Source organism: Solwaraspora sp. WMMD792, assembly GCF_029626105.1.
Classification (GTDB): domain Bacteria; phylum Actinomycetota; class Actinomycetes; order Mycobacteriales; family Micromonosporaceae; genus Micromonospora_E.
Genome location: NZ_JARUBH010000009.1, coordinates 6,214,986 through 6,443,463 on the forward strand (window position 1 = coordinate 6,214,986; position 228,478 = coordinate 6,443,463).

Annotated in this window: 203 protein-coding genes, 1 tRNA gene, 4 pseudogenes and 1 riboswitch (2 of these 209 only partly in view); of the genes and pseudogenes, 133 read left to right on the forward strand and 75 right to left on the reverse strand. The window is 71.6% G+C overall.

Features of this window, described 5'->3' with window-relative positions:
- From O7629_RS28955 to O7629_RS28965, 3 genes are all read right to left on the reverse strand, one after another.
- Positions 1–313, reverse strand: the start of a protein-coding gene (locus tag O7629_RS28955) for a HAMP domain-containing sensor histidine kinase (RefSeq protein WP_278173227.1). It extends 1,187 nt beyond the left edge of the window; the window shows 313 of its 1,500 coding nt (coding positions 1–313); its start codon is at positions 311–313; its stop codon lies beyond the left edge, outside the window.
- A 3-nt stretch (positions 314–316) separates the two neighbouring features.
- The gene (locus O7629_RS28960; protein WP_278173228.1) at positions 317–1,066 is read right to left on the reverse strand and encodes a response regulator transcription factor; all 750 of its coding nucleotides are present in this window, start codon (positions 1,064–1,066) and stop codon (positions 317–319) included.
- Between the two features lie 69 nt (positions 1,067–1,135).
- Positions 1,136–1,603, reverse strand: coding sequence for a hypothetical protein (locus O7629_RS28965; protein ID WP_278173229.1), 468 nt, complete (start codon positions 1,601–1,603; stop codon positions 1,136–1,138).
- A 75-nt stretch (positions 1,604–1,678) separates the two neighbouring features.
- Here O7629_RS28965 and O7629_RS28970 point away from each other — a divergent pair, with 75 nt between their 5' ends.
- The gene (locus O7629_RS28970) at positions 1,679–2,956 is read left to right on the forward strand and encodes a hypothetical protein (RefSeq protein ID WP_278173231.1); all 1,278 of its coding nucleotides are present in this window, start codon (positions 1,679–1,681) and stop codon (positions 2,954–2,956) included.
- On the forward strand, positions 2,922–3,566 hold the full coding sequence (locus tag O7629_RS28975; RefSeq protein ID WP_278173232.1) for a class I SAM-dependent methyltransferase: 645 nt from the start codon (positions 2,922–2,924) through the stop codon (positions 3,564–3,566). The genes O7629_RS28970 and O7629_RS28975 overlap by 35 nt, the downstream gene beginning before the upstream one ends.
- Positions 3,567–3,597: 31 nt before the next feature.
- Here O7629_RS28975 and O7629_RS28980 read toward each other — a convergent pair whose 3' ends face one another.
- Positions 3,598–4,770, reverse strand: coding sequence for an XRE family transcriptional regulator (locus O7629_RS28980; protein WP_278173233.1), 1,173 nt, complete (start codon positions 4,768–4,770; stop codon positions 3,598–3,600).
- A 105-nt stretch (positions 4,771–4,875) separates the two neighbouring features.
- Between O7629_RS28980 and O7629_RS28985 the strand changes: the two genes are divergently transcribed.
- Together O7629_RS28985 and O7629_RS28990 are read left to right on the forward strand one after the other, a co-directional pair.
- Positions 4,876–7,368, forward strand: coding sequence for an XRE family transcriptional regulator (locus tag O7629_RS28985; protein WP_278173235.1), 2,493 nt, complete (start codon positions 4,876–4,878; stop codon positions 7,366–7,368).
- A 185-nt stretch (positions 7,369–7,553) separates the two neighbouring features.
- A complete protein-coding gene (locus O7629_RS28990) occupies positions 7,554–8,594 on the forward strand; it encodes a hypothetical protein (RefSeq protein ID WP_278173236.1) in 1,041 nt (346 codons plus the stop codon).
- 35 nt (positions 8,595–8,629) lie between these two features.
- On the opposite strand, the gene O7629_RS28995 is transcribed toward O7629_RS28990, so the two are convergent.
- The 3 genes from O7629_RS28995 to O7629_RS29005 all read right to left on the reverse strand — a co-directional run bounded on the left by O7629_RS28995 (position 8,630) and on the right by O7629_RS29005 (position 12,083).
- Positions 8,630–9,325, reverse strand: a complete 696-nt coding sequence (locus O7629_RS28995) for a response regulator transcription factor (RefSeq protein ID WP_278173237.1) — start codon at positions 9,323–9,325, stop codon at positions 8,630–8,632.
- Positions 9,326–9,478: 153 nt separating this feature from the next.
- A complete protein-coding gene (locus O7629_RS29000) occupies positions 9,479–10,069 on the reverse strand; it encodes a response regulator transcription factor (protein WP_278173238.1) in 591 nt (196 codons plus the stop codon).
- Positions 10,056–12,083, reverse strand: coding sequence for a right-handed parallel beta-helix repeat-containing protein (locus O7629_RS29005; protein WP_278173239.1), 2,028 nt, complete (start codon positions 12,081–12,083; stop codon positions 10,056–10,058). The genes O7629_RS29000 and O7629_RS29005 overlap by 14 nt, the downstream gene beginning before the upstream one ends.
- Positions 12,084–12,240: 157 nt before the next feature.
- Between O7629_RS29005 and O7629_RS29010 the strand changes: the two genes are divergently transcribed.
- Genes O7629_RS29010 through O7629_RS29020 form a run of 3 tightly spaced genes read left to right on the forward strand, consistent with a single transcriptional unit; the run spans position 12,241 to position 14,344 of the window.
- Positions 12,241–12,564, forward strand: coding sequence for a WXG100 family type VII secretion target (locus O7629_RS29010; RefSeq protein WP_278173240.1), 324 nt, complete (start codon positions 12,241–12,243; stop codon positions 12,562–12,564).
- Between the two features lie 59 nt (positions 12,565–12,623).
- Positions 12,624–12,935: a WXG100 family type VII secretion target gene (locus tag O7629_RS29015; protein WP_278173242.1), complete on the forward strand. Its 312-nt coding sequence runs from the start codon at positions 12,624–12,626 to the stop codon at positions 12,933–12,935.
- The gene (locus tag O7629_RS29020; RefSeq protein WP_278173243.1) at positions 12,920–14,344 is read left to right on the forward strand and encodes an EsaB/YukD family protein; all 1,425 of its coding nucleotides are present in this window, start codon (positions 12,920–12,922) and stop codon (positions 14,342–14,344) included. The genes O7629_RS29015 and O7629_RS29020 overlap by 16 nt, the downstream gene beginning before the upstream one ends.
- 27 nt (positions 14,345–14,371) lie before the next feature.
- Here the strand turns inward: O7629_RS29020 and O7629_RS29025 are convergent, their stop codons facing one another.
- A complete protein-coding gene (locus O7629_RS29025; protein WP_278173245.1) occupies positions 14,372–14,977 on the reverse strand; it encodes a hypothetical protein in 606 nt (201 codons plus the stop codon).
- A gap of 184 nt (positions 14,978–15,161) precedes the next feature.
- Here O7629_RS29025 and O7629_RS29030 point away from each other — a divergent pair, with 184 nt between their 5' ends.
- From O7629_RS29030 to O7629_RS29065, 8 genes are all read left to right on the forward strand, one after another.
- A complete protein-coding gene (locus O7629_RS29030; protein ID WP_278173247.1) occupies positions 15,162–15,458 on the forward strand; it encodes a WXG100 family type VII secretion target in 297 nt (98 codons plus the stop codon).
- A 1-nt stretch (position 15,459) separates the two neighbouring features.
- Positions 15,460–15,957 (forward strand): hypothetical protein, encoded by a 498-nt coding sequence (locus tag O7629_RS29035; protein ID WP_278173249.1) that lies wholly within the window; start codon positions 15,460–15,462, stop codon positions 15,955–15,957.
- 23 nt (positions 15,958–15,980) lie between these two features.
- Entirely contained in the window at positions 15,981–20,009 is a 4,029-nt protein-coding gene (gene eccCa / locus O7629_RS29040) for a type VII secretion protein EccCa (protein WP_278173251.1), read from the forward strand.
- A 23-nt stretch (positions 20,010–20,032) separates the two neighbouring features.
- Positions 20,033–30,076, forward strand: coding sequence for a hypothetical protein (locus O7629_RS29045; protein WP_278173252.1), 10,044 nt, complete (start codon positions 20,033–20,035; stop codon positions 30,074–30,076).
- A gap of 183 nt (positions 30,077–30,259) precedes the next feature.
- The gene (locus O7629_RS29050) at positions 30,260–30,832 is read left to right on the forward strand and encodes a DUF4241 domain-containing protein (protein WP_278173254.1); all 573 of its coding nucleotides are present in this window, start codon (positions 30,260–30,262) and stop codon (positions 30,830–30,832) included.
- Between the two features lie 317 nt (positions 30,833–31,149).
- On the forward strand, positions 31,150–31,404 hold the full coding sequence (locus tag O7629_RS29055; protein WP_278173256.1) for a hypothetical protein: 255 nt from the start codon (positions 31,150–31,152) through the stop codon (positions 31,402–31,404).
- A gap of 156 nt (positions 31,405–31,560) precedes the next feature.
- The gene (locus tag O7629_RS29060; RefSeq protein WP_278173258.1) at positions 31,561–32,034 is read left to right on the forward strand and encodes a nuclear transport factor 2 family protein; all 474 of its coding nucleotides are present in this window, start codon (positions 31,561–31,563) and stop codon (positions 32,032–32,034) included.
- 62 nt (positions 32,035–32,096) lie between these two features.
- Positions 32,097–32,687 (forward strand): TetR/AcrR family transcriptional regulator, encoded by a 591-nt coding sequence (locus tag O7629_RS29065; protein WP_278173259.1) that lies wholly within the window; start codon positions 32,097–32,099, stop codon positions 32,685–32,687.
- 232 nt (positions 32,688–32,919) lie between these two features.
- Here O7629_RS29065 and O7629_RS29070 read toward each other — a convergent pair whose 3' ends face one another.
- The 3 genes from O7629_RS29070 to O7629_RS29080 all read right to left on the reverse strand — a co-directional run bounded on the left by O7629_RS29070 (position 32,920) and on the right by O7629_RS29080 (position 34,212).
- Positions 32,920–33,111 carry a DUF397 domain-containing protein gene (locus O7629_RS29070; protein ID WP_278173261.1) on the reverse strand — a complete coding sequence of 64 codons (192 nt, stop codon included), beginning with the start codon at positions 33,109–33,111 and terminating at the stop codon, positions 32,920–32,922.
- Between the two features lie 133 nt (positions 33,112–33,244).
- Entirely contained in the window at positions 33,245–33,433 is a 189-nt protein-coding gene (locus tag O7629_RS29075; RefSeq protein ID WP_278173262.1) for a DUF397 domain-containing protein, read from the reverse strand.
- Positions 33,430–34,212, reverse strand: coding sequence for a helix-turn-helix transcriptional regulator (locus O7629_RS29080; RefSeq protein ID WP_278173263.1), 783 nt, complete (start codon positions 34,210–34,212; stop codon positions 33,430–33,432). The genes O7629_RS29075 and O7629_RS29080 overlap by 4 nt, the downstream gene beginning before the upstream one ends.
- A 128-nt stretch (positions 34,213–34,340) precedes the next feature.
- On the opposite strand from O7629_RS29080, the gene O7629_RS29085 reads away from it, so the two are divergent.
- From O7629_RS29085 to O7629_RS29100, 4 genes are all read left to right on the forward strand, one after another.
- Positions 34,341–34,643, forward strand: coding sequence for a hypothetical protein (locus tag O7629_RS29085; protein WP_278173265.1), 303 nt, complete (start codon positions 34,341–34,343; stop codon positions 34,641–34,643).
- On the forward strand, positions 34,633–34,899 hold the full coding sequence (locus tag O7629_RS29090; RefSeq protein ID WP_278173267.1) for a hypothetical protein: 267 nt from the start codon (positions 34,633–34,635) through the stop codon (positions 34,897–34,899). Before O7629_RS29085 ends, O7629_RS29090 begins: the two co-directional genes overlap by 11 nt.
- Before the next feature lie 75 nt (positions 34,900–34,974).
- Positions 34,975–35,274 carry a DivIVA domain-containing protein gene (locus O7629_RS29095; protein ID WP_278174715.1) on the forward strand — a complete coding sequence of 100 codons (300 nt, stop codon included), beginning with the start codon at positions 34,975–34,977 and terminating at the stop codon, positions 35,272–35,274.
- 10 nt (positions 35,275–35,284) lie between these two features.
- Positions 35,285–36,046, forward strand: a complete 762-nt coding sequence (locus O7629_RS29100; RefSeq protein WP_278173268.1) for a GPP34 family phosphoprotein — start codon at positions 35,285–35,287, stop codon at positions 36,044–36,046.
- A gap of 193 nt (positions 36,047–36,239) precedes the next feature.
- On the opposite strand, the gene O7629_RS29105 is transcribed toward O7629_RS29100, so the two are convergent.
- Together O7629_RS29105 and O7629_RS33670 are read right to left on the reverse strand one after the other, a co-directional pair.
- Entirely contained in the window at positions 36,240–36,497 is a 258-nt protein-coding gene (locus tag O7629_RS29105; protein WP_123607092.1) for a hypothetical protein, read from the reverse strand.
- 238 nt (positions 36,498–36,735) lie between these two features.
- Positions 36,736–36,839, reverse strand: a pseudogene (locus O7629_RS33670) (AbrB/MazE/SpoVT family DNA-binding domain-containing protein); the annotation flags it as partial.
- Positions 36,840–36,991: 152 nt separating this feature from the next.
- Here O7629_RS33670 and O7629_RS29115 point away from each other — a divergent pair.
- Complete coding sequence (locus O7629_RS29115) at positions 36,992–37,771, forward strand: hypothetical protein (RefSeq protein ID WP_278173270.1); 780 nt, start codon at positions 36,992–36,994, stop codon at positions 37,769–37,771.
- Complete coding sequence (locus tag O7629_RS29120) at positions 37,768–38,133, forward strand: GntR family transcriptional regulator (protein WP_278173272.1); 366 nt, start codon at positions 37,768–37,770, stop codon at positions 38,131–38,133. Before O7629_RS29115 ends, O7629_RS29120 begins: the two co-directional genes overlap by 4 nt.
- A gap of 1 nt (position 38,134) precedes the next feature.
- Here the strand turns inward: O7629_RS29120 and O7629_RS29125 are convergent, their stop codons facing one another.
- Together O7629_RS29125 and O7629_RS29130 are read right to left on the reverse strand one after the other, a co-directional pair.
- Complete coding sequence (locus tag O7629_RS29125; protein ID WP_278173273.1) at positions 38,135–38,599, reverse strand: DUF2809 domain-containing protein; 465 nt, start codon at positions 38,597–38,599, stop codon at positions 38,135–38,137.
- A gap of 66 nt (positions 38,600–38,665) precedes the next feature.
- A complete protein-coding gene (locus tag O7629_RS29130) occupies positions 38,666–38,875 on the reverse strand; it encodes a hypothetical protein (protein ID WP_278173274.1) in 210 nt (69 codons plus the stop codon).
- A 321-nt stretch (positions 38,876–39,196) separates the two neighbouring features.
- Here O7629_RS29130 and O7629_RS29135 point away from each other — a divergent pair, with 321 nt between their 5' ends.
- The 4 genes and pseudogenes from O7629_RS29135 to O7629_RS29150 all read left to right on the forward strand — a co-directional run.
- Positions 39,197–41,095, forward strand: coding sequence for a M14 family zinc carboxypeptidase (locus O7629_RS29135; protein WP_278173275.1), 1,899 nt, complete (start codon positions 39,197–39,199; stop codon positions 41,093–41,095).
- A 143-nt stretch (positions 41,096–41,238) separates the two neighbouring features.
- Positions 41,239–41,303: riboswitch (cobalamin riboswitch) on the forward strand.
- Positions 41,304–41,426: 123 nt separating this feature from the next.
- The gene (locus tag O7629_RS29140; protein ID WP_278173276.1) at positions 41,427–42,395 is read left to right on the forward strand and encodes an ABC transporter substrate-binding protein; all 969 of its coding nucleotides are present in this window, start codon (positions 41,427–41,429) and stop codon (positions 42,393–42,395) included.
- Between the two features lie 76 nt (positions 42,396–42,471).
- A complete protein-coding gene (locus tag O7629_RS29145) occupies positions 42,472–43,467 on the forward strand; it encodes an iron ABC transporter permease (RefSeq protein ID WP_278174716.1) in 996 nt (331 codons plus the stop codon).
- Positions 43,468–43,559: 92 nt separating this feature from the next.
- Positions 43,560–44,315 (forward strand): annotated as a pseudogene (locus O7629_RS29150) (ABC transporter ATP-binding protein); the annotation flags it as partial.
- Between the two features lie 48 nt (positions 44,316–44,363).
- Here the strand turns inward: O7629_RS29150 and O7629_RS29155 are convergent.
- On the reverse strand, positions 44,364–45,131 hold the full coding sequence (locus O7629_RS29155) for a VOC family protein (RefSeq protein ID WP_278173277.1): 768 nt from the start codon (positions 45,129–45,131) through the stop codon (positions 44,364–44,366).
- A gap of 242 nt (positions 45,132–45,373) precedes the next feature.
- Here O7629_RS29155 and O7629_RS29160 point away from each other — a divergent pair, with 242 nt between their 5' ends.
- Positions 45,374–47,023 (forward strand): alpha/beta hydrolase, encoded by a 1,650-nt coding sequence (locus tag O7629_RS29160; protein WP_278173278.1) that lies wholly within the window; start codon positions 45,374–45,376, stop codon positions 47,021–47,023.
- Positions 47,024–47,039: 16 nt separating this feature from the next.
- Here O7629_RS29160 and O7629_RS29165 read toward each other — a convergent pair whose 3' ends face one another.
- Positions 47,040–48,032 (reverse strand): hypothetical protein, encoded by a 993-nt coding sequence (locus O7629_RS29165; RefSeq protein ID WP_278173280.1) that lies wholly within the window; start codon positions 48,030–48,032, stop codon positions 47,040–47,042.
- 92 nt (positions 48,033–48,124) lie between these two features.
- Positions 48,125–50,308 (reverse strand): AAA family ATPase, encoded by a 2,184-nt coding sequence (locus O7629_RS29170; RefSeq protein WP_278173282.1) that lies wholly within the window; start codon positions 50,306–50,308, stop codon positions 48,125–48,127.
- 281 nt (positions 50,309–50,589) lie between these two features.
- On the opposite strand from O7629_RS29170, the gene O7629_RS29175 reads away from it, so the two are divergent.
- Entirely contained in the window at positions 50,590–51,462 is an 873-nt protein-coding gene (locus tag O7629_RS29175; protein WP_278173284.1) for a menaquinone biosynthesis protein, read from the forward strand.
- A 56-nt stretch (positions 51,463–51,518) separates the two neighbouring features.
- Here O7629_RS29175 and O7629_RS29180 read toward each other — a convergent pair whose 3' ends face one another.
- Positions 51,519–52,655: a hypothetical protein gene (locus O7629_RS29180; protein WP_278173286.1), complete on the reverse strand. Its 1,137-nt coding sequence runs from the start codon at positions 52,653–52,655 to the stop codon at positions 51,519–51,521.
- Between the two features lies 1 nt (position 52,656).
- Positions 52,657–53,643 (reverse strand): serine hydrolase, encoded by a 987-nt coding sequence (locus O7629_RS29185; RefSeq protein ID WP_278173288.1) that lies wholly within the window; start codon positions 53,641–53,643, stop codon positions 52,657–52,659.
- 407 nt (positions 53,644–54,050) lie between these two features.
- Here O7629_RS29185 and paaA point away from each other — a divergent pair, with 407 nt between their 5' ends.
- The 5 genes from paaA to paaE are packed head-to-tail and all read left to right on the forward strand — an operon-like array spanning position 54,051 to position 57,925.
- On the forward strand, positions 54,051–55,211 hold the full coding sequence (gene paaA, locus O7629_RS29190) for a 1,2-phenylacetyl-CoA epoxidase subunit PaaA (protein ID WP_278173290.1): 1,161 nt from the start codon (positions 54,051–54,053) through the stop codon (positions 55,209–55,211).
- Entirely contained in the window at positions 55,208–55,510 is a 303-nt protein-coding gene (gene paaB / locus O7629_RS29195; protein WP_278173292.1) for a 1,2-phenylacetyl-CoA epoxidase subunit PaaB, read from the forward strand. Before paaA ends, paaB begins: the two co-directional genes overlap by 4 nt.
- Positions 55,507–56,259, forward strand: coding sequence for a 1,2-phenylacetyl-CoA epoxidase subunit PaaC (gene paaC, locus O7629_RS29200; protein WP_278173294.1), 753 nt, complete (start codon positions 55,507–55,509; stop codon positions 56,257–56,259). The genes paaB and paaC overlap by 4 nt, the downstream gene beginning before the upstream one ends.
- Positions 56,256–56,762 (forward strand): 1,2-phenylacetyl-CoA epoxidase subunit PaaD, encoded by a 507-nt coding sequence (paaD, locus tag O7629_RS29205; RefSeq protein WP_278173295.1) that lies wholly within the window; start codon positions 56,256–56,258, stop codon positions 56,760–56,762. The genes paaC and paaD overlap by 4 nt, the downstream gene beginning before the upstream one ends.
- On the forward strand, positions 56,762–57,925 hold the full coding sequence (paaE, locus tag O7629_RS29210) for a 1,2-phenylacetyl-CoA epoxidase subunit PaaE (protein WP_278173296.1): 1,164 nt from the start codon (positions 56,762–56,764) through the stop codon (positions 57,923–57,925). The genes paaD and paaE overlap by 1 nt, the downstream gene beginning before the upstream one ends.
- A 29-nt stretch (positions 57,926–57,954) precedes the next feature.
- On the opposite strand, the gene O7629_RS29215 is transcribed toward paaE, so the two are convergent.
- The 3 genes from O7629_RS29215 to O7629_RS29225 all read right to left on the reverse strand — a co-directional run bounded on the left by O7629_RS29215 (position 57,955) and on the right by O7629_RS29225 (position 61,148).
- Positions 57,955–58,500 (reverse strand): adenylate kinase, encoded by a 546-nt coding sequence (locus tag O7629_RS29215; protein WP_278173298.1) that lies wholly within the window; start codon positions 58,498–58,500, stop codon positions 57,955–57,957.
- A 106-nt stretch (positions 58,501–58,606) separates the two neighbouring features.
- Positions 58,607–59,608 carry a DUF559 domain-containing protein gene (locus O7629_RS29220; protein ID WP_278173300.1) on the reverse strand — a complete coding sequence of 334 codons (1,002 nt, stop codon included), beginning with the start codon at positions 59,606–59,608 and terminating at the stop codon, positions 58,607–58,609.
- A complete protein-coding gene (locus O7629_RS29225; protein ID WP_278173302.1) occupies positions 59,580–61,148 on the reverse strand; it encodes a phospholipid carrier-dependent glycosyltransferase in 1,569 nt (522 codons plus the stop codon). Before O7629_RS29225 ends, O7629_RS29220 begins: the two co-directional genes overlap by 29 nt.
- A gap of 2 nt (positions 61,149–61,150) precedes the next feature.
- Between O7629_RS29225 and mqnC the strand changes: the two genes are divergently transcribed.
- The 21 genes from mqnC to O7629_RS29330 all read left to right on the forward strand — a co-directional run bounded on the left by mqnC (position 61,151) and on the right by O7629_RS29330 (position 84,654).
- Entirely contained in the window at positions 61,151–62,341 is a 1,191-nt protein-coding gene (mqnC, locus tag O7629_RS29230) for a cyclic dehypoxanthinyl futalosine synthase (protein WP_278173304.1), read from the forward strand.
- Positions 62,342–62,812: 471 nt separating this feature from the next.
- A complete protein-coding gene (locus tag O7629_RS29235) occupies positions 62,813–63,514 on the forward strand; it encodes a demethylmenaquinone methyltransferase (RefSeq protein WP_278174717.1) in 702 nt (233 codons plus the stop codon).
- Positions 63,515–63,780: 266 nt separating this feature from the next.
- Positions 63,781–65,052 carry a geranylgeranyl reductase family protein gene (locus tag O7629_RS29240; RefSeq protein ID WP_278173306.1) on the forward strand — a complete coding sequence of 424 codons (1,272 nt, stop codon included), beginning with the start codon at positions 63,781–63,783 and terminating at the stop codon, positions 65,050–65,052.
- Between the two features lie 137 nt (positions 65,053–65,189).
- Complete coding sequence (locus O7629_RS29245; protein WP_123607118.1) at positions 65,190–65,555, forward strand: NADH-quinone oxidoreductase subunit A; 366 nt, start codon at positions 65,190–65,192, stop codon at positions 65,553–65,555.
- A 10-nt stretch (positions 65,556–65,565) separates the two neighbouring features.
- Complete coding sequence (locus tag O7629_RS29250; RefSeq protein ID WP_123607119.1) at positions 65,566–66,243, forward strand: NADH-quinone oxidoreductase subunit B; 678 nt, start codon at positions 65,566–65,568, stop codon at positions 66,241–66,243.
- A 31-nt stretch (positions 66,244–66,274) separates the two neighbouring features.
- Complete coding sequence (locus O7629_RS29255) at positions 66,275–67,021, forward strand: NADH-quinone oxidoreductase subunit C (protein WP_278173308.1); 747 nt, start codon at positions 66,275–66,277, stop codon at positions 67,019–67,021.
- On the forward strand, positions 67,018–68,340 hold the full coding sequence (locus O7629_RS29260; RefSeq protein WP_278173309.1) for an NADH-quinone oxidoreductase subunit D: 1,323 nt from the start codon (positions 67,018–67,020) through the stop codon (positions 68,338–68,340). The genes O7629_RS29255 and O7629_RS29260 overlap by 4 nt, the downstream gene beginning before the upstream one ends.
- Positions 68,337–69,341 (forward strand): NADH-quinone oxidoreductase subunit NuoE, encoded by a 1,005-nt coding sequence (gene nuoE, locus O7629_RS29265; protein ID WP_278174718.1) that lies wholly within the window; start codon positions 68,337–68,339, stop codon positions 69,339–69,341. Before O7629_RS29260 ends, nuoE begins: the two co-directional genes overlap by 4 nt.
- Positions 69,338–70,690, forward strand: a complete 1,353-nt coding sequence (nuoF, locus tag O7629_RS29270; protein WP_278173310.1) for an NADH-quinone oxidoreductase subunit NuoF — start codon at positions 69,338–69,340, stop codon at positions 70,688–70,690. The genes nuoE and nuoF overlap by 4 nt, the downstream gene beginning before the upstream one ends.
- Positions 70,690–73,233, forward strand: a complete 2,544-nt coding sequence (locus tag O7629_RS29275) for an NADH-quinone oxidoreductase subunit G (RefSeq protein WP_278173312.1) — start codon at positions 70,690–70,692, stop codon at positions 73,231–73,233. The genes nuoF and O7629_RS29275 overlap by 1 nt, the downstream gene beginning before the upstream one ends.
- Positions 73,230–74,579: an NADH-quinone oxidoreductase subunit NuoH gene (gene nuoH, locus O7629_RS29280; RefSeq protein ID WP_278173314.1), complete on the forward strand. Its 1,350-nt coding sequence runs from the start codon at positions 73,230–73,232 to the stop codon at positions 74,577–74,579. Before O7629_RS29275 ends, nuoH begins: the two co-directional genes overlap by 4 nt.
- Position 74,580: 1 nt before the next feature.
- Positions 74,581–75,174, forward strand: coding sequence for an NADH-quinone oxidoreductase subunit NuoI (gene nuoI / locus O7629_RS29285; RefSeq protein ID WP_123607126.1), 594 nt, complete (start codon positions 74,581–74,583; stop codon positions 75,172–75,174).
- Positions 75,171–75,926 carry an NADH-quinone oxidoreductase subunit J gene (locus O7629_RS29290; protein ID WP_278173315.1) on the forward strand — a complete coding sequence of 252 codons (756 nt, stop codon included), beginning with the start codon at positions 75,171–75,173 and terminating at the stop codon, positions 75,924–75,926. Before nuoI ends, O7629_RS29290 begins: the two co-directional genes overlap by 4 nt.
- Positions 75,923–76,222, forward strand: a complete 300-nt coding sequence (gene nuoK, locus O7629_RS29295) for an NADH-quinone oxidoreductase subunit NuoK (protein ID WP_123607128.1) — start codon at positions 75,923–75,925, stop codon at positions 76,220–76,222. Before O7629_RS29290 ends, nuoK begins: the two co-directional genes overlap by 4 nt.
- A gap of 12 nt (positions 76,223–76,234) precedes the next feature.
- A complete protein-coding gene (nuoL, locus tag O7629_RS29300; protein WP_278173318.1) occupies positions 76,235–78,154 on the forward strand; it encodes an NADH-quinone oxidoreductase subunit L in 1,920 nt (639 codons plus the stop codon).
- On the forward strand, positions 78,151–79,686 hold the full coding sequence (locus tag O7629_RS29305) for an NADH-quinone oxidoreductase subunit M (RefSeq protein WP_123607130.1): 1,536 nt from the start codon (positions 78,151–78,153) through the stop codon (positions 79,684–79,686). Before nuoL ends, O7629_RS29305 begins: the two co-directional genes overlap by 4 nt.
- Positions 79,683–81,239, forward strand: coding sequence for an NADH-quinone oxidoreductase subunit NuoN (nuoN, locus tag O7629_RS29310; protein WP_278173321.1), 1,557 nt, complete (start codon positions 79,683–79,685; stop codon positions 81,237–81,239). The genes O7629_RS29305 and nuoN overlap by 4 nt, the downstream gene beginning before the upstream one ends.
- A 45-nt stretch (positions 81,240–81,284) precedes the next feature.
- Positions 81,285–82,343 (forward strand): polyprenyl synthetase family protein, encoded by a 1,059-nt coding sequence (locus O7629_RS29315; protein WP_278173322.1) that lies wholly within the window; start codon positions 81,285–81,287, stop codon positions 82,341–82,343.
- A gap of 243 nt (positions 82,344–82,586) precedes the next feature.
- Complete coding sequence (locus O7629_RS29320) at positions 82,587–83,381, forward strand: helix-turn-helix domain-containing protein (protein WP_278173323.1); 795 nt, start codon at positions 82,587–82,589, stop codon at positions 83,379–83,381.
- A 92-nt stretch (positions 83,382–83,473) separates the two neighbouring features.
- Positions 83,474–83,968 carry a sigma-70 family RNA polymerase sigma factor gene (locus O7629_RS29325; protein ID WP_233606748.1) on the forward strand — a complete coding sequence of 165 codons (495 nt, stop codon included), beginning with the start codon at positions 83,474–83,476 and terminating at the stop codon, positions 83,966–83,968.
- Positions 83,965–84,654, forward strand: coding sequence for a zf-HC2 domain-containing protein (locus O7629_RS29330; RefSeq protein WP_278173324.1), 690 nt, complete (start codon positions 83,965–83,967; stop codon positions 84,652–84,654). The genes O7629_RS29325 and O7629_RS29330 overlap by 4 nt, the downstream gene beginning before the upstream one ends.
- 44 nt (positions 84,655–84,698) lie before the next feature.
- Here the strand turns inward: O7629_RS29330 and O7629_RS29335 are convergent, their stop codons facing one another.
- Entirely contained in the window at positions 84,699–85,085 is a 387-nt protein-coding gene (locus O7629_RS29335; protein WP_278173326.1) for a phage holin family protein, read from the reverse strand.
- A gap of 310 nt (positions 85,086–85,395) precedes the next feature.
- Between O7629_RS29335 and O7629_RS29340 the strand changes: the two genes are divergently transcribed.
- From O7629_RS29340 to O7629_RS29355, 4 genes are all read left to right on the forward strand, one after another.
- The gene (locus tag O7629_RS29340; protein ID WP_278173328.1) at positions 85,396–85,713 is read left to right on the forward strand and encodes a WXG100 family type VII secretion target; all 318 of its coding nucleotides are present in this window, start codon (positions 85,396–85,398) and stop codon (positions 85,711–85,713) included.
- Positions 85,714–85,793: 80 nt separating this feature from the next.
- Positions 85,794–86,087 (forward strand): WXG100 family type VII secretion target, encoded by a 294-nt coding sequence (locus O7629_RS29345; RefSeq protein ID WP_278174719.1) that lies wholly within the window; start codon positions 85,794–85,796, stop codon positions 86,085–86,087.
- A 144-nt stretch (positions 86,088–86,231) separates the two neighbouring features.
- Complete coding sequence (locus O7629_RS29350; RefSeq protein WP_278173330.1) at positions 86,232–88,214, forward strand: SseB family protein; 1,983 nt, start codon at positions 86,232–86,234, stop codon at positions 88,212–88,214.
- Complete coding sequence (locus O7629_RS29355) at positions 88,211–88,576, forward strand: hypothetical protein (RefSeq protein WP_123604350.1); 366 nt, start codon at positions 88,211–88,213, stop codon at positions 88,574–88,576. The genes O7629_RS29350 and O7629_RS29355 overlap by 4 nt, the downstream gene beginning before the upstream one ends.
- A 14-nt stretch (positions 88,577–88,590) precedes the next feature.
- Here O7629_RS29355 and O7629_RS29360 read toward each other — a convergent pair whose 3' ends face one another.
- Entirely contained in the window at positions 88,591–89,529 is a 939-nt protein-coding gene (locus tag O7629_RS29360; protein ID WP_278173333.1) for an alpha/beta hydrolase, read from the reverse strand.
- Positions 89,530–89,690: 161 nt separating this feature from the next.
- Between O7629_RS29360 and O7629_RS29365 the strand changes: the two genes are divergently transcribed.
- Positions 89,691–90,944: a C45 family peptidase gene (locus tag O7629_RS29365; RefSeq protein ID WP_278173334.1), complete on the forward strand. Its 1,254-nt coding sequence runs from the start codon at positions 89,691–89,693 to the stop codon at positions 90,942–90,944.
- Here O7629_RS29365 and O7629_RS29370 read toward each other — a convergent pair.
- The 3 genes from O7629_RS29370 to acs all read right to left on the reverse strand — a co-directional run bounded on the left by O7629_RS29370 (position 90,934) and on the right by acs (position 96,180).
- Positions 90,934–91,470, reverse strand: a complete 537-nt coding sequence (locus tag O7629_RS29370; protein WP_278173335.1) for a hypothetical protein — start codon at positions 91,468–91,470, stop codon at positions 90,934–90,936. The two genes, O7629_RS29365 and O7629_RS29370, sit on opposite strands and share 11 nt — an antisense overlap.
- 64 nt (positions 91,471–91,534) lie before the next feature.
- The gene (locus tag O7629_RS29375; RefSeq protein WP_278174720.1) at positions 91,535–93,910 is read right to left on the reverse strand and encodes an immune inhibitor A domain-containing protein; all 2,376 of its coding nucleotides are present in this window, start codon (positions 93,908–93,910) and stop codon (positions 91,535–91,537) included.
- Positions 93,911–94,215: 305 nt separating this feature from the next.
- Positions 94,216–96,180: an acetate--CoA ligase gene (gene acs / locus O7629_RS29380; RefSeq protein WP_278173336.1), complete on the reverse strand. Its 1,965-nt coding sequence runs from the start codon at positions 96,178–96,180 to the stop codon at positions 94,216–94,218.
- Positions 96,181–96,337: 157 nt separating this feature from the next.
- Between acs and O7629_RS29385 the strand changes: the two genes are divergently transcribed.
- Positions 96,338–97,123, forward strand: a complete 786-nt coding sequence (locus O7629_RS29385; protein WP_278173338.1) for an oxidoreductase — start codon at positions 96,338–96,340, stop codon at positions 97,121–97,123.
- A gap of 138 nt (positions 97,124–97,261) precedes the next feature.
- Here O7629_RS29385 and O7629_RS29390 read toward each other — a convergent pair whose 3' ends face one another.
- Complete coding sequence (locus O7629_RS29390) at positions 97,262–98,062, reverse strand: HAD-IB family hydrolase (RefSeq protein WP_123604345.1); 801 nt, start codon at positions 98,060–98,062, stop codon at positions 97,262–97,264.
- A gap of 528 nt (positions 98,063–98,590) precedes the next feature.
- Between O7629_RS29390 and ssd the strand changes: the two genes are divergently transcribed.
- From ssd to O7629_RS29425, 7 genes and pseudogenes are all read left to right on the forward strand, one after another.
- Positions 98,591–99,682, forward strand: a complete 1,092-nt coding sequence (ssd, locus tag O7629_RS29395; RefSeq protein ID WP_278173341.1) for a septum site-determining protein Ssd — start codon at positions 98,591–98,593, stop codon at positions 99,680–99,682.
- Between the two features lie 32 nt (positions 99,683–99,714).
- Positions 99,715–100,929, forward strand: coding sequence for a TadA family conjugal transfer-associated ATPase (locus O7629_RS29400; RefSeq protein WP_278173343.1), 1,215 nt, complete (start codon positions 99,715–99,717; stop codon positions 100,927–100,929).
- Positions 100,926–101,771, forward strand: coding sequence for a hypothetical protein (locus O7629_RS29405; protein WP_278173345.1), 846 nt, complete (start codon positions 100,926–100,928; stop codon positions 101,769–101,771). The genes O7629_RS29400 and O7629_RS29405 overlap by 4 nt, the downstream gene beginning before the upstream one ends.
- Positions 101,771–102,472 (forward strand): type II secretion system F family protein, encoded by a 702-nt coding sequence (locus O7629_RS29410; RefSeq protein ID WP_278173346.1) that lies wholly within the window; start codon positions 101,771–101,773, stop codon positions 102,470–102,472. The genes O7629_RS29405 and O7629_RS29410 overlap by 1 nt, the downstream gene beginning before the upstream one ends.
- Positions 102,473–102,609: 137 nt before the next feature.
- On the forward strand, positions 102,610–102,738 hold the full coding sequence (locus O7629_RS29415) for a DUF4244 domain-containing protein (RefSeq protein ID WP_233606454.1): 129 nt from the start codon (positions 102,610–102,612) through the stop codon (positions 102,736–102,738).
- Positions 102,735–103,076, forward strand: a pseudogene (locus O7629_RS29420) (TadE family type IV pilus minor pilin); the annotation flags it as partial. The gene O7629_RS29415 and the pseudogene O7629_RS29420, both read left to right, overlap by 4 nt.
- A gap of 152 nt (positions 103,077–103,228) precedes the next feature.
- A pseudogene (locus O7629_RS29425) lies at positions 103,229–103,594 on the forward strand (Rv3654c family TadE-like protein); the annotation flags it as partial.
- Positions 103,595–103,654: 60 nt separating this feature from the next.
- On the opposite strand, the gene O7629_RS29430 reads toward O7629_RS29425, so the two are convergent.
- Both O7629_RS29430 and O7629_RS29435 read right to left on the reverse strand, forming a co-directional pair.
- Positions 103,655–103,867, reverse strand: a complete 213-nt coding sequence (locus O7629_RS29430) for a hypothetical protein (protein WP_278173348.1) — start codon at positions 103,865–103,867, stop codon at positions 103,655–103,657.
- A gap of 100 nt (positions 103,868–103,967) precedes the next feature.
- Positions 103,968–106,349: a DEAD/DEAH box helicase gene (locus O7629_RS29435; protein WP_278174721.1), complete on the reverse strand. Its 2,382-nt coding sequence runs from the start codon at positions 106,347–106,349 to the stop codon at positions 103,968–103,970.
- A 234-nt stretch (positions 106,350–106,583) separates the two neighbouring features.
- Between O7629_RS29435 and O7629_RS29440 the strand changes: the two genes are divergently transcribed.
- The 13 genes from O7629_RS29440 to ricT all read left to right on the forward strand — a co-directional run bounded on the left by O7629_RS29440 (position 106,584) and on the right by ricT (position 121,998).
- Positions 106,584–106,955, forward strand: a complete 372-nt coding sequence (locus tag O7629_RS29440) for an STAS domain-containing protein (protein WP_278173350.1) — start codon at positions 106,584–106,586, stop codon at positions 106,953–106,955.
- The gene (locus tag O7629_RS29445) at positions 106,952–107,389 is read left to right on the forward strand and encodes an ATP-binding protein (protein ID WP_278173352.1); all 438 of its coding nucleotides are present in this window, start codon (positions 106,952–106,954) and stop codon (positions 107,387–107,389) included. Before O7629_RS29440 ends, O7629_RS29445 begins: the two co-directional genes overlap by 4 nt.
- Positions 107,390–107,650: 261 nt before the next feature.
- On the forward strand, positions 107,651–110,044 hold the full coding sequence (locus O7629_RS29450; protein WP_278173354.1) for a sodium-translocating pyrophosphatase: 2,394 nt from the start codon (positions 107,651–107,653) through the stop codon (positions 110,042–110,044).
- A 159-nt stretch (positions 110,045–110,203) separates the two neighbouring features.
- Positions 110,204–110,749, forward strand: coding sequence for a hypothetical protein (locus O7629_RS29455; RefSeq protein WP_278173355.1), 546 nt, complete (start codon positions 110,204–110,206; stop codon positions 110,747–110,749).
- A complete protein-coding gene (locus O7629_RS29460) occupies positions 110,740–111,480 on the forward strand; it encodes a hypothetical protein (RefSeq protein ID WP_278173357.1) in 741 nt (246 codons plus the stop codon). The genes O7629_RS29455 and O7629_RS29460 overlap by 10 nt, the downstream gene beginning before the upstream one ends.
- Before the next feature lie 419 nt (positions 111,481–111,899).
- Complete coding sequence (gene topA / locus O7629_RS29465; RefSeq protein ID WP_278173358.1) at positions 111,900–114,878, forward strand: type I DNA topoisomerase; 2,979 nt, start codon at positions 111,900–111,902, stop codon at positions 114,876–114,878.
- A gap of 266 nt (positions 114,879–115,144) precedes the next feature.
- Positions 115,145–115,876 carry a TetR/AcrR family transcriptional regulator gene (locus O7629_RS29470; protein WP_278173359.1) on the forward strand — a complete coding sequence of 244 codons (732 nt, stop codon included), beginning with the start codon at positions 115,145–115,147 and terminating at the stop codon, positions 115,874–115,876.
- Between the two features lie 202 nt (positions 115,877–116,078).
- Complete coding sequence (tmk, locus tag O7629_RS29475) at positions 116,079–118,139, forward strand: dTMP kinase (RefSeq protein WP_278174722.1); 2,061 nt, start codon at positions 116,079–116,081, stop codon at positions 118,137–118,139.
- Between the two features lie 29 nt (positions 118,140–118,168).
- Positions 118,169–119,374, forward strand: a complete 1,206-nt coding sequence (locus O7629_RS29480; RefSeq protein ID WP_278174723.1) for a DNA polymerase III subunit delta' — start codon at positions 118,169–118,171, stop codon at positions 119,372–119,374.
- A 96-nt stretch (positions 119,375–119,470) separates the two neighbouring features.
- A complete protein-coding gene (locus O7629_RS29485) occupies positions 119,471–119,797 on the forward strand; it encodes a YbaB/EbfC family nucleoid-associated protein (protein ID WP_278173360.1) in 327 nt (108 codons plus the stop codon).
- A 1-nt stretch (position 119,798) separates the two neighbouring features.
- A complete protein-coding gene (locus O7629_RS29490) occupies positions 119,799–120,161 on the forward strand; it encodes a hypothetical protein (RefSeq protein WP_278173361.1) in 363 nt (120 codons plus the stop codon).
- On the forward strand, positions 120,161–120,877 hold the full coding sequence (locus O7629_RS29495; protein ID WP_278173363.1) for a hypothetical protein: 717 nt from the start codon (positions 120,161–120,163) through the stop codon (positions 120,875–120,877). The genes O7629_RS29490 and O7629_RS29495 overlap by 1 nt, the downstream gene beginning before the upstream one ends.
- Positions 120,878–121,164: 287 nt before the next feature.
- The gene (gene ricT / locus O7629_RS29500; protein ID WP_278173364.1) at positions 121,165–121,998 is read left to right on the forward strand and encodes a regulatory iron-sulfur-containing complex subunit RicT; all 834 of its coding nucleotides are present in this window, start codon (positions 121,165–121,167) and stop codon (positions 121,996–121,998) included.
- Between the two features lie 27 nt (positions 121,999–122,025).
- On the opposite strand, the gene O7629_RS29505 is transcribed toward ricT, so the two are convergent.
- Complete coding sequence (locus O7629_RS29505; protein ID WP_278173365.1) at positions 122,026–123,807, reverse strand: metallophosphoesterase; 1,782 nt, start codon at positions 123,805–123,807, stop codon at positions 122,026–122,028.
- Between the two features lie 121 nt (positions 123,808–123,928).
- Between O7629_RS29505 and O7629_RS29510 the strand changes: the two genes are divergently transcribed.
- Both O7629_RS29510 and O7629_RS29515 read left to right on the forward strand, forming a co-directional pair.
- Positions 123,929–124,001: transfer RNA gene (locus tag O7629_RS29510), tRNA-Thr, on the forward strand.
- A gap of 303 nt (positions 124,002–124,304) precedes the next feature.
- Positions 124,305–125,798: a fibronectin type III domain-containing protein gene (locus O7629_RS29515; protein WP_278173368.1), complete on the forward strand. Its 1,494-nt coding sequence runs from the start codon at positions 124,305–124,307 to the stop codon at positions 125,796–125,798.
- A 375-nt stretch (positions 125,799–126,173) separates the two neighbouring features.
- Here the strand turns inward: O7629_RS29515 and nshR are convergent, their stop codons facing one another.
- On the reverse strand, positions 126,174–127,073 hold the full coding sequence (gene nshR / locus O7629_RS29520) for an NshR/TsnR family 23S rRNA methyltransferase (protein ID WP_278173370.1): 900 nt from the start codon (positions 127,071–127,073) through the stop codon (positions 126,174–126,176).
- A gap of 158 nt (positions 127,074–127,231) precedes the next feature.
- On the opposite strand from nshR, the gene O7629_RS29525 reads away from it, so the two are divergent.
- Both O7629_RS29525 and O7629_RS29530 read left to right on the forward strand, forming a co-directional pair.
- On the forward strand, positions 127,232–127,840 hold the full coding sequence (locus O7629_RS29525) for an Hsp20/alpha crystallin family protein (protein ID WP_278173371.1): 609 nt from the start codon (positions 127,232–127,234) through the stop codon (positions 127,838–127,840).
- Positions 127,837–129,099 (forward strand): glycosyltransferase family 9 protein, encoded by a 1,263-nt coding sequence (locus tag O7629_RS29530; protein WP_278173373.1) that lies wholly within the window; start codon positions 127,837–127,839, stop codon positions 129,097–129,099. Before O7629_RS29525 ends, O7629_RS29530 begins: the two co-directional genes overlap by 4 nt.
- Here the strand turns inward: O7629_RS29530 and O7629_RS29535 are convergent.
- Together O7629_RS29535 and O7629_RS29540 are read right to left on the reverse strand one after the other, a co-directional pair.
- Positions 129,074–129,748, reverse strand: a complete 675-nt coding sequence (locus O7629_RS29535; protein WP_278173375.1) for a response regulator transcription factor — start codon at positions 129,746–129,748, stop codon at positions 129,074–129,076. The genes O7629_RS29530 and O7629_RS29535 overlap by 26 nt on opposite strands.
- Positions 129,745–131,010 (reverse strand): histidine kinase, encoded by a 1,266-nt coding sequence (locus O7629_RS29540; RefSeq protein ID WP_278173377.1) that lies wholly within the window; start codon positions 131,008–131,010, stop codon positions 129,745–129,747. Before O7629_RS29540 ends, O7629_RS29535 begins: the two co-directional genes overlap by 4 nt.
- 184 nt (positions 131,011–131,194) lie before the next feature.
- On the opposite strand from O7629_RS29540, the gene O7629_RS29545 reads away from it, so the two are divergent.
- Entirely contained in the window at positions 131,195–133,432 is a 2,238-nt protein-coding gene (locus O7629_RS29545) for an MMPL family transporter (protein WP_278173379.1), read from the forward strand.
- Here O7629_RS29545 and O7629_RS29550 read toward each other — a convergent pair.
- The 3 genes from O7629_RS29550 to rfaE2 are packed head-to-tail and all read right to left on the reverse strand — an operon-like array spanning position 133,361 to position 136,427.
- Complete coding sequence (locus O7629_RS29550) at positions 133,361–133,765, reverse strand: DUF2267 domain-containing protein (RefSeq protein ID WP_278173381.1); 405 nt, start codon at positions 133,763–133,765, stop codon at positions 133,361–133,363. The two genes, O7629_RS29545 and O7629_RS29550, sit on opposite strands and share 72 nt — an antisense overlap.
- Positions 133,762–134,691: a glycosyltransferase family A protein gene (locus O7629_RS29555; protein WP_278173383.1), complete on the reverse strand. Its 930-nt coding sequence runs from the start codon at positions 134,689–134,691 to the stop codon at positions 133,762–133,764. The genes O7629_RS29550 and O7629_RS29555 overlap by 4 nt, the downstream gene beginning before the upstream one ends.
- Positions 134,688–136,427, reverse strand: a complete 1,740-nt coding sequence (gene rfaE2 / locus O7629_RS29560; protein ID WP_278173384.1) for a D-glycero-beta-D-manno-heptose 1-phosphate adenylyltransferase — start codon at positions 136,425–136,427, stop codon at positions 134,688–134,690. Before rfaE2 ends, O7629_RS29555 begins: the two co-directional genes overlap by 4 nt.
- A 141-nt stretch (positions 136,428–136,568) precedes the next feature.
- On the opposite strand from rfaE2, the gene O7629_RS29565 reads away from it, so the two are divergent.
- Positions 136,569–137,078 carry a MarR family winged helix-turn-helix transcriptional regulator gene (locus tag O7629_RS29565; RefSeq protein ID WP_278173386.1) on the forward strand — a complete coding sequence of 170 codons (510 nt, stop codon included), beginning with the start codon at positions 136,569–136,571 and terminating at the stop codon, positions 137,076–137,078.
- Complete coding sequence (locus O7629_RS29570) at positions 137,075–138,658, forward strand: MDR family MFS transporter (protein ID WP_278173388.1); 1,584 nt, start codon at positions 137,075–137,077, stop codon at positions 138,656–138,658. Before O7629_RS29565 ends, O7629_RS29570 begins: the two co-directional genes overlap by 4 nt.
- Positions 138,659–138,727: 69 nt before the next feature.
- Here the strand turns inward: O7629_RS29570 and O7629_RS29575 are convergent, their stop codons facing one another.
- Positions 138,728–139,222, reverse strand: a complete 495-nt coding sequence (locus O7629_RS29575) for an NUDIX domain-containing protein (protein ID WP_278173390.1) — start codon at positions 139,220–139,222, stop codon at positions 138,728–138,730.
- Positions 139,223–139,390: 168 nt separating this feature from the next.
- On the opposite strand from O7629_RS29575, the gene O7629_RS29580 reads away from it, so the two are divergent.
- From O7629_RS29580 to O7629_RS29595, 4 genes are all read left to right on the forward strand, one after another.
- A complete protein-coding gene (locus O7629_RS29580) occupies positions 139,391–139,744 on the forward strand; it encodes a winged helix-turn-helix domain-containing protein (RefSeq protein WP_123606358.1) in 354 nt (117 codons plus the stop codon).
- Positions 139,744–140,031, forward strand: a complete 288-nt coding sequence (locus tag O7629_RS29585; protein ID WP_278173392.1) for a hypothetical protein — start codon at positions 139,744–139,746, stop codon at positions 140,029–140,031. Before O7629_RS29580 ends, O7629_RS29585 begins: the two co-directional genes overlap by 1 nt.
- Before the next feature lie 32 nt (positions 140,032–140,063).
- Positions 140,064–141,047, forward strand: a complete 984-nt coding sequence (locus O7629_RS29590) for an NAD(P)-dependent alcohol dehydrogenase (RefSeq protein ID WP_278174724.1) — start codon at positions 140,064–140,066, stop codon at positions 141,045–141,047.
- A gap of 124 nt (positions 141,048–141,171) precedes the next feature.
- Positions 141,172–142,011, forward strand: a complete 840-nt coding sequence (locus tag O7629_RS29595; RefSeq protein WP_278173393.1) for a glutaminyl-peptide cyclotransferase — start codon at positions 141,172–141,174, stop codon at positions 142,009–142,011.
- Positions 142,012–142,061: 50 nt separating this feature from the next.
- Here the strand turns inward: O7629_RS29595 and O7629_RS29600 are convergent, their stop codons facing one another.
- Positions 142,062–142,673 (reverse strand): TetR/AcrR family transcriptional regulator, encoded by a 612-nt coding sequence (locus O7629_RS29600; RefSeq protein WP_278173394.1) that lies wholly within the window; start codon positions 142,671–142,673, stop codon positions 142,062–142,064.
- Between the two features lie 135 nt (positions 142,674–142,808).
- On the opposite strand from O7629_RS29600, the gene O7629_RS29605 reads away from it, so the two are divergent.
- The 6 genes from O7629_RS29605 to O7629_RS29630 all read left to right on the forward strand — a co-directional run bounded on the left by O7629_RS29605 (position 142,809) and on the right by O7629_RS29630 (position 147,990).
- On the forward strand, positions 142,809–143,495 hold the full coding sequence (locus O7629_RS29605) for an SDR family NAD(P)-dependent oxidoreductase (protein WP_278173395.1): 687 nt from the start codon (positions 142,809–142,811) through the stop codon (positions 143,493–143,495).
- 255 nt (positions 143,496–143,750) lie between these two features.
- Positions 143,751–144,761, forward strand: coding sequence for an ABC transporter substrate-binding protein (locus tag O7629_RS29610; RefSeq protein ID WP_278173396.1), 1,011 nt, complete (start codon positions 143,751–143,753; stop codon positions 144,759–144,761).
- 11 nt (positions 144,762–144,772) lie between these two features.
- A complete protein-coding gene (locus tag O7629_RS29615) occupies positions 144,773–145,555 on the forward strand; it encodes a class I SAM-dependent methyltransferase (RefSeq protein WP_278173397.1) in 783 nt (260 codons plus the stop codon).
- Complete coding sequence (locus O7629_RS29620) at positions 145,552–146,622, forward strand: iron chelate uptake ABC transporter family permease subunit (RefSeq protein WP_278173399.1); 1,071 nt, start codon at positions 145,552–145,554, stop codon at positions 146,620–146,622. Before O7629_RS29615 ends, O7629_RS29620 begins: the two co-directional genes overlap by 4 nt.
- The gene (locus O7629_RS29625) at positions 146,619–147,389 is read left to right on the forward strand and encodes an ABC transporter ATP-binding protein (RefSeq protein WP_278173401.1); all 771 of its coding nucleotides are present in this window, start codon (positions 146,619–146,621) and stop codon (positions 147,387–147,389) included. The genes O7629_RS29620 and O7629_RS29625 overlap by 4 nt, the downstream gene beginning before the upstream one ends.
- Before the next feature lie 106 nt (positions 147,390–147,495).
- Positions 147,496–147,990, forward strand: coding sequence for a hypothetical protein (locus O7629_RS29630; protein ID WP_278173403.1), 495 nt, complete (start codon positions 147,496–147,498; stop codon positions 147,988–147,990).
- Between the two features lie 92 nt (positions 147,991–148,082).
- Here the strand turns inward: O7629_RS29630 and O7629_RS29635 are convergent, their stop codons facing one another.
- Positions 148,083–148,568 carry a MarR family transcriptional regulator gene (locus O7629_RS29635; protein WP_278173404.1) on the reverse strand — a complete coding sequence of 162 codons (486 nt, stop codon included), beginning with the start codon at positions 148,566–148,568 and terminating at the stop codon, positions 148,083–148,085.
- Positions 148,569–148,685: 117 nt separating this feature from the next.
- Here O7629_RS29635 and O7629_RS29640 point away from each other — a divergent pair, with 117 nt between their 5' ends.
- The 3 genes from O7629_RS29640 to O7629_RS29650 all read left to right on the forward strand — a co-directional run bounded on the left by O7629_RS29640 (position 148,686) and on the right by O7629_RS29650 (position 150,894).
- Positions 148,686–149,060: a DoxX family protein gene (locus tag O7629_RS29640; protein ID WP_278173405.1), complete on the forward strand. Its 375-nt coding sequence runs from the start codon at positions 148,686–148,688 to the stop codon at positions 149,058–149,060.
- A 55-nt stretch (positions 149,061–149,115) separates the two neighbouring features.
- The gene (locus O7629_RS29645) at positions 149,116–150,213 is read left to right on the forward strand and encodes an alkene reductase (protein WP_278173407.1); all 1,098 of its coding nucleotides are present in this window, start codon (positions 149,116–149,118) and stop codon (positions 150,211–150,213) included.
- Between the two features lie 138 nt (positions 150,214–150,351).
- Positions 150,352–150,894, forward strand: coding sequence for a hypothetical protein (locus O7629_RS29650; RefSeq protein WP_278173409.1), 543 nt, complete (start codon positions 150,352–150,354; stop codon positions 150,892–150,894).
- Here O7629_RS29650 and O7629_RS29655 read toward each other — a convergent pair.
- From O7629_RS29655 to O7629_RS29675, 5 genes are all read right to left on the reverse strand, one after another.
- Positions 150,844–151,935, reverse strand: a complete 1,092-nt coding sequence (locus O7629_RS29655; protein ID WP_278173411.1) for a DJ-1/PfpI family protein — start codon at positions 151,933–151,935, stop codon at positions 150,844–150,846. The genes O7629_RS29650 and O7629_RS29655 overlap by 51 nt on opposite strands.
- Positions 151,936–151,966: 31 nt before the next feature.
- Entirely contained in the window at positions 151,967–152,449 is a 483-nt protein-coding gene (locus O7629_RS29660; RefSeq protein WP_278173413.1) for a ricin-type beta-trefoil lectin domain protein, read from the reverse strand.
- Between the two features lie 237 nt (positions 152,450–152,686).
- Positions 152,687–153,823, reverse strand: a complete 1,137-nt coding sequence (locus O7629_RS29665) for a cellulose binding domain-containing protein (protein ID WP_278173414.1) — start codon at positions 153,821–153,823, stop codon at positions 152,687–152,689.
- Positions 153,824–154,129: 306 nt separating this feature from the next.
- Entirely contained in the window at positions 154,130–154,594 is a 465-nt protein-coding gene (locus O7629_RS29670) for a hypothetical protein (protein ID WP_278173416.1), read from the reverse strand.
- A gap of 551 nt (positions 154,595–155,145) precedes the next feature.
- A complete protein-coding gene (locus tag O7629_RS29675; RefSeq protein ID WP_278173418.1) occupies positions 155,146–155,385 on the reverse strand; it encodes a winged helix-turn-helix domain-containing protein in 240 nt (79 codons plus the stop codon).
- A 489-nt stretch (positions 155,386–155,874) separates the two neighbouring features.
- Here O7629_RS29675 and O7629_RS29680 point away from each other — a divergent pair, with 489 nt between their 5' ends.
- Positions 155,875–156,222 carry a DivIVA domain-containing protein gene (locus O7629_RS29680; RefSeq protein WP_278173420.1) on the forward strand — a complete coding sequence of 116 codons (348 nt, stop codon included), beginning with the start codon at positions 155,875–155,877 and terminating at the stop codon, positions 156,220–156,222.
- The gene (locus O7629_RS29685; RefSeq protein ID WP_278173421.1) at positions 156,219–157,967 is read left to right on the forward strand and encodes a hypothetical protein; all 1,749 of its coding nucleotides are present in this window, start codon (positions 156,219–156,221) and stop codon (positions 157,965–157,967) included. Before O7629_RS29680 ends, O7629_RS29685 begins: the two co-directional genes overlap by 4 nt.
- A gap of 143 nt (positions 157,968–158,110) precedes the next feature.
- Here O7629_RS29685 and O7629_RS29690 read toward each other — a convergent pair whose 3' ends face one another.
- Positions 158,111–159,217 (reverse strand): Ku protein, encoded by a 1,107-nt coding sequence (locus O7629_RS29690; protein ID WP_278173423.1) that lies wholly within the window; start codon positions 159,215–159,217, stop codon positions 158,111–158,113.
- A gap of 147 nt (positions 159,218–159,364) precedes the next feature.
- On the opposite strand from O7629_RS29690, the gene ligD (O7629_RS29695) reads away from it, so the two are divergent.
- On the forward strand, positions 159,365–160,336 hold the full coding sequence (ligD, locus tag O7629_RS29695; protein ID WP_278173424.1) for a non-homologous end-joining DNA ligase: 972 nt from the start codon (positions 159,365–159,367) through the stop codon (positions 160,334–160,336).
- Complete coding sequence (gene ligD / locus O7629_RS29700) at positions 160,326–161,279, forward strand: non-homologous end-joining DNA ligase (RefSeq protein WP_278173425.1); 954 nt, start codon at positions 160,326–160,328, stop codon at positions 161,277–161,279. Before ligD (O7629_RS29695) ends, ligD (O7629_RS29700) begins: the two co-directional genes overlap by 11 nt.
- Here ligD (O7629_RS29700) and O7629_RS29705 read toward each other — a convergent pair.
- The 3 genes from O7629_RS29705 to O7629_RS29715 all read right to left on the reverse strand — a co-directional run bounded on the left by O7629_RS29705 (position 161,271) and on the right by O7629_RS29715 (position 165,391).
- Positions 161,271–162,941, reverse strand: a complete 1,671-nt coding sequence (locus O7629_RS29705) for a DNA repair helicase XPB (protein ID WP_278173426.1) — start codon at positions 162,939–162,941, stop codon at positions 161,271–161,273. The genes ligD (O7629_RS29700) and O7629_RS29705 overlap by 9 nt on opposite strands.
- 385 nt (positions 162,942–163,326) lie before the next feature.
- A complete protein-coding gene (locus O7629_RS29710) occupies positions 163,327–164,304 on the reverse strand; it encodes a glycoside hydrolase family 68 protein (RefSeq protein ID WP_278173427.1) in 978 nt (325 codons plus the stop codon).
- 58 nt (positions 164,305–164,362) lie between these two features.
- A complete protein-coding gene (locus O7629_RS29715) occupies positions 164,363–165,391 on the reverse strand; it encodes a LacI family DNA-binding transcriptional regulator (protein ID WP_278173428.1) in 1,029 nt (342 codons plus the stop codon).
- Positions 165,392–165,720: 329 nt separating this feature from the next.
- On the opposite strand from O7629_RS29715, the gene O7629_RS29720 reads away from it, so the two are divergent.
- The 9 genes from O7629_RS29720 (at position 165,721) to O7629_RS29760 (ending at position 177,933) form a co-directional block, all read left to right on the forward strand.
- Positions 165,721–167,082 carry an extracellular solute-binding protein gene (locus O7629_RS29720; RefSeq protein WP_278173429.1) on the forward strand — a complete coding sequence of 454 codons (1,362 nt, stop codon included), beginning with the start codon at positions 165,721–165,723 and terminating at the stop codon, positions 167,080–167,082.
- Entirely contained in the window at positions 167,079–168,005 is a 927-nt protein-coding gene (locus O7629_RS29725; protein ID WP_278173431.1) for a sugar ABC transporter permease, read from the forward strand. Before O7629_RS29720 ends, O7629_RS29725 begins: the two co-directional genes overlap by 4 nt.
- Positions 168,002–168,826 (forward strand): carbohydrate ABC transporter permease, encoded by an 825-nt coding sequence (locus O7629_RS29730; protein WP_278173432.1) that lies wholly within the window; start codon positions 168,002–168,004, stop codon positions 168,824–168,826. Before O7629_RS29725 ends, O7629_RS29730 begins: the two co-directional genes overlap by 4 nt.
- A gap of 2 nt (positions 168,827–168,828) precedes the next feature.
- Positions 168,829–169,980 carry a serine hydrolase domain-containing protein gene (locus O7629_RS29735; protein ID WP_278173434.1) on the forward strand — a complete coding sequence of 384 codons (1,152 nt, stop codon included), beginning with the start codon at positions 168,829–168,831 and terminating at the stop codon, positions 169,978–169,980.
- A gap of 238 nt (positions 169,981–170,218) precedes the next feature.
- Positions 170,219–171,541, forward strand: a complete 1,323-nt coding sequence (locus O7629_RS29740; protein WP_278173436.1) for a hypothetical protein — start codon at positions 170,219–170,221, stop codon at positions 171,539–171,541.
- 643 nt (positions 171,542–172,184) lie between these two features.
- Positions 172,185–174,209 (forward strand): family 43 glycosylhydrolase, encoded by a 2,025-nt coding sequence (locus O7629_RS29745; RefSeq protein ID WP_278173438.1) that lies wholly within the window; start codon positions 172,185–172,187, stop codon positions 174,207–174,209.
- Positions 174,210–174,241: 32 nt separating this feature from the next.
- Positions 174,242–175,612 (forward strand): endo-1,4-beta-xylanase, encoded by a 1,371-nt coding sequence (locus O7629_RS29750; RefSeq protein ID WP_278173439.1) that lies wholly within the window; start codon positions 174,242–174,244, stop codon positions 175,610–175,612.
- 148 nt (positions 175,613–175,760) lie between these two features.
- Positions 175,761–177,491 carry a cellulose binding domain-containing protein gene (locus O7629_RS29755; protein WP_278173440.1) on the forward strand — a complete coding sequence of 577 codons (1,731 nt, stop codon included), beginning with the start codon at positions 175,761–175,763 and terminating at the stop codon, positions 177,489–177,491.
- Between the two features lie 181 nt (positions 177,492–177,672).
- Positions 177,673–177,933, forward strand: coding sequence for a hypothetical protein (locus tag O7629_RS29760; RefSeq protein WP_278173442.1), 261 nt, complete (start codon positions 177,673–177,675; stop codon positions 177,931–177,933).
- Between the two features lie 82 nt (positions 177,934–178,015).
- Here O7629_RS29760 and O7629_RS29765 read toward each other — a convergent pair whose 3' ends face one another.
- Positions 178,016–180,601 (reverse strand): helicase-associated domain-containing protein, encoded by a 2,586-nt coding sequence (locus O7629_RS29765; protein ID WP_278173443.1) that lies wholly within the window; start codon positions 180,599–180,601, stop codon positions 178,016–178,018.
- A gap of 172 nt (positions 180,602–180,773) precedes the next feature.
- Here O7629_RS29765 and O7629_RS29770 point away from each other — a divergent pair, with 172 nt between their 5' ends.
- Positions 180,774–181,388 (forward strand): HAD hydrolase-like protein, encoded by a 615-nt coding sequence (locus O7629_RS29770; protein WP_278173444.1) that lies wholly within the window; start codon positions 180,774–180,776, stop codon positions 181,386–181,388.
- A gap of 32 nt (positions 181,389–181,420) precedes the next feature.
- The gene (locus O7629_RS29775; protein ID WP_123607376.1) at positions 181,421–181,807 is read left to right on the forward strand and encodes a cold shock domain-containing protein; all 387 of its coding nucleotides are present in this window, start codon (positions 181,421–181,423) and stop codon (positions 181,805–181,807) included.
- Between the two features lie 38 nt (positions 181,808–181,845).
- On the opposite strand, the gene O7629_RS29780 is transcribed toward O7629_RS29775, so the two are convergent.
- The 3 genes from O7629_RS29780 to O7629_RS29790 form a co-directional block, all read right to left on the reverse strand.
- Complete coding sequence (locus O7629_RS29780) at positions 181,846–182,724, reverse strand: 1,4-dihydroxy-6-naphthoate synthase (RefSeq protein WP_278174725.1); 879 nt, start codon at positions 182,722–182,724, stop codon at positions 181,846–181,848.
- Position 182,725: 1 nt separating this feature from the next.
- Complete coding sequence (locus O7629_RS29785) at positions 182,726–183,442, reverse strand: futalosine hydrolase (protein WP_278173447.1); 717 nt, start codon at positions 183,440–183,442, stop codon at positions 182,726–182,728.
- A 135-nt stretch (positions 183,443–183,577) separates the two neighbouring features.
- The gene (locus tag O7629_RS29790; protein ID WP_278173449.1) at positions 183,578–185,362 is read right to left on the reverse strand and encodes an MFS transporter; all 1,785 of its coding nucleotides are present in this window, start codon (positions 185,360–185,362) and stop codon (positions 183,578–183,580) included.
- 85 nt (positions 185,363–185,447) lie between these two features.
- On the opposite strand from O7629_RS29790, the gene O7629_RS29795 reads away from it, so the two are divergent.
- Positions 185,448–186,305 (forward strand): DUF3027 domain-containing protein, encoded by an 858-nt coding sequence (locus tag O7629_RS29795; protein WP_278174726.1) that lies wholly within the window; start codon positions 185,448–185,450, stop codon positions 186,303–186,305.
- On the opposite strand, the gene O7629_RS29800 is transcribed toward O7629_RS29795, so the two are convergent.
- Entirely contained in the window at positions 186,274–186,579 is a 306-nt protein-coding gene (locus O7629_RS29800) for a DUF2530 domain-containing protein (protein ID WP_278174727.1), read from the reverse strand. The two genes, O7629_RS29795 and O7629_RS29800, sit on opposite strands and share 32 nt — an antisense overlap.
- 193 nt (positions 186,580–186,772) lie before the next feature.
- Between O7629_RS29800 and O7629_RS29805 the strand changes: the two genes are divergently transcribed.
- From O7629_RS29805 to O7629_RS29815, 3 genes are all read left to right on the forward strand, one after another.
- Positions 186,773–188,236 carry an NCS2 family permease gene (locus O7629_RS29805; protein ID WP_278173450.1) on the forward strand — a complete coding sequence of 488 codons (1,464 nt, stop codon included), beginning with the start codon at positions 186,773–186,775 and terminating at the stop codon, positions 188,234–188,236.
- 129 nt (positions 188,237–188,365) lie between these two features.
- Complete coding sequence (locus O7629_RS29810; protein ID WP_278174729.1) at positions 188,366–188,800, forward strand: MarR family transcriptional regulator; 435 nt, start codon at positions 188,366–188,368, stop codon at positions 188,798–188,800.
- Positions 188,801–188,871: 71 nt separating this feature from the next.
- On the forward strand, positions 188,872–190,185 hold the full coding sequence (locus O7629_RS29815; RefSeq protein ID WP_278173451.1) for an MFS transporter: 1,314 nt from the start codon (positions 188,872–188,874) through the stop codon (positions 190,183–190,185).
- Positions 190,186–190,266: 81 nt separating this feature from the next.
- On the opposite strand, the gene sepH is transcribed toward O7629_RS29815, so the two are convergent.
- The 3 genes from sepH to O7629_RS29830 form a co-directional block, all read right to left on the reverse strand.
- A complete protein-coding gene (sepH, locus tag O7629_RS29820) occupies positions 190,267–191,334 on the reverse strand; it encodes a septation protein SepH (RefSeq protein WP_278173453.1) in 1,068 nt (355 codons plus the stop codon).
- Between the two features lie 286 nt (positions 191,335–191,620).
- The gene (gene serC / locus O7629_RS29825; protein WP_278173454.1) at positions 191,621–192,748 is read right to left on the reverse strand and encodes a phosphoserine transaminase; all 1,128 of its coding nucleotides are present in this window, start codon (positions 192,746–192,748) and stop codon (positions 191,621–191,623) included.
- 175 nt (positions 192,749–192,923) lie between these two features.
- On the reverse strand, positions 192,924–194,030 hold the full coding sequence (locus O7629_RS29830; protein WP_123606312.1) for a citrate synthase 2: 1,107 nt from the start codon (positions 194,028–194,030) through the stop codon (positions 192,924–192,926).
- A 200-nt stretch (positions 194,031–194,230) separates the two neighbouring features.
- On the opposite strand from O7629_RS29830, the gene pdxH reads away from it, so the two are divergent.
- The 7 genes from pdxH to O7629_RS29865 all read left to right on the forward strand — a co-directional run bounded on the left by pdxH (position 194,231) and on the right by O7629_RS29865 (position 201,488).
- Positions 194,231–194,890, forward strand: a complete 660-nt coding sequence (pdxH, locus tag O7629_RS29835; protein ID WP_278173456.1) for a pyridoxamine 5'-phosphate oxidase — start codon at positions 194,231–194,233, stop codon at positions 194,888–194,890.
- An 85-nt stretch (positions 194,891–194,975) separates the two neighbouring features.
- Entirely contained in the window at positions 194,976–195,941 is a 966-nt protein-coding gene (locus O7629_RS29840; protein ID WP_278173458.1) for an aldose 1-epimerase family protein, read from the forward strand.
- Entirely contained in the window at positions 195,941–196,561 is a 621-nt protein-coding gene (locus O7629_RS29845) for a nitroreductase family protein (RefSeq protein ID WP_278173460.1), read from the forward strand. The genes O7629_RS29840 and O7629_RS29845 overlap by 1 nt, the downstream gene beginning before the upstream one ends.
- Positions 196,562–196,732: 171 nt before the next feature.
- Positions 196,733–197,044 (forward strand): type II toxin-antitoxin system VapB family antitoxin, encoded by a 312-nt coding sequence (locus tag O7629_RS29850; RefSeq protein WP_123606308.1) that lies wholly within the window; start codon positions 196,733–196,735, stop codon positions 197,042–197,044.
- A gap of 316 nt (positions 197,045–197,360) precedes the next feature.
- On the forward strand, positions 197,361–197,948 hold the full coding sequence (locus O7629_RS29855; protein WP_278173462.1) for a DUF4230 domain-containing protein: 588 nt from the start codon (positions 197,361–197,363) through the stop codon (positions 197,946–197,948).
- A gap of 225 nt (positions 197,949–198,173) precedes the next feature.
- Positions 198,174–199,400 carry a glycosyltransferase family 2 protein gene (locus tag O7629_RS29860; protein WP_278173464.1) on the forward strand — a complete coding sequence of 409 codons (1,227 nt, stop codon included), beginning with the start codon at positions 198,174–198,176 and terminating at the stop codon, positions 199,398–199,400.
- A 69-nt stretch (positions 199,401–199,469) separates the two neighbouring features.
- Complete coding sequence (locus O7629_RS29865; protein ID WP_278173466.1) at positions 199,470–201,488, forward strand: arabinofuranosyltransferase; 2,019 nt, start codon at positions 199,470–199,472, stop codon at positions 201,486–201,488.
- Between the two features lie 45 nt (positions 201,489–201,533).
- Here O7629_RS29865 and O7629_RS29870 read toward each other — a convergent pair whose 3' ends face one another.
- Positions 201,534–201,740 carry a PspC domain-containing protein gene (locus tag O7629_RS29870; protein WP_123607371.1) on the reverse strand — a complete coding sequence of 69 codons (207 nt, stop codon included), beginning with the start codon at positions 201,738–201,740 and terminating at the stop codon, positions 201,534–201,536.
- A gap of 405 nt (positions 201,741–202,145) precedes the next feature.
- Between O7629_RS29870 and O7629_RS29875 the strand changes: the two genes are divergently transcribed.
- The 3 genes from O7629_RS29875 to O7629_RS29885 are packed head-to-tail and all read left to right on the forward strand — an operon-like array spanning position 202,146 to position 208,797.
- A complete protein-coding gene (locus O7629_RS29875; RefSeq protein WP_278173469.1) occupies positions 202,146–204,239 on the forward strand; it encodes a DUF5941 domain-containing protein in 2,094 nt (697 codons plus the stop codon).
- A complete protein-coding gene (locus O7629_RS29880; RefSeq protein ID WP_278173471.1) occupies positions 204,236–206,449 on the forward strand; it encodes a bifunctional glycosyltransferase family 2 protein/CDP-glycerol:glycerophosphate glycerophosphotransferase in 2,214 nt (737 codons plus the stop codon). The genes O7629_RS29875 and O7629_RS29880 overlap by 4 nt, the downstream gene beginning before the upstream one ends.
- Before the next feature lie 5 nt (positions 206,450–206,454).
- Positions 206,455–208,797: a glycosyltransferase family 2 protein gene (locus O7629_RS29885; RefSeq protein ID WP_278173473.1), complete on the forward strand. Its 2,343-nt coding sequence runs from the start codon at positions 206,455–206,457 to the stop codon at positions 208,795–208,797.
- A 28-nt stretch (positions 208,798–208,825) separates the two neighbouring features.
- Here the strand turns inward: O7629_RS29885 and O7629_RS29890 are convergent, their stop codons facing one another.
- The gene (locus O7629_RS29890; RefSeq protein WP_278173475.1) at positions 208,826–210,439 is read right to left on the reverse strand and encodes a glycosyltransferase family 2 protein; all 1,614 of its coding nucleotides are present in this window, start codon (positions 210,437–210,439) and stop codon (positions 208,826–208,828) included.
- Between the two features lie 107 nt (positions 210,440–210,546).
- Here O7629_RS29890 and O7629_RS29895 point away from each other — a divergent pair, with 107 nt between their 5' ends.
- Positions 210,547–211,089, forward strand: a complete 543-nt coding sequence (locus O7629_RS29895; protein ID WP_278173477.1) for a hypothetical protein — start codon at positions 210,547–210,549, stop codon at positions 211,087–211,089.
- Positions 211,086–212,264: a glycosyltransferase gene (locus tag O7629_RS29900; protein WP_278173478.1), complete on the forward strand. Its 1,179-nt coding sequence runs from the start codon at positions 211,086–211,088 to the stop codon at positions 212,262–212,264. The genes O7629_RS29895 and O7629_RS29900 overlap by 4 nt, the downstream gene beginning before the upstream one ends.
- A gap of 49 nt (positions 212,265–212,313) precedes the next feature.
- On the opposite strand, the gene O7629_RS29905 is transcribed toward O7629_RS29900, so the two are convergent.
- The 6 genes from O7629_RS29905 to O7629_RS29930 are packed head-to-tail and all read right to left on the reverse strand — an operon-like array spanning position 212,314 to position 218,409.
- Positions 212,314–213,921: a hypothetical protein gene (locus tag O7629_RS29905; protein ID WP_278173480.1), complete on the reverse strand. Its 1,608-nt coding sequence runs from the start codon at positions 213,919–213,921 to the stop codon at positions 212,314–212,316.
- 2 nt (positions 213,922–213,923) lie between these two features.
- Positions 213,924–214,220: a YciI family protein gene (locus tag O7629_RS29910; RefSeq protein ID WP_278173481.1), complete on the reverse strand. Its 297-nt coding sequence runs from the start codon at positions 214,218–214,220 to the stop codon at positions 213,924–213,926.
- Positions 214,217–215,569 carry a hypothetical protein gene (locus tag O7629_RS29915; protein WP_278173482.1) on the reverse strand — a complete coding sequence of 451 codons (1,353 nt, stop codon included), beginning with the start codon at positions 215,567–215,569 and terminating at the stop codon, positions 214,217–214,219. The genes O7629_RS29910 and O7629_RS29915 overlap by 4 nt, the downstream gene beginning before the upstream one ends.
- 56 nt (positions 215,570–215,625) lie before the next feature.
- Positions 215,626–216,483: an SDR family oxidoreductase gene (locus O7629_RS29920; protein WP_278173483.1), complete on the reverse strand. Its 858-nt coding sequence runs from the start codon at positions 216,481–216,483 to the stop codon at positions 215,626–215,628.
- Positions 216,480–217,463 carry a transketolase C-terminal domain-containing protein gene (locus tag O7629_RS29925; RefSeq protein ID WP_278173484.1) on the reverse strand — a complete coding sequence of 328 codons (984 nt, stop codon included), beginning with the start codon at positions 217,461–217,463 and terminating at the stop codon, positions 216,480–216,482. The genes O7629_RS29920 and O7629_RS29925 overlap by 4 nt, the downstream gene beginning before the upstream one ends.
- Positions 217,456–218,409: a thiamine pyrophosphate-dependent dehydrogenase E1 component subunit alpha gene (locus O7629_RS29930; RefSeq protein ID WP_278173485.1), complete on the reverse strand. Its 954-nt coding sequence runs from the start codon at positions 218,407–218,409 to the stop codon at positions 217,456–217,458. The genes O7629_RS29925 and O7629_RS29930 overlap by 8 nt, the downstream gene beginning before the upstream one ends.
- A gap of 114 nt (positions 218,410–218,523) precedes the next feature.
- Between O7629_RS29930 and O7629_RS29935 the strand changes: the two genes are divergently transcribed.
- Positions 218,524–219,654 (forward strand): mandelate racemase/muconate lactonizing enzyme family protein, encoded by a 1,131-nt coding sequence (locus O7629_RS29935; protein ID WP_278173486.1) that lies wholly within the window; start codon positions 218,524–218,526, stop codon positions 219,652–219,654.
- A gap of 100 nt (positions 219,655–219,754) precedes the next feature.
- The gene (locus O7629_RS29940) at positions 219,755–220,303 is read left to right on the forward strand and encodes a hypothetical protein (protein ID WP_278173487.1); all 549 of its coding nucleotides are present in this window, start codon (positions 219,755–219,757) and stop codon (positions 220,301–220,303) included.
- 2 nt (positions 220,304–220,305) lie between these two features.
- Here the strand turns inward: O7629_RS29940 and O7629_RS29945 are convergent, their stop codons facing one another.
- From O7629_RS29945 to O7629_RS29985, 9 genes are all read right to left on the reverse strand, one after another.
- Positions 220,306–221,175, reverse strand: coding sequence for an AraC family transcriptional regulator (locus tag O7629_RS29945; RefSeq protein ID WP_278173488.1), 870 nt, complete (start codon positions 221,173–221,175; stop codon positions 220,306–220,308).
- Between the two features lie 112 nt (positions 221,176–221,287).
- Entirely contained in the window at positions 221,288–221,770 is a 483-nt protein-coding gene (locus O7629_RS29950) for a GNAT family N-acetyltransferase (protein ID WP_278174730.1), read from the reverse strand.
- A 38-nt stretch (positions 221,771–221,808) separates the two neighbouring features.
- The gene (locus O7629_RS29955; protein ID WP_278173490.1) at positions 221,809–222,180 is read right to left on the reverse strand and encodes a metalloregulator ArsR/SmtB family transcription factor; all 372 of its coding nucleotides are present in this window, start codon (positions 222,178–222,180) and stop codon (positions 221,809–221,811) included.
- Between the two features lie 161 nt (positions 222,181–222,341).
- Positions 222,342–222,707, reverse strand: a complete 366-nt coding sequence (locus O7629_RS29960) for an L-rhamnose mutarotase (protein ID WP_278173491.1) — start codon at positions 222,705–222,707, stop codon at positions 222,342–222,344.
- Complete coding sequence (locus O7629_RS29965) at positions 222,704–223,540, reverse strand: carbohydrate ABC transporter permease (RefSeq protein WP_278173492.1); 837 nt, start codon at positions 223,538–223,540, stop codon at positions 222,704–222,706. Before O7629_RS29965 ends, O7629_RS29960 begins: the two co-directional genes overlap by 4 nt.
- Positions 223,537–224,499, reverse strand: coding sequence for a sugar ABC transporter permease (locus tag O7629_RS29970; RefSeq protein ID WP_278173493.1), 963 nt, complete (start codon positions 224,497–224,499; stop codon positions 223,537–223,539). The genes O7629_RS29965 and O7629_RS29970 overlap by 4 nt, the downstream gene beginning before the upstream one ends.
- Before the next feature lie 71 nt (positions 224,500–224,570).
- The gene (locus tag O7629_RS29975; RefSeq protein ID WP_278173494.1) at positions 224,571–225,869 is read right to left on the reverse strand and encodes an extracellular solute-binding protein; all 1,299 of its coding nucleotides are present in this window, start codon (positions 225,867–225,869) and stop codon (positions 224,571–224,573) included.
- Between the two features lie 16 nt (positions 225,870–225,885).
- The gene (locus O7629_RS29980; RefSeq protein ID WP_278173496.1) at positions 225,886–226,890 is read right to left on the reverse strand and encodes a Gfo/Idh/MocA family oxidoreductase; all 1,005 of its coding nucleotides are present in this window, start codon (positions 226,888–226,890) and stop codon (positions 225,886–225,888) included.
- The gene (locus O7629_RS29985; RefSeq protein ID WP_278173498.1) at positions 226,887–228,170 is read right to left on the reverse strand and encodes a M20 family metallopeptidase; all 1,284 of its coding nucleotides are present in this window, start codon (positions 228,168–228,170) and stop codon (positions 226,887–226,889) included. Before O7629_RS29985 ends, O7629_RS29980 begins: the two co-directional genes overlap by 4 nt.
- Before the next feature lie 108 nt (positions 228,171–228,278).
- Here O7629_RS29985 and O7629_RS29990 point away from each other — a divergent pair, with 108 nt between their 5' ends.
- Positions 228,279–228,478 carry the 5' portion of an amidohydrolase family protein gene (locus tag O7629_RS29990; RefSeq protein ID WP_278173500.1) on the forward strand. 670 nt of this gene lie beyond the right edge of the window, so only the first 200 of its 870 coding nucleotides appear in the window; the start codon lies at positions 228,279–228,281; its stop codon lies off the right edge, out of view.

Below are 228,478 nucleotides of genomic sequence, written 5' to 3' on the forward strand. Positions count from 1 at the left end.
CGGTCCGGATCTCCACCAGGAACTCGGTGGGGCCGATCACCGCGCGTACCGTCTGGTCCCGCTGGTCCCGTTCGCCGACCCGGGCGATCTGCCGGCTGCCGCTGGCGACCAGCGCGGCGGCCGTGGTGAGCTGCTCGTCGGTCCGGTCCATCAGCTGCTGGCGCAACGCGACCGCGCTGACCCCGCCGGTGATCAGCAGCGCGGCGCAGGTGAGCGCGACGGTGGCGGCGATCAGTGACCCGCGCAGCGACCAGCGCGGCGCCCGGCGGGTGCGACCGTGCGGTGCCCGGCGGGTGCGACTGCGCGGTGCCACGCCTCACCCCTGCACGGCGGTACGCAGCGCGTAGCCGAAGCCGCGGTGGGTGACGATCAGCGGCTCACCCAGTGGGTCCAGTTTGCGGCGCAGGTAGCCGATGTAGGTGTCGACGACGTTCGACTCGCCACCGAAGTCGTAGCGCCACACCGCCTCCAGGATCTGGCTGCGGGACAACACCCGGCCGGAGTTGAGCATCAGATACCGCAGCAGTTTGAACTCGGTCGGCGACAACTGGACCGGGGCGCCGGCCCGCTGCACCAGCAAGGTGTCCTCGTCCAGCTCCAGGTCGGCGTAGCGCAGCACGGGACCGGCCCGACCGGCCGTGCCAGCCGGATCGCCCGGCCCGGTGGGACCGTCTCGGCCGGCGGTGCCGGAGCCGACCCGGCGCAGCACCGCCCGTACCCGGGCCAGCAGTTCCTCCACCGCGAACGGCTTGGTCAGGTAGTCGTCACTGCCGAGGGTGAGCCCGGAGACCAGGTCGCGGCGGGCGTCGCGGGCGGTCAGGAAGACGATGCCGAACCGGTGGCCGCGTTGCCGTAGCCGTCGGCACAGGTCGAACCCGTCGCCGTCGGGCAGCATCACGTCGAGTACGACGAGATCCGGTCGCCCCGACTCGGCGAGCTGCTCCGCCTGCGCCACGGTGGTCGCGGAGTCGACGGCGAAGCCGTGGAAGGTGAGCACGGTGACCAGCATGTCGACGATGTTCGGTTGGTCGTCGACGACCAGGATGCGCGCCGATGCGTTGCCCATGTCTGCTGATCAGATCACGCAATCATGGGAGAAGGATGAGAACCGGCGGCACCGGTCAGCCGTGGCCCGTCACAGGCAGCACCAGCAGTAGAGGTGGTCACCGGCGTCGCGGGCTCGTCGGGCGAGACCGGCGATCGCCTCGATCACCGGGACAAGCTCGCCTTCGGGCAGTGGGCCGGAGTGGGCGAACTCGTCGATCCGCCCCCACCGCGCCGACAGCTCCGGCAGCTGGCCGTCGCTGATCGAGGCGAGGGTGTCCCGGGTGGCGTCGTCGAGGCTGAACAACCACGGGCCTTCCTCCTCTGGACTCCAGAGCAGCCGGCTCTGCACCAGGCCGGCCCGCCAGGGCGCGTCGCGGACGAAGCTGACGAGCTGGCCGAGAGCGACCGGAGGGTCGATCCACTTGAGGTCGACGGCGTCCACGGCAACGCCGTCGGCGCCGGCAGCGCGGGCGACCGGCCCGCCGGCGAGCTCGTCCATCAGCGCGATCGCCGCGTCGTCGTCGGTGGACCGGAAGTAGTCGTACAGCACACCCATGCCGGTCACCTCACCACATGGATGCGACAGAAGAATCAGGCAACCGACCGCGGTACGTGACGCGTCGTCTCCTACGTGCGCGCGACGAAAACGATGATCACGATGGCCCTGCTGGTGCTCGGCGGTTCGCTGCTGGTGCCGGGCAGCGCCTCGGCGACGGCCGGCGTCGAGGCGCTGCCGGACCGGGTCGGCACCCCGCCGCTGGGCACACTGCGGATCACCGACCCGTTCCCGATCGGCGCGGCGGCGGTCGCGGTCAGCGGGTTCGGCGGCGCCGACACCGGCAGCGTCGCCGTGGTGGACGCCGCGACCGGTCGGTACCGGGTGCACCGGGTCGGGGTGACCGCCCCGGCCGGCGAGGTGGTGCTGCTCTCCCCGGACGGCACCCGGTTGGCGCACCAGTGGAGCGACGACCAGTGGAGCAACGGACAAGGCAGCGACGACCAGCGACTGACCGGTGTCGCCGTCATCGACCTCGGCGACCGGTCGGTGCAGACGGTCGGGCCGGGCGTCGGCGACAGCGTCCTCACCCGGCCGCTGGGCTGGTCGCCGGACGGCAGCCGGCTGGTGCTGGTCGACTCGGTGCCGCAGACACCGGACCGGTCGGCGTACCGGGCGGTCGTCAGCCTGGTCGACGTGGCCAGCGGATCGGTACGGGAGCTGGCCACCACCGACGACGACGCCACCGCGCCCGTCCCCGGTTACGCGGTCGCGTTCACCGCCGACGGCCGGCGGCTGGCGCTGCAGCTTGGTACCGAGCTGACCATTGTCGACCTGGCCACCGACCGGCGGCACACGCTCGACCTGCCGGCCGGCCGGACGCTGGCCGGCAAGGGCGCCTGGCAGCCGGACGGCGGCAGGCTGACCCTGGTCGAGCACGACGGTGACGACTGGCGGCTGATCGGCGTCGACCCGGCGACCGGCACCGAGGCGCCGGGCCAGCGGCTGCCCGCCGTGACCGACATGCTGGCGGTCCGGCTGCTCGGCTGGCAACCGGGCGGGGCGGCCGTGGTGGTCGCCTACCAGCCGGGGCCGACCGGCCGGAGTTCCTACCCGTCGCTCGGGCAGCGGATCAGCTACGGGCACGTCGGCGGCGTACAGCTGATGTCGTTGGCGCCCGGTGAGACCACACCGACGGTACGGATGACGGCCGCTGACGGGGTACGGGCGATCGACGTGGCCGACCGGGCGCTCGCCACCGGGGTGATCCGGCCGGGGCAGCAGCCGTCCCGCTGGCCGGGACCCCGGTTCTGGCTGTGGCCGGCGGTGGGGCTGGTCGTCGCGGCGCTGCTGCTGCCGGTCGCGTACCGTGCTGTCGGTGTCCGACGCCGACTTTCTGACCACCACCCGTGACTCCTACGACGCGATCGTCGGCGAGTACGCCGAGGCGGTGAAGACCGAGCTGGACGAGTCACCGCTGGACCGGGCCATGCTCGGCATGTTCGCCGAGCTGGTGCGCTCGACGGGCAACACCACGGTCGCCGATGTCGGTTGTGGGCCGGGCCGGGTCACCGGGCTGCTGGCCGGGCACGGGCTGGACGCGTTCGGTGTCGACCTGTCCCCGGGCATGATCGCGCACGCCCGGCAGGCGTACCCGGGGCTGCGGTTCGAGGTCGGCTCGATGCTCGACCTGGACCTGCCCGACGGCGGACTCGGCGGGCTGCTCGCCTACTTCTCGATCATCCACCTGCCGTGGCAGCGGCGGCCGGAGGCGTTCGCCGAGTTCCACCGGGTGCTGGTGCCGGGCGGCTACCTCATGCTGGTCTTCCAGGTCGGCGACGACATCCGGCACCGGGACGAGTTCGAGGGCAAGCGGATCGACCTGCGTTTCCACCGGCAGCGGCCAACCGAGGTGGCGCGGTTGTTGACCGAGGCCGGCTTCCTGGTCCTGGTGACCGTCGAGCAGACCCCGCCGGCACCGGGCCGCCCGCCGCTGGGCATGCTGGTCGCCCGCAAAACCTGACCGGTGGCACCGGCCCTGGAACGTTCGGGTTTCATTGCTGCCGGTCCGGGTGCCGCCGCAACCGCAGGCAGGTGTCGCGCCACAGCTCGACGTTCTCCTCCTGCCGCAGCCGGGCGGCGGCGTGCCGCCGCACCGTCGGGCAGAGGCGGAAGCTGCCCGGCTGCGGGGCGTCGGTCAGCAGCCCCGCCTCGATCAGCCCGTCCAGGGCGTGGGCGGTCGCGGCCGGGCCGAGATCGGTGAGCAGCTCGGCCACCGTCGCCGGGTGGTCACCGGGGTGCAGCAACGCCAGCCGGCGGAACAGCTGCCGTTGCGCGGCCGGCAACCGCAGGTACGCGGTGTCGGAGCCGGCGGGACCACCGGCGGCTACGGCGGCCGGCGGCGATTCCAGCGGGCACCAGCGGGCCCCGAACAGGCCGGCGAGCCCGCTGCGGCTCGTCACGATCGTCAGCCACCCCGCCGATGCCGGCAGCACCGGACGGACCTGCTCCTCGGCGTACGCGTCGTCGAGCACCAGGATCCCGCGTCGACCGGACATCACCGACCGGAGCAGGGTCGCGCGTTCCAGGACCGGCAGTGGTGCCCGGTGTTCCGGCACCCCCAACGCGCGGAGCAGTCGGTCGATCGCCGTACCGACGGCCAGCGGCTGCCGGGACGTGCCAGCCAGGTCCAGCAGCAGCCCGTCGACGCCGTACCGCTGGCCGGCCCGGTGCGCCGCCGTCACCGCGACATCCGTCTTGCCTGCGCCTGCCGGTCCGTACACCACGACGACGGTCGGTCCGGCGGTGGACGACTGCGCCCCGACGGCCGCCGTGGCCAGCTCGTCGAGCTGGCGTAGCTCGGCCTCCCGCCCACCACCGGAGCGCACCGTAGCGGGCAGCGCCAGCGGGTGGGTGGTCTCCGGCGGGCTGGCCGTCGACGCGGCCGCCGCCCGGGTGAGCTGGTCGGCAGCCGCGGTGCCGACGGACGCCGCCGCGCCGAGTACCGCCGCGATTCGTTCGACCGTTAGCGGTTGCGGGACGACCCGGCCGCGTTCCAGGTTGCCGACGGTGCGTGACGACAGTCCGGCGGCCTCGGCGAGGCGTTCCTGTGACAGCCCGGCGGAGCGCCGCAACGCCACGAGCAGCGCCGGCAGGTCGATCGGTGCTGGCAGGTCGATCGGCGACCGATCGTCGCGTGCGGCCGTTGAGCCTTCCGGTGTCGGCATACCTGATGATCGTTCAGTCCTGGTGCTTCGGTCGTATGGCTGTCGAGTTGATGTCGGGTAACTTGTGGCCGCATGGTCAGCGTCGGCGCGGCGGAAGGCCGATCCATGAGCCTCGGGGCTGCGGACCCGGACGGACCGGACGTCTTCGCCGTGCTGCTGCGACGGTACCGGCGGGCTGCCGGGTTGAGCCAGCAGCAGTTGGCGCAGGCCGCCGGGCTCGGCGTGCGGACGCTGCGGGACCTGGAACGCGGCCGGGTCGGCCGGCCGCAGCGGGCCACCGTGACCGGGCTGGCCGAGGCGTTGCGGCTGCGGCCGGCCGAGGCACAGCGGCTACGCCGGTCGGTGTCGTCGGGCCGGTCGGTGTCATCCGGCCAGCCGGTGTCGTCGGGCCAGCTCGTAGACGGCGATCCTGACCTTGAACTGGTCGGCCTGACCACGCCGCCGAGGGTGCCGTTGCCGGCGGATCCGCCGGACTTCAGCGGGCGTGGCACCGAACTGGACCGGCTGGCCGGTCGGATGTCGCGGTCCGGGGCCGTGGTGGTGGTGCACGGTCCACCCGGGATCGGAAAGACCAGTGTGGTCGTCCGGGCGGCGCGGGAACTGGCCGCCGTGCTGCCGGACGGGGCGTTCTTCGTCGATCTCCGGGGCACCGCGCGGCAGCCGGTGACGTCACGCGCGGCGGTGGCGCAGCTGCTCGCCGATCTCGGCGTGGACCGACGTCGCCTGCCCAGTGGTCTGGACGAGCGGTTGGCGTTGTACGAGGCGATGACGGCTGGGCGCAGCGGCGTACTGGTCCTCGACGATGCCCGCGACGCCGCGCAGGTGCGGCCGTTGCTGCCGACCGGCGGCGACTGGCGGGTGTTGATCTCCAGTCGTCGGCAGCTGACCGACCTCACCGGCGCCGACTCGGCCGCTGCCGGGTCGACGGGCGTCGAGCGGATCGCGCTCGGTGCGCTGCCCGGCCCCGATGCCCGCAAGCTGCTGGCCGGGGTGGTCGGTCCGGCCCGGCTGGCCGCCGAGCCGGCGGCGGTCGACGAGCTCGTCCGGATCTGCGGCGGCCTGCCGCTGGCGCTGCGGATCGCGGCGAGCCGGTTGGCGAGCCGACCGCTATGGACGGTCGGCGGTCTGTTGGACCGGTTGCGCGACAGCCGGCGGCGGCTCGACGGGCTGTACGCCGGGGACGTCGAGGTCCGCGCCGCGTTCATGGTGTCGTACCGGCAACTCGACCCGGATCAGCGGACGGCGCTGCGCCGCCTGGCGCTACTGCCGTGGCCCGGCTACGACGCGACGACCGTGGCCGACCTGCTCGACCTCGATCCCGACCTCGACCGGGCTGCTTCGGCGTTGGCCGGGCTGGTCGAGGCGGGCCTGCTCACCCCGGTGCCGGCCGGCGGTTCCGGGTCGGCCGGCACCGGCAGCGGCGGCCGGTTCCGGCTGCACGACCTGCTGGTGGTGTTCGGGCAGGAACGGGCGGCGGACGAGGACAGCCTGGCAGATCAGCAGGCGGCCGTGGAGCGGGTACGCACCGGGCTGCTCGCGACGGTCGTCGCCGCCGGTGCCTGGTTCCCGTCGTACCAGGAGCCGCTGGACCGGCACCGGTTCCCGGCCGCCCGCACCCCGTTCGGGTCCGCGTCGGCCGCCCTCGACTGGTGCACCGCGCAGCGTCGGGCGATCACCTGGGCGTTGCGTCGCACGGCCCAGCATCAGCGCCACGCCGAGATCGTCACCGTGGTGGACGCGATCCGTGGTGTCGCCAACCGTCATCATCATCTGGCTCCCTGGCGGGAAGTCTTCCAGGCCGCTGTGGAGTCCGCTCTCGCCCTCGGCGACCCGGCGGCGGAGGCCCGGCACCGCGACTCCCTCGGCTTCGCGTTCAAGTACCAGGTGCGTCAGCCGGAGCAGGCGTTGCCGGAGCACGAGCGGGCCCGGCAGCTGCACGCGGAGATCGGCGACCGGGCCGGGTATGCGTGGAGCACGCTGTACACCACGGGCGCGCTGCACCGCTGCGGCCGGCTGGCGGAGGCGCTCGACCGGGCCCGGCTCGCCGCGGAGCTGTTCGCCGCGCTGGGCCAGACGCAGGGGGCGGTGATCGCCAGCTACGCCATCGGCGACATCCAACGTGACCTGGGGCACCCGGAGCAGGCGGCGCGGACCCATCGCGAAGGGCTGGAAGGGCTCGCCGATCCGGCTGGCCGGGACCGGGTGAACGCCGGCATGTTCGGCTACCGGCTCGGTCTCGACCTGGTCGCGGTCGGGGATCTGCCGGGCGCGGTGCGGGTACTCGAGCAGGCGTACGCGACGTTCGTCGCCGAGCATCATCCGACCGGGATCGCCGAATGCCTCGGCGCGCTCAGCGAAGTGCTGGCGCGACTCGGCAGTCCGCGCGCGGTCGCGGTCGCCACCCGCGCCGTCGGCGTCTGTCACGAGCTGGGCGACGCGCTGCGGGAAGCCCAGGCCTGGTACGCGTTGGGCCTGGTGGCCCAGGCGGAGCAACGTTCCGAGGACCACCTGCGGTGCTTCGACCGGGCCCGGTCGCTGTGTGCGGGGTCGGCGGACCTGGAGGTACGGAGCCTGCTCGCGCGGCTCACCCGGCAGTGACACAAGCACTCGGCAGTGACGCAAGCCCTCGGCAGTGACACCCGGTTCTGCCGGTCGGTTTTCCTGTTCCGGCCGCCGGGGATCGGGTTCCATCCGAGGGTCGAGGCGATCACGTGCGTCGAGATCACCTGCGTCGAGTTCACGTGCGTCGAGACGTCGACGCCGACCGTGCCCGGAGGAATGCGATGCAGCTCGGCCCGCAACCGTCAGCCGGGGAGGCACCCACCGGCCACCTGCCGGCCGACCGTGCGCGGGCGGCGTTCGCCGACGCGGTCGCGACCCGGGTGCTGCACCGCGATCCGGCTGCCTCACCGGTGCGACGCGGGGCCGCCGCGTTGGTCGCGGTGCTGCTGACCCTGGTCGTCGTGGCTGTCGCCGGGTTCCTGGTGGAGTACCTGAGCAGCGGAAAAGGCACCGCGCGGGCGGCCGACGTACCAGGTGCCACCGCGCCGACCACCGACCCGGACAGCCCGGCCGGGCCGGCCGGATCCGAGAGTCCGGGCCAGCCGGACGGGTCCGACCCGACCAGCGGTCCGACGACGGCCGGCCGGCAGTCGGGTACGCCGACCGGCGCGCACCTGGCGCCGCCGCCGGCCGGGACGCAGCCGACGACCGCCCCCGCCGTGGCGTCCGCGACCCGGACCACGCCACCGGCCACCACCGGCGAGAGCCGGTCGGTCGCGTCACAGCCGACGAGCGCGGCACGGCTGGCGGCCACCACGTACTCGGCGATCGCCGGTCCCGGCTGCTCCGGCAACAACGACGCGCACAACTGGTACAGCCAGGGGGTGTACCGCGACGGCACCGCCGGCTGGTACGACATCACCGGCGGCCACCGCGGCGACGGCTGTTCCGGGTCGGCGCTGGCGATGCCGATGTCCGGCAGCTCCACCGCGACCGGCCGCAACTACGTGGTCTGGTGGTTCGAGACAGCTCCGGTGGTCAACGGCACCTGCACCTTCTCGGTCCTCGTCCCGAACAGCGGCTCGGCGCGCGACGTCGCCGGCAACCCGGCGGTGTACAAGGTGCTCGGCGGCCGGACGTCGACGAGCCCGTACGCCCAGTTCTCGATCAACCAGACGGCGAACCGGGGACGGTGGGTCGGCACGGGGGCGGTGGCGGTCCGCAACGGTGCCATCTCGCTGCACCTGCAGGACTCCGGCCGGGACCCGAACGGTGAACACATCGGTGCCGCACAGGTCCGGGTGAACTGCACCGCCGGATAGCCCACCGGGCCGGTGGCCGGTCGTCTCGAACCGGGTCAGGAGCCGGTGGTGGCCAGCTGCGCCGGTACGTAACCGAACTCGATCGCCCGCCTGGTCAGCTCGGCCTTGTTGCCCACGGCGAGCTTGGTCCGGATCCGCTTCACGTAGGTGTCGACGGTGGCGGCGGTCAGTCCCAGCTCCCGGGCGGCCTGTGCGTGGGTGAGACCCCGGGCGATCAGCCGTAGGGTCTGCACCTCCCGGGGAGCGAGCGCCGGAAGCTGGCGGCTTTCGGCGCCGGCCGAGCCGGTCCGGGCCGGCACCGCCCGGACCGGCTCGGCCGGCGCCCACTGCAGGCCCCGTCCGAGGTGGATTCCGCCGGACACGACGGCGTCCAGGGCGATGCGCATCTCGGCCGGGTCGGTCGCCCCCGCGACGAGCACCGAACGGGCGCCGCACCGGATCGCGGCCAGCGCCGAGCTCATCGCGGTCGCCGACGCCACCACCAGGGTGGGCCACCGGTCGCAGAGCCGGCGCAGCTGTGCCGGGGGCAGGTCGACGCCGAGCACCGCCACCGTCGGCCGGCGCGGCGCGGAGGTGCCGGGCACCGTACCGGAGAGCAGGTCCTGGACCTGGCAGCGCAGCGCGACGTCGCGGATCCGGTGGGCCTCGGAGAGCAGGAAGCGTACGCCCATGCCGGCCAGCGGATCCCGGACAAGGGCGACAACGTCGTACGGGACCGGCTCGACGGTCAACGCGTCCTCCCGAGCGGCGCTCCGCCGGGGCGCCCGCTGGCTGCCCGGTTGCGGCGACCCGCCGCCGGTACGCCACCCACCTGGCAATCCAACCGGCCGGCTGAGGCCGGCGACAGGAAATCGCACCGGCAGAACCGGGCCGACGAGGCGTGCTCAGCGCTCGGCGGGGGTGGCCTGCGCGTATCCCAGCTCGATCGCGCGCCGGGTGAGGTCGGCCTTGTTGACCGCGTCGAGTCTGCGGCGCAGCCGCTTCGCGTACGTGTGGACGGTCGCCTCGGTGACGCCGATGCGCCGGGCCACCTGCCGGTGGGTCAGGCCCTGGGTGATGCCCTGCAGGACCTCGAGTTCCCGGTAGGTCAACGGGATCCGGTCCGGTGGTGCCGGCTCGTCAACGGAGGCGACGAACCGGTCGACCAGTCCGGCCGAGACGTACCGGCCTCCGGCGGCGGCCGCCACCATCGCCAGGTCGAGATCGGGTACGGGGTCGCCGGCGGCGACCAGCGCACGTACTCCCGCCCGCAGCAGTCCCACCAGGTCCAGCGGTTCGTCGGCCGGTACGGCCAGGACCACGCAGCGGTTCCCGGCTGCCGCGGCCACGGCGGCGTACCGGGCGGCGGGCAGCGACGCCCAGTCGAGCAGCAGCACCAGCCGCGGCGTCGTCGGCTCCGCGGCCGGGTCGGCGGGCATCGCGCGGTTGTCGGGCGTGGCCGGCTCGGCGGGAGTGGGTCGGTCAGTCAGCGTCATCGGGCACGTCCTGCGGTCGGAGGTCGGTCAGCTCGTCCTCGCTCGCCCCGGGGGTCGTGGCGACGCGTAGCGCGTGGCGTTCGGTCATCCGCTGGAACACGTGCCGGGCGGCCCGGCCGTTGCCGAACCCGTCGACCCGGGGGAGCCGGTCGAACAGTGCGGTCAGGGTGTCCCGGGTGGAGCCGGTGAGTCGGTAGCGGTGCTGTTCGGCCTGGGCTTCGACGATGCGGACCAGCTCGGCCGACCGGTAGTCGGGGAACCGCAGCGTACGGGTGAACCGCGACGCCAGGCCCGGGTTCGAGGCGACGAACCGGGCCATGTCGTCGGGGTAGCCGGCGGCGATGACGACGACGTCGTCGCGGTGGTCCTCCATCAGTTTGACCAGGGTGGCGACCGCTTCGGCACCGAAGTCCGCGCCCTGCCCGGTCGGTGCCAGCGCATACGCCTCGTCGATGAACAGCACGCCGCCGCGGGCGCGTTGGAAGACGCCGGTGGTCTTCGGCGCGGTGTGTCCGACGTACTCACCGACCAGGTCGCTGCGGCTGGCCTCGACCAGATGCCCCTGGGTGAGCAGGCCCAGCGCGTGCAGGATCCGGCCGTACAGGCGGGCCACGGTGGTCTTGCCGGTCCCCGGGTTGCCGGCGAAGACCAGGTGCCGGCTCAGCGGTGGCGGCGGCAGCCCGGCGTCGCGCCGCAACCGGACCAGCCGCATGACGGTGACCAGGGCACCGACGTCGCGCTTGACGTCGTCGAGTCCGACGAGTTGGTCGAGTTGGTGGAGCAGCCGGGCCACCGCATCGGCCGGGTCGGCCGGGGCGCCGGCGGGCGCTGCGGGCACCTGCCCCGGCGCCGGCTGCCCAGGTGGTTGCCCACTGCGTGGACCCGGGTCGGGGCAGCGCAGCACCGCCCACGGTCCGCCGTGGACGGTGCCGTGCAGCGTCGGGCCGGCGAGCACCGTGGTGCACTCGTCGCCGACCTGCACGGCTACGCCGCCGGTGCCGGTGATCGCGCCGCCGCGCAGCAGCGGCCGGTGCGCGGTGTCGACGATCAGGCCGGTGCCGCCGGAGATCGTCGCGCCGTCGGCGGTCAGGTCGCCCCGGTCGGCGACGTGCACACCGGCCAGCCGGGCACCGTCGATTCGTCCACCCGTCAGCTGCACCGTCGCGGTGTCGACCACCGCCACCCCGTGCTCGCCGCTGCCGGTCAGTTCGCAGCCGGCCAGTTCGGCGCGGGCCTGTCCGCCGACGTGCACCGTGCTGTAGCCGGACCCGGTGGCGACGACCCCGGTCATCGTGATCCGGGCCCGCCCGGTCAGGTACGCGGCGTTGCCATGCGCGTCGACGAGCTGACCTGCGGTGACGGTCAGTCGGGCGTCGTCGCGGGCGGCCACCGCCGAGTCCCGTACCCCGGTGAGGACACAGTCGTCGAGCCGTACCTGGGCGGTGCCGGTGGCCAGCACCCCGGCGCCGGTGCTGCCGTCGATCCGGCTGGCGGTGACGTCGACCCGGCCGCCGACGACCCGCAGCCCGCACCCGCCGACCCCGGTCAGTACGCAGTCGGTGACCGTGACGGTGGCGTCGTCGGTGACCTGGACTCCGTCGCCGGCGACCTGCCGGATGGTCACCCGGCGCAGCGTCGCCGTCGTGGTGCCGGTGACCACCACGCCGGCACCGACGACCGTGCAGTCCTCCAGCAGCACGCTGCCCTGGTCGAGCAGCACGGCGGCGGCGTGCCCGTCCGACGTACCCGGGTGGGTCGGCGGTGCCTCGAACACCACCCCACGGATGGTCACCGTAGCGCCGACCACCAGCACCGGGGCGACCGGCGTGACGATCCGGACGGACCCCGGTCCGCCCTCGGCGACCAGGGTGACGGCCCGGTCGAGGACCAGCGCCTCCCGGTAGCGGCCGGCGCGGATCGTGACGGTGCCGCCGACGTCGGCCGCCCGCAGGGCGGCACCGACGCTGCGGTGCACGCCCCAGCCGTGCGTCGCTACCCGGAGGCGTGTGGTCATCAGGGGAATTGTCGGCGGTGCCTGGCCTGGCGCACCACGTCCCTGTTCTGGCCGCCCACCCCGATGTCGGGGATTTGGTGACTGGTGGTGCCCATGCCGACCGGACACGATGACGGATGCCAGATGGCGGACGCGCGATGAGGTAGGTGAACTGACGGTGCCCGACTACGGCGTAACCCCGTTGCAGGTGCAGGCCGGCGCACAGAGCGCCGCGGCGATCGCCGACGAGATCTCCGTCGGGCTCGATCAGTTGCGGCAGTACGTGGCGTCGCTGCGCGGTGCCTGGGAAGGCGTGGCGCAGGTGAGTTTCGACGAGCTGATGCAGCGGTGGGCGGTCGACGCCCAGAACCTGCACAACGCGTTGGTGGGGATTTCCAACGGGCTGAACACCACCTACCAGAACTACGTGAGCAGCGAGACGGCCAACAACCAGTCGGTGCAGCAGGTGCTCGCGTCCATGCCGCCGGCCCGGCTCGGCTGACCGTGGCCCGGACCAGCTGACCGCGTACCGGACCAGCCGACGACGGCAAGGAGTGATCGATGAGCATCGACAGTAGTTTTCTGCGGGTCACCTCGGCGCAGGAGACCGCCGGTAGCTACGTGCTGTCCCGGTCCGCCGAGATGGAGGAACGGCTCTCCCAGTTGAAGACCCAGCTCGCCGAGTTGGAGTCGATCTGGACCGGTGAGGCCCGGGAGCACTATTTCGAGCTGCGGAACCAGTGGAGTGTGGCCGCCGCTGACCTGTTCGGACCGACCGGTGTGCTCGGCATGGTCGGCCACGCGCTGAACACCTGCTGGGACAACTACACCGGGGCGGAGGAGAGCAACCGGGCGACGTGGCGGTCGTCGTGACGCCGACCACCGCCGGTGCCGGTGCCGGCGTCAGCACCGGTGCCGGTGCCGGTGCCGCGACGGGACACCGGTGCCCGGTCACCGTGGTCGGTGCCCGCCGCCGGGTGGACCTCGCTCTGCCGGTGGAGGTGCCGGTCGGTGAGTACCTCGGGCTGATCCTCGACCTGTGTGAGCAGCCCACCACCGGCGCCCACCCGCAGGTGTGGTCGCTGGCCCCGCTGGGGCGTCGGCCACTGCCGCTGGACGCCCCGCTCGCCGACTGCGCACCGACCGAGGGCATGGTGCTGTACCTGGTCGACGTAGCCGCCGACGAGGACCACGAGCCGCAGGTGACCGACATCGACGAGGTCGTCGCCGAAGCCACCGACGAGTTGGGGCGGCGGCGGTGGAACCAGCGGGCGGCAGCCGCGACCCTGGTGGCGGCGGGCGTCGGGTGGCTGGTGGCGACGATCGGACTGGCGACGATCGGACCGGCGGTGTTCGGACCGGAAACGTTTGAACCGGCCCGGCCGGTCGGTGTCGAACTGCTAGCCGTCGTCGTCGGGCTGGCCGTACCGGGACTGGTCGCCCTCGCCCGGCGGCGTGGCTGGCCGTTGCCGGAGTCGCTGCTGACGGGCCTGGCCCTGACCGCCCCGCTCGCGCTGGGCTGCGCCGGGGCGATGGCCCTGGGCAGCGTGTCGGGGGCGGCGGTGGCCGCCAGCGTCGGCGGTCTGCTCGCGTTCGCGGCGGTGCCGTCGGCCGGGACGCTGGCGGTGGCGTTGTGGATCGCCGTCGCCGCCGGGTGCGCCGTACCGCTGGTCGTGCTGCGGCCCTCGGGTGCCGGCCTGCTGGCGGTGGTGGCGCTGGTCGGTTTCGCGATGCTGGTCGCCGCCGCGCCGGCCGCCAGCCGGCTGGCCATGTTCGGGCAGGGACGCCCCGGGTCGGTGCCGGCCGACGACCCGGTGACGGTCACCGCGGCGGTACGCCGGGCGTACCGGATCCTGGCCGGGTGGACGGTGGCGGCGGCGCTGCTCACCGCGACCGGTCTGGTGGGGGTGGCCCGCTCGTCGGACTGGGCGGCCTGGCTGCTGGTCGGCGCGTTGGCGTTGGCGTTGGCGTTGCGTGCGGTCAGCCACGAGTTCGCGGTGGAGGCGGCGTCGACGCTCGCCGCCGCCGTGGCCGGCCTGGTGACCCTGACCTTGACCGTCGCGGCCCGGTGGCCGGTCGCGGTCGGGGTGGGCGTGCTGGTGGCGCTGACCCTGGTGGGCTGCGGTGGTTGGCTGGCGTCCCGGTCGCCGCTGACGGACCGCCGACCCCGGTGGCTGCTGGGCGCCTCGACGCTGTTCGTGGCGGTGGCGCTGGTCGCGGCGCTGACGATCTGGGGGGCGGTCGGCGTGATGCTCGACCTGGGCCGGTCGATCGCGTCCTGACCGGCCCAGGTCAGCAGGAATTGTGCGTCAGCCGGAGTCGAACCGGGAGTGGTCGTCGGCGGTGGCGTACCCGTCGCCGGTGGCCTCCAGCGCCTGCACGTACGCGCCGAACAGTTGCAGCGTCTTCGCGAAGTCGTCCAGCGCCTGCGCCATGTACGGGCGAATCGCGTTGGCGAACTCGATCGCGTCGGCCTGCAGGCTGTCCGGCACGTCCTGCCGGATGTAGTACTGCTGGTGCGGTGCCCCGGGGTTGTCCTGCACGATCTCGTCATGGGTCTCGGTCTGCCCGAAGACGGTGTCCTGAGTCGTCGCCACCCGGTTGCGTAGCTCTTCGTACCGGGTGGTGAGGTCCCGGGTGGTGGTGAGCAGGGACCCTTCGACGGCGGCCAGCCCGGCCAGTGACACGGACAGCTGGGCGTAGGTCGCGGTCCGGCCGTCGACGTCGGCCTGTCCGGAGCTCTCCGACGAGCCGCCGGGTTCGTAGGAGATCGAGAAGCCCGGGTCGACGGTGACCGAGTCCGGGGTGATCTGCTCCGGCGGCGGCGCGGAGTCGCCGCCGGCCGGGGCCGGTGGGGGCACCGGCAGGCCCGGGTCGCGGGTCTCGTCACCTGGATTGTTGCTCGTCGTTCCCATGCCACCTCCCGGTCGTGCCGTCGGTTCCGGCGCAGCATCCCCTGAATCTGGCGACCACGGGAACGTCCATGTTCTGGGTACCGGGGCCCGAAAGCGGAGCTGTCCGGGGCATCGGCCGGCGACCTACGGTGACCGCATCCGGTGCCGCGTCACCCGGCGCGCGCGGGTGGGGAAAGGAGCCGGCATGCCGTTGATGTACTACGTCGACATGGACGCGGTGCGTGCCGCGATCACGACCATCAGGACCGAACGCGACACCGTCGACGAGCTGCTGACCGGTATCGAGGGCGCGTTGGACAGCGCCACCGCCGTCTGGTCCGGGCCGGCGGCGTCCACCTTCGCCGACCTGTCGCAGCAGCTGGTCGGCGCGAACACCGACCTGATCGACGCGATCGACGCGATCATCGGCCGGATGCAGACCACCGTCGACAACTATCAGCGGACGGAGACCGCGAACTACTACACCGTCGGGGGGAGCTGACATGCCCCTGGCCGACAACCCGCTCGGGCCGAACCCGGTCTACAACACCAGCAGCATTTCCTGCGACATCACCACCTTGGCCGCCAACGGCCAGCAGGTGCTGGACGACGCCGGCCGGGTCGCGGGATGCCTGGAACGGATCGTCGGGGCTCTCAACGGCCTGTCCGAGGCGGGTGCCTGGCTGGGGCCGAGCGCGACCGACGCGCAGCTGCTGTTCGACAACTTCAACTCGGCGGCCAGTGAGCTGTTCAACGACGAACCACCCGGGTTGTTCGCGGTGATCGGGGTCAATCTGCGCCGGGCGGCGCTGAACTACGACGCCGCCGAGACGCAGATCGTCGCCATGTTCGACGCGTTCATCGACGTGGTCGGCGGTGGCTCCGGCGGTGGCTCCGGCCCGTCCGGCGGCCCGGATCCGTCCGGTGGCTCCGGCGGCGACGACACCGCACCGGGCGGCACCCCCAATCCCGTCACTCTCACCGAGGTGGCCCGGTCCTGAACCGGGTCGGACCGCAGGAAGCCATGTCGACATCAGAGTCCGCGTCCCCCGTCCGGCTGCTGCACCGGGCCGCGCGTACCGCCGGGCCGACGTTGCCGCAGGGCCGGCTCACCGTGGCGGCCCCGCCCGTCGACGCGTCCGGAAACGGCGGCGTCGCGCTGATCACCCTGCTGTTGCCGCTGCTCAGCACGATCGCGATGGCCGGCTACATGATCACGCTCGGGCACCGGTGGATGGTGGTGGCCGGCATCGCGTTCATCGTGATCTCGATCGTGTCGACGTTCGGCATCCGCTACCAGATGAGCGCGCACGCCCGCCGCCAGCGGGCCCGCCAGCGGATCCGCTACCACGCACATCTGACCGGCATCCGGCGCAGCGCCCGCGGCATCGCCGCCCAGCAGCGCGCGGCGGTGCCGGTGGCGCACCCGTCACCGCAGCGACTGCTCGCCATCGTCTGGCACCGGCGGCGACTGTGGGAGCGTCGACCCACCGATCCGGACTTCCTCCGGATCCGGGTCGGCCTCGGCACCGGGCCGCTGTGCGTACCGGTCGCCCTGTCGGCCAGGGCCGACCCGATGGCCGACACCGACCCGGACCTCACCGCGGCCGCCGAGGCGGTGGTCCACCAGGTCGGTACGGTCGGCCGCCAGCCCGGCGTGATCGACCTGGGCCGGGCCGGCGTGGTCAGCGTGATCGGTCCGCCGGCGGCGGCCCGCGCGGTGGGCCGGGCGATGCTGTGCCAGACGGCGGCGTTGCACGCGCCGGAGGACGTGGCCGTGGTGGTCTGCGCGCCGGACGCCGTCCGGGACTGGGAGTGGGCGGTCTGGCTGCCGCACGTGCGCACCGCCGGCCCCACCGGGCAGGTCGCCGATCTGCCGCCGACGGCCGCGCCGGTCGCCGTCGCCGAGGACCTGTCCGCCCTGGTCGGGCTGCTGCAGCTGTGGCTGGCCCGGCTCGCCACCACCGACGAACCGGTCCTGCTGACCCGGGCCGACGCCGACCCGGGTCGCCGGCTGGTGCTGCTGATCGACGGCTACGACCCGACCAGCGCCTGGGTGCGGGAGCCGGTCCTCACCGAGCTGCTGGCCCGGGCCGGGAAGGCCAGCGGGGTGAGCGTGGTGTGTCTGGTGCCCGGCCCGTCGTACCAGCCGCCCCGGGCCGACGTGCGGGTGACCGTCGACGACACCGGCCGGCTCACCCTCGCCGGCCGGTCGGAGCTGATCGTCGCGGTCGACGACCTGGTGGGCGACGCCCCGACCCCGGCCCTGGCGCGGTGCCTGGCCCGGGCCATGGCGCCGTTGCGGCTGCGGCCGCCCCGGGCCGGCGACCTGGTCGACTCGCTGTCGGTGCCGGAACTGCTGGGTCTGTCCCGCGACGAGGTGGTCGGCACCGGACGCTGGCTGCCGGCCGGCAGCGATGAACTGCTGCGCGCACCGATCGGCATCGACAGCGACGGCCGGCCGGTGGTGCTCGACCTGAAGGAGTCGGCGCAGGGCGGTGTCGGCCCGCACGGGCTGGTGATCGGCGCGACCGGCTCCGGCAAGAGCGAACTGCTGCGTACCCTGCTGGTGGGGTTGGCCATGACCCACCCGCCGGACCTGCTCAGCTTCGTGCTGGTCGACTTCAAGGGCGGGGCCACCTTCGCGAACGCCGTCGACCTGCCGCACGTCGCCGGTCTGATCACCAACCTGGCCGACGACATGGCCCTGGTGGACCGGGTCAGGGCGGCGCTCGTCGGGGAACAGCAGCGTCGGCAGCGGCTGCTGCGCGACGCCGGCAACGTCGACTCGGTACGCGAGTACCAGGTGCGCCGCGCGGCCGGCGGCACGGGCGTCGACGGTGCCCCGCTGCCGGCCCTGCCGTACCTGCTGGTGATCGTGGACGAGTTCGGTGAGCTGCTCACCGGACGGCCCGACTTCATCGACCTGTTCGTGCAGATCGGTCGGGTGGGCCGCAGCCTCGGGATCCATCTGCTGCTGGCCAGCCAACGGCTCGACGAGGGCCGGCTGCGTGGCCTGGAGTCGCACCTGTCGTACCGGATCGGGTTGCGGACGTTCAGCGCCGCCGAGAGTCGGGCGGTGCTCGGCACCGCCGACGCGTACCTGCTGCCGCCGCTGCCCGGGTCGGCGTACCTGAAGGTCGACGAGTCGGCGTACCGCCGGTTCCGGGTCTCGCACGTCTCCGGTCCGGCCTGGCCGGCGGTCCGGCCGGCCGCGCCGGTCCAGCTCGTCCCGGTGCCGTTCGGTCCGGTCAGCCGCGACACGCCGCTGCCCGACACCGGTCCGGCAGCCGACCCCGGGCCGACTGACGCCGCCGACGGACCGTCGACACTGGATCTGGTGACGACCGCGTTGGCGCAGGCCGACGCGGTAGCTCACCAGGTGTGGCTGCCGCCGCTGCCACCGGCGATCGCCCTCGGATCCGTGCTCGGCCCGGTGGGCGAGGTGCCGGAACGCGGGCTGCAGGCCGAGAGCTGGCCGTGGCTCGGCGGGCTGCGGGTGCCGCTCGGCGTCCTCGACGAGCCGGCCACCCAGCAGCAGTCCCCGATGCTTGTCGACTTCGGTGCGGCCGGGAACCTCGCCGTGGTCGGCGCCCCGCAGACCGGCAAGAGCACCCTGCTGCGCACCACGGTGCTGGCGTTGATGCTGACCCACACCCCGGACGAGGTCCAGTTCGCCTGCGTCGACCTGGGCGGCGGTGGCCTGCGGGCGCTCGCCGCCGCCCCGCACGTCGCCGGGGTCGCCGGCCGCCGCGACGTGGAGCTGGCCCGCCGGATCCTGCTGGACACCCGGCGGCTCGTCGACGAACGGGAACGGATCTTCGCCGACCTGGGCGTCGACTCGGCCGGCCGCTGGCGGCAGCTGCGGGCCAGCGGTGGCCTGCCCGGCGACGTACGCGCCGCCGACGTGTTCCTGGTGCTGGACAACTGGCCCGCCATCCGGGCCGAGTTCGACCTGGCCGACGAGGTCGTCGTGGACGTCGCGGCGCGCGGACTCGGCGTCGGGGTGCACGTCCTGGTGACCGCGAACCGCTGGTTCGACATCCGGTCCAACCTGCGCGACAGCCTCGCCGGCCGGCTCGAACTGCGGCTCAACGACCCGGCGGAGAGCGAGATCAGCCGGCCGGCGGCCCGGTCGCTCGGTGACGTCGTCGCCGGCCGGGGTCTGGCCCCACCCGGCGTGCCGTACCAGGCGTTGCTGCCCCGGGTCGACGACGCCGACACCGTCGACGCCCTGACCGAGGCGCTCGACGAGGTGGTCGGCAAACTGGCCGCCGGCTGGAGCGGTCCGGCCGCCCCCGAAGTACGGGTCCTGCCGCGCCGGCTGGCCGCGGCGCAACTGCCGGTCGACGCCGCCGCTGCCGGCGTACCGATCGGTCTGGACGAGGTCGGCCTCGCCCCGGTCCACCTCGACCTGATCGGTGACGATCCGCATCTGGTGGTGCTCGGCGACTCCGGCACCGGCAAGACCCAGCTGCTGCGTACCTGGATGGCGGCGATGGCCCGCCGCTACACGGCGTGGGAGATCCGGTTCGTCGTGATCGACTACCGGCGGACCCTGCTGGGGGCGGTGCCGGAGGACTACCTGGGTGCCTACGCCGCCGACCCGACCGCCGCCGCCGAGTACGTCGGGCAGGTCGACGGCAAGCTCGCCGAACGGATGCCGCCGCCCGGCCTGACCGGCCAGGACCTGGCCCGCCGGGACTGGTGGCAGGGGCCGCAGCTGTTCGTCGTGGTCGACGACCACGACCTGGTCGGCGGGGGCAGTTCCCCGTTGTCGCCGCTGGTCGACCGGCTGCCGCACGGGCACGATCTCGGATTCCACGTGGTGCTCGCCCGGCGGGTCACCGGCAGCTCCCGGGGGTTCGCGGTCGATCAGCTGCTCGCCAGGTTGCGGGAGCAGCAGCCGGCCGCGTTGATCCTGCCCGGGGACAGCCGGGAAGGGGCGCTGTTCGGCGGCCACCGGGCCGAGAACGGGCCACCGGGCCGGGGTCGGCTGCTGCGCCGGGCGCACCCCGACACGGTGATCCAGGTGGCGATCGAGGAGGCCTGAGGTGCCGATGACGGAGGTGCGGCATGCCGATCTTTCCAACTGAGATCGACGACCAGCAGATCCAGAGCCTCGGCAACGCGTTCGTCGCCCTGGGCAACGACCTGTACCGGCAGGCCAGCGGGATCACCGGCCCGCTCGGCGAGGCTGCCTGGCAGGGCACCGGCCGCGACCGGGCGGTGCAGGCCTGGGACGGGATCGTCACCAACACGGTGGTGCCGGTGGCCAACGAGATGATCGCGATCGGGCAGGCGATCCAGGATTTCGCCCAGGCGGTCCGGGAGGCGCGGGCCGAACAGGAACAGATGCGGACCATCGAGATCATCGTCGGCGTGATCGGGGTGGTGCTGACGCCGCTGACGTTCGCCATCGGGCCGCTGTTCACCGCCATCACCCGGGCCGTCTCCGTACTGCTGTCCAGCCTGGTGCGGGTCGTGGTGAACGTGTCGGTCAACTTCGGCCGGGCGTTGCGGATCGTCGCCGCCGGGATGCCGCGGATCACCACCGTTCAGGTGGGCGAGGGCCTGGCCGGGGCGTTGCAGGTCGCGGTCCGCAACGGTGCCACCGTGGTGCCGCCGGCGGTCCGGACACCGGCGCAGGTGGCGAATGCGGCGGTACGCTCCAGCCAGGCCGTCATCCGGCCGACGGCGGAGGTCATCTCCAACGTCGGCATCAACATGGCGGTGGACCTCGGCCCCGATGCGATCGTCAAGACGGCGTACGGGGTGCCGTACCACGCCGATCCGGCCGTGATCGGCATCTCGGCGGCGATGGGCCTGTCGGGTGCCGTACCGGGTGTGCACGATATGGTCCCGGCCACCTCCCGCCCAGGGCCGGTCACCGGGCTGCCCGCTTCGGTCGGCCCGCCCCTGCCGGTGCCGGCGCAGTCGGTACCGAACGCGCCGGTGATCGGATCGGTCACGTCGCCGCCGCCGAAGGTGGATCTGGGCATCACCACCGGCGGCGTCGCAACGCCGCCGAAGCTGGTCGTCGACCCGCCGGCGGTGCGCCCGGTGGGTGAGGCTCCGGCCGTACGCCCGGTGGGTGAGGCTCCGGCCGTACGCCCGGTGGGTGAGGCTCCGGCCGTACGTCCGGTGGGTGATGCGCGCGCCGGGTCGGTCCCGCCAGCGAACCTGGGGACCGCCCCGAAGACCTCGGCGAGTGTCGCCCCCGGCCCGGTCGTACCGGACAACGCCCCACGCACCTCGGTGAGCAGCCTCGACCGGACGACGTCGACCTCGTCCGTTCCGGCCCGGCCGTCGACGATCGCGGATCCGCCTCAGCAGGTACCGTCGCAGTCGACGTCGCACGCACCGACGCAGTCGGGGCAGACATCGCAGCAGACGTCGCAGTCGGGGCAGTCGCCATCGCCGCAGCCACAGTCGGTATCCAAGCCGGATCCGGTGCCTCCGGCGGTGCGGGACGCGGGCACCGTCCAGTCGCAGCCGGCCGTGACACCGCCGCCGCAGCCGTCGCCACAGTCGCAGGCACAACTGTGGGGTCCACAGTTGACTCCCGAGGCCCGGCTTGCCCTGGACCGCGCGTACGGGCACCTGCTGGACCGCGCGGAACTGCTCAGCCCGCACCCCGACCAGCGCGGGCAGGACGGCCGCAGCTGGGCCGAGCGGGCCGACGGCCGCAAGGTCCTCGGCGTCACTGACGCCGAGTGGCTTGGCCTGAACCGGTTGCTGGCCGAGTCCCGGCTGAACCCGTTCGAGGATCACCGCGCCAGCATCCAGCAACGGCTGCACGATCTTGACCTGGACAGTGCCGACCTGGCCGCGTACCAGAAGGGTCTGGAACGCGGGGTGCGCCCCAGCGAGCTGCTGAAAATCAACGCGCAACGCCAGAACGACCTGGGCATCTCCGAACCGCTGACCCAGCAGGAGGCGAAGCTCGCCCTGCACCCCGACGCGGGGGAACGTCAGGCCGCGAACCTGATCGACCGCCGGCGGGACCAGCCGTTCCCGGACATCGACCGGTGGCGCGACCGGGAGCTGCCCGCACACGTACGGGACCGGCTCGGCAGCGGACAGGAGCACATCACCACGGTGGGGCAACTGCTCGACGGCGGCGACAACCCGTACCCGTCACCGGCACAGCTGTGGGAGGCGACCAACAGCAAGGCACCCCTCGGTGTGCTGGAAAGCCCGGACGGTCTGCGCCACATCCAGGTCGAGCTGTTCAACCAGGCGTACGTCGACTGGCAGTTGGGCAACCCGAAGTCGGCGCTGTCCCCCGAAGGGTTGGCGACTGTCAACGCGCGCTGGGAGCAGACGGTGCGGGCCGCGTACCGCGAAGCCTTCGACGCCGGCAACGGGTCCTCGCTGGAACACCTGCTGGAGACCGTGGAGACGAACCGGGCGAGGTTGTACGACGCCTTCACCGCCGAGGCCAGCTTCGAACGTACCCTGAACCAGGCCCGGGGCGCGTTCGACGAGGTCGCGGCCTACTTTCCCGAGCTGGACGCGACCGCGCTGGATCGCGCCTGGAACGTGTTCAGGCAGGACTTCCGGGCGGTGTTCGAGGAGTCGCTGCCGACCAACTCCCGCCCTGAGGACATCACCACCGCGCCCTACCGGGACCTGCTCGACGTCGACAACCTGTCCGACCGCTTCATTGGTGAGATCAAGTCGAACCGGGCGGTGGTCGAGGCCCGCGACGGGTTCCAGCAGTTGGCGTACAACCGAGGCCTGTCCCGGGACGTGCTCGACCAGATCGGCGGCGACTACCGTGAGGACTTCGTCTACCTGGCCCGCGAGCAGCTGAACTCGGGCGGTCACAGCAAACTCTGGCTCAATCATGAGCAGGCCAACGGAGACGTGTTCTCGTCGTACACCACGAAAGCCGACGCCGACATGCGGGCCGCGGATGCCGCGAGGACCGACCGGTGGCGCGAGGAACTGCTGGCGGTCTGGCGCACGGTCCCCCAGCCGCCGGAACCGACCACCGCCGCCACGGCGGGGCCGACCACCCGTACGGTGGGGTCGGTCGCCGACATGGCGCGGGCGCTGCAGCAGACGCGCCTGGTTGATCCGCAGCCGTTGGACTGCCTGCCGCAGCTGCAGAACGTCGACACCGGCCTGACCAAGGCCGGTGTGCTCGCGCCGAGGCCGAATGTGGTGCGCGACTCCGCCTACCTGGAGGCCGGGCCGGCGCAGCGGTTCGCGATCGACCATGGGCAACCCTGGCGGCAGGCGGGCAGCATCGAACAGGTCGCCGACCTGATGCGCGACGTGCCGGGGTCGGTGGCGTACCTGACGGCGGGTCCGCCCAACGCACCGACCCACGCCTTCGCACTGGTCAATGACCCCTTGTCGGGGCTGACGTTCGTCGACGTGACGGCTCCGGCCGAGCAGGACCCGGTGACCGCCTACGACAGCCGTACGCCGAGCCGAAACGCTCCGGTCGGGTTGGCCGATCTGCGGTTCATCGCCTTTACCCCGGACCGGGTCCCGCTGACCGGGCCGGACCTCGCCCACCACGACGGCGTCTCCGGACTGCTGCTGGCCCCACGCGACTACCGACCCGGCACCCTCGACCAGACGGCGCAGACCACCCAGAATGTGGAAGAGCTGCGAAAAGAGCTCCAGGAGCGGATCGCCGAACGCGACAACCTGTCCGGACCGGTGAGCGGGCGGGTCGCCGAAGAGGTCGAGGTGTATCGCCGCGGTCTCAACGTCACGATCGAGCGGATCGAGCAGGAACTGCGGGCGATAGAGAACGCCGTTGCGGAGGCGGCCACCGCCGCTGAGCACACCGAGCACACCGAGCACACCGAGCACCCCGAGCACCCCGGGCAGGTCGAGCAGGAGCTGCGGGCGGCGGACTGGAACACGATCTCGGACGGGCTGACGGTCAGCGTCGCCAAGGTGTTCGAGTTCGATGGCTCCTTCGACAAGGCGCCGACCTGGACGCTGCAGGTGCTGGACGTCGTGTTCGGCGGGCTGCGGGTCGGCGCGCCGGTACCACCGACGACCGTGATCTTCACTGCGGTGGACCCGGAGTCCGGCACGGTCGTCGAGGTCGGCCGGGACGAGCCACGCCAGCTTCACGAACTCATCGAGCAGGAGGCCCCGGGCAACGGCGCCAACCTCGTCGTGCTGCTGGTGAACAACCCCGGGGAGCTCGACGAGGCCGTACGCGGCACGCTGCCCGAAGGCGTCCGCGTGACGCAGCTGTCCGACGCGTTCAGCGAGGGTCTGCAGTCCGTCGATCGGCAGCACTGGCCCGAACTGGTGCAGCGGTACGTCGACTTCGCCGGTGAACGGCACGGGATCACCTTCGGGCCGCCGGCGCACGCCCAGCAGTTCGACGCCCTGGGCGACGGGCAGCTCGACTCCGGGCTGCGCGACGTCGGCGACTTCGCCGCCAGGGTCGCCCAGCACACTCCACTGTCGCGGCGGGCGGCCCACCAGTTGGCCGAGGACCTGACCGACGACCACTACCTGCGCAACCTGGCGAACAACGGCGACGTCGTGTCGTCCGGCGGCAAGATGTACGAGATCCGGCTGAAGCTGGGCCCGGCCGTCGCCAAGCCGGCGTTCAAGGCCGGCGAGGTCAACTTCGCGGTGCCGTACGGTGCGCGCTCGGCGCCGAAGTCAGTCACCGCCGCCAGCCAGACCAGCTCGGCGTCGACCCCGGCGATCGGGCTGCCGCCGGAGACCGGTGTGGTGGCGGCCGTGACGGCGACCGCTGGGGTCACCACCAGTACCGGGCAGTCGGTGACCACGATGGCGGAGTACGCCACCTCCATCAAGAGCTTCAAGGCGCCCGGCTACTTCGACTACCCCGACCCCCAGGTCACCGTACGGCGGATCGGCGGTCCGGAGGCCGCGACGTCGGTACCGATCGGCAGGCAGATCACTGTCCGCTACCTGAAGGAGACCCTGGTCCCGGACCTGAGCGGGCTGCGCGCACCCGACGGTGAGCAGGACCATTTGTCGCCCGGCACCGTCACCGGCGACCTCGACGGTGCCTGGAAGAAGGTCGTGTCGGTCGACCTCGGCGCCCTCAGATCGCAGTTGCTGGACCACTATCATTCGGACACCGCCGACGCCGACGGGGTGGTGCACCAGCGACGGGCCCGCCCCGACGTGCTCAAGTCCATTGCTGAGTTCATCAGCGAACGCACCCTCACCCACCATTCGCGTGACCTCGCGTCCGGGGCGCTGCTGCTGTCCGTACCGCACACGCTCGACGACCGGTCCCGCACCGACCAGCTGGCGCTGACGCTGACCTCGCAGGACGCCAGCGACGAGGAGAACACCTGGGCGATCGACCGGCTGTCGAACACGATCCTGCGGTTGGATTCGCTGGGCGGTACGAAGACGGCTGGCAAGGACGGCAACGGCAGCAGCGCCCAACTGGCGGCCTTCGCCGGCGCCGGGTTCGGGATCAACGAGGTGACCGATCCGCAGACCGGCGAGGCCGTGACTCCGGGGCGCGCCACCGTGCGGGGCACCGTCGGCGGCGGAACCACGAAGACGGTGAACGTCAGCGACGCCGGTCAGTCCGCGCAGAAGGCGGTGGTGGAGCGGACGACCGACGCGCTGCTGATGAACAAGCCGCTGGTCGCGACGGTGGCGGTCACCCCCGAGATCGGCGCCACGCAGACGTTCACCGCGCCGGCCCGTACGTTTCTCTCCGCCGCCCGCGACGAGGCCGGTAGCACGAGCGCCCTGACCCCGCTGACGTTCCTGACCCCGGCGCAGACCGGCATCCAGCAGCCGTTCACCGTGCTGCCGATGGTCACCGGCATCACCAAGGTGGAACAGGTGTTTTCTGCGGTGATGGCGTCGGTGCGGGAGGCGCTCGACGAGTTCGCCGACGGCACCGCCGTGTCACCGGTGCAGATGGCCGCCATGGAGCGCCACTTCGCGACCCACTTCTCCGGCACCGCCCTGCTCACCGGGCACGGCAAGGCCGTCGACGGCGGCCTGCAGGCGTCGTACGAACTCGACACGTTTCTGGTGCATGTCGAGTTCTGGATCGAGCAGGAGGGAGCCGCCACCGACCAGTCCCTGTTCGGCGTCGCCGGATCGCCCCGGTCCGACGACAAGCTGACCATCGACTCGTCGGCCAAGTACGGCGGAAAGTTGGTCACCCGTACCGGCGTGACCACCAGTCAGCAGGTCGGCGTCGACGGTGCGGTCGTCGGTCGGAAGAAGTTCGGTTCGGGCCCCGAGTGGCTGGTCCAGGGCGGGGTCAGCGCCGGCACCGACTTCGCCTTCAGCCAGGTGATGTCCGACAGCGCGACGCTCGGCCACCGGGGCAACCGGCGGATCAAGTTGACCGGCGCGGGGGTGCGCGGCCGGCACGACGCGGTCCTGCACGTCGAGACGCTGGTGCTCGACCTGGCGGGCGCCGAGGACCCGCAGTTGACGGCGAAGTCGATCGACTCCACCGTCACGACGACCGGGCGGCTCGACAGCGACGGGGTCGACGCCCTGCCGCAGCTCGGTGTCCTCGATCTGGCTGATTCCGGTCCGGAGGTGAAACTGCCGCCGGGCTCGACTCCGCTGACCCCGCCGCAGACCGCCGGGGTGGCGGCGGCCATCGGCGAACTGCTCGGCTACCCCGACGAGATCGACGTCACGCAGATCGACCGGGACACGATCATCACCGGCGTGCGGGTTGCGAACCTGTACGGGCCGGCGAACGCGATGAGCCCGTCCGGCACGACATACCTGGGCCTGTTCACCGCCGCCGACGGTTCGGTGCGGTACCTGACCGTCCAACGTAGACTCTACCAGGCACGTCCGGTCGACATCCTGCGCGACCCGGTCAAGGCGTTGACTGACGCCGGTCTGCAGCGGGGCTCCCAGTTCAGTGGCGGACCGGAGAACGTCAAGGACGTCAACAGCAGTCTCGACACGTCTGCGGCGTACAAGATCAAGTGGAACTGGCGGCTGCTCGCCTCCCTCGGCCTGCGAGGTGAACAGGACGGCACCGCCGTCGGACTGGCCGGCAGCTACGGCGGCCAGTTGGGGTTCACGCTCTGGGACCACTCGTCCGGCCACGGCATCAACGGCGTGAACCGTCGGTCCGCGAAGGACAGCACCGCCAGCGACCTGTACCAGTTCCACACCGTCCTCGAGGTGCGGGCGACCCGAAAGGGCGCCGACGCGACGATGGTGACCGAGTCGAAGCTCGTCGCGGCCGGGTCGATGACCGCCGTCCTGCCGCGTACCGAGACGCTGCGCTTCCCCGACCGGTTCAACCTGCCCGCGCCGGCGCTCACCGGCACGGCCACCGAATCACTCGTCGGCCAGTTCGTGGCGAGCGGCGAGACCCAGCGTCACCTCCCGCCGACGGTCGCCTCCGGGCAGTCGCTCGACCTCGCCGACGTGGTGGAGCTGAGCAACGGCGACGACGTCCTCCCGACGGTGCTCACCCTGCTGCCGCACGCCACCGACACCAGTGAGGCGTGGAGCGTCGTCACCAGACGGCAGGACAGACTGGCCATGCTGCTGGGGGCCGACGCCCTGCTCGGCCTCGCCCCGTACCTCGGCGCCAACGGTGCCCTGCCGCTGCTGCTGCCGCGCAGGACCTGGTACGGGTGGACCGTCGACGTGGTCACGGTGACGGCCAGGATGGGCCGGGGGACCCACATCGGCAGTCTGCCGGCCAAGGAGAAGTCGGACACCTACCACCAGGGCGGCACCCAGCACGAGGACCGGCGCGGCCGTGGCTTCGAGTGGGGCCGTGGCGGCAACCTGACGCTCCCCGCCAAGGACGACACGATCGGGGTGACCACCCGGCTGTTCGGCATGGCATCGAGCCGGAACAAGATGCGGACCGTGGCGGTGTCGGAGTCCGACCGCCGGCAGGAACGCTTCAAAATCGATGACAGGGCGCTCAAGGCGGACACCGACACCCGCAAGTACGTCGGGTTCGAGGAGTACACCCACCCGTGGACCTTCACCGTCCGGATCGCCACGGTGTCCAGCCCTCCTCAGCTGCTGCTCTGGATGAGTCTCGGACAGGCCAGCCTGATCGCCACCTGGTGGGCGCGGCAACGGCCCCAGCCGGCCCGGACCCGTACGCTGCCCGGGACGCTACGGCTGCACTATCCGACCGCGCTGACCTTCGACACCCCGATGCTGCCGGTCGGCAGCGCGCTGACGGAGGTCGTCGTCTACCGGGACCGCCGGCCGGCGGACCTACCGCCGTACTACGACCTGTCCGCGCAGCGCCTCGGCACAGTCGAGGGCGAGGCCAAGTCGAAGGTGCTGCTCAACGACCTCACCGTCGACAGGTCGCTGCTGGCGGCGGCCATCCGGGGGGTGCAGAACACGACGTTCCGGCACGCCGACCGGCTGCCCCATCCGCCGTACTGGCTGGCTCCCGGCACCCAGGGCCACCTGGCCACGCAGGTCGTCCCGGCGGTGCTGCTCGGGCTCGGCGACCGCATCCTGCAACCCGGCGGAGTCAGGATCCCCGGCCTGACCCATCTGCTGATCGCCGACCCGACGGTCCAGCTGCTGCCGCACAAGTTGACGTACCTGTACTCGGTCAAGTTCACCAACGAGAGCATGCGGGAACTCGGCGACGAGACGGAGACCAGCACCACGGTCACCATCAGCCGTGATCAGGAGTTTCTGCAGACCAAGTTGGTGTGGGGCGAGGACCGACCCGACCCGCTCACGGTGTCCAGGACCGTCGAGCACACCCACGAGGACAAGGCCGAGGGGTACGTCTACCTGGTCAGCAGCGGCACCTTCCGGATCACGGGGACGCACAACGTCCACCAGCCGATGACGATCGACCTGACGGTCAGCAACGCGGCGGTGATCACCGTGACCGCGGCTGCGGCCAAGGCGCTGAAGCTGCCCGAGGCCGTACCGCCGGCCGAGCTGGCCGGGCCGCCACCGCAACTGCACACCACGGCCCTGCACGACGGCGAGATCCTGGTCGTCGAGTCCACCCGGGCCAGCGCGTTGCCCGCGCTCAACCCGGGCACGCTGTCGCACCACCCGGGCGTCACCACCGTCGTGGTCGACATCGACGCGACCGGCACGGTCCGAATAGGCGACGAAGCCATCGACAACGTGGCGACGCTGGCGGCGCAGATCCGGCACACCGTCGGCTGGAACCGCCGGGACATTCTGCTGCTGCCGAAACATCCGGCGGAGCTGTCCGGCACCAGCGGCGCGGCGCACCTGCGCAAACTCGCCCGGGACCTGCACCGGGCGCTCAGCGTGCACGTGGTCGTGCCGACGAGGGCTACCTTCGACAGACCCGGGCGGATCTGGCGGTGGTACCGCGACGACCGGGCGGCCTGGTACAAGGCGGACGGCATCGCCCACATGCAGGAACTGCTCGGCGGACCCCCGCCCCCGCAGGAACTGCTCGGCGGACCCCCGCCCCCGCACGTCGACGACGAAGAGGCGGTGCCTGAACCAGGCGTCGAGCCGGAGGTCGGGCCGACCGAGACGTTTGTCGTGGTGGCGTCGGAGGTTGTTGCTGAACCGGAGGTTGAGCCGGTTGAGACGGTTGTCGTGGTGGCTCCGGAGGTCGTTCCTGAGCCGGTTGTCGAGACGATCGTCGTGGTCGAGCACGGGACCGCACCCGAGGATGTCGAACAGTCCGGCACGGAGGCTGTCGAGCAACTGTCCGGTCGTACGTCGCCAACCAACCAGGCGTTTCTCGACTCTCCGCGGTCGGCGGTGCTGGCGCTTCCGGAGGCAACGGCCAACATGGTCCCGCAGGAGGTAACGGCCAGCACAGTCCCGCCGGAGGCGACGGCCCGCCTGGCGGAGTCGGTCCGGCGGGACCTGGCGGACCGGGCTACCCTGGCCGGCCTGGACGCCACCGTCGCCAGTGCGGCGATCGCGCGGACCGCCGTACTGGCGAATGAGATGTTCGGTGACCTCGACCAGGTCGAGACCCGGCGGCTGTGGACGATTGTCAAGCTGGTCGTGGCTCCGCTGCGGGCCGGCACCGACCCGCAGCGGATCACCAGGGACAGTGTGACCAGTGCGGTACGGCAACTGCTCCATTTCGACGACAGCAAGCCGATCGAGGACAAGCAGTGGACGGCGGTTGACGAACTCGTCCGCTGCTGAACCGCCCTCGCCCGCTACGGGTCACCTCGCGCAGAGCGCGGCGTCAACGAGCGTGGCCCGCCGAGCCCGTACCTCAGCTCCGATTGCGGGTGTACGGCGACGGTGGTGCGCATCTCGGCCAAATGCGCGAGCATGAGCTGCTTGCCGTCCCTCCGCGTCAGCCGACCACCCGGGAATTCCGCCATGACTTACGACTTCGACGGGCTGCTCGCCGCAGCGACGACCCTCACCGCCGACGTGCGGCTGCGGCTGCCAAGCGGAAGATTGGTCGCCGCCGAACCGCCTGGGCTCTTCCCCGCCGGCGAAGTCGCCCGCTGGGCGTTCACCCAGACCGTGTCACCCGGCGAGTACGCCGTCGAGATTCTGACCGAGGACGACGTGGTGCTGGGTGCCCGGGTCGTCGTACGTCCCGAGCCGGTCAGCCAGTGGCTGCCCGCCCAGCGCAACGGAGCGGATTACATCTATCCGGTCGACGGCGCCACCGGGGGGTTCGGCTCGGTCGAGGTCTTCGAGGCGTTGACCGACGACGAGGCCCGCGAGGAACTGGTAGCGGACCTCTCCTTCAACGCGGACGAGCCCTACAGCATCTACCACCACGAGGCTACCGGCACCAACCTCATCGCCATCCACCTCGGCGCCGACGGTCGGTACCGGAGCTGGGTCGGGTACACCGTCGATGGCGAGGTTGTCTCCTTCCTCACCGACTTCGGCGACCTGGAAGACCGGATCGGCGAGTCCCCGGAGCCTTTCCAGTAGGAGATTTTGGAGCCAGTGCTACCGGCCGGCCCGACCAGGCAACGGCGAACGCTTCGCGGCTACTTGTTTCATTGATCTACGACCGCAGCCATGAGCGGATCTCGCTGTACCGCCCCGACACCTTCAACCGCCGGAGCGGCCCGTGGCGGCAGGTTCAGATCCGGACGCCGCGATCGGCGACATTGCTTCGAGTGGAGGGCTCAGGCACGTTATTCGCGCAAATAACGTGCCTGAGCCCTCCACTCGACGGCGGACAGAGACTCGACGGACCGAGGTGCGCGCTTCTCGGCACGACCGCACACCGATCGTCGCCGCCCTTGCGAGCGGCACGGAGTGTTGCTCGGCTCGCCCCGCCGGACCGCCGTGGCGAGTTCGTTGGGCTGGTCGAGGCTGCCGGGAACTACCTGGTACAGGGCCGGACGGCTGTGCGTGCGATGTGGTTCGAGAGCAGTAGAGCCAACGCCGAGACCTTCGACGACATCTCCGGCCTCGTCCTGCGATGCCGGGACCGGTTGCAGGCGCTGCTTCACGATCTGGACCGCACGCCGTCCGCCCTGTCCCATTCCCGGTAGCAGCCGCGACCGCTGCACCGGCCCGTCGATCGCCTGAGCTTGCTTTTCGCGACAACCTGTCGCATACTTTTACGACAGGTTGTCGTATCGCATCCACTGTCGCGGCGCTGCCCGGGTAGCAGTGGCGCGGTGACGCGGAGAGGAAAGGGCTGGGAGATGAGCGCGCTCGCGGACCGCGCGGATCTGACGGAGTTGTTCGGACGCTACGCCGACATCGCAGACCGCAGGGAGTTCAACACACTGCCGGGGCGGGTCTTCACCGATCCGCTGACGCTCGATTTCTCGTCGGTAACCGGCATTCCGCCGATGACGACGCCGTTGCGGGACTACGTCGAGATTCTGCGCGGTGCCTTCGCGCCCTTCGTGGCAACGCATCACGTCATCACCGGCCATGTCGTCGATCTCAATGGCGACCGCGCGACGGTCCACGCACACGTCAGGGCTGAGCACTGGCTGTCAACGGAGCTCGCCGCAGGCGGCCCCAACCGTTGGCTGGTGGTGGGCTTCTACGACAACGAAGCGGTCCGCACCCCGGACGGTTGGCGCTTGACCCGCGTGCGGCTCACCGCGACCCACCAGGAAAACTCTCATCTGGCGGGTGTCGCCGCCGGCACTGGACGCGCCACCTGACGCCAGGACAGAATCACATCGTGCCGCGGATACGGGGAGATAGCGTCCAGGAGCACCACGAGATGGTGTGGGCCGAGATCACCAAGGCCATCCGGCAACTACTGACGGAACGCGACTACGACTCGATCAACATGGGTCATATCGCGGCCCGGGCCGGGATTGCACGTAACACCCTCTACAACTATGCCCCGGACAAAAGCGCGTTGGTACGGGCCGTGACCCACCGAGCGGCCACGCCCATGCTCGACCGGGTGGCCGCCATCGGTGCACGGTCCGCTGACTCCGCGACCGACCGGATGTTGGAGATCATCGGTACGGTTCTGGACGCGTGCACAGACCAAGCCCTGCAGGTGATGTTCCGTTCGGGTTCCGCTCCGCTGGTCCAGGAGATACCCAAGGGGCCTGATGGTCCGTTCGAAGCCGTCATCGCCGAGGTCGAGAACGTCGTACGAGATGGCATCACACGCGGCGAGTTCCGCGACGTCGGCGACGTGCGCCTCGCCGTGGAACTACTCTCCGGGATGATGCACGCCGGCGCCGTACGCATCACCCGGGACCCCGCAACATTCACGGAGACCGTAGCCGCAGCACAGGGGGCCATCCTCGCATCCCTCCGGAAACACCCGGACCGTTCAGACATCGGGCATCGATAGCCCGCCACATCTGAACCTACCGAACAGACCAGGGCCCGCCGCAGCCCCGTTCCAGCACCGAGTTGCCGGCCATCCGTCGGGGTTGTACGGACTCTCGGCGGCGAGTGCGGCCGCTCGGACGTGCTGAGGGCCGACGCCCTTCACGTCGAGTAGCGGATGCATCCGGCGGATAGGTCAGCGCTGATGCGCGCCAGTTCTGCATCCTCCTCCAAGGAGGCCGGTGTCGGGGTGGTCAGTGGTGGCGGGTGGTGGCGGCCTGGGTGACGAAGGTCGTCCAGGCGGTGGGGGTGAAGGTGAGGGTGCCGCCGGTGCGGTCTTTGCTGTCGCGGACCAGTACCTGGCCGGTCAGGTTGTCGGCGACTTCGACGCATGCGCCGCCGTTGCTGTTGCTGCGGCTGGCGGTGCGCCACGCTGGCTGGGTCATAGCTGCCTGCCGATCCTCGCGATCAGGCGACTGGCCCGGGCGACCAGCCGGGGTGGAAGTGTCGACCGGCGCTGCTGCCCTGCCCCGGTCCGGCGTAGGCGCAGGACAGGGCTGCAGCGTGGTGTCGGGTTGGTCAGGGGCGGGTGGCGGCGGCCCGGGTGATGAAGGTCGTCCAGGCGGTGGGGGTGAAGGTGAGGGTGCCGCCGGTGCGGTCCTTGCTGTCGCGGACCAGTACCTGGCCGGGCAGGTTGTCGGCGACCTCGACACAGTTGCCGCCGTTGCTGTTGCTGCGGCTGGCGGTGCGCCACGCGGGCTCGGTCATAGCTCCTCTGCCATTCTCGCGATCAGGTCCCGGGACGCGTCCCGGGGTAGTGCCACCGAGCGTATCGCCTCCCATGCGTTGACGAAGGCGGCGACCTTCGCCGGCTCCTCGTAGGTGCGGCCGTCCACCGGGTTCTCCGCATAGGCCACCGTCGTCCCGTCCGGCAGCGTGGCCAGCGCGAAGTTACCCAGCTGGCCGATGTAGAGCCCGGCGTCGACCGGCACCACGTGCAGCAGCACCCGGTCGCGCCGCGACATGTCGACCAGGTGCAGCAGCTGCTCCTTCATCATCGCGGGGTCGCCCCGGCGCAGCGCCGCCTCATCGACGATGAACGAGGTGACCGGCGGCGTCTTGCGGTCGAAGACGGTGGCCTGGCGGGCGAGCCGGTGGGCCAGCCGCTGCTCGGCCACCTCCGGCGGGTGCAGACCGACGGCGAGCACCGCGCGGGCGTACGCCTCGGTCTGTAGTAGCCCGGGGACGTAGGTCGACTCATACCCGCGCAGCATCTCGGCCTGGGCCTCGTACTCCGGCCACGGCTGGAACCAGTCCGGCGGCACGGCATTGCGGGCGTCCGCGGCGGTCTCCTGCACCAGGGTGCCGCTGCCGAAGACATCGTCGATCTGCTCGGCGGTGTCCGGCAGGGGGATCTGCCGGGCCGTCTCGAACTTGGCGATAAGCGAGGTGGAGACGCTCAACCGTTGCGCCAACTGCTCCTGGGTCATGCCTCCGTTGAGGGTGCGGAGGAACTTGAGAGTGCGAGGAACCCCGTTGCTGCTCACGAATTACCGGTCCTTCCCGATTCAAGATCGAAGTTTCGGAACGGGTTCTGTTGGTGCGAATCCTTCCACTGTTGGCGTTGCGGGTCCAGGGTGGATCTGCTGACAGCAGAAAAATCGGGAGGGATTCGATGATCAATAAGGTGGTGGCCGCCGGGGCGGACCCGGACGACGACCCGGTGTTGCGGAACGCCCGAGAGACCGCCGAGAAGCATCTGCCGAGGCGGATCGGCGAATGTCCGACGTGCGGATCGGTCGCGTTCTGCGCACCGTTCACCATGGCCCTGGCGATCCTCGACCGGCGCGACGTGCCACGGGCCCGGCGGATCCGAACCGTCCTCACTGTCGCCGGCCTGTCGCCGCCGGAGTTCCCGCATCCGCCGGAGAACAGCGGCGACGGCGGCACCGACGGGTGGTGCGAAATTGTCCAGTGAACCGTTGATCAAGGTCGGCGATGTGTTGCGGCTGCGCGCCGAAGACTGGGCATTCGGCAACGGCCCGGTGGCGATCCGGATATCCCATCTGCGGCACGGTCACGACATTCCACACGTGACCATGATCGCGGTGATGGGCACCTTCGTCAGCGGCCCCCGCACCGGCCAGATGATGCTGCTGTCGGTGTTCAAACACGCCTTGCGGCGGCCCGGCGTCGTCGAACGCGACGGCCGTACCCCCGAATCCGCGCCCTGACCAGAAACACCCTGACAGCGATTCCGTCGAAATGCGAAAGGCGGTTCCACCGTGCGCAGGCTTCTCCACCTCGTCCTGTTCCCCCGGCGTACCCGGCGGCAGTCCCGGCCGCACACCCGCAACGCCGGCACCCACCACTACCGCGCTGCGGCCCGGCCGTCGATCAGCCCCGGGCTGGTCCGCGACCGCCAGTTCCTGGACCGCACCCGGCGCGGTCTCGACCCGGCCGAGGTACGCGCATTCCTGCACCTGGTCGCCGACGAACTGGCCGCGGTGCGGGCCGAGCTGGCGATGACCCGCGACGAGAACGTACGGATCAAGCAGGCGCTGCGGGACTGGCAGTCGCGGCAGTTCCAGGCCCGGATGCCGGCGTAGGCCGGCGCCCATGATCACGAAGGGAGCCACGATGGTCCACCAGCAGCGCGGCGGCCAGACCGGAACCGCCGCCGGGGCCGACGCCGCCTTGACGCTGCCGCTGCCGGCGGTGCACCTGCGGAGACCGCTGCTGGCCGACGAGTTCTTCCTGCTGGCGCGGGACGCGGTGACCGGTCGGCCGCGGCTGCCGGACCGGGCGGTCGGGTTCGGCCTGGCCGCCGCCCTGCTGGTGGACCTGGTCGACGCCGGGGCGCTGCGGGTGCGCGACGGCCGGCTCTGGCTGGTGGCGCGGCACGTGCCGGTGGACGCGCTCGGCGGCTGGGTCCTGCGCTGGATGGCCGCCGAGCCGGGGTACCGGCGGGTGGGCACCTGGTTGGCGCTGCTGGCGCCCGGTGCTCATCAGCAGGTCGCGCGGCGGCTGGTCGCGGCAGGTGTGGTGCGGCCCCGGACGGTACGCCGTCTGCTGACCACCGCCGTGCGCCAGGTGCCGACCGACGCGAACCGGGCCGCGTGGGCGTGGGCCAGGCTGACCGTACGGCTACAGCGCGGCGAGCCGTTGCCCGACCTGGAGGCCCGGCTAGCCGGGCTCTGTCTGGTCACCGGGCTGGACGACTTACTGCTCACCGGCCTCCCGACGGCGGCCCGTCGGCACCTGCACCGGGAGACCGCCGTACGGCTGCCGACTGAGGTCGGCGAACTGCTCACCATTGCCCGGAACCGCCTCGACGGCGCATCCCACCGGCGACGGGGACCAGTCCGCCGCTGGGGGTGAGGCCGGCGCCGCCGATCACCGCGATCCCGACGACGCCTTACGGAGCGCACCGTCCGATGTACGGATCGTCGCGTCCCGGGTCGGGGTGTCGGCCGAGTGTGATGCCGGAGATGAATCATGATGCACCTGTGGCATCAAGCTCTCGGGGCACATGCCCTGACCTGGTCGGTGGAGCCTCCCCAGGAGCCACCTGCTAGTCGAACGTCCAGAAGAAGTAGAGGACGTTGGGCGGGTTGCCGTACGCGCGGTACTGGCAGAGGTACGAACTCCACAGGTCGTTCTGGATCCCGTAGTTGCCGTACCAGTGGCAGAAGTCCAGGTCACTGTAGACGTTGCGGAGCGTGCCACCCGGCGGGTCCGGGTAGTCCGCCGAAGCCGGGGCGGCGGTGGTCGCGAACAGGCCGGCCATGGCGATCATGAACGCCACCAGCAGTGTGGTCAGTCTTCGCATGCATCCTCCCATAGGTCGGGGCAATCGCCGATCTTCCGCGTGTCTCCGGGTGCCATGAGATCGACGTGAACCGATTTCATGATGCCATCGAGGCTGGTCCATGGGAAGGCTTGAGTGCCGCAGACCTCGGGGCGCCGGAACCCGGGACCGGCCGCCGTTCCCCGCCGCCCGCGCGCCGTCGACCCGCGCGATCCGCAGCGCGTCGCCCTCCTCGACAACCTCGATCTCGATGCCTTCATGCAGGCCGTGCTTGGCGCGCAGCGGCGCAGGGATGGTCACCTGGCCCTTGCTGTTCAGCTTCACCATGCCTCCAGCGTGTCGCGTACTACCTGTACCACCCATTACGAGCGGTCGGGCTTCAAGGCCGCGAGGAGTTCCCGCCGCCGAGCCCCAGTCGCCAGGTGGGCCGAGGTCGACGCCTGGCTGGCTTGACTTTGTCGCATGCTATGACTCATGGTTGTAAGACAAAGCTTGCGACTATGGAGGTGGTGGCGATGCGCCAGGCAGAGCACAGCGAGACCAGGAAGTGGCTGGACCAGCACGGTCTGACCGACACCGAGCCGACCCCGCTGCTGGCGACCCGGCTTGCCGTACGACGGCGGGCCAAGCTCGCCGGCGACGTCCTGTTGGCCGCATTCCTGATCGGCGCGGCGCTCACCCACACGTTGAGCCGGCTCACCGACGCCGCGTACTCCTGGTTGTCGTTGCTGCTGCTCACCGCGCTGGTGGTCGGTCTGCTGGTGGCGCAGTGGCTGCTCCGCCAGTGGGTCCGGCGCGTCGACCGGCGAGCCGGTGCGCAACTGCCCCGGCGGGTGGCCCACCCGGTCGGGTTCGGCTGGTCGGCGGTGCTCGGCCGGCCGTACGCCGTCTTCACGGTCGCCGCCTACACCGGCGCACTGGCGCTCGCGGTCAGCGTACTGCCGGTCTCCGACCCGGTGCTGCGGGCCGGGGCCGCCGTCGTGCTGATCGGGCTCACCGGTGCCGGTGCCGGCATCGTCATGCAGCTGCGTCAGGTGCTGACCAGCCCGGCCGTCGCCGAGGACGAGGCGTCCCTCACCGCCGACGTCATCATGCGGGTCGAGGACGCCCGCGCCCTCGTCATGCCCAGCCTGGTCTGGTCGCTGCCGGCCATTTTCCTGTACGGGGAGTCGCTGGGCTGGTGGAACGCGGTCGCGATCGGACTCGTCGTGGCCGGTGTCGTCGCGTTCGGCCTGATCCAGACCCGGACCACGGCTGTCGGGGCGACCGCACGGCAGGCCATGATCGTCCGATGATCGTCATCGACGCCGCCTCGCCGACGCCGCCGTACGAGCAGCTGCGGGCCCAGCTCGCCCGGCAGATCCAGGACCGGTCGCTGGCCGTCGGCACCCGGCTGCCGACGGTCCGCCGACTCGCCGCCGACCTCGGCCTCGCGGTGAACACCGTCGGCCGGGCGTACCGGGAGCTGGAGGAGGCCGGGCTGATCGAGACCCGTGGCCGGGCCGGCTCGTTCGTCACAGCCGCCGGCGATCAGGCTCTCGAACAGGCCCACCGCGCCGCCCGCGACTACGCGACGATCATCGCCAGGAGCGGCATCGACCCCGCCGAGGCGATCCGGATCGTGCAGGCTGCCCTGGGCCGCCCGGCCACACCGTGACTCACCGGCCACGCCCGCGACCGGCACCGGCGTCAGCCGGCTGCCGGTCCCGGTGGCGCAGTCGCCAGCGATCGACGCCCAGGTGCAGCAGCACCATCGGCAGTACGCCCACCACGTACCAGGCCAGGTCGGTGGGGTCGAAACGGGCGCCCAGGACCAGCCGTGCCAGCAGACTGCGCTCGGACAGCTCCGCCGGTACGCCGGTCAGCTGCAGCAGCTCGACGAGCCAGCAGAAGGCGATGGCGACCGTCCCGGCCACGATCGGCCCGGCGGCCGGAGCCAGGACGAACACGCCGGCATAGACCATCGACGCGTACAGGGCGGTGCCGGAATACTGCTGCAGCGCACCGGAACTGTCCAGCACGCCGTCCCCATCGGCCAGCACCCGGATGCCGAGCGCCACGGCGAGGAACCCGCCGGCGGCTGCCAGACCCGCCAACCGTACCCGCCACCTGAGACCCGCCACGGTGCCCGACCCTATAGCTGACCGGCCTTGTCGGTCACCGGCCGGGCAGCGGGGCCCCGGCGGATCTCAACGGGTACCGACAGACTTCAGTACGTCGATCTCGCAGCCCGGCGAGGCCGGGTCGAAGCCGTGCTCGACCCGCCAACGGATCGCCAGCAGGCTGCGTAACGACCACCAGGCGCGGATCACGGCGAGGTCGACGTCGGTGCGCGTCTGGTCGGCGTCGATCTTCAGGAACACACCTCCGGTGCTCTGGCCGGCGAGATCCATGATCATGTGAGCGCTATGGACCTCATGGCCGCGACGAGACGTCCACAGCGCTCACATGATCATGAGTTGAGGGTTGCGCCGTCGGTCGCGGACGGCCGTGTCCGCGTGGTGCTCGCAGCGCAGTGGATCGAGGAGTCCGTAGTGGCTGAGATCCGCTATGGCCAGTGTCATCCTCCCGCCCGCAGGGGTGTCCGGTTCGCGAAGTATTCGCGCCGTGTGATGATCAGCTTGGCATGGAACTGAGCGTAATAGATATTGATATGACCATGTGACAGGTGGTGCAGTTGTGCTCACTAGCGGAGTCCTCCCCACCCCCAGGAGGTCTATATGCGATTCCGCGCACCAACTGCCAACGCCGGCTCGTGGCGCAGGACCACCGTCCTGCTGATCGCGACCGTCGTCGGCCTGTTCGCCGTCGTCACCGGCCCGGTATCGGCCGACCCCAAGCCCACCGGTGTCGACCGCGACTCGATCGCCGGCCCGTACCGGGTCCTCGGGCCGAAGACCTTCGCCGACCGCGACGCGGTGGCCGGGACCGGCGCCGCGATCGACTACATCGAACACGGCATCCTCAACATCACCGCGACCCGGGCCGAGGTCAGCGCGATCCAGGCGCTCGGCTTCGAGGTTGAGGCGGTCCGCGCCCCGGTCCGGGGCACCGACGACGTGGGCACCCTGGACTTCCCGCCGTCGGACTCGGCGTACCACAACTACGCCGAGCTGACCACGGCGGTCAACCAGGTCGTCTCCAGCCACTCGAACATCGCCCGGAAGATCAGCATCGGGACCTCGTACGAGGGCCGCGACCTGATGGCGGTCAAGATCTCCGACAACGTCGCCACCGACGAGGACGAGCCGGAGATCCTATTCAACTCGCAGCAGCACGCCCGCGAGCACCTCACCGTCGAAATGGCGGTCTACCTGCTGAACCTGTTCACCGACGGCTACGGCAGCGACTCGCGGATCACCAACATCGTCAACACCCGCGAGATCTGGATCGTGCCGACCGTCAACCCGGACGGCAGCGAGTACGACATCGCCACCGGCTCGTACCGGTCCTGGCGCAAGAACCGGCAGCCGAACAGCGGCGCGGTAGCGGTCGGCACCGACCTCAACCGCAACTGGGACTACCTGTGGGGCTGCTGCGGCGGCTCGTCCGGCTCCCCGTCGTCGTCGACCTACCGTGGACCGTACGCCTTCTCCGCCCCGGAGACCCAGGCGCTGCGCGACTTCGTCGACAGCCGGGTCGTCGGCGGTGAGCAGCAGATCAAGGCCAACATCGACTTCCACAGCTACTCGGAGCTGGTGCTCTGGCCGTTCGGCTGGACCACCGCCAACACGCCCTCCGGGATGACCACCGACCAGTACAACACCTTCGCCACCCTCGGTACGCAGATGGCGGCGACCAACGGCTACACCCCGGAACAGTCGTCCGACCTGTACATCACCGACGGCAGCAGCATCGACTGGATGTGGGGCGTGCACGGCATCTGGGCGTACACCTTCGAGCTGTACCCCGGCTCGTCCGGCGGCGGTGGCTTCTACCCACCCGACGAGGTGATCCCCGCCCAGACCGCCCGCAACCGGGAAGCGGTGCTGATGTTCAGCGAGTACGCCGACTGCCCGTACCGGGTGATCGGCAAGGAGTCGCAGTACTGCGACGGCGGTGGCCCGGTCGACCCGCCGGGCAGCACCGTCTGGGCGGACGACTTCGAGTCGGCGACCGGCTGGACGACCGACCCGAGCGGCACCGACACCGCCAGCACCGGGCAGTGGGAGCGCGGCGTCGCGCAGGCCACCAGCTCCGGCGGGGCCCTGCAGCTGACCGCCTACCAGGGCAGCAACAGCCTGGTCACCGGCCGGCTGGCCGGCTCCTCGGCCGGTTCGTACGACATCGACAGCGGGGCGACCAGCGCCCGCTCGCCGGCCGTCGCGTTGCCGTCGAGCGGCACCCTCACCCTGTCGCTCGCCTGGTACCTGGCCCACCTGAACAACTCGTCGTCGGCTGACTACCTGCGGATCAGCGTGGTGCACAGTGGCGGCACGACGACGCTGTTGAACCAGTCCGGCGCGGGGAGCAACCGGTACGGGTCCTGGTCGACCGGCAGCTACAACCTGACCCCGTACGCGGGTCAGACGGTGCGGATCCTGGTCGAGGCGGCGGACGCCTCCACCGCCAGCCTGGTCGAGGCGGCCATCGACGACGTCCGGATCACCAGCTCCTGACGTCACCAGCGGTGCCGGCCCGGCTCGTGCCGGCACGCAGGGCTGCCGTGCGGTGAACATCACCGTCCGGCAGCCCTGCGCTGTCGCGGTGTCTGCCGGCCGGCGCCGGTGGGTTACCGTGCTACTGACCGCCCCGCAGCGAAGCCGGTGCGAACCCGGCGCTGTCCCGCAACTGTGATGCCCCGGCCGACGGCCGGGGCTAGCCAGGTCGCCTGCGGCGTGGTCGCGAACCGCGCTCTCGAGGAAGGGCGCCTCGCCACCTGGCCGGGGCCGGAGTCACCACCCCCGACCTGTCGGCGAAGCACCAGCCCTCGACCGACAGGAGGACCAGATGAGCAGATCCCACCCGCTGCGGGCCGCGCTGCTGCGTACCGCCGTGGTCGCCACCGCCGCGGCCCTCGCCCTGACCGGCTGCGGCCAGGCCGGCGACGGCTCCGGCGGGCCTGACGACGCGCAGCCCGGCGTCAGCCCGGAGACCGCCGCCAGCTACCCGGTCACCGTCGGTGACCTGACCCTGGAGGTACGCCCGGAGCGGATCGTCGCACTGTCGCCGACCGCGACCGAGATGCTCTTCGCGATCGGCGCCGGCGACCAGGTGGCCGCCGTCGACGACAACTCCAACTTCCCGGCCGAGGCGCCGACCACCGACCTGTCCGGGTTCACCCCGAACGTCGAGGCGATCGCCGGCTACGAACCCGACCTGGTGGTGCTCTCCGGCGACACCAACGAGGTGGTCGCCGGGCTGACCCGACTGTCGATCCCGGTCTACCTGGCCGGGGCGGCGGTCACTCTGGACGACACGTACCGCCAGATCACCGAACTTGGCGCCCTCACCGGGCACCCGGAGGCGGCGGCCGACCTGGTCGACACCATGCGGTCCGACATCGACAAGCTGGTCGCCGACGTGGCGCAGCCGGCCGAGCCGCTGAGCTACTACTACGAGCTCGACCCGACCCTCTACACGGTGACCAGCGAGACCTTCGTCGGCTCGCTGTTCACCATGGTCGGGCTGACCAACATCGCCGACCCGGCGGACCCGTCCGGGGAGGCCGGCGGCTACCCGCAGCTGTCCGCCGAGGCGCTGATCGACGCCGACCCGGACCTGATCTTCCTGGCCGACACCAAGTGCTGCCAGCAGAACGCGCAGACGGTGGCGCAGCGGGCCGGCTGGTCCACCATCACCGCCGTCCAGTCCGGTCAGGTGGTCGAGCTCGACGACGACATCGCGTCCCGCTGGGGCCCTCGGGTGGTCGACCTGGTCCGGGCGATCGTCGACGCGGTCGACGCGGCGGCGTCCTGACATGCCCGACGCGGCGGCGACTCGGCGGCGGCCCGGGCTGACCGCCGGCTGGTTCGCCGGCGCGCTGGCCGCCGTCATGCTGGCAGCCCTGGCCGGGCTGGCGTTCGGCCCGGCCAGCCTGCCGCCGCTGGCGGTCGCCGCCGAACTGCTCAACCTGCTGCCCGGCGTCGACCTGGACAGTGGACTCAACGACCGGCAGGTGGCGATCGTCACCCAGTTACGGCTACCCCGGGTGGTGCTGGCGCTGCTGGTCGGCGGCATGCTGGCCCTGGCCGGCGGCTGCTACCAGGGGGTGTTCCGCAACCCGCTGGCCGACCCGCATCTGCTCGGCGTCGCCGCCGGAGCCGGGTTGGCGGTGACTGCGGTCATCGCGCTGCGCCCCGGCACCGGGGTGCTGACCGGGCTGCCGGTGACGGTGCCGCTGGCCGCGTTCGTCGGCGCGCTCGGCGCGGTCGGTCTGACCTATTTGCTCGGTACGGGTGCCGCCGGGCCGGACCGGTCCACCGCGACGCTGATCCTGGCCGGGGTGGCGGTCTCGGCGTTCCTCGCCGCCGGGCAGACCTACCTGCTGCAACGCCACGTCGACACCATCCGGGAGGTGTACTCGTGGCTGCTGGGCCGGCTGGCCACCGACGGCTGGCACGAGGTCCGGCTGATCCTGCCGTACGCGGTGATCGCCGCCGTGGTGGTGTTGGCGCACCGCCGCGAGTTGGACGTGCTGTCGGTCGGTGACGAGGAGGCGGCCAGCCTCGGCCTGCACCCGCAACGGTCCCGATACCTGCTGCTCGCCGCCGCGTCGCTGGGCACCGCGGCGGCGGTGTCGGTGTCCGGGCTGATCGGTTTCGTCGGGTTGATCGTGCCGCACCTGGTCCGGCTGGTCGCCGGCAGCAGCTACCGGGTGATCCTGCCACTGTCGATGCTGCTCGGCGGCGCGTTCCTGACCGTCACCGACGTGGTGGCCCGGACCGTGGCCGCGCCGGCCGAGATCCCGATCGGTGTGGTCACCGCCTTCTTCGGCGCCCCGTTCTTCGTGCTGGTGCTGCGCACCACCCGCCGGACGGTGGCGCTGTGACCGGGCCGGCGTCCGGGCCCGAGACCGGGCCCGCGCTCGAGACCGCGCCCGCGCTCAAGACCGCGCCCGCGAGCACTGCCGCCGGCACCCCGGTGGTCGGCCGTGATCTGCGGGTACGTCTCGGCGGCGCGCCGGTGCTGGACGGTGTCGACCTGACCGTGGCCGCCGGCGAGTGGGTGGCGGTGATCGGGCCGAACGGGGCCGGCAAGTCGACCCTGCTGCGGGCGGTCGGCGGGCTGCTGCCGGTCGACGGCGGCCTGGAGCTGTTCGGTACGCCGATCACCCGGCTCGGCCGGCGGGACCGGGCCCGGCTGGTCGCCACCGTCGTACAGTCGCCGGTGGTGCCGGCCGGGATCGCCGTCGCCGACTACGTGCTGCTCGGCCGTACCCCGTACGTTCCGCTGCTGGGTCGGGAGTCGGCGGCCGACCTGGCGGTGGTCGACGACGTGCTGGCCCGGCTCGACCTGACCGGGTTCGCGCACCGGCGGCTGGCCACCCTGTCCGGTGGTGAACGCCAGCGGGTGCTGCTGGCCCGGGCGCTGGCCCAGGGCGCCCCGCTGCTGCTGCTCGACGAGCCGACCAGCGCCCTGGACATCGGCCATCAGCAGGAGGTGCTGGAACTGGTCGACGAGCTGCGCCGGGACCGGGGGCTGACCGTGCTGGCCACCATGCACGACCTGTCGGTGGCCGGCGAGTACGCCGACCGGCTGGTGCTGCTCGCCGCCGGCCGGACGGTCGCCGCCGGCCCGCCGGCCGAGGTGCTCACCGAGGAGAACCTGGCCCGGTACTACCGGGCCCGGGTGCGGGTGCTGCCGGGCGCGCACGGCCCGCTGGTCGTCCCGGTCCGCGACCGGGACGTTCCCGGCACGGACCGGCCCGTTCCCCGTCCGGAACCGTCAGTCGCCGGCGATCCGGATCACCGAGAAGAAGGCCCCCTGCGGGTCGTTGAGCACGGCGAACCGGCCGTGCGGCAGGTCGGTGGGCGGGACTGAGACGGTGCCGCCGAGCGCGGCGGCGTGCTCGGCGGTGGCGTCGCAGTCGTTCACCGCGAAGTACACCATCCAGTGGGCCGGCAGGTCAGCCGGCCAGTCGTCGCCGACCATCGGCATCATCCCGGCGACGGGCTGCTGCTCGACCAGCCATTCGGTGTACATGATCGGCGGGAACGGGGTGTCCCGGGTCTCCCAGTCGAAGACCGCGCCGTAGAACTCCTTCGCGCCCTCCGGGTCGCGGGTGGTCAGCTCGTTCCAGCAGAGTGAGCCGGGCACGTTCGCCAGCTCCGCGCCGGCCATGGACAGCGGCTGCCAGACGGCGAAGCTGGCCCCGGCCGGGTCGGTGAAGACCGCCGCCCGGCCCCGGTCGAGCACGTCGAACGGCGGCATCAGCACGGTGCCGCCGGCCGACTCGACGAGCTTGGCGCTCGCCTGGGCGTCCAGCGTGCCGATGTAAGTGGTCCAGGTCGGCGGCTGCCCGCCGGTGGCGACCGAGCCGGCCCCGGCGACCAGTTTGTCGTCCTTGCTGAACAGGGTGTAACCCTCGGCGTCCGGGCCGTCGGGCGGCTGCGCGGACCAGCCGAACAGTTCGCCGTAGAACCGGATCGCACCGGGCAGGTCGGAGGTACCGAGGTCGACCCAGGCGGGCACCCCGGCCGCGGCGACGGACATGGCGGATTTCCTCCTGCTGATCGGCTGGGTGGACCCTGCTGACCGAATCCTGGCACCCGGTCGACGACGGTCGGGGGAGATTCGCCGAAGCAATCGCCCGTCACCCGGAATCATGGCCCGCGCCGAGGGTAACCGCGCGCCGGGCTGATGTCACCGACCGAAGCCAGGCGGGGTGCCGGACACCGGCGGCGACGCGGGAGACCGGCCGGGACGCGGGACAGCGGGGGAGAACGATGGTACGGGTGATCGAGGTGTTGCCGGGCGACATCGACCGGGCGATCAACGACGATCACGTCCTGCTGGACCAGCTTTTCCGGCGGCTGGAGACCGGCCAGGGCGACCGGCGGATCCTGGCCGACCAGGTGGTCTACCGGATCTCCATGCACCTGGCGGCCGAGGAACAGGTCCTCGACCCGGTCTTCGACGAGCCGACGGTGACCGACCGGTTGTCCGTCGACGGCGCGTCGCCTGACGGTCCGGCCGGTCGGCGATTGACCGCCGGGTCGGCGGCCGAGCTGGTCCAGCGGGGGCGGGACACCCGTCAGCGGATCAAGGAGGCGGCGGCCGAGATCGACCGGTCCAGACCCGGGAACCTGGATTTCGAAGAAGCGCTCAACCATTTGATCGCCGACGTTCGCCGGCAGGCCGCCGACCAGGAGGGGGTGCTGTTGCCGGCGCTGCGGGCCGCGGTCGGTCCGCAGCGGATGGCCGAACTCGGGGCGCAGTTCACCGCCGCGAAGTACCGTGCACCCACCCATCCGCATCCGCAGACACCGAACACCTCCCGCAGCAGTCGGCTGCTGGGCGGCCCGGCCGCGCTGGTCGACCGGCTCCGCGACCGGACCTCGGGGCGGCGTGGCTGGTTCGCCACCGACGCGTCCGGGCTGCTGGAACCGCAGTCCCAGGCGCTGCTGGACGCGTTCGCCGCGCTCGGCCCCCGACCCACCGAGATCCTCGATCCGGCCGAGGCGCGGCGCCAGCCGACCCTGTCCGACGCGGTGGCCCGGATCCGTACCGACCGGGGGGACCTGGAGGAGCGGGAGCCGGTCGACTCGGTCTTCGACTTCGCCATCGACGGTCCCGGCGGGGAGCTGACCCTGCGGGTCTACCGGCCGACGTCGGCGTCACCGGCCGGCGGCCTGCCGGTGCTGATCTACCTGTACGCGGGTGGCTGGGTGGTCGGCAGCCTGGACACCTACGACGCCACCCCCCGGGCGCTGTGCAACAAGGAACGGTGTCTGGTGGTGGCGGTGGACTACCGGCACGCCCCGGAGCATCCGTTCCCGGCCGCCCACGACGACGTGCTCGCCGCGACCCGCTGGCTGCTGGACAACGCCGGGGAGATCGGCGGTGACCCGGAGCGGATCGCCATCGCCGGCGAGGCCGCTGGCGGCAACATGGCGGTGGCCACCTGCCTGCAGTTGCGCGACGCCGGTCAGCGGCTGCCGCTGCTGCAGGTGTTGATCTACCCGGTGACCAGTGTGACGGTCGACGACGGCTCCGGAGTGGACGCCGCCGACGCGGCGCCGCTGAACCGCCCGATGCTGAGCTGGTTCGCCCGGCACGCCTTCCCTCGCCCGGAGATGCTCGACGACCCCCGGGTGGCGTTGCTCGACCTGCCGGTGCAACGGCTCGCCGGCCTGCCGCCGGCGGTGGTGCTGACCGTGGAACGGGATCCGTTGCGCGACCAGGGGCAGGCGTTCGTGCAGCGGCTGCGGGCGGCCGGGGTGCCGGTCGAGCACATCCACTACGACGGCGTACCGCACGAGTTCTTCGGGATGGGTGCGGTGCTGGACGTGGCGGAGGCGGCCCAGGACCGGGTGGCGGCGGAGCTGCACACCGTGTTCAACCCGTCCGGTCAGTCGTCGAGCGGCTGGCCGACCGGCCTGTGAGCCTACGGGACCGGAATCAGCGGTCGGCGAGGTCGGCGATGGTGTTCACCAGACCGGCTGCGGTCTGCGGCTCCCGGGTGGTCAGCACGAGATAGCGGCCACCGGACAGCTGCACCCGGATGCCCGGACCGGATCGGGTGATCAGGGCACGTCCACGCGTGTCGGGGTGGTAGCGGTAGCCCCAGCCGCCCCATTCGGACACCCGTACCGTCGTCTGGACGGCCCCGACGACCTCCCGCGCCGGTACGCTGATCCGCGGCCATCCGAACGGACCGAATCCGATGTGGATGCCCTGCCGGTCGATGGTCAGCCGGTTGACCAGCAGCAGCATCACCAACGCCACGGTGAGCAGCACCGGGCTGGCCACCCAGACGTTGATCCAGACCGCCAGGACCCCGGCGAGCAGCAGCAACGGGACCAGGATCCACAGCCCGGTGCGGGACACCGACGTCTGCTCGGTCCACCCGGCACCGTCGGCCGGCAGCGGCACCCGGGGCAGCTCGGCGGCGGGTCGGCCGTCCGCCGCCGGCCGGGCCGGCGGCGGACCGCACGCCGCGTACGCCAGCACCGTCCAACCGGTCACCCCGACCATCAGCGCGGGAATGTGCCAGCTCGGAGCCGGTGCCCGGGTCGGGTCCAGTACATCGACCGACAGTGCCACGGTGGTCAGCCAGATCCCGGCGACGAACCCGGCGACCGCCGCGCCGATGGTGATCAGCCACCGCCGCAGCTGCCACCGCAGCCCGAGCGGCAGCACCCCGACTGCGGCGAGCACCGCCCCGGTGGCCGCGCCGATCGTGTAGCCGGTCACGCTGTTCGTCAGCGAACTGGTCGCGTCGACGACGTCGGCCGTGTTCCAGTGCATCGGTAGCCGGTCCGGCAGCCGGTGCCGCAGCACCTCGGCGGTCAACGGCACCACGGCGACCGGGAGCACAGCGAGCAGGAAACCGAGCAGCCGCCGGCCGCCGCCTCCGGCGCGGTCCTGTCCGGCCGTCCCTCCGTCGCTCACCTGGCGATTGTTTCCCAGCTGTCGCCGGGCCAACCTGGAGGGGGCGGGCGGTGTGGCGCGCGCCGTTCTGCTAGTGCCGCCGGTCGGTTCGGCTAGTGCCGGTGGTCGGTCCGGGCGTGGTCGGTCAGCGCGGGTGGCAACGGTTCGGCGTGCAGCACCGTCAACCGGGACACCGCCCGGGTCAGCACCACGTACAGCCGGTGCAGCCCACGCGGCTCGGCCGCGACGATACCGGCCGGCTCGACCACCACCACGTGGTCGTACTCCAGTCCCTTCACCTCGGTCGCGGCGACCACCGACACCCGGATCCCCGGGTCACCGCCGGCTCCGGTGACGCCGACACCGGCGGCGGTCAGGGCATCGCGCAGGCCGGTCACCGCGGACTCGGCGGCGATCACCCCGACCGAGCCGTCGTGCGTCAGCGCCGTGTGCACCTCGGCCACCGTGGCGCCGGTCAGATCATCGACGGTACGTACCGACAGCGACCCGTCGCGGCGCAGCGACACCGCCGGCGGCACGTCCACTCCGAGCGCCGGCAGCAGCCGGTTGGCCAGCTCGACCACCACCGCCGGCACCCGGAAGCCGACCGTCAGCGGCACCACGGCGGCGTCCGGCCGACCGAGGTGGGTCAGGGTCCGGCGCCAGTCGGTGGCCGCCCACGGGGCGGTGCCCTGCGCCAGGTCGCCGAGCAGGGTGACCGAGCCGTGTTCGCTGCGCCGGGCGATCGCCCGGCACTGCATCGGCGACAGGTCCTGCGCCTCGTCGATGACCACATGCCCGTACCCGGTGGGCCGGTCGAGCAGCCCGGCGACCTCGTCGATCAGCACCAGGTCGGCCTCGGCCCATCTGGTGGTGCGGACCGACCTGGCCGGTGGCCGCAGCAGCGCCGCCTGTTCGGCCTCGTCGAGCAGCCCGGTGGCGGCCGCCGCCAGCCGCTGCGAATCGGTGAGCAGCGTGGACACCACCTCGGTCGGGGTGAGCGCCGGCCAGACCCGGTCCAGCACGGCGCGTACCGGTGCCACCCGGGCCATCCGCCGCAGCCACGCGTCGCTCGGTGATTCGGCGCGCCGGGTCTCGGCTTGGCGTTGCAGCAGCGCGACGATCCGGGCCTGCACCCGTTCCCGACCGATCCGGTACGGCGGATCCTCCTCGCGGACCGTCCGCACGATGCGGTGCAGCGCCTCGACGCCGATCCGCCAGCGGTAGGAGCCGTCCGGCACCACGATCGACTCGTCCGGTTCGCCGAGGTACGCCTCGACGGCGCGGCGCAGCACCTGCGCCATCCTGGGGTCGTGTTTGAGCACGGCGGCGGCCGGGGTGTCCTCGGCCCGTACCGGCACCGAGTCGATCAGGTCGGTGACCGTGCACTGGGCCACCTCGACCTCGCCGAGGGCGGGCAGCACGTTGGCGATGTAGGACAGGAACACCCGGTTCGGTCCGACGATCAGCACTCCGGCCTTGCGTAGCCGTTCCCGGTGCGCGTACAGCAGGTAGGCGGCCCGGTGCAGGCCGACCGCGGTCTTGCCGGTGCCGGGCGCTCCCTGCACGCAGATCGACTCGGCCAGCGCGGCCCGGACCAGCTCGTCCTGTTCGGGCTGAATGGTGGCGACGATGTCCCGCATCGGGCCGACCCGGGGCCGTTCGATCTCGGTGGTCAGGATGCGGGAGGCGGTGCCGAGCTCCTCGCCCCGGTCGAGGTGTTCGTCCTCGAAGCTGGTGAGTTCGCCGCCGGCGTAACCGAACCGGCGGCGGACCCGTACCCGCTGCGGGTCGCGGGCGCTGGCCTGGTAGAAGGCCCGGCTGATCGGCGCACGCCAGTCGAGGACCAGTGGTTCGCCGGTGTCGTCGGCGACATGCCGGCGGCCGATGTGGTGCCGACTGATCTGGTGCCGGCCGGCCAGCAGCCCGCCCGGATCGGGCTCACGGCCTGGCTCAGGGTCGTCTTCGAGCTCGTCGAGCTCGTCGAGCTCGTCGAGATCAAGATCGAGGTCGGGATCGTCTTCGACGTCGAGCCGGCCGAAGAACAGCGGCGTGTCCGGGTTGTCGGCCAGCTCGGCGACCCGGCGGGCCAGGTGCCGGCCCAGGGTCTCGGCGGTGTACGCGTCCCCGGCGACCCGGTCGCCGGTGCTGAACAGGGCTTCGGCCCGGTCGCGCATCCGGGCGAGCGCGGCGCGGGACGCGGTCAGATGGGCGCGTTCGGCGGCGAGTTCGCCGTCCAGATCGGGTGCAGGGCGGTCGGGAGTGGGTGCGGGGTGGTCGAGGTCGGGTGCGGGCATGCTGACTCCTGGCTGGGATCGCCGGCGTGCTCGCTCGCGTGTCCGGACCCGGGTCGGCCGGTGCCCGGCGCGGGGGACGTCCGCTGCGGTGCGACTCACCGCGGCCGTCAAGCGGCCATCGACTTTACCCCTGGCCCGTCGCGGGTCAACCGATTTCCCTGCTGTGCCGGGCGTGCGGGGTTGCCGGCCGATCTGCTCGACGGGTGCCCGGGGGTGCGGGGTGCGCCACAGGCCGGGCCGCCGCCGGGCGTGGCGACCGCCCGACGGCTACCGTGGAGATCATGAGTCACGGTGACGGGGGCGGGGGCGGCGGGCTGCGCCGACCACGGGTCGGGCACATCCAGTTCCTGAACTGCCTGCCGATCTACTGGGGGCTGATGCGCTCCGGCGCGCTGCTCGACGTCGACCTGCACAAGGACTCCCCCGAACGGCTCGGTGCCGCCCTGGTCGCCGGCGACCTGGACATCGGCCCGATCTCGTTGGTCGAGTACCTGCGGCACGCCGACCAGTTCCTGCTGCTGCCGGACATCGCGGTCGGTAGCGACGGGCCGGTGCTGTCGGTGAACGTCGTCACCACCCGGCCACTGGGCGAACTGTCCGGCCGCCCGGTGGCGCTCGGCTCCACCTCACGTACCGGTGTGCTGCTGGCCCGGATGCTGCTGGCCGAGCGGTACGGCGTCGAACCGGACTACTTCACCTGCCCGCCGGATGTCACCCAGATGCTGCTGGAGGCCGACGCCGCCGTGCTGATCGGCGACGTCGCATTGCGGGCCCACCACGAGGCGCCGGCGCGCGGTCTGGCCGTCACCGACCTGGGGCAGGCGTGGCGGGACTGGACCGGGCTACCGATGGTCTTCGCCGTCTGGGCGGTCCGCCGTGACTTCGCCGCTGCCCACCCCGGCCAGGTCAAGGAGGTCCACCAGGCGTTCCTGCGATCGCGTGACCTCTGCCTCGCCGAGCTCGACGAGGTGGCGCGGTCCGCCGCTCGGTGGGAGCCGTTCGACGCGCCGACCCTGGCGTCGTACTTCCGGGCGTTGGACTTTTCGCTCGGCGACCGGCAGGTGGCCGGGCTGCGGGAGTTCGCCCGGCGGGCGGCCCGGTCGGGTGCCGCCCCGGCGTTGCCGCCGGCCGGTCCCGAGTTCTTCCTGCCCTGACCGCCTGCTCTCTGCCCTGACCGGGCCCCGACGGTTCAGTGCCCGGCCCCGACGGTTCAGTGCCCGACCGAGGTGACCGTCGCTGCCCGCAGCTGCTCGGTCACCGCGCGACAGATCTGCCCGCCGTACGTGAACGGCCGGTCGGCCGGGAACCGGGTCATCACCCCGATGGTCCACCCGTCGCCGATCGCCAGGCAATTGACGTGCCACTCCTGCTCATCGTCGCGGATCACCCAGCCGTTCTTGATGGCGATCCCGTCGGCGTCGTCTGTCGGGAACGCCTCGATCACCCCGAAATCGCCTGGACTGCGTACGCTGCGCATTTCGGTCAGCAGCCAGTCGGTCCACTCGGCGCCGGCCGCCCGGCCGTCGGCGATGCACGCCCCGATCCGGGCCACGTCGCGGGGGGAGAGCCGGGTGGTGCTCCACCGGTTCTCGGTCGAGCTGCGGCTGTCGGTGAGCCCGCAGATCCGGATCATCCGCTCGGTCGCCGCGGTCCGGCCGATCTCCTGCCACAGCTCCTCGGCGACCTGGTTGTCGCTGTCCCTGATCATGATTTCGAGCTGCCGCATCCGGAAGTCGCTCGGCGACCGGCCCGCTTCGGCCGAGGTACGCAGGTAGTCGGCCGCGATCCACGCCTTGATCAGCGACGCCGTGGTACTGGTCGCGGCCAGGTTGGCCGATCCGTGGATCTCTCCGGTCCGCTGGTCGAGCATCGCCCACGACCACCAGCCGTCGATGCCGTCCAGCCGTACCGTGGTCGGCGCGATGGCCAGCGGTGACAACGTCGGGTCGGGCTCCGGAGTCGGGCTCTCGCTCGGGCCAACCGTCAAGGTCGACGCCGGCTGACGCCAGCGGGACTGCTGGTCACTCGGCTCTTCGTCGGCGGCGGCCAACGGCACGTCGGGAACCAGCCGCAACCCGGCGATACCGGCGACGCCCAGAGCGACGACACCGATCACGATCAGCGGCGTACGCCACCTGGCCCGGGAGTGGCGGGCCACGCCGCCCACTTGCCCGGTCACCAGCCGACCAGGTCGGCCGGCCATCAGCCAGGAGGGTCGGCCGGCCATCAACCGACCCGGTCGGCCGGTGAACAACCGGCGCAGTCGGCTGGTGAACAACCGGCGCAGTCGGCTGGTGAACAACCGGCGCAGTCGGCGGGTCGACGGAATCCAGGAGGTGGGTGGCATGTCACCCGGCCGGTGTCGCCGGGGGCGGCAGCTCGGCGGGCAGCTGGATGGCGGCGCCGACGTGTGGGGTGACGAGTTGCCGGGTTACCTCGCGGCAGATGCCCGACCCGTACTCGAGGCCGTAGCGGCCCGGGTACCGGGTCATCACCGCCAGCACCCAGTCGTCGTGTACGGCCAGGCAGTTGAGATGCCACAGGCCGTCCGCCCAGATCAGCGTCCAACCGTTCTTGATGCCGACCGGCGACTCCCGCAGCAGGCTCTCCGGCAGGCCGTCGATGATGCCCCAGCGGCCCCCGCCGGAGGCGGTCTCCTGCTCGGACGCGGCGGTCCCGCCCCGTACCTGGGACATCTCGTCGAGCACCCAATCGGTCCAGAAAGGGCCGGCGGCGGTGCCGTTCTTGACGCACTCGCCCATGAGCACGGCATCGCGGGCGGACATCTGGGTGTAGCTCCACCAGACGTGGTCCTCCTTCGGCGGTACGACCATCCGGGTCTGCTGCAGGCCGCACATCTTGATCATCCGGGCGAGGACCTCGTCGCCGCCGGCCTCGTAGTACAGCCGATCCGTGGCCCGGTCGTCGCTGTCGCGGATGGCCAGGCTGGCCTGCTGCAGAACCTCGGGCTTGGGCTCGGCGTCGTCGAGTCTCCGCAGGTAGTCAGCGACGATCCAGATCTTGATCATCGATTCGGTGGAGCTGGTCTCGGTCATGTTGGCCGAGCCGCCGATCTCGCCGCTGTCGCGGTCCAGCAGCGCCCAGGTCATGAAACCGTCGACCGGGACCGAGACCGGTACGGCCCGCAACGTCGGAACGGCCGGCGGCTCGGGGGACTCGGCCATGGCGAGGGCCGGATCGGTCAGCTCGACGACGGACCGGTTGGCGTCCGGCCCGGTCCCGCCGACGAACCGGGCCGAGGCGGTGGGGATCACCAGAACGGCACCGACCACCAGGGCTGCCAGCACGACAGTGAGTGTCACGCGTGAACTCATGGAAGGCGGCTCCGGGGAGTGAATCGGTGATTTCAGCTCGTCGGTGCTCTGGCGGGTTACGTCGGTGAGGGAAGGTCCTCGTACCGGGTGTTTCTGGAAGTGCGGGTCTTTTGCCGACAAATGCGGGTCAGGTGGGCCGGTGTGCGCCTCGACGCCGCCGCGCCATTGGGCAGTTTACGGGGCGAATCTCGGAGTGCCAGCCCTCGCGCGCCGGAGATCTCAGGGGATGAGTGACGAATACACCTGATTCGTCCAATTAGCTGAGTATTTTCAGGATAATAAGTGGATAAAAGTCATGTTCGCGGGGATACATCCGGTCACTCGTTGCGCCAGCCTGGTCTCTGGCAGTGAAGATTCTTCGAGTGCTGTTACAGGGCTTGGCTGCGACTGGGGTTTCTTGTAACACTATGTCGGTGGACGGTGACGACGCCCAGACGGTGAGTGGCGCCCGCAGCGGGATTCTCGACGAGGTCGAGGCCGCCGAAGCTGCGCTGCGCGACGCGGCGCTGCGCGGCCGGATCCCTGGTCCACGCGCCGCCGACGATCCGACCTGTCCCGACAAACCGGGCGATCCCGACCGGGACTTCATCGAGATGATCGACGCCGACCAGAAGATCGAGCCGCGCGACTGGATGCCGGACGGCTACCGGCGCACACTGATCCGGCAGATCGCGCAACACGCGCACTCCGAGATCATTGGCATGCAGCCCGAAGGCAACTGGCTGACCCGGGCGCCCAGCCTGCACCGCAAGGCGATCCTGCTGGCAAAGGTCCAGGACGAGGCCGGCCACGGGCTGTACCTGTACGCCGCGGCGGAGACCCTCGGCATCAGTCGGGAAGAGTTGGTCGACCTGCTGCTCGCCGGCCGGCAAAAGTACAGCTCCATCTTCAACTACCCCACGCTGACCTGGGCAGACGTCGGCGCGATCGGTTGGTTGGTGGACGGCGCGGCGATCATCAACCAGGTCCCGCTGTGCCGCTGCTCGTACGGCCCGTACGCCCGTGCCATGATCCGCATCTGCAAGGAGGAGTCGTTCCACCAGCGGCAGGGCTACGAGATCCTGCACACCCTCGCGCACGGCACCCCGGCTCAGCATCAGATGGCCCAGGACGCGGTGGACCGCTGGTGGTATCCGTCGCTGGCGATGTTCGGGCCGCCGGATGCCGACTCGACCCATTCGGGGCAGTCGATGCGCTGGAAGATCAAGCGGTTCTCCAACGACGAGCTGCGCCAACGCTTCGTGGACATGTGCGTCCAGCAGGTCGGCCCGCTCGGGCTCACCCTGCCCGATCCCGAACTACGGTGGAACGAGCAGCGTCAGGCGTACGACTTCACCCCGCCGGACTACGACGAACTGCTCCGGGTGATCCGCGGCGACGGGCCGTGCAACCGGCAGCGGCTCGCCCACCGGCGGGCCGCGCACGCCGCCGGCGGCTGGGTCCGCGAGGCGGCCCGGGCGTACGCGGAGAAGCAGGCCGACCGGCGGAAAGCCGGCGACACGACGGCCGGAGTGGGCGTCGCGACGGCCGGAGTGGGCGCTCCGCCGGTCGGAGTGGGTGCCGGATGAGCGGCGAACCGGCCCGGACCCCGCCCACCCCGCTGTGGGAGGTCTTCATCCGGTCCCGGCGCGGGCTTGCCCACACCCACGTCGGCAGCCTGCACGCGCCGGACGCGACGCTCGCCCTGCGGCACGCCCGCGACCTGTACACCCGCCGGCAGGAAGGCGTCTCGATCTGGGTGGTACCGGCGGAGTCGATCACCGCGTCCAGCCCCGACGAGAAGGGCGCCTTCTTCGACCCGGCAGCCGACAAGGTCTACCGGCACCCGACCTTCTACCAGGTGCCGGACGGAGCGCGGCACCTGTGACCACGACACCCCCCGACCAGCTGCTCTGCTGGGCCGACGACGCGTTGATCACCGCTCAGCGGCTGGCCGCCTGGTGCGCCCGCGCCCCCGAGCTGGAGGAGGACGTCGCGCTCACCAACATCGCGCTCGACCAGCTCGGCGTGGCCCGGCTGCTGCTGTCGTACGCCGCCGAGCAGCTCACCCCCGATGCGGTGCCGGCCGCGCCGGCTGACCAGCCGGTTACCGAGGACACCCTGGCGTTTCTCCGCTCCGACCAGGAGTTTCGCAACTGCCTGCTGGTGGAGCTGCCGGACGACGACTACGCGGTGACCATCGGCAAGCTGCTGTTCCTCGCCGCGTACCAGGTCCGGCTCTACGCCGTGCTGAGCGCCGGCGCCGACCAGCGGCTCGCCGCGATCGCCGGCAAGGCGGCCAAGGAGTCCGCCTACCACCTCGACCACGCGCGGCTGTGGACCCTGCGGCTCGGCGACGGCACCGAGGAGTCGCACCGTCGCATGCAGTACGCGGTCGACGAACTCTGGCCGTACACCTATGAGCTGGTCGCCCCGGTGCCCGGCAGCGGCCTGGCCGACCTGCGGTCCGACTGGCTCGCCACGGTCGGTCCGATCCTTGCCGAAGCGACCCTGGCCGCGCCTGGTGGCGGCTGGCGGCCCGGCGGCGGTCGGCTGGGCCGGCACACCGAACACCTGTCGTACCTGCTGGCCGAGATGCAGGTGGTGCACCGGGCCCACCCGGGTGCGCGATGGTGACCGGAAGCCCCGCAGCCGCTGGCGGGGCCGGGTCGGCAGCCCGGGCGGCGGTCGAAGCCGTCGTCGACCCGGAGATCCGCGTACTCACCATCGCCGAGCTCGGCATCCTCCGTGCCGTCGAGGTCACCGAGGCCACCGGCGCGGTCCGGGTGACGATCACTCCCACCTACAGCGGGTGCCCGGCGATGGAGCTGATCCGGGCCGAGATCCGGGCGGCGCTGCACCGGTCCGGCTTCACCGACGTCGCGGTCGTCACCGAACTGGCGCCCGCGTGGAGCACCGACTGGATCACCGAGGCGGGCCGGCACAAGCTCGCCGCCGCCGGGATCGCCCCACCTGCGTCGGCCGCCACCGGTCCAGTGCCGGTCCCGTTGGCCGTACGCTGCCCGGCCTGCGGCTCACCGCGCACCGAGCAGCTGAGCCGATTTGGTGCCACGGCCTGCAAGGCGCTGTGGCGGTGCCAGGACTGCACCGAGCCGTTCGAGCAGATGAAGGCGTTCTGATGGCGGTGACGATCAGCCGACCGGCGCGCCGGCGTCCGGTGTTCCACCCGCTGGCGGTCGCCAGCGTCGACCAGCTCACCGTGGACGCTGTGGCGGTCACCTTCGCCGTACCGCCCGAGCTGCGCGACGCGTACCGGTTCCGGGCCGGACAGCATCTGACCGTACGGCTGGTCGAGCCGGCCGGTGGCCCGGAGATCCGCCGCTCGTACTCCATCTGCTCGACCCCGGCGGAGCTCGCCGACCACGGCCGGCTGCGGATCGGCGTGCGGCACGTCGCCGGTGGCGCCTTCTCCGGGTACGCGGTGCGCCAACTCGCCGCCGGGGCCACCGTGGAGGTGATGCCGCCGCTCGGGCATTTCACCACCGGGTTCGAGCCGGGCCGCAGCCGGTACTACGGCGCGCTGGCCGCCGGCTCCGGCATCACCCCGGTGCTGTCCCTGCTCGCCACCGGGCTGGCCACCGAGCCGGACAGCCGGTTCAGTCTCGTCTTCGGCAACCGGTCCGCGCACACCGTGATGTTCGCCGACGAGATCGCCGACCTGAAGGACCGGTACCCGGACCGACTGCAGGTGGTGCACGTGCTGACCCGGGAGACGCAGGACGCGGAGCTGCTCACCGGGCGGATCGACGCCGCCCGGTTCGACCGGCTGCTGGACACCGTGGTGCCGGGCGATCAAGTAGACGAATGGTTTCTCTGCGGACCATATGGGCTGGTCATGGCGGCCCGACAGGTGCTCGCCGAGCGGGGCGTGCCGGACGGTGCCGTACACAGCGAACTCTTCCACGCCGGGGACGCGCCGCCGGCCGGAGCCGACGCGGTGACCGATGTCGGTGCGGCACCTGACGCCGAAGTGACCGGCTCGGAGGTGACCGGTGCCGAGGTGGCCGGCACCGAGGTGACCGTACTGCTCGACGGGCGGGCGTCGACGGTGCGGACGCGGCCGGGCGAGCGGGTGCTCGACGCGGCCCTGCGGGTCCGGTCCGAGCTGCCGTACGCCTGCAAGGGTGGGGTCTGCTCCACCTGCCGGGCGAAGATCGTCGACGGCGCGGTGACGATGGCCCGCAACTATGCCCTGGAGCCGGACGAGGTGGCCGCCGGTTATGTGCTGACCTGCCAGTCGACGCCCACCACGCCGACGCTCACCGTCGACTACGACGCCTGACGTCGCTGGCGACGACGGCTGTCGGGGCGTCACGGGGATGATCGTCGATCGAGCTGGTCGAGCAGTTGGCGGGCCTGCGCGTGGGAGGTGAGCCGGATGAACCGCAACCGGCTCCATCGGGGGTCGACCGAAGCCTCCTGCAGCCGGCTGCGGTAACGGGCGTGCTGTTGCCAGGCCCAGACGATGATCGACTCCTCCGGATCCAGGCTGAACACATTTGACCAGCGTTCCCGGTTGCCGTTCCACAACTCCACCCGGCGCGCCGCGCGGCGTACCGTACGTCGGACGATCTGCTGCATCACCTGCCGGCGCGGCAGGTCGAACCAGATCACCGTGTCGGCTCGCCGCCAGATCAGGTCGCGCACCGTCGAGTAGTTGCCGTCCACCACCCAGCCATCGCCGGAAACGGCAGCCGCCACCCGTTCCCGGAACTCCGGTTCCGGCGTCGGCTGCCAGTCCTGCTGGTGGAACAGGGCGTCCAACTCGGTGTGCGGCACACCGAGCCGTACGGCCAACTCGGCGGCCAGAGTCGACTTGCCCGACCCCGGTGCCCCCATCACCGACACCCGTCGCACCTCGCTGCCCCTTTCTGTCGTGCTGCCTGTCCTGTCGTGCTGCCCCTGCCTACCGTTCGAGTTGAAGGTCAGATACCTCAAAGTGCTGACGAAAGGTGCCTGGCCTTCAACTCGTGGCCCGCTCGGCGATCGCCTGCCGAACATCCCGCACGACTTGTCCGCTTTGCCGGAGTACGTCGTCGGCGGTGAACCGCAGCACCAGCCAGCCGGCCGCCCGCAGCGCGTTGTAGCGGGCCACGTCGCGGCGGAACGTCGTACGCTCCCGGTGGTGATCGCCCTCGTACTCGATGGCGATCCGCCACTGTGGGTAGGCGAGATCGACGCGGGCCAGGAAACGTCCGCGCGTCCCGTGCCGTCCCGCCGACGGCGTCCCGTGCCGCACCGCCGACAGCGCCGCGCCTAATGTCGCCGAGGTCGCCGATGTCGCCGAGGCGTCCGGTGGTGTCCGTACCTCGTGTTGCGGGACCGGACGGGGCAGACCGGCATCATGCAGCAACAGCCGCAGCCGGGACTCCATCGGCGACTCGCTCAGCGGCTCGGCCAGGGCGACGAGTTCCCGCAACTGCGCCGTGCCGCGTCGGCCCGGGTGGGCGTCGAGGTAGCGGACGAGTGCCTCGCGGCGGAACGACCGATGGCGCAGCAGCGCGTCGAGTGCGGCGAGCGCGTCGGCGCGGGGCAGCCCGCGCCCCAGGTCGAAGCCGGTACGCACCTCGGTAGTCAGCGGTATCCCGCCGAACAATGTAGTGATGTCGGCCGGTTCGAGCGCGTGATGGGTGACCGCGACGCGGGGGTGGCGCCACAGCCGCGTCGTCGGCGGCAGATCGACGTGCACCGGGCTGTCGCGGGGCAGCAGGTCGACACCCCACAGGTACGCGGCGCTCAGCCCACGGACCGCCCCGCCAGGCGGCAGCTTCAGCGCCACCGCCTCGCACCACATCCGGTGGTCGTCGGCGTCGAAGACGGCCGCGGGTACGTACACGTCGGACAGCACGCGGCGCCACGTCCGGCCGGCGAGCATCCGCCGGGTGAGCAGTCCGGCGGCCACTGCGCGGGTGCCGGAGAACGGACCGATACTCAGCTCACGCGGGATCCGCCGGGCGCGGGGCATCGCCAGAGTCTGCCCGGCCGGCTGGTCGGCCCGCCGCCCCGTCGGTGTCTCGCGTCGCAGATCCGACTGTCCCCTGCGGTCCGACTGTCCCCTGCGGTCCGACTGACTCCGGCCGGGCCGGGGCGTCGCGGTGAATCAGACCCTGGGCGGCCAGGGCAGCGGCCGCCGCCGCCAGCGGCAGGGCCGGCAACGCGTACCGGGGCTCGTACATGCCGATCGCCACGGTGAACACGGCCAGCCCGGGGCCGGCGACCACCAGCAGTACGGTGTCGAGCCGGATCCAGCCGGTGACCCGCCGGCCGGCGGCCAGCGCCGCGGCGGTCAGCAGCACCGCCAACGACATCACCACCGGGATGCCCCGGGTCCAGCGGCCGTACTGGTGCAGCGTCCGGGTCAGCGGGGTGGCCGGGTCCGCGACGACCGGCTCGGCGACCGCCGCCTGAAACCCGCTGGACGCCTGGGCCGGCGGACAGTTCTGCTCGACCCGCACGTCGGCGGAGCGGAACCGGACCGGCGGCACCAGGCGCTGCCGCAGGCACTCGTTCATCGGCCCGAGGTACAGGCCGGGGACGAAGTGCGCGGCGCTCTCCCGGCCGACCGTCGCGAGGTAGTCGCCGGGCTGCTGGCTGATCACCGACCGGGAGAAGCTGGTCAGCACCCGGGCGCCCTCCGGGGTGTACACCCAGTCGCCGAGTCGGGCCGGCCGCCGCCAGAAGAACGCGTCGGCCCGGTCCCAACGCTGGTCCGGCGGCTGGTCCGGGCAGGCGATCCGCTCCTCGGCGGTCAACTCGATGCGGTCGCAGTCGGCGATCATCGCGGCCCGGCCGTACAGGGCGGTGCCGCTCTGCGCGCTGTAGACGCTCTGCCGGTCGCCGATCCAGACCATCACCATGACGTACGGCACACCGAAGGCGAGCAGGTAGCCCAGCACCGGCCGCCAGCCGACTCGGCGTACCACCAGGTAGCCGGCGAGTAGCAGGGCGACCGGCAGCGCGGTGGGTTTGGTCACCCAGGCGACGGCGATCAGCCCGCCGGAGACGACGGCCGCCACCGGACCGGGGCGCGGTGACCAGAGCAGTGCCCCGACCGAGGCGGCGAACAGCACCATGAACATCAGGTCGGGCAGCAGGTAGTGCCCCATGGTGAGGACCAGGGAATCGAAGATCAGCGGTACGGCGGCCAGGGTGGCCAGCCAGCGGACCACGCCCCGGCGCAGCAGCAGGGCGTACAGGCCGACGGCGAGCAGCAGGCTGAGCAGATGCTGGACGGCCGCGACGGCGGCGAGTGTCCGGGTCTGCTGCAGCGCGGACAGCAGCAGTACGTAGCCGATCGGCCGGTTCGGGTGCGGCTCCAGCGGCTGCTGCAGCATCAGCAGGTACTCGCCGCTGTCGCCGTGGAACCAGAACGCCGGCTGATACGCGACCAGGTAGGCGATCCGCAGTCCGAGACCGGCGGCGAGCAGGATCACCAGAGGCAGGTGGCGGCGCAGCGGCGTCATCCGGTCGCTCTGCCCCTCCCTCGACATGGCAGTACGCTTCATGCGTGACTACCAGCCGGGAGATCGACAGCATCCTGCAGCGTGGCGCCGACGGTGGGCGGATCTCCGCCGAGGAGGCGCTGCTGATCTACACCGAAGCGCCGTTCCACGCCCTCGGTGAGGCCGCGGACGCGGTGCGCCGTCGCCGGTACCCGGACAACGTCGTGACGTATCTGATCGATCGCAACATCAATTACACCAACGTCTGCGTCACCGCGTGTCGTTTCTGCGCTTTCTACCGGGTGCCCAAGCACGCCGAGGGCTGGGCCCACCCGATCGAGGAGATCCTGCGTCGCTGCGGCGAGGCGGTCGAGTTGGGCGCTACCCAGGTGATGCTGCAGGGTGGCCACCACCCGGACTTCGGGGTGGAGTACTACGAGCAGCTGTTCGGCGCGGTCAAGGCGGCGTACCCCCGGTTGGTGATCCACTCGATCGGGCCGAGCGAGATCCTGCACATGGCGAAGGTGTCCGACGTGTCGCTGGACGAGGCGATCGCCCGGATCAAGGCCGCCGGGCTGGATTCGATCGCCGGTGCCGGTGCCGAGATGCTGCCGGACCGCCCTCGGCGGGCGATCGCCCCGCTCAAGGAGTCCGGGGCGCGCTGGCTGGAGGTCATGGAGCTGGCGCACCGGCACGGCATCGAGTCGACCGCGACGATGATGATGGGCACCGGGGAGACCAACGCGGAGCGGATCGAGCATCTGCGGATGATCCGGGACGTCCAGGACCGGACCGGCGGTTTCCGGGCGTTCATCCCTTGGACCTACCAGCCGGAGAACAACCATCTCAAGGGCCGCACCCAGGCGACGACCCTGGAGTACCTGCGGATGATCGCGGTCTCCAGGCTCTTCTTCGACCAGGTGGCGCATCTGCAGGCGTCCTGGCTGACCACCGGCAAGGACGTCGGGCAGTTGGCGCTGCACATGGGGGTCGACGATCTCGGTTCGATCATGCTGGAGGAGAACGTGATCTCCTCGGCCGGTGCCCGGCACCGGTCGAACCTGCACGAGCTGATCTGGATGATCCGTTCGGCGGGCCGGATCCCCGCCCAGCGGGACACCGAGTACCACCACCTCGCTGTGCACCGTGATCCGGCGGACGACCCGACCGACGAGCGGGTGGTGTCGCACTTCTCTTCGATCGCGTTGCCCAACGGCGGGGCCCGCCGCGATCTGCCGCTGGTCGACGCGCGCTGACCGACCGGACCTGCACTGACCGGCCCGGATTCGTCCGATCGGGTGGCTGGTGAGGCCGACCAGTCAGCCCTTCTCGGCCGGCGGGTGGGCCGGTGGTCGGCCGGTCGTTGCGGGCAGCGCTGTCGATGCGGCGAGGTGGCGCGAACCTTAGGCCAAGGGGCCATAACGTGTTGATCACGAGGGGCGCGAAGCTTCCCGTCGGCCGCTAACGTCCTCGTCAACAACGTTCCGGCAGCCGCCCGCGCCGCGACGCCGTCCCCCTGGTCGTCGCAGGTCACGTCCCCTAATGGCGGTGGTCGCCGGAGCCGTACTCCAGCGGTCCGAGGGGGCCGTCTATATAACGCACGGCATTACGGGCGAGGTGGTTCAACCCACCTCGCCCGTAGTGTGTGTGGCCTCGGTCACCCGCGCCGCCGGCCCCGCGCCGCAGGTCGGGACGGGTGCCTGGCAGAGTGGTCGGGCGTGACTGACATCCCGCCGCCGGTCCGCGCCGGCCTGGACAAGCAGCCGGCCGAGGTCGCCGCGATGTTCGACGGCGTGGCCGGCCGGTACGACCTGACCAACACGGTGATCTCCTTCGGCCAGGACCGACGGTGGCGCCGGGCCACCCGGGCGGCGCTCGACCTGCTCCCCGGCGACCGGGTGCTCGACGTCGGCGCCGGCACCGGGGTCTCCACCGCCGAACTCGGCCGGGGCGGGGTGTGGGCGGTCGGCTCGGACATCTCGCTCGGCATGCTGCGGGCCGGCCGGCGGGTCCGTCCGCAGGTACCACTGCTCGCCGGGGACGCCCTGGCGTTGCCGTTCCGGGACGCCACCTTCGACGCGGTGACCATCTCGTTCGCGCTGCGCAACGTGGTCGACACCGACGCCGCGTTGGCCGAGCTGGCCCGGGTGACCCGGCCCGGCGGGCGGCTGGTGGTGTGCGAGTTCAGTCAGCCGACCAGTCCCGCCTTCCGGACGCTCTACCTGTCCTATCTGATGCGGTCGTTGCCGGCGGTGGCCCGTGCGGTGGCGAGCAACCCGGACGCGTACGTCTATCTGGCCGAGTCCATCCGGCAGTGGCCGGACCAGGCGGCGCTCGCCGGGCGGATCACGGCGGCTGGGTGGCGGTCGGCGCAGTGGCGCAATCTCACCGGTGGCATCGTGGCGCTGCACCGCGCCACCCGGCGGTAGCGCCGTGCCACCTGGAAGTAAGGCCATGCCACCTGGAAGTAGCGCCGTGCTGCCGTACGCCGGATCCGGGTGCTCGGGCGACGGGTCGGTCACTCCTCGGTGTCCGTCGATGGGTGATTTCGGGTCGTCGGTCACCCGCCGAGGTCGCTACCTCGCAGGGTTAGGGTCGCCTAACCGATTGCCGCCCTGTTAACGGTTCTAGACTCACCTGCGAGACGGCTTGTGAAGCATTTCACGAGCGACTGGGAGGCGAACGGGAGGTGGCTGTGAGCGAGACCGAAGCCGATGTGATCGTCGTCGGGGCGGGCCCTGGCGGTTCCGCGACCGCCTTCCACCTCGCCCGGCACGGCGTACGGGTGCTCCTGCTGGAGAAGACCACCTTCCCCCGGGAGAAGGTCTGCGGTGACGGGCTCACGCCGCGCGCCGTCAAGCAGTTGATCAAGCTGGGTGTCGACACCTCGCCCGAGGCCGGCTGGCTGCACAACCGCGGCCTGCGGGTGATCGGCGGCGGCATCCGGCTGGAGCTCGACTGGCCCGACCTGGCCAGCTTCCCCAACTACGGACTGGTCCGGACCCGACTGGACTTCGACGATCTGCTGGCCAGACAGGCGGTCGAGGCGGGGGCGGTGCTGCACACCGGCACCAACGTGGTGGCCCCGGTGCTGGACGACACCGGGCGGGCGATCGGCGTGACCGCCGAGGTCGGCCCGGACAAGCAGCCGGCCACCTTCCATGCCCCGTTGATCGTCGCCGCCGACGGGGTCTCCGGCCGGTTCCCGCTCGCCATGGGGCTGGCCAAGCGCGAGGACCGGCCGATCGGGGTCGCGGTCCGGCGGTACTACCGGTCGCCGGTGCGGCACCGGGACGAGTACCTGGAGTCCTGGCTGGAGCTGCGCAGCCGGGAGGGCGGCGAAAAGCTGCTGCCCGGCTACGGCTGGATCTTCGGCATGGGCGACGGCCGGGTCAACGTCGGCCTGGGCGTGCTCAACTCGTCCAGCGCCTTCGGTAAGACCAACTACCGGCGGATGCTGACCGACTGGCTGGGCAGCACGCCACCGGACTGGGGGCTGGCCGACGAGGCCAACGCCGACGGCCCGATCCTCGGCGCGGCCCTGCCGATGGGCTTCAACCGGGTCCCGCACTACACCCGGGGAGTCCTGCTGGTCGGTGACTCCGGCGGTATGGTCAACCCGTTCAACGGTGAAGGCATCGCGTACGCGATGGAGTCCGGTGAGCTGGCCGCCGAGGTGGCGGTGCAGGCGTTGGCCCGGCCAGCCGGCGCCGACCGGGAGCGGGCGCTGGCGCACTACCCGAACGAGCTGAAGGCCCGCTACGGCGGCTACTACCGGCTCGGGAACATCTTCGTGAAGATGATCGGCAACCCACAAATCATGCGAATCGCTACCAAGCACGGCATGCCGCATCCGACACTGATGCGGTTCGTGCTGAAGCTGCTGGCGAACCTGACCGATCCGCGTGGCGGGGACGCGATGGACCGGATGATCAACGCGATGACCAAGGTGGCTCCGGCCGTGTGACGCCGCCGGCAGCACCCCGGGCCGTCGGCCCACCGCAGTAGTCGCCAGGATGGGGCAACGACGCCCGGTCCCGGCGGGAGACATCACAGATCGCTGGAAACTGACCGCGGGCAGGGAAGGACGAGCAGGAGAAGCCCATGTCGCTCTCGCCTTACATACCCATCGTCGGGGTCTTCGCCCTCGCCTCGGCCTTCGCGCTGTTCTCGGTGGCGGCCGCCCGGCTGGCCGGGCCGCTGCGCTACAACCGGGCCAAGCTCGAAGCGTACGAGTGTGGGATCGAGCCCAGCCCGGAGCCGGTCGGCGGCGGTCGGATCCCGATCAAGTTCTATCTGACCGCGATGATGTTCATCATCTTCGACATCGAGATCATCTTCCTGATCCCGTGGGCGGTCTCGCTGGACCCGCTCGGCGCGTTCGGCTACGTCGCGGTCTCGCTGTTCATCGTCGCCGTCTCGGTCGCCTATGTGTACGAGTGGCGGCGCGGCGGGCTCGACTGGGACTGACGGAGGAACCATGGGAATCGAGGAGAAACTCCCCGCCGGCGTACTGCTCACCTCGGTGGAGAAGCTGGTCAACTGGTCCCGCAAGACCTCCGTCTGGGGGGCGACCTTCGGCCTGGCCTGCTGCGCGATCGAGATGATGGCGGCCGGTGCCCCGCACTACGACATGGGTCGCTGGGGCATGGAGGTGTTCCGGGCCTCGCCCCGGCAGGCCGACCTGATGATCGTCGCCGGCCGGGTCAGCCAGAAGATGGCCCCGGTGCTGCGGCAGATCTACGACCAGATGGCCGAACCCCGCTGGGTGTTGTCGATGGGGGTCTGCGCCTCCAGCGGCGGCATGTTCAACAACTACGCCATCGTGCAGGGCGTGGACCACGTGGTGCCGGTCGACATGTACCTGCCCGGCTGCCCGCCCCGTCCGGAGATGCTCATCGACGCGGTTCTCAAGCTGCGCGAGAAGATCGGCCACGAGCCGCTCGGCCCGAACGGCCGCAAGATGCTGGAGGCCCGCCGGGCCCGCGGTGACGTGCCGGTGGTCGCGCCCGGGGCGATGCCGTCGTCGTACCGCTCCGACAAGGCCCGCCGGGCCGAGTGGGAGCAGGCCGTCCGGGAAGGCCGCGAGGAGCAGCTGCGGATCGAGAACTGGATGAAGGCCCAGAACCACCTGCACGCCCGGGAGCGGCTGAAGTGATTCCCGCGTTGACCAGCGAAAGGACGATCCAGTGACCGGGCCGACCAACGCGCCCAGTGAGCAGCCGGGCGGTGGCGTACCCGCCGCCGCCCCGCCGGTCGGGGCGACCAGCGGCGCGCCGGCCGAGTTCCCGCCGGCCAGCGGGGCCGGCCGGGGAATGTTCGGCATCCAGGGCTCCGGCGACACGTCCGGCTTCGGCGGCCTGGTCCGCCGCCGGTCCAGCGTGGCCGGCGCCGAGCGGCCGTACGGCGGCTACTTCGACGAGGTGTGCGACGCGCTGGAGGAGGCCTACCCGGCCTTCGCCGACGCGATCGAGAAGGTCGTGGTCGACCGGGGTGAGCTGACCCTGCACATCAAGCCGGAGCGGATCGCCGAGGTCTGCCGGGTGATGCGCGACGACGAGGCGCTGCGCTTCGAGCTCTGCTCCTCGGTGTCCGGGGCGGACTACCTGGGTGCCGATGAGCGCCGGCTGCACGTCGTCTACCAGCTGACCTCGATGACCTACCGGCGTCGGGTCCGGCTGGAGGCGGCGGTCACCGCCGAGGATCCGCACCTGCCGAGCGTCACCGCCGTCTACCCGACCGCCGACTGGCAGGAACGGGAGACGTACGACATGTTCGGCGTCGTCTTCGACGGCCACCCGGCGCTGACCCGGATCCTGATGCCGGACGACTGGGAGGGCCACCCGCAGCGCAAGGACTACCCGCTGGGCGGCGTCCCGGTGGAGTACAAGGGCGCCGAGATCCCACCGCCGGACAAGCGGAGGAGCTACCAATGACGGCCGGATACGCAACCGAACGCGAGACCGACGAGGGCAAGGTCTTCACCGTCACCGGTGGCGACTGGGACACCGTGGTCGGCGGTACGGACCCGCTCACCGACGAGCGGATCATCGTCAACATGGGGCCGCAGCACCCGTCCACCCACGGGGTGCTGCGGCTGGTGCTGGAGCTCGAGGGGGAGACCGTCCGGGAGGCCCGGACGGTCGTCGGCTACCTGCACACCGGGATCGAGAAGAACCTCGAGTACCGCAACTGGGTGCAGGGCACCACGTTCGTCACCCGGATGGACTACCTGGCGCCGATCTTCAACGAGACGGCGTACAGCCTGGCGGTGGAGAAGCTGCTCGGGATCACCGACGACATCACCGAGCGGGCGAACACCATCCGGGTGCTGATGATGGAGCTCAACCGGATCTCTTCGCACCTGATCTGGCTGGGCACCACCGGCCTGGAGCTCGGCGCGATCTCGATCATGCTGTACTGCTTCCGGGAGCGCGAGTACATCCTGGAGATCTTCGAGCTGGTCTCCGGGCTGCGGATGAACATGGCCTACGTGCGGCCCGGCGGGGTCGCCCAGGACGTGCCGGACGAGGCGATCGCCAAGATCCGCGAGTTCCTCAAGGTGATGCCGAAGCGGCTCAAGGAGTACGAGGACCTGCTCTCCGGGCAGCCGATCTGGCTGGAGCGGACGCAGAACGTCGCGGTGCTCGACGTCACCGGCTGCCTCGCGCTGGGCGTCACCGGGCCGGTACTGCGCTCCGCCGGTCTGGCCTGGGACCTGCGCAAGACCATGCCGTACTGCGGCTACGAGGACTACGAGTTCGACGTGCCGACCACGCCGACCGCCGACGTCTGGGGCCGTTACCTGGTTCGGATGGCCGAGATGCGCGAGTCGCTGAAGATCATCGAGCAGGCGTTGGACCGGCTGAAGCCCGGTCCGATCATGGTCGCCGACAAGAAGATCGCCTGGCCGGCGCAGTTGGCCATCGGCGTGGACGGCATGGGCAACTCGCTGGAGCACGTCGCCAAGATCATGGGTCAGTCGATGGAGTCGCTGATCCACCACTTCAAGCTGGTGACCGAGGGCTTCCGGGTGCCGCCCGGCCAGGTGTACGTCGGCATCGAGTCACCCCGCGGCGAGTTGGGCGTGCACGCCGTCTCCGACGGCGGGACCAGGCCGTACCGGGTGCACTACCGCGAACCGAGCTTCGTGAACCTCCAGGCGATCCCGGCCATGGCCGAGGGCGGGCTGCTCGCCGACGTGATCGCCGGGGGCGCCTCGTTGGACCCCGTGATGGGTGGGTGTGACCGCTGATGGGCTTCAGTCAGGAAACGCACGACCGGGCCCGGGAGATCATCGCCCGCTACCCGGCGGACCGCTCCCGGTCGGCACTGCTGCCGCTGCTGCACCTGGTGCAGTCCGAGGAGGGCTACGTCTCGCCGGCCGGCGTCGAGTTCTGCGCCGAAGCGCTGGGCATCAACAAGGCCCAGGTCAGCGCGGTCGCCACCTTCTACACCATGTACAAGCGCCGGCCCACCGGTGACTGGCTGGTCAGCGTCTGCACCAACACGATGTGCGACGTGCTCGGCGGCCAGCGGGTCTACGACGCGCTCAGCGAGCACCTCGGTGTCGGGCACGAGGAGACCACCGCCGACGGCACCATCACCCTGGAGCACGCCGAGTGCCTGGCCGCCTGCGACTACGGCCCGGTGATGACGGTCAACTACGACTTCTTCGACAAGGTCGACCCGGACGTCGCGCTCGGCGTCGTCGAGGAGTTGCGCGCCGGCGGCCGCCCGGCACCCACCCGGGGTGCCCGGCTGTGCACGCTGAAGGAGATGTCGCTGCAGCTGGCCGGCTTCTCCGACACCCGCGAGGGCGCGGTCGCCGACGGACCGGCCGGCGACCCCACGCTGCGCGGCCTGCGGCTGGCCCAGCAGCACGGCGTCTCGGTCGCCGGCTTCGACCCGAACACGCCGATCAGCGGCGACGCCCCTGCCCCTGCTCCGGCACCCAGCCGGCCGGCACCGGCGGCGACCGGCAGCACCGCCCCGGACGTCAAGGCACCACAGGCCAAGTCGCCGGAGATCCGGGCCGCCGAGACCCGCGCCCCGGACGCGAAGACCCCGGCCCCGGACGCCCCCGGCACCACGGTGCCGACCGACCGGGCCGAGCCGGACAGCGACGCCGAGGCCGCCGAGTCGGCCGGCGCCGCCGCCAACCCGCCCGCCGGTGACGCCAAACCGGCCGGCGACAACTCGCAGCCACAGCGCGGGTCGCTGCGGGACGCGCGCAGCGAGGAGGGCACCCGATGACCCAGCCGCGACCGGAAACCCTGCAGAAGCTGACCCCGGTGCTGACCAAGCGCTGGTTGTCACCGGACGCCTGGAAGATCGACGTCTACCAGCAGCTCGACGGCTACGCCGCGCTGCGCAAGGTGCTGACCGGTACGCCGGACGGCCGGGGCCGCGACGCCGACCCGGTGCACCCGGACGACCTGATCAAGCTGATCAAGGACTCCGGGCTGCGCGGCCGGGGCGGGGCCGGCTTCCCCACCGGCCTCAAGTGGGGGTTCATCCCACAGGGCGACGGCAAGCCGCACTACCTGGTGGTCAACGCCGACGAGGGCGAGCCGGGCACCTGCAAGGACCTGCCGCTGATGATGTACGACCCGCACTCGCTGGTCGAAGGCGTCATCATCGCCTCGTACGCGATCCGGGCCAGCCGCGCCTACATCTACATCCGGGGTGAGGCGGTGCACGCCGCCCGCCGGCTGCGCAACGCGGTCGACGAGGCGTACCGGGCCGGCTACCTCGGCAAGGACATCCTCGGCTCCGGGTTCGACCTGGACCTGGTGGTGCACAGCGGGGCGGGTGCCTACATCTGCGGCGAGGAGACGGCGCTGCTGGACTCCCTCGAAGGGTTCCGTGGCCAGCCCCGGCTGCGTCCGCCGTTCCCGGCCACCCACGGCCTGTACGCCTGCCCGACAGTGGTCAACAACGTCGGCACCATCTCCAGCGTGCCGTATATCGTGCTCGGTGGCGCCGCCTGGTGGAAGAGCATGGGTACGGAGAAGTCGTCCGGCCCGATGATCTATTCGCTGTCCGGCCGGATCGCCAACCCGGGGCAGTACGAGTGCTCGATGGGCATCACCCTGCGCGAGCTGATCGAGCTGGCCGGCGGGATGCAGCCCGGTCATGAGCTGCGGTTCTGGACGCCCGGCGGTTCGTCGACCCCGCTGCTCACCGCCGAGCACCTGGACGTACCGCTGGACTTCGAAGGGGTGGCCGGCGCCGGCTCGATCCTCGGCACCACCGCCACCCAGATCTTCTCCGACCAGGACTGTCCGGTGTACGCCACCTACCGGTGGCTGGAGTTCTACCACCACGAGTCGTGCGGCAAGTGCACCCCGTGCCGGGAGGGCAACTACTGGATGGTGCGGGTCTTCCGGCGGATTCTCGCCGGTCAGGGCACCCACGAGGACCTGGACACCCTGCTCGACACCTGCGACAACATCCTCGGCCGCTCGTTCTGCGGCCTCGGCGACGGCGCGACCAGCTCGGTGACGTCCTCGCTGAAGTACTTCAAGCAGGACTACCTCGACTACATCGAGGGCCGCACGGCACCGAAGCTGTCGGAGAAAGCATTGGTAGGTGCGCACTAATGGCAGAGGTAGCCAAGACCACCGAGACGGTGACGTTGACCATCGACGGCGTCGAGGTCACCGCGCCCAAGGGCGCACTGTTGATCCGGGTCGCCGAGAAGCTGGGCATCGAGATCCCCCGGTTCTGCGACCACCCGCTGCTCGCCCCGGCCGGCGCCTGCCGGCAGTGCCTGGTCGACGTGGAGGGGCAGCGCAAGCCGGTCGCCTCCTGCACCCAGACCGTCGCCGACGGCATGGTGGTCCGCACCCAGCTCACCTCCGAGGTGGCCAAGAAGGCCCAGCAGGGGATCATGGAGCTGCTGCTGGTCAACCACCCGCTCGACTGCCCGATGTGCGACAAGGGCGGCGAGTGCCCGCTGCAGAACCAGGCGATGTCCACCGGCCGGCCGGACTCCCGGTTCCACGAGCACAAGCGGGAGTACCCGAAGCCCGTCGAGATCTCCACCCAGGTGCTGCTGGACCGCGAGCGCTGCGTGCTCTGCCAGCGCTGCACCCGGTTCTCCGAGGAGATCGCCGGTGACGCCTTCATCGACCTGATGGACCGCTCCTCCGGCGAGCAGATCAACGTCTACCGGGACGAGGCGTTCGGCGCCGAACCGACGCCGGACGGTGAGGGCGACGGCGACGTGCCGTTCAACTCCTACTTCTCCGGCAACACGGTGCAGATCTGCCCGGTCGGCGCGCTCACCGGTGCCCAGTACCGGTTCCGGGCCCGCCCGTTCGACCTGGTCTCCTCGCCGAGCGTCTGTGAGCACTGCTCGGCCGGCTGCGCGCAGCGCACCGACCACCGGCGCGGCAAGGTGATGCGCCGGCTGGCCGGCGACGACCCGGCGGTCAACGAGGAGTGGAACTGCGACAAGGGCCGGTGGGGGTTCCGCTACGCCACCGCCACCGACCGGCTCACCACCCCGCTGGTCCGCGACGCCGGCACCGGTGAGCTGCGGGAGGCGTCCTGGAGCGAGGCCCTGGCGGTCGCCGCCGACGGGCTGCGCAACGCCCGCGACGGGGCGTACGGCGTCGGGGTGCTCACCGGCGGTCGGCTCACCGTCGAGGACGCCTACGCGTACGCCAAGTTCGCCCGGGTGGCGCTGCGCACCAACGACATCGACTTCCGGGCCCGACCGGTCACCGGTACCGCCTGCTCCACCGAGGAGGCCGACTTCCTGGCCGCCCGGGTGGCCGGTAACTCCGACGTCACCTACGCCGACATCGAGCGGGCCCCGGTGGTGGTGATCGCCGGGCTGGAGCCGGAGGAGGAGTGCCCGATCCTCTTCCTGCGGCTGCGCAAGGCGTACAGCAAGAAAGGGCTGCGGGTGATCGCCCTGGCCCCGTACCTGAGCCGGGGCCTGGAGAAGCTGGGCGCCACGTTGGTGCCGACCGTGCCCGGCGACGAGGCGCGGCTGCTCACCGAGGACCGCGCGGTCGCCGAGGCGCTCGGCCGGTCCGGCGCGATCCTGTTCGTCGGCGAGCGGCTGGCCACCGTACCCGGCGGGTTGTCGACCGCTGGCGCGGTCGCCGAGCGGGCCGGCGCGAAGCTGGCCTGGGTGCCACGACGGGCCGGCGACCGGGGCGCGGTCGACGCCGGCTGCCTGCCGAACCTGCTGCCCGGCGGCCGTCCGGTCGCCGACGCGGCCGCCCGGGCGGAGCTGACCGGGGCCTGGGACATCGGTGCCGGGACCATCCCGTCCGAGCCGGGCCGCGACGTCGACGCGATCGTCGCGGCGACCGCCGCCGGCAAGATCGGCGCGCTGGTCGTCGCCGGGGTCGACCCGGCCGACCTGGCCGACCCGCGGCTCGCCGAGCAGGCCCTCGACGCGGTGCCGTTCCTGGTCAGCCTGGAGATCCGGCACAGCGCGGTGACCCGCCGCGCGGACGTGGTCCTGCCGGTGGCGCCGGCGGTGGAGAAGGCCGGCAGCTACCTCGACTGGGAGGGCCGGCTGCGCACCTTCGAGGCGGTGCTGAACACCACCGCGATGGCCGACTCCCGGGTGCTCGACGCGCTCGCCGCCCAGCTCGGTGTCGCACTCGGCACCGGCGAGGTCAACCTGATCCGCCGGGAGCTCGGCGCGCTGCCGGCCACCAAGGCGCAGCGTCCCGGGCTGCCGCTGGTCGACCCGACGGCACCGGCCAGCCCGGGTGCCGGCGAGGCGGTGCTGGCGACCTGGCACCACCTGATCGACCTCGGCACCCTCACCGACGGTGACCCCTACCTGGGCGGCACCGCACGGCCGCCGGTGGTCCGGCTGGCCAAGTCGCTGGCCGGGGCGCTCGGGGTGGCCGACGGGGATCCGGTCACCGTCGGCACCGACCGGGGTGCGGTCACCCTGCCGGCGGCGGTCACCGATCTGCTGCCGGACGGGGTGGTCTGGCTACCGACGAACTCGCCCGGCTCGACGGTGCGCCGCAGCCTCGGCGCGGTCTCCGGCGCACTGGTCAAGGTCAGCGCCGCCACCGGCTCGGACGGCACGGCCGCCGGATCGGACGGTAACGGGCGGATCAGCCACAACGGCGCGACGAACCCGAACCTAGGGGGTCTGCGGTGAACCCACTGGCACAGGAACCGACGCTGTCCGACTTCGGGTTGGACCCCTGGTGGCTGATCCTGATCAAGGTGGTCTTCGCCTTCGTCTTCGGGCTGCTGGGCACCCTGCTCGGGGTCTGGTTCGAGCGGCGGGTGGTCGGCCGGATGCAGGTCCGCCCCGGCCCCAACCAGGCCGGCCCGTTCGGCCTGCTGCAGACCCTGGCCGACGGGCTGAAGATGGCCTTCAAGGAGGACATCCTCCCCAAGGCGTCGGACAAGGTGGTCTACTTCTTCGCCCCGACGATCTCGGTGATCTGTGCGGTCACCGCGCTGTCGGTGATCCCGTTCGGGCCGATGGTGAGCATCTTCGGCACCCAGACCCCACTGCAGGTCACCGACGTGCCGGTGGCGGTGCTGGTGCTGCTGGCCTGCTCGTCGATGGGCGTGTACGGGCTGGTGCTCGGCGGCTGGGCGTCCGGGTCGACGTACCCGCTGCTCGGTGGCCTGCGCTCGACGGCGCAGGTGATCTCGTACGAGATCGCGCTCGGGTTGTCGGTGGTCGGCGTCTTCATGACCGCCGGCACCATGTCGACCAGCGGGATCGTCGCCGCCCAGTCCGGCGGTGACCTGTTCACCTCCATCGGCGGGTTCGACCTGTACGCCCCGGGCTGGTACGCGATCCTGCTGCTGCCCAGCTTCATCATCTTCTTCATCGCCGCGGTGGCGGAGACCAACCGGGCGCCGTTCGACCTGCCCGAGGCGGAGTCCGAGCTGGTCGCCGGCTACATGACCGAGTACAGCTCGCTGAAGTTCGCGCTGTTCATGCTCTCCGAGTACGTCGCCATGGTGACCATGTCGGCGGTGACGGTGACGCTGTTCCTCGGCGGCTGGCGGGCCCCCTGGCCGGTCAGCATCTGGGACGGGGCGAACAGCGGCTGGTGGCCGATGCTCTGGTTCATGGGCAAGGTGATCGCGCTGATCTTCGTCTTCGTCTGGCTCCGCGGCACCCTGCCCCGGCTGCGCTACGACCAGTTCATGCGGTTCGGCTGGAAGGTGCTGCTGCCGATCAACCTGGCCTGGATCCTGGCCCTCGGCGGGATCCGGGTGACCAGCGGCTGGGAGCGCAACGACCGGCTGATCGCGATCGGTATCCCGGTCGCCATCCTGCTCGCCGTGGTGATCTTCTGGCCGACGCGCAAGGAGCGGCCGGCGCCGACCCTGCAGGAGCAGGTCGACTCCCGGCCACCGGGCAGCTTCCCGCTGCCCCCGATGGACCTGCAGGTCCCGCCCAGCCCACGGGCCAAGCGGGCGGTAGCCGAACGGGAGCCGGCCCAGGTCGGTCCCGCCACCGACGACAAGGAGGTGTGACGTGGGCGCGATCACGGGAACGTTCAAGGGCTTCGGGGTCACCTTCTCCCACATGTTCCGCAAGGTGGTCACCACCGACTACCCGTTCAAGCCGCCGGTGTCCGCGCCGCGCTACCACGGCCGGCACATCCTCAACCGGCACCCGGACGGGCTGGAGAAGTGCATCGGCTGTGAGCTGTGCGCCTGGGCCTGCCCGGCGGACGCGATCTACGTCGAGGGCGGCGACAACACCGAGGAGCAGCGGTTCTCCCCGGGTGAGCGGTACGCCAGCACGTACCAGATCAACTACGCCCGGTGCATCTTCTGCGGGCTGTGCATCGAGGCCTGCCCGACCCGTTCGTTGACCATGAGCAACGAGTACGAGCTGGCCCGCGACTCCCGGCAGGACCTGATCTTCACCAAGGAGCAGCTGCTGGCGCCGCTGCTGCCGGGGATGGAGCAGCCGCCGCACCCGATGCGGTTGGGCGACAGCGAGAAGGACTACTACGTCGGCGCGCTGACCAACCCGGGCACCTCGGCGGGCGCCGAACGGGCGCCCTGGTCGGAGCAGGGCACCCAGGACGGCTCGGGGACGACGGGAGAGGGCAAGCCATGACCGAGCTCGCAGCGGAGGTCTCCACCGGGGAGGCGGTGACCTTCTGGATCCTGGCTCCGCTCGCGCTGCTCGGCGCGATCGGCATGGTGTGGGCCCGCAACGCGGTGCACTCCGCGCTCTGGCTGGTGCTGACCATGCTCTGCCTCGGCGTGTTCTACGTCGTGCAGGGCGGGCCGTTCATCGGCCTGGTGCAGATCATCGTCTACACCGGCGCGATCATGATGCTCTTCCTGTTCGTGCTGATGCTGGTCGGCCGGGACGCCTCCGACTCGCTGATCGAGACGCTGCGCGGGCAGCGGATCGCCGCGGTCGCCCTCGGCGTCGGCTTCGCCGCGCTGGTCGGCACCGGGCTGTACCGGGGCCTCGGCGGGGTGCAGGCGGTCGGCCTGGAGCAGGCCAACGCGGACGGCAACGTGCAGGGCATCGCCGCCCTGCTGTTCGGCCGCTACCTGGTCGCGTTCGAGGTGACCGCCGCCCTGCTGACCACCGCCGCGATCGGCGCGCTGATCCTCGCGCACATCGAGAAGCGCAAGGAACAGCGGCGCGGCCAACCGGAGATGATGCGGGCCCGGTTCGCCCCCGGCAACTACCCCGGCCCGAAGCCAGGTCCGGGTGTCTACGCCACCTCCACCTCGGTCGCCACCCCCGGCCGGCTGCCGGACGGCACGCTCACCGACCGGAGCATCCCGGCGATCCTGCCGACGCGCGAACTCTCGCCCAGCGAGGCCGCCCCGAAGGGGACTGACAAATGACTCCGGACAACTACCTGATCCTGTCGGCGGTGCTGTTCACCATCGGCGCGGTCGGCGTGCTGGTCCGCCGCAACGCGATCGTGCTGTTCATGTGCATCGAACTGATGCTCAACTCCGCGAACCTGGCGCTGGTCACCTTCAGCCGGATCAACGGTGACCTCAACGGTCAGATCATCGCCTTCTTCGTGATGGTCGTGGCGGCAGCCGAGGTGGTCGTGGGGCTCGCCATCATCATGACCATCTTCCGGACTCGGCGCTCGGCGAGCGTCGACGACGCCAACCTGCTGAAGTACTAAAGGGGCCCACACGTGGAATCGACTGTGGAGTACGCCCAGGCCACGGGGCTGCTGAGTAGCGTGTGGCTGCTGGTGGCCATCCCGCTGGCCAGCGCGGCGATCCTGCTGCTGCTCGGCAAGCGCGCCGACAAGTGGGGACACTGGCTCGGGGTGGTCAGCGTCGGGGCGATCTTCGTCCTCGGCCTGACCTACTTCTTCCAGCTACGCGACCTGGACAACCGGGCGGTCGAGCTGAGCCTGTGGCAGTTCATCGAGGTCGGTGGCCTGTCGGTGGACTTCGGGCTGCTGTTCGACCCGCTGTCGGCGGTCTTCGTGCTGCTGATCACCGGCGTGGGTTTCCTGATCCACGTGTACGCGGTCGAGTACATGTCGCACGACCCGGGACGACGGCGCTTCTTCGCGTACTTCAACCTGTTCGTCGCCGCGATGCTGGTGCTGGTGCTGGGCAACAACTACGTGATGCTGTTCCTCGGCTGGGAGGGCGTCGGTCTGGCGTCGTACCTGCTGATCTCGTTCTGGTACCACCTGCCGGCCGCGGCGACCGCCGGTAAGAAGGCGTTCCTGATGAACCGGGTCGGCGACGCCGGCCTGGTGCTGGCGATCTTCCTGATGTTCGCCACGCTCGGCACCACCCAGTTCGAGGCGGTGTTCACCGGTGCCGGGGCACTGGCGTCCGGCACCATCCTGGCGATGGGCCTGTTGCTGCTGCTCGGCGCGACCGGCAAGTCCGGTCAGTTCCCGCTGCAGGCGTGGTTGCCGGACGCGATGGAGGGCCCGACCCCGGTCTCGGCGCTGATCCACGCCGCGACGATGGTCACCGCCGGCGTCTACCTGATCGCCCGATCCAACCCGATCTTCTCGGCCAACCCGACCCTGCAGACCGTGGTGGTCAGCGTCGGCGCGCTCACCCTGCTGATCGGCGCGGTCATCGGCTGCGCCAAGGACGACATCAAGCGGGTGCTGGCCTGGTCGACGGTCTCCCAGATCGGCTACATGTTCCTCGGGGTCGGGCTGGGCGGCGGCGCGTACGCGCTGGCGATCGTGCACCTGCTGGCGCACGGCTTCTTCAAGGCCGGGCTGTTCCTCGGTGCCGGCTCGGTGATGCACGGGATGAAGGACCAGACCGACATCCGGCGGTTCGGCGGCCTGTGGCGGCACATGAAGATCACCTGGGCGACCTTCGGGTTGGCCTGGCTGGCGATCATCGGCATCTGGCCGTTGTCCGGCTACTTCTCCAAGGAACCGATCATCGCGGCGGCCTTCGAACGGGAGGACTGGACCGCCTGGCTGTTCGGCGGGGCCGCCCTGCTCGGTGCCGGGCTGACCGCCTTCTACATGACCCGGCTGTTCATCCTCACCTTCCACGGCCCGAAGCGGTGGACCGAAGACATCGACCACCCGCACGAGTCGCCGGCGCTGATGTGGGTGCCGCTGGTCCTGCTGGCGGTCGGGTCGGTGGCCGCCGGCTGGCTGATGTCCACCTCGGTGCCCGAGTGGCTGACCCCGGTGCTGGGCACCGAGGAGGGCCACCACGAGGCGGTGCTGTCGCACGGTGTGGTCACCATCCTGGCGTTGGTGATCACCGTGCTCGGCGCGCTGCTCGGCTGGCTGCTGTTCCGCAACGGCACCGCCGAGCAGGAGCAGCCGGCCGGGGTGCTGGTCACCGCCGCCCGGCACAACCTCTACACCGACGCGTTCAACCGGGTGGTCTTCGAAAAGCCGGGCATCTTCCTCACCCGGGCGCTGGTCTTCCTCGACAACCGGGGAGTCGACGGCCTGGTCAACGGCCTCGCCGCCGTGATCGGTGGCAGCTCCGGGCGGCTGCGGCGGCTGCAGACCGGCTTCGTGCGCTCGTACGCGATGTCCGTGCTCGCCGGTGCCTTCGTGGTGGTCGCGGCGTTCCTCGCCCTGCAGATGGGATGGCTGGCGTGAACGACTTTCCGTTCCTCTCGGTGCTGACCGTGGCGCCGCTGGTCGGCGCGCTCGTGGTGGCGCTCGTCCCGCGTCGTCAGGGGGAGCTGGCCAAGTGGCTGGCGCTCGGCTGGTCGGTGGCGGTGCTGGTGTTGTCACTGGTGATGTGGTTCGCCTTCACCGTCGGCGGCGACCGGTTCCAGTTCCGTGAGTCGTACCCGTGGATCCCCAACTGGGGGGTGAACTTCACCTTCGCGGCCGATGGCATCGCGCTGGTCATGCTGATGCTGATCGCGGTGCTGGTGCCGTTGGTGATCCTCGCCTCCTGGCACGACGCGGAGGCGTCGAAGCGGTCGGTGCCGGTCTACTTCGGTCTGCTGCTGCTGCTCGAAGGCACGATGATCGGCGTCTTCGCCGCCGCCGACATCTTCCTGTTCTACGTGTTCTTCGAGGTCATGCTGGTGCCGATGTACTTCCTGATCGGCAGCTACGGCGGCCACCAGCGGCAGTACGCGGCGGTGAAGTTCTTCCTCTACTCGCTGGTCGGCGGTCTGTTCATGCTGGCCGCGGTGATCGGGCTGTGGGTGGTCGGCGGGCAGACCTTCGACTGGCAGGCGCTCAGCGAGATCGACATGTCCACCGGCGTGGAACGCTGGCTGTTCCTCGGCTTCTTCGTGGCGTTCGCGATCAAGGCGCCGTTCTTCCCGTTCCACACCTGGCTGCCGGACGCCGGTGGTGCCGCGCCGGCCGGATCGGCCGCGCTGCTGGTCGGCGTGATGGACAAGGTCGGTACGTTCGGCATCCTGCGCTACTGCCTGGGGCTGTTCCCGGAGGCGTCGCAGTGGTTCGCCCCGTGGGCGCTGGCCCTGGCCGTGATCGGCATCATCTACGCGGCCCTGCTGGCGGTCGGCCAGAACGACCTGAAGCGGCTGGTGTCGTACACCTCGATCTCACACTTCGGTTTCATCGGGGTCGGCATCTTCGCGTTCACCACCCAGGCCGGCACCGGCGCGGTGCTCTACATGGTCAACCACGGGCTCGCCACCGGCCTGCTCTTCCTGGTCGTCGGGATGTTCGTGGCCCGGCGCGGCTCCGCACTGATCAGCGACTTCGGCGGGGCCGGCAAGATGGTCCCGGTGCTCGCCGGGGTGTTCTTCTTCGCCGGTCTGGCGTCGCTGGCGCTGCCCGGCACCGCGCCGTTCATCTCCGAGTTCCTGGTGCTGATCGGCACCTTCTCGGTGAACAAACCGGTCGCGGTGATCGCCACCCTCGGCATCATTCTGGCTGCGGCGTACGTGCTGTGGATGGTGCAGCGCACCACCCAGGGCACGTTGAACCCGGCGCTGACCACGGTCGACGGCATGAAGCGCGACATCACCCTGCGGGAGAAGGTCGTGGTGGCTCCGCTGATCGCCCTGATCCTGCTGTTCGGCTTCTACCCGAAGCCGTTGACCGACGTCATCAACCCGGCCATCGAGGCGACGTTGTTCGATGACGTCGGCACGTCCGACCCCGCCCCGACCGAGGGCGTAATCCAGGAGGCGGCCCGGTGAGCGAGTTCTCATCCCCCGCGATCGACTACGCGGCTATCTCGCCGATGCTGATCCTGTTCGGCGCGGCGATGATCGGCGTCCTCGTCGAGGCGTTCGTGCCCCGCTCACTGCGCAACCCGGTGCAACTGGTGCTGGCCCTGGCCAGCATGGTCGGCGCGCTGGTCGCGGTGGTCCTGCAGGGCAGCACCCGGACGGTGACGGCCGGTGAGGCGATCGCGGTCGACGGCCCCACGCTGTTCCTGCAGGGCGCGATCCTGGTGCTCGGCGTGATGGCGATGCTGCTGATCGGTGAGCGGTCGCTGGAGACCGGCGGCGCCTTCGTCGCCCAGGCGGCGATCGTGGTCAACTCGGCCGAGGACCGCAAGCAGGCGGCCGGCCGGTCCGGTGCGACCGAGGTCTACCCGTTGGCGCTGTTCGCCCTCGCCGGCATGCTGCTGTTCGTCGCGGCCAACGACCTGCTGACCATGTTCATCGCCCTGGAGGCGTTCTCGCTGCCGCTGTACCTGCTCTGCGCGCTGGCCCGGCGGCGGCGGCTGCTCAGCCAGGAGGCGGCTCTCAAGTACTTCATGCTGGGCGCCTACTCGTCGGCGTTCTTCCTGTTCGGGCTGGCGCTGACCTACGGCTTCACCTCCGGGGTGGACAGCCCGACCGGGCCCGGGGTCGACTTCGCCACCATCCGGGCGGCGGTGGAGACCTCGCAGTCCAGCCCGGTGCTGTTGTTCGCCGGCATCGCGCTGATCTCGGTCGGCCTGCTGTTCAAGGCGACCGCCGCCCCGTTCCACGTCTGGGCCCCGGACGTCTACCAGGGGGCACCGACGCCGGTGACCGGCTTCATGGCCGCCTGCACCAAGGTCGCCGCGTTCGGCGCGCTGCTGCGGGTGCTGCACGTCGCCTTCTACGGGGCCGCCTGGGACTTCACCCCGGTGCTGGGCACGGTCGCCATCCTGACCATGCTGGTCGGGGCGATCCTGGCGGTCACCCAGACCGACATCAAGCGGCTGCTGGCGTACTCGTCGGTGGCCAACGCCGGATACCTGCTGGTCGGTGTGCTGTCGCTGTCCGCCGAGGGCCTGGCCAGCACGATGTTCTACCTGGTGGCGTACGGCTTCATCGTGCTCGCCGCGTTCGCGGTGGTCACCCTGGTCCGCGACGCCGACGGCGAGGCCACCCACCTGTCCCGCTGGGCGGGGCTGGGCCGGCGGTCCCCGGTGTTCGCCGGCATCTTCACCTTCATCCTGCTGGCGTTCGCGGGCATCCCGTTGACCAGCGGTTTCACCAGCAAGTTCGCCGTCTTCGGGGCGGCGGTCGGGGACGGCCAGATCTGGCTGGTGATCGCCGGTGTGGTGACCAGCATGATCCTCGCCTTCCCGTACCTGCGGGTGGTGGTGATGATGTGGTTGAGCGAGCCGAGCGACGCCACCCCGACGGTGGTGATCCCCGGTGCGCTGACCTCGGCGGCGTTGATGATCGGGGTACTGGCCACTCTGCTGCTCGGGGTCGCACCGGGAGCGCTGCTGGATCTGACCAGCAACGCCGCCGAGTTTGTTCGATGAACCACCTCACCCGCCCCCAACCTGGGCCGCCACCGCCGCTGTGGCATGGTTGGGGGTGTGGTGAGGACGGCTGACGGCAGCTCCTTCGCGTCTGGCGCGGGAGCGGTGACCTCGATCGGGATCGACATCGTCGACCCGCAGCTGCAGGCGTCCATCGCCGGGATCCTGGCCGACGTCGAGGCCGAGCTGCGCGACAGCGTGTTCAGCGCCGACCCGTTCGTCACCGAGGCGGCCCGCCATCTGGTCGAGGCCGGCGGCAAGCGGTTTCGCCCGTTGCTGGTGGCGCTCGGTGCGCACTTCGGCGACCCGGCGGCACCGCTGGTGGTGCCGGCGGCGGTGGTGATGGAGCTGACCCATCTGGCGACGCTCTACCACGACGACGTGATGGATGAGGCGCCGGTGCGTCGCGGCGCACCGAGCGCCAACTCGCGGTGGACCAACTCGGTGGCGATCCTGGTCGGGGACTACCTGTTCGCCCGGGCCGCCGACCTCGCAGCGGATCTCGGTATCGAGGCGGTACGGCTGCAGGCCCGCACGTTCGCCCGGCTGGTGCACGGCCAGATCGCCGAGACGGTCGGCCCGCATGGCGGCGAGCCTTCGGTCGACCACTACCTGCAGGTGATCGGGGACAAGACCGGGTCGTTGATCGCGACGTCCGCACGGTTCGGCGGGATGTTCGGCGGCGCGCCCGCAGAGCACGTCGAGGCCCTGGCCGGGTACGGCGAGACCATCGGGGTGGCGTTCCAGCTATCCGACGATCTGCTCGACATCGCGTCGGACTCCGCCCAGTCGGGCAAGACACCCGGCACCGACCTGCGCGAAGGGGTGCATACGCTTCCGGTGCTCTACGCGCTTGGCTCGGATGACGGTGACGCCGCCTCCCGACGGTTGCGGGAGATCCTGGCCGCCGGTCCGGTCACCGACGACGACCTGCACGCCGAGGCGCTGGGTCTGCTGCGCGAGTCACCGGCGCTGAAGCGGGCCCGGGAGACGGTGCGCGGCTACGCCGAGGAGGCCCGGTCCCGGCTCGCGCCGCTGCCACCCGGCCCGGCGCGGCAGGCGATGCAGTCGCTGTGCGACTTCATCGCCGACCGGACGAACTAGCCGGGTGGCCGGGGTCCGGTCCTGGTCCGGTCCGGTCGCCCGGGCGGATTTCCGCCGGCCGGCGACGGTACGAGGGCGACGAACGGCACCGCCATTTGCGATGATGTCGCGTTAGCCAATAGCATGAACCGTACGTGTCGGGCGCCACACCGATAGTCGCCACCTGGTGCCCCTGATTCGAAAGGGCATTCCACAGGCGGCTGTCTTTTCATATGGTGTAAGTCCCCGGCGGCGGAGGTGGTTGTGCGCGACCCCTTGGCGGAACCTTCGGACCTCATCCGGAGCGTTTCACGGGCACTGCGTGTGCTCGAAGCGGTCGGACGTGCCCCGCGCGGACTGACCGTCAAACAGATTGCCCGGCGCTGCGAGCTGACCGTGGCGACCACGTACCACCTGGTGCGCACCCTGGCGTACGAGGGCTACGTGATCCGTCGCGAGGACGGCACCTACATCGTCGGCCTCGAGGTGGCGGACCGCTACCGCGAACTGGTCGCCGCGTTCCGCGGCCCGCCAGCGGTCGGTGAGGCGCTGCGCCGCGCAGCGGCGGAGACCGGCTACAGCCACTACCTCGGCCGCTTCGTCGGGTCCCAGGTGGCGGTGACCGCGTCGGCCGACGGGCTGCGCTCGCCGTACCTGGAGGACCTGGTGCCCGGGTTCGACGAGGGGGCGCACGCCACCGCGCTGGGCAAGGCGCTGCTCGCCACCCTCACCCCCGATCAGCGGTTCCGCTACCTCAAAGAGTTCGGCATGCGGCCGTTCACCTCGGCCACCATCACCACCATCGAGGGCTTCGAAGCCGATCTCGCGGTCGGCGACCGGCGCGGCATGCACCTGGAGATCGGCCAGTACCGGCAGGGCCTCGCCTGCGCCGCGGTGATGGTCAACGCGGACAAGGACGTCGAGCGGCGGGTGGCGATCGCCTGCGCGTTGCCGGCGGCCGAGATGATGACCTCGGCCCGGGTGGTCCGCGCGAAGCTGCTCACCGCCGCCCGGGCGGTCGCCGAGGCGATGACCGGCCCGGAGCATCCGGGCAGCTGAACAGTTTCTCCAGGACCTTGAACCGCCCGGCCGGCGGCTACGTGTCATGAGGCGGAAGGGAAGGGCGCCTCTTGACCGACCAGGATTCACAACTGATGCGCGCGTTGCACGAAGAGCACGGTGACGCGCTCTTCGCGCATGCGCTGCGGCTGGCCGGTGGCGACCGGCAGCGAGCCGAGGACCTGGTCCAGGAGACGCTGCTGCGGGCCTGGCGACATCCCGAGTCGCTGGACCCGGAGCGGGGATCCGTACGGGCCTGGCTGTTCACCACGGCCCGGAACCTCGCGATCGACGCCTGGCGTCGACGCAGTGTCCGGGTCGGTGAGGTGGTCACCGACGAACTGCCGGAACCACCACCAGCGGTGGACGAGGCGGACCGTGCCGTGGAGGCGTGGACCGTCGCCGAAGCCCTCGGCCGGCTCTCCCAACCACACCGGGAAGTGCTGATCGAGTGCTTCTACCGGGGGCGTTCGGTATCCGAGGCGGCGGCCAGGCTCGGTGTTCCGCCAGGTACCGTGAAGTCACGGACACATTACGCACTGCGCTCGTTGCGGCTGGTGCTGGAGGAGATGGGGGTGACCCAGTGAGGTGTGACTACGCGCACGACGACGGCGCGTACGTCCTGGGTGCCCTGTCACCTGCGGAGCGAGCGGCGTACGAGCATCACCTCGCCGGCTGCCCGAGCTGCCGGCAGGCAGTCGCCGACATCGCGGTGCTGCCCGGACTGCTCGGCCGGCTGGATCCAGCCGGCTTCGAGCAGATCAGCGACCCGCCGTCGACCGAGCCCCGGTTGGCAACCTTGGTCGACGCGGCGGGCCGGGCCCGCCGCCGGGGCCGGCGGATGCGCCGGTGGCAGACCGCCGGGGCGGCGCTGGCCGCCGCCGGTCTCGCGATCGTGGTCGGCTTCGGGGTCGGCTGGGTGGGGGCCGGCGGTACGCCGGAGACCACGCCCGGCTCCCAGCTCGTCGCGATGCAGCCGGTGGCCTCGCAGTTGCCGATTCACGCCGAGGTGGGTCTGCAGGCGGCGGCCAATGGCACCGAGGTCACCATGCGCTGCTGGTGGGAGCCGACCAACCCGGACGGCCGACCGATGGATTTCGAGCTGGTCGCCTACGACCGGAACGGGGCCAAGCAGCAGGTCGGCTCGTGGGCGGTCAGTCCCGGAGCCGAGATCGTCTTCACCGGGGCGACCCGGTTCGAGCACGACCAACTGGAACGGCTCGAACTGGTCCGTTCCGACGGCGCGGCGATCCTGGCATACCAGATCGGCTGACCTGGTCGGTTGCCGGCCGGTCCCGGTCCGGCCTGGTTGGCCGGTCAGTCCCGGTCCAGGACCAGACCCAGCAGCCAGGTGACCACCCCGACCAGCAGCGCCCCGAGCACGGCGGCCGGCCAGAAACCATCCACCTCGAACGGCAGGTCGAGCTGTCCGGCGATGAATCCGGTCAACAGGAACAGCAGTCCGTTGACGACCACCGCGATCAGCCCGAGGGTCAGCAGGTACAGGCCACACCCGACGGTCTTGACGATCGGCTGCAGCACCGCGTTCACCACGCCGAAGATGACCGACACGAGCAGCAGCGTGACGATCGCCTCGCCGATCGCGTCGGTCTGCAACGTGATGCCCGGAATGATCAGGGTGGCCAGCCAGAACGCCAACGCCGTACTACCCAGGCGGATGAGGAGGCTTTTGAGAAAACCCATCCGGGAATCCTGCCATGCCGACCGCCGGTTGCGGCCCATCGGTCCCGCAGATGCGCCGTCGACGTCCCGGCAGGACCAGTTGCAGTCCCACCAGTTGCAGTCCTACCGGTACCCGGCGCGACGGTTGGTCGACCCTGCTGACCGTCTCCCCGGTTCAGCCGCTCGCTGGCTGATTCGTCGCCGGTGCCACCGCAACCGAGCCGTTATCCACAGCGGACGAGGTGGGGCTGCGGCGGCGGGTCGACCCGACTACGGTCGGCGAGGTGACGTTCACCGCCGTCAGCGGACCGGGACCGAGAGGGGCCACAGCGTGTCGCAGACGCAAGCCGAGTTGGCGATCATGCAGCGGGCGGCCAGCCGTTTCGACCAGGTCGACGAGGAGCTCGACGTGATGCTGCGCGGTCTGCTGCAGCGTTTGGAGGTGCTTCAGCACGCCTGGCGCGGTGCCGGTGGCCGATCCTTCGAGCAGGTCACAGCCGGGTGGGCCAGGGAGCAGGCGGTGTTGCACCGGGCGTTGCGCGAGACGGCGGGAGCGATCCGTACCGCCGGGACGCAGTACCAGGCGACTGACGCTGCGGCGGCGGACCGGGTGACCCGGGCGGGGCGACGGATCGAGCTGCCGCTCTGAGACGGACTGGCCGCCGGCCGGCTGCTCCGGGGCGCTGCCTGGCGGGCGGCACGATGGCACGACACGGAGGAGGTGACCAGTTGGCCGACGGCGAGCTGGTGGTGGATTTCCGAGCGCTGCAACAGGCCAGCGCCGATATCGGGCAGGCGCTGCGTACTCTCGGGTCGCAGTTGCACCAGGTGGAACGGGAGGCTGCGCCACTGGTAGCGACCTGGGAGGGTGCGGCCCGTCAGGCGTACGAGCAACGGCAGGCCCGGTGGCGCGGCGCGGCGCAGAATCTCCAGGCCCTGCTGCGGGAGATCAAGGTCGCCGTCGACGAGTCGGCCGCCGACTATCTGAGCACCGAACGGCGCAACGCGGACCTGTTCCGATGAGTCGAACGGTGTTCTCTCGACTACGCGAAGTGTTTTCTCACATCAGTTGATCTGCAAGGCGTCCGCCGGCCGTTGTGATCGTGGCACCACCTTGTAGGTTGTACCGGACGCGTGTGGCCTGTCCGGTGGAAAGGGGGGTCGGCCGTGACCGATTGGCAACCGGCCACCGAGATCGAGGCCGCGATGCGTGACGCCCTGCTCCGTCAGGACCAGGAGCTCTACTTCCAACTGCTTGCCGGCACCGAGTTGCTGCTCCCGGTTTCGGCTCAGGCCCTGGCCGGCCAGGCCCCGATGGGCTGGGGCACCTGGACGACGAACGGGCGGACCCACGTTCTCGCGTTCACTTCGCCGGTCACCCTGCACGCCTGCCTTGGTGACAGCGGCAGTTCCGCCCGTCGGGTGACGTTTGCGGAATTGGCCGCCACCTGGCCGAACCTGGAGTGGTGGCTGGCGGTCAACCCGGGTCTGCCGATCGAAGGCTGGCTGCCGGCCTGGTTCGTCGCCCAGCTGGCCCGCGGAGACGCGCGACTGCCGAATCGCGGCGGCCAGTCCGAGGGTCGCGCCGATGCCGCCGCCCGAGCCCGCGCGACCGCCACCGTCCCCGGACCGGCCGGCCATCCCGGCGGTGCCGGGCCGGTCGACGGTGGGCCTGTTGACGGTGGGCCCGCTCTACTGCCGGACCACGGCCGGCATCCCACCCGGTACGCCGCCGAAGCTACCGCCGCTGCCAGCCCACCGCCGGCACCGGCCGCTCCGGCGCCGACCGCTCCGGCTCCGGAAGGTCAGTGGCCGCACCCGGACAACGCGGCCGTCGACCCGGCGCCGCCGACCGCCAGTCCGGTGCCGCCCGGCTCGCCGCCACCGTACGGTTCGACCCGCTCCCCGGCCGGTGCGACCGCCGGGCTGTCGGCCGGCGGTCTGCCCCGCCGGGTGCCGACTCCCGCGCCGCCCACTGAAGACCCGCCACCAGCGGCCGAACAGCGCGGTGCGGCCGGCGACACGGTCGTCGGGCCGGCCTTCGAGCCGGCGTCCGGTCCGGCCTTCGAGCCGGCGTCCGGTCCGGCCCTCGAGCCGGCGTCCGGTCCGGCGTTCGAGCCAGACGTTGATCCACCGTCCGGTCCGGTGGTCGAGGAGCCACCGTCCGGTCCGGCCTTCGAGCCGGCCAACGACGTGGAGCGGGACCTGGTCGCGGCGGCGGGCGGCGGCGGCAGCAACTCGTTCCTGTCCACCCTCCTGCTCGCCAAGGTGCTGCTGCCCGTCTCCGAATCGTCCGTCGCCGGGTCCAGACCCGGCGACGAGGGCTTCACCTGGCGGACCGAGACCGCCACCGACGGCACGTTCGTCGTGGTGTTCACCTCGCCGGAGCGGATCGCCGATCACTTCGACACCCCGGTCGAGACCGTCGAAGTGAAGTTCGTCCAGCTGATCCGCCGCTGGCCGGACCCGCAGTGGTCGTTCGTCATCAACCCCGGCACCCCGGTCGGCGCGAAGCTGCCCGGTACCGAGATCGTCGGCCTGGCCAGCTGGGCGGCCGAAGTCGGGCTGGGAGACGAGGAAGCCGACGTCGAACAGCCGGCCGAACCCCAACCCGGCGGGTCGGCCGCGCCGAAGCCGGCCGTGTCCAGCGGGCCGGACGTCCCGGGGCAGCCGACCACGATGCAGAAGACCGTCGCCGCCAGCCAGGTCGGCTACTACCTGGACCGTGGCTACGACCGGGTGTCGGGGTTCGTGCACCGCGCCGCCGAGGTCGCCCACCTGGACACCCCGGCCAAGCTGTACGCGGCACTCGGGCTCGGCTACGCCGGGTCACCGTTCGCCCCGGACGCCGAGGAGATCTTCGTGCTGCGGTGGCCGGCCTACCGGCCGAGCCTCTACCGGATCCCCTACGGCGGCCAGAACGAGAACGCCATGCGGGCGATGGAAGGCTGGGTGATCGAGCGCCCACCGTTCCGTGGCAACGGCTTCGCCCCTGGGGAGAGCAGCGACGTCGTGGCCGAGTTCAAGGTCGACGGGATCCGGCTGCCGCACGGCTCGCAGCTGTGGCGCCTCGGCGCGGACGGCACCGGGACGCTCGTCGCCCGGCTGGACGCCGACGAGACCGCCTGGCAGCGGGTCAAGGAGGAATGATGCGCGACGGCTACGTCGCCCGCTGGCAGGGGCAGGAGTACGACGCCAGCCCGGCCGGCGACGAGGTGCGGATCTACCAGCCGACGGAGGGCGAGGGCTTCACCGCGATCCGCTCCGGCCGGTACGTCCGGGTGGTGCCGATGTCCGAGGTCGACGACTTGGCGTACGTCCGTACCACCTGCACCTGGCACGGCCAGCCGTTCGTCGTGCTCGCCAAGCACGACGGCTGGCTGCGGGTCGAGTACACCGGCGGTCGGGCTCCGGTCGCCCAGTCGCTCGGGCTGGAGGAGTTCGACTTCGGCGTCTACCAGGGCTGGGCGGCGGCCAACGAGGTGACCGAGCTGCGCGAGCACCGGGTCTGACCCCGGGTCGCGGGTCAGCTCTTGGCCCAGCGCAGTACCTCGCCGAGCACCACCTCCGGCGACTCGACGTGCGGGAAGTGCCCCACTTCGTCCAGTAGCCGCCACTCGTACGGGGCGATCACGTACCGCCCGGAACCTTGCGCCGTCCGGGGCAGCACTGCCGGGTCCAGCGCTCCGTGCAGCTGCAACGTCGGTGTCACCAGCGGCTCCTGCAACAGCTTGACGAAGCGGTAGCCGTGCAGCCGCAGCAGCGACCGGAACGCCCAGCGGTATCCCTCCAGCGCGCAGAACGACGCCTGCGGAATCCGCATCGCGGTCCGGCACAGCTGTTCGTACTCGGTGAACCGGGCTCCGCCCGTCCACGCCGGCCCACCCCACTGGCGGAGGAACCCACCGACCATCGCCGCGTCGTCGCGGGTCAGCACGTGTTCGTAGCGGGGCAGCTGGAAGCGCAGCGACGGGGTGGAGGCGGCGGCCTGCCCACGCGGGTCGGTGAAGATCGCCGAGCGTAGCCGCAGCGGGTGGGCGGCCCCGATGACGACCAGCCGGCGCACCATCCTCGGGTGGAACGCGGCGGCGGTCCACCCGATCATGCCGCCGAAGCCGGCGCCGACGATGACCGCCGAACGCTCGCCGAGCGCCCTGATCATGCCGGTGACATCGGCGGCCAGCGTGTATCCGTCGTACCCGCGCGGCGGCTTGTCGCTCGCGCCGAAACCGCGCATGTCGACCGCGACGGCACGGTAACCGGCATCGGCCACCGCCGGCAGCATTTCGTGCCAGGCCCACCAGAACTCGGGAAAGCCGTGCAGGAAAAGGACCAGCGGGCCGGTGCCGGCCTCGACCACGTGGAACCGGCTGCCGTTGGCGCCGACGTACCGGTGCTCCCAGGGGCCCTTGATGAGCACACAGGACTCGTCGACCGGGCCCGCTGTCCTGCCACGTTCTCCCATGGCGACAGCGTAGGCCGGCCCCGCACCACCGTATCCGGCCTGGGCAAACAATAAAGGTTGATTCAGGGCGATCACCGGCGTGGGCTCAGGGTGGTCCACCGGGGGTGGCGGACTTCCGCCGCTGGCGGCGGGACCCGGTCGGGCGGCGATACGGTTGCCGGATGGCCGACGATGCTGCCGGACCCGCGCCGGGCAACCCCCAACCGCCACCCGTCCCGTTGATCAGCGTCGCCGGGCCGCCGGCCGAGTACGGCGCCGGCTACGGCACGGCGGCGGCATCGGTGATCGCCCGCAACATCGAGCACTACCTGCGGCGGTTTCGCGACGAGGCCGGGTTGAGCAGGTCGGCGGTACGGATCGCCGGCGGTACCTTCCGCAACGCCAGCCGGGCCGCCCACCCGAGGATCGTCGAGGCGCTCGACGCGGTGGCCGGCGGAGCCGGGGTGCACGTCGACGAGGTCTACGCGCTGAACGCCCGTACCGAACTGCTGTACGGGACCGGGCGGACGGCGGCCGACCCGCCGCCCAGCGACCCCACCGGTCCTGGTCCCGGCTCCGGTTCCGGCTCCGGCCCCGATCCCGGCCGTGATGTCGGTCCGGACGGGTCGGCCGGCGGCTGTACGGCGGCCGGTGTGCTCGGCTCCCGGACCGCCGACGGCCACCTGCTGCTCGGCCAGAACTGGGACTGGCATCCCGATCAGCGGGACACCATGGTGCTGCTGCGGACCACGGACGAGCGAGGACTGACCGTGCTCACCCTCACCGAGGCGGGCATGCTCGCCAAGGCCGGGCTGAACTCGGCCGGGCTGGGGGTCTGCATCAATATGCTCGGCAGCGACCGGGACGGGCTGGCCCCGGGTCGCCTGCCCGGCGTGCCGTACCACGTGCTGCTGCGCGCCGTGCTGGAAGCCGGCAGCCTCGGCCAGGCGACCCGGGTGGCCTGCCGTACCCCCCGGAACGCGTCGATCAACCTACTGCTCGGCCAGGCCGGCCCGGCCGGCGGGGAACTGCTCGACCTAGAGGTGGTCCCCGGTGACGTCGGGTGGACCCACCCGGTGGACGGCGTGCTCACCCACGCGAACCACCTGGAGACGGCCTTGCCGGTACGGGACACGACGAAGAACCTCGGCGGTTCGTCGATGTTCCGGGCGGCGCGGGCCCGCCGGCTGCTGGTCGAACGGGCGGCCGGTGGGCCGTTGAGCCTGGCCGACCTGGCCGACGTGTTTCATGATCATTTGGGCCTGCCGTTGGCGATCTGTCGGCATCTCGACGAGCGGGACGCACCGGCGGACCAGGCGGAAACGGTCTACTCGGTGCTGATCGACCTGGACGCCCGCCGGCTGGGGCTGGCTGCCGGCCCGCCGTGCCGGCACGACTACCACTGGCTGGAGTTGACCGACGGCGTCACCGGATGACCTCCGCCCGGATCAGCTGCCAGTGCTGGCCCGGCCCGCAGTAGATCCGGATCCGCAGCGGAGCCACCTTCGCCCGGATCCGGGTGTGCTGGGTGAGCGTGGTGCCGTCGTCGCCGTACAGCGCGTGTTCGGTCCCGTCGTCGGTGACCAGCCCGTAGCAGGGTCCGGTGCCACCCCGGGTCACCGTGCCGACCAGCCAGTCGCCGGTGATCAGGTCGGACGGGGTCTTCGGTGGCGTCCCGGGCCGGGGCAGCGTCGGCGGTTCGGTCCGGGACAGACCCGGCGTTTCGGTCGGTGTCGGTGCCGGTGTCGCCGGTCCGTTGGATCCGCGCTGCGGGGCATCCGACTCGTCGGATCCGCCCTGCGAGGCGTCCGGCCCGTGCTGCGAGGCGTCCGGGGTCGCCGGCATCGGTGCTCCTGACGTGGGGCCGCCGCCGCAACCGGCGACGGCGATCAGCACCACGCCGGTCAGCATGACGGCGACGGACCGGGAGGCTGACTGTCGGATCAGCTTCGGTACTGCCATGCCGGTTGGACGCTGCCCGGCCGGCCGGAGTTCCACCGGCCGGCCGGGCAGCGTCACCGCCGGGTCAGGAGATCCGGATCTTCATCGTGGTGCCGTCCACCGACACCACACGGATCTTCACGCCGACCGCGGGCAGCTTCACCCCGTGGTTGGGCAGTTCCTCGTAGTAGTACTTCCGGGTGTCGTCGAACAGCGGCTGGGCCGCCTGGCCGCGTACCCAGTGCGGTTCGCCATTGATGTGCAGAGTGAACCCGTCGGCCTTCTTGAGGCTGAACGGCGCGTCGTACACCTGGACCCGGGCCCGCCACGGCGCACCGGTCAGGTTGTACATCGGCCGCGGCCGCGAGTCGATGTACAGGTTGCGCCCCTCACCCGGGTGCACGTTGGTGTTGTTGTCGACCTGGGAGGTGTCCCAGTACGAGATCAGCAGACCCTCCTGGTACGCGTAGTGGTCCACCATGTCGGGCTTGGTGTCGGCGTACCCGAAGTAGTACGGGCCGGTCTCCAGGTAACGGTCGTACGATACGTACGAGCGGTGCCCGGCGATGTAGTAGTTGTCGTAGTCAGCGGTCACGCTGGCCCCGACCGTGGTCCAACCGTCGAGCGCCCAACCGCCGTCGCCCTCGGCGCCGTCGGTGAAGATCGGCGAGCCGTCGGCGGTCACGGTCATCTCGTCACCGAAGAAGCCGCCGTACGCCACCGCGCCGTCGGTGCGGTAGAGCAGCCGGACCAGTACGGCGTCCCCGGCGTACGCGTCCAGCGGCACGTTGATGTCGACCCACTGGCCACCGGTCGAGCTGTCGATCGCCGGGGTGCCGCTGCCGTCGGTGCCGTACGGGACACCGTTGACGGTACCTTCGAGCGAGGTCCAGCTCGCCCCACCGTCGGCCGACGCCTGGAAGTACAGGTAGTCGTAGTCGTCCTCGATGTCGTAACGCGCCTTCATCGACAGTGCGGCGGTCGAGGCGCCGGCGAGGTCGAACTCACGGGTCATCGTGTTGCTCATGTCGTCTTCGTTGCCGGAGAAGTACTGCATCTCACCGGCGTACGGCTCGCCGAGCTCGGTGGTGACCTCCTTCTTCGGCAGCACGACGACGACCGCCTGGGCCCGCTTGGTGTTGTACTCCTGTGGACCCAGGTGCAGGGTGCGTTTCTGCCCGGCCACCACCACTTCGTAGTCCAGCCAGCCCAGCTGGAGCTTGTTCCATGCGCCGAGGTCACCGGGGCGCTCGCCGATCCCGCCGTCGGTGGCGGCACCGAGGCGGCTCTGCGCCATCAGCGTCCAGTGCTCGTTGTTGTTGTCACCGCCGCCGGAGGTGTCGTAGTCGTCCGGCAGGCCCAGGTCGTGGCCGTACTCGTGGACGAAGACGCTCAGTCCGCCGTTCTCCGGCTGGATGGTGTAGTCGCCGATCCACAGCCCGCTGTCGCCGATCTGGGTGCCACCGGCCGGGTTCTGCGCCGGGCCGGTCAGCCCGATGTCCGTGGCGAAGGCGTACCAGCGGTGGCTCCAGATCGCGTCCTCACCCTGCCACGGGTCACGGTCGGCCTGGTCGCCACCGGCGTGCACGATCTGGAAGTGGTCGATGTAGCCGTCGGCCTCGTTGAAGTCGCCGTCGCCGTCGAAGTCGTACCGGTCCCACTTGTCGAACTCACGCAGCTCGGCGGCGATCTCCTCGTCGGTGCGGCCGAGCGCCTGCTGGTCGGCGACCCACTGGTTGGAGGCATCGCGCAGCAGTTGCCAGACGTTGCTGCAGACGTTGCCGCCGCACAGGTCGCGGCCGTACCGGGCCTCGTTGTAGCGGACCTTGACCCAGTCGGTGACGGTGCCCTCGACGCTGTACCGCCCGGAGGACTGGGTCTCGTAGTAGGTCTTGACCGACTCGACGCCTTCACCCGCGCCGAAGTACAGCTCCCGGTAGTGCTCGGCGGAGTAGTCGGCCTGCCAGATCGTGGTGTTGTCGACCGTCCGGTCCGGCGCGGGGATCTCGTTGTGCAGCGGTCCGTCGAACCGGGCCGGGCCGTCCCAGTTCGGGTTGCTGTCCACGTCGGGGTAGGCCGGGTGCCGTTCGTTGCCGAACTCGGCCAGGATCACGAAGATCCGGTCGGTGGTCTCCCGCTCCAACTCGACGTACTGGTCCTTGTCGGACCCGGCACCGCCGCGGGCGGCCCGGCCGGCGACGCCGGCACCCGACGTCTCACCGACCTTCGCGACGGTGCTCGCGCCGCGCCGTTCCGGCGTGAGCCGGCCACTGACCACTTCGCTCACTGCGCGTTCGCGCAGCTCACGACGCTTCTCGCCGAGCGGGTTGGGCAGGTCGTCGCTAGGGGCTTCGGCCCGGGAAGGAGCCGCCACCGGTGCGTCCACCGGTGGTGCGGCCATCGCCGTCGCGGGTAGAGCAAAGCCCATGCCCGAGGCGAGCGACACGGTGAGCATCCCCACCATGACTTTGCGCACCTGGATACCTCCGGTTCGGGGGAATCAACGCCGCCACTTGGGTGAGGGCGGCACGATGTCCGGATGATGTGGCCACCGTTGTTGGGGCCACCGTGAACCTAGTCACCCGAGGGAACCCCTGTGAAGGTCAATGCGTCGATTTGTTTCACGCTCCCGGCTGGATCGCCCTGATATGTCACAACGATCACGGCGTGAAAAGTGGCCGGCCCGGCCGCCGAAGCGACCGGGCCGGCCTCGAGTCGTCCACAGCCAGCGGCACGCCGGGACCGCGCCACCGCCATCGGCGGACGTCAGTCGTCGTCGGACTTGCCGCCCTGCATGCCGGAGGAGATCAGCTCCATCACGGTGGAGTCCTGCAGCGTGGTCACGTCGCCGAGCGACCGGTTCTCGGCGACGTCCCGCAGCAACCGGCGCATGATCTTGCCGGAGCGGGTCTTCGGCAGCTCCGGCACCAGCATGATCTGGCGGGGCTTGGCGATCGGCCCGAGCGTACGTGCGACATGGTTGCGCAGCTCCTGGATCAGCGCCTCGCCGGCCTCACCCGCGATGTCCGCGCTGCCGCGCGGGATGGTGAACGCGACGATGGCCTGACCGGTGGTCGGGTCGGTGGCGCCGACCACGGCGGCCTCCGCCACCGACGGGTGCGACACCAGCGCCGACTCCACCTCGGTGGTGGAAATGTTGTGCCCGGAGACCAGCATCACGTCGTCCACCCGGCCGAGCAGCCAGATGTGCCCGTCGGCGTCCTTCTTGGCCCCGTCACCGGCGAAGTACATCTTGTCGAACCGGGACCAGTAGGTGTCGATGAACCGCTGGTCGTCGCCCCAGATGGTGCGCAGCATCGACGGCCACGGCTCGCGCAGCACCAGGTAGCCGCCGCCGCCGTCGGGCACCGACTCGGCCTGGTCGTCGACCACGTCGGCGCTGATCCCGGGCAGCGGGGTCATCGCGCTGCCCGGCTTGGTGGCGGTCACCCCGGGCAACGGCGAGATCATGATCGAGCCCGTCTCGGTCTGCCACCAGGTGTCCACGATCGGGCACCGGCCCCCGCCGATGTGTTCCCGGTACCACATCCAGGCCTCCGGGTTGATCGGCTCACCGACGCTGCCGAGCAGCCGCAGCGAACTGAGGTCGTACCCGGCCGGGATGTCCTCGCCCCACTTCATCATGGTGCGGATCAGCGTCGGCGCGGTGTAGAGGATGCTCACCTTGTACTTCTGCACCAGCTCCCAGAACCGCCCCTTGTGCGGGGTGTCCGGGGTGCCCTCGTACATCAGCTGGGTGGCGCCGTTGGACAGCGGACCGTACACGATGTACGAGTGCCCGGTCACCCAGCCGATGTCGGCGGTGCACCAGTAGACGTCGGTCTCCGGCTTGAGGTCGAAGACCGCGTGATGGGTGTACGACGCCTGGGTCAGGTAGCCGCCGGTGGTGTGCAGGATGCCCTTCGGCTTGGCCGTGGTGCCGCTGGTGTAGAGGATGAACAGCGGCTGCTCGGCGTCGAACGGCTGCGCCTCGTGCTCGGTGTTCGCCTTCTCCACCGTCTCGTGCCACCAGTGATCCTTGTCGGTCCAGGTGACCTCCTCGCCGGTCCGCCGGACCACCAGGACGTGCTCCACCGACGGGCACTGGGCCACCGCCTCGTCGACGGTCGGCTTCAGGGCCGAGGGCTTGCCGCGCCGGTAGCCGCCGTCGGCGGTGATGATCACCTTGGCGCTGGCGTCCTGTACCCGGCCGGAGAGCGCGTCGACCGAGAAGCCGCCGAACACGACGTTGTGGGTGGCGCCGATCCGGGCGCAGGCCAGCATCGCGACCGCGGCCTCCGGGATCATCGGCAGGTAGATCGCCACCCGGTCACCCGCCGTCACGCCGAGGTCGGTCAGCGCGTTCGCCGCCTGGCAGGTCATCCGGTGCAGGTCGGTGTAGGTGATGGTGCGGGTGTCGCCCGGCTCACCCTCCCAGTGGATGGCGACCCGGTCACCGGCCCCGGCGGCGACGTGCCGGTCCAGACAGTTGTACGCGACGTTGAGCTGACCGCCGACGAACCACTTGGCGAACGGCGGGTTGGACCAGTCCAGCACCTGGTCCCACTCCTTGGCCCAGTGCAGCCGGCGGGCCTGGTCCGCCCAGAAGCCGAGCCGGTCGGCGGCTGCCTCGTCGTACGCGGCCGCGGTGACGTTGGCCGCCCCGGCCAGCTCGGCGGGCGGCTCGAACCGGCGATTCTCCTGAAGTAGGTTCTCCAGCGTTTCGCTCATGCGTGGGGCTCCTCACACGTCGCTTGACTTGCTCCGAGGTTAGTGTCGCCGTCCCGCCGGCACGAGACTTGGCGGATACCTGGGTACCCATCGCGCGCCGAGCGGCCACACCGGCGCGGCGGGCGGTTCAGCTGGCCGAGCTTGTACCGTGACGCTGGTGACCGAGACCGACCCGCTGGCCCCGCTGCTCGACCTCGCCGACGTGGCATCCGCGCTGGACCGCGCCCGCGAGCAGGTCGACGCCGCGTTGCGGCACCGGGCGCTGCGTCGGCACGGCGGGGCGGTGGCGGCCGAGATCAGCCTCCGGTCGGCGGTGGCCAGCGCCGCGTTGGACGGGCACGCCCATCCGGTCGCCGACGTACGCGCCGGGACGGTGACCGATCCGGTGGTGCAGGGGGCGCTGCGGGTGGCCGAGGCGGTTCCCGCGCTGGCCGACCGCTGGCCCCGTACCCCCCGTCAGGTTTTGGCCCGGTTGCACGTGCTCGCCGCGCGCGGACTGGTGCCGGCCGACCAGCTGGGTCGTCCGGTCGCTCGGCCTGACGTGACGCCGCAGTCAGGCGTGACGCCGGGCCCGGATGTGACGCTGCGGCTGGACGGGGTTTCCGCGCTGGTCGGCGGCGGCACCTCGGTGCCGACGCTGCTGTTGGCCGCCGTGGTGCACGCCGAGCTGCTCGCGCTGCGGCCGTTCGCCGGGCCGAGCGGGGTGGTGGCCCGGGCCGCCGCGCGGCTCACCCTGGTCGCGGCCGGCACGGACCCGCGTGGCCTGCTCGCCGTCGAGGTCGGCCACCACGAGCGGCAACCCGAGTACGTGGGTTCAGCCGGCGCCTTCGCGACTGGTACGCCAGACGGCGTCCGCTCCTGGCTGCGGCACTATCTGACCGCGGTCGAGCTGGGTGCCCAGGAGCTGACCCGGGTCGCCGACGAAGTGCTGGCCAACGCCTGAGCCGCTACTGGCCGGGGCGCTGGTGCGAGCCTGTTGGGTTGGCCGTGCGTCCTGACCAAGATCAGGTGAGCGTCATGGACCTCTCAAGCGACCGGTGAGGTCCATGACGCTCACCTGATCTTGCTTGGCGGCTGCGGGTCAGGCCGAGGCTGTCTTTGTCCGGCGGTGCCGGCCGTACCAGGCGATGCCGATCGCGACCCCGACCCCGACGCTCAACGCGGCGGCCGCCACCGGGACCGCCGGCCGCTCCCGCAACCTGCGGCCGAGCGGGATCGGGTGGCGGAAGGCGAGGACCGGCCAGCCCTGCTCGGTGGCGAGCTTGCGGAGCTGGCGGTCCGGGTTGACCACCGTCGGGTGCCCGACGCATTCGAGCATCGGTACGTCGGTCACCGAGTCGGAATAGGCGTAGCACTCGGCGAGGTCGTATCCGCGCTGCTCAGCGAGCTCGGTGACACCGGTGACCTTGGCTGCCCCAGCCGCGTAGAACTCGATTTCTCCGCTGTACCGGCCGTTCTCCACGGCCATCCGGGTGGCGATCACGTCGGTGACGCCGAGTAGTTCGCCGATCGGGCGTACCATCTCCTCGCCCGACGCGGAGACCAGCACCACGTCCCGCCCGGCGTTCTGGTGCTCCTCGATCAGCGCCGCCGCCTCGGCGTAGACGTACGGGTTGATCAGCTCGTGCAACGTCTCCGCGACAATCTGCCGGACCTGCTCCACCTGCCAGCCCTTGCACAGCGCGGCCAGGTAGTCGCGGGTGCGGGCCATGGTCTGTTCGTCGGAGCCGCCGAGCCGGAACATCAGCTGGGCGTACGCCGACTTGACCACGTCTCGCCTGGTGATCAGCCCGTCGCGGTAGAACGGCCGGCCGAACGCCAAGGCGCTGGACTTGGCGATGACAGTCTTGTCGAGATCAAAAAAAGCGGCGCTGCGGCCCACGACGGTGCAGTCTAGCCGGAGCGGGACGTCGGCGACGGCCGGTGCTCCGTCGCCGGCCGGCGACGGGGGATCCCCCGGGATCTGATCCAACGATCAGGAAGCTGAGTGGCCCAACCTGCGTCCCGAGCCGTCAGCGGTGCGACTCCCGGTGAAACGCCACTCGACGGGTGGCGGTCTGCTCAGGCATGCTTGTCATGACACAGTTATCTTTCCGTCCCAGGCTTCATCCGGAAGACACTCGGCGGTTGCACCCCCCGTGACCGCTGAGCGGTTCGGCTCGACCCCCCCGGAGCCGAACCCCAGGCGACCCCCGTCTCCCCCCGGCGGGGGTCGTCGCTATTCCAGGGCGTGCTCCAGCTTTCGGCGCCGTTCCGCCGCCCGGTCCTCTTCACGTAGCAGATCAGCTGGCCGGCATCGGCGTTGTCCACAGGCGGTCCCGTTGTCCACAGGCAGCCCCGTCGAGGGCGCGCCGGCACCGGGTCGGCACCCACAGTTGCGGCATCCCGTCCCCGACCGCAGGAGGTCCGGATGCCGCCGAGCACCAGCACCGCCGCACCCCGCCGGCTGCCACTGGTCGTCACCGCCGACGAACGACTGCTCGACGACCTGCTGCGCCTCGCGGCACTCGCCGGCACTGACGTCGATCTGGCGGCCGACCCGGTCGCCGCCCGGTCCCGGCAGGCCGCCGCCCCGCTCGTCCTGGTCGGTGCCGACCAGGCAGACGCCTACCTGCGGGCCAGAATGCCCCGCCGACCCCGGCTGGTCCTGGTCGGCCGGGCCGACCAGGACCAGCCCTGGCCGGTCGCCGAGCTGCTCGGTGCCGAGCACGTCGCGATCCTGCCGGCGGCGGAGCCGTGGCTGGTCGACCGCCTCACCGACAACGGCGGCACCGACAAACCGGCCGCGGCTGTCATCGGGGTGATCGGCGGCCGGGGCGGGGCCGGCGCCAGCGTGCTGGCCGGCGCCCTTTCGGTCACCGCCGCCCGGCTCGGGCTGCGCAGCCTGCTGGTCGACGCCGACCCGCTCGGCGGCGGCCTCGATCTGGTCCTCGGCTGGGAGCAGATCGACGGTCTGCGCTGGCCGGCGCTCGCCGACAGCGACGGCCGGATCGACCCGTCGGCGCTGGCCGGCGCACTGCCCTGCCGGGGCGACCTCGGGCTGCTCTCCTGGGACCGGGGCGAACCGCTACCGCTGCCCGCCGCCACGATGACCGCCGCGCTGGACGCGGCCCGGCGGGAGCGGGACGTGGTCGTCGTCGACCTGCCCCGGCGGCCCGACGACGCCGCGATCGCCGCGATGCACGCCACCGACCGGGTCCTGGTCCTGGTCCCGGCCGAGTTGCGGGCGACGGCGGCGACCGCCCGGGTGGTCGCCGCCATCCAGCGGCACTGCACCGACCTGTCGCTGGTCGTGCGCGGGCCGGCCCCGGGCCGGCTGCGGGCCAGGGAGATCGGGCGGACCCTGGGGCTGCCGGTGACCGGGGTGCTGCAACCTGAGCCACGAGTCAGCCGAGGGCTGGAGCGCGGCGACGCTCCAGGTTCGTCGGGCCGGGGTCCGTTGGCCGAGTTGTGTCAGCGGATCGTCGCTGGCCTGGTCGACCGTACGGCGGCAGCGTCGTGACGGCGGGGTCGGCTCGTCCGGGTGGGTTCGTCGTGCCGGCCGGGTGGCCAGGTGGCACGGGTGTCGACGAGGCGGTGGTGGCGGCTCGGGTGCGGGAGCGGTTCGTCGCGGACGGCACGTCGGTGACGCCGGCGTCGGTGGTCGGTGCGGTGCGGGCCGAGCCGGGGGCGGCGTTGCGGGGTGACGCCGGGTTGTTGCGGCTTGCCGACCGGGTGCACGGTGAGCTGGCCGGGGCGGGGCCGTTGGCACCGTTGCTGGCCGATGCGCGGGTGACCGACGTTCTGGTGAACGGCACCCAGGTGTGGGTGGACCGGGGTGCCGGGTTGGAGCGGGCGGCGGTGGGCGTCGGTTCCGTCGACGAGGTGCGTCGGTTGGCGCAGCGGCTGGCGGCGGCCTGCGGGCGTCGCCTCGATGACGGTTGCCCGTACGTCGACGCCCGGTTGCCGGACGGTACCCGGTTGCACGCGGTGTTGCCGCCGGTGGCGGCGACGGGGCCGTACCTGTCGTTGCGGACCTTCCGGCAGCGTCCGTTCCAGTTGGCGGAGCTGGTGAGCAACGGCATGGTCGACCATTCGGTGGCGGAGTTGCTGCGGGCGGTGGTGGCGGGGCGGCTGGCGTACCTGATCGCGGGCGGTACGGGGTCGGGCAAGACGACCTTGTTGAACACGTTGCTCGGGCTGGTGCCGGCCGACGAGCGGATCGTGATGGTGGAGGATGCGGCCGAGTTGCGGCCGGAGCATCCGCACGTGGTGACGTTGCAGTCGCGGACGGCCAACGTCGAGGGCGTCGGGTCGGTCGGGCTCGGTGCGTTGGTCCGGCAGGCGTTGCGGATGCGGCCGGACCGGCTGGTCGTCGGTGAGTGCCGGGGCGCCGAGGTGGTCGACTTGCTGGCCGCGCTCAACACCGGCCACGACGGCGGCGCCGGCACCCTGCACGCGAACGCGGCGAGCGACGTGCCGGCCCGGCTGGAGGCGTTGGGACTACTCGGTGGGCTGCCCCGCGCCGCCCTGCATGCGCAGATCGCGGCCGCCATCCAGGTGGTCGTCCAGCTGCGCCGGGCCGGTGGGCGGCGATTCGTCGACGCGGTCTGTCTGCTCACCCCGCACGGGCCGGAGCGGCTGATCACGGTCACCCCGGCCTGGCGGCGCGGGGCCGGTCCGCAGCCGGCCGGACCGACGCTGGCCAGGGTGCTCATCGAACGCGGCGTACCGGTGCCGGCGGTGCTCGACAGCCGGGGGCCGCGATGAGCCGGCGACCCGGCACGTCGCACCGGCGTTGGCCGCTGCGGCTGCGCCGCCCGTGGGGACACCGTCGTCGGCTGCTGGCCGTGACCGGTCCGAACCCGGTCCGGTCCAGTGGCGGTCCGGACTCGCCGACACCGGCCACCGTTCGGTTCAGCGTCTGGCTGCGGTCCCGGGCGCTGCGGTCCCGGGTGCTGTGGCTCGGCAACGCCGCGCGCCGCCATCCACGCCGGGCGCTGGTGGCAGTCGCCGGCGGTGGCGGGCTCGCCGCCGGCTGGCTGGGCGGGCCGGTGGCGGCGGCGATCACCGCCGCGTACCTGGGGCTCGGCCTGCGTACGGCGGCGACCCGGGCCGCCGCGAAGGCCCGGCGAGACCGGCGGGTACGGCAGTTGGACGCGCTGGCCGCGCACGCCGCCGACCTGCGAGCCGGACTGCCGGCGCGGCCGATGACGTTGCCGCAGCCGGCGACGTTGCCGGACCCGGGCCCAACGACGGACACCGCCGCGACCCGGCTCGCCGGCCTGTCGACCGCCGCCGTACGACTGGCGGAGCGTACGGGTGCGCCGCTGGCCGATCTGATCGAACGGATCGAAGCCGACGCCCGTGCGCTGGACCGGTCGCGGGACGCTGCCGCCGCGCAGGCCGCCGGTGCGCAGATGACCGCCTGGCTGCTGGCCGGGCTGCCCGCCGGCGGCCTTGCCCTCGGCTACAGCATCGGGGTGGATCCGGTAGCGGTGCTGTTGCGGACCCCGATCGGCGCGGCCTGCGCGCTGGCCGCGGTGGTCCTGCAGGTCGCCGGGCTGGTCTGGACCGAGCGGCTGAACCGGGCACCGGAGGCGACCAGCTGATGGCCGGCACCCGCGTGATGCTGCCGCCGGCGGTCCGCCCGGTCACGGCGCTCGCGACCCGCCGCCGGCTCGCCCGGCTCGGCGGCGATCCGCCAGCGGAGTCCGACCTGTCGTGGCTCGTCCGGCCGGTCGCGGTGCTGTCCGGCTTGGCGGTGCTGGTGATCGGCGGCGGCTGGCTCGCCGTGCCGCTGGCCATCGCGGCCGCTGTCGGTGTCGACCGGGCGCTGCGCCGGATCGAGCCACCGTCGGCACGCCGTCAACGGCTGCGCGCGGCAGCCGACCTGCCGCTGGCCGCCGATCTGCTGGCGGCGGCGTTGCGCGCCGGAGCGCCGGTGGATCAGGCGGTGGTCGCGGTGGCCGACGCGCTGGCCGGGCCGCTCGGTTCCCGGCTGAGCCGGGTGGCTCGGGCGTTGCGGCTCGGTGCCGAGCCGGCCGAGGCGTGGCGGCATCTCGACGCGGTGCCGGGCGGCGAGCGCCTGGCCGCCGCCGCGATCCGCTCCGCCGCCAGCGGCGCCGCCCTCGCCGGTGCCGCGACCAGGCTCGCCGACGATCTGCGGGCCGGTCGTTCGGCGGCGGCCGAGGCGGCGGCCCGCCGCGCCGGGGTGCTGATCGTGCTTCCCCTCGGGCTGTGTTTTCTGCCCGCCTTCATTCTCGCCGGTCTGGTGCCGGTGATCGTCGCCGTCCTCGGCGACGTCCTCTGAGGAAAGGAATCAGCATGAGGTCGACGAAGGTTCCGCCCGACGCGGCGGTGCCGCCGACAGCGACAGCGGGGCCCGGACGGCGGGCGGTCGGCCGGTGGCGCGGCCACCTGGTCGGCCGGTTGCGTGACGACGCGGGGATGAACACCGCTGAGTACGCCGTCGGCACCCTGGCCGCCGTCGCCTTCGCCGGGATTCTGCTCAAGGTGTTGACCAGCGAGGGCGTGCAGGCTGCCCTCGCCTCGGTCATCGACCGGGCGCTCGGATGAGGCTGCGCCGGCAGGCCGGCGGTGACCGGGGCTCGTTCACCGCCGAGCTGGCCGCCGGCCTGCCGGCGCTGGTCCTGCTGCTGGCGGTCGGGTTGTCCGCCGTCAGTGCCGTGGTCACCAAGTCCGAGTGTCTCGACATGGCACGGTCGGTCGCGCTGGCCACCGCCCGGGGCGACCGTGACGCGGCGGCTCTGGCCGGGCCGCCGGGGGCCGAGGTCTCCGTGGTCGTCGACGGTGACCTGGTCACCGTCACGGTTCGGGCACCGCTGCGGGCGTTGGGCGCCCGGCTCGGGCCGACGTCGGTCACCGCGTCGGTGACCGCGGCGGTCGAGCCCGGCGTCACCGGGAGCGCTGCCGGCACGACCGGGAGCGCAGCCGGCGCGACCGGGAGCGCAGCCGGCGTACCTGGGAGCGCCGGCAGCAGCAGTTCCGTTACCGGCGGTTCCGTCGACGGCGGTGACGGCGCGGAATCGCTGCCGGAGCGTCACCGGTGACCGGCCGACGACGCCACCGGTTGCGCGGGCCCGGGGTCGACGTCGGGCAGCGCGGCAGCGCCAGCCTGTGGCTGCTCGCTGTCGGGTTGACGCTGGTCGCCGCCGGCATGGCCGGCGCGCTGATCGGTGCGGTCCGGCTCGCCCGGCAGCAGGCCTCGGTGGCCGCCGACCTGGCCGCGCTCGCCGGTGCAGCCCGGGTGTTCGCCGGCCCCGGCATGGTCTGCGACCGGGCGGCCGAGGTGGCCGGACGCAACGGCGGGCGGTTGCGTGCCTGCACCGTCGACGGGCTGGAAGTCGTGGTCACCGTCGAGGTGACGCCGCTTCCGGCCACCGGCGTCGGCCGGCCGGTGAGTGCGACCGCCCGAGCCGGTCCGCTGCGGGCCGACCCGTGGGAGGGCGCCGACGCGCGGGCCGATCCCGGGTCAGCGCGGCGGGCCGTCGGCGGTGGTGGCGTGCATGGCCCAGCGGGAAATCACCTGGTGGATGTTGTAGAGCCGCTGCTGGATCAGTTCGAGGCGTTCCGCCTGGGCCAGGGCCGCGTACGCCTGGGCCAGGGCGATCTGCTGGTCGACGGTGAGGTTCTGCGGGTCGATCGAGTAGAGCAGTTCGACGGTGTCGGCCACGGTGTCGGCCACGGCGTTCTCCTCCGGTGGCGTGGTGGAAGCGCTCCCACGTCTAATCTATCCAGATCAGGAGAAATTCATGCCAGTAGATCGCACATGGTCTGGTGCCGGATCAGTCAGCGCTTTCCGGCAGGCTGGCCAGCACCACGTCGAGCACCCGGACCGCGTCGGCCTTGCCCAGGGGGTTGTTGCCGTTGCCGCACTTCGGCGACTGCACGCAGGACGGGCAGCCGGTCTCGCAGCCACACGCGGCGATCAGATCGCGGGTGGCCCCCAACCAGGTTCGGGCCGCCTGGTAGGCGCGTTCGGCGAACCCGGCGCCCCCGGGGTGGCCGTCGTAGACGAACACCGTCGGCGCCTCGGTGTCGGCGTGCGCGGCGGTGGAGAGCCCACCGATGTCCCACCGGTCGCAGGTCGCGATCAACGGCAGCAGGCCGATCGCCGCGTGCTCGGCGGCGTGCAGCGCGCCGGGCACGTCCGCCGGCTCGATCCCGGCGGCGGCGAGCGCTGCCGGCGAGACGGTGAACCACACTGCGACGGTGCGCAACTGTCGGGCCGGCAGGTCCAGCGGTCGGGTGTCCAGCACCTCGCCCGACCCGATCCGGCGCCGCTGGTAGGAGACGACCTGGCTGGTCACGTCGACGTCGCCGACGAACAGGCCGACCGGGCCGGCGTCGCGGTACTCGCGTACCGCCGCCACCGACAGCGAGGTGACCTCCCGGGCGTGGGTGGACCAGTCCGGCTCCTCGGCGTGCACCAGCGCGCACGCCCCGTCCAGGTCGAGGTCGTCCACCACGTACGACACGCCCTGGTGCAGGTAGACCGCGCCCGGATGGATGAGGAAGTGCGACGAGCCGGGGTCGACCGTGCCGAGCAGCCGACCGGTCGACGTCTCCACGACGTCGACCGGGGTGCCGCCCTCGCCGCGCAGGTCGACCTCGGGACGGCCGGCGGCGGTCCAGTACCAGCCGGTGGGGCGTCGCCGCAGCAGCCCGGCGGCGACCAGGTCGTCCAGCGTCTGCTTGACCGACGCGCCACCGAACAGTTCGATGTCGGCCGAGGTCAGCGCACCCTCGGCGGCCGCGCAGCACAGTTGCGGCCCGAGCACGTACGGGTTGGTCGGGTCGAGCACCGTCGCCTCCACCGGCCGGCCGAAGACCGCCTCCGGGTGGTGCACCAGGTAGGTGTCGAGCGGGTCGTCCCGGGCGATCAGCACCGCCAGCGCCTCGCGTCCGGCGCGTCCGGCCCGCCCGGCCTGCTGCCACAGCGACGCCCGGGTGCCGGGATATCCGCAGATCAGCACCGCGTCCAGACCGACCAGGTCCACCCCGAGCTCGAGGGCGTTCGTCGAGGCCAGCCCGAGCAGGTCACCGGTGGTGAGCGCGCGCTCCAACGCCCGTCGCTCCTCGGCCAGGAAACCGGCCCGGTACGCCGCCACCCGGTTGCCGAGCCCGGGTGCCACCTCGTCGAGCGCACGGCGCGCGCTGCTGGCCACCACCTCCGCCCCGCGCCGGGACCGGACGAACGCGAGCGTGCGTACCCCGGCGGCGACCGCGTCGGCGAGCAGGTCGGCGCTTTCCCGCAGCGCCGACCGCCGTACCGGGGTGAGGTCGTCGGTGTCGGCGCGGGCACCGGGCAGCAGCGGCGGCTCCCACAGCGCGAAGGTCACCGCCCCGCGCGGCGCGCTGTCCTCGGTGACCGGCTCCACCGGCAGCCCGGTCAGCTGGCTGCCCGCCCGCGCCGGCTCTCCCGAGGTCGCCGAGGCCAGGATGAACACCGGCGTGCCGGGCTCGGTGGTGGGCCGGACCCGCTGGTACCGCTCGGTCTGGCGACGCAGTCGGCGCAGTACGTGGGCCACGTGCGAGCCGAACACGCCCCGGTAGCTGTGGCACTCGTCAACGATGACGTAGGTCAGCCGGCGGAGGAAATTCGACCAGGCCCCGTGCCGGGGCAGGATTCCTCGATGCAGCATGTCCGGATTCGTCAGCACAAAGCGGGCGTGCTGCCGGATCCAGGCCCGCTCCGGCTGCGGGGTGTCGCCGTCGTAGCAGGCCGGCCGTACCCCGTCGAGTCCCAGCTCGGCGACGGCGCGCAACTGGTCGGCGGCGAGGGCCTTCGTCGGCGCCAGGTACAGCACAGTGGCCCGAGGGTCGGCCAGCAGCTTCGCCAACGCCGGCAGCAGATACGCCAGCGACTTGCCCGACCCGGTGCCGGTGGCGACGATGACGTGCCGGCCGGAGTAGGCCAAATCGGCCGCGTACGCCTGGTGCCGCCAAGGCTGCTGGACCCCGCGTGTGGTCAACACGTCCCGCAGGTCGGCAGGCACCCAGTCTGGCCACGGCGCGGTGACACCGGGCCGCACCGGCAACCGCTCGACATGGGTGACCGCGGCCGGGTACGGAGTCCGGTCCGGTCCGGCGGTCGGCCTAGCCGGCGTTGCCTGCTGCCCGGGGGCCGTCTGCTGCGCTGGCGCGGTGCCGGTCTGGCGCGGCAGTTCCCCGGCGGCGCCCCACCGACGCAGCAACCCCGCCGGGTCCGGACCCGGTCCGGGCGTTACGGTGGCGGGTGAGGTCACGTCTGCACTCTCGCACCGGGGTGCCGGCGTCGGTATCCCGGGGTAGGTCTGCGGGATGCAGGGAGATCATCGACCGTGCGGAGTCGCGCGGCGCAACCGCGCCGCGCGGTGGTTAGATGCCATAGGCGTGCATCGCAGCCGAGGAGGGGACCGATGGAGCTGTCGCTGTCGACTCGCACCGTTGGCGAGTACACGGTGCTGGAGGTCGGCGGCGAAGTGGACGTCTATACCGCTCCCCGGCTGCGGGAGCGGTTGCTCGAGCTGATCGACGCCGGCAACCACAAGATCGTCGTTGATCTCCACCGGGTCGACTTCCTCGACTCCACCGGGCTCGGCGTGCTGGTCGGCGCGCTGAAGCGACTCCGCCCGGCCGGCGGCACCTTCGGGCTGGTCTGCGACAAGGAGTCCCTGTTGAAGATCTTCCGGATCACCGCGCTGGACCAGGTCTTCCCGATCTTCCCGACCGTACAGGCCGCCACCGGTGGGGAACCGGATGGCTCAGCTGGCGCAGCGCCGACGGCGTGATGGCCACCGTCCGCCTCTCGTTCTCCCCGGCGCCGGTGCACGTGCGCACCGCCCGCCTGGTCGGCGTCGCCGTAGCCCGCCGGGCCGGAGTGGCCGAGGAGCTGCTCGACGAGGTCCGGCTGGCGATCGGCGAGGCCTGCACCCGGGCCGTCGCCCTGCACCGCCAGTACGGGCTGGCCGACCTGGTCCAGGTGGAGATGTCCGATGAGGAGACCTACACCGTACGGGTCATCGACCGGGCCCCGATCGAAGCCGGACTCGGCCTGAGCGCGCTGCCCCCCGACGAACTGGCCGACGAGTCGTTGACCGACGAAGCCCTGACGGTCGGTGTCGGTTTCGCCCTGCTGGCCGGTTTCGTGGAGGACCTCCAGGTGCGGCCGGTCGACGAAGGTGTCGGAACCGAGGTGCGGATGGTCTGGCCGGTCGGCCGGTGAGACGCCCGTCGGCCCCGCCCACCAGCTGAAGATCAACCTCCGTCGTCACAACTGTCCGTTCCGCCTGCAGGAATGATCCACAACTCGGTGGGTGGACGGTGTGACCTGCCTTACCCGGTCCGGCTAGAGTACGCGGGTTATCACCAACTGTCCTGGCCCCACAAACCTGTGGGTGCCAGCAGACCTCGTTGCTCCCCGCGTGGAGTCGCCCCGCCGGTTCGTCCACCGACCGGGGCGAGCGTTCGGTACAGGAGGACACTGATGTCCGGGACCACCTTGGCCGCCGAAGGCGGCGGGCTGTCCCTTACCGGCACACACCTGACGTACGTCGTCATCGCCGCGGTCATCGCGCTGGTGGCGCTGGGTTTCGCCGCCGCCCTGGTACGGGCGGTGCTGGCGACCGGTAAGGGCACCACGAACATGCAGGAGATCGCCGGCGCCGTGCAGGAAGGCGCGTCGGCGTACCTGTTCCGCCAGTTCAAAACCCTCGGCGTGTTCGTCGTACTCGCCGTCATACTGCTCTTCCTGCTCCCTGTGCACGAGACACAGGGCAGCGAGACGATGGTGAAGGTCGGTCGATCCGTCTTCTTCGTGGTGGGCGCGGTGTTCAGCGCGTTCATCGGCGGCGCCGGGATGGCGCTGGCCACCCGGGCGAACCTGCGGGTCGCCGCGGCGGCCGGCACCGGCGCCGGTGGCCGGGAGAACGCGATGAAGATCGCCTTCCGGACCGGCGGCGTGGTCGGCTTCCTCACGGTGGGCCTCGGCCTGTTCGGCGCGGCCCTGGTGGTCGTCCTCTACCGGGTCGACGCGCCGACCGTGCTGGAGGGCTTCGGCTTCGGCGCCGCCCTGCTGGCCATGTTCATGCGGGTCGGCGGCGGCATCTTCACCAAGGCCGCCGACGTCGGCGCCGACCTGGTCGGCAAGGTCGAGCAGGGCATCCCGGAGGACGACGCCCGTAACCCGGCGACCATCGCCGACAACGTGGGCGACAACGTCGGTGACTGCGCCGGCATGGCCGCCGACCTGTTCGAGTCGTACGCGGTGACCCTGGTCGCCGCGCTGATCCTGGGCCGGGCCGCGTTCGGCGAGGAAGGCCTGGTCTTTCCGCTGATCGTCTCCACCATCGGTGCGGTGATCGCGCTGTTCGGCGTACTGATCACCCGGCTGCGTCCATCGGACCGCAACGGCATGGTGGCGATCAACCGGGCGTTCTTCACCTCGGCGGTGCTGGCCGCGGTGCTGGTCGCCGTCGCCGCCTTCCTCTACCTGCCGGGCAGCTGGACGGCGCTGCTCGGCGACGACTGGCGTACACAGCTCGGTGTCGACGACGGGGCCGACCTGCCGCTGTCCCCGGCCGGTCTGGCCATCGGCGCGGTGCTCATCGGTATCGTGCTGGCCGCCGCGATCCAGCTGCTCACCGGGTACTTCACCGAGGTGCACCGCCGCCCGGTGCAGGACATCGGCAAGAGCTCGCAGACCGGTGCGGCCACCGTCATCCTGGCCGGCATCAGCGTCGGTCTGGAGTCGGCGGTCTACTCGGCGCTGCTGGTCGGCGCGGGTGTGTTCGGGGCGTTCCTGCTCGGTGGCGGTTCCATCACCCTGTCGCTGTTCGCCGTGGCGCTGGCCGGCACCGGCCTGCTCACCACGGTCGGCGTGATCGTGGCGATGGACACCTTCGGCCCGATCTCCGACAACGCGCAGGGTATCGCCGAGATGTCCGGTGACATCGACGAGGCTGGTGCCCGTACCCTCACCGAGCTGGACGCGGTCGGCAACACCACCAAGGCGATCACCAAGGGCATCGCGATCGCCACCGCCGTGCTCGCCGCGACGGCGCTGTTCGGCTCCTACACCGACACGGTCAGCATCGCGCTGAACGACGCCGGTATCGACGACGTGCCGGGCTACCTGGCCGACTCGCTCAACGTCGCCAACCCGGGCAACCTGGTCGGACTGATCATCGGTGCCGCAGTGGTCTTCCTCTTCTCCGGGCTGGCCATCAACGCGGTGTCCCGCTCGGCCGGCGCCGTCGTGCTGGAGGTCCGCCGCCAGTTCCGCGACAACCCCGGAATCATGGAGCGGACCCAACGGCCGGAGTACGGCAAGGTGGTCGACATCTGCACCCGCGACGCCCAGCGGGAGCTGCTCACCCCGGGTCTGCTGGCGGTGCTGGCGCCGATCGCGGTCGGTTTCGGCCTCGGTGCCGGTGCACTCGCCGCGTACCTGGCCGGCGCGATCGGCACCGGTGTGCTGATGGCAGTGTTCCTGGCCAACTCCGGTGGTGCCTGGGACAACGCCAAGAAGCTGGTGGAGGACGGCGCGCACGGCGGCAAGGGGTCCGAGGCGCACGCCGCCACGGTCATCGGCGACACCGTCGGCGACCCGTTCAAGGACACCGCCGGCCCGGCGATCAACCCGCTGCTCAAGGTGATGAACCTGGTGGCGCTGCTGATCGCCCCCGCGGTGATCATGTGGGGCGTGGGCACCGACCAGAACGACCCGCTGCGCATCGCCATCGCGGTGGTGGCGACCCTGGTCGTGGTGGCCGCGGTGGTGTTCACCAAGCGCAAGCCGATGGCGATGGGGGAGAACATCGACGGCGGCCCGGCCGGCGGCGGCAGCACCGGGTCCGAATCGGAGCGCGTGAGCGTCTGACCGACCTCCGACCGACCGGTCGCAGGCTGACCGGTCACCGTCCGACCGACCGGTGGCTCCGCCCGATCCCTGTGGACCGGGTGGAGCCACCGGCTTCGACGTACCGCCGACCGGCGGCGGGCCGTACGGCTGTCGTCACCGGTGCGTACGCTGCACAGCATGGGAGCGCGCCGCGTGGTGTCAACTGCCCGGATCGCAGTGCTGCTCACTGCCGTGGCGTTGACGCTGTCGGGCTGCGGCGGAGGGCCCAGCCCGGTCGTCTGGGCGGCCGAGGTGTGCACCGCGCTGCGCCCGTGGCGGGCCGAGATCAGCAATCTGACCAGCAGCACCCAGCAGCAGATGACCGCGCAGACGACCCCGGCGCAGGCGCAGGAGAACCTGGTCCGGCTGCTGTCCGGCGCGGCCGCCGCGACCGAGACCGCCCGGGTCCGGGTGGTGGAGGCCGGGGTGCCCGACGCGGACCAGGGTGAGCAGGTGGCCACCGGGTTCGCCGACTCGCTCGGCGCGGTGCGCGACGCGTACGGCAAGGCCGAGGAGGGCATTGCCGGGCTGGACGCCACCGGACCGGCGGACAGCTTCTACGACGGGGTCGAGGCGGTGCTCGCCACCCTCACCGACGACTACCAGCGCAGCGCGCTGGACACCAGCTCACTGGATTCCGCGGAGCTCAATCGGGCCTTCGACGAGGTCCCGGAGTGTCGCTGACGCCGCCGACCGACTCCTCCGCCGGTGCCCCGACGGCCCGGCAGTTGTCGCTGTTCGGCGTGGCGGCGGCGGATCCGACGCCGGGCGACCTGGCGGGTCTGCTCGCCGGTCCGGGCCGGATCAGCCGGATGGGCGGCACGGTACGGGTGTCGGTGGACGTCGAGCCGGCCTGGCGGGTGCACGTGCTGGTGGCCGAGTTCCGGCGGCGCGGGCTGGCGCCGAGTTGGCGTCAGCTGCCGGACGGCCGGCTGACGGTGCGGACGGCGTACACGGCGGTGCTGGCCCGGCTCGGCGCGGCCTGGCTACATCCGCCGACGCCGGACCAACCGGACGCCGACCTGCCGGAGGCCGCCCAACCGGACGCCGACCTGCCGGAGGCCGCCCAACCGGAGGCCGACCTGCCGGACGCCGGGCCGGTGCGCGGCGAGGACGACCGGCTGGTGAAGCGGCCGCCGACCGGTTTCCACCTGGCTGGTCAGCGGCTGCGGTTGTGGGCGGCGGCGGCCGGCGCCAGGGACCCGCTCGGCTACCGGTTGCAGCTGGCCGAGTCGGACGCGGACAACTGGCCCCAGGTGGGTGCCGCGCTCGCCGCGATCGGGCTGCCGGCGGTGCTGCTCGATGCCCGGTCCGGCGGTCCGGCGTACCGGATCGTGGGCCGACGCCGGCTGACCAGACTGGCCGAGCTGCTCGGCGACCGGCCCGCCGCCGCCCCCGAGGACGGCTGGGCGTGATGCCGCGACCCCGTACGACCCGGTCTGACCCGGGGTCCGGCTGCGGTCCCGGCTGCTGTCCGACCCGGTCCGATCGCTGTCTGATCGCTGACAGAACAGCCGGGACATCGACCGACGCCAGCGGCTGCTGCGGTGCGGTGCGCCACGTCACGCCGGCCGGTGGGTGTACCGTGTCGCCGTTGGTGCGGTAGGAACGAGCTGGGTCGGCATCGGGTGGGCTGCTGACCGGCTGCGGTGAACCAACCGGACGACCGACGCAAATCGGGCCGAAGGCTTGGGTGCGTGTGCTCCACCGGCCCCGGGTTCGCGTTACGTTGGACATCGTGACCGTCGCCCGCCCGCTTGTCGTGGCGGGCGCCGGTCGATCTGGGCCGCCGCCTGTCGCCGGGCGGTCCGAGTGGGTCGAGGTCAGGAGAGACGTGCCGAGCAACACCTCAACCAGCCGTCTGGTCATCGTCGAGTCGCCGGCGAAGGCCAAGACGATCTCGGGCTACCTGGGCCCGGGGTACGTCGTCGAGGCGAGCCTCGGGCATGTCCGGGACCTGCCGCGCAACGCCGCCGACGTGCCGGCCCGCTACAAGAAGGAGCCGTGGGCCCGGCTCGGCGTCGACGTCGACAACGGCTTCGCCGCGCTGTACGTCGTCTCGGCCGACCGTAAGCAGCAGATCGCCAAGCTGACCAAGCTGGCCAAGGAGGTCGACGAGGTCCTGCTCGCCACGGACGAGGACCGCGAGGGCGAAGCGATCGCCTGGCACCTGGTGGAGACCCTCAAACCCAAGGTGCCGGTGCGCCGGATGGTCTTCCACGAGATCACCCGGGCAGCCATCCGGGCCGCGGTGGCCAATCCCCGGGAGATCGACCGCAACCTGGTCGACGCCCAGGAGGCGCGGCGGATCCTGGACCGGCTGTACGGCTACGAGGTCTCGCCGGTGCTGTGGAAGAAGGTGATGCCCCGGCTGTCCGCCGGCCGGGTGCAGTCGGTGGCCACCCGGATCGTGGTGGAGCGCGAGCGGCAGCGGATGGCGTTCCGTACCGCCGAATATTGGGACATCCAGGCCACCCTGGCGGTGACCGGTCAGCCGGCGGCCGACGCCGACGGACCCCGCTCGTTCACCGCCAACCTGATCGCGCTCGGCGGCGACCGGATCGCCACCGGCAAGGATTTCGAGCCGAGCACCGGACGGGTCCGCCCGGAGGCGTCGGTGGTGCACCTGGACGGCGACGGGGCGCGGGGCCTGGCGGCCCGGCTCGACGGTCGACCGTTCACCGTCACCCGGGTCGAGGAGAAGCCGTACCGCCGGCGGCCGTACGCACCGTTCATCACCTCCACCCTGCAGCAGGAAGCGGCCCGCAAGCTGCGGTTCTCGTCGCAGCAGACGATGCGTACCGCGCAGCGGCTGTACGAGAACGGCTACATCACCTACATGCGGACCGACTCGGTCAACCTGTCGGAAACGGCGATCGCCGCCGCCCGCAGCCAGGTCGCCGAGCTGTACGGCGACCGTTTCGTTCCACCGGAGCCGCGCCGGTACACCGGCAAGGTCAAGAACGCCCAGGAGGCGCACGAGGCCATCCGCCCCGCTGGTGACCAGTTCCGCACCCCCGGGGAGTTGGCCAACGAACTGTCCGCCGAGGAGTTCAAGCTCTACGAGCTGATCTGGCGGCGGACCATCGCGTCCCAGATGACCGACGCGGTGGGTTCCAGCGTGTCGGTACGGATCCGGGCCGTCTCGACCGCCGGCGAGGAATGCGACTTCGGTGCGACCGGCAAGACGATCACCGACCCGGGCTTTCTGCGCGCCTACGTCGAGTCCTCCGACGACGAGTCGGCCGAGGCGGAGGACGCCGAGCGCCGGCTGCCGAACCTGGCCAAGGATCAGCCACTCACCGCGCGGGAGCTGGCGGCGGTCGGGCACAGCACCCAGCCGCCGGCCCGCTACACCGAGGCCTCCCTGGTCAAGGCATTGGAGGAGCTGGGCATCGGGCGGCCGTCCACCTACGCGTCGATCATGCAGACCATCCAGGACCGGGGGTACGTGGCCAAACGCGGTCAGGCGCTCATCCCGTCGTTCCTGGCCTTCGCGGTGATCGGGCTGCTGGAGCGGCACTATCCGCGACTGGTCGACTACAACTTCACCGCCAGCATGGAGAACGAGCTGGACGAGATCGCGTCCGGCGACCACCAGGCAGTGGACTTCCTCACCTCGTTCTACTTTGGCAGCGACACCGCCGGGGACGAGTCGGTCGCCCGCTCCGGTGGCCTCAAGCGGCTGGTCACCGAGAAGCTCGCCGAGATCGACGCCCGCAGCGTCAATTCGATCCCGCTCGGTGTCGACGACGAGGGCCGTCAGGTCGTCGTCCGGGTCGGCCGCTACGGCCCGTACCTGCAGCGGTTCCTGCCCGACACGGAGGGTGCCGACCACGCGGCGGCCGGGCCGACCGGTGGCGGCCCAGCGGCCGGGGCGAACGGTGATGGCTCAGCGGCCGCGCCCACAGCTGGCGCTGCCGGCGGTGCCGAGCCGGCGGCCGGTGGCGGTGACGAGGCGGAGGGGGCGGCAGCCGGAGCCGGCGGGGACCGCGTCTCGCTGCCGGAGGGGATCGCGCCGGACGAGCTGACCCCGGAAAAGATCAACGAACTGTTCCTCGGCGGTGGTGGCGAGCGCAAGCTCGGCGAACACCCGGAGACCGGCGAGCCGATCGTGCTCAAGTCCGGCCGGTTCGGCCCGTACGTCGCCAGTGGCGAGCGCCGATCCTCATTGCTGCGCTCCCAGTCACCGGAGACGCTGAGCATCGCCGAGGCGCTGCGGCTGCTGTCGCTGCCCCGGGTGGTCGGGGTGGCACCGGACGGTGCCGAGGTGCTCGCCGCCGCCGGCCGGTACGGCCCGTACGTCAAGAAGGGCGACGAGTTCCGGTCGCTGGAGTCCGAGGAACAGTTGTTCACCGTCTCGCTGGACGAGGCGCTGACGTTGCTCGCCGCGCCGAAGACCCGGCAGCGGCGGGCCGCCGCGCCGCCGTTGCGGGAGATGGGCGCGGATCCGCTCACCGAGCGCCCGTTGGTGATCAAGGACGGCCGGTTCGGCCCGTACGTCACCGACGGCGAGAGCAACGCCTCGCTGCGGCGTGGCCAGACGCCCGAGTCGTTGACGATCGAGCAGGCGTCGGAGATGTTGGCCGAGAAGCGGGCGAAGGGCCCGGCGCCGCGTAAGAAGGCGGCGAAGAAAGCGCCGGCGAAGAAGTCCACCGCCAAGAACGCCGGTGCGAAGAAGACTGCGGCCAAGGCGACCACCGCCAAGGCGACCGGTGCGAAGAAGGCCACGGCCAAGAAGACTGCGGCCAAGAAGGCGGCGCCGAAGAAGGCCACCGCCAGCCGGGCCACAGACCAGTCCGACGACTCCTGACCGCGCCGCAGACCGCGCACGCAGACCGCGCACGCAGATCGCGCGCCAGGTAGATGACTCCTGGCCGTGCTCCTGGCCGGCGGTGGCCCGCCGCCGGCCAGATTGTCATGAATGATCTTCGTAAATGATCTTCATGGTCAGGATGATGTGGGACAGGTGAATACCGATATCCGTTTCGCTCGTTAATCCGAGTAACGTTTTTGATCTCACTGCTGCCGACGGTGGTTCCGACGCGCGGGGGATCTTTCTCGGAAGGAGTGGGACGAGTGTCGACACCAGCCGTCACCAGTGGCCCGCTGCGGCGGGTGCCGGTCCAGGGGCGCAGTCTCGCCCGGGTCCAGCGCATGCTCGACGCGTGCGCCGAGATCGTGGACGAGGTTGGCTACGAGGGTCTGACGACGACCCTGCTCGCCGAACGAGCCGAGGTGGCCATCGGTTCCGTCTATCAGTTCTTTCCGGACAAGCGGGCGATCGTGCAGGCGCTGACGCTGCGCAACATCGAGGCGTACGTGCAGCGGCTCAACGAGCGGTTCACCGGCGGTGAGTTCGACCACTGGTGGGACGGCGTCGCCGCCGGCATCGACGAGTACATCTGCATGCACCGGACGGTGCCCGGATTCCGCACCCTGCACTTCGGTGACGTGGTCGACGTACGGCTGCTGGACGAGAGCAGGGACAACAACGCGGTGATCGCCAGTGAGCTGTCCAAGGTACTGGTGGGGCGGTTCGGCATCCCGGACGAACCCCGGCTGCGGTTCGCGCTGCAGATCGCGGTGGAGGCCGCCGACGCGCTGATCAAACTGGCCTTCCGGCGTACCGCCGAGGGCGATGAGAGCGTACTGCGCGAAGCAAAGGCACTGATCCGCGAATACCTGCACCGCCACGTCGACCCCGCCGCGACCGGTGACCGCGACCGTGACCGTGACCGTGACCGCGACCGTGACCGTGACCGCGACCGTGACCGTGACCGCGACCGTGACCGTGACCGACCGGGCTGAGCGCCAGGATTAGAGTGTGACCGGGGCCCCGCCGCCGGGCCGACGGGGAGGAACGGTCATCGACGACAACGCCACCAGGCCGCAGCGCGGTGGTGCGCCCGACACACCGCCGGCCGACCAGGCTGCCGCCCCGGTCGACCTGTCCGGTCTGCCGGCGCTGCGTTCGGTGCTGCGCATCCGTCCGTTCCGGCGGCTGTGGATCGTGCTCGGGGTCGCCTCGTTCAGCGACTGGCTGGGCCTGCTCGCCACCTCGATCTTCGCGGCCGGGCAGGTCTCCGGCGGTGCGGCGCAGGGCGCGGCGTTCGGCGGTGTCATCGCCGTACGGCTGCTGCCGGCGTTGGTCCTCGGCCCGGTCGCCGGGGTGCTCGCCGACCGGTTCGACCGCCGCTACACGATGGTCATCTGCGACCTGCTCCGGTTCGTGCTGTTCGCCTCCATCCCGCTGCTGCCGATGTTCGGCGCGAGCGGTGCACTCACGGTCGCCTGGGCGGCGATCGCGATCTTCCTGATCGAGACGATCACGTTGATCTGGATCCCGGCGAAGGAGGCGGCGGTCCCCAACCTGATCCCCAAGGCCCGGCTGGAGATCGCCAACCAGCTCACCCTGATCGCCACGTACGGGTTCACCCCGGTGCTCGCCGCGATCAGCCTGGCTGTCCTCGACGCCGCCGTCCGGGCGGCGGCGGTGACCGATCTGCCGGCCTGGGCGGAGCCGGCGCAGTTGGCGCTGTTCTTCAACGCCGCCTCCCGGCTGGCCACGGCGATCGTGGTCTTCTACGGCATCAAGGAGATCAGCGGACGGGCCGGCGCCGCCGGGCACGCCGACCAGAGCCTGATCCGGCAGTTCGTCGAGGGGTGGCGGTTCATCGGCCAGACCCCGCTGGTCCGGGGCCTGGTGCTGGGCATCTTCGGCGCGTTCGCCGGTGGTGGCATCGTGATCGGCACCGCGAAGTTCTTCACCGCCTCGCTGAGCGCCGGTGACGCCGCGTTCTATCTGCTCTTCGCGGCGATCTTCGTCGGTCTGGGCGCCGGGATCGGGCTGGGCCCGACGGTGGTGCGTGACCTGTCCCGGCGGCGCTGGTTCGGGCTGAGCATCGTGCTGGCCAGCGGCTCGGTGCTGATCCTCGCCCTGTCCATCCACCTGTCCATGGCCATCCTCGGCGCGGTGCTGGTCGGCGCGGCGGCCGGGATGGCGTTCCTGGCCGGGATCACCCTGCTCGGCGGCGAGATCGCCGACGACGTCCGGGGCCGGGTCTTCGCCGTGGTGCAGACCGGCACCCGGGTGGTGCTGATGCTGGCCATCTCGGTCAGCAGCGTGCTGGTCGGCGTGGGCGGCTCCCGCCAGCTGCAGATCGCCAACCTGGGCGTCTCGTTCTCCTCGACCCGGTTGTTGCTGCTGCTCGCCGGGGTGTTCGGCATCTTCGCCGGGCTCAGCGCCTTCCGCCAGATGGACGACAAACCGGGCGTTCCGGTCCTGGCCGACCTGTGGGGGTCGATCCGGGGGCGGCCGTTGACGTCGGCGGAGCCGTTCACCGCCAACGGGGTCTTCGTCGTCTTCGAAGGCGGCGAGGGCGCCGGCAAGTCGACACAGGTGACAGCGTTGGCGCAGGCGCTGCGCGAGCGGGGCCGGGAAGTGGTGGTGACCCGCGAACCGGGGGCCAGCGGGCTCGGCGAGAAGATCCGCCGGCTGGTGCTCGACGGCGGCCCGGACGCGCCGTCGCCCCGCGCGGAGGCCCTGCTGTACGCCGCCGACCGGGCCCACCATGTGGCGACCGTGGTCCGGCCGGCGCTGGCCCGGGGCGCGGTCGTGATCAGCGACCGCTACGTCGATTCGTCGTTGGCGTACCAGGGTGCCGGGCGGACCCTGCCGGTCGATGAGGTCTCCTGGCTCTCCTCCTGGGCCACCGGGGGCCTCAAACCCGACCTGGTGGTGCTGCTGGACATCGAGCCACGGGCCGGCCTGGACCGGGCGCAGCGGCGCGGGGCCGGTGCCGACCGGCTGGAGAGCGAGTCGCTGGCGTTCCACGAACGGGTCCGGTACGCGTTCCTCGACCTGGCCGCCGCCGAGCCGAAACGCTATTTGGTGCTGGACGCCACCCGGGGCGTCGACGAGGTACGCGGCGCGGTGCTCGACCGGGTCGAGGTGCTGACCGGCCGGGCCGACCCGGCGGCACCCGTCGCCGCCACCGAGCCGAACGCCGCCACCGAGCCGAACGCCGCCACCGAGCCGAGGGCCGATGCTGAAGCGGGGCGACCGACGTGACGACCGCGACCGACGTGACGACCGTGAGCATGCCCGCTGACGTCTTCGCCGACCTGGTCGGCCAGGACGAGGCGGTGCAGACCCTGCGCCGGGCCGCTGCGGCAGCTGGCGAACTGCTCGCCGCCGGCGACGGCGACCCGCCGCCGTCGGCCGGAGCGATGACCCACGCCTGGATTTTCACCGGGCCGCCCGGCTCCGGGCGGTCGGTGGCCGCCCGCGCGCTGGCCGCCGCGCTGCAGTGCCTGCACGGGCAGGGCTGCGGCCGGTGCGCCGGCTGCCACACCACCCGGGCCGGTACGCACGCCGACGTCCGGTTCGTCGTGCCGGACGGCCTGTCGATCAGCGTCGGCGAGATGCGCGCGCTGGTGCTGCGGGCCGCCAGCACCCCGTCGGCCGGACGCTGGCAGGTGCTGGTGATCGAGGACGCCGACCGGCTCACCGAGGCGGCCGGCAACGCGCTGCTCAAGGCGATCGAGGAACCGCCGCCCAGGACGGTGTTCCTGCTCTGCACGCCGTCCACCCACCCGGACGACATTTCGGTGACCATCCGGTCCCGCTGCCGGGTGGTCAGCCTGCGGCAGCCGCCGGCCGAGGCGGTCGCCCAGGTGCTGGCCGAGCGGGACGGCGTACCGGCGGAGACCGCCACCTGGGCGGCGGCGGCCGCGCAGGGGCACGTCGGCCGGGCCCGGCGGCTGGCCCAGGACCAGCAGGCGCGGGAGCGCCGGGAGGCCGTCCTGGCGGTGCCGCGCCGGCTGACCACGGTCGGAGCCTGCTTCGACGCCGCGTCGGCGTTGATCGCCGCCGCCGAGGCGGAGGCCGAGGCGGCGGTCGCCGAGGTCGACGCGGCGGAGCGTACGGCGCTGCAGACCGCGCTGGGCGCCGGCGGTACCGGGCGCGGTGCCGCCAGCGCGGCCCGGGGGACCGCCGGGCAGATCAAGGAGCTGGAACGGCGGCAGAAATCCCGGGCCACCCGGGCGCAGCGGGACGCGTTGGACCGGGCGCTGGTCGATCTGGCCGGCTTCTACCGAGACGTACTGGTTTCCGCGCTGCGGGCCCCGGTGGCCCCGGTGCACACCGACATCGCCGGGCTCACCGGCGCGGCTGCCGAAAAGTGGACAGCGGAGTCGGCGCTGCGCCGGCTGGAAGCGGTGCTGAGCTGCCGAGAAGCGATCACCGGCAACGTCAAGCCAAGGATCGCCGTCGAAGCGATGATGCTCAGCCTCTGGCGCGGCTAGGTTGCTGCCGGTACGGTTCGGTGCCGTAGCGCAGCCCCATCCGTACGTAGGGTGCAGACCGGTCTGTGCCCGCTTGCCGACGATGGTGAGGACCCCGTGGTACGGCAGATCGACGAGGCGTGGATCGAGGACGCGGTCGAGCGGTACCGCCAGATCGAGGCCCGGCAGGTCGAGTTCGACAAGGCGGTGCACACCGTCGAGGTGACGGTGCGCTCGCCGGACGGGTCGGTCGAGATCGTGGTCAACGCCGCCGGCACCGTGACCGACGTGCGGATCCTCGGTCCCCTGCACACCCGGAGCAACACTGAACTGGCCGCCGCCGTGCGCTCCACGGTGACGGCGGCAGCCGACGCCGCCCGCTGGGCGCGCGAGAAACTGTGGGCCGAGACGTTCGGTGCCCACCCGTCGCTGCGGGAGGTCTGACATGGACGCCACCGCGCAGCTGGTCGCCGCCGAGCTGGCGCGCTGCGCCGACCAGCTGACCGTTACCGCGAGCCAGCTGACCGGGCTGCGCGACAACGCAGACCGTGGACTGGGCGGCGGGCTGGGCGGCGAGTTGAGCGGCGACGTCGACAGCGGGCCGCAGGCGGCGTCGGCCGGCCGGTTGGGCGCGCTCACCGCAGCGCTGGGCCGGCAGTGGCGGGACGCGGTGGCGCAGCGGGCGGCCGAAGCGGACGAGGCCGGCCGGCGGCTCGCTGACACCGCAGCCGGGTTGCGGTCCGTGGTCGGCGCGTACCGGGACGTCGACGTGACGGCCCGCCGCCGGCAGTCGACGGAGGGCAGCTGATGGACGTGTTGGACCGGGTCGCCGGGCCGGCCCGGGAGCTGCTGGCCCGGGTGGACGCGCTGCTCGTCGGCAACGGCGCGCCGCCGGGGCATCCGGTCTGGCCGCTGCTGCGTCAGGTGCGGGCGTTGCCCGGCGACGCGGTGGCCGCGTTCGTCGCGGTGCGCCCGGGGCCGCTGGCCGCCGCTGGCGCCGCGCTCCGCCCGCACCTGGACGGGTACGCCGAAGCGGTCGACGTACTGGCCGGCCGGCTCGACTGGTCCGGCCCGGCGGCCCAGGCGTACGACGCGGCACGCCGTACCCTCGCCACCCGGCTGACCGGCGGCGGCACCGACCCGGACAGCTTTGCCGGTCGTTTGGCGGCCACCGCCGGGTACGCCGAGGCGGTCGCCGACTGGGCGGCGCTGAGCCGGGCCGGCCTGGCCGCCGTGCTGGCCGAGGCGCTGGGCTCGGCCGAGGCGGTCACCGTACGGACCGCCGTCGACGCCGAACCCGGATGGTCCGCGTTTGGGCAGGTCGGACCGTTGGGGCCGGGAGCGGCCGACGCCGCCGCCACGATCGCGGCGGCGGTGCTGACCGCGATCCTGGAAATCACCGAGCGGGGCGAGGAGCTGCTGGAGCGCTGGCGGCCCCGGTTGGCACCGGCCGGCGGGCACCGACCGGCCGACGTCGCCAGCCCAGGGGCCGGCGCTGACGGGACGATCCGGCTGCGCTACTGACGGGGCTACCGGCCCAGCAGGGCGCAACGATGCCGGAAGAAGGCAACGGCGCCGGAAAAGGCCACGGCGCCGCGCTCAGGAGCACGGCTTTTCGCCTGTTGCTCCGGCTGCGACGCCGTGACCTTTTTCCTGCACCCCCCGCAGGCTCTTGATACCGAAGGGAACGCTGCCGGCCCGGACCGGTTGCGGGCCGCCCGGCACATTCACCCGTTCAGCCGACCCCGTCCGGCGGATCGGCTGTCGCCGGCTGCCTTCTCGATGCCGGGAGGTCGACGTAGGGTAGGGCCATGGGGATGCTCTGCGCGGTCAGCTTCAACCGGTACGGGCGCCTCTTCTACCTCGACCCCGGTGACCTGCGACCGGCGGTCGGCGACAAGGTGCTGGTGCCCACCGACGACGGCACCGAGGTCGCCGAGTGCGTCTGGGCCCCGCAGTGGGTCGACGACCCCACCGACGGCTTTCCCCGGCTGGCCGGCCTGGCCACCGAGCAGGACCTGCATCGTGACGAGGTGCAACGCAAACGCAAGGCGGAGGCGAAGGTCGCGGCGAAGCGGCTGATCCGCGAGCACGGGCTGCCGATGAAGGTGGTCGCCGTCGACCACGTGTTGGAGCCGGGGTCGCTGCACAGCGCCCGGGCCACGATCTACTTCACCGCGCCGCACCGGGTCGATTTCCGGTCGCTGGTGCGCGACCTCGGCGCGACCCTGCACTGCCGGGTGGAGCTGCGGCAGTTGTCGGCCCGCGACTCGGCCCGGGTGCAGGGCGGCATCGGCTCCTGTGGTCGGGACCTGTGCTGCGCCACCTTCCTCACCGACTTCGAGCCGGTGACCATCCGGATGGCCAAGGACCAGGACCTGCCGCTCAACCCGCTACGCATCTCCGGGGCCTGCGGCCGGCTGATGTGCTGCCTCAAGTACGAACATCCGCTGTACGCGGAGAGCGGCAGCTACCCCACGTCGGGTCAGCGGGTCGAGACCCCGGACGGGCCGGCCAAGGTGGTGTCCCGGCATCCGCCGAGCGAGTCGGTCACCGTACGGCAGATTGCCGACGGGGCGGTGAAACGGTGCGCCCTGGCCGACGTCTGCGGCCCGCGCCGCGCCCACGACCAGGCGTACGGCTGACCGCACGGCGCACCGGACGTCGCCGGCTCAGCGGATGGTGATCGGCTCCTCGGCGAGTCGGGTGGCCAGCGGCTGCTCCGGCACGATCCACGGGGCGTGCACGGGGGCCTGCGGGTCGGCCCGCCAGCGCTGGCACACCCGGTCGACGGCCACCGGGTAGAGGGTCAGCGACCCGTCGGCGGCGATCCGCATCCGGATGAAGCACTTCGAGTCCTCGATGCCCTGCCCGGCGAACAGTTCGTTGAGGTTGACGTCGAACGCGCCGGCCAGCACCAGGTAACCGGCGGTCAGCTGGCTGGCGACCAGCCCGGCGATCGGGCCGTAGACGACCGCGGCGGCGACCACCGGCAACGGCCAGGGCCAGTCGACGAACGGTAGCTCCAGCCAGATCAGCGCACCGACCCAGGCCAGCGCGATGTGCGCGACACCGTGGCCGAGCCCGAGCAGCCAGTGCCGGGAATGCCGGACACCGCTGGCGCTCGGCGGCTTGGCGAAGACCACCGACGCGGCGAGGGTGAGCACCACCATCGCGACCAGCGGGATGCTGAACAGCCGCTGGTTGTCGGGGTCTGCCCAGGAGACGATGACCCCGGCGACGGCCAGCATCAGCAGCGTCTGCAGGGTGCCTAGCAGGGCGGCGAAACCCGGGTTGCGGCGCGGCAGCCGGTGGAAGATCCCCCAGCTGTAGCGGCGGGACCGGGCCGCCTCCGGGTAGCGGCCGGCCAGCTCGTAGTCGCGTTGCGGGCTGGCGTTGCGGGCGATGGTGTCGACCGGCGGTACGGTGATCCGCTCGGGCAGCTTGTGTGTCGCCGTCAGGTAGGCGCCGCCGCCCCCGCAGGTGATCAGTTGCCGGTCCGGGTTGGCGTAGCGGGCGTAGTGATGCTGGTCGCCGGAGATCATCAGCGGCACCCGGGCACCGGTCGGCTTGATCACCGTACGGAGGAAGTAGTCGACCGCGTCGTAGGCCTGCGGGTCGCCGACCGCCTTGACCCAGGTCGGTTCCGGCACCGCCAGGATCACCCGGTCGCCCGGCTTGAGCTGCTCGGCCGCCTTCTCGAAGTAGATCAGCTGCGGGTCGTCCAGGTACGCGCCGAACTGCTCGTCGATGGCGAACAGCCACCAGTCATTCGGCAGTCGGGTGGCGAAGTACGACCGTTTCTGCTCGGTCCGCCAGCCGCCGATGGTGGCGTCGCGCCGGCGGGCGAACAGCCGCAGGAACGCGGTGAGCCCGTCGTACCAGTCGTGGTTGCCGGGGATGGCGTACAGCGTGGGTCGCGGCTGCCCGGCCGGCGGCTTCGGGAAGGCCGCCTGGTACGGCCCCTTGCTCCGGTCCTCGTACGCCTCGCCGCTGGCCGCCGGGTAGACCTGGTCGCCGCCCATCACCAGCAGGTCGCCGCGGCGCAGCCGGCCGGCGCCGTCGACGTCCAGCTCCGGCTGCGCCAGCAGGTACGCCAGCGAGTAGGTCGCCGGGAAGCCGTCACCGAGGTCGGCCACGTAGTCGATCCACAGCTCCCCGTCGACGGCGTCGTGGTGGTGCACGTCGTCGGGGAGCGCGCCCTGCAGTTCCCGCTTGTCGAGGTACGCGCCGAACAGCATCGCCAGCAGGGTGCGCAGCCCGGTGCTGAGCAGCAGCATCGGGGCCAGCCAGGGCACTGGAGGCCGGGGGGTGAAGCCGAGCTCCCTCGGGTCCAGCGACCGGGGGCGGTGATGGTCGGCGGCGGCCGGGTCCGGTTCGACCGGTCCGGGGCTGGCCGGGTCGGGGCCGGCCGGGTCGGCGGCTGGGGCAGGCGTGCTCGGTTCGTCCGTCACACGTCCGGAGCCTACTGTCGGTCATCGACGCCTGTCACCCGTGGCCGGGCCCGCTTGCACCCGTCGGTGCACCGGCCGGCCGGCGTGATCTCCGCCCGGTGCCGTACACTGGTTGATCGTTGCCGCCTTAGCTCAGTCGGCAGAGCGACGCACTCGTAATGCGTAGGTCGACGGTTCGATTCCGTCAGGCGGCTCAGAGAGATGCCCTGACCAGCAGGTTCGCTGGTCAGGGCATCATTTTCATCGATGGGGTTTTCAATCGTCCCCCGAACTCCCCAGAAACGCCTACCGGCGATCAGGTTCCGCGTATCTGTCGGCGGGATGCGGGGCCCCTGGGTCTGCCCACGGCGTCGGTTGTCGACCCTCCACAAGCGGAACGGCGATGCCCACAGCGATGGCGGTGCGGTCCGCCGCGCTTGACATGGCGTCGACGCACCAGTTTCCTAGAGGTGATCGATCGAAGTCGATAACTGGTCCGTGTCAATGGAGGGACAGCCGTGCGTACCCCGTCTCACTGGCGCGGCGCCGCCGCGCTGACCAGCGCCGCACTCATCGCCGTCATCGCGCTCGGCGCATCCCCCGCCGTCGCGCGGTACGGCGGACCGGCCGGCCCGACGACCCCGACCGCGCTCTGGGCCAGCACCAACGGCGTCGCGATCAGCCTGACCTGGCAGCAACCGCCCACCGGGCCACGGGTCCACTCCTTCCGGGTGTACGAGGGCGGAGAAGTGGTCGCCCGCACCAGCACCACGTCGACGACGATGAACGTGCCCTTCGGGTCGTCGCACGCGTACACCGTCACCGCCGTCGACCGGCACGGGCGGGAGTCGGCGCCGACCGACCCGGTAACCGGCCGCTCCTGGCTTTCCGGGGTCAACCCGGAGTGTCTGCCGACCCCGACCCTGCCGATCACCGTCACCGCCGTGACCGCGTCGGCGGTCTCGCTCTCCTGGCCCCGGCACCCGCTCGGCGACGAGCTGGAACTGCGGGTGAACGGCGTCAGCCTGGGCTGGACGTCGCTGACCAGCGCCCGGGTCGGCGGTCTGGCACCCGCCACCGATCACCAGATCCAGCTCTACCGGCTCAACCCATGCGGTCCCGGATCCGCCGAACCGGTCGGCTCGGCCAGCGCCACGACCGCCGCTGGCGATCCCGCGCGGCACGGCCCGCCTACCGGCCTTACCGTCACCGGGCGCACCGACACCACAATCAGCCTGGCCTGGACCGCGCCGGCCGGACCGCCGCCGGACCGGTACGCGGTCTACGAGGGTGGCACCCGGGTCGCCGTCAGCGTCGGCACCACGGCCACCGTCCAGCGGCTCTTCCACGCCACCTGGCACCGCTTCACCATCGCCGCCCTCGATTCCGCCGGCAACGAGTCGGCGCACAGCCCAGCGGTGTCAGCCAGCACCGAGACCTGCCTGAGCAGCCCGCCCCGGCCGGTCGGGCTGGTGGCGACCGCGCTCTCCCCGTCGTCGGTGCGGCTGAGCTGGACCTTCGACGCCACCGCCACTTCGTACACCGTTTGGGACGGCGACACGGCTGTCGCCACCTCCCGCTACCCGGAGACGGTGGTCTCCGGGCTGCCGTCCGCGTCCCGGCATGTCTACCGGGTCAGCGCGACCCTCCCCCAGTCCTGCGGCGAGACCCCACGCTCCGCTCCGGCGCGGGTCACCACCGCACCCGGTCCTGCCGCCCGGCCGGCGGCGCCGGCGTCGCTCGAGGTGACCGGCAACGCCCCCGGCAACTGGCCCACCGACGCTCGGCTCACCCTGGTGTGGTCTGCCTCCACTGGAGGCGAGCCTGCTGTCAGCTACCGGGTGTACGAGGGAGCGACCGTCGTCGGCGAGACCGACGGGACCCAGCTGACGCTGCCGGTGGGCGGGGCGACCTGGCACACGTACACGGTGGTCGCCGTCGACGCCGCCGGCAACGAGTCGGCGGCCAGTCCGTCGGTGACCGCGCAGGGCATGTTCTACCCGCCGCCGTAGGACAGGCGACGCGGCCCGAGGGGGTTCCGGTCCGACCGTCGCACGCGCGGGGCTGCGGCAGACCGGCCGTACGTAGGCGGGCGAGGTGGAGCCGGCCGGAGTTCACCCGTCGTACAGGGGCACCGTGAGTGGCGGGTGGTGGTCGGTGCGTCGGCGAGATGCCCCTCGCCGGCTCCGAGGGGCCAAGGGTGTGTTCGATGACGTGATGCCAGAGGTGCATCTTGATGCACCTCTGGCATCAAGCCTGAACCGGTAGTCCGGACCATGGAGGTAACCTATCGCTGCAAGGGCAGCACCTAAAGTCACCAACGCGTATAGACGTCGACGATGGACCCGATCTGCGGTGGCAGCCGGCGGATCAAGCCGCTGAGGTGGTCAGCGGCGGCGGCCCGGCCCGCCGGAGGACGCAGGCCTCCTGCTACGGCGCTTGGCGGGCTGTTGACCGGATGCCGTGGCCGGTGGCGGGCGCCGCCGGTCGGCGAGGTTCCAGTGGTAACGCTCGTACAGTGCGATCCCGGCGCAGACGGAGACGTTCAGCGACTCCGCGGCCGGGTCGATGGGGATCGACACCGAATGGCGGGAGATGTTCTCGAAGGAGCGCGACGTGCCGGTCTTTTCGCTACCCAGCAGCAGGGCGAGCTGCTCGTCCGCGTCGCGTAGGTCGCTGACCGCGAGATCGCCGTCGGCGTCGAAGGCGATCAACGGAATGCCGGTACGCCGGAAGTAGCCGGTCGCCTCGGCCCGCGACGCGAGCACGATCGGCAGCGAGAAGACGTAGCCCCGGCTGGCCCTGATCAGACGCCGGTCCGCGATGGTGGTCAGGTCGCTGTCCACCAGTACGATGCCACCGGCGCCGAGCGCGAACGACGTCCGCACGATGGCCCCGATGTTGCCGACGATCTTCACCCCGTCCAGGACGACGAGGTCGCCAGTCGTACGGGACAACTCGTCGAAGCTCCACGGTCTCGGGACCCGGGCAATCCCGAACGCCTTGGGCTTCTTGTCGGTCCGGAACAGGTCGTTCATGATCGGGGCCGCGACCAGGCGGACCGGGATTCCTTCCCGCCGGCATGCGGTGATCACCTCGTCGGGCAGCGGGCTGGTCTGCACCCCGTAGACCTCGATGAACTCCAGCCCGGCGTGGATCGCCTGGACCAGCGGCTCGGCGTCCTCGATCAGCACGGTCCGCACGACGGATCGCGAATGCTTGGTGACGTCGATGATCCGCTGGACGGCCGGATCCGACCGCTCGGTGATGACATCGAGTTCCGCCACGGCAACGACCCTAACCCACCCCGGGTCCGGCCCCGCCGTCGAGCGCCGGCACCGCACCGGGTTTGCCGCCCAGATCCGGGGGTACGCGCCGGGGATGCTGCCCCACTGACCGGGCGGGTCCACCCTCCCGCCCGGCCGAACCGCACGGGAGGTGTCCGATGAGCCAACCCCGCGACCAGATGCAGGAACGCGGCTGGGATCCGATCGGCAGTCTGCAGTCGCTCTGGTCGGAGCTGGGCCGGGTCTTCGGCGGCGACGCCGGCGTACCCGAGGTCGAGCTGCTGGACACCGACGACGGCTGGCGGGTGGTCGCCCGGCTGCCCGGCGTCGCACCGGAGGAGGTGGCGGTCGAGATCGACGGCGCGGACCTGTGCCTGCGGGGCCGGTCCGAGCAGGAGGTCAACGTCGACAACGGGCTGCCGGACACCGGTTCGACCGAGCGCGGCTTCGAGTACCGGCTGCGCCTGCCCAGCGGGGTGGACGTACACCGGATGGACGCGGTGATGGACCACGGACTGCTCACCGTCACGATGCCCCGGGCCGAGCCGGGTGGCCGCCGGTCGATCACCGTGGGCCGGCCGCAGCACCAGCAGCCGACCGCCGGTTCGGCCGCCGCCCGGTCCGGCCGCGCCGAACAGGTCAGGATCACCACGGACGGCACCGGGATCGCCGCCGAGGAGATCGATCCGGCCGCCGACCGGGAGATGCACCATCCGTACGCGGGTGAGGCGGACCCGCAGCGGCAGCAGGCCAGCACCGCGCGATGACCGCCGAACCGGCCCGGCCGGCAGCACCGGGCCTGACCGCCGAACCGGCCCGGCCGGCCACGCTGGGCCTGACCGTCGACGCTGCCGGTGACCGGCTGGTGCCGGACGTGCACCGGATCGCGGTGCTGCGCGCCAACGCGCTCGGTGACTTCATTTTCGCCGTACCGGCGTTGACGGCGTTGCGGGCCGCGTACCCGCAGGCGGAGCTGGTGCTGCTCGGCGCGCCCTGGCATGCCCGCTGGCTGGATGCCCGGCCGGTGGCCGACCGGCCGGGCCCGGTGGACCGGGTGCTGGTGGTGCCGGCCGCGGACGGTATCCGGGCGGCGCAGCCCGATGACGAGCCGGTCACGATGACCCAGTTCCTGGACCGGGCCCGGCGTGAGTCGTTCGACCTGGCGGTGCAGTTGCACGGCGGCGGCCGCAACAGCAATCCGCTGGTCGCGGCGCTGGGCGCGCGGGTCACCGCCGGACTGCGGGCGGACGACGCGCCGCCGCTGGATCGCTGGATCCGGTACGTCTACTACCAGCCGGAGGTGTTCCGCTACTTGGAGGTGGCCGGGCTGGTCGGTGCCGAACCGGTGACGCTGCAGCCCAAGGTGCCGGTGACCGGCGCCGACCGGGCCGAGGCGGACCGGGTGCTCGGCCCGGCCCGGCAGCCCAGGGTGGTGCTGCATCCGGGGGCCAGCGACCCGCGTCGCCGGTGGCCGGCGGATCGGTTCGCGGCGGTCGCCGACGCGCTGACCGACCGTGGTTTCGAGGTGCTGGTGACCGGCACCGGGCCGGAGCGGGACGTGGTCGCCGAGGTCAGCGCGGCGACCGCCCGGCCGGTGCGGACCGTGGTGGACGAGTTGAGCCTGGGCGGCCTGGCCGGGCTGCTGGCCAGCTGCACGGTGCTGGTCGCCAACGACACCGGCCCGCTGCACCTGGCGGCGGCGGTCGGCGCGCCGACGGTCGGCATCTACTGGATCGGCAACCTGCTCAACGGTGCCCCGCCGGTACGCGGCCGGCACCGCCCGCTGGCCGCGTTCACCATCCACTGCCCGGTGTGCGGGATGGACGTCAGTACGGTCGGCTTCCCGGCCCGGGGCGGCGGGGACAACTGCGGCCATCAGGAGTCGTTCGTCACCGACGTGCCGGTCGCCGAGGTGGTCGACGCGGTGCTGGAGCTGGCCCCTGCGGCATCCGGCGCACCGGGCGGCGGGCACCGACGGTCCGCCCGGGTGCCGGCCGCCGTCAGGGCGGCGGGTCGCCCGGCCTGACCAGCTGGTGCCGGTAGGCGAACACCACCAGCTGGGCCCGGTCCCGGGCGGCCAGCTTGATCATCGTACGGTTGATGTGGGTCTTGACGGTCAGTGGCGACAGATGCAGCCGTTCGGCGATGTCGGCGTTGGACAGTCCGTGCGCGACCAGCACCAGGATCTCCTTCTCCCGGTCGGTGACCAGGTCGAGCTCCGGTGGCCGCCGCACCGGCGGCTGGAGGTCGCGGATCAGCCGGCTGACCAGCCCACGGGTGGCCCGGGGCGACAGCAGCGCCTCGCCTTCGGCGACCACCCGGATGGCGGTGACCAGATCACCGGGGGCCACGTTCTTGCCCAGGAACCCGCTCGCCCCGGCCTGGAGGGCGTGGACCACGTTGTCGTCGTTGTCGAACGTGGTGAGCACCAGCACCCGGACTCCGGCGAGTCGCTCGTCGGCGCCGATGCGCCGGGTCGCCTCGATGCCGTCGACCCGTGGCATCCGGATGTCCATCAGGACGACGTCGACCCGGTGGCGGTGGCACAACTCGACGGCTTCAGCGCCGTCGGCGGCCTCACCGACGACCTCCAGCCCCGGCGCCGCGTCCACGATCATCCGGAACCCGGCGCGGATGAGTGCCTGATCGTCGGCGAGCAGAACCCGGATGGTCACGTCACCTCTCCTCGGTGGTGCCGGTGCTCGGTGGTGCCGGCGGGAGCGGGCGCCGGCGGTGGCCGGTCCGGCGGGTTGAGCCGGTCGACCGCGCGGTCGTCGGTGGGCAGCTCGGCGCGTACCCGGAACCGGCCGTCGCCGGTCGGTCCGACGGTGATCGTGCCGTTCGCGGCGGTGGCACGCTCCCGCATGCCGAGCAGCCCGAACCCGGTACCCCGGCCGGCACCGGACCCGGTACCCGGATCGGATCCGGCGGTGACCCGGTTGGTGACCTCGACGCGGAGCGTGTCGACGGCGTACTCGAGGTCGAGGGTGGCACCGCTGTCACCGTACCGGTGGGCGTTGGTCAACGCCTCCTGCACGATGCGGTACGCGGCCAGGTCCACCACCGCCGGCAGCGGCCGGGGCTCGCCGTGCTGCCGGTGCCGTACGGCGAACCCGGTGGCCGCCATCGCGGCCAGCAGGTCCGGCACCCGTTCCAGGCCGGGGGCCGGTTCGGCGTCGCGTACCTCGTTCGGGTCGCGGAGCACGCTGATCACGGACTTGATCTCCGCCAGGACGGTGTCGGCGGCGGTACGGATGTGCCCGAGCACCGGCCACACCCGGTCCGGCTCGTGGCGCAGCACGTGGTCGGCCGCCCCGGCGTGCACACTGATCACCGCGATGTGGTGGGCGACGACGTCGTGCAGCTCCCGGGCGATGCGCAGCCGCTCGTCGACCACCCGGCGGCGGGCCTCCTCCTCCCGGGACAGCTCCGCCTGCCGGGCCCGTTCGGTGACCTCGGCGATGTACGCCCGGCGCATCCGGACCGAGTCGCCCACCCCGGCACCACCGAAGATGATCGCCGCCACGGTCAATTGCTCGGTGTTCCACCAGTCGGGCAGGTAAACGGCTGTGCCGGTGGCCATCAGCGCAGCCCAGACGAGTCCGGCGTAGAACCATGGCCGGCGACGCGGGCTGTACAGCACGGCCGAGTAGGTCAGCAGCCCGACGGTGATGAACAGCCCGTCCGGTGGGCGACCCAGCGTGATGGTGACCATGGCGAGCACGGTGGCGACCGTCAGCACCCGGACCGGCCGCCACCGGCGGATCAGGGTCAGCGCGGCGCACAGCAGCGCCAGCACCGTCATCCCGGGGTGGGTCGAGGTGACGCCGATGAACAGCACGGACAGCACCCCGGTCGCGGTCAGCACCACGTCGCCGACCAGGCCACGGTAGCGGTCGTAGGGCTGGAAACTCCGTCGACCGCGCACCGCTGACACGGTCACGACGGTAGAACGCCGGGCCGGTCCGCAGCGACCTGTTCCTGCGGTACCGGCGACCCTCGCGGCTACCGCATCCGCAGTACCCGGCCGCCTGCACCGGTCGGACGACGCACCCGCCCGCCCCCCGCGATCGTGTAACCACCCCTGAATCCCAGGGTTTCACCAGCAACGGAGGATGGTCGTGGCGACCTTGTTCTACCGGCTCGGGCGGGCGAGTTTCCGGCACCGCCGACTGACCCTCGTCGTCTGGGTGGTCCTGCTCGTCTCGTTCGGGCTCGGCGCGGCCAAACTGTCCGGGCCGACCAGCGACGCCCTGTCCCTGCCCGGCTCGGAGTCGTGGCGGGCGATGGACGTGCTGGGCGAGGAGTTCGGCATCGGCGCCACCGCCTCGGTGAAGGTGGTGTTCACCGTGCCGGACGACGCGACGTTGACCGGCCCCGACGAGCAGGAGGCTGTGCGGGCGACAGTCGCCGAGCTGCGGCGACTACCGCAGGTCGCGACGGTTGACGACCCGTACGAGACGCAGACGATCGCGCCCGACGGCCGGACCGGTTACGCCGACGTCTCCTACGCGGTGGACGACCACGAGGTGACCGCCGAGTCCCGGGCGGCGCTGCTCGCCGTCGGCGACACCGCCCGGCAGGCCGGTGTCGGCGTCGAGTACGCCGGCGATGTGGTCACCGAGGCCGAGGAGGGCACTGCCGCCGAGGCGTTCGGTCTGGCGGTGGCCGCCGTCGTCCTGCTGATCACCTTCGGTTCGCTCGCCGCCGCCGGCCTGCCGTTGCTGACCGCGCTCGTCGGGGTCGCGGTCGGCCTGCTCGGCATTGGAATCGCCTCCGGCTTCCTCGACCTCACCTCGAACACCTCCGCCCTGGCCACCATGCTGGGCCTGGCGGTGGGGATCGACTACGCCCTCTTCGTCATCTCCCGCTACCGGCAGGAACTCGCCGCCGGCCGCGACGCGGCAGAGCCTCCGGACCGCGACGCGGCCGAGGCTGCCGGCCGGGCCGTCGGCACCGCCGGGTCCGCCGTCGTCTTCGCTGGCCTGACCGTGATCATCGCTCTGGTCGCGCTCGCCGTGGTCCGGATCCCGTTCCTGACCGCGATGGGGATCGCCGCCGCCGGAACCGTCGCCGTCGCGGTGCTGATCAGCCTGACCCTGCTGCCGGCCCTGCTCGGCTTCGCCGGCCACCGGGTGCTGCCGAGGGCCCAGCGGAGCCGGCCCACCGGCAGTCGGATCCCCTTCGGCGAGCGCTGGGCGCGCGGCGTGGTCCGGCACCGCGTACCAGCGCTGGTCCTGTCGGTCGTCGCGGCCGGCATCGCCGCGACCCCCGCGCTCGACCTGACGCTTGCGTTGCCCGACGCCGGCACCGCCGCTCCCGAGTCGACCCAACGCAAGGCGTACGACCAGCTCGCCGCCGCCTTCGGAGCCGGCGTCAACGGTCCACTGCTCGTCGTGGTGGAGACCGCACCCGGCGCGGCGATGGCCGCCGCCGAACAGGCCCGGCGGTACGTCGCCGGCCTCGACGACGTCGTGGCGGTCACCCCGGCGGCGGCGAACCCGACCGACGACACCGCCATCCTCCAGGTCGTTCCCGCGCACGGGCCGACCAGCGAGGACACCAAGCAGCTGGTCCGCGCGATCCGCGCCCACCAGGCGGACTTCGGCGCGGCCGGCGCCGGCGCGGCGCTGTCCGTCACCGGCCGGGCCGCGATCGACCTGGATGTGTCGGAGCAGATCGACGACGCGTTGCTGCCCTATCTGGCCGTCGTGGTCGGCCTCGCGTTCGTTCTGCTGATGCTGGTGTTCCGCAGCGTTCTGGTGCCGATCAAGGCGGCGGCGGGTTTCCTGCTGTCGGTGGCCGCCTCGTTCGGTGCCCTGGTCTTCGTGTTCCAGCAGGGCCACTTCGCCGACCTGCTCGGCATCGCCGCGATCGGTCCGGTCGTCAGTTTCATCCCGATCTTCCTGGTCGGCATCCTGTTCGGCCTGGCCATGGACTACGAAATGTTCCTGGTCACCCGGGCCCGGGAGGAGTATGTACACGGCGCCGCCCCGGACGACGCCGTGGTCGCCGGCATGCGGCACAGCGCCCGGGTGGTCACCGCCGCCGCACTGATCATGGTCAGCGTCTTCGCCGGCTTCATCCTCGCCGAGGACAGTGTCGTCAAGTCGCTCGGGTTCGCGCTCGCCTTCGGCGTCGCCGTCGATGCCCTGCTGGTCCGGATGACCATCGTCCCTGCGGTGCTGTCGCTACTCGGCCGGTCCGCGTGGTGGCTGCCGAGGTGGCTCGACCGGGTCCTGCCGAACGTCGACGTCGAAGGTGAGCGGCTCACCCGGCGGCTGGCGTCAGCCGGCGCCGACGGCGCGCACCTGGACCGGCGGGGGGAACAACTCCCGGACGTCGTCGGGCAACGGTAGCTGCACCCGGTACAGCACCCCGTCCGGGCAGTAGCCGGCGATGCGGTCCAACGCGGACCGCACCCCGTCGCGTACCGTCCGGTCGTCGGTGTCGTACCGGGCGGTCCGGCGGCGGACCCGCCGGACCAGCTCGGCGGCATCGAACCGCTCCGGCCGGTGCTCCGGGTCCGGTCGGTGCTCCGGGTCCGGTCGGGCCGCCATCGCCAGCAGCGGCGGCAGCGCGTCGACCAGCAGCGCCGCCTCGCCGTCGGGCAGCAGCTCGACGAGGGTACGCAGCACCGCCACGTCCAGCTGCCAGATCGTGGTGGTCGGGCGGACCAGCCGTGCCGTCACGGCCCGACCTCCTGCCGCTGGTGGCGCGGCCCGCCGCCGGCCGCCGCCGGGTCGTACCCGGCGGCGGCCTCCTCGTCGAGCAGCAGCTGCCAGCATTCGACCCGCCGGTCGGTGACCGTGGTCGGCGATTCCAGGTGGAACGCGCCGCTGGGCACGATGCCGGCACCGCCGTAGCGGCTGAGCACCGCCAGTTGGGCGGCGACGTCCTCGCCCTGGTGGTCGACCGGCATCCGGGGCCAGAAGTCGAAGCCACCGGCGGCGACCAGCTTGGCCCGGTCGAACAGCACGCACCCGCCGATCCAGGACACCCGGTACGCCCGCCACTGGCCCTCGCCCAGCTGGAGCCGCTCGGTGACGTGCAGCAGGTTGGCGGCCGAGTGCAGCCGGGCCCGGGACCACTGCGGCGTACCGGGCCGGATCCGCTCCGGCTCCGGCCGGCCGTCCCATTCGACGTACCCGTCGTGGTCCTGCGGCCGCACATCATCCAGATAGGACAATCCGTGTACGGCGTTGCCGACGAAGCCGCAGCGCAGTTCGGCGATCGCGGTGACCAGTCGGTCGATGGTGCCGGGGGCGAGCCAGACGTCGTCGTCGAGCATCAGCACCAGCCGGGCGGTGGAGAGACTCAGCAGGTACGCCCGGTGTTCGGCCAGCCCGCGCCGGGGCAGCCGCCGGGTGAGCAGCACCGGGTGACCGGTGTGCCGCAGCGCCCGCACCATGGTGGCGGCGGCCGGGTCGGCCCACGCCGGTCCGCCGTCGGACTGGTCGCTGACCACCACCCCGAACCCGTCAGGGGCATCCTGTGCGGCGAGCCCGGCGAGGGTGGCGGCCAGCTCGGCGGGTCGGTTGCGGGTCGGGACGAGTACGTCGAGCAGCCGGTTGCGGCGGAACTCGACCGGGTCCCCGGGCGGCAACGGTCGACTCATCGGGCTCCTTCCGGGTGTGTGTCGGGTTCCGGGTGTGCTTCGGGTCGGCCGGCCGACCCGCCGGCCGGGCCGGCCGGGGCGGCTGCCGACCGGATCCGGTCGATGACCGCCGAGGTGGACCGGTCCGCGACGTAGCCGAGGATGTGCACCGCCCCGCCGAGCCGGCGGACCAGCGGCGCTTCGGGCACCATGTCCGGCGGGTAGTCGCCGCCCTTGACGTAGACGTCCGGGCGGATCCGCTCGATCAGCCCGGCCGGGGAGTCCTCCTCGAAGACCACCACGTGGTCGACGCTGGTCAGCGCGGCGAGCACGGCGACCCGGTCCTCGACCGGGTTGACCGGCCGGTCCGGACCTTTCAGCCGCCGCACGCTGTGGTCCGAGTTGACGGCAACGATCAGCAGGTCACCGAGGGCGGCGGCCTCCGCCAGGTAGCCGACGTGGCCGCGGTGCAGCACGTCGAAGCAGCCGTTGGTGAAGACGATCCGGGCTCCGGCGGCACGCTGTACGCGTACCTGTTCGACCAGGTCGGCGGGGTCGGTCCCGGCGGCCGGGGTCGCAGCCGGGGTGGTGACCCGCCGGCCGCCGCCCGAGGCCGCGGCCGGGAACGCCTCGCTCAGCGCGGCGGTCAGCGCGTCGCGGTGGCAGATACAGGTGCCGCAGTCGCGCACGGTCAGCGCGGCGGCGAGCTGGGCCAGTTCGGCTGCGACCGGCAGGGTGGCGCCGGCGACCACCGACAGGGTGAGAGCGGCCAGATAGGCGTCGCCGGCGCCGACCGCCCGGCTGGCCGCGACCGGTTCGGTACGGCAGTGGTGCGTGGCGCCGCTGCGGTCGCCGACCACCGAGCCGTCGGTGTCCAGGGTCACCGCCACCAGGTCCGCCCCGGTTGCGGCGTGCAGCCGGGGCAGCAGTCGCCGGGCGGCGGCGACCCGGTCGCGGTCCGGCGTGGGTTCGCCGACGGCCGGTGCGGCCTCGGCGACGCTGGGCGTGATCAGCGTCGGCCGCAGTCCGGCCCACCGGGTGAGGTCGTGGGCGTCGAGGGCGACGGTGCCGTAGCGGTCCCGGTGCCGGATCAGCCACTGCCGGATCCGGTCGGGCAGCGCACCGAGCCCGTAGTCGCAGATGACCAGGTCGGGCCGTACCACGTCGGGATTCGCCCCGGTGCCGTCGACATCCGGCTCGGCGGGGCCGAGCCGGATCTCCTCGGTGCTGGCGACGAGCGCGGCGAGCAGCCGTTCGACCTGTTCGGCGGGGAGTGGACCGGCCGGCCCGCCGTCGTCCTCGCGGAGCAGGATCTGGTCGGCGGCGAGCAGCCGACGTTTCACCGGGGTACGGGTGCCCGGCTGGGCGATCATCCGGTCCTGCACGCCGGCCCGGTGCAGGCAGCGCGCCACCTGGTCGCCGACTTGGTCGACGCCGATCGGGGCGACCAGCAGTGGGCGGGCGCCGAGCGCGGCGAGGTTGACCGCGGTGTTCGCGGCACCGCCGGCGGCGACCTGCCGCCGGTCCAGGGTGAGCACCGGGGCGGGTGCCTCGCGGCAGAGCCGGGTGGAGGTGGCGAACCGCCATTCGTCGAGCATCGCGTCCCCGACGACCAGGACGGGTCGCCCGGACCACAGCTCGACGAGGTCGGTGGGACCGGCGCCGTCCGACGGCCCGGCGGGGCCCGCCGGTCTGGCATTGCCGGTGGGGCCAGCCAGGCCGGCGCGGTGCCGCCGGTCGTTGGACGAGGGCCGCATGGGGCAGCGGGTGCCCGGGACGGGCACGGTCAAACGTGCGGGTCGGTACATGTCGGGGATCACAGATAAATCGGTTGGCTTTCCGCCCCGGCATGGCAGAATGCTTGTAGCAAGCAACTATCGGATGGGGTGAGATCGGCGGTGCACACCGACCCGCCGACCGGTCCCGACGCGGAGCTCATCGCCCTCGGCAAGCAGTTCGGCGTCTTCCACCGGTCCGTGCACATGTTCTACCAACGGCTACGGTTCGACCCGCCGCTGGAGCGGGCGGCGTACACCCTGCTGGTGCGGATCGCCGGCGACCGGCCGGCCCGGCTCAGCGTGCTCGCCGACGGCCTCGGCCTGGACCTGTCAACGGTGAGCCGCCAGGTCGCCGCGCTGGAGGCGGCCGGCCTGGCCACCCGTACGCCGGATCCCACCGACCGGCGGGCCAGCGTGATCGCGGCGACCGAGCTCGGCGTGCAGGTCTACACCCGCAACCGGGCCGTCTGGGTGGGCGCGATGCGGGACCTGCTGGCCGACTGGACCCCGGCCGAGATGAGCGAGTTCGGGCGGCTGCTGACCCGGCTCAACGAGACGATCACCACCCGCTACGGGGGGACGGATCCGGCGGATCGCTGTCCGCGGGGGGAAGGGGAAACACCACAATGACGACCACCGAGGAGCGGGTCGCGCCAGCGCTCAGCCGCCGGCAGATCCTGCTGCTGCTGGCCAGCCTGATGACCGGCATGCTGCTGGCCGCGCTCGACCAGACCATCGTCGGGGTGGCGCTGCCCACCATCGTCGGCGAGCTGGGCGGGATCAACCACTACTCGTGGGTGGTCACCGCTTATCTGCTGGCGTCCACCGCGTCGACGCCGCTGTACGGCAAGACCGCCGACCTGATCGGCCGCCGACCGGTGTTCCTGTTCGCGATCGGGATGTTCCTGCTGGGCTCGCTGCTGGCTGGCATGTCGCAGAACATGACCCAGCTGATCGTCACCCGGGGCCTGCAGGGGCTCGGCGCCGGCGGCCTGATGACCCTGGCGTTCACCATCATCTCGGACGTGGTGTCGCCCCGCGACCGCGGGCGCTACCAGGGCCTGTTCGGCGCCGTCTTCGGCCTGTCGTCGGTGGCCGGTCCGCTGGCCGGCGGCTACTTCGCGGAGACGAACTGGCGCTGGATCTTCTACATCAACGTGCCGCTGGCGATCGTCGCGATGGTCATCTGCTGGTACGTGATGCGGCTGATCCCGTTCCGGCGGCGCGACCACGCCATCGACTGGCTCGGCGCGACCCTGCTGGTGGCCGGGGTCAGCGCCATCCTGCTGGCGCTGAGCTGGGGCGGTGGCGAGTTCGCCTGGGGATCCCCGGTGATCATCGGACTGTTCGCCGTCGGCGCGGTCCTCGCCGCGATTTTCCTCGTCCAGGAGTCCCGGGTCGCCGAGCCGATCCTGCCGCTGAGGCTGTTCCGGGAACCGACCTTCGCGCTGGCCAACGCCGCCGGCTTCGTGCTCGGTCTGGCCATGTTCGGCTCGATCATCTTCATCCCGCTCTACCTGCAGATCGTCAAGGGTGCCTCGCCGACGGCCAGTGGTCTGCTGATGCTGCCGATGATGGCCGGCATCATCGTCACTTCGGTGGCCGCAGGGCGGGCGATGACCCGGTACGGCCGGTACAAGTGGTTCCCGGTGGCCGGCTCGGGGGCGCTGGTCGCCGGCGGTCTGCTCTTCACCCAGCTGGAGGTGACCAGCCCGCTCTGGCAGGCGTTCCTGGTGATGGTGGCGGTCGGCGTCGGGCTCGGGCTGTCCATGCAGTCGCTGGTGCTCGCCGTGCAGAACGCGATCCCGCTGCGCGACCTGGGTGCCGGCACTTCCACGGTGACCTTCTTCCGGACGCTCGGCGGCTCGTTCGGGGTCGCGATCCTCGGCGCGGTGCTCAACGCCCGGCTGACCGGCGAGATGGCCGACCGGATGCCGGCCGCGATCGCCCAGTTGCCGCCGGAGCAGGCCACCGAGATCGCCGCCGCCGGGGGCGCGGAGATCTCGATCGACCAGCCGGCGGTGATCCTGGCGTTGCCCGACCCGGTCCGGGAGGCCATCCAGTACGCCTTCGTGGAGTCGCTGCACACGGTGTTCCTGGTGACCGGCCTGGTCGCGGTGATCGCCGTGCTGATCACGCTGGTGCTGCCGGACCGGGAGCTGCGCGGCGAGGTCGAGTCGCAGGCCACCTCCGCCGACCTCGCCGGATAGGCCGGAGACCGGACCGGACAGTCCGGACACCGGAGCGGACCGGGCCGGAAGGTCCGGTCCGCTCCGGCGTTACTTCAGCACCAGCTGGCCGGAGTGCTCGAAGGCGGCCAGGTCGGTGAGGGTCTCGCTGACGGTGCCGGCCAACGGGGCCGGCACCTCGGCGTGCGCGAAGAACCCGGCGTCGGTGGTCTCGTCGGTGACGGTCAGCAGCTCGCCGGCGAAGCCGTCGACCCGGAAGCAGACCACGAACAGCTGGTACGTGTCGTCGAACATGTTGGTGAAGGTGTAGTCGGCGCCGGTGTGCATGGCGAACGGGGTGACCCCGGCGGCCCGCAGCCCGGTCTCCTCGAAGACCTCCCGGGCGGCGCAGCCGGCGATCGACTCGCCGAGCTCCATCGCGCCGGCCGGTAGCGCCCACAGCCCGTTGTCCGACCGCCGGATCAGCAGGACCCGGTCGTCGGCGTCGCGGACCACGCAGCGGGCACCGACGAACATCAGGGTCCGGTCGCCGGCCAGTGCCCGCAGTTGTCCGAGGTACGAATCCGCCCAGGAGATGCTGGCCATGGAGCAACCTTAGGCGAGGCGGGTGCCGGCCGGGCCGGCTGATCCACGCCCCGAGCGACGGCTGGTCAACCGCCACCGAACCCGACTGACTCCGCGCCCCGTTGGCGGGCTGGCCCTGACCTGTTACGCTTTCACCTGTCAGAAAAACATGACATGTGAAGGAGAGCGATGACATCGGCCACGCCCTCCGGCGACGATCTGGTCGAGAAGCTGGCGGCGCTGGCCAACCCGCTGCGGCTGCGGATCATCGGCCGGCTCGCCGCCGGTCGGGACTACGTCAGCCACCTCTCCCGCGAGATCGGCATCAGCCGGCCGCTGCTGCACATGCACCTGCAGCGGCTGGAAGCCGCCGGCCTGATCGTCGGGAGTCTCGAGCTGTCCGAGGACGGCAAAGCCATGAAGTACTACGAAGTCGCCGATTTCACCCTGCACCTGACCCCGTCGATGCTCGCCGCAGCGGCGGCGACCCTCACCGGACCGGACCCGTCGGCAGCGGGCCCCGCGCGTAAGGAGAAGTCCTGATGTACGTCTTCGCCGCCGAGGGCGGCAACACCTGGCCAGATGTCGTGTTCATCCTCGGCGTACTGACCCTCGGCGTGTTTTTGATCGTGGTGGTCGTCGCCTCTCTGCACGAGTTCCGCAAGACGAAGCTGCTCGCCAGCCAGGAGGAGGCGATGCGTCAGCTTGTCCGCCGCTACGAGCAGCTCGCCGAGAACTCGGTCGATACGCAGCAGCGGGTCGCGGCCGACCTGGCCGAGCTGCGGACCAGGACCAGCGCCATCGAGCAGATCCTGCGGACCGTCGAATGAGCGCCGGTCGGACCACCCCCGTCACCGACACCATGCGGGCCGTCGTCCAGGACCGCTACGGGTCCGCCGAGGTGCTGACCGTGCGGCAGCTGCCGTGTCCGTCCATCACGGACAAGGACCTGCTGGTACGGGTACAGGCTGCCTCGATCAACTACGCCGACCTGGTGTTCGTCACCGGTGAGCCGTACCTAGCCCGGTTGGCCTTCGGCCTGTCCGGCCCCCGGGCGAAGGTGCGCGGGCGCGACGTCACCGGCGAGGTCGTCGCGGTTGGCGCGGCGGTCTCCGGGTTTCAACCCGGTGACCGGGTGTACGCCGAGATCGACAGCGGCAGCTTCGCCGAGTACGCCGCCGTCCCCGCCGACCGGGCCTGGCGTACCCCGGCCAACGTCACCCCGGTGCAGGCGGCGACAGTGCCGCTCGCCGGCGTCACCGCCTGGCAGGGGTTGCGGGACCACGGCCGGCTCCAGCCCGGTCAGCGGGTGCTGGTCAACGGCGCCTCCGGTGGGGTCGGCACCTTCGCGGTGCAGCTCGCCAAGGCGCTCGGTGCCGAGGTCACCGGGGTCTGCCGGGACCGCAACGTCGACCTGGTGCGCTCGCTCGGCGCGGACGACGTGATCGACTACACCCGCGAGGACTTCACCCGGTCGGGCCGGCAGTGGGATCTGATCTTCAACGTGGCGGGTCGGCACCGGCTGACCGACTGCCGCCGGGCGCTGACCCCGCGCGGGACGTTGGTCCTGTGCGGCGGTACGGGTAGTCGCTGGTTCGGCCCGGTGGGCCGGCTGCTGCGGTCGAAGGTCTGGGCACCGTTCGTCAGCCAACGGGTGACCGGGTTCCTGTCCGCGCCCGGACAGCAGCCGCTGCGGGAGCTGACCGAGTTGATCGAGGCCGGCCGGATGGTCCTCCCGGTGGAGCGGACGTTTCCGCTGGACCGTGCGGCCGAAGCGGTGCGGCTCTTCGCCGAGGAGCACCCCCGGTCGAAGATCGTCATCGAGGTGGCCCCGGCCAGCTCATGATCGACACGCGGTGGTCGGCGCGGGTACCCGGCCGAGCCGCCGGTGCGCGACACTTGTCGACGACCCGACAGCGGGAACGAGCCGTGCACGGGAGCGGAGCCTCGGCGGATCGGAGGTGGGTGGCGTGCTGGACCGGCGATGGGTCGTGGCGCTGCTGGCCGCCGTCGTGGCGGTCGCCGCGACGGCGGGATGCACCGGGTCTCGGTCGGCCGAGCCGGCGCTGGTGCCGGTCGTCCCCGGGCGGGCCGCGTCGGCCGCGCCCACCGAGCAGTTGCGGGTCGAGGTGCTGGCCCGCTACCCGCACGACACCGCCGCGTTCACCCAGGGGCTGGAGCTGGCCGGTTCGGACCTGTACGAGGGCACCGGCCAGTACGGCGAGTCCGAGTTGCGGGTCGTCGACCTGGCCAGCGGCACGGTGCGGCACCGGGTGAGCTTGCCGGACACCGCCTTCGGTGAGGGCATCACCGTGCTGGAGTCGCGCATCTGGCAGATCACCTGGCGGGAGGGGGTCGCGTACGAGCGCGACCGGGAAACCCTCGACGTGCTGCGCGAGGTGACCTACGACGGCGAGGGCTGGGGCATCTGCCACGACGACGCCGGGGACCGGCTGGTGATGAGCGACGGCACCGACCGGCTCACCTTCCGCGACCCGGCCACGTTCGACCCGACCGGGTCGGTCGCGGTGACCCGCGACGGCGCGCCGCTGCGCGACATCAACGAGCTGGAGTGCGTCGACGGCCAGGTCTGGGCGAACGTCTGGCGGACCGACGAGATCGTCCGGATCGACCCGGCGACCGGGCAGGTGGTCGCCGAGGTCGACGCCGGTGACCTGCTGACCGGTGCGGAGCGGGCCGGTGCGGACGTGCTCAACGGCATCGCGGCGGTGCCCGGCACCGACGATTTCCTGATCACCGGCAAGTACTGGCCGGCGCTGTTCCGGGTCCGGTTCGTCCCAGGCTCCTGAGTCCTGGCCGGGCGCTGTCGGCGCCGGCGGCGCTGCCCGGTAGCTGCTGGTCAGCGTGGTGCACCGACGACGGCGCGGAGCGCGATGTCGACGGAGGCCTGCAGCTCCTCGCGGCTGGCGCCGGCCGCCGCCTGGACGGCGTGTCCCTCGCTGAGCGCCATCACGAACCGGGCCAGCGCCCGGGCGTCCACCCCGTCGGGCAGGTCGCCGTCCTCGGCCGCGCGGGACAGCCGTGCGGCCACGGCGGCTTCGGTGGCGGCCCGGCCGGCGGCCAGCATCTCGGAGATCCGGGCGTTCTCCGGCGAGCAGCTCAGGCCGCCCTGAACGGAGAAACAGCCGGCCGGGTGGCTGTCGGCGGTGAGGCCGTCGGCGCTGGCGCGCAGGAGAGCTTCTATCGCGGCGTACGCGGTGGGCTGGTCGAGCGCGGTGCGCACGGTGGCCAGCTGAGCGTCCTGGTAGCGGGCGAGGGCGCGCTCGAATAGCTGCTCCTTGCTGCCGAACGCGGCGTACAGGCTCGGCCGGTTGATGCCCATCGCGGCGGTGAGGGTGCTCAGCGAGGCGCCTTCGTAGCCGTACCGCCAGAAGACCTCAGTGGCCCGGTCGAGGACCGCTTCCTCGTCGAAGGCCCGGGGTCGGCCGGCGGGGTGTGTCCCTGTGCCCATGCGCCCACTTTACCGCTCGGTACAGATCGTGACCGGGCTCACCAACCGATCGGTACAGAATCTGTTACGGTTCCTCCCAACCGATCGGTACAGAATGAGGGGCGGACCGGTTCCGCCGCCGCTGGGAGGAGACACATGTCAGTCGCACTGGTCACCGGCGCCAACAAGGGCCTCGGGTTCGAGACCGCCCGGCAGCTTCTCGCGTTGGGCCACACCGTCTACCTGGGCGCCCGCGACGTCGAGCGGGGCGAGCGGGCCGCGGCGACGCTGGGCGCGCGGTTCGTGCAACTCGACGTCACCGACGACGCATCGGTACGCGACGCCCTGGCGGTGGTCGCCTCGGCCGAGGGCCGCCTCGACATCCTGGTGAACAACGCGGGCGTCCTCGGACTCGACGCCGCCGACGGGCCGGCGGCCCTGCGGGTGTTCGACACCAACGCGGTCGGCATCTACCGCGTCACCGAGGCGGCGTTGCCGCTGCTGCGCAAGTCCGAGAACGCCACGGTGGTCACGGTGTCGAGCAGCATGGGTTCCTTCTGGGCGGTGACCAACCCGCAGCGCCCGGAGTTCGGCCTATCGGCGACGCTGTACGCGGCGTCCAAGGCGGCGGCCACCATGCTCACCGTCCAGTACGCAAAGTCCGAGCCGGGCATCAGGTTCAACGCGGTCGAACCCGGTTTCACCGCCACCGACATGACGGCCGCCATGGCCGGCGGACGGCCGGCGGCGGACAGCGCCCGGATCATCGTGCGCTGGGCCACCCTCGACGCCGACGGTCCAACCGGGACCTTCCACGACGAGTCCGGTCCGCTGAGCTGGTAACGGGCAGGAGAGGGGGAGGAACAGTGACTGACCGGCCGAAGACGCAGCCGGTGGGAACGACGATCGGGACCACTCCCGACGTCCAAGGTTGCCAAGGCGTTCACCCATATCCAGGCTCCCCGGCTGCTCACCTCCGGCCGGCCATCAGAGCCGTGACGAGTTGATCGTCAACCTGAGGAAGGCGCGGCGGGTGATCCACGGCTGACCCCCGTACCCCTGCTTTGACCTGCGGCGGAGCCGTGCTAGCTTGCCGACATGAAAACCGTTACCGTTTCCGTCGGGGTGGCGGTGGTGCTGGCGGTCGGCCTGGCCGGCTGCGCCACCGCCAGCCCCGACGCCGCCGCCGGCACCGCCACGACCCCGGCGGCCGACGTCGTCGAGATCACCAACTGCGGCACCACGCTGACCGTCGCCGCACCGCCGCGCCGGGCCCTCGCCATGGAGCAGAACGCCACCGAGATCCTGCTCAGCCTCGGCCTGGCCGACCGCATGATCGGCACCAGCTACCAGACCGACCCGGTGCTGCCCGAACTCGCCGACGACTACGCGGCCGTACCGGTGCTCGCCGACCTCTACCCCAACCGCGAAGCCGTCCTCGACGCCGCGCCCGACTTCGTCTACTCCACCTTCACCTCCGCGTACAGCCCGGAGGCCGCCGGCCCGCGTGCCGACCTGGCCGCCCTCGACGTGCCCGCCTACCTGTCCCGCTTCGCCTGTGAGGACCCCACCACCGGCGAGACGACGGTCGACTTCGACGGCATCTTCGCCGAGATCACCGAGATCGCCACCATCTTCGGCGTCACCGAGCGGGGTGAGGCACTCGTCGCCGACCAGCGTGGCCAGCTCGACGCCGCCACCGCGGCCGCCACCGCACCGGCCGACACCAGCCTGCTCTGGTACTACTCCGGCACCGCCACCCCGTACGTCGCCGGATCCGGCGGTCTGCCCGACGCGATCAGCACCCAGCTCGGCGTCACCAACGCCTACGGCGATGCCGAACAGACCTGGCCGGCCGGCAGCTGGGAGGAGATCGCCGCCCGCAACCCCGACGTCATCGTGCTGGCCGACCTGACCCGGGGCGGCGACGGCGACAGCGCCCAGGCGAAGATCGACTACCTGCGGAGCAACCCGACCACAGCCGAACTCGACGCCGTCAAGGCTGGCCGGTTCATCACCGTCTCCGGATCCTCGATGGACCCGTCCATACGCAGCGTCACCGCCGTCGAAGCGGTCGCCGCCGGCCTGGCCCAGCTCACCGACTCCTGAGGAACAACCTGATGACCGACCTGATGACCGACCAGTTCACCCCGGCCGACGCGCGTCGACTGCTCGACCTGTGGGACACCCAGCAGGCCGCGTACGTCGCCCACCGGGAGAACCGCTTCCAGGCGATGCGCGACGTGCTGCGCCTGCACCTCGGCGACCGGCCGGCCACCGTACTCGACCTGGCCTGCGGACCCGGCGCCCTCACCGACCGGGTGCTCACCGAACTGCCCGCCGCCCGCTGCGTCGCCGTCGACTACGACCCGATGCTGCTGCGCATCGCAGCCGCCGCGCTCGCCGACCACGGCGACCGCGCCGACGTACGCGACCTCGACCTGGTCGCCGACGACTGGGCCGACCGGCTCGGCGTCGACACCATCGACGCGGTGGTCAGCTCCACCGCCCTGCACTGGCTCTCCCCGGCGCAACTGCTCGCCGTCTACACCGCCGCCGCCCGGCTGCTACGCCCCGGCGGCATCCTGCTCAACGCCGATCACCTGCGGTTCGGCCCCGAGCAGCCGACCCTGGCGACGCTGGCCCAGCGGCACGACGAGCAGACCCAGCAGGCCGGGTTCGCCGCCGGAGCGCTGCGCTACGACGCCTGGCACACCGAGGCGGCCCGCACCCCCGCCCTCGCCGCCCTGACCGCGGAGCGGCAGCGGCGCTTCGCCGACCGGCCGCAGCAGCCGGACTCGCCGCTGCAGTTCCACCTCGCCGCGCTGCGTACCGCCGGCTTCGCCGAAGCCGGCACCGTCTGGCAGTACCTCGACGACTACGTGGTCTTCGCCCGCCGATGACCATTGCGCCGTCGCGGACCCCGACGTCGCCGGTCCGGGTGCGGGCAGCACGGGGTGCCCGCACCCGGGGGCCGGTCCTCGCCCTGGCCCTGGCCGTCCTGACCCTGAGCGTCGCCGCCGCGACCACCATCGGCACCGCCGACCTGACCGTCGCCGACGTGTTCCGCACCCACGCCGTCCACCTCGGACTGCCGGTGACCGGGCTGCCGCCGCTGGCCGACAGCATCGTGTGGAACCTGCGTACCCCCCGGGTCCTGCTCGCCGGCCTGGTCGGCGGCGGCCTCGCGGTCTGCGGCGCGGTCCTGCAGGCGTTGACCCGCAACCCGCTGGCCGACCCGTACCTGCTGGGCATCTCCGCCGGGGCGTCGACCGGCGCGGTGTCGGTGCTGGTCTTCGGCCTCGGCGTCGGCACCGCCGCGCTCACCGGCGGCGCGTTCGTCGGCGCCGTCGCCGCGTTCGCCGCCGCCCTGGCGATGGCCGGCCGACGCTGGACCGAACCGTCCCGGATCCTGCTCGCCGGGGTCGCCGTCGGCCAACTCTTCGCCGCCGTCACCAGCCTGATCGTGGTCTCGGCCGCCTCACCGCAGCAGACCCGGGGCGTCACCTTCTGGCTGCTCGGTTCGCTGACCATGGCCAGCTGGCCGTCGGTGGCGCTGGCCGCCGCGGTCACCACCGTGGCGGTGGGAATCTGCTGGACGGCCACCCCGGCGCTGGACGCGTTCACCTACGGCACCGACGTCGCCCAGTCCCTCGGTTTCGCCCCGGCGAAGGTCCGGGCGGCGCTGTTCACCACCACGGCGTTGCTGGCGGCGGTCCTCGTCGCGGCCAGCGGCGCGATCGGCTTCGTCGGGTTGACCGTGCCGCACGCCGCCCGGTTCCTGGTCGGCTCCCGGCACCGGATCCTGCTGCCCACCTGCGCGATCATCGGCGCCACCTTCCTGATCTGGGCCGACACCGCCGCCCGGACCGTGTTCGCGCCGCAGGAGGTGCCGGTCGGGGTGGTCACCGCCCTGCTCGGGGTGCCGGCGTTCGCGCTGCTCATCCGCCGTCGGCAGGCGCCGACATGAGACTGCGCGCCGAGAAGATCACCTGGGCGGTACGCGGAAAGTCGCTGCTCGCCGACGTCACCCTCGACGCGCCCGCCGGCACCCTGGTCGGGCTGCTCGGCCCGAACGGCTCCGGCAAGTCCAGCCTGCTGCGGGTGCTCGCCGGCCTGCAGCGGCCGGACACCGGCCGGGTGCTGCTCGACGATGTGGACACCCGATCCATCCCGCGCCGGGCGCTGGCCCGGACGTTGGCCCTGGTCACCCAGCACACGGCGGCCGACGTGGACATGTCGGTATGTGACGTACTGCTGCTCGCCCGGATCCCGCACCGCCCGCTGCTCGCCGGTACGTCCGCCGACGACCTTGCCCGCGCCGAACGAGCCCTGGCCGCCGCCGGGCTGCCCGGGTTCGGGGACCGTCGCTGGTCGTCGCTGTCCGGCGGGGAGCGGCAGCGGGTCGACATCGCCCGTGCGCTGCTGCAACAGCCGCAGGTGCTGCTGCTCGACGAGCCGACCAACCACCTGGACATCCGCCACCAGCTGGACCTGCTGGAGCGGCTGGCGGCCGGATCGACGACCGTGATAGCGGCGCTGCACGACCTCAACCTGGCGGCCCGGTTCTGCGATCAGATCGTGCTGCTGCTCGCCGGGCGGGTGGCGGCGGCCGGCCCGCCGGCGCAGGTGCTGACGCCGGCCCGGATCGTCGAGGTCTACGACGTCCACGCACAGGTCGACGACGACCCGGACGGCCGTCCGTACGTCCACCTGCGACGCTCGGCCCAGGGTTGACGCGTCCACCGGCCGGTCGGGGGCGGTCCCGCTACGATGCCGCCACACTGGCCCACGTCTGCGGGGCGTCGTGGCCGGTGCCCCCGTCGATCCGAAGGAGTCACCTGTGCCCACCCGTCCGCTGATCGTCCGCACCGACGACCTGGAGTTCGAGCCGTGCGTGGTGCGCACCGACTACTCCGACGAGGTGGCCTGGCAGCAGGTCCTGCGCCGGTGCAACGACAACCCGGACTACTCCACCGGTATGAGCCCGGCGGCCATCGTCGACGACCCTGCCTTCGACGGCGCCACGATCGAGGAGATCCGGGCGGCGGTCGCGGCGGACGAGAGCCTGCCGGTCTTCTTCGTCGCCGACGCCGTGACCATGCGTGGTGAGCAGCCGCTACTCGCCGTCAAGGTCGACGAGGACGATGACGAGGGCGACGACGGCTTTGACGAGGACGACGACGATCTCGTGGAGCCTGCTCGGAACCAGCCGTTCCGCCTGCTCCCGGAGATGGTGCTGAGCGTGCACGGCAACCTGGCACTGGCCAACATGGATTTCGATGAGTTCGGCCCAGGATCCGCCGACCCATCCACCTACGTCCACCGAGGATTCTGATGACCGCTCTGCGTTGAGGCATCCGTTGGCGGTGATGGATCAACCCCGTAGCGTGGCCCGCGTACCGGCACAGGGCGCGCAGGCCGCCGCGCTCAGCGCAGGCAGGAGTCGTCGGGGTCGATGGTGGTGGTGATGCGTCGGCCGATGTCGCGTAGCTGCCGGCACTGGGCCTTCGTCATCGGGTCGAAGACGAGTCGGCGCACCTCGGCGACGTGCCCGGGTGCCGTGGCGACCAGCTTGTCCCAGCCGTCGTCGGTCAGCGTCGCGAGCGTGTAGCGGCCGTCGGTCGGGTCCGGCGTACGGCAGACCCAGCCGCGCTTCTCCAGCCGGGTGACGACCTGCGACAGCCGCGACAACGACCCGTCGGCGATCATGGCGAGCCGGCTCATCCGCATGGTGCGCTCGGGCGTCTCGGACAGCGCGGCCATCACCTGGTACTCGAAGTGGCTGATCCCGGCGTCGCGCTGCAACTGCCGGTCGAGGGCGCCCGGCAGCCTGGCCAGTACGCCGACGAGGGCGAACCAGGTCTCCAGTTCCTCCTTGTCGAGCCAGTGCGGCTGCTCGGTCGGGGTGGTCATGTCGTCGAGTCTAGCTTCAAGCGTCAAGTGATCACGAGAGCTGTGTCACTTGACGCTTGAAGTCATCGCGGACTAGCCTCGCTTCAAGCTTAAAGCGATCCGACATCGGAGACAGACATGAACATCGTTCTTTGGGTACTCGCCGGCCTGCTCGCCGCAGCGTTCCTCGGCGCGGGGCTGATGAAGGTCAGCCAGCCGAGGGAGAAGCTCGTCGAGAGGGGCATGGGCTTCGCCGCGGACTTCCCGATGGGTCTGGTGCGGACCATCGGCGCGCTGGAGATCCTCGCCGCGATCGGCCTGATCCTGCCGGCGGTCACCGGGATCGCCCCGGTGTTCGTGCCGCTGGCCGCCCTCGGCCTGGTCGCGATGATGATCGGTGCCGCGATCGTGCACTTCCAGCGCAAGGAGTACCCGGCGATTCTGCCCAACCTGGTCCTCCTGGCGATGGCCGCCGTCGTCGCCTGGGGCCGATTCGGCCCGTACGCCTTCTGATCCGACCCTGCTCGATCCGACCCCGCCGGGGTCACAACCGGAAGAGACCTGACCAATGCCTGAGCTGTTCGAGCCGGTGACCATCGGCAAGTGGAACCTGCCCAACCGGGTCTTCATGGCACCCATGACCCGCAACCGGGCGCAGCCCGACGGGGTACCCAACGAGCACGCCGCCACCTACTACCAGCAGCGGGCCACCGCCGGCCTGATCATCACCGAGGGGGTGCAGCCGAGCGCCGTCGGGCAGGGCTACCCGAACACCCCCGGCCTGCACACACCCGCGCAGGTCGACGGCTGGCGGCGGATCGCCGACGCGGTGCACGCCGCCGACGGGCGGATCGTCGCCCAGTTGATGCACGCCGGCCGGATCGCCCACCCGGACAACAAGCATGGGCAGGAGACGGTAGCGCCGAGTGCCGTCGTCGCCGACGGCACCATGATCACGGCCACCGGCAGGCAGCCGTACCCGACACCGCGCGCCCTGACCACCGACGAGCTGCCGCAGGTGGTCGACGAGTTCCGGCAGGCGGCGCGGTCGGCCGTCGACGCCGGCCTCGACGGGGTCGAGCTGCACGGCGCCAATGGCTACCTGCTGCACCAGTTTCTCGCCCCGGTGACCAACCAGCGCACCGACGGGTACGGCGGTTCGCCGGCCGCCCGCGCCCGGTTCGTCGCCGAGACGGTCGCCGCCGTCGCACAGGAGATCGGCCCGGAACGGGTCGGCCTGCGGCTCTCCCCGGCCAACGGCGCCAACGGCCTGATCGAGGACGACCCGGCCGAGACCGCCGCTACCTACCGGGCGCTGGTCGACGCGATCGCCCCGCTCGGCCTGGCCTTCCTGCACCTGTCGATCGACCCGGCCGATCCGCTGCTCGCGGACCTGTCGGCCCGGTTCGGCGGCCCGGTCGTCGTCAACACCGGGTTCGCGACGGTCACCGACCAGGAAACCGCGCAGACCCTGGTACGCAGCGGGAAGGCGGCGGCGGTCGCGGTCGGCCGGCCGTTCATCGCCAACCCCGACCTGGTACGCCGCTGGCGTGAGCAGGCTCCGCTCAACGAGGTCGACCAGGCGACGGTGTACGGCGGTGACGCCCACGGCTACACCGACTACCCGTTCCTGGACGGCGCCAGCACGCCGGCCGACGCCGGATAGGCCCCGACGGCAGCACTGCGGCCCTGCGGGGCTCCGGTCTCGCGGCACTGCGGGTTCAACGGACACGATGCCCGGAAATCCGGACAGGTCGCGACCGGGGCCTCGTCACCGGCCGCCGGCCCCGGCACCGTGATCGGTATGACCTCGAATCTGCTGCACCGCTGGCCGAGCGCGCTCGGCCTGGGGTGTGCCGTGCTGGTGCTGGTGGCCGGGGCCGGGCGTGAAGTCCTGGCGGTCGTGCTCGGTGTCGCCGTGCTCTGCTACCTCACCGCCGCCGCGACCCGGCGGCGCTGGATGGCCTGGGTAGGCCTCGGCGCCGGCTCGGGGGTGGTCGCGGCGAGTGAGCTGACCGGCCTGCCGTGGTGGGCCGGCCTCGGCTTAGTCGCGGTGGTGCTGGTGGCCGGTGGCCTGGTCGGCGGTGTGCCGAGGGCGCCGCTCACCGCGCAGACGGTCGCGCTGCTCGGCTACGGAGGGCTCGCGGTCACTGCGGTGCTGGTCGTGCCGGCTGTCGGGATGGTGCTGGCCGGGCTGGCGTTGGCCGCGCACGGCGTCTGGGACGTCATCCACCACCGGCGTGACGAGGTGGTGCCCCGGTCGCTGGCCGAGTTCTGCGTCCTGCTGGACGTCCCGTTAGGACTCGGCTTCCTGGCCCTCGCCGTCACCGGCACCGTTTCCGGCTGACCCAGGTGACCCAGGTGACCCAGGTGATCCGGCGGATCCGGCCGGGTCGTCCGCCGCACCGGTGCGGCTGCTGCGGTACGCGGCCCGGTAACCGGACGGGGTGATGCCGTACCGGTCCATGAAGGACTGGCGCAGCGCGTCGGTCGAGCCGAAGCCGCACCGGGCGGCGATCGCGGCCAGCGGTAGCCGGCTGGTGACCAGCAGGTGGGCCGCCGCCTCGGTCCGTACGTCTCGCACGAAACGGGCCGGGTTCTGCCCCAGGTGGGCGACGAACAACCGGGTGAGGTGACGTTCGCTGACCGCCGCGCGGGCGGCGAGCGCCGGCACACTCAGGTCGGCGTCGGGCGCGTCCCGGATCGCCCGGACCAGTTCGCGGACCAGGCTGTGCTCGGGGACCGGGGCGCTCAGGAACATGCTGACCTGGGCCTGGTTGGCGGGCCGCTGCAGGTAGGTGACAAGCGCGCGGGCGACGTGGCGGGCGAGTTCCGCGCCGTGGTCCTCCTCGACGAAGGCCAGAGCGAGATCGAGGGCACTGGTGACGCCGGCCGCCGTGGTCACCACGCCGTCGCGGATCCACAGCGGACGGGCGTCCACCCGTACGGCCGGGTGGCGGGCGGAGAGCTGGTCGGCGTACATCCAGTGGGTGGTGGCCCGCCGCCCGTCCAGCAGCCCGGCGGCGGCCAGCACCGACGCGCCGGTGCAGACCGAGGCGACCCGGCGGGACTCCCGGGCCAGCCGCCGTACGTGGGCGACCAGCCGGGAGTCCCCGGCGGCGGCGAGATGCCCCTCCCCGCCCGACACGATCACCGTGTCGAGCGGGCCACGGAGCCGTTCGAGCGCCGCCTGGGCGTGCAGCGTCAACCCGGACTGGCAGCTGATCGGCCGCCCCGCCGGGGCGGCGACTACCAGCTCGTACGGTGGGTCCGCGCCCCGGTTGGCGTAGTCGAACGTCGTGGTCAGGCAGGCGATGTCCAGCAACTCGGCGTCCGGGTAGCCGATCACGGCCACCACCCGGGGCGGGGCAGCGCGGTGGCGGGTCACCTCACCAGCGTGCCGCACACCCGCCAGCTATCTACATGTTGCCGTCGGCCCGCCAGTTCTGGTAATTGCCGCCGTTGCACGGCATGGTGTAGACCTTCCCTTGGCGGTCGCTGTCCAGGCAGACGTTTCCGTGGATGTAATGCTGGAACTGGATGCGGTAGTAGTTGCAGCAGCTGCGGTTCCAGTTGGTCGGCTTCCACCGCTGGTACGGATTGTCCCTGGCACATGGCGAGGTGTAGACCTGCCCGGCCTGGTTGGCGTCGAGACAGCGACCAGTCTGCTTGTTCACGATCTGGTAGCGCTCCCCGTTGCTGATCCAGCCTTCGTCCCAGTTCTGGTAGTTGCCGCCGTTGCAGCTCATGGCGTAGACGTCGCCGTTGTGGTTGCTGTCGAGGCACAGACCGGTCTGCCAGTTGCGGATGATGCCACCGTCGCCCGGAAGTGCCGCAGCCGGCGACGCTACGAGGGTGAGTGTGGCGAAAATTGAGATGATGGCCAACGCGCTTCGGGCCATTCTCCGCTGCCAGATCCTGCCGGTCGTACTGTTCTTTTGTGACATGCGTGTTTCCTCGCGGCGTACGATTGTGCACTGAGTCGCCGTTGACCTACGTGCTATTCGGTCGCCCGAGGCTATTTCGCCGACTTTGCGCCGAGCAACACTTCGTCCATGATCACTGGGCGATTGCCGGGTGCCGGGCGCGGGCACCGGTCGACGAGGGCCCGCCGCAGCGGCGGGCCCTCGTCGCCGCCGTCACTGCGCAGGCCCGACCGTGACTGTTGTCGTGGCCGGCAGACAGGAGTTGGTGTCGGCGGTCGCGGTGACCCGGGCGACCGCTCCGGCGCTGCCGGGTGCGGCGGTGATGGTGACCGGATGCTCCGGGCTGCCGGGCCGGGTGACCGTCGGGGTGACGCTGACCCCGGGGTCGCCGGTGACGGTCAGGTGCAGCGCCGCCGAGGTGGTGCAGGCGGACACCACGAACGTCACGATCGCGGTGCCGCCCTCAGGCACCTCCACCTGCGACGGGCAGGCGATCACCATCAGCGCCGGCGGCATCGGCGCGGGTGTGAAGCCGACCTCGGGCGAGTCGGCGGTGGCCGCCGGGGCGACGGTGACGACCCGGGCGAACGCGGTGTGGCGGGGGATGCTCGGCGAGCCGTTGCGCAGCGCCGGATGGTCCGGTGGGACGTCGATGCCGTACGGGGCGCTGCTGTCGCTGCCGACCAGGATGTCGTTGATGTAGAACTCGACCCGGTCGATGGTCCCCACGTCGGTGCTGGCGTCGGCGGTCATCCGGACCGCGCAGACCGACACCAGGTAGCTGCCGTCGACCGGGCTGGTCAGCGTCACCTCGGGTGCCGGCCCCGGCCCGGTGCCGTCGCACGGGTCACCGTTGATGGTGCAGCCCGGATCCTGCGGTCGGCCGCCGGTCCAGGCGCCGACGTACCCGATCTCGACCGACCCGCCGGCGGCGATGACGTTGTTCCACGTTGTCGGGGTGGCGGTGGGGGTCCTGCCGTCCAGGGTCCAGTTGGCGTTCCAGCCCTGCTGGACTGTCTCACCGGCCGGCAGCGTCAGCACCAGTTTCCAGCCGTTGACCGCCGTGGCGCAGTTGTTGGTGATGGTGATGTCACGGAAGACGCCACCGCTGTCCGGGCCGTTGTTCCAGTAGCTGCTCTCGATTGTCACCGTCAGGCATCCGGCGTTGGTGGCGGCCCCGGCGGTCGTGCCGGCCGCGTGTGCTGGGGCGCTGGTCGCCGCCGTACCGCTGGTGGCGAGAAGCATCGCGGCGGCGACGCCGGCCGCGGCCCGCCACCACGAGGTCCGTCGGCGGCTGCGGGGCAATTCATCGGTACGGTGACGCGTCGGTGGGGTGGACGACAACAACATGGGGGCTGGTCTCCTTCGATCCCAGGAACCCGTGCCGACCGGGTGGGCCGGCAGGACGGACGGTCCCACAGCTGTCCGCCGGCCCAGGCCACTGTAGGCATCCTCATCGTTACATCAGTGGCTGTCGATGCACAACGGGTGTGATGACGTCTTGGGCATGGCGTGGTGGTTGACATGCCGGGTGTTGGTGGGTGGGTCCGGGCACACCCGGACCCACCCACCGCTCTAGCCCAATGTCAGCTCACGTCCGGCGGTCACCAGTCGCCGTTGATCGCCTTCGACACGGTCGTCCGGGTGCAGTAGAGGTCACCGCCGGCGGACCGGTTCTGGGTAGCACGTCTTCCAGTAGACGATGCCGTCCTCGTCCATGTTGTAGTTGCACGACGCCCAGGTGCCGGCGCCCTCGGAGTTGTAGCAGATACCGGACCGGCCGTAGTCGGTCCACCAGTACGCGGCCGCCGACGCGCCGTCGGAGTCGCCGTCGTACACGTGGAACCAGTCGCCGTAGTCCTCGAAACAGGCCTGGTTGCCGGTCGAACCCTGGATCAGGCACCGATCCCAGAGCAGGCCGACCTCGGCGGCACCCTCTGGTGCGCTGGACTTCGGGCCGTACGCGATCGTGTCGACGCTCGCCGGATCGACGGCGACGGTCGTCTCCGCCGTGCCGGAGGCATTCGCCGTGCCTGATGGCGCCGCCGATGCCGGGGCGGCCATGAACGCTGCGGCCGTGACTGCTGCGAACAGCGCAGCAAGGCTGGTACGGATCTTCACTTGTGGATCCACTTCAGGTATGGGCCCGGTAACCTGAGGTCCCCCAACATGCATAGCCTTCGCTGCCTTCGTGACTCGTCGTCGCGTTCGTGACAGCGGTCCCGGCCCGCCCTGCTGGGACGGCCGCCCGGTGCCTACTCCGAGCGTCGGAAACACGGCTTGCACGGTATTTGTTCCCTATCTGGCGGGACTCCACGTCACTGACCGTCAACGGTGCAGAGTGGTGCCCACTCCGCTCATGTCGAGGTGAGGCTGACGCACGTCAAACTGCGGAATAACGTGCGTCAGCCTCACCTCGACGCGGAGGTCCGATGTTGACCGCCCGTCCTGGCATTGGCGATAACTGAGAGCGAGAGTGAAGTCGGGTAGGCGAGCCTGACTTCGGCGTGGGGGTCTGACGAGGGCGGAGGTTCTGGTCGTAGTCCGAGCGTGGTGATCGAATGCGCGCCTTCTGACAGGCTGTCGGCGTGTCGAGTCGATGAGGCGTAGTGGATCATCGCCCGGCAACGCCTGACGGGGCGGCGGAGGTCACCGGTGACCGGGCGAGGGGCCTACGGCTTGCGCATCCACGTCGCCGGGTCGGTGATGAAGACACCTTTGCCCTGGTGACGGTCGATGACCTCGAGGGCTTCGAGCCGCACAAACACCAGGCGGATTGTTGACGGGCTCACCTCATACTGCTTGCAGAGCTGGGCAATCGACGGCAGTTTGTCGCCCGCCTTCAGTTTGCCGTTCTTGACGTCGGCAACGATGGCGTTCGAGATCTTGAAGTAGTCGGGCAAAACAGGCATGGCGCTCCCTCGCGTGGCACCTCCATTCGACCACGTCACTTATGTGTGGAGCAAGGTTTAGGTAGCCTCCACGCGGAGGTTGACATCGGCGACATCCGCACATAAGTTCATCGCTACGAGCGCTCCCTCGCGTGGCAACGACGGGGTGCTCGTGCACTGGTCGGGGCGGGGTGGTGGCGCGCGGCTTGCCCGCCCCGACCGCCCTACCCGAGTGAGTCCCCGCAAAACCCGTAAACCCGTGAGCAGCAGAGATCCAGCATGAGCCGCTCCGGGGTCGTACTCGCCGAACGAGGCTGCGACCGCCGGAGCTGGGGCGACCCGTCGGCTGCGAGTCCTCCCGCTTCGGCCTGCCCGGCCGGCGGGTCGCCCCGTCCAAGCACACAGATACGCAGCACCAGCACCGGGAGCAGATCAGGCACAGCACCAGCGCGGCATCGCGTCGGCGGCACCAGCTGCCGGCGTACTCCTGACCGAAGGGGAACCCCGACGATGCGCAACCTTCTCCACCGGATCTTCAACCGACCAGGCCGGCGAGCAAACCGGGTGGTCGAGCCACCGCAGCACCTGCGGCCCCGCAACGCCGGAGTGCTTCGCAACGCCGGAGTGTTCCGCCGGCCGCCGTTGCGGCCCCGGATCCACCCCGGCCAGGTCCGCGACCGCCGGTTCCGCGAGGTGCGGCGCGGCCTCGACCCCGTCGAGGTGTACGCCTTCCTGCACTACGTCGCCGAGGACCTGACCGCCCTGCGGGACGACCTGCGGCGCACCGACGACGAGAACCTGCGGATCAAGCGGGCGCTGCGCGAATGGCAGTCCACCCAGACCCGGATGTACGTATGACCGCCGGGCCGCGTACCCAACTGGTGCTGACCGTCGCGAACCTGGACACCGGCGCGGTCGCCTCCACCAGCGTGATGCCCGGCGACATCGAGCCGGAGCCGGCACCGCACGGCGGCTGGGAGATACCACTGTGGCCGGTGCGCGACGAGCTGGCAGCGCAGGTCAAAGTCGACCGGTCGACGCTGCGTGACCTGCGCTATCCGGACGTCGAGCGGGCCGCCGGGCTCGCGGCGGCGCACACCGGTCCCGGCCACCCGGCCTGGTCGATCCACTTCGGGCGTACGGTGGCTGAGCCGCCGGTCAGCGTCGACGAGTCGTTGGGCCGGCTGTGCGCGCTGGCCGACCTGCTCTGCCTCGACCTGGTCGTCGAGGCCCGGTGGGGGGTGTTCGCGGCCGGCCTCAACTGGGACATCAGGTTCGAGACGCCCGGCGCGGCCGTGCCGCGTGACCAGCGCGGGTACGCCGCGAGCCTGCCCGCCGCCGTCGACCGTACCGCTGTGGCGGACGCGTTGGCCGGGCTGGCCGAACGGTCGTTGACCGCACCGGCGCACTTCCTGCTGCCGGCGTTGCGGTCGGCGGCACCGCCCGACGAAATCGACGTCGAACGGCTGGAGCGCCGCATCGTCCAGGACTGCGGTACGCCGCCGCCGGTCCCGGCCGGCGCGGGGGAGTGGACCGCCGGGGCGCAGGCCATCTGGCGGGATCGCCGCTGGCGGCACACGTCGCTGTGCCGGATCCCGGGCCCTCGGCCGGCGATCCCCGAACTGGCCCCGGTGCTGCGCCGGACCTGGCAGCCGCCGCTGCCGCCGTGGCTCGGCGAGCCGATCCCCAGCGTGCCGTGCCCGGACTGTCACGCTACCGGCTGGCGGCACCCGGTGCTGACCTGCCGGCGGTGCGGCGGCCACGGCCGGCAGTTCGACGGTGCCGTCGTCACCGTCACCAATCTGCGGGACCGGGCGACGCACGTCGAGTGGCGGCCGAGCCGCACCACGAGCGGGGACACCGCTGCGTCCGTCCTGGAGTCGGGTGGGCCGCCGGTGGTGCGGTTGCCGGAACGGTTCCGGCTGAGCCGGCTGGCCGGCGTGTTCGGCGTACGGCCGGTGGACCTGCTCGACCTCACCGGGGAGCGGGTGGTCCCGCAGGAGCTGCGCGAGGCAGTGGTGCCGGTGCTCGGCGACGGGCCGGACCCGATCCGGCGGTATGTGCGGGCTGCCGCCGCCGGCCGGCCCGGTGCCCGCCTGCTGGTGCACGCCACCGACTGGGCCGAACTGCCGGCGTTCGACGCGTTCGCCGCGCTGGTGGTCGGGCTTGGTCTGGCGCTGCGGGTGACCGCCCGGGACATGCGGCCGTACGTCGACGACCCGATGGTGGTGCACGACCTGCTCTGGGGCGTCGAGGCGTTGCCGGTGACCAGCACTGCGGCCGGCGGGACGAACCCGGCCGGTGGGACGGAGCCGATGGACGAGCCGGAGCCGGTGGATGAGCCGGAGCCGGTGGACGAGCCGTTGAGTCGCAGCGTGCAGCAGGCGCTCGGCCGCTGCCTGCGCTACCTGGAGCTGGCGGTGGTCGAGTCGCTGCCGGCCGACCCGGCGCGGCCGATCCCGGTACCGCAGCAGTTGGCGCCGCCGGCCGTGCCGGACATCGTCGGGCAGCTAACCGAGCTGGCCGCCGCACACGCCGGGCAGGTGGTGGCCGCGCATCTGGATCAGGCCGGCTGCCGCTTCTGGGTCGCCCCGAGCCGCTGAGGCCTGGGTCGCCCCGAGCCGCTGAGGCTGATGCCACAGGTGCATCTTGATGCACCTGTGGCATCAAGCTGCAAATCGCATCTGCCCCGGGCACGGCCCGATGCATCTGAATAGCCCGTTTTATCCAGCACGACTTGGGTGGTTCAAGCGGACTTGCGGTCAGTGGTCTTCTTCGCAGCGGTCTTGCGGGCACCGGACTTCTGCGTGCCGCTGGTCTGTCGCGTACCGCCGGTCTTCTGGCCGGCGGTTTTCGCGGCGGCCTTGCGGGCCTGGGCCTTCTCCGGTTGCGCCTTCTTGGCGGTGGTCTTCTTCTGGTCGGCGGCCGCTGCCTTCTTCGCCGGGGCCGTCTTCCTGGCCGGGGCCGCCTTCTTCGCCGCCGGAGCGGCGGCGGCCTTGGCCGACTTGGCCGAGGTGATCGGGGTCGGCTCGGCCGGCTCCCGGTCCTCGCCAGCAGCCTCGCCGGGGGCCTCTCCGCGCGCCACCCGGGCCCGCTCGACCGAGGCGCGCAGCGCGGCCATCAGGTCGACCGCGGCGGCCGGTGCCTCCTCTTCCTCCTCCGGGGCGACGATCTCCCGGCCCTCCACCTTGGCGTCGATGACCTCCTGCAGCGCCGCCCGGTAGTCGTCGGTGTACTCGTCCGGGGCGAACTCGCCGGCCATCGAGTCGATCAGCGAGGCGGCCATCGCCAGCTCGGGCGGGCGGACCTGGATGTCGTCGTCGAGGAAACCGAACGACGCCTGCCGGATCTCGTCCGGCCAGAGCATCGTGTTGAGCACCAGCACGTTGTCACGTACCCGCAGGGTGGCGAGCTGTTCACGTTGCCGGATCGCGACCTTGACGATCGCCACCCGGTCCGAGTCGGCCAGGGCGTCGCGCAGCAGCACGTACGGCTTCGTCGCGGTGCCTTCCGGCTCCAGGTAGTAGGCCTTGTTGTAGAGCATCGGGTCGACCTGGTCGGCCGGCACGAACTCCAGCACGTCGATCGCCCGGGAGGTGCTCAACGGCAGGTCGGCGAAGTCCTCGTCGGTGAGGATCACCATCTCGCCGCCGCCGAGGTCGTAGCCCTTGGCGATGTCGTCGTAGCTGACCTCCTCGCCGTCGACCGAGCAGACCCGCTTGTACCGGATGCGACCGCCGTCCTCCCGGTGCACCTGGTGGAACCGGATGTCCTTCTCCTCGGTGGCGGAGTACAGGCGTACCCCGATCGACACGAGGCCGAACGACACCGCGCCTTTCCAGATCGCGCGCATGGCTGATCCCTTCGCCACCACCGGCGGCCGCCGACCTGTCCCGCCCTTCCCCAAGGTCAAGATCGCCAGGTCGGCCCGGTGTTGATCCAGGATCGCATCCGACAGAACTCAGCGCGACCACTTCGTTGCTGGTTTTACAGTGGCAGGATGCCGGGTGGACCGCTGCGGCCGATGCTCGCGACGACCGGGGAGCTGCCCACAGGCCCCGGCTGGTGGTACGAGTTCAAATGGGACGGCGTGCGCGCTCTGGCGGATATCTCCGGTGGTGGGCAGCGGCTGTACGCCCGGTCCGGTGCCGAGATCACCATCGCCTACCCGGAGCTGTCCGGGCTGCCCCGCGCCCTGGACGACGCCCTGCTCGACGGGGAGATGGTGCTGCTCGACGCCGCCGGCCGACCGTCGTTCACCCTGCTCGCCGAGCGGATGCACGTGCGGGATCCGGCAAGGGCGGCCCGGCTGGCCGCCGGTGCGCCGGCCACGTACATGATCTTCGACCTGCTGCGGCTGCGCGGCGCGGACCTGACCGGCTGGCCGTACCGGGACCGGCGGCACGCGCTGGAAGCCCTCGGGCTGGCCGGGCCGGCGTGGGCGGTGCCGCCCAGCTTCACCGACGGGCCGGCCACCCGGGCCGCCGCCGCCGAACACGGGCTGGAGGGCGTGGTTGCCAAGCGCCGCGACGCGATCTACCGGCCGGGTGCCCGCAGCCCCGACTGGGTCAAGGTCAAGATCGAGCTGACCCGGGACTTCGTCGTCGGTGGCTGGCGTCCCGGGGTGCGTCGGCTCGGCGGCCTGCTGGTCGGCGTACCGGTGCGGGACGCGACCGGCGCGGCGACCGGCGCGCTGCGGTTCACCGGCCGGGTCGGCGGCGGGATCGGGTCGGCGGCCGAGCGGTCCCTGCTGGCCGCGTTGGAGCCGCTGCGTGCCGAGTCGACGCCGTTCGACACGCCGCTGCCCCGGGAGGACGCCCGCGGCGCGAACTGGGTACGCCCAGAGGTGGTGATCGAAGTACGGTACGGCCAGCAGACCCCGGACGGGCGGCTGCGGTTCCCCCGGTTCCTGCGGATCCGCCCGGACGTGCCGGCCACCGACGTCACCGAGGAGGATGCCGATGCGGGCTGACCGCGGTCTCGGCGCGGGCAAGCGCCGGATCCGGGTGGACGTCGCCGGCCGGTCGCTGGAGTTGTCCAACCTGGACAAGGTGCTGTACCCGGCGGCCGGGTTCACCAAGGGCGAGGTGATCGACTACTACACCCGGGTCTCCGGTGCGCTGCTGCCGCACCTCGCCGACCGGGCGCTCACCCGGATCCGCTACCCGAATGGCGTCGACGGCCAGTTCTTCTTCGAGAAGAACGCCCCGGCGAGCACCCCGGACTGGGTGCGTACCGAACGGCTGCCCACGCCCGGGTCGTCACGGGGCCGCGACGAGCTCGACTTCGTGATCGCCGACGACCTGCCCACCCTGGTCTGGCTGGCCAACCTGGCCGCGCTGGAGCTGCACACCCCGCAGTGGCGGGTCGGCGCCGACCCCGACCTGCTGGTCGTCGACCTCGACCCGGGGGCACCGGCCGGGATCGAGGAGTGCTGCGCGGTCGCGGTGCTGATCCGCGACCGGTTCGCCGACGACGGCATCGCCTGCTTCCCGAAGACCTCCGGCCGCAAGGGCATGCAGCTCGGCGCGCCGGTGTCGGCCGGGCAGCCGGCCGACGTCGTCTCCGGCTACGTGAAGCGAGTCGCCGAGGAGCTGGAACGCCGCTCACCGAAGACCATCACGTCGAAGATGGCCAAGCGGCTGCGCCCCGGCCGGGTCTTCATCGACTGGAGTCAGAACAACGCGGCGAAGACGACGGTGGCGCCGTACTCGCTGCGGGCCGGCCCGGTGCCGGCCGCCTCCGCGCCGCTGACCTGGCCGGAGGTGGAGGCCGCGGCGGCCGGCGAGCCGGGCGTCGTCCGCCAGTTCACCGCCGCCGAGGTGCTGGACCGCCTGGACGAGTACGGCGACCTGCTCGCCGACCTGCTGACCGTCGGGCCGCCGGTCCCGGACCGCCGACAAGGGTCAGGGTAGGGCGGGGCCGAGGACGTCGTCGGCGTCGACGATCGTGTACGCGTACCCCTGCTCGGCGAGGAACCGCTGCCGGTGCGCGGCGTACTCGGTGTCGATGGTGTCCCGGGAGACCACGGTGTAGAAGTGCGCCTGCCGGCCGTCGGCCTTGGGCCGCAGCACCCGGCCGAGCCGCTGCGCCTCCTCCTGCCGGGAGCCGAACGTGCCGGAGACCTGGATCGCCACCGCCGCCTCCGGTAGGTCGATGGAGAAGTTCCCGACCTTGGAGATGATCAGCGTGGGGATCTCACCGTTGCGGAACGCGTCGAACAGCCGTTCCCGCTCCTTGTTGGTGGTGGAGCCCTGCACGATCGGCGCGTCCAGGAATTCACCGAGCTGGTGCAGCTGGTCGATGTACGCCCCGATGACCAGCACCTGCTCGCCGCGGTGCCGGTCGACCAGCGCCTTGACCACCGGCAGTTTGGTACGCGCGGTGGCCGCCGCCCGGTACCGCTCCTCGGTCTCGGTGACCGCGTACCCCATCCGTTCCGCGTCGGTCAGGGTGACCCGGACCTCGACGCATTCGGCCGGGGCGATCCAGCCCTGCGCCTCGATGTCCTTCCACGGCGCGTCGTAGCGTTTCGGCCCGATCAGCGAGAAGACGTCGCCTTCCCGGCCGTCCTCGCGGACCAGGGTGGCGGTCAGCCCGAGTCGGCGGCGGGCCTGCAGGTCGGCGGTGAACCGGAAGATCGGCGCCGGCAGCAGATGCACCTCGTCGTAGATCACCAGGCCCCAGTCGCGGGCGTTGAACAGGTCGAGGTGGGTGAAGGCGCCCTTGCGGCGCGAGGTCAGCACCTGGTACGTGGCGATGGTGACCGGGCGGATCTCCTTGCGCTCGCCGGAGTACTCGCCGATCTCGTCGGCGGTGAGCGAGGTGCGGGCGACCAGCTCCCGCTTCCACTGCCGGCCGGCGACCGTGTTGGTGACGAGGATCAGGGTGGTCGCCTTGGCCTCGGCCATCGCCGCCGCGCCGACCAGCGTCTTGCCGGCGCCGCAGGGCAGCACCACCACTCCGGAGCCGCCGGCCCAGAACTGCTCGACCGCCTCCTGCTGGTAGGACCGCAGCGACCAGCCGGGCTGCCCGTCGCCGCCGGCGGTGTCCAGCTCGATCGGGTGCGCCTCGCCGTCGACGTAGCCGGCCAGGTCCTCGGCCGGCCAGCCCAGCTTGAGCAGGCCCTGCTTGAGCCGGCCCCGTTCGGACGGGTGCACCGCCACCGTGTCGTCGTCGATCTTGTCGCCGAACATGCCGGCGAGCTTCTTGCTCTTGGTCACCTCGGTCAGCACGGCCCGGTCGGTGGTCCGCAGCACCAGCCCGTACGCGGGGTCGTTGGCCAGCTGCAGCCGGCCGTACCGGTCCATGGTGTCGGCGACGTCGACCAGCAGCGCGTGCGGCACCGGGTAGCGGGAGAACTTCAGCAGCGCGTCGACGACGCTCTCGGCGTCGTGCCCGGCGGCGCGGGCGTTCCACAGGCCGAGCGGGGTGAGCCGGTACGTGTGCACGTGCTCGGGTGAGCGCTCCAGCTCGGCGAACGGGGCGATCGCCATCCGGCACGCGGTGGCGTCCGGGTGGTCGATCTCCAGCAGCAAGGTCTTGTCCGACTGGACGATCAGCGGTCCGTTGTTCACTGTCGGTATCCCCCTTCTGGCCGACCCACCAGTCTCGCACGCGACCGCCCGACACTGGGCGGTTCCGGTGACCGACGCCACTGTCGGAGTGACGATCGTTGCGTACCTGGTGAATATCGCAACCTCAGCGGCCGCTGCGGCGTCTTACCTCACGACGGCTGTCCTGGTCAGGACATGACCTGGAGGTACGCCAGGGCAGCGTCACACTGGCCGGTGCCGACGGACGCGTTCGATCCGCACCGTGACCCGTCCGGGCCGGAGAGGCAGCCCGGGGAGCGGCGACGCGGGCGGAGTAACGGGGGCGGGCGGTCCACACCCGTGCGACGGCCAGGTGGTGGCCGCCGGCTGCTGGCGACTCTCCAGCGAGCAGCCGGCGGCCGCCACCTCAGCGAGCGGGGGTGAGCCCGACGCCGGGGGTGTACCGCACCGGGACCGGGTCGATGATCTCGCCGACGAACCGGCCGTCCAGGTGGTCCAGGAAGCCGATCAGCTGCCAGCCGCCCTGGTCGGTGTCGGGTACGAGGCGCGGTGCGTACAGGCCGGGGTGGGTGAACGGCTGGGCGGCGGCGACGTCCCACGGGCCGGTGGTGGCGGTGCCGGGCACCACCCAGATCTGGTCGGTGGTCGCGCCCCGGGCCGGCGAGACGGCGTTGTTGGTGCAGAACAGCAACAACGGCTGTCCGTCGATCACCACCACCTGCGGGACCTCCAGGTGCCCGAAGCCTGCGGGTACGGACAGCGGCGGCCGGACCCGCCAGGTGGTCAGGTCGTCCGAGGTGGCGTGCCCGATCACGCCCCGGGTGTCGGCCGGGCCGGTGGCGGACCGGGCGGTGATCAGCATGTGCCAACCGGCGCCGGCCGGGTCCGGGAAGACCCACGGGTCGCGCCACGCCTGTTCGTACCAGGCGTCCCGGTCGAGTAGCTCGTACCAGGTCGGGTCGGCCTCGACCAGCGGTTCGGTGCCGTGCCGGTGCCAGGTCATCAGGTCGTCGGAGACGGCCAGACCGATCCGCTGCACCAGTCCTTGCTCGGCCCGGCTGACTCCCGTGTAGAAGAGGTACCAGCGGCCGTCCGGACCCCGGACGGTGCTGCCGGTCCAGGTGGCGAGGTCGTCCCAGGCGGGTGCGTCCGCCGGGACCAGCGCGTCGGCGACCAGCCGCCAGTTGCGCAGGTCGGTGGAGACCGCGTGGCCGATGCTGGCGCGGTGGTGCCGCCGGTGCGGGTCGCCCAACGCCCGGGAGGCACGCAGGAAGAACACGTGCCAGCGGCCGCTGTCGTCCCGTGCGTACCAGCTGTCCCACACCCAGTGATCCGGTAGCCGAAGCATGCCGGGAAACCTAGCAGTGAATCGGTTTAGCGCCAAGTTCGTGTCGTTACCCGCTGTGCTGGGACGGCCTCCAGAGGCCAGTTGGCGTCGCGGCTCAGGTGCTGTCCGCTGGCGCGGCGATCGACTTCCGGCGGTGCAGCGGCATCGGCACCATGCACCGCTCGGTGGACTCGCCGTCGAGCAGGATCTCCACCGCCCGCTGGCCCATCCGCTCGTGCGGCAGCGCCGCGGTGAACAGACCGGGCCGCAGCCAGGTGGCGATCGGGTCGTCGTCGAACGAGACGACCGAGATGTCGGTGGGCACGGTCAGCCCGGCGTCGGCGATCGCCTGGTACGCGCCGAAGGCGAGGCGGTCGTTCATGCAGATCACCGCGGTGGGTGGGACGGATCGGGCGAGCAGGGTGCGCATCGCGGTGTAGCCGTGCTCGGGCAGCCACTCCCGGCAGAACGGCTCGGCGTACAGCGTGGCGTCGGCAGCCGACAGGGCGTGCCGGATGCCGAGCAGCCTGGCCTCGGCGGCCAGCGACACCTCCGGGTCGCGTTCCTTGAGGCGGTTGCGCCCGATCAGCGCGATCCGTTGCCGGTGGCCCTGCTTGAGCAGGGCCTCGGTGACCGCCCGACCGGCCAGTTCGTCGTCCGGCAGCACGCAGGGCAGGTTGTCCGGGCTGGTGGCGTTGAGCAGCACCACCGGGCCGCCCAGGATGGCCGGCGGCACGGTCAGCCGGCGGGTGGCCATCGCGGCGTAGATCACCCCGTCGACCTGCCGGTCCAGCATGGCTTCGATCGCGTACCGCTCGAACTCGGCGTCGCCCTGCGTCTCGGTGATCAGCAGTACGTGGTCGCGCTCCCGGGCGGCGTCCAGTGCGCCCCGGATCAGCCCACCGGCAAAACGGGTAGTTGCCACGATGTCGGACACGAAGGCAATCGTGGCGGTTTTCCTGGTCCGCAGACTTCGTGCGGCGACGTTCGGGCGGTAGCCTAGTTCTTCGGCGGCGGCGAAGACCCGCTGGTGCGCCTCGACGGAGAGGCGCGTTCCCTCCCGCCCGTTCAGCACCATCGACGCGGCGGTCTTGGACAGGCCGGCCCGGCGGGCGACATCGGCCAAGGTGGCCCTGTTCCGCACTGTTGATCCTCTTGATGGGGGTTCACTGTCCACAGCACTGCCTCCGCCGGTCATGCCCATGCTCCATCATCCGATGCCGCCCCTGGTCCGGGGCAGGCGGGTGACCCGCCACCTGTGAACGAGCCGTTTCCGGACCGTTGCCAACTGGTCCTTGACAGCAACGAGCTTTTCGCAGCATGCTCTGCTAAATCAGTTTAGCTAGACGATCCGCCAGGCCACTCATGGCGGAACCCCAGACGACGGTGCACCGGAGCCGTCGCAGGCGAAACATCACGAACCGCTACGCCGCGTGGGATCGGCGGGGCGGCGACAACTCAAGGAGTCCCGAGATGCGTAGATATGCGCGGAAGCTCCACGCCGGTCGCCCGGCGCTGGTGCTGGCGCCGCTGATGGCGGCCACCCTTGCCATCACCGCCTGCTCGGCCCCGGGTGCCGACCCGGTCACCGAGGACGACGGTGACACCGAGGTCAGCACCGAACTGGGCAGCGACCCGATCACCCTGGAGATGTACGCCGAGACCGGCTTCCCGCTGGCCAAGGCGCTCGCCGACGAGTTCAGCAACCAGTACCCGAACGTCACGTTCAACGTGCGTGAGGACCAGTTCACCGTCATCGTCGAGAACGCACCCCGGGTGCTGGCCGGCGACAACGCGCCGGACATCATCCGGCTGCCCACCATGATCGACCTGGTCTCCGACGGCCTGCTGAAGAACCTCGACCCCTACTTCGACGCGTACGGCTGGGACAGCTTCCCCGCCTCGCAGCTGGAGCAGCTGCGGATCACCGACGACGGCACCCGGGGCAGCGGCTCGCTCTACGGCATGGGCCTCGGCTACAGCGTCACCGGCGTGTTCTACAACAAGGAACTCGCCGAGCAGGTCGGGATGACCGAGCCGCCGGCGACCATCGCCGAGTTCGAGGAGCTGCTCGCCGCGGCCAAGGACGCTGGCATCCAGCCGATCATGCAGTTCAACCAGGACACCGCCGGGATCAACTTCCCGCACCAGGCGCTGCAGAACCAGTACGGCGACCCGCAGGAGATCGCCGACTGGATCTTCCAGAAGGAAGGCGCCACCTTCGACACGCCGGCCGCGCTCAAGGCCACCCAGACCATCGAGAAGTGGGCCCAGGCCGGCTACTTCCCGGCGGACGCCAACGCCATCGACTACACCGCGATGATGGGCCAGTTCCAGGAGGGCAACGGCCTGTTCATGTTCAACGGTGACTGGGAGTCGGGCAACCTGGACAGCAACATGCCGGGCGAGGTCGGCTTCTTCCTGTTCCCGGGGGAGACCGCGGACGCCTCGCACGTGGCGATGTCCGCCCCGAACACCTTCGGGGTCGGCGCCAAGGCGAAGAACCCCGACGCCGCCGCCTTCTTCCTGAACTGGGTGCACACCAACGAGAAGGCCCGGGAGATCTCGGTGCAGGTCGGTGGCTCCAGCCCGGGCGGCCCGGCCGACCTCGAAGTGCCGACCGCCGCCGAGGGCACCGTACTCGCCCAGACCCTCGCCGCCAGCGGGCAGCTGGCCGAGGAGAACGGCGCGGTGGACTTCACCGCCAACGCGACCGGCTCGATCTTCGCCTCGGCGATCACCCCGGAGCTGCAGAAGCTGATCGTCGGCGAGCAGACCCCGGAAGGGTACGTGCAGGCGGTCCAGGCCCAGTACGAAGAGGAACTGTCTCGATGACGCTGCCCGCTACCGGCAGCACGTCACCCGCGCGGGCCCACCGGAACCGGTGGGCCCGTTCGGGCCGCTGGTCCGGCTGGTTGTGGGTGGTGCCGGCCCTGGTGATGTACGTGGTCTTCGTGGTCCGCCCGTTGACGCTCACCTTCCAGTACTCGCTCTACGACTGGAACGGCATCGGCGTCGCGCGGTGGGCCGGGCTGGACAACTACCTCACCGTGTTCACCGACTCCGACCTGCTGAAGATCATCGGGAACGCGTTCGTGCTGATCATCTTCTTCAGTTTCATCCCGGTCGGGGTCGGGTTGCTGGTGGCCAGCCTGGTCCGGCGGATGGCCACCGGGCTGTTCGGCACCGCCGTACGGACGATTCTGTTTCTCCCGCAGGTCATCCCGCTGGTCGCCGCCGGCATCGCGTGGAGCTGGCTGCTCTCGTCGTCCGGCGTGGTCAACCAGGCGCTGCGCGCCGTCGGCCTGGGCGGGCTGGCCCGGCCGTGGCTCGGCGACTTCGACACCGCCCTGCCGTCGGTCGGCATGATCGGCGCCTGGGTCTCCCTCGGCCTGTGCACCATCCTGCTGATCACCGGGATCGGCAAGATCGACCCGAGCCTGTACGAGGCGGCCCGGATGGACGGCGCCGGCCCGGTCCGGGAGTTCTTCGCGGTCACCCTGCCCGGCCTGCGCCGCGAAATCGGCGTCTGCCTGACGGTGACCGTCATCGCGGCGCTGGCCAGCTTCGACATCGTCTACATCTCCACCAGTGGCGGACCGGGTTACCAGACCACCGTGCCGGGCCTGGAGATCTACCGGCTGGCGTTCGCCCAGCGGCAGGTCGGCCTCGCCTCCGCGTTGGCCATCGTGCTGATGGCGCTGGTGCTGCTCTGCGTACTGCCGATCCAGCGTCTGACCCGGGAGGAGAAGGGATGAGGCTCAGCCGCAGCGAGCAGGTGACCGGGCGGGTCTTCCTGATCCTGCTGGTCCTGGTCACCCTGCTGCCGTTCGTGAGCATGCTGTCGGCGGCGTTGCAACCCCGCGGGACGGTGCCGACCGGGTTGACCTGGCCGTCCGACCCGCAGTGGGGCAACTTCGCCGACGCCTTCACCGTGGCCAACATGGGCGCGCTGCTCAAGTCCAGCGGCCTGATCGTCGCCGGGGTGGTACCGGTCGCCGTGGTGATCGCCACCATGGCCGGCTTCGGCCTCGGCCACCTGAAGATCCCCGGCGCCCGGTTCGTCTTCGTCTTCTTCCTGCTCGGCCTGACCATGCCGTTCGAGGCGGTGATCACCCCGCTGTACTACCAGATCCAGGACTTCGGGCTGCTGAACACCCGGTGGGCGATCATCCTGCCGCTGATCGGACTCTTCATGCCGTTCGGCGTGTTCTGGATGCGTACCCACTTCATCAACGTGCCGGCCGAGTTGTCCGAGGCCGCCCGGGTCGACGGCAGCAGCACCTGGCAGCTGTTCTGGCGGATCCACCTGCCACTGGCCCGGCCGGCGATCGCCTCGCTGACCATCCTGCTGTTCCTCTGGACGTGGAACCAGTTCCTGCTGGCCATCGTGCTCGTCGACGACGGCACCAAGCGGACCATGGCCGGCGCGCTCGGGGCCTTCCAGGGGCAGTGGGGCACCGACCAGGTGCTGCTGTGCGCCGGGTCGCTGCTGATCCTCACCCCGACGCTGATCGTCTTCCTGATCTTCCAGCGTCAGTTCATCAAGGCCCTGCTGCAGGGGTCGGTGAAGGGGTGACCGTGTCCAACGATCCGATCGTCCACGGTGACGTCGCCGACGGCTTCGGCCGGGTCGCCGACGTGTTCCGGGACAACTTCGCCACCCGGGGCGAGGTCGGCGCCGGCCTGGCCGTCTACGTCGACGGACGCCCGGTCGTCGACCTGTACGGCGGGCTCGCCGATCCGCGTACCGGACGGGTCTGGCAGCAGGACACCCCGGCGGTGGTGTTCTCCTGCACCAAGGGCATCCTGGCGGTCTGCGCCTACCTGCTGGTGCAGTCCGGCCGGCTGGACCTGGCCGCCCCGGTCACCCGCTACTGGCCCGGGTTCGGTCGCAACGGCAAGGCCGACATCGTGGTCCGCGACCTGCTCACCCACCGGGCCGGCCTGCCGGCGCTGGACCGTGACCTGACCCGCGAGCAGGTGCTGGCCTGGGATCCGGTGATCGCCGCGATCGAGGAGCAGACCCCACTGTGGCAGCCGGGTACGGCGTACACGTACCACGCGTTGACCTACGGCTGGCTGGTCGGCGAGGTGATCCGGCGGGTCACCGGCGTACCGGTGGGGGAGTTCTTCCGCGACACCCTGGCCGGGCCGCTCGGCCTGCGGACCTGGATCGGGCTGCCGGCCGCCGAGCGGGACAGCGTGGCCTGGACGCTGGCCCCGCCGGACAACCCGGTCAGCTACCCGGACCGGGTCAGCGAGCGGTCGCTGACCATGGGTGGCGCGTTCGACTTCCCGGCGGACGCCGCCGGCCTGGTCAGCTTCAACGACCCGGCCGTCCAGGCGGCCGAGGTTCCCGGAGCCGGCGGGGTGAGCTCCGCCGCCGGCCTGGCCCGGCTGTACGCCGCCTGCGTCGCGCCGGTGGCCGGACCCCCGCTGCTGACCACCGCCTCGGTGGACGACGCGGTGGTGGTGCGCTCGCAGGGCCGGCAGCGGTACGGCGGCCCGGACGCCGGGCAGCGCTGGGGGACCGGCTTCCTGCTCGGGTCGCCCCGAATCCGCCCGATGCTCGGCGACCGCAGCTTCGGTCACGACGGGGCGGGCGGGCATCTGGGCTTCGCCGACGACCGCTACCGGGTCGGGTTCGGGTACGTGCTGAACCAGATGGGGCCGGCGGACGACGACCGGGCCAACCGGCTGACCGCCGCGTTGCGGGACTGCCTGGACTGAGGCTCCGACCGGTCATTCCCGTCGGGCTCGGAGCGGGTATCCCCCGTCCCACCAGCAACAACTATATGTCCAGCCGATTTCTGGCACGTGTCTTGACATGGCCTGATCATCGCGAGCATGCTCAGCTAAATCAGTTTAGCGTCGATCTACTCGCCCAGCTTGACTGCCGGTCCCCCGCTTGTGACCCCCACCCGCAGGCCTGGCTGGGCACACGCGCTCGCGCGGGAAGGAAGGACGCATGACCCTCCGCAAGAAGGCGGTTGCCCTGCTCGCCGTAGCCGCGGTGCTGAGCACCGCCGGGGCGGCGAACGCTCAGGGTGGCAACGGCGGCGGCATCACCACCGGCATCCAGAGCATCACCCCGATCACCGAGGTCTACACGTACGGCCAGCGGGTCTCCGCGGTGGCGGTCGAGTACGGCGAGATCGTCAACCCCGACTCGATCGACCCGAGCACCTACACCGTGTCGGACACCGTGTACAACTTCCGGTTCAACCCGATCGAGGACCTGACCAAGATGGCCGACCGGACCATCACCAACGTCTACACCAACAGCCGGGCGCACACCCGGTTCGACCAGCGGTCGGTCACCGGACGCTACGTGATCATCGAACTCGACCCGGCCGACGTGGGCGGCTGGACCGTGATCGTCTCGAAGTGCCCGACCTTCCTGTGCACGGTCAAGGTCAACCCGGATCTGCCGACCACGCTGACCCAGCGCAAGCGGATCCACGCCAAGCCGGGCAACGGCAACGGTCTGGGGCCGGTGCTCGCACCGGGCACCCCGCACCGGGTCCGGGCGATGACCGAGGAGCCGGTGAACCTGCTGGTCGACGAGTTCGCCTATGACTCGTACCTGAGCGGCGGCATGGTGCTGCCGTACCACTACCACCTGCCGAAGAACTACGACCCGGCCAAGCGGTATCCGCTGATGGTCGTGCTGCCCGGCCACGGGATGGGCTTCGACGGGGACAACACCGGGGTACAGATCGCGGCGGACATTCCCGCGGTGGCCTGGCTGGAGCGTAAGTGGACCGGCAGCGACGAGGACGTGATCGTGCTCGCCCCGCAGAACCAGCGGGTCGGTGCGGCGGCCGAGGCCGCGCTGCTGATCAAGCTGATCGACCAGTTCGTCGACGAGTACAGCGTCGACCCCACCCGGATCTACACCACCACGGTCTCCTACGGATCACAGCTGGCCTGGGCGGCGTTCGAGCAGCGGCCGGATCTGTTCGCCGCCGGTCTGATCACCGGTGGGTTCCAGATCAACGAGGAGCAGGCCGCCGCGGTGGCCGAGGCGGAGATGCCGGTGTACGTCACCCACGGCGTCAACGACCACCTGCTGAACATCTCGCTGGGACGCAACTCCCGCGACGCGCTGCAGGCGGCGCACGCGGCGCAGGGCAAGAGCGAGCAGGAGATCGCCGACCTGGTGCGCTACACCGAGTACGAGAACGACGCGTTCTCGCTGCCCGACTACCATGCCGCCTACGGTCCGACGTACGAGGACCGCAGCATGCTGAAGTGGCTGCTCAGCCAGCGCAACGACAGCGCCTCCTGAGCCGACGGACCCGGATCCAAGCAACCGGGTCCGGGTCAGCCTGACTACCGCCCGACCGTGAGCCCGTCGGAGGATCGCCGGATCCTCCGACGGGCTCACGCGTGTCTCCGGTCGCCAGCCCTGGCTCCGCGGTCCGGCAACCTCTCGAAACGATTCGAGTCAATGTTGTTATCGTAAACAAGCAGCGGCTGGCTGAAACTGCTCGGCGGGTCGATGGGCAGTGAGGGTACAGCAGCTTTCCCAGTTGCATCGTTACAATGCGCCCGAGACAGATCTAGTTCTCTCGATGTATTGAAGGTGTTAGCGATAACACCTATGCTCCTGCTGTGGGGCGCGGGGCACGTCCCACCTGCTTCCACCGGCCTTGTCGGGAGTCGGCCGGGTGTGGTGGCCGGCAGCGTTCCCGCCTTCCGAGCCGGGCCTCGGGCGCCGGGCGTTGCGGGCCGGGCGAGTCCACCTCGGTGAAGCGTCCCCGGGCCACGCCGTGCGACGCGGCTGTCCGGCGGTGCCGGTGCCTGCTGGCGTCGGCCACGGTGCCCAGCCCGCACCGTGGCCGACGCCGCCATCCCAACTTTGCGATTCCGCTGAACCTTGCTGCCTGGGTACCCGGCGCCGTCGGCGCCCATCCCGGAAAGGAACTCCAGTGCGACAAACAGCTGTCAAACGAGCAGCGCTGCTCGCGGCGGCCGGTGGCCTGGTCGCCTCGGCGGCGACCGTGGTCCTGCCCGCAACCGCTGCCGCAGCAGCCGGGTGCTCAGTGGACTACGCCGTGTCGTCCCAGTGGCCCGGCGGATTCGGCGCCAACGTCACCGTCACCAATCTCGGTGATCCGATCGACGGCTGGACCCTCACCTGGTCGTACACCGCTGGACAACAGGTCACGCAGGCGTGGAACACGTCGTTGACCCAGAGTGGGGCACAGGTGACCGCGCGCAATGTCAGCTGGAACAGTGCGATCGCGACGAACGGCACCGCCTCGTTCGGGTTCAACGGCTCCTGGAACAACAGCAGCAACCCGACGCCCGGCTCGTTCACCCTCAACGGAACGGTCTGCACCGGAGGCGTGACCGACCCGACCACCGCTCCGCCCACCACCGTCCCGCCCACGACGGCTCCGCCGACCACCGCCCCGCCCACCACGGCTCCGCCGACGACACCGCCGCCGTCGGGGGATTACACGAATCCGGTGGTGTGGCAGGACTTCGCGGATGTGGAGGTGATCCGGGTCGATGACACGTACTACATGACGGCGTCGACGATGCATTATTCGCCGGGTGCGCCGATTCTGCGGTCGTACGATCTGGTGAACTGGGAGTTCGCGGGGCATGCGGTGCCGAGGTTGGAGTTCGGGTCGAAGTATGACCTGTCGGGGGCGCAGCGGGGGTATGTGCGGGGGATCTGGGCGTCGACGTTGAACTACCGGCGGAGTAACGGGACGTACTACTGGGCGGGTTGTATCGATTTCAGTCAGACGCACATGTTCACGTCGCGGTCGGTGGAGGGGCCGTGGACGAAGCATGCGACGTTGCCGTGTTATTACGACGCGGGGTTGTTGTTCGACGATGATGACACGCCGTATGTGGCGTACGGTAACGGGACGATCAGTGTGGCGCAGTTGTCGGCGGATGGTCGGTCGCAGGTGCGGGCGCAGCAGGTGTTCCAGACGCCGTCGAGTGTGGGGACCTTGGAGGGTGCCCGGTTCTACAAGCGGAACGGTAGCTATTACATCTGGTTGACGCGGCCGGCGAACGGTCAGTATGTGTTGCGGTCGACGAACGGGCCGTTCGGGCCGTACGAGATGCGGCAGGTGTTGTTGGATCTGCCGGGGCCGATCTCGGGTGGTGGGGTGCCGCATCAGGGTGGTCTGGTGCAGACGCAGAACGGTGACTGGTACTACATGGCGTTCGTGGACGCGTATCCGGGTGGGCGGATGCCGGCGTTGGCGCCGATCAGTTGGACGGGTGACGGTTGGCCGCAGTTGCGGACGGTGAACGGTCGGTGGGGGGTGAACTACCCGGTGCCGAATCTGCCGGCGCCGCCGCGGGTGGTGAAGCCGTTGACCGGGGTGGACACGTTCGCGGGGACGGCGTTGGGGCCGCAGTGGGAGTGGAACCACAACCCGGACAATTCGCGGTGGTCGGTGAACGACGGGTTGCGGTTGTCCACCGCGACGGTGACGAATGACCTCTACAGTGCGCGGAACACGTTGACGCATCGGATTCAGGGGCCGACGTCGACGGCGACGGTGGAGTTGGATTATTCGTCGATGCGGGATGGTGACCGGTCGGGGTTGGTGATGTTGCGGCAGTCGTCGGCGTGGGTCGGGGTGCGTCGGGACAATGGTTCGACCCGGGTGGTGATGACGAACGGGTTGACGATGGACAGTAACTGGAACACGACGGGGACCGGGACTGAGGTGGCGAGTGCGCCGGTGTCGGGTGGTCGGGTCTGGTTGCGGGCGAATGCCGATATTCGGCCGGGTGCGGGGCGGCAGGCGCGGTTCTCGTACAGCACGGACGGGGTGAACTTCACGTCGTTCGGGCCGGCGTTCACGTTGAACAATGAGTGGCAGTTCTTCATGGGTTACCGGTTCGGGATATTCAATTATGCGACGCAGGCACTCGGCGGCGCCGTCACCGTCCGACGGTTCGAGCTCACGACGCCATGAGCGCCAGTCGCGACTTTAGGAGAGGAAAGGGAATGAGAAGACCCAGGAGTGTGCGCACCATGGTCGCGATCTCCGCGACGATCGCACTGTCCACCGGGATGGCGGTGGCGGTGGCCACCTCAGCCAGTGCGGCGTCGACGTTGGGTGCCGCCGCCGCCGAGAGCGGCCGCTACTTCGGCGCCGCCACGAACTCGTTCATGCTGAACCGCCAACCCCACGCCACCGTCCTCAACCGCGAGTTCAACTCCATCGTGGCCGAGAACGAAATGAAGTGGTACCACACCGAACCCAACCAGAACCAGTTCAACTTCACCGCCGGCGACCAACTCATCGCCCACGCCCGCGCCCGCGGCATGACCGTCCGCGGCCACACCCTCGTCTGGCACGCCCAACAACCCACCTGGGCCCAGAACATGTCCGGCACCGCCCTACGCAACGCCATGATCAACCACATCAACCGCGTCGCCGGCCACTGGCGCGGCCAGATCCACTCCTGGGACGTCGTCAACGAAGCCTTCGCCGACGGCGGCAGCGGCGCCCGCCGCGACTCCAACCTCCAACGCACCGGCAACGACTGGATCGAAGTCGCCTTCCGCACCGCCCGCGCCGCCGACCCCAACGCCAAACTCTGCTACAACGACTACAACACCGACGGCATCAACGCCAAGTCCACCGCCATCTACAACATGGTCCGCGACTTCAGATCCCGCGGCGTCCCCATCGACTGCGTCGGCCTGCAGTCCCACCTCGGCACCAGCCTCGACCCCACCTACCAGCAGAACATCCAACGCTTCGCCGACCTCGGCGTCGACGTCCAGATCACCGAACTCGACATCCAACAGGGCGGAAACCAGGCCAACATGTACGGCCAGGTCACCCGCGCCTGCCTCGCCGTCGCCCGCTGCACCGGCATCACCGTCTGGGGCGTCCTCGACCCCGACTCCTGGCGCACCGGCGCCAACCCACTGCTGTTCGACGGCAACGGCAACAAGAAACCCGCCTACGACGCCGTACTCAACGCCCTCAACGCCGGCGGCAACCCCACGCCGCCGACCACCGCGCCGCCGCCGACGACCACCCCGCCGCCGGCAACCACTCCGCCACCGTCCGGCGGCGGATGCTCGGCCACCGTCTCAATGAACTCCTGGAACGGCGGGTTCGTGGCCACCGTCCGGGTCACCGCCGGATCGTCGTCGATCAACGGTTGGCGGGTCCGGCTCACCGTGCCGTCCGGAGCCAGCGTCACCAACGCGTGGAACGCCGACCGCAGCGGCAACACCGGTGCCGTCGACTTCACCAACGTCAGCTACAACGGCCAGGTCGGTGCCGGGCAGTCCACCGAGTTCGGTTTCCAGGCCAGCGGAAACGGTTCGATTCCGACGCCCAGCTGCACTGCCGGCTGAGCAGCTCTGGGCCGGTGCGGAGGCCGTCCTCTCCGCACCGGCCCGGCCGCACCAGTTTCCTCCCGGCAGGCTTCCGGGCCGGCCCAATGCCTTTGACCGGCCGTGAGATTCCAACGCGTTCGACCGTCCATGAGATCAGGGGAAGTAGATGAAGAGATGGAGAACCAACGCCGCCTTGGCGTCGGTCGGTGCTGTTCTGTTCGCCTCGGCTGCGGTGGCGGCTGCGGCGCCAGCCGCCGCAGCCGCCGGATGCTCGGTGAATTACGCGGTGTCGTCGCAGTGGCCGGGTGGGTTCGGCGCCAACGTCGCCATCACCAACCTCGGTGACCCACTTACCAGCTGGACGCTCACCTGGTCGTTCGGCTCAGGCCAGACCGTGACCCAGGCGTGGAACACGACGCTGACCCAGAGTGGTGCCACGGTGACCGCCAGAAACGTCAGTTACAACGGTGCCATCCCGACCAACGGCACGACCTCGTTCGGCTTCAACGGCTCGTGGAACGGCAGCAACCCCGCTCCCACCAGCTTCGCGTTGAACGGAGTGGCCTGCACCGGCGGTACCGCGCCGACGACGGCGCCTCCGACCACCGCGCCTCCGACGACGGCGCCTCCGACCACCGCACCTCCGACCACGCCGCCTCCGACCGGGCCGGCCGACATCACGGTGAACAGCGCCACCCGCTACCAGACGGTCGACGGCTTCGGCGCCGCCACCTGGATCTGGGGCAGCGGCACGTGGTCGACCGCCGAAACCCAGACCATGGTCGGGCTCGGGCCCAACCAGTTGGGCCTTTCGATCATCCGGACCGGGATTTCCCCGGAGTCCGGTGAGTGGCCGGTCCAGGTCAACGCGCTGCGTACGGCGAAGTCGTACGGCTCCGACGTGAAGATCCTTGCGTCACCGTGGACCGCGCCGGCGGCATGGAAGACCAACAACAGCCGGATCAACGGCGGCAAGCTGCGGACCGACTACTACGACGACTACGCCAACCATCTGAACAGCTACGTCCAGTACATGCGCAACCAGGGCGTGACGGTCGACGTCACCTCGGTGCAGAACGAGCCGGACTGGCACCCGAGCTACGACTCGATGGACTGGAGCGGTACCGAACTGCGCAACTTCGTCCGCGACCACGGGTGGCGGGTGCAGAACACCGAGCTGATGGTCGCCGAAGCGGTCAACCTGAACTACAGCTACACCGATCCGACCCTCAACGACGCGACCGCCCGCAACAACATCGGCTACATCGGCGGGCACCTGTACGGCACCGAGGCGTCGGGCCGGCTGGGGCCGTACAACCTGGCCAACCAGCACGGCAAGCCGGTATGGATGACCGAGTGGAACCTCCACGAGGCGGACGGAAGCGGTTCGAACATCTGGGGCAACCCGAGCAACCAGACCGTCTGGAACGAAACGCTAGACGACATCATGCGTACGGTGCACCGGTCGATGGAGGCCAACTGGACCGCCTACATCTGGTGGTACGGCAAGCGGTACTACTCCTTCATCGGCGACGGCGAGTCGGCCTTCGGCACCACGGCGGGAGTGCCGCTCAAGCGCGGGTACGCGTTTTCGCAGTACGCCAAGTACGTCCGTCCCGGTTACCAGCGGGTCGCCCTGACCAAGAGCTCCAAGGCGTCGCCGCTGGAGGTGACCGCCTACACCGGTGACGGGAAGACCACCCTGGTGATCCTCAACCGGTCGAACAGCGCGGTCAACGGTGCGGTCGTCCAGGCCCCGCAGAACGTCACGCGGGCGGAGCACTACCTCACCTCGCAGTACTCCAGCGCGGCCAGCCAGTCGGTGACGGTGAACGGCCAGCAGGTCACCGTCAACGTGGGCGCACGCAGCATCTCCACCGTCGTGCTCACCCACTGAGGGCAGCGGGCGCCGGTGCGGGTCCCCGCCCGCACCGGCACCCCGACCCCGACGGTGCCGGCCGGTGCCGGGCACGTCGGCCGGCACCGGACACGTCGGCCGGTGCCGGTTACTGTCCGATCCGGCCCCGACCTGCCAGTCTGGAGACAGCGAAGGGCAGCGATCGGGCCGGGAGGCGGTCATGGCGGTCAACGACAGTGCGGATCGACCAGGGCCGGCCGACCGGGGCTACCCGGCGTCGGTATCGCGGGCCACGTTGTTCTGGTACGCGTTCGCGTCGACCCTGCTCGTCGGCTGGTTTCTGTTCGGCTGGCTGGTGCTGCGTCAGGGCTTCGTCGACTCGGTGGGTGAGGCACTCGGCACCGGATTCGCGCTGCTGCTCACGGTGTCGGTGATCGAGGCGGCCCGCCGGCACCGGCACGACGGCCGGCCCACGGGCTGACGCTCCCGGGCGTACCGACCGGGCCGACCGGGGCCGCCGCGCGGTCCGGGCCGACCGCCGTGGCAGGCCGCAGTGCGGTCAGTCAGTCGTGCACCACCGCGGCGGTCACCCGCTGCAACGCGAAGGTGTGCAGCGTCTCGGTCCGCTCGTCCTCGGCCCGCAGGTAACCCGCGCCGATCGACACCGGACGGACCAGCCGGGACGCGGCGGCACCGTGCGCGTCCACGTAGCCCACCCAGACCAGCGCCTTGTCCCGTACCGCCTGCTGCAGCACGGCCAGCGCCTGCGAGTGCGCCTGCACCGCCGCCAGCCCGTCGACCGCCTGCCCGGTCGCCGCCCGGACCGGACCGGGTGCGCGCCGTACCGCACGGGCCGCCGCCTCACCCCGGCGGAGCTGCTCGACCAGACCGCTGATCCGGGGGGCGGTCAGCTTCGGCGCGGCCAGCGGATCGACCGACCGCAACGTCACCGGATGCCGCACCGGTGCCCGTCGGGCCCGGGGCCGGCCAGTGCGCAGCGCGGCCCCGGTGCCGTCCTCCGGCACCGGGGCGTAGCCGGCCTGCCGCAGCGCCTCCAGCATCCGGCCAGCGGGCACCACGCTGACCAGCACCGTCGGCGCCAGCCGACGCAGCGACAGGGCAGCCAGCCGGCGGTCCGCCAGCACCGTGGCCAGCAACGCCTCGTCGTCGCTGCGCAGATAGCCGCCGGCCGATCCGGCGCGCAACCCACCATGGGTACGCGCTGAGTCGTCGATCAGGTAGGTGAGGCCCTGCGGCACCGGGGTGCGGGACCGCCGGGCGAACAACTCATGCAGCTCGGCCGCCTGGTAGCCGGCGTCCAACGCCCGGCGCACACTCGCCGGCGTGACCCGGTGCACACTGGCCGCCCCGGTCGACTCCGGCTCGGCGACCAGCTCCAACTCGGCAGCCAGGGCCGGCTCGGGTGGACCGGGCACCACCACGGTCAGGTCGGCCTGCACCAGAACGTGGTCCACCGGGGACGGCAGCAGGTCGTCCAGCGCGCGTTCCACCGTCGACGCCGCACCTCGGTGCTCCCGTTCGGTGGCCCGTACGCCGAGCGGATCGTCGTCGGCCGCGATGTCCCGAGCGTCCCGGCCCTCGCCGGCGAGCAGCGAGCGGCCGTACCCGGTCAACACGCCCAGCCCGGTGACGCCCAGTTGAGCCGCCTCGTCGAGGACCTCGCGGTGCAGCTCGTCGCGGCCCCGGCTGCGCCGCGGCGCCTGCCAGGCGAGCAGCGTGAGCACTTCGTCGGCGGTCGGCGCGGCCCCCGGCGGCAGCGCGGCCAGCACCCCGAGCACGGTACGGCGTACCGTCGGCGCGCCGGCCCGCTCCACGTCGGTCGACAACGCGGTGATCGGCCGGTCCCGGTCGTCCCGGCGGCCGATCAACCCGGCCCGCCGGGTCATCGCCAGCCACGCCCCGGCCAGCCGCTCCCACCGCCGGGCCACCGGTTCGTTGATCCACTGGTCGTAGTTGCCGGTCGGCAGGATCTGCTGGTCGACGGCGGTGCGGCTGGCCGAGGTGGGCAGTTCGGCGGCACCGAGCAGCCCGGCGGCGTACCCGATCTCGATCAGCAGCCCGGCCAGCGACTCGCTGACCCCACCGACGCGGGCCAGCCGGCGCAGCTCCCGCACCCCGATCCCGCCGGTACGCAGCAGCGGCGCCGGCTCGGCGGCCAACGCCTCCAGCAGCGCGCCGGCCAGCCGGACCAGCTCCATCGCCTGCCCGGCACCGGTCGAGTCAACCGCCTTCGGATCGCGTTCGGCGGAACCGGCGGCAGGCGGGTCGGGGCGCAGCGCGCCGAGCGGCCCGGTGTCCCGGCGCAGCAACAGCCCGACCTCGCGGGGCAATTCCACGGCCTGGCTGCCGGCCGTCGCCGGCTCGTCGGTGACCACCGCCAGCAGGCCGGCCTCGACCAGCCAGCGGACCGGGCTCACCCCGTCGCCTGGACCCAGGGCGGCCGGGGCAGCAGCGGCCGGGGCGGTAGCGGCCGGGGCAGCGGCGGCCGGGGCGGTAGCGGCCGAGGCCTCGCGGGCCTGGGCGCCGGCGGCCGGGCCGCCGGCGGCGGTAGTCACCGTGCCGAGCGGCGGACCGGCGGCGAGCCGGTCGAGCACCGCCCGCGCCGATGGCGGGGCGCTGAGCAGCGTCCGGCGCAACGCGGCCGGATCGGCGCACCGTCGCGCCACCCGGTCGCCCAGGTCGGCGGCGGGCCGGCCCAGCCCCGCCGGGTACGGCGAACTCGCCTCGTCCACCCCGCCGGCCACCCGGAACCGCCCGGCCGACCCGTACAGCAGGCAACGGGCCAGCAGCCGGTCCACCGCCGCGCGGACCTGGGCCGCAGTCGCCCCGCTGCCCGGCGCGGTGGCCATCGCCAGCACCGCGTCCAGTCCGACGGTGGCGTCGGCGGTGTCGGCCGAACCGGCTCCGGCCGACGGCTCCCGGCACAGCCGCGCGGCGTCAAGGATCCGCAGAGTGAACTCGTCTAGGTCGTCGAGCGCGCGGGCAGCGGAGACCCGCGACTGGGCCCGGGCGGCCAGCGTGGCGATGTCGGTCGGCGCCGGCACCACCAGATCCGGACGCAGGCGCAGCAGGTCACCCAGCTCCGCGTCGGAGCGGGAACGTAGGTGGTCGGCGAGTGTGTTGGCCATGGTTGTTCCACGCTAGCCCGCCGGACGCCCCAGGTGGCCTCGGCCGTCCGGAGCAGATGCGCCGGCTCGGGAGTCGCCCGCATAGGCTCACCCTCCGGCCGCCACCCGACCGGCCACCCGCGCCGGCCGGATCCACCCGTCGTGGCGGGCGTGACGAAGGAAGGACACGCGCATGTCGCCGGTGGTCGGATTCGACCTGGACATGACATTGATCGACTCGCGGCCGGGGGTCGCCGCCACCTACCGGGCGTTGACCGAGCTCACCGGGGTGCAGGTGGACGCCGAGGTCGCGGTGTCCCGGCTCGGCCCGCCGCTGCGCCACGAGATCAGCCAGTGGTTTCCGGCCGACCAGGTCGATGCCGCGGTCGAGCAGTTCCGGTCGCTCTACCCCCGCTACGCGGTCGGTCCGACCCTGCCGATGCCCGGGGCGGTCGCCGCGCTCGAACTGGTCCGGGAGCGGGGTGGGCGGGTGGTGGTGGTCACCTCGAAGCTCGGCCGGCTGGCTCGCCTGCACCTGGACCACCTGAGGCTGCCGGCGGACGAGGTCGCCGGGGACCTGTTCGCCGAGGGCAAGGCGGTCGCCCTGCGCGAGTACGCCGTACAGCTGTATGTGGGTGACCATACGGCGGACATGGTGGCCGCGCGGACCGCCGGGATACCGGGTCTCGGGGTGGCCTCCGGCCCCTGTTCGGCGGCTGAGCTGCGGTCCACCGGAGCGGCTGCGGTGATCGACGACCTGACCGGATTCCCGGCGGCGGCCGACACACTGCTCCGGCTAGCCTGGTGAGGTCAATCCTGCGAGTGAAGTCGAGGTCAGTGGTGCCGACGGGTCGAGTGAAATGGTACGACGCGGGAAAGGGGTACGGATTCGTCACCAGTGACGAGGGTGGCGACGTGTTCCTGCCCAAGGGTGCGTTGCCGGCTGGCGTCACCGACCTCAAGTCCGGGCAACGGGTGGAGTTCGGGGTGGTGGACAGCCGGCGCGGCGCGCAGGCGCTCGGCGTACAGCTGCTGGAGGCCCCGCCGTCCGTCGCCGAGCTGCGTCGGCGACCGCCGGAGGAGCTGCACGGACTGGTCGAAGACATGATCAAGGTGCTGGAGGCCAAGGTCCAGCCGGACCTGCGGCGGGGCCGGTTCCCGGACCGCAAGACGGCGCAGACCGTGGCCCAGCTGGTGCACGCGGTCGCCCGCGAACTGGAGGTCTGACCTGCGGTCGCGGTCCCCGGACCGCAGTGGTCGGCTGTCTACCGCCGCCGTAGCTGGTCGTCGGGCGGTGGCGCGAGCAGCCCTGCCGTCGGTGGGGTGAGCCCGTGCGCCGCCGCCCGGTCCAGTAGCGCGGCGACCGCCGCATATCCGTCGGCACCGAGGTCGGCGGTGAATTCGTTGACGTACAGCCCGATGTGCCGGTCCACCACGTCCGGCTCCATCTCCTGGGCGTGGGCCAGCACGTAGTCCCGGGAGGCGCCTGGATCCGCCCAGGCCAGTCGGACCGACTCGCGTACCCAGCCGGTCGCCTGCGCCGGGTCGACGACGCCCCGTCGGGCCAGGATCGCGCCCAACGGGATCGGCAGCCCGGTGTCCGACTCCCACCACGCCCCGAGGTCGACCAGCGCGGTGAGCCCGTACCGCTGGTAGGTGAACCGTGCCTCGTGGATCACCAGGCCGGCGTCGTACCGGCCGGCGGCGACGCCGGGCATGATCTCGTGGAACGGCACGACCTCGATCCGGGCCGGCGGCCGACCTGCCGACCAGAGCCGGAACAGCAGGTACGCGGTGGTCCGCTCACCGGGTACGGCCACGGTCGCCCCGGTCAGGTCGCCGGCTGACCAGCGACCCTCCCCGGCCGTACCGCCGGCTGCGCCGCCGGTCAGCAGCAGCGGGCCGCAGCCCCGGCCCAACGCACCCCCGCAGGGCAGCAGGTGGTAGTCCGGCAGCAGCCAGGGCAACGCGGCGAAACTGACCTTGACCAGGTCGAACTCGCCACGTTCGGCGGCGGAGTTGGTGACGTCCACGTCGGCGTACCGGACGGTGACCGGCGGGGCGTCCGGCACCAGCCCGTGCACCAGGGCGTGGAAGACGAACGTGTCGTTGGGGCAGGGGGAGAAAGCCAGCCGCAGGGTCACGTCAGCCACGGTAGTCGGCACTCCGGCTGGTCAGCGCGCTGGCCGCCGTGGTCAGCGCGGCCAGCGCCGACGGGATCCGCCAGCCGGCCCGGTCGCGCGGGCCGACCGGGTTGGAGATGGTACGCAGCTCCGCGAAGGGCAGCCCGGCCAGCCCGGCGGCGCAGGCGACCCCGTACCCCTCCATGGCCTCGGCCACCGCGTCGGGGTAACGGCCGGTGAGCGTCCCTGCGGTCGTCGCGGTGCCGGTCACGGTGTTCACCGTCAGCACCGCGCCGGGTACGGCGTCCGGTAGCGCCGCCCGCAGCCAGCCGGTGAGCGCGTCGTCGGCGGGGGCGACCGCGGTGCCGAAGCCGAGTTCGTCGATCGTCAGGAACCCGTCCGGCGACTCGGCGCCGAGGTCGGCCGCGACGCTGCGGGTGGCGACGGCGGTCTGCCCGACGGCGATCCGGTCGGGGAATCCGCCGCCGATCCCCGCGCTGACCACCGCGTCGTACGGGCGTCCGCTGCTCGCCGCGAGTGCCAGCTGCCGGCTGGTCCCGGCGGCGGCGGCCGCCGAACCGACCCCGACCACCGCGACGTCGACCGCTCGGTCGGCTGCGTCGCCCGTCGTGCCGCCGTCCGCTGCCGTGCCGCTACCGGCTGTGCTGCTGCCCGGGGCGATTCCGCGCCGGAGGGCGACCGCCTCGGCCTCGACCGCGGTCACGATCAGAATCCGCACCTGCCGCACCCTACCCACCGCGCCTTCCTGGACCTACCGGTCGCCGGGCAGGGTCGTTGGCCGGCCACTCGTCACCGGCCCGTGGGTCGACGTCTTACCGGCCCGTGGGTCAGCGTCCGGCGTCCGGCCCGTGGGTCAGCTTCCGCTGTCCGGCCCGTCGGGTCGATCGTCCTCGGCCGCGCGGCGCAGCGTCGACGACGGGCGGTAGATGTGGAATCCGGGTGGCGTCGGATCGTCGTCGTCGGCTTGGCCGTCGGACCGGTCGTCGTCGCGGTGACCGGCGGGTGCGCCGGCGGCCGGGACGCCGACCGGCTCGGCACCGACCGGGCCGGTGCCGCCCTGCCCAGCGCCGACCGGTGCCGGCGGTGCCGGCGTCGGCGGGGCGGGTCGCGGACGTGGCCGGATCCGGGCCGGGACGATCGACCGGCGGGCGCGTGGCGGAACAACCGTGCCGCCGTCGTCGGGTGAGCCGGCGTCGGGCGTACCGGGGTCGGCGTCGCCTGATCCGGCGGTGCCGGGTTCGGGCGTCTCCGGGACGTCGTCGGCTGCGTCGACCGGTCGGCCGTTGAGCCGGTCCTTGCGCTGCCGGCCGGCGACGATCATCGCGCGGGCGGCGGCGAGTATGCCGAAGCCGGCCGCCGCGACGACACCGACCCGGCCGTCCACCGGAATCAGCCCGAACGCGCCACCTGCGACGAACGACAGCATCAGAATGGTCTCGGAGTGGGCGAATGCGCTGGCCCGCAGCCGTTCCGGCAGCCGCTCCTGGATGGTGGCGTCCACCGCGAGCTTCGCAATGCCGCTGATGATCGCGGTGACGAAACAGAACAGCGCCACCATCAGCAGCGAAAACTGCAGGGTGGCGAGTACGCCGACACCGGCCACGATCACCAGCCCGCTGGACTGCAGGGCGAGTGGGCGGTTGATCCGCATCCGGCTGCCGATCGCGGTGGCGGCGAAGCTGCCGGCGGCCAACGCCGCTCCGACCAACCCCAGCGCGCCCTCGTCGCCGAGCTGCTGGCTGAACACCACCGTGGACAGATCGCCCGCCTTGATCGCGAACGCGAGGAAGAGCAGCAGGAAGCCGTAGAGGCAACGTAACGTGCCGCTGCCGACCAGGGTGGCGATCACCAGCCGGCTCCCGGTGAGAATCCGCTGCCGGTCGGTGCCGCGCCGCAGACCGAACACCCGGAACGCGCGCGGCACCCGCTCGGCGGGCTCGGAGTCGGCCCGAGGCGGCAGCCGCAGCGCGATCACCATGCCGACCAGGAAGATCACCGACGCGACCCGCAGCGGCCACTGCGGCCCGAACCAGAACGCCGCCAGCCCCAGTGGTGCGACCAGCGCTCCGGCGATCGTGCCGTAGACGCTGGCCCGGGCCCCGGCCTGGGACAGCCCCAGCCCGGCCGGCAACAGCCGGGGCACGGCGGCGGAGCGGCCGACGCCGTACGCCCGGGACAGGGCGAGCACCCCGAACGCCGCCGGATACAGCCCGAACCCGTTCAGGTGGTCGGCGATCAACCAGGCCAGGAAGGCCCGGCCGAGCATGGTGGTGGCCAGCGCGTACCGCCGGCCGTGCCGGAAGTGGTCGAGCACCGGGCCGACCACCGGGGCCAGCAGCGCGAACGGGACCATCGTCACCAGCAGGTAGAGCGCCACGCTGCTGCGGGCCTCGCCGAGCGGCGCGCTGAAGAAGATGGTCCCGGCAAGCCCGATCGTGATCAGGGTATCCCCGGCGCAGGAGGCGGCGTGCAGGTCGAACAGGCGCGACATGCCCGGTTCACCGCCCGCCCCGCGGTGGCGTACCTGCAGAACCTTGTGTCCGGCCCAGCGACCGCTGTGCGCCGTGCCGCGCAGCACCGCGCGGGTGCCGCGGAAGGCGGTCCCGGCCGTGTGCCCGAGCGAGCGAAACAGCCCCATGCGCCCATCCTCACCTATCCGCAGCCGTCCCGTCTCGGGCTGTGCCGGTTTTCGCGGTCGCGGGCCCGGGTCGGCGGGGGAGTGCCTGCCGACAACGAGTCGTTGTCGGCGGGGGAGTGCCTGTCGGCGGTGCCGGCCGGTAGGCAACAATGGGACGGTGACCAGGAGCACCGCTCGTGCCGCCCGCCTCGACTCGGTCTGCGCCAAAGCCGTCGACGTGGCGTACGCCGCGCTGACCGACGCGGTGGATCCCGCCGAGGTCGGCGAGCACCTGCAGGCAGTCGCCGAAGGCGACCGGCTGGTGACCCACCTCTTCGACTGCCATCTTGCCGGGTACCAGGGCTGGCGGTGGGCGGTCACCGTGACCCGGGTCTCTCGCAGCCGGCAGGTGACCGTCTGTGAGACGGTGCTGCTGCCCGGCCCGGACGCGTTGCTGGCACCGGGTTGGCTGCCCTGGCACGACCGGCTGCAGCCCGGTGACCTGGGCGTCGGTGACCTGTTGCCGACCTCGTTCGACGACGACCGGCTCGCGCCCGGTTACCTGCAGTCGGACGACCCGGCCGTCGAGGAGGTCTCCTGGGAGCTCGGGCTCGGCCGGAGCCGGGTGATGTCTCGCGAGGGCCGCGCCGACACCGCGCAGCGCTGGTACGACGGCGAACACGGCCCGCAGGCACCGATCTCGGTCGCCGCGCCGGACACGGCCCGCTGCGGCGCCTGCGGGTTCTACCTGATGCTGGCTGGGGCGCTGCGGCAGGCGTTCGGGGTGTGCGGCAACGTGTACGCACCGGACGACGGCCGGGTGGTGAGCGTGGACCACGGCTGCGGCGCGCACTCGGAGACGCTGACCGGCCCGGCGGTGACCCCGGTGGACGAGTTGCCCACGGTCTACGACGACGGCGAGGTCGAGACGGTCACGATGCGTTCGGGTCCGGCGGGCGACTGACCTGGTCGGCGTGGCGCCGTCGCCGGTTGGCGTCGTGCCGCAGCATCACCGCGAGCCCGGGCAGCCCGAGCAGGAGACCGGCCAGGCAGGTCCAGAGCCAGTCGGTACGCCCGGTGTCGGCCAGCCAGTCTCGGGCGAGCAGGCAGACCAGCCCGGCGATGGCCCAGGCGATCATCCCGCCGACGGCGAACGGCACCATCGGTGGGTCCAGCGGCGCCGGTCGGGGTGCCCTCGGCAGCCGCACCGGGCCGGTCGGGGCGTCCGGCGGAGTCATCGGCGGCGAGTCGGGCACCCTACCAGGGTACGTCCCGGTTGATCGAGACCGCCGCGACGGGCCGGTCGACCCGGACGGCGGGCGGCCGGATCGGCGATGTCGCGGGACGTAACCGGATGGACCTCCACAGGTAACAGCTGATCTGAGACGATGCGCGCAACCCAGTCAACCTGATGATCAGCTGTGAGGACCCATGGCGACAGTGCCGGCAGAGACGACCGGGTCGACTCCGGACCGCAGCCCACGTAACGCGTTCGACCGGTTCTTCGAAATCACCGCCCGCGGCTCCACCCCCGGCCGGGAGGTACGCGGCGGGCTGGCCACCTTCTTCACGATGGCGTACATCGTGGTGCTCAACCCGTTGATCCTGGGTAGCGCGGTCGACGGCGAGGGCGCCGCGCTGGCGATCCCGGCGATCGCCGCCGCGACCGCCCTGATCGCCGGGTTGATGACGCTGCTGATGGGGGTGATCGCCCGGTTCCCGCTGGCGCTGGCCGCCGGTCTCGGGGTGAACGCCCTCGTCGCCTTCGAGATCGCCCCGCAGATGACCTGGGCCGACGCGATGGGCCTGGTGGTCATCGAGGGCGTGATCATCCTGGTCCTGGTGCTGACCGGGCTGCGTACCGCCGTCTTCCGGGCCGTGCCGACCCAGCTGAAGACCGCCATCGGGGTCGGCATCGGGCTGTTCCTCGCGTTGATCGGCTTCGTCAACGCAGGGTTCGTCACCGGTGGCACCGCCTCGCCGCCGCTCGGCCTGGGCGTCAACGGCATGATCGCCACCTGGCCGGCGTTCGTCTTCGTACTCGGCCTGCTGCTCACCCTGGTGCTGGTGGTCCGCAAGGTGCGCGGTGCGATCCTGATCGGCATCCTGGGCTCCACGGTGCTGGCCATCGTCGTCGAGGCGATCGGCGGGTTCGGGCCGGCCGGCGGCCCGGACGGCCAACCCGGCGGTTGGGCGTTGACCGTGCCGAGCCTGCCCGACCAGGTCTTCGGCATGCCCGACCTGTCGCTGCTCGGCAACTTCTCCGTGCTGGGCGCGTGGGACTCGGCGACCTGGCTGATCGCCCTGATGTTCGTCTTCACCCTGCTGCTGACCGACTTCTTCGACACGATGGGCACCATGGTCGCGGTCGGTCAGGAGGGCGGCCTGCTCGACGCCGAGGGGATGCCGCCGAGGACCAAGGAGATCCTGGTCGTCGACTCGATCGCGGCGGCGGCGGGCGGCATGGCGAGTACGTCGAGCAACACCTCGTACATCGAAAGCGCCGCCGGGGTGGCGGAGGGTGCCCGGACCGGAGCGGCGAACCTGGTCACCGGCGGGTTGTTCCTACTGGCCGTCTTCCTGTCCCCGCTGGTCGAGGTGGTGCCGTTCGAGGCGGCGTCGACCGCGCTGGTGGTGGTCGGCTTCCTGATGCTGACCGCGGTACGCACCATCGACTGGACCGACTACGAGATCGCCATCCCGGCGTTCCTCACCATCGTGCTGATGCCGTTCACCTACTCGATCTCCAACGGGATCGGCGCGGGGGTGATCACCTTCGTGCTGATCAAGCTGGTGAAGGGCCGCGCGGCGCAGGTGCATCCGCTGCTGTACGGGGTGGCCGCGCTGTTCACCCTCTACTTCCTGCGGCACCCGCTGGAGTTGCTGATCGGCTGAGCCGACCGCCTCGTCGCTTCGTCTGCCGGCACCGGCGGTACCCTGGTGCCGCCGGTGACGGTGGTCATAACGGCTGGTCGATCGGTGTGTTCGTTAGTTAGGCTAACGAACGTGACGGAGTGGGCGGTGATGGGAGAGCAGCAGGTCACGGCCGCGCAACTGGCGACGTCCCTGCGCGATGCCATCACCCGACTCAACCGGCGGGTCCGACGGGCCCGGCCGGTCGGCGATCTGACGGTCACCCAGCTGTCCGCGCTCACCAGCCTGGAGCTGGCCGGTGCGATGACGCCGCGGGAGCTGGCCGACATCGAGCGGGTCCAACCGCCGACGATGACCAGGATCGTCGCCAAGCTCGAGGAGCGCGGACTGGTGCAACGCACCCCGCACCCGACCGACGGCCGCCAGGTGATCCTGTCAGCCACCGAGTCAGGCCGCGAGGTGATCGCCGGGTTTGAGCGGATACGTGACGAGTGGCTCGCCACCCGGCTCGCCGCGCTGAGCCCTGCCGAACGGGACACGTTACGGCAGGCGGCGGAGATCCTGCAGCAGGTCGCCCGCGGCTGACGCGACAGTCGCCATCGGGTCCGCTTCGTCCCATGTGGATGACGCGTACGATCCGAGGAGGCGCACCCCGAGTGCGGGCGACACTGAACACCACCTTCCAGTCCCTACAGGTCCGCAACTACCGGATCTTCGCAACCGGGCAGCTGATCAAGCTGATCGGTGTGTGGATGATGTTCATCGCGCAGGACTGGCTCGTCCTGCAGCTGTCGGACGACTCCGCCACCGCGCTCGGCGTGGTCGTCGCCCTCCAGTTCACCCCGGTGCTGCTGTTCACCCTGATCTTCGGTCGGCTCGCCGACCGCTACGACAAGCGGCTGCTGTTGTTCGTCGCCAACGCCATCTGGTGCGTGCTGGCCCTGGTGATGAGCGTGCTGGTGCTGACCGGCGTGGTGGCGCTCTGGCACGTCTTCGTCTTCGCCGGCCTGCTCGGCGTCGGCAACGCCCTGGAGACCCCGGTCCGGCAGGCGTTCGTCTCCGAACTGGTCGGGACCCCGCTGCTGCCCAACGCCCTCGCGCTGTCCTCGGCGACGTTCAACACCGCCCGGATCGTCGGCCCGGCCGTGGCCGGGCTGGCCATCGCGGCGTTCGACGTCGGGCCGGTCTTCCTGATCAGCGCGCTCGCGTCCACGGCCCCGCTGGTCGGACTGGTCCGGATGCGCTCCGGCGAACTGCACCGGGTCGGCCTGCCGGTCGGAGCGCAGCGGGACGCCGCCAAGGTGGTCGACGGGTTGCGCTACGTCGCCCGCCGCCCCGACCTGATGCTGCCGATGGCCCTGATGGCCGTGCTCGGCCTACTGCTGTTCAACTTCCAGCTGACCCTCGCCGCGTTGGCCAAGACGGTCTTCGAGACCGGTGCGGCGTCGTTCGGGCTGTTCACCACGGCGCTCGCGGTCGGCGCGCTGGCCGGTGCCCTGGCCGCCAGCGGCCGGCGCGACCGGCCGTCGGTCTACGTCGTGCTGGGCAGCGCGTTGACCTTCGCTGGCCTCGGCACCCTGGTCGGGCTGGCCCCGACGTACTGGCTGGTGGTGCTCCTGCTGCTGCCGACCGGGTTCTTCATGGTCTACTTCGCGCAGGCCTCCAACCAGCGGGTGCAGCTCGGTGTCGACCCGGCGTTCCGGGGCCGGGTGATGGCGCTGTGGGTGCTGGTCTTCCTGGGCACCAACCCGGTCGGCGCACCGATCATCGGCTGGGTCGCTGAGCGCTTCGGTGCCGGGGCCAGCATCTGGCTGGGCGGCCTGCTGTCCTTCCTGACCGCCGCCGCCGCGCTGGCCTGGCAGTTGCGGCGCACCGGCGGCCGGCTGCGGCTGAGGTGGGCACCGATGCCCCGGCTCTACGTACTGCCGGCCCGACCCGCGCCGGCCCATGCCGGAGCAGTCCGGGCCTGACCTGGAGCCGTACTGCCCGGGGTCCTGGAGCCGTACTGCCCGGGGCCGATCGGTCCCAGGCCGCCGGTGGCGGTCGGCGGGTCAGGAACTCGCGCGGTCGGCCGGGCCGCTACCGAACAGGACGTCGTCCCAGCTCGGCAGTCGCTTGCGGGGCTTGCCGGAGCTGTCGGCCGGGGTCTCGGTGGCACCGGACGCGGCGCGCCGGGGCCGCAGCACCGCCAGCGACGGCACCGCCGGGACCTCCTTGGGTGCGTCGGCATCGTCGTCGAAGGCGGAACCCGCGCCGCCGCCGAGCAGGGCGGCGGCGCCACCGGCCACCGGCCGCTGCCGGGGCGTCTCGGCGTTGGCCGCCGGCTCCAGGCCGCGACCGGCCGCCGAACCGAGCGGTCGGTCCAGCGAGGCGAGCAGCGCGTCCCGCCCGGCCCGGATCGGGTCCCGGCTGGGTCGTGGCTGGTCACCCGGGGCAGCCGGGAGGCCGTGCCCGCCGCCCCGGCCCGGCTCGGCACGCGACGGACCGGGCAGCGCGTGCCCGCCCCGCTCCGGTGCCGGCTCCTGACCGAGGATCTGGGTCGGCCGTTCGGTGCAGAGGTACTGCGCCATGTCGTCGTGCGGCGAGATCACCTGGCGGCTCTTGTCGAGCTCCCAGATGGCCTGGGCGGTGGCCTTGCCGGACGGCCAGGTGGCGATGATCCGCCAGGTGCCGTCGTCGCGCCGGTACGCGTCCCAGGAGATCTTCTCCGCGTCGATGCCGTGCTGGGCCAGCCGGCCGTCGACGACCTCGGCGAGCGGGGCACCCTTGTCGGAGTTCTTCAGCCTGGTACGCCGGGCGTGCTGGGCGAGCATGGCCCGCTCCTGCAGCACCGGTCCGGCGTAGCGCAGTACCCGGTCGACCGGCACTCCGGCGATCCGCGCGACGTCGTCGGCCGACTCGCCGGACCGGATCCGGGCCTGGATGTCCCGGGGGGACAGTGACGGCTGGGGATCACCGGGCTGGCTGGCCACCGTCAACGTGGTCGAGCTGTCCGGGTCCGCCTGCACGGCGGTGGATACGCGGTCGTCGATCGGTAGGGCGAGCAGTCGGCCGACCTCGTCAGCGAGGACCAGGGCCTGACCGTCCTCGGAGAGGGCGACGAAGCGTACCGGGCGCATCGCGTTGCCTCCGTCCCGCTGAGCTGCCCCACGCCGCAAGGTCGACCCGCCCGCGACGTCCTCCGCACACGGTACGCCGATAAGTCACCCGATGGGAGTAGGCCACGCCGGGCATGTCGAGTGAGCTGCCCCGATCCGTCCGGCTGGGCGGGTCGGATGGCGGACGGTGATCGAGCGTCGGCGATCACGGTCGATCACGGATGGTCAGCGGTTGATCGTCATCCTAGAGCAAACCGGCCGGTTCGGCGACAATCAACGCCGAACCGGCCTTATCACCCGATATGCCTCAGAGTCGCTCGATCACGAAGTCGACGCAGGCGGTCAACGCCTCGACGTCGGCCGGGTCGATCGCGGGGAACAGCGCCACCCGCAGCTGGTTACGGCCGAGCTTGCGGTACGGCTCGGTGTCCACGATGCCGTTGGCCCGAAGTACCTTGGCGACCTTGGCGGCGTCCACTCCGTCGACGAAGTCGATGGTCGCCACCACGTTCGACCGCAGTGCCGGATCGGTGACGAACGGGGTGGCCACTGCGGACCGCTGAGCCCAGCCGTAGATCGCCGCCGCGCTCTCCGCCGTCCGCTTCGCCGCCCAGGCCAGCCCACCCTGGGCGTTCATCCAGTCGGTCTGCTCGGCGGCGAGGAAGATCGTCGCCAGTGCCGGAGTGTTGTAGGTCTGCTCCAACCGCGAGTTGTCGATCGCGGTCACCAGGTCCAGGAACGCCGGGATGTACCGGCCGGACGCCTTCACCTGGGCGGCCCGGTCCAGGGCAGCCGGCGACATCAGGGCCAGCCAGATGCCGCCGTCCGAGCCGAAGCACTTCTGCGGGGCGAAGTAGTAGACGTCGGTCTCGGTCGGGTCGACCTCCAGGCCACCGGCGCCGGAGGTGGCGTCGACCAGCATCAACGCGCCGTCGTCGGCCCCGGCGACCCGCCGGATCGGCACCGCGACCCCGGTGGAGGTCTCGTTGTGCGGCGTCGCGTAGACGTCGACGCCCGCCTCGGCGACCAGGGCCGGGGCGCTGCCCGGCTCGGCCTTGTGCACCGTCGGCTCGCCGAGGAACGGCGCGTCGCGTACCGCCTTGGCGAACTTGGCCCCGAACTCGCCGAAGCTGGCGAACTGCGCCCGGTCGCGGACCAGACCGAACGTGGCGACCTCCCAGAACGCGGTGGTACCGCCGTTGCCGAGAATCACCTCGTAGCCATCGGGCAGCGCGAAGAACTCGGCGATGCCGCGCCGCAGCCGGGCCACCTCGTCGCGGACGGTGCGCTGCCGGTGGGAGGTGCCCAGGTAGCTGGTGGCGACCTCGGACAGCGCCTCGACGGCTGCCGGGCGGACCTTCGACGGGCCGCAGCCGAACCTGCCGTCGGCGGGCTTGATCTCGTCTGGGATGCGGATGGTCGCAACGTCAGCCACGGTGGTCAGCAGTCCTTCCAGATGCGCTACGGGTCGACCAATCCTTGCACCCGACCGGCTGGCCCCGGGGTGCGGTCCCACGTCTGCGACTGAGGCGTGCCCCACATCCCCCGGGCCGGTGCCGGCGGAATCCGTACCCGATCAGGATCGGTGCCGGACCAGGATCCGTGCCGGATCAGACGTCGTGCGGGACCGCGTCCCAGCCGGCGACCTGCTGCGGCTTGCGCGGCTGCGGGCCGACGTACCGGGCGGACGGGCGGACCAGCCGCTTGAGCCGCTTCTGCTCCAGGATGTGAGCGCTCCAGCCGCCCATCCGGGCGCAGGTGAACATCGAGGTGAACATGTGCGCCGGCACCTCGGCGAAGTCGAGCACCACCGCCGACCAGAACTCGACGTTGGTCGCCAGCACCCGGTCCGGCTTGCGGTTGTGCAACTCCTCCAGAGCGGCCTTCTCCAGCGCCTCGGCCACCTCGTAACGGGGCGCGCCGAGCTCCTTGGCGGTGCGGCGCAGCACCCGGGCGCGCGGGTCCTCGGCCCGGTACACCCGGTGACCGAACCCCATCAGCCGTTCGCCGCGGTCGAGCACGCCCTTGACGTACGACTCGGCGTCGCCGCTGCGCTCGACGCCCTCGATCATGTGCAGCACCCGGGACGGGGCACCACCGTGCAGCGGTCCGGAGAGCGCGCCGATGCCCGACGAGATGCAGGCGGCGGCGTCGGCTCCGGTGGAGGCGACCACCCGGGCGGTGAAGGTGGAGGCGTTCATGCCGTGTTCGGCGGCGGAGATGAAGTACGCGTCGACCGCCTTGACGTGCCGCGGGTCGGGCTCGCCACGCCACCGGCGCATGAACCGCTCGACGATGGTCTGCGCCTTGTCGATCTCCTTCTGCGGCACGGCCGGCAGACCGAGCCCCCGGGCCGACTGGGCGACGAACGACAACGCGGTGACCGACACCCGGGCCAGGTCCGCGCGGGCCTGCTCGTCGGAGATGTCGAGCAGTTGGGACAACCCCCAGTACGGGGCGAGCATGGCGACCGCCGACTGCACGTCCACCCGGATGTCGCCGGAGTGCACCGGCACCGGGAACGGCTCGGCGGGCGGCAGACCCGGCCCGAACCGACCGTCGACCAGCAGTGCCCAGACGTTGCCGAAGGAGACCTGTCCGATCAGATCCTCGATGTCGACGCCGCGGTACCGTAGGGCACCGCCCTCCTTGTCAGGCTCGGCGATTTCGGTCTCGAATGCGATCACACCTTCGAGACCCGGTTTGAAGTCGGACATGTGGCTCTCCTGGTGGGGATTTTGGCGGTGCTGCCCGAGCGCCCGGTAGAACTGCTGCAGGCTGCCCTGAACGGCTTTCACTGACGTCCGTGTGCTGCGGTGACTGGTCGTTCGTGCCCGGTGGGTGACCGGTTGTTCGTGCCTGGTGGGTACCCAGCGTAAGTTCGGTGCCAGGGGTAGCCCTAGTTCAGGAGAGCGACGTGACGGGAGACACACCGCGACCGAGTCTGCCGCGTCGTGACTATCGCGGTGCCCCGGAACTGCGTCGCCGCGACCTCGCCGTCGACTGGCACACCCAGTTCGCCCGGTGGTTCGCCGACGCGGTGGCGGCCGGGTTGCCGGAGCCGAATGCGATGGTGCTGGCCACGGCCGACGTCGATGGGCGACCGAGTACCCGGACGGTGTTGATGAAAGGGTACGACGAGACGGGAATCGTCTTCTTCACCAACTACCGGTCCCGCAAGGGCGCCGAGGCCACCGACAATCCGTCGGTCAGCCTGCTCTTTCCATGGTTCGCGATGTCCCGGCAGGTGGAGGTACGTGGGGTGGTGGCACCGGTCCCCCGGGCGCAGACCGAGGCGTACTTCGCCACCCGGCCGCGCGGCTCCCAGCTCGGCGCCTGGGCCAGCCCTCAGTCGCGGGTGGTGCCGGACCGCGCGGCGGTCGACGCCGGTCTGGCCGCCGCCCGGCGGCGGTTCCCGGAGTCGACCGTGGTGCCACCGCCGCCGCACTGGGGCGGCCTGCGGGTGACGCCGTGGACCGTCGAGTTCTGGCAGGGTCGGGCCGACCGGCTGCACGACCGGTTGCGGTACCGCCGGGATGCCGGCGGTGGCTGGTCGATCGAGCGGATCGCGCCGTAGCGCAACCTTTAATTTACTCTTAGCTATTGTGGATCACTGGCCGGCGGGTGACCCGCGAGCTGGATTGAACCGTTATCGTCGCCGCATGGACAACGTCGATGCACGTCCGGGCCCGCCGTCCGGAGCGCAGTGGACGATCGCGGCGGACGGGCACGAGGCCGTCGTGGTCGAGGTGGGTGGCGGGCTGCGGGCGTACCGCGCCGGTGGGGTCGACTACGTCGACGGGTACGCCGAGGACGAGCTCTGTGTCGGCGGTGCCGGCCAGATCCTGGCTCCGTGGCCGAACCGGATCCGCGACGGCCGCTACACCTTCGCCGAGGTCACCCGGCAGCTGCACCTGTCCGAGCCGGACCGGCACACCGCGCTGCACGGGCTGGTCTGCTGGTTGCCCTGGCAACTGATCACCAAGACAGCCGACGAAGTGGTGGTCGGCTGCACCCTCTTCCCGCACCCCGGCTACCCGTGGTCGCTGGTGCTGCGTACCCGCTGGGTGGTCGGCGCCGACGGACTGCGGGTGACCCATCAGGTGACCAACGCCAGCGCCGAGCCGGCACCGTTCGGGCTCGGGGTCCATCCGTACCTGCGGCTGCCGGACACCGTCGTCGACGACCTGACCCTGCACCTGCCGGCCCGCAGCCGGCTGCTGGTGGACGGCCGGCTGCTGCCGATCGGTGCGGCGAAGGTGGCCGGTGGCGAGTACGACTTCACCAAGCCGCGGCGGATCGGTCCGGTGGTGCTGGACACCGCGTTCGGCGATCTTGAGCGGGATCCGTCGGGCGGCTCCGCGGTCCGGTTGTCCAACCAGGATGGATCGGAAGGCGTGACGCTCTGGGCCGACGCCGCCTTCGGCTGGTGGCAGCTGTTCAGCGGGGACACCCTCGCGGAGCCGCGCTACCGGCGGTCGGTGGCGGTCGAGCCGATGACCTGCCCGCCGGACGCGTTCCGGTCCGGGCGGGATCTGATCGTCCTGGCGCCGGCCGAGACCTGGCAGGCGAGCTGGGGCATCCGGCCGGGGCAGGAGCCGGCGGGACCGGGGCCGGAGGGCCGGTGATGGAGTTCCGCGACGCGGTACGTCGGCGGCGGATGGTCCGCAACTACGATCCGGACCGCCCGGTACCGCCCGAGATCGTCGACCGGTTGCTGGAGCACGCCATCCACGCGCCGTCGGCCGGGTTCTCCCAGGGCTGGGCATTCCTGGTGCTGGACCGGCCGGACGACCGGGCGGCGTTCTGGGCGGCGACCACCCCGGTGGCGGCGGACCCGGACACCGAGCGGCGCAGCCGCTGGCTGGCCGGCATGACCCAGGCACCACTGATCATCGTCCCGCACGCCAACCGGTCGGCGTACCTGGACCGGTACGCCCAGCCGGACAAGGGTTGGACCGACCGCGACGAGGCGCGCTGGCCGGTGCCGTACTGGCACATCGACACCGGGTTCGCGGCGCTGCTGATGCTGCTGACCGCCGTGGACGAAGGGCTGGGAGCCTGCTTCTTCGGCATCCCGCCGGAGCGCACGCCGAATTTCCGGGAGGCGTTCGGCGTGCCGGACGAGTTCGTCCCGATCGGTGCGATCACCGTCGGCTACCGGGCACCTGACACGCGTTCCCCGTCGCTGCGTCGCGGTCGCCGTCCGGTCGACGAGGTGGTTCATCGTGGCCGGTGGAACGGTTGACCGGGGCCGGTTGCCGGCGGTGACGCTGCGATACGGGCCACAGGATCGCTCCGATTGGTCGCGGCAGGTCGCTACGCTGGCAGACGCGCTGGCGTACGGTGGCGTCCGGCCGGCGGGTGGCGGTTCGGCAGACAGACGGTCCGGTAGGCGACATGGGAGGAGCGCGCCGTCGTGATCTTCAAAGCGGTGCGGGACGGTCGTCCTTACCCTGAGCACGGTCTGACCCTGAAGCAGTGGGCGGAGATTCCGCCCCGCCCGCTGCGGCTCGATCAGCTGATCACCACCAAGCGGGAGCTGGCGCTGGACAAGCTGCTCGCCGAGGACTCGACGTTCTACGGCGACCTCTTCCCGCACGTGGTCCAGTGGAACGGCGGTCTCTACCTGGAGGACGGCCTGCACCGTGCCCTGCGGGCCGCGCTCCAGCAGCGCAACCAGATCCACGCCCGGGTGTACCTGCTCATCCAGCAGCGGGCCGCCGGCTGACCTGCCGGCCCGGCCCTGCCTGCCGGCCCGATCCGTCCGCCGGGCGTGATGCTCCGCCGGCCGGCTCCGGATGCGGTTGTCGTACCGGGGCCGTACGGTGAATCCAGACGTCCCGGCGGTGGGCCGGCGTCTGGTGAGGACGGTGATGGGGATGTCCCGTAGCGGCGATGTCAACACTCCTACTCGGGAATTTCCGGAATATCCCGACGGTACGCCGGAGCAGACCGGGCCGGTCGAGCCGGCTACGCCACCGGCGGAGTCCGGCGGGCGTCGACGCGGGCTGTTCGGCCTCGCCGCAATCGTCGGCCTGGTCGCGGTGGTGCTGCTGTCGACCCAGGCCGTCGGGTTGCTACCGAACTGGCGCAACCCCTTCGCCCAACAGGAGACCGATCGCACTCAGCCGCCGGTGCTGCAGTCGATCCAGGATCTCAGCCGGTTCGTCGCGGCGGAGGGCAACTACCAGGTCGTCGTCGACCTTGAGCAGGACCGACGGTACGTGCCGGATTTCCTGCTCAACGAACGAACCCTGTTCGTCGGGGTCGGAACGGTCGAGGCATACGTCGATTTCGGGCAAATCGGCGAGGAAGCCATATCTACCTCTGAGGATGGTCTTTCTGCGCAAATCGAGTTGCCGGCCCCGCAGTTGACCGACGCGGATCTCGATCTCGACAACAGTTATGTCTTCGCCGAGGAGCGCGGCCTGCTCAACCGTCTCGGTGAGGTGTTCGGCGGTGACCCGAACCGGCGGCAGCAGGTCTACCAGTTGGCCGAGGACCGGATCACGGCTGCCGCCCGGGAGAGCGGGATCGCCGGGCGGGCCGAGGAGAACACCCGCAAGATGCTGACGGGGCTGCTGCGCTCTCTGGGATACGAGGAAATCTCAGTCACCTTTGTGACGCCGTAGACATTTTCGCAGGCTGAAACCGCCCGTAAAGGATGGTGATACGCCGGACCGAATCATCCTTCGGTCCGGCGTTTTCTGTCCAGGGGTGGGCACTCGTTCCGCGTGGGTCGCGCTAGAGTGAAGTCGAGGGCCGGATCCGCGGAAACGGCGGGCCAGAAAATGAAATTGACTCATGACTGGTACGGCGGCCTGGCTGTGGTCAGTCTCTAATTCGGGGGTGCACCCGTGGCGCGTTCGGTGCGCAACGACGAGGTCGAGGTCACTGTCCTTCTGCCGTGTCTGAACGAGGCGGAGACGCTGGAGGTGTGCATCCGCAAGGCCCGCCGGTCCCTCGACGAGCTCGGGGTCCGGGGCGAGGTCCTGGTCAGCGACAACGGCTCCACCGACGGCTCACAGGAAATCGCCGTACGCGCCGGTGCCCGGGTGTCGCACGCCCCGATGCGCGGCTACGGCGGAGCACTGATCAACGGCGTCGAGCAGGCCCGCGGTCGGTACGTCATCATGGCCGACGCCGACGACTCGTACGACCTTTCCGACCTCGGACCTTTCATTCATGAATTGCGGCGCGGTCGGGACGTGGTGATGGGAAACCGGTTCCGTGGCGGTATAGCCGACGGCGCGATGCCGTTTCTGCACCGTCATCTCGGCAACCCGGTGCTCTCCTGGCTGGGCCGTCGGCTGTTCAACCTGAACGTGGGCGATTTTCACTGCGGGATCCGTGGGTTCAACCGGGACCGGGTCCGGCAGTTGCAGCTGTGCATGCCGGGCATGGAATTCGCCTCCGAACTGGTCGTCCGGGCCGCGCTCAACGGCTACGACATCACCGAGGTGCCGACCACCCTGCGCCCCGACGGCCGGAGTCGGCCGCCCCACCTGCGGACCTGGCGGGACGGCTGGCGTCACCTGCGGTTCCTGCTGGTATTCGCCCCCCGGAAGATGCTGATCTGGCCCGGTGCGGTGCTCTTCACGGTCGGCCTGATCGGCACCGTCACGTTGGCCGTCGGCCCGTTGGTCGTCGGCGGGATCGGGTTCGACGTCAGCACCCTCGTCTACACCTGTCTCGCCATGCTCGCCGGCGCACAGCTGCTGCTCTTCGGAGCGTTCGCGCTGATCTACGGCAGATACGAGGGCATCACCGACCTGCGACAGTCCGACCGGTGGAGCCGGTACGTCAGACTGGAGACCTGCACGGCCGGCGGGATCGTGTTGATCCTGCTGGGTCTGGCCGGCACCATCCTGGCGGTCGCCACCTGGGGTGCGACCGGCTTCGGCGCCCAGGACGCGAGTGACACCATGCGGGTAGTGCTGCCCTCCTCGACCGCGATCGGCCTCGGCGCGACACTGATCTTCGCCGGGCTCTTCTCCAGCCTGCTCAGCCTGCGGCGGGTCTCCGTCGCCGTGGCCGATCAGCAGATCTCGGAGCCCGGCCCGCTGGTCGTCAGCACCCACTGACCAGGACGGCCCGCCGATGCACGACATGGCCGGCGCGCGTCACGACAACGAACGGTTCCGCGGAGCACCATGACTGTCGAGACATCCCCGGCCGGCGCTGGCGAGCCGTCCGGCCGGGAGGTCGGTTCGCCCGGCCGGGAGGTCGGTTCGCCTGGCCGGGAGGTCGGTTCGCAGGGCCGGACGGCATCGGGCCGGATCCCGGAGCAGGACAATCCGGACGGATCTCGTAGGCCGGAGTCAGGGCCAGAGCCGGGTCGGCCCCGGGTCAGCCGGTTGCCGGCACTGGCCGGCCGGCCGGGGCTGCTCGCCGTACTGACCTGGCTGGTGGCCACACCGGTGGCGGTCGTGCTGCCGTCGGTGGTGCGCGCCGACCCCTTCACGGTGGCGGGTCGGGCGCTGCCGGTCGCCAGTGGCCTGCTGCTGGTCTGCCTCGGCGGACTGGCCGCTGCCGCCGTTCGGCGATGGCAGCCCACCGCGATGCCGGCACTGGCCGGAGTCAGCGCCGGCCTGGCCTCGGCCTGGCTGGCGCTGATCCTGCGGGCCGCGCTGTACGGCACCCCGTTCGGCTTCGGTGGCCTGTCCGGGGACATGCTGCGGATGACCGCCACCGCCACCCGGTACACGGTCACCGTGGCCAGCGCGGACACCACGGTGCCCGGGCTGCCGTCGGAGTACCCGCCGCTGTACGCCTGGCTGGTCGGCCGGGCGGCGGTGCTGCTCGACCAGCCCGCCTGGCGGTTGCTCGGCGACGCCGAGGTGCTGTTCGTCTCGGCGTCGGTGCTGGTCGGTTTCCTGCTGTGGCGCCGCCAGGTGGGTCCCTGGACGGCGCTGGCGATCTCCTGCGTGGGGGTGCTGGCCTGGTCCGACCCGCGGAAGGCGTACGAGGTCCTCGCCTTGATGATTTTCATCCCGTGGGTCCTGGAGACCTTCACCCGTCCGCCTCGCAGCCGGCTGCACTGGCTGGCCTGCGGGCTGCTCGGCGGTCTGCTGGTGGTGCTCTACCAGGCCTGGCTGGTCTACGCGGCGCTCGGCCTCGTGGTGATCATCGGGACGGCCTGGCGCGCCGAGCCGGACCGGTGGGCGTACCTGCGGCGGCTGCTGCTGGTCGCGGCGGTCGCCGCCGTCTCGTCGGCGTGGTACGTGCTGCCGTACCTGTGGGCGTTGACCACCGGCGGCGGCGGACAGCTGGTTTCCGACCTGTTCGTGTCGCCGTACTACCTCGACGGTCTGCTGCCGTTCCTGGAGCGGGGTGACCTGCCGCTGCGTGGCCTGCAGCTGGCCGGCCTGGTGGGCTCGGTGTGGCTGATCCGGTCGACCTGGTGGGCCCGGCCGCTGCTGCTGATCGCCGCCGGTGCGTTCGCCTACCGACTGCTGTCGATGGTGCGGTTCGTGCTGACCGGGCACACCGCCTTCGCGCACTACACGGCCCGGCTGTACGGCGTCGTGCTGGCCGTCGCCGGGGTGCTGACCCTGGTGCACGCGGTGCCGCTGCTGCTGCGCCGGCTGCGGATCAGCCCGCCGGTCGGACTGGCCGGCGTGCCGCTGGCGGTGCTGCTGGCCTGGGCGGTGCCGGTCTACTCCACGACTTGGATGCCGGGCACCAGCGGCTCCGGTTCGGGGTACGCGGCGGCCGCGCACGCCGAGCCGGTGCCCGGCGGCGGCTACCCCCGGTACGCGCCCGACACCGGCCGCGCTGACTGGTTCCCGGTCGAGCCGGTACGTCGAGCGGTCGAGCAGGTCACCGGGCCGGACCCGGACCGGGTCACCCTCAGCGTCGACGAACGGCTCTTCTCGTACCTGCCGTGGCCCGGTTACCTGAGCAACGACCGGACCGCGGCGGGCACCCTGTCCCGGTGGGACGAACGCCGGGCCGAGCTGCGCGATCTGGCCGACCAGGAGGACCCGGCGGCGTTCGCCGCCGAGTCTGCGGCGACCGCGTTCGGGCCGATCGACGTCTTCGTCCTGACCCGGGACGGCGACGAGCTGATCTGGCGGGACCTGCGGTTCCATCGCGACCAGTTCGACCCGCGGTACTGGGTGGTCCGCGACGACTTGCCGGGACAGGTCGTGGTCTCGGTCCGTCGGTGACCGTGGTCGGCCGTTCCTGGGGCGGGCGGTGCCCGGGACGGGCGCTCAGTACGACGTGGCGAGGTTACGGTCCTCGTTTGGCATCACGATCCACAGCGCCAGGTAAATGATCACCTGGGTGCCGGGCAGCAGCAGGGAGAGCAGGAAGATCAACCGCACCATTCCCGCTGAGATGCCGAACCGTTGGCCGAGCCCGGCGCAGACGCCGGCAATCATCCTTCCGTTGCGGGGACGTACCAGTTTGCGGCTCATCGGACGCTCCTTCGGGTGTCGTTGCTGGCCGGTCTGCCACCTTCCACGGTAGGTACGCCGGGACGCGGTGGCCTCGGTCCACGGACCGATTCGCGGCGTGGCTCCCGTACGGCGTTACCCTGACCGATTCAAGATCATTCAGGGGGCCGCGCCCGGGTGGCGTCATGTCACGGACGTGCGAGCTACCCGCATTGTTCACCGACTGCTAATCTTGCCGGCGTTGCCCACGCTGACGCTGCCCCCACCCTCGTCGGTGCGTTCGGGCGACGACACCCCTCGGAGCGCCTCGCGCGCTCGTCTAGACGGAAGCGCGCGAATGTGACACTGGCGATCCTGATTTCGGCGAACCGGGCTTCTGCTACCCCCACCAGCGCCGATGCCGGAGAGTTGCGTACCGCAAGCGGATTGTCGCTTGACGATCACCTCCGGGAACAGCTTGCGGCGGTCGGTGCGGCCGAGGTGCGGACGGCGGAACCGGCCGGCGTCGCCGACCTCGTCGAGCGGGCCGGTGGGCCGGTCCTGCTGTGCGCCACCGACGTCGTCGCTCACACCGAGGTGATCCGGGTCCTCTCCGTGGCACCGGCCGAGACCACCCGGGCGCTGCTGCTGCCCGCCGCGGACGGCTCCGGCGGCGGTCAGGCCGCCGCCGTCAGCGCGCTGCGCGGCCGGATCATCGAAGTCACCACCGGCCCGGCCACCACCGGCCCTGCCGGCGCTGGCCGGCTTCCGCTCTTCGGCGGCGTACTGCGGGTCGGCGTCGGTGACCTGCCCGCGTTTGCCACGGCGGCCCGGGCCGCCGCCACCCGGCGCCTGCCCCCGGGCACCCACCCGCTGGACGCGATCCTCGCCGAGTTCGTCGCCGACGGCGCCGTCGTCGGTGCGTACCCGCTGCGGCACCTGGTGGCCCGGCGGGTGGCCGACCCGGTCGGTCTGTCCGACGCCGAGGCCCGGATCCGTGCCGTCGACCCCAACCGGGCCCGCCTGCGTCTCGTGGTGAAGGAACAGGACGACCTGTTCGCCACCTACTTCGTGAGCAGTTGGTCACCGATGGTCGCGAAGCTCGCGGCCCGGATCGGGCTGAGCCCGACCGGGGTCACCGCGATCTCGGTCGCGTTCGCCGCCGCCGCCGCGCTGTTGTTCGCCGTCGGTGACCGGCCGCTGCTGCTGCTCGGTGCGGTCCTGCTCTATCTCGGCTTCGTGCTCGACTGCGTCGACGGCCAACTGGCCCGCTACACCGGCCGGTTCAGCGCGTTCGGCGGTTGGCTGGACACCATCGCCGACCGGGGCAAGGAGTACCTGGTCTACGCGGGGCTCGGCGTCGGTGTACACCAGGCGGGACTGGCCGGCGGGTGGGCGGCCGACGGATGGGTGCTGGCCACCGCAGCGATCGTGTTGCAGACCGTCCGGCACATGACCGACGCCTGGTACGGGGCGCTGCACGATGAAGCCGCCCACCGGACGCCGAGCCGACCGGCCATCGGCGCGTCGGCGGGCGGGGTCGGCGGTCGGCTCAGCCAGGCCTCCGATCGGGTGCTCGCCGGGCCGCGCTCGCCGATCTACTGGGCGAAGCGGACCATCGTCTTCCCGATCGGCGAGCGGTGGGCACTGATCGCCGTCACCGTGGTGCTGTTCGGCCCGCTGGTCAGCCTGCGCGCCGTACTCGTCTGGGGGCTGCTCGCGGCCATCTGGACGGCGGGCCTGCGGACCCTGCGGGCCCGGTCGATGCGGGTCCCGGTACTGGCGGCGGTGGACACCGCGACCTACCGCGACGACGGTTTCCTGGCTGGTCGGATCGCCGGTCTGCTGACCGGTCGGTCCCCCGCCGGGCAGCTGCCCCTCGCGGTGACCGCCGCCGGGGCCGCCGCGACCCTGCTGGCCCTGACCGCGACCGGCGTGCTGTCCGGTGCCGGCGCCGTCCTCGTCGGCGCGGCGGCCCTGCTGGCGGCCGGCTCGGCCAGTGCGGCCCGGCCGGCCACCGGCGCGCTCGACTGGCTGGTGCCGGCGGCGCTTCGGGCCGCTGAGCTTCTCTTCGTCGTCGCGGCCGGCGTGGTCGCCGGCGTGCCGGCCGCGGTCACCTACGCACTGCTGCTGATCCTCGCCCTGCACCACTACGATCTGACCGCCCGGCTGGAGAAACGGCTCGACGGACCACCGCTGCGCCGGTGGAGCCTCGGCTGGGACGGCCGAACACTGCTGCTGGCCGCCGCCGCTGCCGGACCGACGCTGCTCGCCCCCGGGCTGCCCGCGACGGTCACCCCGGTCGCGGTGACCACCGGTGTGGTCGCCGCGTTCGCCGGCTACCTGATGCTGCACTTCCTCGTGACCGCGGTCGTCAACCACCGGCCGGCGGCGCCGGACCGAGCAGCGGATCATTGCCCGCCGGGCGCCGTCGCCCGGATCCCGGCACCCCGCCGGCGGCCGGCCATGCCGGTTGGTCCGGCTCCCTCCCTCCACCCCGCCGGCCGCCCCGCCGGCACGATCGCAGGTGATGACCGATGACGTTGATCAGTATCGTTGTGCCGGTGTACAAGGTGCAGGGTTACCTGCGGGAGTGCCTTGACTCCATCCTCGGGCAGTCGTTCACCGACGTCGAGGTGATCGCGGTCGACGACTGCTCGCCGGACACCTCCGGGCAGATCCTCGCCGAGTACGCCGCCCGCGACCCCCGGCTGACCGTGCTGTCGCTGCCGGCCAACGTCGGCCTGGGCAAGGCCCGAAACGCCGGCCTGGACGCGGCGACCGGCGAGTACGTCTGGTTTCTGGACAGCGACGACTGGCTGACCGACGGTGCGCTGCGGGCGGTCGCCAACCGGCTCCGCGACACCACCCCCGACGTGCTGATCGTCGACCACGTACGGGTCTTCTGGAACAACTACCAGGCGGGTAGCGCGCTCCGTCAGGCCTTCCCGACCTCGCCCGGCGCCGAGGTGTTCGACGTGCGGACCCGGCCGGAGACGCTCAAGGTCCTGCACACCGCCTGGAACAAGGTCACCCGCCGGGAGTTCCTGGTCGATCTCGGGCTGCGGTTCGAGGCCGGCTGGTACGAGGACGTGTCGTTCACCTTCCCGCTGCTGGTCGCGGCCGAGCGGATCACCGTGCTCGACCGGGCGTGCGTCAACTACCGGCAGCGTCGCACCGGGGCGATCACCCGGACCCGCAGCGCCCGGCACTTCGAGATGTTCGACCACTGGGGCCACACCTTCGACTGGTTGGACGCCCGCGGCTCGCAGGCCGATCCGGTCCGGCCCGAGCTGTTCGGTCTGATGATCTCCCACTACCTGATGGTGCTGGGACACGGCGGTCGGCTGCCCCGCGAGCTGCACCGGGAGTTCTTCGCCCGGGCACACGCCGACTACCAGCGGCGGCTGCCGGCCGGCGGCTACCCCGAGCCGGACGGTGTGGAAGGGCTGAAGCGGCGGCTGCTGGCCGCCAACCGGTGGCGTACCTTCGCCGCCTTGCGGGTCGGCCAGCAGGCCCGCAAGAAGCTGCCCTCGGTCACCCGACGGTTCGGTCGGCCGGTCAAGCGGCGGCTGATCAACCTGGCCCGGGCCGGCCGGCGGACGTTGCTGCGTGGCTACTACCGGCTGCAGCTGCGGCTGCCGATGGACGAGTCGCTGGCGCTGTACGCCGCGTACTGGTACCGGGGTTACAGCTGCAACCCGGCGGCGATCCACGCCAAGGCGGCGCAGATCGCCCCGCAGATCAAGAGTGTCTGGGTGGTCCGGCGGGACCGGGCCCCGAGCATGCCGCCCGGAGTGCCGTACGTCGTCGCCGGCACCCGGGGCTACTACCGGGCCCTGGCCCGGTCGAAGTGGCTGATCAACAACGTGAACTTTCCCGACTACGTGCGCAAGCGGCCCGGCTCCGTGCACGTGCAGACCCACCACGGCACGCCGGTCAAGGTGATGGGCCTGGACCAGCAGCGGCACCCGATCGGTGCCACCTCGATGAACTTCTCCCTGCTGCTGCGCCGGGTGGACCGGTGGGACTACAGCGTCAGTGCCAACCACTTCTCCACCCAGATGTGGGAGCGCGCCTACCCGGCCAACTTCGAATCGCTCGACACCGGCTATCCGCGCAACGACCGGCTGGCGACGGCCACCGACGTCGAGGTGGCCGCGGCCCGGGAGGCGCTCGGCATCGCTGCCGGCGAGCGGGTGGTGCTCTACCTGCCGACCCACCGCGAACACCAGCCCGGCTGGCGGCCCGACTTCGACGCCGACGCCTTCGCCGAGGTCCTCGGCCCGGACGCCTGGCTGCTGATCCGCAGCCACTACTTCCACGACCGGCAGCGGACCGGCCGGGCGCCCAACGCCCCGGCCAGCGGCCGGGTCCGGGACGTGTCGGCGCACCCGGTGGTCGAGGACCTGTACCTCGCCGCCGACGTGCTGATCACGGACTACTCGTCGGCGATGTTCGACTACGCGATCCTGGACCGACCGATCGTGATCTACGCGCCGGACGCCGCGGCGTACGCGATGGCGCGGGGCGTCTACTTCGACATCACCGCGGAACCCCCGGGAGCGGTCGCCACCACCTTCGGCCACCTGCTGGACGTGTTCCGTACCGGAGCGGTCGACGACGACGCCGCGGCCAAGGCCCGGACCCAGTTCCGGGGGCGGTTCTGCCACCTCGACGACGGGCACGCCGCCGAGCGGGTGGTCCGCCGCGCGTTGCTCGGCGAGCCGGCCCAGCCGGCTGCCCGCTGACCCCGGTGGGCGCACTGCTCAGCGTCGTCACACCGATCTACAACGTGGCGCGCTACCTGCCGGAATGCCTCGACTCGCTGGCCGACCAGACCCACCCGGACATCGAGTTCGTCCTGGTCGACGACGGCTCCACCGACGACAGCGGTGAGATCGCCGCCGCGCGGGCCGAGGCCGACCCCCGGTTCCGGTTGATCCGGCAGCCGAACCGAGGGTTGGGCGCGGCCCGCAACACCGGAATCCGCGCGGCCAGCGGCGACTACCTGGCGTTCGTCGACAGCGACGACGTGCTTCCCCGGTACGCCTTCGAGCTGCTGGTCGGTGCGCTGGAGTCGACCGGTTCGCAGATCGCCTCCGGCAACGTCCTGTTGTTCAACTCACGCGGGCTCTGGCAGTCTCCGCTGCACCGGGGCACCCACCGGCGGACCCGGCTCGGTGCCCGGCTACGTCGCCGCCGGAACCTGATCTACGACCGGCTGGCCTGCAACAAGGTGTTCCGGCGGGACTTCTGGACCGGCAACGAGCTGTGGTTTCCCGAAGGGGTGCGGTACGAGGACATCCCGGTGACCGTTCCGGCGTACGCTCTGGCCGCGAAGATCGACGTGCTGAGCACCCCGGTCTACCACTGGCGCCAGCGGGAGGCCGGTGCCGAGGAGTCGATCAGTCAACGGCAGACGGAGATCACCAACCTGGTCGACCGGTTCGCGGCGGTGCGCAGCGCCAGCCGGTCACTCGCCGCGCTCGGCAACCGTAGAATGAAGAACCACTACGACACCATCGCGTTACGCAGCGACCTGCGGATGTTCCTGTACCTGCTGCCGGACGTGGTGGACGAGGCGTACCGGCAGCGTTTCCTGCAGTTGGCCGGCGAGTTCCTCGCCGAGGTCGACCCGTCGGTGCCGGACCGGCTCGAACCGGGACTGCGGGTGGCCTGGCGGTTGGCTGGCGAGGGTCGACTCGCCGAGCTGCTCACCGTGGTGGCGGCGACCCGGCTCGGGCAGAAACCGCCGGTGGTGCCGGACGTCCCGGTACAGCTGTACCGGCCGGACCGGCGGTTGCGTACCGCCCTGCGGTCGGTCGCCTGGCGGGGCGGCCGGTTGCGGATATCCGGGCACGTCTACCGTGCGCCGCAGGTGGCCGGCGCACCCTGGCTACGGCTACGCGCCCTGTGGCTGCGCGAACGGGGCCGTTCCGGGCGGCGCGTGCCGGGGCCGGCCCACTCGCGGGTGTTCGCTGGTCGCGGCTCGGCGTCCTGTCAGTCGGCCGACGACCCGCCGGCCGGGTCGGGGTTCGACGCATCGTTCCGTACGTCGGCGCTGCGGCCCAGCTCAGGATGGCGGACCGGCACCTGGCTGGTGATGACCGGCGTCGTCGACCCGGCCGGACCGCCGGTCAGCGGACCGGTCAAGGTCGGCGAGATCCAGCCGGCCCTCCCCGCCACCTGGGTGGCACCCGGGGTACGGATCGTGCCGGTGCTGTACGACGGTGCGCTGCGGTTGCGGGTCGAACGACCCAGGGTGTGGGCCACCGCCGCCGAGGTCGACGACGACAGCCTGGTGATCAGCGGAACAGTCGCCGCCGGTGTCGCGCCGCCGACCGCCCTGTCCCTTTCCCGGGCGCCGGCGGTGGTGTGGCGGCGCTACCCGACCGCCGTCGGCGGATCCGCCCGGCCCGCCGCCGATCCGGCGGCGGCCGGTCCGGACACCGACGAGGCGACCGGAGCTGTCTTCAGCTGTCGGATCCCGCTCGCGGATCTGCTCGCCGGGGCTGCCGTCCAGCGACCGGCGCCGGTCGGTGATCCGGTGTCGGGCTGGTTGGTCGGCTACCGGCTCGGCGCCGACCGGACCGACGAACAACTGCCGGTCGGGGAGGGTTTCGTCGATCTGCACCCGGTCGGTGGGGGTCCGGGCCCGTTGGTGGAGCCGGGGGATCACGGCAGCCTGACGATCCGGATGCTGCCGACCGGTCCGGTGGTCACCTGGGCCACTGTAGACCAGGGCGGGGTGACGATCGGCGGTGAGTGCGCGGTTGGTGACCTACCGTCCCTGGCCGTCCTGCGGCACGCCGACGACCTGCGGGACGCGGCCGCCCCGGCGGACCGCGACCTGCCGGTGGAGAGCGTCGACGAAGGCTGGCAGGTCCGAGTGCCGGCCGCCGGCCCGGACCAGCTTGAACCGGGCCGCTGGTGGTTCGGCTACCGACCGGGCGCCGCTGACCAGGTGTGCGACCTGCCGGTGTCCCTGCGTATCCGGGACGGCCTGGGCCGAGCGGACGGCACCGGCGGCAGGCAGCCGCTCCGGCTGCGACTGGAGCCGGACCGGCTGCACCGGGTCGCCCTGCTGGCCAGTTGACGGCGATCAGCCCGGCCGCCGCGACCGGTCAGCTGTCGGTACGGCGCGACGTCAGCCGCCGCCGACCGGACCGTGCCGTCCGCCATGCCCGGCGGAGCAGGTTCCGGCTCTGCCGGGCACCCATCTCGGACAGCCATTGCGGACTGCGGGCCAGGGTTCCGGCGGTGCCGTCGGTGACGACCAGCGTCGGCCCGCCGGCGTCCGGCGTCAGCCAGAGCACCCGGGTGCCGACCCGGGTCGGTCGGGTGCCGAGGGTGCCCCGGCCGCCGCGCTCCGGACCCGGCGGTACGGCGTACTCGCGGCCGCTGTCCCGGACGACCAGCCGGACCGGGTACCGGCCGGGAGCCAGCTCGCCGGCGGCCAGCCGGCAGGACCAGCGCAGATCGTTGCTCTCGCGGTACTCGACGGTGACCGGTTGGCGGAGCAGCCCGTCACCGACCTCCAACAGCAGGTCGGAGCGGATCTGACCGGGTTCGCCGTCGATGCCGGCGCAGCGCACCGTGCCCTCGACGACGACTGTCGGGCCAGCGGCTGTCGGGCCGGTGACCGGCCGACTGCCCCGCAGCGCCTTGACGCTGACCGTCACCTCACGGACCCGGAGCAGATCGCGATAGGTGTCGAAGTCGGGGTGCCCGAGGTACGGCTGGCCGGCGTGCACCCGCAGCGGTCGGCTGGAACGCGGCCGGCGTACTGTCGCGGCGTCCTGCTCGTAGATCGCGACGGCGCGCAACCCGGCCCCGGCGTTGCCGACGAACTCGCTGGCCACATCGATCGGGATGTCCTTGAAGAGGCTGTGCATCCGGGCGGTGAACTCGGCGAGCTGATCATCGTCGCAGCCGGCCGCCGCCCGCCACGCGTAATGCAGCTGCATGTAGGCGATCCACCGGTACACCGCTTCGCGGTCGTCGGGGCGCAGGTCACGCACCTCGTCGGCGAGCCGCTCGATGATGGTCAGATGCTGCATGATCCGGGCCGGCTGGCTGCGGGAATCCATCAGCGAGGAATTGTCCCCCCGCTGCCGGTAGAGGTAACTCAGCCGGGGAGTGAGGATCGTCCGAGGCGACCTGGCCAGCAACGGAATGGTGAACAACACGTCTTCGAACGCGGTGCCCTCGGTGAACTTGACGCCGACCGCGTCGACCAGATCCCGGCGGAAGATCTTGTTGCAGGCCGACGGGTTGCCAACCAGGTCCGGGGCGTGCGCGATGTGCTCGACGACCCGTTCACCGATGAGCAGTTCACGACGCCAGGCGGGGTTCGGCCGGGGCGGCAGCCCCTGCATGTCGCCGACGGCGATCGCCGCCTCGTGGCGGTCGGCGAGCCCGGTCAGGTGACTGAGCGCGCCGTCCGGGTAGATGTCGTCCGAGTCGAGGAATGCCAGGTAACGGCCGGTGGCGAGGCGCACGCCGTGATTGCGGGCCGCGCCGAGCCCGGCGTTGTCCTGCCGGACGTAGCGCACCGCGGTGGCCTGACCGGCGTACCGCTGGGCGATCTCGGCTGACCCGTCAGTCGAGCCGTCGTCGACCACGACGACCTCGACCAGATCCCGACCAGGCTGGCGTTCGATGGATCCGAGCGCTTCCGCGAGCCATTTCTCTGTGTTGTAGACCGGCACGACGACGCTGACCGTCGGGGATGGCACCGCGTTCACCTCACGTCACGACTGGGTAATCTGGATCGGTGACCCTGATTCGTAGAGTACGTCGCGTGCTGCGCCCGGCACGGCGGATGGTTGGTCGGTTACAGCGCATGGCCGGCCGGCCAGCGGCGCAACTCTACAGCCCGAACGTTACCGCGAGCGACGTTCGTCTTTTCGTCGGCGTCGCCGAGCGCAAGGGCGATCGTCAGGGCGTAACGGCGGCCCTGCTCCGGCTGGTGCAGCGCGGGGCGGCGAACGAGACCGAGCAGCGGCGGGTCCGGTCCGTCGGCGTCGGCGCACCGGCCCCGGCCGCCGACCCGCCGTCCGTAACCACCGACCGGCCGACCCCGGTCGCCGACCCGCCGCCCGCGGGTCGACCGGCCGGCGACGCAGTCCGGCTCACCCTGCACCGACCCGATCCGGCAGCCCCGATCGAGGCCACCGTCACCGGCCGAGCCGCACCGCTGTCGTACTGGCGTCCTGCCTGGGCTGAGTTGCCGCCTGACCTGCGAGACCAGCTCGCCGCCAGTGTCCTCACTCGACTCGCGGCGACCGGCGGCGTCATCGAGGTGCGCGCCGGCGACCCGGCCAGCACATCCGTCGCCCGAGCGGTCGCCGCCGGCACCGGTGCACGGTACGGTGGGCAGCCGTGATCGTTCCCTGGCGCCGTGGCACCTCCGACGGACACCTGCTTGACGACGCGCTGAGCGCGCTGGCCGCCGCCGACTGGTCCGACACCGACCGCCCCCCGGTCGCCTGGCTGCACTGGCCGGTCGACACGGCCAATCCGTACCAGTCGTTGCTGTACAGCCGGTTCTCCCAGCACAACCTGACGCCGATCCGGGTCCGCCGCCTCGACCAGCTGGACAAACTGCTGCCCGCGCTGCCCGACGGCATCGGCCGGGTGCTGCACGTGCACTGGCTCTACGACGTGACCTCCGGTTGCACCACCACCAGCCAGGCAGAAGCGGCGGTCGATGCCTTCGCCAAGCAGCTGGACACCCTGCGCGACCAGGGCGTACGGCTGGTCTGGACGGTGCACAACCTGCTCCCGCACGAGACTGTGCACCGGGCGACCGAAACCCGGCTGCGCCAGGTGATGCTCGCCGCCGCCGACGTGGTGCACCTGATGCACGACAGCCACCTCGACATCCTGCGGGACACTTTCGGAGCCGAGCCCCGACGCGTGGTGATCGCCCCGCACCCCACCTTCGCCGGCGCCTACCCGGACTGGGTGGACCGGCCCGCCGCCCGCAGCCACCTCGGCATCCCGCTCGGCGCCCGGGTGCTGGTCACCTTCGGGCAGGTCCGGCCGTACAAGGGGCACGGCGACTTCCTCGACGCGCTCGACGTCGCGGTCCGGCACGACCCGCGACTGCGCTGGCTGGTCGCCGGGAAGGTACGCGAGGAGGCCGGCGGCCCCGAGTTCATGCGCCGGGCCGCCGAGCACCCGGCGGTGATCTTTCATCCCGGCTTCGCGTCCGACACCGACGTGCAGTACTTCCTGCGGGCGGCCGACGCCGCCGTCTACCCGTACCGGTCGTCGCTGAACTCCGGCGCGCTGGCGCTGACCGCCGGATTCGGCCTGCCGGCGTACGTGTCGACCGGCACCACCGTCGGTGGTCTGCTGCCGGACGCCGCGCTGCGCCGGTTCGACCTGTCCGACCCGGACAAGACCGCCGAGACGATCACCGAGTCCGGTGGGGCCTGGGACCGTGCCGAGCCGGTCCGCGCGGCGGTCCGTGACCACGTCGAAGCCCTGGCCCCGGCAAAGGTCAGCGCCCGGTTCGCGGCCGAGTTACGGCGGCACCTCGACCCGCTGGCGTGACGGGGCGTCCAGTGGCTGGCGACCCTGCCGACTGGTCGCGCCGCCGGCCTCAGCCGGCGCTGTACGCGTACCGGGCGGCCCGTTCGGCCAACCACAGCCACCGGCGCTGCACCGCGCCGCTGGTCGCGGCGACCATGCCGAGCGCGTCGGTGCGCACCCTGTCCAGTGCGACGGCGTCAGCCGCCGGGGCGTCGAGCAGCCCGGCGCCGTCGCGGAACGCCTCCGCCTCGGCCCCGCCACCGAACCGGGGAGCGACCTCGTCGCGCCAGAAGTCCGCCCAGTCCAGCTCCGGGTTCCAGCCGAACCGGGCGTACGCCAGATAGCTGATCTCGTTCGTCGGGTGGTAGGCGCCCGCCTCGCCGAAGATGGTCAGCCCCCGCATGCCGGCCGCGCCGACCCGGGCCGCCATGTCGGCGTACAGCTGCGGCACCCAGGAGTGCCGCTGCCGGTTCCACTGCGATCCGGCGTGGGTACGCAGCACGTTCGTCGTGTGCGGTAGCGCTTCGACGTGCGCGGCGGTCAACCGGTCCCGGTTGTCGTACCAGAACCCCCGGTTGACGCAGTACTGGTAGGCCACGTCGTCGGGCAGGTCGGCCAGCGGACGCTGTGCCGGCAGGTCGAAGATGTTGTCCCAGTAGACCTCGACCAGGTGCCGCAGCGGCACCCCGGCCGGCCCGGTACGCCGGGCCGTGTCCAGCAGCGTCGGGTAGACCGACCGCATCGCCTCGTACGACCAGGAGGTGCGTTCACCGCCGGTGCGCCGGGTGCACCGAGCGCAGGCGCAACTGCCGTAGTCGCCGGTCTCGAAGTTGATCCCGCCCACCGGGATCGTCTCCAGCAGCCAGTCGACGGCGTCGCGATTCCAGGCCAGATTGTCCGGCTGCGACGGGCAGGCGGCCATCATGTACTCGCTGGCCGGGAAGTGCAGATCGCCGAACTCGTCGATGTCAAAGCCGACCTTCTTCGGCAGCTCGGCGGCCAGGTCGGGGCGTTGCCGCAGCCAGGTCGCCAGGTTGTAGCGGTGCCGACCGTCGAAGTAGATGCCACCGTAGGCGTTGACCCCGATCCCGGCGATGATCCGCACGCCCCGCTCGTTGGCGTACCCGCACAGGTCGCGGGCCGCGTCGACACCGCCGTGCGCGTCGCGCAGCAGCCCGTAGACGACGATCCCGCCGATCCGTTCCCGGCTGCAGAAGTCGACCAGTCGCCGGTAGTCGGCGCCGAACGCGTCGGCTGACTTGGCGTACGGGTTGAGCGCGCCGATCTCCTGTAGGCCGAGCTGGCGCAGATCCCAGTTGGTCGAGTGGTCCCAGGTCCACAGGGTGCGCAGTGCCAGCCCGGGTGCCTGCTCCCGTACCCCCACCGGGACCCGGCGTTCGGTGGCCAGCTCGGTCAGCTCCCGGGCGGCGTAGATCAGGCCGGCGAACGGGTCGCCGGTCAGCCGGATCCCACCGTCACCGGTCGGGTCCGCACCCGGCCCGCCACCGGCCGGAACCTCGATCCGGTAGGTGCCCTCCGGCAGCGCCGGGTCGGCGTCGAGGTGCACCGGCACCCCGTCGGTGGAGCTGCCGAAGGTCTCGGCGAGCAGCCGGGCGGCGTACGGCGCGGATTCGGCACCGCGTACCTGGACTCCGGCGATCTGGCGTAACTGCGACATGTCTACCTCCCGAGGGATTGCGGTGTGGCGGCCAGGTACTCGGCCACCTCGATGGCCGTCCACACCCCGTGCCGCCAGTACGGGTCGGCCTCGCACACCGCGCGGGCGGCGTCGGCGTCGGCGGCCCGCACGATGAGCACCGACGCGCTCAGATCGGCGTACGCGCCGGCGACCAGCGCGGTGCCGTCGGCGAGCAGGGTGGCGACCCGGTCCAGGTGGGCGGACCGGTGCGGCCCGCGCCGCTGCGCCGCGTCGGCGGCGTACCTGGCGGTGACCAGGTAGGTCGGCTCGAATCTCACGCGTCACCGCCGATCGCCTCGAACAGCCGCTGCATCGCCACCCGGTAGACCGTCTGCGGGCGGCCGGCTCCGGTGCTGACGTGCACTCCGACCTCGTCGGCGTAGCCGGCGGCGCGCAGCGAGTTGAGCAGCCGGCGTGCCGAGCGGGCCTCCACCCCGTACGCGTCGGCCAGGCCGCGGGCGGTGACCTCGTTGGGGTCCAGCTGATGCAGCGCCTCCAGCAGGCGTCGGGTGGACAGCGGGCCGAGTTTGAGCTGTTCGGAGACGCGCAGGATGCCGGGCGCGGTCTCCCGCAGGCGTTGCTTGACCGGGCTCACCCGGGTGGAGTGGATCTCCCCGTCGGGGAAGACGACGTGGGTGTCGCCGCTGCCCCGGCTCAACGCGAGGGCCTTGCGGGCGTTGTCCTCGGCGGCGGCGATCGTCGTGCCGGCGCCGAAGCCGACGGTGTGGCCGCCGTCGACGCCGCGCAGGGTGAGCAGGGAGGCGTGGCCGGCCCGGTGGCGGGCGAGGGCACTGTCCACGGTGCCCCGGGTGGTGGTGATCACCATCGTCCGGTCGTCGATCATGCTGAGCCGCCCGCGCATCCGTTCGGCGTGTTCCAGCAGCGCCTCGCGCAGCCGCAGCCGCTGCCGTTCCACCTCGTACGGGTCGTGCCGGCGGCTGGCCGGCTCGGCGAACTCGATCATCATCACGGCGATCTGGGTGGCCCGGGACTGCCGGATCTCGGCGGCCAGCCAGGCGCGGCGCAGCGCGTCGCGCACCGACGCGCGGGTGTGCTCGACCCGCCAGACCGGCACGCCCGCCTCGCGCAGGTCGCGGTGCACCGCACCGAGGCAGGTCAGGCAGGCTTCGACGGCACCGGTGGCGTACCGGTCACGGTGGTAGGCGGTGACGTCGTCGAGGGTGGCGTAGAGCAGTCCGGTCGAGTCGGCGATCGGCAGGATCTCGGTCGGTGCGGGCACCTCGATGTCGTGGTATGTCTCCCGTACCACCCCGGCCTCGATGGTGTCGACGCTGACCGTCGGCAACTGCCCGCCGGTCGCCAGCAGCATCCGGGACAGGGTGCGGTAGAGGTCGATGCCGCCGTGGCGGATGTAGTCGACCTCGGCGCGCAGGTCACCGGCGGCGGTGGCGAGCGCGTGCGGGATCCGGCCGGTGAACAGCAGTACCTGGCAGAGCTCGTCGAGCTCGCGGGCCAGTTCCGGGGCCTGCTCCGGCCGGGCGTACGCACGGCTGGTGAGTTCGCCGGCCCGCCCTTCGCCGGCCCGCCCTTCGCCGGCCCGCCCTTCGCCGGCGGCGACCTCCTGGACCAGCCGGATGGAGTCCTCCGGCCCGATGATGCCGATCATGTGTTGCTGCCTCCACGTCGTCGCCGGCTCGCGGGCGGGCTGCTCAGCCAGGCCGTTCAGCCGGTGTAGACGGTGCCGGTGATGCTGGCCGACAGTGGTGCCGCGAGCACCACCAACGCCGACGCCACATCTTCCGGCCGGCCCAGGTCGGCTTCGATGCCGGCGACCCGGCCGGCATCGACCCCGTTGGTCCGCGCCTCGTCCAGCGAGCGGCGCATCAACGGAGTGTCGATGTCGCCGGGGCAGAGCGCGTGCACTCTGACCCCCCGTGGGCGAAGCTGGCGGTCCAGGGTCAGTGCCAGGCCGTGCAACCCTCCCTTGCTCGCGCCGTAGGGTACCGACCCGGAGCCGGTCAGCACGCCCGCCTTGGAGCCGACCAGCACCAGCACCCCGGTGCCGGCGGTCAGGTGCGGTACGGCGTGCTTGGCGACCAGGAACGGCCCGGTCAGGTTGACCGAGAGCACCCGGTGCCACAGCTCGATCGGCACACTGGTCACATCCAGGCCCTGGCCCTGCATGATCCCGGCGACATGCAGCACCGCGTCGATGCCGCCCCAGGCGGCGGCGATACTGCCGAACGCGTCGGCCACCTCAATCTCGACCGTGACGTCGACCTGACGGGAGTACGCCGTGACACCGAGGTGGCGGACCTCGTCGGCGGCGCGGGCCGCGCCGGCTCCGTCCGCGTCGAGGACGGCGACCGCGGCGGCGCCGGCCGTGGCGGCGGCCCGGACGGTGGCCAGCCCAATGCCGGAGGCGCCGCCGAGCACCACGACCCGCCGTCCGGCCAGCACGGGCGCCGTACCGCTGGCCGGTGTGGCCGCCGCCGGATCCTCCGCCGCCGGGTCCGCCGCCGCCGGGTCCTCCGCCGCCGGGTCCTCCGCCGGCGGGGCGTCCCGGGCGTCGCTGGTCACGCCCCGACCGTCCGGCGCACGGCGGCGGCCACGTCGGCGGCCTCCGGCACGACGGCGGCCTGCAGCGCCGGTGCGGCCGGCATCGGCACATCCGGGCAGGCGACCCGGGCGATGGGGGCACGCAGGTCGGCGAAGCACTCGGCGGCGGCACGGGCGGCGATCTCCGCACCGAAGCCGCCGGTCAGGTTGGCCTCGTGGGCCACGACGAGCCGGCCGGTACGGGCCACCGATGCCGCGACGGTGTCGAAGTCGAGCGGGTTGAGCCAGCGCAGGTCGATCACCTCGGCGTCGATGCCGTCGTCGGCGTGCAGCTGCCCGGCGGCGTCCAGCGACGCGGACACCATCCGGGACCAGGCGACCACGGTGACGTCGGCGCCGGTGCGGACCACCCGCGCGCCGCCGACCGGCTCCACCGCCGCGTCGGTGCGGACCTCGCCCCGGGTCGGGTAGAGCATCCGGGCCTCGGCGACGACCACCGGGTCGTCGCTGGCCACGGCGGTACGCAGCATCTGGAACGCGTCGTCCGCAGTGGCCGGTAGAGCCAGCCGCAGCCCGGGGGTGTGCGCGAAGTACGCCTCCGGGGAGTGCGAGTGCTGGGCGCAGGCACCGGGTGAGTAGCCCTGCTGCATCCGGATCACCAACGGCACCCGCCACCGGCCGTTGCTGGCGTAGTGGATCGTCGGGATCTGGTTGACGAACTGGTCCATCGCGACGAACGAGAAGTCGGCGTACATGATCTCGGCGATCGGCCGCAGGCCGGTCATGGCCGCGCCGAGCGCCATGCCGAGGAAGCCGGACTCGGAGATCGGGGTGTCGAAGATCCGTGCCGAGCCGAACCGCTTGTGCAGCCCTTTCGTCGCGCCGAACGGCCCGCCGGGCAGGGCGACGTCCTCGCCGAAGTAGATGGTGTCGTCCCGGCTGTCCAACGCCCAGGTGAGGGCGGCGTTGACGGCCTGGATGTAGCGCAGGGACTCAGACATGGACGTGCTCCTTGACGGTCGCCGGGTCGGGCAGCGGCGTGGCGCGGGCGGCGGCGACGGCGGCTTCGATCTCGGCGTCCACCTCGGCGTCGATCGCGTCCAGGGCGGCGGTCAGCGCCGCGTCGGCGGCCTGCCGGATGCGGGTGAGCGGTTCACGCTGGCGGGCGGCGGCGATCTCGCCGGCCGGCCGGTAGTGCTGGGCGTCGCCGCTGTAGTGCCCGACCAGGCGTTCGGTCATTGCCTCCACGATGGATGGGCCGGAGCCCTCGCGGGCGCGGGCCACCGCCTCGTCGACGGCGGCCGCGACCGCGTCCGGGTCGTTGCCGTCGACGACCCGACCGGGTACGCCGTAGCCGGGTGCCCGCTCGGTGAGCTGGCGTACCCGCACCATGTCTTCGATCCGCGACATCTCCGAGTAGACGTTGTTCTCCACGACGACGACCAGCGGCAGGTCCAGCACGGCGGCCATGTTGATCGCCTCGTGCACGTTGCCCTGGTTCATGGCGCCGTCGCCGATGCTCACCACCGAGACCGCGCCGGAGCCGGTGCGCTGCGCGGTCAGCGCGGCCCCGGTGGCCACCGGCACCCCGGCACCGACGATGGAGTTCTCGCCGACGAACCAGCGGCTCGGGTCCGACAGGTACGGCGAGGCGGCCCGGCCGCCGCACAGCGCGCTGTCGCGGCCCATCATCTCGGCGAACAGTCCGGCGAGGTCGACGCCGCGAGCGATCGCCCAGCCGTGGCCACGGTAGGTGGCAGTCACGTAGTCGCCGTCACGCAACGTACGGCAGGCACCGACCGGGATCGCCTCCTGGCCGTTGCACAGGTGGATCGACCCCGGGATCTCGCCGCCGTCCTTGAGGGCGGTCAGCCGCTCCTCGAACCGGCGGATCCGGGTCATCGACCGGTAGTCGTCCGGCAGCCCCATCACACCCCCAACGCTCATTAGTCCCTTATTGAGGCTCGTTGAGAATGGAGCCTAGACCAGGGCCATCATGCTATGGAAGAGTGAGGGGCAAGTTTCTGGCCGTTATAGGTCTCAAATTTTCTGGGGGCAGCTATGGAGATCGCCGCCGTCGACTCGGTGGTGCTCGGCGACGCGCACTTCGTCCAGGTGCACACCGCCGACGGGCTGACCGGCGTCGGCCAGTCCGCCTGCTGGGGCTACCCCGCGGCGGTGCACGCCGTGGTCGAAGCCTTCCGCCCGTACCTGCTCGGCGCCGACCCGCGGCGGATCGAGCACCACTGGCACCACCTGTACCGGATGGGGCCGTTCCGCGGCTCGGTGCTCACCGCCGCCGTCTCCGCGATCGACATCGCGCTGTGGGACGTGCTCGGCAAGCGACTCGGCGTACCCGTCTGGCAGCTGCTCGGCGGCCAGGTCCGGGACCGGATCCGGCTGCACCTGCTGCTGGGCGGCACCGGCGCCGACGACCTGGCCGCCCAGGCGGCGGCCGCCGTCGCCGACGGCTTCACCGCCGTCAAGTTCGACCCGCTGCCGGCCGACTACGCGAACCTGTCGGTGGCCCGGCTGGTCGCGCAGACCGAAGCCACCACCGCAGCCGTACGCGACACCGTCGGGCCCGACGTCGACCTGCTGATCGAACTGCACCGCAAACTCACCCCGCTGCAGGCCGAATCGGTCGTACCCGCACTGGCCCGGCACCTGCCGCTGCTGGTCGAGGACCCGATCCAGATCGACAGCGTCAGCAGCCAGGCCGACGTGGCGCGTCGGGCGGCCGGCGTACCGATGGCCAACGGCGAACGACTGCACACCATCTGGGAGTTCAAGGAGTTGCTCGCCCAGGGCGGTGCCCAGTATGTGCGCCCCGACGTCGGCCTGGCCGGCGGACTCAGTCACGCCCGTAAGATCGCCGCCCTGGCCGAGGCGCACCACGCCGCCGTGGTCACCCACAACTGCCTGGGCCCGCTGCTGACCATGGCGTCGGTGCACCTCGACGCGGCGATCCCGAACTTCGTCGTGCAGGAGTACTCGCCACTGGACGACACTCTCGCCACCGGCCCCGCCCGCCCGGCGGTCCGCCGTGACGGCGGCTACCTGCCGGTGCCCGACCAGCCGGGCCTCGGCGTCACCCTCGACCTGACCGACGCCGCACCACTGGACCTCACCGGCCGGCCACTGACCCGGATCCCGCGCCGCGCCGACGGCTCCGTCGCCTACGCCGTCTGAGCCTGACAGCCCCGGCCTGCCCGACCCGGACCCCTCCGGCGTACTGTGTCACTCCAATTCCGACAGGTCGGACGAGCGAGGGGTCGATACGCTTGTCGGCATGTCGCAACCGACGCCCGAGACCCGTCCGGACCGGCAACTGGTCTTCGCCTCCGACGAGGTGATGGGCCGTATCGCGCAGCAGGTCCAGCCGCAGATCCAGCAACCCGCGGCGGCCGAGCTGGTACGGGTCACGCTGTTCGCCTACGTCTTCAGCTGGCTGCCGGCCTTCGTCGTCCTCGCGGTGGCGACCGCCGTCGCACCGTCGGCGACCAGCGGGGCCAGCGTCGCGGCGACCGCGCTGTGGGCCCTGCAGTTCGCCACGCTGATCGCGATCTCGACGGTCGTCACCACTCTGATCCAGCGGCGCGCCACCCCGGCTGAGCGAGCTGGCGCGGACACCCCGCCCAGCCGGGTCCTGCTGCGTGCCGTGCGCGGCGCGCTGTTCACCATCGCCTGCGCGGCACTGGTGCTGGCGTGGCAAGGGCTGTCGGTCGGTCAGATCGCGGTGCTCGCCGGGATGATCGCCGCCCTCCTGCATCTGGCACCGATGTTCATCGCTCGACTGCTACTGCGTCGCCGCCAGCACGGCGAGGCGGCGGCGCGGTAACTTCACTCCGGCTCGACCGGTAGCCACAGCTCGCAGGTCGCGGTGCTGAAATCGGCGGCGCGGTCGAGCACCGCGACCATCGACGGACCCGGCCGCAGCCGCCACGGATTCGACGGAAACCATTCGGCCGCCGTCGCCGCCCAGGCCGACTGCAGGGCCTGCGGGTACGACCCGGTGATGCGGAAGACCGCCCACCTGCCGGCCGGTGCCGCCACGGCGTCCAGGTCGGCGGGCGTGGACGTCTGCGCCGCGACCGCGACCCCGTGCAGGTAGGTCAGCTCGCTGCCTTCGGTGGCGTCCGGGTCGAGGTCGGCGAAGACCTGCAAGATGCCGGCCGGCTCGGTGTCGCACAGCGCCTTCAGCCGCAGATGCTCCTGCGCCGGCAGCGCGGCGATGTGCTGCTGGATGTGCGGGTTGACGCCGTGGTGGACCAGCGGGACCCGGGTCGCGTGTCCAACGAGCCGAAACTCGGGCCGGTCGACGATACGGGTGTCCATCGGGATGCTCCCTTCGACGGTCAGGCGGAACCTGAGCTGTGACTGGCTGCGAAGAGGGCCTCCGTCGCGGCGCACGTCACTCGGGCCGACACCGTGGACCGCCCGGAACGCCCGCCCGAACGCCTCGGTCGAGCCGTACCCGTGCCGGACGGCGATGCTCAGCAGATCGTCGTCGCCGCGCACCAGCTCGGCGGCGGCGACCGTCATCCGGCGGCGGCGCACGTACTCCGACAGCGGCATCCCGGCCAGCGACGAGAACATTCGCCGCAGGTGGTACTGGGTCGTGCCGACCGTCCTGGCCATCGCGTCCAGGTCGAGCTCCTCGGTCAGATGCTCTTCGACGAGGTCGACCAGCCGGTTGAGTGCCGAGATCACGTAGGCCTCCCTTCGACGTCCAGCCTGGCCGAGCGCACCCTGGCGGCGCCCGACCGTCGTGGCCCGATCCGATCATCCGGCCGCCGACGCGGGTTTGGGCGCCGATCAGGCGTCAGCCGATGATCGGGCTGCGGCGTTCGAGCAGCACCACGTCGCGCCAGCGGCCGTGGTGGCGGCCGACGCGCTCACGGGTGCCGATGGTGCGGAAACCGCAGGTGTGGTGCAGGGTGAGGCTGGCGGTGTTCTCCGGAAATATTCCAGATTGGATGGTCCAGATGCCGGCCTGCTCGGTCGAGGCGATCAACTGCCGGAGCAGTAGCCGGCCGACGCCGCGCCCTCGGGCGTCCGGGTGGACGTAGACGGAATGTTCGACGACCCCGGCGTAGACGCACCGATCGGAGACCGGGGTGCAGGCGGTCCAGCCGAGGACGGTGAGGTGAGCGGCATCGGCGTCGACGGCGACCCAGCGGTGGTCCGGCAATCGGGTGGCGGTGAACCTGTCCCAGCCGGGTGGTTCGGTTTCGAAGGTGGCGTCGCCGGTGGCGATGCCGAGGCGGTAGATGTCGAGCACGGCGTCGCGGTGCGCGTCGGTCATCGGGGTGAGGACCACCGGTGGCACCGCTCCGGCGGCGGTCACCGCCCGGCTCCGGTGGTGGTGGCGACGTCGAGGAGCCGGGACAGGGCGGCGAGCCGGGTCGGGACGATCCAGTAGTACACCCAGGTGCCCCGGCGCTCGCAGTCGATCAGGCCGGCTTCCCGCAGCACCTTCAGGTGGTGGGAGATCGTCGGCCCGGTCAGGGTGAACGCCTCGGTCAGGTCGCAGACGCAGACCTCGCCGCCGGCCTGGGACGCGATCAGCGACAGCAGTCGCAGGCGTACCGGGTCGCCGAGGGCCTTGAAGCCGGGGGCCAGGCTCGCCGCCGCCTCGTCGGTGAGCGCCTGGTCGGTCAGCGGGGCGCAGCAGGTCGACGTGTGCGGCACGACCGGCAACTCTTGTCTCGACACGCGTCTAGTTTGACAATCATCAAGACAGCGCGCAAGTTTGTTGCTTAGATAAGCATCTAATCAGCGATGGGGTACGGGATGTCCGTTGCCAACTCGCGCGCAGGTCACCGCCGCGACCGGCGGCTCGTCCGCCGCCGGCTGCTGCTCGTAGCGGCCCGCCCTCAGGCGGGCGGCGGCGGGTGGCCCGGATGGTCGAAGACCGGGTACGCCCACAGCGGCTCGCCGTCGGCGTCGGCGACCTCGGCGAACAGGTGTGCCAGCGAACGGGTCCACCGGGCCTGCACCTGCGACGCGGCGGTGACCCGGCTGGCGTGCCCGAAGCCGTTCCGGGTCCGCAGCACGCAGATCAGCAGCAGCCCTTGCCGGTAGATGCGGTAGTCGTAGATGCCCGCCTCGTCGATCAGCGCCGACAACTCCGGCCAGACCTCGGCGTGCCGCCGCTCGTACTCCTGCCCGGCGCCGGGCCGCAGCCGGTACACATAACACAGCTGCGCGCCCGGCGCCTCGCTGTCGGCGGGTGCGCTCACTTGCCGGAGCCCGCGAGCGCGCCGGAGACCAGCTGCCGCTGGAACACCAGGTAGACGATCAGTACCGGCAGCAGCGCCACGATCAGGCCGGCGCTGACCAGCGGCACCGACACGTCGTATTGGCCGGACAGCAGCGACACCCCGACCATCAGGGTCTTGGAGTCCGACCCGCCCATGATGACCAGCGGCAGCAGCAGGTCGTTCCACATCCAGACGAAGTTGAAGATGGCCAGCGCGGCCAGAGCCGGGGTGGCGATCGGCACCAGGAGCCGGAACAGGATGGTGAGGTGCCCGGCACCGTCCATCCGGGCGGCTTCGATCAGCTCGTCGGGCACCTGCTGGAAGTAGCCGGCCAGCTGGTAGGTGCCCAGCGGCAGGCCGAACGCCGCGTACGCCAGGATCAGCCCCTGGTACTCCCCGGACATGCCCAGGTCGAGCACGGTCTGGTAGAGCGGGTAGATGATCGCCTGGCTGGGGATGGTCAACGTGATGATGATCAGCAGGAAGACGGCCTTGCCGCCGCGGAAGCGCAGCTTCGTCACCGCGTACGCGACGAGCAGCGCGGCCAGCACCGACAGCACCAGCCCGCCCGCGGTGGTGATCAGCGAGTTGAGCAGCAGCCGGGGCATGTCCATCCGGCGGAACGCCTCGACGTAGTTTTCCAGGGTCACTCCGGTGGTCGGCAGCCCGAGCGGATCCTCGGCGAAGCCGTACTGCGTCTTCAGCGAGCTGATCACGGTGAACAGCAGCGGGTAGATCGCCGCGACCGCGACGACGACCAGCGCGAACGTCAGTAGGTAGCGCCCGAGTCGGGCGGTGGTCCGTCGGCTCATCGCGGCTTGCGGGTCCCCTCTTTGAACATGTGCCGCACGGAGAAGATCGACAGCACGGCGACGAAGACGAACAGGGCGATGCCGATCGCGGACCCGTAACCGCGGTCGAGGAAGGTGAAGGTGGTCAGGAAGACCAGGTACTCCGGCAGCATGGTGGCGTCACCGGGGCCGCCCTGGGTCAGCGCGTAGATCAGCGGGAACAGCCAGATCAGCACCCCGGAGGCGCACAGCACACTCCAGTACGCCACGGTCGGGCGCAGCATCGGCACCACGATCGAGAACAGCCGTCGCCAGAAGCCGGCCCCGTCGAGGTACGCCGCTTCGAGCATCTCGTCGGGGATGGTGGCCAGCCCGGCCAGGTAGGTCATCACCCCGAGCCCGAAGAAGCTCCACAACGCGACGGCGACCAGCGAGAAGAGTGCGCTGTAGCGGCCGTTGAGCCAGGCGATCGCCAACGGGTCGAGCCCGATCGTGCGCAGGCCGGCGTTGATCGGGCCGTCGGGGGCGAGGATCTGGCGGAACATGATGCCGACGACGATCGGCGCGATCGTGTACGGGACGAAGTAGACGGCCCGGAAGAACTTCCAGCCGGGGGCCCGCTGGTGGATCAGCACCGCCAGCACCAGCGGCAGCACCACCCACACCGGCAGGGTGGCGACCACCATCAGCGCGTTGCGGAAGCTGGTGATGACCATCGGGTCGTCGAGCATCCGCAGGTAGTTGTCGGCGCCGGCGAACGTGGCGCCGCCGAAGCCGGCCGACGACTCCATGCTGGTGATCACGCCCCGTACCAGCGGCACCAGTTTGAACGCCACGGCCAAGGCCAACGCCGGGGTCACCAGCAGCGCGGCCAGCCACCACTCGCGGGCGTGCCGGTGGCGGCGGGCCGGCCGGCGGGCGGTTCCGGGCGTCCGGTCGGCGGATGTCGGTTCCGGCGCAGGCGCGGTGGAGAGCGTCATGCGGTGTCCTTAACCTGGCAGGGGTACCGGTCGGTGGGCAGGCGGTGCCGGCCTGCCCACCGACGCGGCGGTCAGTTCTGCTGCTTGGTCGGGCTGCGTTCCAGGGCCTGCTGCATCTGTTCGGCCCAGGCGTCGACGGTGAGCTGGCCCAGCGTGACCTGCTGCCAGCCGCGGGCCAGCGCGTCGGCCTCCGGGCCGGAGAGCATCACGCCGGCGTGCAGGGTCGGGTCGGCGACCAGCTCCTGGATCTTGAGGAACGCCGGTGAGTCGGGCAGCAGTGACTGGTCCACGTTCGTGTTCAGCGGCTGCCCCTTGGCGTACTCCACCCACAGCTCGCCGTTCTCCTTGCTGGCCAGCCAGGAGATAAAGGTCAGACCGGCGTCCTTCTTGTCGCTCCACTGGGTGACGCCGTAGACGGCGCCTTCGATGCCGGAGAACTTCTGCGCCAGCGGCGCGTCCGGGTTGATCACCGGCCAGCGGGTGACACCGAGGGTCTCGTCGCCGAGGGCCTCGCCGAACGCCTGCCAGTTGACCGCGTCGGAGATGATCGTGCCGGCGAAGGCGGCGTCACCGCGCTGGAAGATGTCCGCGCCGTCGGGCAGCATGGTGATCGACGGAGCGTTGTCGTTGGCCCAACCGCTGGTGGTGATCTCCGCCAGCTTTTCCAGCGTGGACACCAGTTTCGGGTCGGTCCAGGAGATGGTGCCGGCCAGCAGGGCGCGGATGTCGTCCTCGGTCAGGTAGTTGCGGGCAATCTCCGGGAAGTCCCAGTACGCCGGGAAGGTGCCGGACAGCCCGAGCGCCAGGCAGGTCTTGCCGGTGGCGGCGACCGCCTCGCAGGCCGCGCCGAACTCGTCCCAGGTGGCCGGCGGCTGTTCCGGGTCGAGCCCGGCGGCGGCCAGCACGTCCTTGTTGTAGTAGAGGACGTTGCCCTGGTAGGAGAACGGCACGCCGTAGCAGTTCTTGCTGGTGTCGAAGTCCTCGCAGGCGCCGCTGTAGGAAACCAGGTCCTTGTTGATCTCGGCCGCCTGCTCGCCGAGCGGCACGTACGCGTTGCGCCGATCGAACAGCTCCAGCCCGGCGTTGTTGGCCATCACGTCCGGCCCGGACTGGGAGGTGATGTACGGTCCCTGCACCTCGGGGTACTTGTCGAACGGGACCGATTCCATCTCCAGCTTGATGTCCGGGTGGCTGGCCTCGAAACGGCTCTTGACCTGCTGCCAGTATTCGGCACCGCCCGGCTCCCAGGTCAGCACCTTGAGGGTGACCGGTCCGTCGGCGGTGCCGTCGTCACCGCCGCAGCCGGTGAGCAGCACGGCGGCTGCCGTCCCGGCGGCGGCGAGGCCGGCAAGGGTACGTCGTCGATTCATCGGGTGAAGCTCCTAATCAGCGAGAGGTGTGGCGGATCCGGTGGGTGGCGCCGCCGGCGGCGGCGCTGGCGGCGATGGCGGCGGCGACCTGGACCACGTGCAGGCCGTCGGCGAGCGGTACGACCGGAGTCGGGTCCCCGCCGTCGATCCGGCGCAGGAAGTGTCGGAGCTCGGCGGCGAGCGCACCGCCCCCGTCAGCGGGCGAGAGCAGCCAGTCCGGCGCCTGCGTCCGGTCGGCGGCCTGCACGAGCAGGGTGGGCCGGCCGAGGTCGACGTGACCGACCCCGTCGGTGCCGTACACCTCGACGAGGTCGTCGGTGTGGTTGGGCGCGTGTTCGGGCAGCAGGTAGCTGTTGCGGATCGACGACACGACGTCGTTGGCGTGCCGCAGTTCCGCCCAGACCAGGACCGGCGTGACCGATCCGGGTCGGGTCCGGGCGGCGGCGCGGACCTCGACCACCGGCGCCTGCGCGTACCACAGAGCGAGGTCGATGTCGTGCACCGCGGTGAGCAGCGCGGGATGCTCGTGCGGGAAGAGCCGGCTCAACGCGCGGGGCCGGTCCCGGCGCGACGAGACGGCCAGCACCTGGCCGAGTCCGCCGGCGTGCACGGTGTCGTACAGTGCCCGGTGCGCGGGGCTGAACCGCAGGATGTGGCCGGGCTGGCAGAGCACGTCGTGCGCCTGGGCGGCCGCGACGATCGCGGCGGCGTCGTCGACCGTCGTGGCCAGCGGCTTCTCCACCAGCACTGGCACACCGGCGTCGAGCAGCGCGACGGCGACCGCGCGGTGGACCGGGCCGGGTACGCAGACCGAGGCGGCGTCGGGCCGGGCCGCGGCCAGCAGTTCGGTGACGGTGCCGAAGGTGCGGCCGACGCCGTACTGCCGGGCGACGTGTTCCCGGGCGACCGGGTCGGGGTCGACGACGGCGTCGACGGTGACACCGAGTGATCGGTAGGCGGCCACGTGCCGGGTGCCGAACGCACCTGCTCCGAGTACGGCGACCCGCGGTCCGGAGTTCATCGGTCCACCGCCCCGGTGGCCGGCGTCGGTTCGGCTGGTGCGGACGGCTGTGGCTGCGCAAGGCCCGGCTGCGCCGGGGCGGACGGCTGTGCCGGGATCGTGGTGCCGGGCTGGGCGAGTCCGCCGGCGAGGACGGCCCGGGTCAGCCGCTCCAGCACCGTCACCCCGACGCCGATGCACCGTTCGTCGACGTCGAACGAGCCGGAGTGCAGGGGCGCACCGCCGACTGTGCCGTTCGACACGCCGAGTTTGACGTACAAGCTGGGACCGAGCGCGCCGAGCAGCGCGAAGTCGTCGGTGGTCAGCGGTGGGACCGACAGCGGGTGCAGGTCGACGAGACCGGGCAGTACGGCGTCGGCAAGGGCGACGAGCCGGTTCGCGTTGCGTACCGGCGGCATCTCGTTGGCCCAGGTGAAGCGCAGGTCGAGGTCGAGAGCGTCGGCCTGCCCGACGGCGACCCGTTCGATCGCCTGTTTCAGCCGGGCCCGGGCGGCCGGATCGTGGGTGCGCAGCGTGCCGGTCGCTTCGGCGCGTTCGGCGACCTGGCTCTGGCTGGCGCCGCCGGTGATCGTGCCGATGTTGAAGGCGACCAGATCGTCGGGGTTCTGTGCCCGGGCGACGGCGGCGTGCAGGGCGGTCACGGTGGTGGCGAGACCGAGGATGGCGTCGCGGCCGCTGGCCGGGGTGGCGGCGTGTGCGGCCCGGCCGACCAACTCGACGCGGAAGGCGTCCTTGGCGGCCATCGCGGTGGTCCGGTCGACACCGAGGGCTCCGGCGGGTAGTCCTGGCCAGCAGTGCAGGCCGAGTACGGCGTCAAAGCGCCGGTCGGCGAGTGCCGGGTCGGCGAGCACGGCGGCGGCCCCTGAGTCGGCGCCGAACGGGATCTCCTCTGCGGGCTGGAAGAGCACGGTGACGCTGCCGGCCGGTGGCGGGTCGCCGGCGATCCGGGCGGCGACCCCGTACGCGACGGTCATGTGTACGTCGTGCCCGCAGGCGTGGCAGACGCCCGGGGTACGGGAGGCGTAAGGCACCTCCTTGGCATCCGACACCGGGTACGCATCCATATCGGCCCGAATAAGTACGGCTGGTCCAGGTGCGGCGGAGTTGAGCTCCAGAAGCAGCCCGGTGCCGGCTACGCCAGTGTGTAGCCGGCCCAGTGGTCCCAGCAGTCTCTGCAGTGTCGCTGCCGTCTGCTTCTCCTCGAAGCGCAGCTCAGGGTGCTGGTGAAGTTGGCGCCGTAACTGCGTCAGCGCTTCGACCTCGTCGCCTGCCAGCGTCACCTAGCTTCACCTCACGTGTGGCATAAATCCGGACCTAATAGAGACAGAACCTAGGTCAGTGGGTGCGTCGCGTCAATGGGCTGGTCGGATCCGGGTTAGGGTCCGGCCATGGAACGGGCCGACGCACACCTGCACCTGTTCGCCGACGGCTATCCGGGCCGGTACGGCAGATCCCCGTCAGGCGGGCTGGAAATATCCGTATATCAAGACATACGACGAGAACACGGGATCAGCCGCGCTCTCGTCGTCGGCTACGAGGGCGAGCCCCGCTTCGCAGGCAACAACCACTACCTGGCGAGCCTCGCCGC

What these genes read in the sequence shown, in the direction of transcription:
- paaA (WP_278173290.1), top strand. Translation starts at nt 54,051, where the DNA reads ATGTCGGTGGACGGTGACGACGCCCAGACGGTGAGTGGCGCCCGCAGC.
- O7629_RS28965 (WP_278173229.1), bottom strand. Translation starts at nt 1,603, where the DNA reads ATGGGTGTGCTGTACGACTACTTCCGGTCCACCGACGACGACGCGGCG.
- O7629_RS29000 (WP_278173238.1), bottom strand. Translation starts at nt 10,069, where the DNA reads ATGACGCTGACTGACCGACCCACTCCCGCCGAGCCGGCCACGCCCGAC.
- O7629_RS29935 (WP_278173486.1), top strand. Translation starts at nt 218,524, where the DNA reads ATGGAGATCGCCGCCGTCGACTCGGTGGTGCTCGGCGACGCGCACTTC.
- O7629_RS29725 (WP_278173431.1), top strand. Translation starts at nt 167,079, where the DNA reads ATGACGCTGCCCGCTACCGGCAGCACGTCACCCGCGCGGGCCCACCGG.
- O7629_RS29845 (WP_278173460.1), top strand. Translation starts at nt 195,941, where the DNA reads ATGGAGTTCCGCGACGCGGTACGTCGGCGGCGGATGGTCCGCAACTAC.
- O7629_RS29830 (WP_123606312.1), bottom strand. Translation starts at nt 194,030, where the DNA reads ATGTCCGACTTCAAACCGGGTCTCGAAGGTGTGATCGCATTCGAGACC.
- O7629_RS29620 (WP_278173399.1), top strand. Translation starts at nt 145,552, where the DNA reads ATGACCATTGCGCCGTCGCGGACCCCGACGTCGCCGGTCCGGGTGCGG.
- O7629_RS29105 (WP_123607092.1), bottom strand. Translation starts at nt 36,497, where the DNA reads ATGCGAAGACTGACCACACTGCTGGTGGCGTTCATGATCGCCATGGCC.
- O7629_RS29685 (WP_278173421.1), top strand. Translation starts at nt 156,219, where the DNA reads ATGACCGCCGGGCCGCGTACCCAACTGGTGCTGACCGTCGCGAACCTG.
- O7629_RS29585 (WP_278173392.1), top strand. Translation starts at nt 139,744, where the DNA reads ATGTACGTCTTCGCCGCCGAGGGCGGCAACACCTGGCCAGATGTCGTG.
- O7629_RS29365 (WP_278173334.1), top strand. Translation starts at nt 89,691, where the DNA reads ATGGCCGACGATGCTGCCGGACCCGCGCCGGGCAACCCCCAACCGCCA.
- O7629_RS29770 (WP_278173444.1), top strand. Translation starts at nt 180,774, where the DNA reads ATGTCGCCGGTGGTCGGATTCGACCTGGACATGACATTGATCGACTCG.
- O7629_RS29680 (WP_278173420.1), top strand. Translation starts at nt 155,875, where the DNA reads ATGCGCAACCTTCTCCACCGGATCTTCAACCGACCAGGCCGGCGAGCA.
- O7629_RS29975 (WP_278173494.1), bottom strand. Translation starts at nt 225,869, where the DNA reads ATGAATCGACGACGTACCCTTGCCGGCCTCGCCGCCGCCGGGACGGCA.
- O7629_RS29180 (WP_278173286.1), bottom strand. Translation starts at nt 52,655, where the DNA reads ATGCCACCCACCTCCTGGATTCCGTCGACCCGCCGACTGCGCCGGTTG.
- O7629_RS29645 (WP_278173407.1), top strand. Translation starts at nt 149,116, where the DNA reads ATGCCTGAGCTGTTCGAGCCGGTGACCATCGGCAAGTGGAACCTGCCC.
- O7629_RS29155 (WP_278173277.1), bottom strand. Translation starts at nt 45,131, where the DNA reads ATGTCCGTCGCCGCGGCCGGGGTGCCCGCCTGGGTCGACCTCGGTACC.
- paaB (WP_278173292.1), top strand. Translation starts at nt 55,208, where the DNA reads ATGAGCGGCGAACCGGCCCGGACCCCGCCCACCCCGCTGTGGGAGGTC.
- O7629_RS29245 (WP_123607118.1), top strand. Translation starts at nt 65,190, where the DNA reads ATGTCGCTCTCGCCTTACATACCCATCGTCGGGGTCTTCGCCCTCGCC.
- rfaE2 (WP_278173384.1), bottom strand. Translation starts at nt 136,427, where the DNA reads ATGCGGCCCTCGTCCAACGACCGGCGGCACCGCGCCGGCCTGGCTGGC.
- O7629_RS29720 (WP_278173429.1), top strand. Translation starts at nt 165,721, where the DNA reads ATGCGTAGATATGCGCGGAAGCTCCACGCCGGTCGCCCGGCGCTGGTG.
- O7629_RS29880 (WP_278173471.1), top strand. Translation starts at nt 204,236, where the DNA reads ATGACGTTGATCAGTATCGTTGTGCCGGTGTACAAGGTGCAGGGTTAC.
- O7629_RS29665 (WP_278173414.1), bottom strand. Translation starts at nt 153,823, where the DNA reads ATGTTGTTGTCGTCCACCCCACCGACGCGTCACCGTACCGATGAATTG.
- O7629_RS29480 (WP_278174723.1), top strand. Translation starts at nt 118,169, where the DNA reads ATGCCCGCTGACGTCTTCGCCGACCTGGTCGGCCAGGACGAGGCGGTG.
- O7629_RS29085 (WP_278173265.1), top strand. Translation starts at nt 34,341, where the DNA reads ATGATCAATAAGGTGGTGGCCGCCGGGGCGGACCCGGACGACGACCCG.
- ricT (WP_278173364.1), top strand. Translation starts at nt 121,165, where the DNA reads ATGGGGATGCTCTGCGCGGTCAGCTTCAACCGGTACGGGCGCCTCTTC.
- O7629_RS29355 (WP_123604350.1), top strand. Translation starts at nt 88,211, where the DNA reads ATGATGCGCGACGGCTACGTCGCCCGCTGGCAGGGGCAGGAGTACGAC.
- O7629_RS29525 (WP_278173371.1), top strand. Translation starts at nt 127,232, where the DNA reads ATGAGCCAACCCCGCGACCAGATGCAGGAACGCGGCTGGGATCCGATC.
- O7629_RS29740 (WP_278173436.1), top strand. Translation starts at nt 170,219, where the DNA reads ATGACCCTCCGCAAGAAGGCGGTTGCCCTGCTCGCCGTAGCCGCGGTG.
- O7629_RS29030 (WP_278173247.1), top strand. Translation starts at nt 15,162, where the DNA reads ATGCCGTTGATGTACTACGTCGACATGGACGCGGTGCGTGCCGCGATC.
- O7629_RS29275 (WP_278173312.1), top strand. Translation starts at nt 70,690, where the DNA reads ATGGCAGAGGTAGCCAAGACCACCGAGACGGTGACGTTGACCATCGAC.
- ssd (WP_278173341.1), top strand. Translation starts at nt 98,591, where the DNA reads ATGCCGCCGAGCACCAGCACCGCCGCACCCCGCCGGCTGCCACTGGTC.
- O7629_RS29610 (WP_278173396.1), top strand. Translation starts at nt 143,751, where the DNA reads ATGAAAACCGTTACCGTTTCCGTCGGGGTGGCGGTGGTGCTGGCGGTC.
- O7629_RS29915 (WP_278173482.1), bottom strand. Translation starts at nt 215,569, where the DNA reads ATGATCGGCATCATCGGGCCGGAGGACTCCATCCGGCTGGTCCAGGAG.
- O7629_RS29175 (WP_278173284.1), top strand. Translation starts at nt 50,590, where the DNA reads ATGAGTCACGGTGACGGGGGCGGGGGCGGCGGGCTGCGCCGACCACGG.
- O7629_RS29760 (WP_278173442.1), top strand. Translation starts at nt 177,673, where the DNA reads ATGGCGGTCAACGACAGTGCGGATCGACCAGGGCCGGCCGACCGGGGC.
- O7629_RS29980 (WP_278173496.1), bottom strand. Translation starts at nt 226,890, where the DNA reads ATGAACTCCGGACCGCGGGTCGCCGTACTCGGAGCAGGTGCGTTCGGC.
- O7629_RS29065 (WP_278173259.1), top strand. Translation starts at nt 32,097, where the DNA reads ATGGTGTGGGCCGAGATCACCAAGGCCATCCGGCAACTACTGACGGAA.
- O7629_RS29840 (WP_278173458.1), top strand. Translation starts at nt 194,976, where the DNA reads ATGGACAACGTCGATGCACGTCCGGGCCCGCCGTCCGGAGCGCAGTGG.
- O7629_RS29050 (WP_278173254.1), top strand. Translation starts at nt 30,260, where the DNA reads ATGACTTACGACTTCGACGGGCTGCTCGCCGCAGCGACGACCCTCACC.
- O7629_RS29765 (WP_278173443.1), bottom strand. Translation starts at nt 180,601, where the DNA reads ATGGCCAACACACTCGCCGACCACCTACGTTCCCGCTCCGACGCGGAG.
- O7629_RS29750 (WP_278173439.1), top strand. Translation starts at nt 174,242, where the DNA reads ATGAGAAGACCCAGGAGTGTGCGCACCATGGTCGCGATCTCCGCGACG.
- O7629_RS29120 (WP_278173272.1), top strand. Translation starts at nt 37,768, where the DNA reads ATGATCGTCATCGACGCCGCCTCGCCGACGCCGCCGTACGAGCAGCTG.
- O7629_RS29140 (WP_278173276.1), top strand. Translation starts at nt 41,427, where the DNA reads ATGAGCAGATCCCACCCGCTGCGGGCCGCGCTGCTGCGTACCGCCGTG.
- O7629_RS29790 (WP_278173449.1), bottom strand. Translation starts at nt 185,362, where the DNA reads ATGGGGCTGTTTCGCTCGCTCGGGCACACGGCCGGGACCGCCTTCCGC.
- O7629_RS29060 (WP_278173258.1), top strand. Translation starts at nt 31,561, where the DNA reads ATGAGCGCGCTCGCGGACCGCGCGGATCTGACGGAGTTGTTCGGACGC.
- O7629_RS29965 (WP_278173492.1), bottom strand. Translation starts at nt 223,540, where the DNA reads ATGAGCCGACGGACCACCGCCCGACTCGGGCGCTACCTACTGACGTTC.
- O7629_RS29130 (WP_278173274.1), bottom strand. Translation starts at nt 38,875, where the DNA reads ATGATCATGGATCTCGCCGGCCAGAGCACCGGAGGTGTGTTCCTGAAG.
- O7629_RS29970 (WP_278173493.1), bottom strand. Translation starts at nt 224,499, where the DNA reads ATGACGCTCTCCACCGCGCCTGCGCCGGAACCGACATCCGCCGACCGG.
- O7629_RS29650 (WP_278173409.1), top strand. Translation starts at nt 150,352, where the DNA reads ATGACCTCGAATCTGCTGCACCGCTGGCCGAGCGCGCTCGGCCTGGGG.
- O7629_RS29450 (WP_278173354.1), top strand. Translation starts at nt 107,651, where the DNA reads ATGTCCGGGACCACCTTGGCCGCCGAAGGCGGCGGGCTGTCCCTTACC.
- O7629_RS29100 (WP_278173268.1), top strand. Translation starts at nt 35,285, where the DNA reads ATGATCACGAAGGGAGCCACGATGGTCCACCAGCAGCGCGGCGGCCAG.
- O7629_RS29035 (WP_278173249.1), top strand. Translation starts at nt 15,460, where the DNA reads ATGCCCCTGGCCGACAACCCGCTCGGGCCGAACCCGGTCTACAACACC.
- O7629_RS29415 (WP_233606454.1), top strand. Translation starts at nt 102,610, where the DNA reads ATGAACACCGCTGAGTACGCCGTCGGCACCCTGGCCGCCGTCGCCTTC.
- nuoK (WP_123607128.1), top strand. Translation starts at nt 75,923, where the DNA reads ATGACTCCGGACAACTACCTGATCCTGTCGGCGGTGCTGTTCACCATC.
- O7629_RS29930 (WP_278173485.1), bottom strand. Translation starts at nt 218,409, where the DNA reads ATGAGCGTTGGGGGTGTGATGGGGCTGCCGGACGACTACCGGTCGATG.
- O7629_RS29005 (WP_278173239.1), bottom strand. Translation starts at nt 12,083, where the DNA reads ATGACCACACGCCTCCGGGTAGCGACGCACGGCTGGGGCGTGCACCGC.
- O7629_RS29455 (WP_278173355.1), top strand. Translation starts at nt 110,204, where the DNA reads ATGGGAGCGCGCCGCGTGGTGTCAACTGCCCGGATCGCAGTGCTGCTC.
- O7629_RS29870 (WP_123607371.1), bottom strand. Translation starts at nt 201,740, where the DNA reads ATGAGCCGCAAACTGGTACGTCCCCGCAACGGAAGGATGATTGCCGGC.
- O7629_RS29590 (WP_278174724.1), top strand. Translation starts at nt 140,064, where the DNA reads ATGCGGGCCGTCGTCCAGGACCGCTACGGGTCCGCCGAGGTGCTGACC.
- O7629_RS29950 (WP_278174730.1), bottom strand. Translation starts at nt 221,770, where the DNA reads ATGACCGACGCGCACCGCGACGCCGTGCTCGACATCTACCGCCTCGGC.
- O7629_RS29755 (WP_278173440.1), top strand. Translation starts at nt 175,761, where the DNA reads ATGAAGAGATGGAGAACCAACGCCGCCTTGGCGTCGGTCGGTGCTGTT.
- O7629_RS29800 (WP_278174727.1), bottom strand. Translation starts at nt 186,579, where the DNA reads ATGACTCCGCCGGACGCCCCGACCGGCCCGGTGCGGCTGCCGAGGGCA.
- O7629_RS28985 (WP_278173235.1), top strand. Translation starts at nt 4,876, where the DNA reads ATGAGCCTCGGGGCTGCGGACCCGGACGGACCGGACGTCTTCGCCGTG.
- O7629_RS29135 (WP_278173275.1), top strand. Translation starts at nt 39,197, where the DNA reads ATGCGATTCCGCGCACCAACTGCCAACGCCGGCTCGTGGCGCAGGACC.
- O7629_RS29410 (WP_278173346.1), top strand. Translation starts at nt 101,771, where the DNA reads ATGGCCGGCACCCGCGTGATGCTGCCGCCGGCGGTCCGCCCGGTCACG.
- O7629_RS29865 (WP_278173466.1), top strand. Translation starts at nt 199,470, where the DNA reads ATGACTGTCGAGACATCCCCGGCCGGCGCTGGCGAGCCGTCCGGCCGG.
- O7629_RS29635 (WP_278173404.1), bottom strand. Translation starts at nt 148,568, where the DNA reads ATGACCACCCCGACCGAGCAGCCGCACTGGCTCGACAAGGAGGAACTG.
- O7629_RS29555 (WP_278173383.1), bottom strand. Translation starts at nt 134,691, where the DNA reads ATGAGTCGACCGTTGCCGCCCGGGGACCCGGTCGAGTTCCGCCGCAAC.
- O7629_RS28990 (WP_278173236.1), top strand. Translation starts at nt 7,554, where the DNA reads ATGCAGCTCGGCCCGCAACCGTCAGCCGGGGAGGCACCCACCGGCCAC.
- O7629_RS29220 (WP_278173300.1), bottom strand. Translation starts at nt 59,608, where the DNA reads ATGCCCCGCGCCCGGCGGATCCCGCGTGAGCTGAGTATCGGTCCGTTC.
- O7629_RS29290 (WP_278173315.1), top strand. Translation starts at nt 75,171, where the DNA reads ATGACCGAGCTCGCAGCGGAGGTCTCCACCGGGGAGGCGGTGACCTTC.
- O7629_RS29530 (WP_278173373.1), top strand. Translation starts at nt 127,837, where the DNA reads ATGACCGCCGAACCGGCCCGGCCGGCAGCACCGGGCCTGACCGCCGAA.
- O7629_RS29940 (WP_278173487.1), top strand. Translation starts at nt 219,755, where the DNA reads ATGTCGCAACCGACGCCCGAGACCCGTCCGGACCGGCAACTGGTCTTC.
- O7629_RS29575 (WP_278173390.1), bottom strand. Translation starts at nt 139,222, where the DNA reads ATGGCCAGCATCTCCTGGGCGGATTCGTACCTCGGACAACTGCGGGCA.
- O7629_RS29070 (WP_278173261.1), bottom strand. Translation starts at nt 33,111, where the DNA reads ATGACCCAGCCAGCGTGGCGCACCGCCAGCCGCAGCAACAGCAACGGC.
- O7629_RS29805 (WP_278173450.1), top strand. Translation starts at nt 186,773, where the DNA reads ATGGCGACAGTGCCGGCAGAGACGACCGGGTCGACTCCGGACCGCAGC.
- O7629_RS28980 (WP_278173233.1), bottom strand. Translation starts at nt 4,770, where the DNA reads ATGCCGACACCGGAAGGCTCAACGGCCGCACGCGACGATCGGTCGCCG.
- O7629_RS29370 (WP_278173335.1), bottom strand. Translation starts at nt 91,470, where the DNA reads ATGGCAGTACCGAAGCTGATCCGACAGTCAGCCTCCCGGTCCGTCGCC.
- O7629_RS29170 (WP_278173282.1), bottom strand. Translation starts at nt 50,308, where the DNA reads ATGCCCGCACCCGACCTCGACCACCCCGCACCCACTCCCGACCGCCCT.
- O7629_RS29045 (WP_278173252.1), top strand. Translation starts at nt 20,033, where the DNA reads ATGCCGATCTTTCCAACTGAGATCGACGACCAGCAGATCCAGAGCCTC.
- O7629_RS29580 (WP_123606358.1), top strand. Translation starts at nt 139,391, where the DNA reads ATGACATCGGCCACGCCCTCCGGCGACGATCTGGTCGAGAAGCTGGCG.
- O7629_RS29640 (WP_278173405.1), top strand. Translation starts at nt 148,686, where the DNA reads ATGAACATCGTTCTTTGGGTACTCGCCGGCCTGCTCGCCGCAGCGTTC.
- O7629_RS29925 (WP_278173484.1), bottom strand. Translation starts at nt 217,463, where the DNA reads ATGTCTGAGTCCCTGCGCTACATCCAGGCCGTCAACGCCGCCCTCACC.
- O7629_RS29490 (WP_278173361.1), top strand. Translation starts at nt 119,799, where the DNA reads ATGGACGCCACCGCGCAGCTGGTCGCCGCCGAGCTGGCGCGCTGCGCC.
- O7629_RS29185 (WP_278173288.1), bottom strand. Translation starts at nt 53,643, where the DNA reads ATGAGTTCACGCGTGACACTCACTGTCGTGCTGGCAGCCCTGGTGGTC.
- O7629_RS29495 (WP_278173363.1), top strand. Translation starts at nt 120,161, where the DNA reads ATGGACGTGTTGGACCGGGTCGCCGGGCCGGCCCGGGAGCTGCTGGCC.
- O7629_RS29335 (WP_278173326.1), bottom strand. Translation starts at nt 85,085, where the DNA reads ATGGGTTTTCTCAAAAGCCTCCTCATCCGCCTGGGTAGTACGGCGTTG.
- O7629_RS29315 (WP_278173322.1), top strand. Translation starts at nt 81,285, where the DNA reads ATGGTTGGGGGTGTGGTGAGGACGGCTGACGGCAGCTCCTTCGCGTCT.
- O7629_RS29075 (WP_278173262.1), bottom strand. Translation starts at nt 33,433, where the DNA reads ATGACCGAGCCCGCGTGGCGCACCGCCAGCCGCAGCAACAGCAACGGC.
- O7629_RS29615 (WP_278173397.1), top strand. Translation starts at nt 144,773, where the DNA reads ATGACCGACCTGATGACCGACCAGTTCACCCCGGCCGACGCGCGTCGA.
- acs (WP_278173336.1), bottom strand. Translation starts at nt 96,180, where the DNA reads ATGAGCGAAACGCTGGAGAACCTACTTCAGGAGAATCGCCGGTTCGAG.
- O7629_RS29690 (WP_278173423.1), bottom strand. Translation starts at nt 159,217, where the DNA reads ATGCGCGCGATCTGGAAAGGCGCGGTGTCGTTCGGCCTCGTGTCGATC.
- paaE (WP_278173296.1), top strand. Translation starts at nt 56,762, where the DNA reads ATGGCGGTGACGATCAGCCGACCGGCGCGCCGGCGTCCGGTGTTCCAC.
- ligD (WP_278173425.1), top strand. Translation starts at nt 160,326, where the DNA reads ATGCGGGCTGACCGCGGTCTCGGCGCGGGCAAGCGCCGGATCCGGGTG.
- sepH (WP_278173453.1), bottom strand. Translation starts at nt 191,334, where the DNA reads ATGCGCCCGGTACGCTTCGTCGCCCTCTCCGAGGACGGTCAGGCCCTG.
- O7629_RS29015 (WP_278173242.1), top strand. Translation starts at nt 12,624, where the DNA reads ATGAGCATCGACAGTAGTTTTCTGCGGGTCACCTCGGCGCAGGAGACC.
- O7629_RS29025 (WP_278173245.1), bottom strand. Translation starts at nt 14,977, where the DNA reads ATGGGAACGACGAGCAACAATCCAGGTGACGAGACCCGCGACCCGGGC.
- O7629_RS29360 (WP_278173333.1), bottom strand. Translation starts at nt 89,529, where the DNA reads ATGGGAGAACGTGGCAGGACAGCGGGCCCGGTCGACGAGTCCTGTGTG.
- nuoF (WP_278173310.1), top strand. Translation starts at nt 69,338, where the DNA reads ATGACCCAGCCGCGACCGGAAACCCTGCAGAAGCTGACCCCGGTGCTG.
- ligD (WP_278173424.1), top strand. Translation starts at nt 159,365, where the DNA reads ATGCCGGGTGGACCGCTGCGGCCGATGCTCGCGACGACCGGGGAGCTG.
- O7629_RS29605 (WP_278173395.1), top strand. Translation starts at nt 142,809, where the DNA reads ATGTCAGTCGCACTGGTCACCGGCGCCAACAAGGGCCTCGGGTTCGAG.
- O7629_RS29250 (WP_123607119.1), top strand. Translation starts at nt 65,566, where the DNA reads ATGGGAATCGAGGAGAAACTCCCCGCCGGCGTACTGCTCACCTCGGTG.
- O7629_RS29570 (WP_278173388.1), top strand. Translation starts at nt 137,075, where the DNA reads ATGACGACCACCGAGGAGCGGGTCGCGCCAGCGCTCAGCCGCCGGCAG.
- O7629_RS29625 (WP_278173401.1), top strand. Translation starts at nt 146,619, where the DNA reads ATGAGACTGCGCGCCGAGAAGATCACCTGGGCGGTACGCGGAAAGTCG.
- O7629_RS29895 (WP_278173477.1), top strand. Translation starts at nt 210,547, where the DNA reads ATGGCCGGCCGGCCAGCGGCGCAACTCTACAGCCCGAACGTTACCGCG.
- O7629_RS29675 (WP_278173418.1), bottom strand. Translation starts at nt 155,385, where the DNA reads ATGCCTGTTTTGCCCGACTACTTCAAGATCTCGAACGCCATCGTTGCC.
- O7629_RS28960 (WP_278173228.1), bottom strand. Translation starts at nt 1,066, where the DNA reads ATGGGCAACGCATCGGCGCGCATCCTGGTCGTCGACGACCAACCGAAC.
- O7629_RS29145 (WP_278174716.1), top strand. Translation starts at nt 42,472, where the DNA reads ATGCTGGCAGCCCTGGCCGGGCTGGCGTTCGGCCCGGCCAGCCTGCCG.
- O7629_RS29600 (WP_278173394.1), bottom strand. Translation starts at nt 142,673, where the DNA reads ATGGGCACAGGGACACACCCCGCCGGCCGACCCCGGGCCTTCGACGAG.
- O7629_RS29660 (WP_278173413.1), bottom strand. Translation starts at nt 152,449, where the DNA reads ATGGCCCGAAGCGCGTTGGCCATCATCTCAATTTTCGCCACACTCACC.
- eccCa (WP_278173251.1), top strand. Translation starts at nt 15,981, where the DNA reads ATGTCGACATCAGAGTCCGCGTCCCCCGTCCGGCTGCTGCACCGGGCC.
- O7629_RS29810 (WP_278174729.1), top strand. Translation starts at nt 188,366, where the DNA reads ATGGGAGAGCAGCAGGTCACGGCCGCGCAACTGGCGACGTCCCTGCGC.
- O7629_RS29730 (WP_278173432.1), top strand. Translation starts at nt 168,002, where the DNA reads ATGAGGCTCAGCCGCAGCGAGCAGGTGACCGGGCGGGTCTTCCTGATC.
- O7629_RS29440 (WP_278173350.1), top strand. Translation starts at nt 106,584, where the DNA reads ATGGAGCTGTCGCTGTCGACTCGCACCGTTGGCGAGTACACGGTGCTG.
- O7629_RS29115 (WP_278173270.1), top strand. Translation starts at nt 36,992, where the DNA reads ATGCGCCAGGCAGAGCACAGCGAGACCAGGAAGTGGCTGGACCAGCAC.
- O7629_RS29405 (WP_278173345.1), top strand. Translation starts at nt 100,926, where the DNA reads ATGAGCCGGCGACCCGGCACGTCGCACCGGCGTTGGCCGCTGCGGCTG.
- O7629_RS29225 (WP_278173302.1), bottom strand. Translation starts at nt 61,148, where the DNA reads ATGAAGCGTACTGCCATGTCGAGGGAGGGGCAGAGCGACCGGATGACG.
- O7629_RS29260 (WP_278173309.1), top strand. Translation starts at nt 67,018, where the DNA reads ATGACGGCCGGATACGCAACCGAACGCGAGACCGACGAGGGCAAGGTC.
- O7629_RS29905 (WP_278173480.1), bottom strand. Translation starts at nt 213,921, where the DNA reads ATGTCGCAGTTACGCCAGATCGCCGGAGTCCAGGTACGCGGTGCCGAA.